Below are 230686 nucleotides of genomic sequence, written 5' to 3' on the forward strand. Positions count from 1 at the left end.
ATTACGTAATTCTTCAGGCATTTTGGTTTCCAAATCTGGAACAATTGCAGTAACCATAATGTAGCCAAGAGCTAAAAATTCTTCAATCTTAATTCCAAGAGCAATACCGACTCCGTATCCTAATGCATAAACAGCTAGATTAAGGTAATTATCTAAACTATCCAACACTAATCCTAAACCGACAACATAAATGGTCACCTCAACCATTGAAACGAGTGAAGCTGCTAAGCGATAGCTTTTCATGGTTAACATAAAACGTATCGTATTCAATGAGATATACACAACGTTAATGACAAATATTAATAGTAAAAAAGATAAATCTACTTCCATTTTTTTCTCTCCTGACTGATTGGTAAAAATTTTATTCCTCTATAAGATTATCAAAATTCCTTTAAATAGCAAGGAAAACAACTATAAACGAAGTACTTAAACAAAGGAGCTGAACTAAAAGCTATTCTTGCACTTTTAGAGCAGCTCCTGCTTATTCATGTACTCAATTTATTCTTCTACAAATTTTACTTGTCCTTCTTCGAAAGCACGAATGCGGGCTAACGAGTAAACCTCATAATTTTCTTCTTCAAGCAATTGGCGACCAACCTGAAAGGATTTTTCAATCACAATACCAACACCAACAACCGTTGCTTGCGCTTCTTGACATATTTTTATTAATCCTTTAGCTGCTTGTCCATTAGCTAAAAAATCATCAATCAATAATATACGATCTGTCTTTTCTAGAAATTTTTTAGAAATAACGATCGTACTCGTTGATTTTTTAGTAAACGAATACACATCCGTAGAGTACAAATCATCTGTTAACGTTAAACTTTTTTGCTTACGTGCAAATACCACTGGAACTCCTAAAGCCAAACCTGCGAATACAGCAGGCGCAATACCTGAGGATTCAATCGTTACTATTCTAGTAATCCCTTTATTCGCATAATGTTTAGCAAATTCATTTCCTATAGATTGCATAAGTTTAGGATCAATTTGATGATTTAAAAAGTTATCTACTTTTAAAACTTCTCCTCCTAAAACATTCCCATCTCTTAAAATACGTTCTTCTAATTCTTTCATGAGGCCCAGCCTTTCTTTTCGTTAATAGATTTAGAGCAGAATAAAAAAGCTTTCTCGTTGATTATGCGTTCATAAGCGTTGAAAAAGACTCAAAATAGTCATCCATTCACATTGAATATACGCTTTTTCACGTAAAAGGTCAATCACTTTTAAATTCTAACAGATACTTAAGTTAGAAAACACGAACATTTTCCTCACTAAACCATTTTGTATTCCATTATTTAATAGTCATTTTTAATAGAGGCTTATAAATTAAACTAGAATTTATAAAACGAATAGTATACTATTAAATTAAAGCGATTTAAGAAAGGAGTTTGGCATGGGTAATAAAAGTTTACTAGAACTTATTAAACAGTATTGGTATCTAGGTATTTTATTTGTCATTCTTATAGTAGTGCTCGTTATTGGAACAAACCAAGAAAAACCCTGGTCAGAAAGTCTGTCGATAACTGAAACGACATCATCTACTGCAGAAGAAGCTGAGTCTGCTATTGTAGAATCTGAGGTTAGTTCTACTGTATCTGAAGATAAGGATAATGTATTTCGAAAAGAAACAAAATTATTTTTCTTAAGCGACCATCAGCCGGACATTGAAGAAATGGAAGAATCTGTTGAAAGTGAACCAGAAGAATTGGAAGAAGCGGAAGATTCCACCGTTGAGGTTGAAAGTATTGAACCTACTGAATCAAGCAGCTACACCCCTACATATTCTAATGACACTTACTCTAAACCGAAAAGCTCAAGTTCTTCATCTACTAACAGTTCGCCTAAGCCAACTACTCCTAAACAACCTGTTAAAGATCCAGTACCTGAGACCGATGAATCAGAGTCTGTTCATGAATCAAATTCAGAACCTGTAGAAACACCAGAAACTGATTCAGAAACAACGGAAGACTCTTCTTCTGCTCCAGAAATAATCGAGTCAGAAACACCAGCAGAAGAAATCCCTTCAATTGACTCTTCCATTAGTGAAGAATAGAAAATACTCTTTACAACACAAAAAGTACATTGTCCTTTAGACAATGTACTTTTTGTATTACTTCAATTAAGACTATCTGTGCCACTCTTAGAGAGAATGATTCCTTGACAGCTCCTACTCGACACTCCTAGGCTATTTTCATCACCAATTATCCACTAAACCGCCTCTACTCGACTTTACTAGCCTATTTCCATCACCAATTATCCACTAGATCTCCTCTACTCGACATTCCTAGTCCATTTCCATCACCAATTAACCACTAAACCGCCTCTACTCGATATTCTTAGCCCATTTCCATCAGCAATTATCCACTAGACCGCTTTTACTCGATATTCTTAGCTTATTTCACCTATTAGGTACAATTAGGTGATTTTTCTGTAACAAAATGTGTTTAATATAGAAAATTTTTCGGTAACGAAAAATCTCCAATTGAAAAATCAATACTTATGGAGTCTACACCGCTATGTATGTGCGACAAAAAAAACCTCCAGAAGTTTATCCCTTCTGGAGGTTAAGTTTAATCTTCTTGTAACTCATTTTCTTCATCAACAACGGTGTTTAATCGTTCTACATAAAGACTCACTAATCGTGAACCTTCTATTTTATCGGCTTTTAACAAGTAATTTTCATACTCCACATTGGCGTTATCATCTGGTTGAGGAATATTTCCGTATTGGGTAATGAAATAACCGGCAATAGAATCCACATCGTTGGATTCTATTTCTGTTCCAAAGAACTCATTAAATTTTGACAATTGAGTGGAGCCATCTACTAGATAGATGCTTTCGGATACTTGCTCAATCATGTTATACGTTTCATCGTATTCATCATCGATATCCCCTACTATTTCTTCAAGTAAATCTTCTAATGTCACGATACCAACGACACCGCCGTATTCATCATTTAATACTGCAAGTTGATTACGTGTACGTCTTAGTTCATACAGTAAATCATCAATATGAATCGTTTCTGGAACAAATAACGCTGGATTTAAAATATCTTTCAAGTCAATATCATCGATTTTAGTTGTTCGAGAAGCTTTCAACAAATTCTTAACATGGATGATCCCAATGATTCTGTCTTTATCTTCAAGATAAACTGGAACGCGAGAATAAGGAATATCCAATAATTGTGGAATATTCACTTCGCTTCCATCTTTATAATCAATCATATACGTATCAGTACGCGGAACCATGATTTCTCTGGCCATTTTAGTATCCATAGATAAGATTCCTTTTAGCATAGTAAATTCATCCGGATCAATTGCTCCTGCTATTTGGCTATTTTCTAGATAAGCACGAAATTCATCACGTGTTAATTTTTCTTTTTCTTCTGTAAAATCTATGGGTGTTAATCTTTTTAAAATATTTGTTGAAAAAGAAAGCAATCGTACAAAAGGTTTAGCGAATGTTTGTACTACTAGAATCGTACCAGAAGTAGCACGAGCAACCTCTTCAGCTTTTTGTAGAGCTACTTGCTTTGGATATAATTCCCCAAATACAAGGGTTATATAAGATAGCACGATCGTCACGACAAATGTTGCTATTTGTGCCCCACCTGGAATAGTTGATAAATAGGGTTCGAGGCGCGTTGCAAAACTGGTTGCTGCGGATGCACTTGAAAAGAAGCCTGCTAAGGTTATGGCTACTTGTATAGTAGCTAAGAAGTTATCGGAGTTGCTCAACAGCTTCAAGATATTCAAAGACTTCTTATCGCCTTTAGCTGCCTTTTCTCTTATTTTTCCTTGATCTATCGAAACGAATGCCATTTCTGCTGATGCAAAAAATGCATTAACTGCTGTCAATATAACGATAATTAATATCTGTCCTATCAACGACTGACTATCGGGGTCTGAATTCATTTATCATTGTCTCCTTCAAATTTTTCTGTTTTTTAACAAAGTAGAAATAATATACCACTTTTTTCAACTAATTTCAACTGCTAGTCTTTTACTAGTAAGTATCCATTTTTTCAAGCATTGGAAGCATCGCATCGATGACTGTTCCGCTTGATTTTCCCTCTATCATAGATACAATCAAGTAACTGCTATTTTCGGCATCAAATGCTAGTAAGAAACCATTTGTTTCTGCATCTTCGCCTTCTGTTTCAGCTTCTCTTGTTTCTGCTGTACCTGTTTTAGCTGCCGTTTTTTGGTCAATAACAGCTAGTTTATGAGAGGATCCATATTCTTTTTGTACCGTTTGAACTAAATCTTCTTTAATAATAGCTGCTGATTCTGGTGAGACAACTTGTTTGGGTTCTGCTGTTTCTTGGTCAGCTGTCAGTTTAGGGTACACGAGGTTTCCTTCATTTGCAAATGGTGTATACGTTACTGCTTGTTGAATGAGATTAAGCAGCAATTCCCCTTGTCCAAATGCTGTATCTGCCAATTGTCCTTCTGAATCCAGTGTACCACTGTTAGATATTTGTGCTGGATTCATTGCAATCGGTAATTTCAAATCTTCGCCAAAAACATAGTTAGCTAAGCCTGCTTCATAGACCTCTCTACCCATTTCTAATGCTTCTCGTGCAAAATAAATATTATCTGAATAAGCAAATGCATCTGCTAAATTCACACTTGGAGTATCCTTGACACGAGTTACTTTATAGTCGCCCCAAGAAGCGTCTTTTTGCCAAGATAAGCCAGTGATTTTCTGCGTCTCTTCTGGAATGATTGTTCCTGCATCTAAGCCAATTCCTGCTGTGACCACTTTAAATGTTGATCCTGGTGCATAACCAGCAGCGTAACGAGCGAGAAACGGACTCTTTGGATCTTCAGCATATGCTTGATAATCCTCTGAACTAATACCGCTTGACATCAAGTTCGCATCATAAGATGGTGTGCTGACTAATGCTAACAAGCTACCATCTGTTGGATTCATGAAAACAGCTGAGCCACTCTCGCCTGTTAATTGATCGTAAGCTGCTTGTTGCATTTCGGCGTCAATGGTCAGTGTAATATCTTCACCATTTTGGACTTCTGTTTCTTGTAACACAGTTTTTAATTCGCCGTCACTTGTTTGAATCTCTATGCGTCCGCCCTTTTGTCCTCTTAACCGTTCATCGTATGTCGCTTCTAAACCAGATTTCCCAATGCTATCTCCAGTTCTTAGAGTGGGGTCTTTTTCAATGTCTTCTGCGGAAACTTCTCCAACATATCCGATCAGGTGTGCTGCTGCTTCATTTAAAGGATAAGTACGTGCAGTAATTTCTTGATACACTACTCCAGCAACTTGAGGCAATTCTGCATCCTTAGTCATAGTTTTAAATGGAACAAAACTATCAGGTGTTACCCATCCTTGTTTTAAACGATTTTCCAATTCTTCTATGGTTACATCATAGGTTTCAGCAATTTTTTCTAAATTTGTTGTTCTTTGATCATCTTCTCCTAAAGCGGAAGGCTGCATCCCCGCTTGCCAAGAAGTACCTTCTGTTGCTAATGGAGAGCCGTCTCTATCTAAAAGATCTCCTCTTTCACCGACAGTTGTGATGATTGAAATTTTATCGGTTGGTTCCATATCAGGAAAAATAAGATGTGTATTCCAATCTACTTGATACTCATTTTCAATTTGAGACAATGTTGTTTCATAAAGTTTTTCATCTAACGATCCTAAAGCCGTCTCCATACTAACGGTATAAGACAACGTGTATTGATCTGTTTCTTCATCTTGTGCAAGTTTCAAATCAGATACAGTTAACTCCGCTGCTCCTATACCGCCATATACTGTTTCATAACGCTCAGCCATAGATTTTTTTGTATACTCAATTTCTGTCAATGATTCTTCTGAAACTACCTCGCTCATAGCTGCGTAATCTTGTTTTTCTAAAGCTGCAATAAACGTATCTGCTGCTTTTTGAGCAGCCTTTTCATCTCTTGCTTCAGTCCAAGTAGCATACCCTATGATTCCTCCACCAATCACTAAAAGAACAGCTACAGCTATGCTAATTAATGCCCATATTGGAAGCTTTTTGCCTTTCTTATTACTGTTTCTCATTTTTTACACCTGCTTTAGTTTATTATTTTCCTTGTGAATCTTGCCGTTCTTCATACTTGATTTCTTCTTGTCCACGGTATTTCTTCATTAATTCGCTAAATAATTTACCATTACTAGGGGGCGTATAGGTAATGGCATTAGCGCCAGCTTCTATTGTCTCTTTGATACTTTCATCTGTTGGCCCGCCTGTCGCAATAATGGGCACTTTTGGAAATTTCTTGCGTATTTCACGTACAATATGAGCTGTTTGAGCTGCTCCACTGACATTAAGGATGTCTACACCTGCATCCAGTTTTTCTTGAATATTCGTAAATTCAGAAACAATAGTTGAAATTATCGGAATATCTACTACTCGATCTACTTGCTGATATGTTTTTGTAGGCGTTGGCGAATTAAGTACGACTCCAATACAACCATGAGCTTCAGCAAATAAAGCAATATTAGCTGAACGATGTCCATTTGTAATACCTCCGCCAACTCCAGCAATAACTGGCATACTAGCTACAGTAGTGATTCCTTGGATGATTGCTGGATGAGGTGAAAACGGATAGACTGCAATAACGGCATCAGCATCATTGTTCAATATAATGGCAATATCCGTTGTAAAAAGTAATGAACGAAATCTTTTCCCATTTATGATAATGCCACTAGCTGTATCAATAACTTCCGGCACAGATACATAGTGTTTTCTTAAATCAGTAGTGATACTAGGAGAACCTTTTTTTTCTTCCATTTTTTCACCTCATTAGTAAATTTATACTGTTTATTTTAACGAATGTTTACTCTAATTGCTATCATTCTGTCATTTTATGAAGCGATTTCTTTCTTTAGTAAGAGGAAGACCTGATTCATTCTTGAGAAGGAACCAAGTCTATCTTCTTAATCATACCGATTTAAGTTGTATTGTTCGATTAATCGAATCAGTTTTTCTGGGTAGTCTGGATCTGTAGCATAGCCGCTTTCTTGTAAAGCGTAAGCCGCTTCTTTATAATTTGCTGCTGTTAAGACTTTCGCATATTGATTTTCATTCCATGTTGTTCCTTTAGTAAACAATTCAGAGTGATCTTCCATAGACTCTTGCCAAGTTGCATACTTTCTGAAATCAGCTTTAATTTCAATCCACTCGCCATTTACATATTCTTTCGTTTTCATCGTTGCAATTGGTTCTGAATCGCTGCCTTTGATTCCGTAATAATTATTATTTTTAACCGAAAGCTCACTATTGCCCCAATCTGATTCAAGTATCGCTTGTGCAATACTGATACTAGGCAAGACTCCATACTTTTCTTGCAACACTTTAGAATAATCTGCAATTTGGACAATAAACTGTTCTTCATTTAGAGACTCCTCTTGCGGAACGTGCACTTCTGAGACCTCTTGACCTAAAAAATAGAGTGTGCCAAGGAAGACAAAAACAAAAACAAAAAGAGTCATCATGATATAGCTAGGAGATATTTTTTTGTTATACTTGCGTTTAGTTGTTTTGTAGATTTTCTTTTTTTGCTTTTTAAGGGGCACGTCTTTCTTCCTCTCATTTTAAAAAATTCATAAAAATAAGATTACTTACCAGCTTCGTTTAATAAGGCGATATATTCTTCTAAAGACAAGTTATAGTTTTTCATGTAAGCTGCATTTTCTTTGCCAACATAACGAAAATGCCATGATTCGTATTCAATTCCTGTTTCTGCTTCTTTACCTTTAGGGAATCGAAGAACAAATCCATAATCAGCTGCATGTTCAACCAGCCACTGTTGAGAGGCTTGAGTATCAAATTCAGCAATCAACCCTTTTCCAGAATTCAACCATTCAGTATCCATCACATCAATTGCAAGGCCTGTGTGATGCTCGCTGCCACCAGGTATAGCGATATAATCTTCCGTCAGCTTAACAGCTTCTTCTTTAGAATGCCCTTCATCTACATACTTTTGAATGCTATTATTGTAATTGGTTGTCTGCAATTCAACGGAACGGAATGTAGAAACAGCTATGATTTCATGACCTGCTTCTTTTCCAGCATCGGTCATTGCAGTATACTCTTCAATAATTCGTTGATCTACCAACAATCCATTTGAATTTGGCAAGGCACTTAAAGGTCTTTCAATCGATTCATCTATTTTTGTCCAGTTATTGACTAATTCTAGATTCCAATCTTCTGTTGAGGCGTCCGGTAAAGCGTCTAGCATGGCTTGATGTTCTGCTTCTTCTGCTAATTTTTGTTCTTCTTCTGGCGTTAAAGAAACACTTGAAGAGCTCGTTTCTGCAGATTGACTAGACTGAACGGATGCTTCTTGGTTGAATTGTTCACACCCTCCTAATATACCTGTTGCTATCAGTAGTAGTGCTAAATTTTTCTTCATTTTTTAAAGACTCCAATCTACTTTTACATATTGTGATTCATCAAAAACACACTAGGATATGAAGTTAGTGCACTTTTGATTTTACTCCTTTATAATAACATTAATACCGATTAATTTTAACAGTAAATCTTTTTTTGGAGGACTATGAATGAAAAATGAACCATTAACAAATCACCTTTACAAAGCCTCTCAAGGTATTGCTGCTGCTGTAGTGGCAACTTTAGGTATTGGGCTGCTAATTCAAAGTATTGGAGAATTATTGGGCTTTTCTACACTTATTACGATTGGTGCAGTTACAAAGACTTTGTTGATTCCCGGCTTAGGTATTGGGATTAGTTATTATTTAAAGACCGATATTCTTACCTTATTGAGTGCAACTGCAGCCGGTGTTATCGGCGGTCGTGCCTATCTTTTTTCCGATGGCATACTTTCTTTAAAAAGTGGTGAACCTGTTGGCGCTTTAGTTGCAATTGGTACCGCCATTGTAGTAGGTACCTTTTTATTTAACAAAACGCGCTTTAATATGATACTAGTACCTTTTGCAAGTATTTTAATCAGTGGATTAGTGGGTTACTTTTTATCTGCCCCAATCGCCTATACATTGAATAACGCTTCTTTACTGATTACTTCCTCTGTAGCTGGGTTTCCGCTTTTATCTTCAATGGTTTTAGGGCTGGTTTTTGGTTTACTTATTTTATCTCCTGCTTCATCTGCAGCTATTGCACTTGCTTTGCAACTGGATGGTTCTGCTGGAGCAGCTGCTTTAATTGGATGTAGTGTGCAATTCACTGTCTTTGCTTTTCTGAGTTTGAAAGACAATGATGCCGGTACATTTCTTGCCCAACTAATCATTACACCAAAACTTCAAACAGGAAATATTCTTAAACACCCTAAAGTGGCATTGTTTCCACTGATTCTTGGAACGCTATTAGCTCCTGTGGGGGTTCTGATATTTGGTTTGGAAGCTTCTGCTGAAATTGCAGGGATGGGGTTATGCGCTTTAGTCGCTGTTTTTGGAATTGCTTCTTCTCAAGGAATAGGTGCTACATTTTCTTATCTTTTTATTGTTGTTGTTTTACCCGCTCTTTTAACCCTGCTGTTTAAACCCTTTATTATCAAATCAAACCTTCTAAAACCCAATGATTTAAAAATTATCATTTAATTAAAAGAAGTTAACAGAATGAACTCTGTCAACTTCTTTTATCGTTTAACGAAAAAGCTAGGCATTTTTCCATTGAGATTCACTCTTCAGATTCTGAGCTTTTTTTCAGTAAATGACGCAATGCGCGGGATACTCTTGTTTTTAATTACTGATAATCGTTAAGTCTCTAAACATGGAGCTATACGTCTTGAATATTTTGATTGAACCATTCTAATAAATTTGGTTTATCGGTTTTTATTTGTTGTTGGATAACTCCAGGTAAACGCAATTCGATGATGTCTTTGTAACTCCAAAAATCGTACTCCACTTCAATTCTAAGAATAGTCGTATTCTGTTTTCGATGGTGCTCAGTCAATTGTTCTGCCGTTTCCTTTTTAAATTCGAGCTCAGCGGTACCAGTGTTTACCCACTTTTGTGCTACATGAAATTTAATGGCTAAATATTCATTAACTGGATTGGCTTTAACTTCTGGGAAAAACGTAGCATTTCGACAAACTTTTTGAACTAGCATCCATTCATAGTCTGTAAACAATCGCGAAATCTTATTCATATTTTCAGGTTTTAATCCTTGGTTACCTTTCTTCCATCGGTCCCAACTTTGTGGTGAAATGCCTAATTGTGAGGTATAAAAAGCTTTTTCGCTAACAAACTGCTCCTTTATTGCTCTTAAAACAATTTCTACTAACGCTTCATGCATTTTGATCATTCCCCTTTCAGTTCATAAATCTATCCAATAAGTGCTACTTTCATTTTACACCTATTACGTTAACTTTCAAATTTGAACACCTTAGTTCTATCGCTTTTTTATAAAAAAGAATTCGGATTACTTTCCTCCTTCAATCCAGCGTTTTTCAATGGTAGAATAGAATCACTATGGTTCAAATAAATTTTAGGAGGCTTTCCATGAGAAAATTAAATTGGGGAATTTTAGGTTTAGGTCAAATAGCAACTGAATTTGCGGAAGCGTTTGATGTTGAAAATGCCGTACTTTATGCTGCCGGTTCACGAAATGATGAAAAAGCAGCTGCATTTGCCAAAAACTATGCGCTTGAAAAGTCATATGGTTCATATGATGCGCTACTAGAAGACCCGTCTATTGACGTTGTTTATATTGCTACACCACATAGCCATCATGCTGAATTGATTTTAAAAAGTTTAGAACATGGCAAACACGTTTTATCAGAAAAAGCCATCACCATGAATAATGATCAATTGACTCAAGCTATGAAGTTAGCGAAAGAGAAAAAATTAGTATTAGCAGAAGCAATGGTCATTTATCATATGCCCCTTTACCGCAAACTAAAAGAAATCGCTCAAAGTGGATCGCTTGGAAAGTTAAAGATGATTCAAGTTTCATTCGGAAGTTTAAAAGAAAAAGATCCAGCCAATCGTTTTTTTAACAAAGATCTTGCTGGTGGAGCGTTATTAGATATTGGAATTTACGCTCTATCATTTGCTCGCTTTTTCTTAACTAGTCAGCCCAAAGAAATTCATACAACAATGAATTTTTACGAAACAGGTGTAGATGAGCAGTCAGGAATCTTATTAAAGAATGATCAAAATGAATTGGCTACTATCTCTCTTACTTTTAGAGCTAAAATGCCAAAGACAGGTATCGTTGCATTTGAAAATGGCTTTATTACAGTTAATGATTTCCCTCGTGCAGACAAAGCAACTGTAACTATGCCGGATGGTTCAGTGGAAACTGTTGAAGCTGGAGATACCAAGCAAGCTATGAATTACGAAATAGCTGATATTACGGATATGATTCTGTCAGATGGTCCTAATCCATCACTTGCCCTAACGCATGATGTAATGGAAATCATGGATACATTACGAAAGGATTGGGGACTTCACTACGATTTCGAATAAACTTTCTTAGTTCTCACTTTATATATAACTAAAGCCAATGAACTGTCCTACTTTACAAGGACAAGTCATTGGCTTTAACTTTATTAAGACCTATTTAAAATGCAAATAGAGGATTACAAATAAGTTGTTTTGCAATTTCAATTCTTGTTGCATCAACTCAAACAAAATTCGTCTCTGAGTTGATCGAATTAGTCCTAGTTGCATTAACTCAAATAGAAATCGTTCCTGAGTTGATCGAATTAGTCTTTGTTGCATCAACTCAAGCAGAAATCATCTCTGAGTTGATCGAATTAGTCCTAGTTGCATTAACTCAAATGGAATTCGTCTCTGAGTTGATCGAATTAGTCTTTGTTGCGTCAACTCAAACAAAATTCGTCTCTGAGTTAATCGAATTAGTCCTTGTTGCATCAACTCAAACAGAATTCGACTCTGAGTTAGTTGAACAACCCCACAATAGCTTTCCATATTTGACTAAAGAAGTTGCCCACTTTATCCACTAACCCGCTATCTTCAGCTTGTTTCAAAGCATCGCCGAATTTATCTTGGACTGTATTAGACAAGTTCTTTAATTGTTCTTTCACTTCTGCAGAATCAATGGCACTTGTTTGTTGGTATTTCTCAAATAAAGCCATCAATTGATTGATTTGATCTTGTGTAACAGCATTTTGTAAATTGTTTTTTTCTAGCGCTTCATTGATAATGCGTTCTACATCTTCTTTTGTAGCTAGTTCGCCTTGTTGTTCTTTTAATTCAGCTAAACTTTGCTTGATATCAATAATCGCTTGATCAAATTTAGCAGTATCAAATTCTTCGTTATCCGCATTTTCTTGTGCAATATCATTCGTTGTTTCTAGTTCATCTTGCGCTACTTCCATGCGTTCTTGGTCCAATTCTTCACCGTTCACATCAAATGCTTTGTAAATACCTGATAAAGCACTTTCTCCCGTAACTTTGCTGACACTTGCAACTACGATTTTCACGTCGTTTACTCCTGCCGTAATAGCTGCATTAGCATACTGATCTTGTGTAATTTGACTAATATTTTTTGGAGTTACGATTTCGACATCCACACCTTCACCAGCATCTTGCTTTTGTACCAGTACGGATGAGATCATACTAGAGGTATTTCCTGAACCATCGCCTAAATAATTGATCAAATCTTGACCTGATACACTTCCGATAGCTACATTTTCAGGTTTTTCGATTCCTAAAAGGTCTTCCGTTTCAGTAATTTGACTTTCAGATAATCCGCCACCATAAATAAACGTTGGTTTGCCCCATTTTTCATCTACTACTGTTGTGTCGATTCCATTTGTTGTTGCGCTAGCAGATTGCGGCACAACAAGTAAAGATGCTCCTAACAAGCTCATTGTTGCTAAAGCTGTTAATCCAATTTTTTTAACCTGTTTCATTTTAAAACCCTCCATCACATTTTTTTGCTTGTTTGTAGTTATTAAATTTGTTCTTATAGCCAGTATACCTAATTCTTCTTAAGAATTATCTAAGCCTTTAGACCTAAGTAAAAAAAATGATTCAGGAAATTATCCCAAATCATTTTATATCTTACAAACTATGTGCAAGCATTACCCCTCCAAAGCAATTTTATGAAAATAAAGGAAATAATTGCTGTTCAAAAAATTGTTAGGCATATTTGCTCTGTATGATTACTATGTACCTTTAGGATAGCAAACTCTTTTTAGGTTGTCCAACCAAACTTTATTACTTTCTTAAGAAAATGAAGAAAAAGCTGTTAAAATAGTTTTTTAAATAAATCAACTCTATATAAAGTCAATGATAAGCACTATTTTGCAAGCATTTTTCTACCTATTCCAACTTAAATTTGGACAGTCAAATTTCCGTCACTTTTCAATTCTTTTTTAAATAACTGGTGCTTGTTCAGAAGATAAACAATAATCACAAATATCAAAAATAGAATTCAAAAAAATTAGTGCACTTCAAAATAAAATTTATTTTGAAGTGCACTAAATCTTTAATTGTTGTTATTTATTTTTCCTTCTTTATAAATTGCTGAACTAACGGTATAACCACTTGTTGTTACAATTTCTTTTATTGCATTTACGTTGGGACTGTCCATTTGTATGATAACTTGGGTAAAATGATCTTTTCGATAAACAGCAATTTGATCAATACTGATTTTAGCTTCCGCTAAAATATTGGTAATGTCTTCAAGAATTCCTGGATGGTCTTCCGGGATATCAATTACAATGCGGCTACCTTTATGGTTGTATCCCATAATATCAATAAAAGCGCTAAAAATATCTTTATCCGTGATAATGCCTACAATTTTGTTTCCTTCTTCTACGACTGGTAATACACCGATTTTTTGGTCACGCATACGAGATGCAGCTTCTTCTAATAAATCATCTGCATGAATCGTAAGCACTTTTTTTTGCATGATGTCGCCAACTTTAGTTTTAGTCAGTAAGTAATTCATTTCATGAATACTCAAACTTGTTGCTGTAGAAGGAGAATTTTCTTGGATGATTTCTTGTGTAATCAAACCAATCATTTGTCCATTTTTTACTACAGGCAATCGATGAAAGTCATTTTCTTTCATCATATCAAGCGCTTCTAAGACTTTTGTTTCTTGCGAAACGGTCACAACAGCTGATGTCATATAACTTTTTACGTCCATTTCCTAACCTCCCAAATAAGCTTTTTGTACTTCATCACTCGCTAACAACTCTTTACCGGTACCCGTTTGTACAACTTTACCAGTCTCTAAAACGTACCCTCGATGAGCAATTTCTAGAGCAACTTTTGCATTTTGTTCAATCAATAAAACCGTTGTGCCTTGGTTATTGATCATTTGAATAATATTAAAAATTTCTTTAATGAAAAGAGGTGCTAATCCCATTGAAGGTTCATCCAACAACAATAATTTTGGTCTAGACATTAATGCGCGTCCCATGGCAACCATTTGTTGTTCCCCACCTGATAAAGTTGCTGTGTCTTGCTTTTTACGTTCTTCTAAGACTGGAAAACGATCGAACACCATTTTCAAATCTTTTTGGATCTCACTTTTATCTTTTCTAAGAAAGGCTCCCATCTCTAGGTTTTCCATAACAGTCATCCCTTTAAAGACATGCCTTCCTTCTGGAACTTGGGAGATACCCAATTGAACGATCTTGCGCGTTGAGTCTTTTTGTATCGGACGATCGTTGAATAAAATTTCACCTGATTTGGGACGATGCAAACCAGAAATAGCTTTTAAAACCGTTGATTTTCCAGCACCGTTAGCACCGATTAAAGAAACGATTTCTCCTTCTTGGACGTCAAAATTAATTTCTTTAGTGGCTTGGATCACACCATAATAAACGGATAAATCTTTTACTTTTAACATGTCTATTCACCACCTAAATAAGCTTTGATAACTGCTTCATTGTTTTTGATTTCCTCAGGTGTTCCATGAGCAATCATTCTGCCGTATTCTAATACATAAATGCGTTCGCATACATCCATTACTAAAGACATATCATGTTCAATTAATAAAATCGTAATTTTGAATTCTTTTTGGATTTGTCGAATCAGTGCTGTCAAATTAGCCGTTTCTTGCGGATTCATTCCAGCAGCTGGTTCATCTAAAAATAAAATCTTTGGTTTAGTAGCTAATGCTCGAACAATTTCTAATCTTCGTTGTTCTCCATAAGGTAAATTTTTCGCCAATTCCTCTGTTTTTGTTTCTAAATTAAACAAGGCTAACAGTTCAAGAGCTTCTTCACGCAATTTTTTTTCTGACTGATAATACGCTGGCGTTCTAAGGATACTAGCTAACGTTCCGACTTTATTTTTTTCGTGCATGCCAATCAAAACATTGTCTAATACAGATAAATCTTTAAACAATCGAATATTTTGAAACGTTCTGCCCAATCCCAAAGATGTGATCGTGTATGTTTTTCGTTTGATCAACGAGGTTTTCTTACCTTCTACTTCTAGATCAATCACGCCTTCAGTTGGCTCGTAAACCCCTGTCAACAAATTAAATAACGTTGTTTTTCCGGCACCATTTGGACCAATCAAGCCAACTAATTCGTTGTCCTCTAATTCCATATTTACCATAGAGACAGCAGATAGCCCACCGAAATTTTTGGTTAGTTGTTTCACTTCTAGTAAACTCATTCTGCTCACCCTTTTTTCATAGAAGATTTTTTATTCTTACGGTCTAGTAGTTTTGAAATCGTAAATTCATTTGTTCCTAACAATCCTGAAGGTTTAAATACCATAATGGCCACTAGTGCAACGGAATAGATGATCATTCTTAACTGCCCAAACGGTTGCAAATAAACATTGAGTATCCCTAATACGATTGCTGCAACAACACTTCCTGTCATACTGCCTAATCCACCAAAAACAACAATAATCAAAATATCAACAGATTTCATAAAAGTAAAATCTGATGGACGGATAACGCTGAAATAAGAAGCATGCAATCCACCTGCTATTGCTGCTGAAGCTGCTCCTAAAACAAAGGCAATGATTTTGTACTTTGTTGTATTGATCCCCATTGATTCTGCTGCAATTTCATCTTCACGGATAGAAATCGTTGCGCGTCCTGGACTACTTTTAATATAGTTTATTAGTATGATCATAGAAATGACAATGAATACAAATGTGATTTGCCAAGTGGCAATAAAGGGAATCCCGCTTAACCCTGCTGCTCCATTTGTTACCTCTTCCATATTCAAAATAATGATCCGAATAATTTCAGCTACACCTAAAGTAGCAATAGCTAGATAATCCCCTTTTAATCTAAGCGTAGGAATACCCACTAATAAGGCTACTATGCTGGCTACTGCAATTCCTAATAGAATTCCGCCAATAAGCCCAAGTACAGTAGGGTATTTAATGCTGATGATTCCAGTACAGTAAGCACCAATGGCCATAAACCCTGCATGACCTAATGAAAACTGACCAGAAAAACCGATGATCAAATTTAATCCTGTTGCTAAAATGACATTGATTAAAATGGTCATTAAAGTAATTTCATAAAAAGCGTTAATGATTCCTGTAGTTGTGCCTATCTGAATAAGGGTATAAATGGCTGCAATAAAAATGAGCCAACCAAGATTTTTTTTATTCACTTGTTTCATTTTTATCACCTACACTTTCTCTTTTACATTTTTGCCAAGTAATCCTGATGGCTTGAAAATAAGAATAATAATTAAAATCAAGTAGACTACCGCATCTTTGATCATCGATCCGCCGTATCCGCTAACCAATGTTTCGATGATTCCAATTGTAAAACCGCCGAACATGGCTCCTGGTATGATTCCAATTCCTCCTAATACCGCAGCAATAAAGGCTTTTAATCCTGGTGCATAGCCCATCATCGGTTCAATTGAATTGTAATACAACCCTACTAAAACGCCGGCTGCTCCGGCTAATGATGATCCTAGTGCAAAAGTAAACGAAATAACATTATCAACATTGATTCCCATTAAACGAGCGGCATCTGCATCTGTACTGACAGCACGCATTGCTTTTCCCATTTTTGTTTTTTGAACAATGAGCTGCAGTGCTAGCATCAAAATAATCGTTGTGGAAAAAATCATGATTTGTGTCTGACTAACTTGTAGCCCAGCAAATGCATAGACTTTATTTTCAATGACTTGCGGAAAAGCTCTTGTCTCTGAACCTACCAAGTAAATCATGCCGTTTTGCAATAAATAAGACATCCCAATGGCGGTAATCAAAGCAGCAACACGAGTAGCGTTGCGCAACGGTTTATAGGCAATTCGTTCAATTAAAACGCCTAGTACCGCACAAAAAACCATGGATACGATCAAGGCTGGTAGAAAACTGAGATTAAACGAGTTGATTGCTGTATAGCCAACAAATGCTCCAACCATATAAATATCTCCATGAGCAAAGTTAATTAATTTAATAATGCCATAAACCATGGTATACCCTAATGCAATCAAGGCGTAAATACTTCCTAAAGAAAGTCCGTTAATCAGTTGTTGTAAAAATGCTTCCATAAAATGGCACCTCTTTTCATTTTTAAATATTAAAAGGTGCTAAGCAAAACTCGCTTTGCACCTTTTAATTTGATTTTTTTAGGGTGTAACTTCAGTATTTCCTACTTCGACACCATCTTGTAATTCAATAACTAAAGTTGATTTTACAGGATTATGGTCTTCGTCAAATGTAAAAGTACCCGTAACTCCATCAAATTCACTCATTTCTTCAAGTGCTGTTGTGATCGCTTCTGGAGTTGCTTCTCCAGCTTCTTCAATGGCTTGAGCTACAAGGTAAGCCGTATCATAGGCAAGAGCTGCAAACATATCTGGTTCTGTATCGTATTCAGCTTGATAAGCTTCAATAAAATCTTTTACTTGAGCATCTTCACTGTTTGGCGAGTAATGAGCTGAATAATAAACATTATCAACATTCTCTGTTCCAGCTAATTCAAGTAATGCTTGGTTCCCAAATCCATCTGCCCCTAATATAGGCTGAGTGATTCCCATTTCACGAGCTTGTTTGATGATTAAACCAGCTTGATTATAATAACCAGGCAAGTAGATAAAATCAAAATCAAGATCTTTGATACGAGTTAGAATAGCGTTAAAATCGGTATCATCTGCAGTAAAGTTTTCTTCTGCTACAATTTCACCATCAAAAGCACCTTCAAAAGCTTTTGTTAATCCTAGAGCGTAATCGCTTGAGCTGTCACCGATGATTACAGCTTTTTTGGCTCCCAACTCACTTGTTGCAAATTCTGCTAAAGCAATTCCTTGAAAAGAATCCTGAAACGATGTACGGAAAATGTTTGGTTGAACTTTGCCACTTTCATCAATCGTCAAACTATCGTCTGTACCAGACGGAGTAACTAAACTAACCTCAGCTCTTGTTACAGCAGGAGTCGACGCTTTAACCGCTCCAGTAGTTGCTGGTCCCACAATCACAACTGCTTCATCTTGTGTTGCTAATTTTGTTGCAATACTAGCCGCTTCTGTATTATCCGATTTTGTATCGTATTCAATTAAATTAATTTTTTTATCTAATAGGCCACCAGCTTCGTTTATCTCTTTAATTGCTAAATTGACAGCATTTGCTTCAGCTGTCCCATAAGCTGAGACTTCCCCCGTTTTTTCAAACATTGAACCAATGGTGATCTCGTCTGTAGTACTTCCACTTCCAGTACCACATGCTGTAGCTAAAAGTGAAAGAGCTGCAACCCCCATTACTAATCTTTTTTTCATTTTCTTTTCCCCCTATTTACGCAGTTGCGTTAGTTAATTTATATGACTTACTGAAGCTTTGTTTTATTAGAATATGCTAACAATAAGATGTATTAAGGATTAGTATAGAATATTCTGAATATTTAATCAATAGAAATTTGAACTATTTTTTATTTATAGTTTTATCTTTAGATTGAAAGGTTTAATCTAAAGTTGAAACCCTATTATCAAAGGATCTGTATAATTCTATCCTACCTAATAAGCATTATCTAAACTAACATTGTAGTGGTACCCATTATTTCCTTAAGGGGATAATGGGTTGGACAGTCCTTTTATACAGCTGTAAAAATACAATAAATAAAAAACCACAACTTTCTCAGAAAAGACTGGAAATTCCAGTTTTTTCTATGAAAGTTGCGGTCTCTTAAGTTGGTGAGTTGACCAAATAAGGCTAACCTTTACTTACTCATTTTTTTGTTGTTCAAAAAATTCCTTTTTGATTTGAATAAACCGTGTAAAATCATTTAAAAGGATAAATAGAGCTGCGCGGTTCTCAAACTCTTCTCTTGTTGAAGGCAAATCGCTATTTCTAAAATCATTTAACATAGCTTGAATATCTTTTTTTATATCTACTACAGGATTACTTTCATGTAGCTGGTTAGCCGTTTGATGAAATAAACCCGCTAAGATTATATTTTGTTTTGTTGGCAAAGAACAGACACTTAGATCTGTCGACATTTCTGCTAATACTTTAACTTGCTGTTGACGCATGTCAAAGTACTGTATCATATAGTCTTCATTTTGACTGAACAACTGGTTATTCGACTGTGTATAAGCCATTTTTTCTGCTTTTTTTAATTCCATACGAAGTTCTTTTAATAAGCGTTCTACTTTTTCATTGGTGTAGCCTTTTCTTAATACCCCATCAAAACTTATTAAAACGTGCTTCATCTTCTCCTCAATTTCATCTCTTAACTGCATTAATTGAGTTTCTTTTGAGGGCATATACAAATTAAATAAAATGGCAATTCCTGCCCCTATGATCATCAATGACAACTCATTTGTAATCCATCCAATAGAGGTACTGTGTTCCAGCAATAAATGAGAAACAAGGACAGAACACGGAGCGATTCCTACCTCTACCTTGAATTTATAAGCTAAAGGGATGTAGATTAAAAGATACAATCCAAATACACTAGTATTGAAACCAAGTAATTGAAAAAGTATTGTCGCTACGCCTAATGCTAAAATTGTAGATCCTACTCGTTGCAGTGCAGTAGTAACAGAGGATTTCTTTGTATCTAATACACTTAAAATTGCTATAACTCCGGCTGACACACTATACTCTAGTTGAAATGCCTGAGCGATCAAAATCGCAATTGTCGTTGCTAACGCTATTTTTATTGCTCGTAACGAGACGGTCATGCTGACACTCCTTTAATCTAAAAGCTGATTCTATTTTACCTCACCTATTTAAAATTTGAAATTTTTTCTTTGTATTTTATTCGTTTCCCCTTATTATTAATAGTATACTGCACTAATGGAGTAATAGAATGATTTTAAAGGAAGCGATGAGTACAGATGGAAATTGGCAATTATCGATTAGGTATGCGTACACTGAAAACAGGTTTAGCTGTTGCAGCATGTATTCTTTTGTTTCATGTACTTGATAGAGAACCACCAATGATTGCTGCATTGGCAGCTGTTTTTGGTTTACGAGAAGATTGGCAAACTAGTTTAAGGTTTGGAAAAACAAGAATATTTGGGAATTCTATTGGAGCTATCTTTGCCGCATGTTTGGTTTTGCTGCAGCAATTCATTGGATGGCATTTTTTTATTGAATTAATTGGTGTCCCGCTTGGGGTTATTTTAATTATTGTATTTTGCGATCGAATCAACTACAATGCTGGAATCGTAGGAGCAAGTGCTGCATTTCTGATCATCTACTTTAGTATACCAACTGATGAAACTGTTTTGTATGCTTTAGCAAGAGTCTTGGACACTTTTATTGGAACTTTTATTGCTATTTTAGTTAACCGTCTCATTCCTGGCGGTCCAAAACCAACTGATAAATTGCAAGCTTGATGTTTACATTTACTTATTCTTCAAAAGTTGAAGAGGAGTCTAGATGACTAGATTCCTCTTCAACTTTTTTATTATTGTATATGCTCGATATTTCTTGTTAGCAAATGTCCGATAAACTTGCTCTACTCGACATTCCTAGCCTTTTTTCACTAACAAATGTCCGCTAAACCTGCTCTACTCGACATTCCTAGTCTTTTCTTACTAACAAATGTTCGCTAAACCGGTTCTACTCAACATTCCTGGTCTTTTCTTACTAGCAAATACCTGCTAAACCTGCTTTAATTGACATTCCTAACTCATTTGTGAGTAGATCTAGATGCGGCTCACTCTTTAAAAGAAAATTCAATATAGAAAAGTTTTCGGGCCTGAAAAGTCTCCAATCCTGAATTATTAAATCACATAATCAATACAAAAAAACTAAAGCATTCCACTCTTGACTTAACGAGCAAGAAGCTTTAGTTTTTTACAGACTCTAAATGATTTCCTGTTTTTACTGTGTGTCTTTCAGGGTCGTTCAGCATCTTTTTTTTAGTTGAGCTTCACTCCCCAGACACTGGACCATTTTCATGAATTGTCGCAATGCGCGGAATGCTCTTGCTCTCAATTCTTGAAAATGGCTGTGTGTCTTTCGGGGTCGTTCAGCATCCTTTTTTAGTTGAGCTTCACTCCCCAGACACTGGACCATTTTCATGAATTGTCGCAATGCGCGGAATGCTCTTGCTCTCAATTCTTGAAAATGGCTGTGTGTCTTTCGGGGTCGTTCAGCATCCTTTTTTAGTTGAGTTTCGCACACCAGGCTTTCGGAAAAAACGTAATTCTTGCAGGGATGAAACATCCCTTACAGAATTCCTTGTTTTTCTGTCAAGCCTAAGCGGTGTGCTACGCATCCTTTAGTTGAGCTGTGTTCGACAGGATCTCGGAAAAAACATAATCTTTACGAGGATGAAACATCCTCTGCAAGATTATTAGTTTTTCTGTCGATCCTAGACGTCGAACTTCGCATCCTTTAGTTGAGCTTTGTATCCCAACTCCTAGGAAAAAAGATGAAATTCTCCTCGAGCCCTTAGCCTCTTGCGGGAATTCCCCTGTTTTTCTACGGAGCTAAACGGGATACTCCACATCCTGTTAATTAATCTACTGATTTTAGGGCTTCGATCATATCGACGTTTTTGAGTTTGTAGTGCATTGCGATCATAACGATTCCAGAGAATATCAGTGTAATGATACCTGAGTAAAGATAACTCAGTGGTTGAATGGTTGGACTAAACATTAAGAGATCGACTTCTGCGGTATCTAATACAAAGCTGTGCAGTAAGACTCCTAAAAATGAACCAACAACAATTCCCATTAAAGTAAGAATAATATTTTCACGATAGATATACATCGTAACTTCTTTATCGAAAAATCCTAATACTTTGATGGTTGATAATTCTCGCTCGCGTTCTGAAACATTGATATTGGTTAAGTTGTACAATACTACAAAAGCCAATAAACCAGCTGAAATGATTAATACAAGTGTAACGATTCCTAAACTACCCATTGTTTCTTCAAATGATTTGCTGACATCAGAAACAAAATTAACCGATAGTACGCTTGGTTGCTCAGTTAGAGAAGAACCTAAAGTTTCTTCATTAATTTTTCCTTCACCGTAATTCAATAGTTCGGTTGTATACTCTGGTGATTTTCCAAAGGTCGTTTCAAAATAATCTTTATTCATATATACATAATGACCAGTGTAGTTTTCAACAATTTCGTTTATAACGACTTCTACTTCATTATTATCTGAATCAGTTAAAGTCACGGTGTCTCCTTTTTCGACGTCTATTAAATCAGCTAGTTTTTCACTGATAATAGTACCTTCTTCAGGCAAGGAATACGTTTGACCAGAAGAACGGTCATTTAAAAGCACATAGTCTTCAAAGTTTTCAGTCGTTTCAGGCACAAATACCGTTACGGTTTGTGTATTGACCCCTTCCACATCTACTGTGTAACTTTCTTGGCTAACTTTTAAAGATTCTTGAACAGCAGATTGTTTTGCTAATTCTTCATCATATTCAGCTTTTTCAGCATCACTCGCATCCGTATTTAAGGCAACAATTGCATCATATTTCATGATTTTGCCGTATTGAAGACCAGCTACATCTGAAATTGAATCCGATATACCAAATCCAGTTAAAATCAAAGCCGTACATCCTGCGACTCCAAGAACCGTCATTAACATACGTTGTTTGTATCGGAAAAGATTCCTGGCAGTTACTTTTTGGATAAAACCAAGTTTGGACCAAATGAATGGCATGCGTTCTAACAGAATTCGTTTCCCAACTTTAGGTGCTTTAGGACGCATAAGCATAGATGGCGTACTCTGTAAAGCCACTCTTACTGCAAGATACGCGGACATCACTGTACAGAGTAACGCCACTGCAAAGGAAATTACGCCATAACTGATGTAATACGTTATTCTAATAGGTGGCAAATTGTACATTGATCCATAGGCATTAAAGATGACATTTGGAAATAATTGATACCCAATAGCTAAACCAATAATGGTTCCCAAAATACTAGCCACTGAGGCATAAACTAAAAATTTCTTAGAAATATCCAAATTTGAATACCCTAGTGCTTTTAAAGTTCCAATTTGTAATCGCTCTTCTTCTACCATACGAGTCATAGTAGTTAAACAAACTAGTGCAGCGATTAGGAAAAAGAAGACCGGAAAAACTTGTGCAATTGCTGAGATGCGGTCTGCATTATCGCTAAACTCGCTATATCCTGGATTTGTTGAACGATCCAGTACATAATATTCTGGCATCTCTAATTTTTCCAATTCTTTTTTAGCACCTGCCAGCTCTGCTTCGCCATCTGAAATTTCTTTTTCAGCATCTGCTGACTCTTTTTCAAATTCAGCTAATGCTGTTTCATAATCAGCTTGCCCAGTCTCTAATTTTTCAAGAGCTGTAGCTAATTTAGCCTCACCGTTCGCTTTTTCTTGATTTAACTGTTCTTGAGCATCTGCTAGCTGAGCTTCTCCATTAGCAAGCGTTGTTTTTGCAGCTTCGATATCAGCTAAACCTTGAGTTACGCTTTGTTCATTGGCTACCAATTCTGCTTCTGCTGCATTTAATTGTGCTCTATTTTCTTCAAAAGTTGTAGCTACTCCATCTACTGCAGCTGAAACCGTGCTACTTGGAACAACACCAGCAAAATAACCGGTAAAGGCTTCTCCAAGTGAAGGATCAACAGCAGTGGCTGCTTGAGTGATGCTCGTTTGAGTTTCTACTGGCACACTTTCCATTGGAACAGACAAAACAGCTCTGGCATTGTCAATGAATGTTTCGCCATTGGCTAGAGATTGCTCTGCAGTTATTTTTTGGGCTTCAAAGTTATTTCGAGCGTCAATGAGCTGGGTTTGTGCTGCTTGCAAATCAGCTTCTTTTGTAGCTAGTTCTGCTTTTCCAGTTTCTAATTCTTGACGCTTTTGATCAATAGTAGCTTGAGCATCAGCAGTCTGAGTTTCTAAAGTGGCTAACCCTTCGTTGTAATCTGCTTGACCTTGATCCAATGTAGCTTTGGCATCTTCTAACTGTTTTTGACCATCATCTAATTGTTGTTTTGCATCATCAATTTCAGCTTGGCCCTCATCGATTTCAATTTGGGCTTCTGAACGAATTTCAGCTAATCGTTCTTCTGGTCTTTTTTCGACCAATTCTTCAATTTGCTCTATTTGTTTTTCAACATTATCCTCATACTCTGGTGAATAAGAAATAAGAGAATCATTTTGTTCAAAGGATACATACGCTTCAGTATAAAATTCTGATGTAAAATCTTCTTCAGGAATAACAGCAAATCCATCTACTGTTCCTTTACCAACCGTGCTTTGTCCTCTTGAAGAATTTTCAATGTATTGTGGGGTATCCACAAAACCAACCACTTCAAAAGTTGTCGTTGCAAAAGTATCTTCTAAGTTAGTGTCTTCACTTTCTGATGAAAGAGTAACTGTATCACCAATAGTGTAAGCACCCGTCATCTTGCTGTTATTATCTAACGCAACTTCACCAGTTTTTTCTGGCAAACGACCTGAAGCTATCATATAGTTATTTTGGCTAGCTTTTTCAGCTAAAGAGTATGACATGACTTTAGTAACCAAACTGCTGTCCTTTAAGATGACATCTTGACTGTAGCTCATGGTTACATCTGCACCATCAATACTCTCCAATAGTGCTTTGTCATCCTCGTTAAGTCCGTATGTGGATAACACTTTGGTATCCATTAGATTTGCCTCTTTATAGTAATGATCCGCAGTATCAATCATATCCGGACCGGTTGCTTTAATGCCGGCAAAAAAGGCTACTCCTAGTGTAATAATAGCAAAGATAGATAAAAATCGTGTTTTCGATTTTCCCATCTCTTTAAATATATCTTTCCACAGTGCTTTCTTCTTCAATTTTTCCCACCCCTTACCATTCGATATCAGCTACGGACATAGGGTTTTCATTAATAGTCACACTACGTACTTTTGCATTGTTTATTTCAATCATTCGATTCGCCATTGGTGCTATTGCTTTATTATGTGTGATGACAATAACTGTTGTCCCTGTCTCTTTACAAGTATCTTGTAATATTTTCAACACTTGTTTTCCAGTTTCATAATCTAATGCTCCAGTTGGCTCATCACATAAAAGGAGTTTAGGCTGCTTAGCTAAAGCTCTAGCAATAGCTACTCGTTGTTGTTCTCCACCTGATAATTGTGCTGGAAAATTATCTAGTCGATGACCTAGTCCAACATCTTCTAACACCTTTTTTGCATCCAACGCTTTACTGGAGATCTCAGATGCCAATTCCACATTTTCAATAGCTGTCAAATTTGGTACTAAGTTATAAAATTGAAAAACAAATCCTACGTCGTCTCGACGGTATTGCGTAAGCTGTTTTGTATTAAACTTGCCAATATCTGTGCCGTCCACAAGAATCTGACCTTCATCGGCTGTATCCATTCCGCCTAAAATATTCAGGACTGTTGATTTTCCTGCACCACTTGGTCCAACAATGACTGCAAATTCTCCTTGTTCAATTTCAAAAGAGATGCCATCATTTGCGGCAATAATTGTTTCACCCATTTTATAACGTTTAAATTCATTTTTTATCTCTACAAAAGACATATTTGCACCTTCATTTCTCAAAAATTTCATTTTACAAGTGTTGTATGAAGTATACTAAAAAAAATAACTGCCATAAACACGCAATTCATACAATTTTACAGCATTTGATTACAAATTACTAGAATAAATGACTTAAATAAATAGGCACTATCGTTAGCATCGCTTCTATCTTTATTGCTGCAAATATAAAAAGACGTACGTTTCTTTTTAGAAACGAGCGTCTTTTTATATACCTTATTAATTATTCTTTAATTACTTTTGATTGAGTTCGCTGTGTTTGTAACCATAAATAAAGTAGATAACTACTCCCATAGCTAACCAAATAAGGAACGCGATCCAAACAGATAATGATAATTGAACCATCAAGTACACACACACGATTACAGAAACAATCGGAAAAATGGGTACAAAAGGTACTTTAAATTCGCCTTCTTTTGGTTCTCCAAAGTCTTTGCGTAATTTAATAATTCCTATCGCAATAATCACAAAAATCAGTAAGGTTACGATATTTGTTAGTTCTGCTAATTTATTTAGTGGAACTACCCCAGCTAATATAGCTGACAGCAAACCAACTACTTGAGTTGCAAATTTAGGACTTTTTGTCTTTGGATCAACTTGACTCAATTTCTTTGGCAGTAAACCGTCTCTTCCAATAGCATAAATTAAACGTCCTAATCCATAAGTCATCGAAATGAGTACCGTTAACAAGGTTAAGATTGCTCCTACAGAGATGATACCGGCAATAAAGTCTTGTCCGATAAACCGTATAGCAAATGCTACTGGGTCTTTGATATCTAATTGTGCGTAAGGGACAATTCCAGTCAATACAAGTGTTACTATGATATACAATATCGTTGCAATCCCAAGTGAACCGATAATTCCTCTTGGAACATCTTTACGCGGATTTTTTGTTTCTTCCGCAGCAGTACTTACTGCGTCAAACCCTAAGAAAGCAAAGAAAACGACAGCCGCTCCTGAAACGATGCCATTTAATCCAAAGGGAGCAAATGGCGTCCAATTTTCTGGCTTAACGTAAAAAACACCTACTCCAATAAATAAAGCAATTAAACCAAATTTTATAAATACCATAACATTATTTAATCGTAATGCTTTCTTAGCACCTTGGATTACAACATACGTTACAACAAATGTAATCAATACTGCAATTAAATCCACGTAAGCTCCGGTCTCCGCATTATAAGAAGAACGTAATGCAACGGGTAATCCAAGACCAAGTCCATCTAAAAATCCGTTCATATATCCTGACCAACCTGAAGCTACGGAAGCATTTGCCAATAGATATTCGCAAATCATCAACCAACCAATCAACCAGCCAATCAATTCACCAAAAACAGTATAAGCATATGAATAAGCTCCTCCCGAAACGGGAATACGAGAAGCAAATTCTGCATAACATAAAGCGGATAAAGTACATGAAAAAGCCGCAATAATAAAAGATAAAATCAATGCCGGTCCAGCGGTTAGTGCAGCTGCTGTTCCAGTAATCACAAAAATACCAGTCCCAACAATTGCTCCTAAACCTAGTAAGATTAAATCCATAGTTTTTAATTCTCTTTTTAAATTAGATGGCCTCTGCGTTGTTTCTAACGGCTTCTTTCTAAGGTAATTCATTTTAATACCACCAATCTATTGATTAAATTCATTTAGGATTTAACGTAACCTAATAAAACACCACCAACAATAACTAAAATACAGCCAAGTAAGATATAGCGGAATTCTCTTTTTGTTTTCGTTTCTCCTAAGAACCAAATACTTCCTAACGTTGAAATGATAATCCCTGTTTGTGAAAGTGAGAAACTAATAGCCAAACCAATTTTTTCCATTGAGATCAACATAAAGACATTTCCTAACGCCCATAACAAACCTGTCAAAATATTACGTAATGTGTACTGGCTCTTTATCTCTTGCTTCATTGAGAACAATAATGAACCAACTAGCATACCTACAGCTTGTGGTAAAATAACAGCCATTGCATCGACGCCTGCAGCATTAATGGTTATTGTATATAATCCATATCCAAGTGTAGAAAAAAGTAATGCTCTTGCTCCAGATTTTTTTTGTCCTTTAGAATCATCTTTTGTTTCTTTTGTATCTGAAACAGTGGTAAATGTTACACCAAAAATCAAAACAATAATAGCAATAATTCCCAGAATAATATCTCTAGTACTTGTCCATTCTTTAAACAATAGTACTCCCGCAAGTGTATTGACAATCAATTGCAATCCTGTTGAAATAGGCAAAGTATTGGATACTCCAATAAACTTCATACTTTGGAACTGTTGCATTTGTCCTAATGACCATAAAGCTCCTGACAATAATCCTACTAAAATAATTTTCATATCAATTGTTGGTTGATAAACAAAGTAAACACCTATTGCAAAAAGAACGGCTCCAGCTGACATTCCTACTGTCTGTTGATATGAGTTTCCACCTAATTTATTGCTCACTAACCCAATGCTGCCCCAAGCTATGGCAGGTATTAGTGCAATTAAAATTTCCATAAGTTCCATCTTCCTTTTCAATTTTATTTCATTGCCTTGTACATCATAACAGCTAAGTCACTATCTTAACAAGAAAAGTTCTTATATCTTAAAACAGTTTACAGGTTTATGGAACAAACTGCCAGAATATGATAAAGTAAGTAAATAAAATTTGAACAAATGGACAGAATAGAAATGAGGCCAATAAAAGAAATGACAACGTATGATGTATTAGTAGTTGGTGGAGGAACCAGCGGCATGATGGCTGCTATCTCCGCTGCAGAACATGGCGCAAAAGTAGCAGTAATCGAAAAAAACAGCTCTCTTGGACGTAAATTACTTGTTACGGGTGGTGGACGGTGCAACGTTACCAATAATCGAGATAAAGAAGAAATCATTGCTCACATCCCTGGAAACGGACGCTTTTTATACAGCGCTTTTTATCAATACGACAATTATGATATTATGGATTTTTTCAGATCAAATGGTGTTACTTTAAAAGAAGAAGATCATGGAAGAATGTTCCCTATTACAGATAAATCAAGAACGATTTTAGAAGCTTTGATTGGTATCATGGATCGGTTAGAAGTCGATATCTATACAGAAGCTCCTGTTGACACTTTATTATTTGATGAAGGAAAAGTAACTGGCGTCCAATTGCAAGATGGTCGCAACTTACAAGCCAGTTGTGTGATCGTCTCGACAGGTGGTAAAGCTATGCCAAGAACTGGCTCAACCGGTGATGGATATAAATGGGCAAAAAAAGCAGGCCATACCATCACTCCACTTTACCCTACAGAATCTCCTATTCTCTCTGATGAACCGTTTATCAAAGATACGACTTTACAAGGTCTTTCTTTAAGAGATGTTGCGCTCAGTGTGTTAAATAAAAAAAACAAAAAGGTCGTCACTCATCAAATGGATATGATTTTTACTCACTTTGGTATTTCAGGTCCAGCTGTCTTGCGTTGCTCTATGTTTGTTCATCAAACAATGAAACGCGATAAAACAGAGGAAGTTACCATGAGCCTAGACGCCCTTCCTAATGTGTCAAAAGGTGAATTAACGCAACAAATTCAGAGATTGATAAACAATGATGGCGATAAAAGTGCAAAAAATGCTTTGAAAGGCCTTGTGCCTGAACGTTATTTGCTATTCGCATTTGACAAAGCTGGGTTGGACGAAAATGCTCCGTTAAAACAAGCTGCACCAGATAAAATCACTCAATTGATTGAGTTCATTAAAGATTTTCAATTTTCAGCTAATGGTACTCAGCCGATTGAAAAGGCCTTTGTTACTGGAGGCGGAATCCACACGAAAGAAGTAAATCCAAAAACGATGGAAAGCAAATTCACCCAGGGACTCTTCTTCACAGGTGAAATATTGGATTACAATGGCTATACAGGTGGCTACAATATTACGGGTGCTTTTATCACAGGTCGAATTGCAGGAATGCATGCTGCTAAGCTGGCTTTATCAAAATAAAGAATTTTTTCAAAGTGAAAGGATGTTTTTTATGAAAAAGAAAATTGCGATTGATATGGATCAAGTTATTGCGGATATGGAAATGAGTTTTATTGAATTATTCAAAAAAGAATACCACGTTTCCTTTGAATCTATTGAAGAATATTTACAAGAAAATCCAAACTTTGATTTGGTTACAACAATTAAAGAACTTTATCCTATCATCAATACGTATGCGTTTTTCAGGAATATTCCCGTTATGAAAGATAGCCAAATGGTTTTACGCGAATTGGCCGAAGAGTATGATTTGTATATTGCAACAGCTGCTATGGATGTACCTAAAACATTCACTGCCAAATATGAATGGCTGCAAGAACATTTTGATTTCATTGATCCCCAGCATTATATTTTTTGCGGCGATAAGAGTATCGTTCATACAGATTATTTGATTGATGATTCTATTCGTCAATTAGAACGCTTTTCTGGAACAGGCATCCTATTTGTCAATTCATTAAATGAAACCGAAGATCGTTACATTCGTGCAAATAATTGGAAAGACATCCGCGATTACTTTTTGTCTATAAAAGATGAACTATAATTTATTTACTATTATAACTTCCAACAAGAGGCTGGGACAAAATCCCAGCCTCTTTTCTGTATACGAATGTTTACTCTAAAACGTGCTTCAAAAAGCAGACCGACGTCCACTTCACGAATAATGCTCGATGGTCGATGACCATACTGCGCTTATTCGTTCCAGTGATTCGGGTCTAAACGCTTTTTGTCCCACTCTCTTGTTTTTTGTCATCCATTCGTTTTCTAATATTACTCATGCATTAGGAAATAACTTGGTTGCATTTATTCTATTATCTAATCGTAGGTTGTAGCATAAACTACTTCTACAGACTGATTTTTATTATAAAAAAGTATAGTATGCTTTTATTATCTTACATATGAAAGAGGGTTTTAAACATGCAGATGACTTTGTCAGGCTTTATTCTAATTCCATTTTTTCTTTTAACGGTAGTCTATATCATGAGGAAGACGAGAAACAAATCTTTTACAATTTATCAAAAAATCACGATTTATTCTTTTGCTTTTTATTGTTATGCCGTTCTATATTTGACTTTTTTCCCTTTCCAAATACAAACGGGGATGTATGCAAACCAAACTCCTTGGTTGAGTCGGATTAATTTTGATCCTGTTCTTGATTTGTCCGCTTTACCCAACTTGCTTATGTTGGTTCCTTTATCTGTTTATTATTATTTATTGAAAAAAAAATCCACCTTTTTTAGAGCAGTTCTCTTAGGTTTCTCTATCAGTTTTGGTATTGAATTTGTTCAATTTTTAACCAACTACTTTTTAGGCGGCTGGCGTGGTGCTGATATTGCTGATATTGTAGTAAATACAATGGGAGCTGCTTTAGGGTATCTATTAGTTAAAATTGTATTTACTAATGAAACTTCTTCTTTCTTTCAAAAATTCAAACTCTATTCTTAAACATACAAAACCTCTTATCATTGCTTTTGAATGATAAGAGGTTTTGTACTCATTTTACTAGAGGTCTTCAGCCTTATAAGATTTTTTTAACATTAGCACCTTAAAATCCGTATTCTTCATCTTTCTTTTTACGCATTTCTTCAAATACATCATTGAACATAATTGTATCTTCAACCAATCGTTCAATCCGGAAAATAACGTCTTCATTGATGATTTCATTTCTATAAAAATCTTTTTCTTCAATAAACACATAGGTTGGAACAATCGTTGCCTTCATGTAAGCTAAAATGGGTTTTAGCTGTTGCTCCAGCATTAGAAAATGTTTAGGGGTTCCTGCAGTACCCACCATACTCACTACTTTGTCGCGAAATGCATTAACCGGCAATAGATCAAATACATTTTTTAAAGAAGCTGGAATAGACGCTTGAAAAGTCGGCGTTCCAATAATAAGAGCATCTGCAGCCATAATTTTTTCAGAAACGTATTTTGTATCTCCTTCATATTCCCAATAGTTTCTTCCATCACTAAAAATCATTTCATACTCTGCTAGATCGATTAATTCAAACTCTACCTCTAAATACTTCTCTTTTAAATTCGTTTCCACATAATTCATTGCTGTTCTTGTTTTCGTTCCTACAGTCGAACCCGAAATACCTACTATTTTCATTTATACTCACCTCTTTCTTAAACATTCGCTAGTTATTCTGTGATTTCCTGTTTTTACTGTGTGTCTTTCAGGGTCGTTCAGCATCCTTTAGTTGAGCTGCGTTCGACAGGCTCTCGGAAAAAACATAATTCTTGCAGGGGTGAAACATCCCTTTCAGAATTCTTTGTTTTTCTGCCAAGCCTAAACGTCGAACTCCGCATCCTTTATTTAGTGGTATATTTTTTTATGGCTGGGAGGATTTGGGTGGCAATAAGTTCGATATTTTTTTGAATTTTATCATAAGGAACTCCTCCGAAATCGATTTGAGCCATAAAGCGTTGTTGTCCGTATAATTCGTATTGATAAATCATTTTTTCAATGATTTGTTCCGGACTTCCTACCATTAATGCATCTCTGTAATCAGTGGATTGGGCAAATTGTTGTTTTGGATATCCCGCACCATTAATCGCTTGCATACCATAATTTAAATGTGGATAGTACTCACGAAGAGCATCTTGAGAGTTTTCAGCTGTGTAAAATAAGCTAGTTGTAGCAATTGGCAAAGTACTCGGGTCAAATCCATTTCTTTGGGCAGCTTCGCGGTAAACATCTACTGACACCTTAAAACTTGATGCTGGTCCTCCTAGTGTTGTTAACATCATTGGTATACCAGCATATCCAGCTTTCATTGCACTAGCTGGTGGCCCGCCTACAGCACGCCAAATCGGCAATTTCCCATTTTGAGGTTGCGGAAGAATTTGAGCACTTTTTAGTGGTGCACGATAGTTTCCTTCCCATGTTACACTATCTTCCTTGTTGAGCATCATTAACAGCTCTAGTTTTTCTTCAAATAGTTCTTCATAATCACGAACGTCATAACCTAATAAGCTATAAGCCCCTACACGTGACCCTCTACCTGCAACTATCTCCGCTCTTCCGTGAGAAATCAGATCTAGCGTTGCAAAGTCTTCATATACACGTACAGGATCAGAAACACTTAAGACAGTTGCTGAACTAGCTATTTTAATTTTACTAGTGGCTTGAGCAATAGCACCTAAAATAACGGTATGAGCTTGTGATGTAAAATGTTCTTGGTGACTTTCTCCGAGTGCAAAGACATCAATTCCAGCTTGTTCAGCTAGTTTAGCAGCTTCAATAAACTCTCCTATACGTTGCTCAGCAGTAATCATTTTTCCAGTGTGGGGATTTCCCATGTGATCTCCAATAGAATACAATCCAAATTCCATTCCTTTTGTTTCATCGATACGATATTCTTTCATCTCTGGTTTCTCCTTTTTGGTTGACTAGTCAAGTGATAGTTTAAAAAAATTATTCGGGTGGCAATTCTTTTCTTTCATTATTCTTATACAACCTAGTCAACATGTTATAAAGATTTTTCAGTTCTTCTTTAGTTAACGAATCTTCAAATAAAGATGTTTGAAAATCTAACTGCTCGGGCATTGCTTTTTCTAATACTTGTGTTCCTTTTGACGAAAGACTGATGGTCTTTTGTTTCCATTCTTGCGTTCTCATAACATATCCTTCTTTTTCCAATCGAGATAACATTCTGGAAATACCACCTTGAGTAACCGTCACTCTTTGAGCTAGTTCCGTTTGAGTCAAAGGTTGATAAACTTGAATTTGGACGAGCACATCAAACTGAGCACTTGTCAAATTAAAACGTTTCAAAAATTCATTGGATAACTGATTGCTTTGATTGGTGAAACGTAAGAGTCTTAGCCAAGTTAATGAAGCAAGTGTATTATTTTTCATGCTGACCCCCTTTAGACTTTCTTTCTATCACTTTACATGTCAAGTGATAGAAAGTCAACTTACTTTTAAAAAGTATTTTACAAAAAAGAACTTCAGACCAAAATTTTCATCTTTGGTCTGGAGTTCAATTCTATTTTTGTATTCAATTTGAATTTGCTTCAATAGATACAAATTCAGCTTTTATCATTTTTTGTAAATCAATGGTATTCACTTCAATCTGCATGCCTCTTTTTCCTGCTGAAACAATGATTTTTTCCATTTTTTTTGCTTGGCTAGAGATAAAGGTTGGAAAATCTTTTTTCATTCCAATAGGTGAACAGCCTCCACGAACATAACCTGTTGTTTTTTCTAGATTCGATAATGGAAGCAATTCTACTTTTTTGTTCCTGCTAACTTTAGCTAGTGCTTTCAAATCAAGCTCACTAGTACCCGGTATACAAGCAACAATCACACCTGTTTTATCACCTACAATAACCAATGTTTTGTAAATTTGATTTCTCGCTACGTTTAACTGCTCAAAGGCCGCTTCTGCTCCTAAATGATCCTCGCTCCATGGAAACTCATGTACTTGATAGGCAATCCCACTGCTTTCCAATCGCCGAATCGCATTTGTTTTTTGTACTTTATTTTTTTTCATTTGTATCATACTTTCTTTTCAAAGTAGTTGGAATAAGTTTAATATCCCTTTTGTATTACATAAACTTTTAAATAATCACTTTGTGGGTAATGAGGATTAATTTTGAAATCTTCAGGCAATGTATGTTTTTCCAAAATTTCATACGCTATCCCTTTATGATCAAATGCTGTTTCAATAAACTGCTCAAATTTTTCTGTTGATAGATTCGCTGCATTTGTAGACGCAATGATCACGCCATCTTCATTCGTGATATCAATAATATCTTCCAGTAATGCAGTGTAGTCTTTAGAAACACTAAATGTTCTTTTTTTCGAGCGTGCAAAGCTTGGCGGATCAACAACTACCGTATCAAATTTTAACTGTTTACGAATAGCGTATCTAAAATAATCAAACACATCCATTACGCGAATCGTTTGAAGTTCTGGATCTAATCCATTGACTTTAAATTGTTCTTTTGTCTTTTCTAGGCTACGATTGGCTAGATCCACACTTGTGGTATGGCTGGCGCCTCCCATTGCAGCAGCAACAGAAAAAGCTCCTGTGTAGCTGAACGTGTTTAAGACAGTTTTGTCCATAGAGTATTGTTCCAGAATACTGCGACGAACATTGCGTTGGTCTAAGAAAATTCCAGTCATTAATCCATCATTTAAATAAGTAGCAAAAGTTATGCCATTTTCTTTGATCAATAACGGTTCCGGTGCTTCTTCACCATAAACATGATTCGTTTCAGGCTTTGTTTTAGTTTGGTATCTTATTTTTTCGTATACCCCTTTGACATCTGAAACAACTGCAAGAAACGCTTTTAAAATCGTTTGTTGATGCTTGTAGATTCCTGCACTGTACCATGAGAAGATATAATAATCAGCATAGACATCAATCGTCAATCCACCAAGCCCGTCGCCTTCTCCATTGAAAAATCGGTAAGCATTCGTTTGATCATTTAACTTAAGATTCGCACGTTCAGCCAATGCCTGATTGAATAACCGTTCAAAAAAAGTTTGATCGATTTTTTCATTTTCATTCATGGTTAAGATCCAACCGTCTCCCTTATTTTGTTTAGCAAGATATGCTCGTGCAACAAATTTTTTGTTGTCGTCAAGCAATTCAACTATCGTTCCTTCAGATTCAATCGGTTCTTTCACAAAATCTTCTTTTAATAATACCGGGTAACCATCTCTTACCATTTGAGTTGCTCGTCTTTTTAATTTGTATTTTTCCACTATTTATAAACTCCTTTTTCCTTTTTATTTTGTCTAGTATACCATATATTGCATCTAATTAAGCTGTGAGAGCAATAAGAAAACCACTTGATTTATGACTTTCAAGTGGTTTTCTTATTTTGCCATTTTTTATACAGCCATTGACTTATTTCAAACAATACAATTCCAATCATTGTTCCAATTGTATTGAAAATTAAATCATCAATATCCGACACGCCTGTAAAGAAAAGAAATTGCATCGTTTCAATTAAAAATGAAACAGCTATTCCAATACCTAAAGAACGTAAAAACGTATACTTTCTTTTCATTAAATAAGCTGCGCCAAACCCCATTGGAACAAACCAAAGAATATTCCCATATAAGTTATAATAGTAGTCAAACAACGATGTTCCCTGAGTTAATTTTGCTGTTTCTACAAACGGTATCCAATTGATCTCACTTAAGGGACGCATAACAATGGACACATTCATAATGGAATTATCTTCGCGAAAAACCGTTAAATGAATCAAGAGAAGGATATAAAAAATAAACACATTTAAAACAATTTCTCTGCGCCATTTTATTGGCTGTTTCTTCTTTTTTTTGACAGCTAGAAAGACTCCACGTCCGATAAGCCAAAAAATAAAATAAACGAAGGTTTGATCAATACTGTGAAAAATTAATTCTACTAATGGAAAGTGATTGATTGATTCGCCAAACCTCGATTCAATCCAATCAAAGAGGGGTTGCAAAAATACCATTAAAAAATCCTCCTCATTTGTCATTACGAATCAAGTATACATTATTATTAAGGGATAGTTTATTCGAAGTACCTAAATTTTACTTAAACTTTACTTTTTGAAACCTATCCCTGATACAATAGACATTCGATTAAATTATTCAACTATTTTAAAGCGAGTAAAATTGACTATAATGTAAATAAATTGTAAAATGTGTTATGATGCAGGATTATCGCAGATTTCATTTAAAATTGAAATTTTCAAATTAAACTATCTATACTGTGGTCATTTATTTAAGGAGGATTCAACAGTGAACAACATAAAAAAATTACTACAAACGAGGCTGGGATTTTTTTCTTTAGTGGTTATCGTTTTTTGGATTAAAACCTATATAGGGTATCAAGCAGAGTTCTCTCTCGGTGTAGAAGGAATGATGCAACAATTTATTTTATTGATTAATCCAGTTGCGACAACGATTATTTTATTTTCAATTGCTCTTTATTTTAAGAGCTCAAAAAAGGCCTATATTGCCTTAATAACGGTCTACACATTAATGACCATTTTATTCTTTGCGAATATCCTCTACTATAGAGAATTTTCAGATTTCCTATCGGTCAGTACCATCTTGGGCGCTGGAAATGTTGCTGGAGGATTAGGAGCAAGTACTTTTGCTTTATTGCATGCAACTGATTTTCTATATTTAGTTGATATTTTCATTTTGATTGCTTTATTAGCTACTAAGAAAGTAACAATGGATAAACGCCCATTCAAAAAACGTTATGCAGTTGCAGCTACGATTGTTGGGTTTACCTTATTTGCTGGTAACTTAGCTTTAGCTGAAAGTGATCGTCCCCAATTACTGGCTCGTACATTTGACCGTAATTATATTGTTAAATATCTTGGTATCAATTTCTTTACTGCTTATGACGGTTATCAAACTGCTCAAGCTAATCAAGTTAAAGCTAGTGCGGATGAATCAGATATTGAAGGTGTCTTGAGCTATGTGGATGACCATTTTGCTGGGGCTGATGCTGAGATGTTTGGTATTGCCGAAGACCGCAATGTTATCTATTTACATTTAGAAAGTTTCCAACAATTTCTTATTGATTACAAATTAGAGACTGAACAAGGCGAAGCTCTTGAAGTTACGCCATTTATAAATAGTATCTACCACAATGAAGACACACAAAGTTTCAGTAACTTTTTCCATCAAGTAGGACAAGGTAAAACAGCTGATTCTGAGATGCTCCTTGAGAATTCTTTATTTGGATTATCCCAAGGTGGGGCCTTTACACAAGTTGGAGGTAGCAATACTTTCCAATCTGCTTCACAAATTTTAGGTTCAGAAAAAAATTATACGAGTGCTATGTTCCACGGTAACGTCGGTTCTTTCTGGAATAGAGACAACACCTATAAATCAATGGGTGTTGATTACTTCTTTGATGATGAATCTTACACATTCACTGAAGAAAATACGTTAGAGTATGGAATGAAAGATAAAATATTCTTTAAAGAATCTGTCCAATATTTAGAACAACTGCCACAACCGTTTTATTCTAAATTTATCACAGTATCTAATCATTTTCCTTACCCATTGGATGAGGCAAATGTCGATTTTCCAGCTGCTACAACGGGTGATAATACAATTGATAATTACTTTGTGACTGCTCATTATTTAGATCAAGCTATTGAAGAATTTTTCACCTATTTAAAAGAGTCTGGTTTATATGATAATTCGATCATTGTTCTTTACGGTGATCATTATGGTATATCTAATTCAAGAAATGAAACATTAGCACCCTTACTTGGAAAAGATCCTGAAACTTGGTCAAGCTATGACAATACTATGATGCAAAGAGTTCCTTATATGGTTCACATTCCTGGAACAGGTAATGGAAAAATCCATGACGAATTCGGCGGTCAAATCGATAGTCTTCCTACTCTTCTTCATTTATTAGGAATTGATACAAAAGACAATGTTTTACTTGGAACAGATTTATTCTCTGAAAACCATGATGAAACAGTTGCCTTCCGTAACGGAAATTTCGTAACTCCTAAATACACTGTTGATGGTTCAACTATCTATGACACTGAAACAGGTGAATTAATTGTAGAACCTTCAGAAGAAGTTCTTGCAGAAGTTGAACAACTAAGAATAGACGTAAATACTCAATTAAGTTTATCTGACAGCATTTTGACAAGTGATTTGCTGCGTTTCTATACTCCAGAAGGTCTTGTTACGACAAATCCAGCTGATTACGATTACCGTGACCAATTGGGACGTATGAAGGCTTTAAATGAAAGTTTAGGAACAGAAGATACAAGTATGTATAGTCAACATGGCGATCAATCTACTGTTGATTTATATAAAACAAATGCTCCAGAATTGTTAATCGATCCTGAATTAGTTGACGAAACACAACCAGCTGAAACAGAAGCTCCTGACGTTAAGGTTGCAGAGTAATAAACTATCTCTTAAATATTCGAAAAAGGTTGAATCCCTTAGGATTCAACCTTTTTTGTTCTAAAAAAGCTCTTCGTCAAATGGTGTGGATTCTTCAAAATAAAATTTCTTCTGGAATGGACAGGTTTGCTTGTGAAGCTTGAAAGCCGGTAAGCCTGTAGTTTTATCGGCTTTCAAGCTTCAAATAAACCGTAATCGCTGAAGCGCTAACGGTTTCTAATTCTCATTGAATCCTATTTAGGCTACAAGCAACCCTATTCCTCCAGAAATTTTTGGTGAGTAGGTTGATTCATCTATCCACACTAAAAATTATAGAACTTCTAAAAATCATTTAACTAACATTCCCTCTTATTAATTGCTTCACAGTTTTTTCATATTTAATGATTACAATAAAAATAGAATCACTATTCAAGTAGAAAGGAGTACTGTGTTTGACAATTGCTAAACGTGCTTACCGTCATTTACAAAATCATCCTTATTGTTTACTGTTTATGCTTATCTTTTACCTAGTTTATTTTATCCTAGCTTTTGTAGTTGCATTATTGGCCAAACAGTTTTCAGATTCTTCCGTTCAGTTAAGCAAAATTATCGCTTCTTTAGACTCACAACACACTTCACTGTATGAGCCCTTTAAAGTCTTAGAATCGATTACAACTCACTATACAATGGAATATCAGCACCTTCTCCTTTTAATTGTATTTGCAGGTACGCTTAGTATGGTAGTGATCCAGTTATTTTTAAGTCGATTTAGAAAAAAAGAATACCAAACCTATCTTTTGATGGGAGAACGGGTTTATAAGCTAACAACCCAATTAATAGTAGAACAACTTTTTTTAATCAACACGATTATATTGGTACTTCTTTTCATTTACAGTTTATTTACAACACCTGTAATGAATAAAATTTCTCATTTGGAATCTGAAATTTTACAACAGGAATTAAAGCCAAGTGCCTCTTTAGTACACTTACAAAGGAATTCTCCTTTATCGAGTAGTGAGAATGGAGATTTAACACGCTTCAACATTAACGCTTTTTTAATGGGTGAGTCTATTCACAACACCTTTACTCAAAACAACACCTTGCAAGCTTTTTTCTTAGTGGGAATCATCAACTTTTATAGCTTTATAGTTATCGGTATTCCTAATTATCTGCTGCTATCACTGAAAAAAAACACCCTTTCCTAATTTAACCGTCATGACTAAGGAGGAAATATTATGTTTAAACAATCTTTAAAAAAAGCTGACAATCATCCTGTATTTTCAATTAAACCTAAAACGATTTATAGTTTATCAGCTGAGGAAGTTGATTTCCCTATTTTGATGAAGCAATTTAATAGACAGTTAGGCTCTTTTCCTGGGGTCATTACAAAGAATGAAACGTTTATTGATTACTTAACTGTCCGAGAAAACATGCTGCTTGTTTTGTCCTTAGCATCTAATCAAATGAAACGCTCACTTAATTTAGTAGTAAATGAAGTATTAGAAGAACTCGATCTATCTGATGCCTTAGCTGATCAACCTTTTAAAGCATTGCCTTTAAACCTGTCACTTCAGTTGCAATTACGGTTAAATGAACTATGTAATAAAAAAGTCATTTTAGTAGAAGATTGTTTCAGGTTTGAATCTGCTTCTTCAAAACAAGATTGGTTATTGTCCCTCCGCTACTATGCACGTACAAAAGATTTTTCATTTATTTTAGTTACTTCCGATAATCAGCTTTTAGCTTCTGAGAAACCGTTTGATCTAAATCCTATCGCTTCCTCTTCAAGAAAAGTCAGTTAAAATACAAAAGGTTAGCAGAAGTTAGACAATTGTCTTAGCTTCTGCTAACCTTTTGTATTATTTTACTTATAGCTATTTAACCTATTTCATTTAAATCAAGTGGAAAAGATAAGGTAAAAGTTGTTCCTTCGCCCGGTAAACTCTCTACTTCAACACTTGCACCATGAAGATTTACCAATTGCTGAACGATTGCTAGACCTAACCCAGATTCTCCATATTTAGTATTTTTTCTTGAAATATCTGCTTTATAGTAACGTTCCCATATATTTTTAATTTCTTCAGCAGTCATTCCTATACCAGAATCTTTAATTTTTATGATGCTTTCATTCTCTCCATAATAACCTATAATACTAATTTCTCCATTAGTCGTAAATTGAATAGCATTTTGGATAATATTTACAATAATTTGAGAGAATCGATCGTAATCTGCATATACAACTAATTCTGTTGGACAGTCTAATATCAGTTCGTTTCCTGAATCACGAGCTTTTCCTTTCAGTTGTTCAACAATCATTTCTAACGCTTCATGTGCATCAAAAGTTTGTTTTTGCAAAGTAATTTGGTTAGATCGAATTTTTTCATAATCTAAGTTCTCATTTACTAAGCGTATTAGACGACGTGTTTCATTTTGCATCAATTGGATACTTCTCTGTTTTTGATTTTCTGGAATCATATCGTGCTCTAAACCTTCTAATAGCCCATTAATCGTTGTCAACGGTGTACGCATTTCATGTGCAGCATCAGCCATAAATTGTCTGCGTCGGTTCTCTTGACGTTCGATTTCTTCTTGAGAATTCTTTAAAGAATCAACCATGCTATTAAAATCAGCCGCCAAATCATCGAATTCATCCATTTCTTTGTTTTCTAAATGAACATTGAAGTCTCCTTTTGATACTCTATGAGTCGCACTTCTAATCCGATTGATTCTTTTCACTTGAAACTTAGCAAAAAGATAACTCGCTATAGTTGCACCCACAATTGAGAAAATAAAGGCGCTAAACAAATTATTGCGGATATCCTTTAGATTTGCTTCTATTGTACTGATTGGCGCACTAACGGCTATAAAGCCGTAGAATTCGCCCGTACTTTGAGTGAAAAAAGGCTGATAAACGATAGCAGTATTAATCTGATTACCAAAAAAATCTGTATTTCTTTGAGTTAATGAAATTGGTTCCCCATTTTTCAGCTTCTTAAAATCTTGATCTGAAATACCACTAATGTACTTTTCAGTTGTACTAGGGTAAATCATACTATCTGTACTATCAAATACAAAAATGGATACACCTTGATTTTTTAAAATAACTTGTCCATTTTCAAGTTTTTCCATCTGTAGATCTTCATCAATTAAAGCTTCAGCATATCCAAACAACTGAGTTTCAGTATTCTGATAAGCCGTGTTTCGGGCAAATTGTAAAAAAGAAAATCCTAGTATAATTAAGACGATCGTCACAACTGCAAAAAAAGCCAGCATTTGTTGGTAAAAGTAATTCAATCTCATGAGGAGACTCCAGAATCATCGTACTTATACCCTATTCCCCAAACGGTTTGAATCACTTGTGGACCCGTTTTATCAATTTTTTGACGCAATTTTTTGATGTGCGCATCTACTGTTCGCTCATCTCCAAAATACTCATAATCCCAAACGATCGTTAACAACTGTTCTCTAGAAAAAACTTGTTTAGGACTTTTGGCTAACGTATAAAGCAATTCAAATTCTTTTGGCGTCAAACTGTCGATGGGTTTATCATATAAAATGGCTTCTCGCGTTCTCTTATCCATTTTAAGATACTTTGTCTCCACTTCATAGGCTTTCTCATCTATTTTACCACCTTCATCATGAATTAAATCTACTCGGCGGTATAAAGCTTTTATACGAGCAATTAAAGTTAGTGGACTAAACGGTTTTGTAACATAATCATCCGCTCCAATTTCTAGTCCAATAACTTGGTCGCTTTCCGAATCCTTAGCTGTTAGCATAATAATTGGTATTGTTTTTGAAACTTTTCGTATTTCACGACAAATCTGCATACCATCCATACTTGGCAAATTTAAATCTAACGTAATCAAATCCCAATTTTCGGAATCATTTAGAAAAGCATCTAATCCTTCTTTACCATCTTGGACAAATGTAGCTTTCCATTCTTCTTTCATGAAAAACATTTCCATCATTTCGCATACGGATTGATTATCTTCAATCATTAATATATTCATGAAATACCCTCTTTCTCAAAAAAATTCTCTACCTTATTATACTCTTTTTACCATTGCAACTAAAGCATCATGCCGAATCATCTCATATTCTTCACTATTTCGTCAAAAAAAGAGAGTCAAGATCATTGTCTCAACTCCCTTCTCTCTATTAATTTAAAATGGTTAGTTCAACTTCTTGAATACCCCATTTGAACGACTCATCTATACTATCCATATGCAAGTCTACTCGATTTCCAATAATTGCACTTCCTGTATCGCCAGCGATCGCTTCTCCATATCCTTCAACATAAACTTTAGTGCCCAATGGGATTACAGTAGGATCTACCGCAATAACTTGAGGGTTTTGACTTAAGTCTATTCCTGAAGCAGTGATATTCGTTAGAGAAGGCTGATTTCGACTATAAGCAGTAGCAACTACCGTCATCTTTTCCGTTGAAGCATCAGAAGAAGCTGCACTTGTTTCTTCTATAACTGTATCTTGTTGGTTTGATACTGGGAGAGCTTCTTCGTTTGTTTCAGTTTCCCATGTAAGCTTTTCAGGTTTAATCGTTTCAGTAGTTAAATTTGTTTCAATTTGGATAACTTCGTCAATCTGCAATGGTGAATCATTTGTTACGTGTTCATTCCATTTTATCAATTCACTTACGTCAACTTCAAAAGCAGTTGCGATATTGATTAATGTATCTCCAGATTCAACTGTGTAGTCAACTGTATTCTTCTCTTCATTTTTAGTTTTTTCCTGATCCTCTTCAATACTAACCGGTTCTAATAAGAGTTCTTCACTAGATGGACTAGTAACTAAAGTTTGAACAATTGCTTTACTATCTTCTCTTTCATCAATTAAATAATCTAAACCATTTTGTATTTCTAATTCATCCGATTGTTTAGTTTTTGTTTCTTTTGATGTATTTTCGCTTTTCTCATTCTGAGCAGCTAAAACAGTTGTGATTCCAGTTGTTCCTAATGCCAACATAAATAAGGCAATGATGGATAAAACTATTTTTTTCATTGGATTATTTTCCTCCTATTTCAGTACGAGAAATATCATATCACGTACGATATAGGCTAAGGTTACTTAGGAATTAAGGGTCTGTAACACAACAATTTTGATTACCGTTTTCAAAGAGACAACTGTAAAGATTCTGAATATTCAACCAAAATTTATTCCAGGTTATTTTCTCATAATGCATAAAATTTTTATGCTTACTGCTGACAGAACAAGTTTTAGAACCTAACATTTTTCTAATTAAATATTCATTTTGGGTGTTATTTAATTTTTCTTGTTGTGCATTTCCTTTGACTAATTATTACAAAACCAATCACTTAATCCTCTTATTTTTAATCATTTTTTCTATTTCATCCTATTTTATGTGTTTTATTACAATTCTGTAACAATAAGTATTCCGTTTTCATTACTTTACAGCTGTTTCTAATTTTTTGTTTTGTAAAAAATGTACCTCGTCTACTACCATTTCAACCATAAAAACAGTTTCTTCTTCTTTATTGATGTAAGACCTTGACTGAATTTTTCCAGTAAGTCCTACCATATGCCCTTTCTCACAATAAAGTTGGATAAGTTTCGCTACTTGTCCCCATGCAACAATAGGAATAAAGTCAGTTGATGGACTATTTTCTTTCTTCCCTCTTCTTGCTACTGCTAAGGTATTATTAGTGACAACTTTGTCTTCACCAACTTCTTTAAGCTCTACTTCTCTTACTAAACGCCCAACTAATCCAATTTGATTCATTTTCTTTCCTCCTTTTGTTTTACTCTATTTACTATCTGCAATTCTAATGTTTTTACTTTTTTTTCGATCAATTAAATACTAAAAAGCAAAAAACAACACAAAGAAAATTACTTGTGTTGTTTTTTGCTTTCATTTAACTTCATATAAGGTTTACAATTAGTTGACTATTGTAGGTTTTGTAAAGTAACTAAAAATGTGCACCCATATTTCCTTTTCAAAAATAGCAAATGGATTTCCATCGCCTAATACACCATAACCGATCATTGCTCCAATAATAAAAGCGAGAGCAATCAAAACAATCACAAGTACTATTTTTAGAATAAATGTGGCAATTTGAAGTCCTATTTTTTCCTTAGTCATTGGTTCACCTCATTTTGATCGACTATTTTTTAAAACTTGCGCTTTTTTTTCGTCATATTTTCTAATAAAATTCCTGTTCCTAATGCAACAGAGTCTAATGGTTGTTCAGCAGCAAATACAGGGACTCTCAATTGTTCAGAGAATAGTTGATCAATACCATCTAATAACGCGCCACCACCAGTTAAAATCACTCCACGATCAATAATATCTGCAGACAATTCAGGAGGCGTTTGTTCTAATACATCTTTAGCTTGTTGGACGATCATCGTCATAGATTCAGCTGTAGCTTTTTGAACTTCATCTGAAGTAATTGTGATTGTTCTAGGTAAACCAGTAATCATATCACGACCTCTAACTTCCATTGAGTCGTCACGTTTACCTGGGAAAACTGTTCCAATCTCTTTTTTAATTGTTTCAGCTGTACGTTCACCAATCAACAACTTATGTGTTTTCTTAACAAATTGTGTGATTTCATTATCTAATTGATCTCCAGCTACTTTTAATGAGCGACTTGTTACGATTCCTCCCATTGAAAGAACTGCAATATCGCTTGTTCCACCACCGATATCAATAACCATATTTCCGCTTGGTTGGAAGATATCCATCCCTGCTCCAATAGCTGCAACTTTAGGTTCTTCTTCAAGGTAAACATTTTTCCCGCCGCTTTTCTCAGCTGCTTCAATAATCGCTTTTTGTTCAATTGTTGTTATATTAGTTGGGCAGCAAATCAAAATATTTGGTTTTGATAAAAAGCCCTTAACATTTAATTTATTAATAAAGTGAGTTAACATTGCTTCAGTTATGTCAAAATCAGCAATGACTCCTCCTTGTAATGGACGAATAGCACGAATGTTGCCTGGTGTACGTCCAACCATTAAGTACGCTTCTTCTCCAACTGCTAAAACACGTTTTGTTGTAGTATCGATTGCAACGACTGAAGGTTCATTTAAAACAATGCCTTTTCCTTTTACATGTATCAATACATTGGCTGTACCTAAATCTATTCCTATATCTCTCGCCATTACTTGTTTCTCCTCTCAAGCTCTTGTTCGTTCATCTTTGACTACTCTTTTAAAAGTAAAGTAGCCATCTAATTTACTATTATAGCATAACTTGTATCATTCTTAAATGTCGAATTAAAGACATTTAACTAAATTTAATGGTTTTTGTTACAGAAGTTTGCATTCCAAGAAGAAACAAAAAAAATAAAAGGTTATTACTTTTACTGTTGCTTGATTAAAAGCTATCTTCTTACATTGAAGGTTTCTTTTTGAGGCATAAGACTAGTGTTAGACAAGTAAAATAAGCCTTTTAAAGCACCACTTCTTAAGTGTTTACTTTAAAAGACTTATATTAAAACCTATTTTCTAAATATATAAAAGATTATTTTTTATCACTTATGATTACGAAAATAAACGTTCAAGCTCAGTTTCTTCCATAGTACCTTCTGTAGACTCTTCAACACGTTCTACATCTGCACCCAAAGCTTGTAATTTTTTATGGAATTCATAATAACCGCGATCCAGGTATTCTAAATGCGTTACCCTAGTGTAACCTTTTGAAACCAAACCAGCGATAATCAAAGCAGCTGCAGCTCTAAGATCTGTTGCTGCAACTTCAGCTCCTTGTAACTCAGCTGGTCCGTAGATGACTAATGTTTGGCCTTCAATTTTAAATTCAGCATTCATACGACGCAATTCTTCCATATGCATATAACGGTTTTCAAATACCGTTTCTTTCATTGTACTCGTACCTTCAGCAAACACTTGTGCAATTGTCATTTGTGCTTGCATATCTGTTGGGAAACCAGGATGTGGCATTGTTTTGACATCTGTTGCCTTTAATTTATCAGGTCCAATAACACGTAATCCATTATCTTCATCTTTAAATTGAACACCCATTTCTTTTAACTTAGAAATCAATGGTTTGTTGTGTTCTGCAACAGCATCTTCAATAAAGATGTTTCCTTTTGTAACAGCAGCTGCAATCATAAATGTACCCGCTTCAATACGATCTGGAATAATGCTATGCTCCGTACCTGTTAACTCTGTTACACCTTCAATACGGATACTTTCAGTACCAGCACCAATAACTTTAGCTCCCATACGATTTAAGAAGTTTGCTAAGTCAACAATTTCTGGCTCGCGCGCAACGTTTTCAATAGTTGTTGTTCCTTTAGCTAGTGTGGCAGCCATCATAATATTTTGTGTAGCTCCAACACTTGGAAAATCTAAGTAGATGTGAGCTCCTTTTAATTGATCGGCGAATGCTTCGATATACCCATTTTCGATATGTACTTCCGCACCCATCGCTTCAAATCCTTTTAAATGCAAATCTATTGGACGTGTTCCTATAGCACATCCTCCAGGAAGAGCAACTTTTGCATGTCCTAATCGAGCTAATAGGGGTCCCATTACTACGATTGATGCACGCATTTTACTTACATATTCAAAAGGAGCCTCATAATGTAATTCCTTTGTAGCGTCTAAAGTAATTTCTTTTTCAGTTTCGTTAAAATCAACAGATAAATTCAAGTGGCTTAAAACTTCATTAATAGTGAATACGTCAGATAATATGGGAACATTCGTTAATTTACTTTGTCCCTTACTTGCTAAAATGGTGGCAGCTAAAATAGGCAATACGGCATTTTTTGCCCCTTCTACTTTCACTGTACCAGTTAGGTGTTTTCCACCTCGAACGACAATCTTTTCCATGTAGTATCCCTCCAAAATTTTCATTGTCTTTATCACAACTGTGTGAGGTAAATAGTACAAGACAACATTTAATAGTATAACACGAAGCCAAGTGAAGGTACAAACTTAACCGATGTTTTAACATAAATTTAGTTAATTCTTAATAAAACAAAAAAATTAAATTTTGTGAGGTTAGTAAAAAATCCATAAAAAACGTACTTACTGTGTATCCTATAGTTATAGACACAAACAAGTAAAGTACACGAGCTTGTCCAATATTATTCTTTTTTAACAATTTTTCTATTCTAATCCCTTTTAATGCCCAAAAAGTCAGCAACACAAAAAATAAATGAGATACAACAGTAACCAGAGCTTGCACACCTAGAAAGTTCATATTTTTAGTTCTCTTCCCTTCTAAATCCTATCACTATACTAACATAAAAGAAGCCGAAAGAACATTTTCTTGACTTCAAATTGTAATATAACGAGTTCAGCAATGTTATTCTTTTTTTGGTCAAAATAAAAAAAGGTGGAACAAATGCAGACGAGCTGCTTTATTCCACCTTTTAATTAACCTCTTTTATGCTTAGAAACAGTAATTCGATTGACAGCTTTTCTTAAAGATATTTCTGCACGTTTTGAGTGGCTCTTATTCTCAACGGCTTCTGTCTTACGCAATTCTTCTTCTGCACGCTGTTTCGCTTCAAAAGCACGTTCAACATCAATGTCTCTTGCACGTTCAGCACTATCCGCAATAATGGAACAAACGTTATCTCTAACTTCCATAACTCCACCATTTACAGCGACCCAATCTGCAGCATCTATTGAAACACGTTGTATGCGGACGGAATTAATAGTAAGTGGCACAATAATTGGCATATGATTTGATAAAATACCAATTTCTCCATCCACTGCTTTAGCAATCACGCTACTTGCTCGATGATTGTAGACGATTCCAGCAGGCGTAACAATGTTTACTTGCATTTCACTCATCACGTTTACCTCCTAGTAACCCATTGACTCTGCTTTAGCCACAACTTCTTCGATTCTTCCTACATTACGGAATGCATCTTCTGGTAAGTGATCATAACGTCCATCAATAATTTCTTTAAATCCACGTACTGTTTCTTCAACAGGAACATATGAACCAGGCAAGCCAGTAAAGGCTTCAGCTACATGAAAATTTTGCGATAAGAAGAATTGGATACGTCTCGCTCTAGATACCACGATTTTTTCATCTGTAGATAATTCATCCATTCCTAGAATAGCAATAATATCTTGCAATTCACGGTAACGTTGCAATAATTGTTGAACTTCTGTAGCAACTTTATAATGCTCTTCCCCAACAATTTCAGGAGATAACGCACTAGAAGTTGATGCTAAAGGATCTACCGCTGGATAAATCCCTTGTTCCGTTAATTTACGTTCCAAGTTGGTTGTTGCATCTAAATGGGCGAAAACTGTAGCTGGCGCTGGGTCAGTATAGTCATCCGCTGGTACATAGATCGCTTGAATAGATGTAATGGAACCTTTGCTAGTTGAAGTGATTCGCTCTTGTAATTGTCCCATTTCTGTTGCTAAAGTGGGTTGATACCCAACTGCTGATGGCATACGACCTAGTAAGGCCGATACTTCTGATCCAGCTTGTGTAAATCGGAAAATATTGTCGATAAACAACAATACATCTTGTCCAACTTCATCTCTGAAGTATTCTGCAATCGTTAATCCCGTTAACGCCACACGCATTCTCGCACCAGGTGGCTCATTCATTTGACCGAATACCATCGCTGTACGTTTGATAACGCCAGAACCTTGCATTTCAAAATACAAGTCATTTCCTTCACGCGTACGTTCACCAACACCGGTAAACACAGATATCCCACCATGTTCTTCAGCAATATTATGGATCAATTCTTGAATCAGAACAGTTTTACCTACTCCTGCTCCACCGAATAGACCAATTTTACCACCTTTTAAATAAGGAGCTAATAAATCAATAACTTTAATTCCAGTTTCAAGAATAGCCGTATTGCTGCTTAATTCATCAAATACTGGAGCATTACGATGGATTGGATGACGTTGTACGTCTTCTGGAAATGGTTCTTTTTCATCGATTGTTTCACCTAAAACATTAAACATACGTCCTAGAGTTTCTTCCCCAACTGGAACAGAAATCGCTTTTTCAGTATCAATAACACTCATACCACGTTGCAGTCCTTCTGTAGCTTCCATGGCAATCGTTCTAATAACACCATTTCCTAACAATAAAGCTGTCTCTAAGACAACCGTTTCATTCTTACTCTTGTTTTTTTCAACAATGAGAGCATTATTAATTTCAGGCATAGTATCGTTTATTGGAAATTCTACATCCACAACAGGTCCTATAACTTGAACAATATGTCCAATACTCATTCGTTATTCCTCCCATTTACTTACTTAGACGCTGAAGCACCACTAATGATTTCTGTAATTTCTTCTGTTATAGCAGCTTGTCGCGCTCGGTTATAACGAATCGTTAAATCATCAATAATATTTTTAGCGTTATCTGTTGCACCTTTCATAGCTGTCATACGTGCTGCATGTTCTGCTGCTTTAGCATCTAAAATTGCTCCATATATTAAACTTTCAGCATATTGAGGCAATATAATATCTAAAATTTCTTCTTTAGAAGGTTCATAAATATAATCTTTTGCATAATCTTTTGTTTCGGTTACATCCAAATCGGATAAAGGCAACATTTTTTCAGCTCTGTACTGGAACATAATCGTATTCACATGATGGTTGTAACAAACATATAACTCATCAAAAACTTCATTCTTATACATCTCAGTCGCTGTTCTAGCAATCGTACGTACTTCTTCAAAAGAAGGTTGGTCACTGATATCATTTAGTTCGTAAGCAACGTTCATCCCTCTGGATTTAAAGAAGTCAGCTGCTGTTGAACCCACAGCCATAAATACATATTCCTCTGGAGAAGTATGGTCTTTGGTGATCATATCGACAGTTGATTTAATGACAGAGCTGTTGTATCCACCAGCCAATCCTTTATCTGAACTGATCACAATGTATCCAGTCTTTTTAATCGGGCGTTCAACCAACATATCATGAAAATCAATATTAGAAGGTGAATTCGTTCCAATCATGTCATTTTCAATCAAGGAAAGTTGGGTATGCGCTAAATGAGTAACGATTTCTCTTACCTTTTGAGAATAAATTTGAAAACCAGCTGCTGTACTTTCAGCTTTTGCTAATTTTGCACCTGATACCATTTGCATGGCATTCGTAATTTGACTTGTCTTTTTTGTTGAACTTATTTTTTTTGTAATTTCATTTAAAGAGGCTGCCATTCTTATTCACCGCCTTTAATTGGTTTGTCCGCCGTTTGCATCAGTTGAAGAGTCAATATAATTAGTAAAAAAATTAGTAATGAATTCAGTGATGATTGCATCCAGTTTTTCTGTTCTTGGCAAATCCTTAGTTTCAACAATTTCACTTAAGATTTCAGCATGCTGATCATCTAAGAAATCATAAAATTGAAGTTCAAAACGGCCTAGTTCACTAACTGGAACTGTATCTAAGAAACCATGTGTTAAAGCATATAAAATCATCACTTGTTTCTCAACCGCTATTGTTTGATGCAATCCTTGTTTTAAAACTTCAACTGTTCTATGTCCGCGATTTAATTTTGCTTGAGTAGCAGCATCTAAATCTGAACCAAATTGAGTAAAGGCTTCTAACTCACGGAAACTTGCTAAATCTAAACGCAATGTTCCAGAAACTTTTTTCATTGCTTTGATTTGAGCAGAACCTCCAACACGTGATACTGATAATCCAGCTGCAATCGCTGGTCGGATACCAGAGTAAAACAAATCACTTTCTAAGAAGATCTGACCATCTGTAATTGAAATAACATTTGTAGGAATATAAGCTGAAATATCACCTGCTTGAGTTTCAACAAACGGAATAGCTGTCATAGAACCGCCACCTAATTTGTCACTCAATTTTGCAGCACGTTCTAATAAACGTGAATGCAAGTAGAAGACATCTCCTGGATAAGCTTCACGACCTGGAGGACGGCGCAACAAGAGAGACAATTCACGGTAAGCTGCAGCTTGTTTTGTTAAATCATCAAAAATAATCAAAACATGTTTGCCATTGTACATGAATTCTTCTCCTATAGCTGATCCTGCATAAGGTGCGATATAAAGTAATGGAGCTGGTTGAGATGCACTTGCTGTCATAACAATCGTATAATCCATTGCGCCATATTTTTTTAATGTTTCAACTTGATTACGTACAGTTGATTCTTTTTGACCAATTGCTACATAAATACAAATTGTATCCTGGCCTTTTTGATTTAAAATTGTGTCAATTGCTAGGGTTGTTTTCCCTGTTTTCCGGTCACCAATAACTAATTCTCTTTGTCCACGGCCAATAGGAACTAATGCGTCGATAGCTTTGATTCCTGTTTGTAAAGGTTCATTAACCGAATGACGATCCATAACTCCTGGGGCTTCAGATTCAATTGGGCGTGTTTTTGTTGTAACGATCTCACCTAAACCATCAATTGGTTGTCCTAGAGGGTTAACTACACGTCCAATCATTGCTTCTCCAACTGGAACTTGCATAATTCGACCTGTCCGTTTAACAATATCGCCTTCACGAATTCCTGTAAATTCGCCTAAGATGATAATCCCTACATCATTTATTTCTAAATTTTGTGCCATACCAAAAGTACCATCGGCAAATTCCAATAGTTCTCCTGACATTGCATTTTCTAATCCATAAGCACGAGCGATTCCGTCACCTACGTAACTAACTGTTCCTACTTCATCTATTACTAATTCACTTTGATAGCTTGCAATTTGCTTTTTAATCAGCGAACTAATTTCTTCTGCTTTTACGCCCATAAACGATTCACCTCATAACTTCTTTTATCGAATTAATTGTTTTTCTAACGCTTCCAAGTTAGAACGGATACTGCCATCATAAACTTGACTTTCGGCTTCTATAACTACTCCACCAAGAACATGTTCATCAACGTTCGTATGCAATAATACTTTTTTCGCATCTAATTTTTGTTTCATAACGTTTATTAAACGTTCCTCTTGTCTATCGGTTAATTGAACAGCTGTAGTCACTTTAGCAACTACCGTCCTATTTTTGTAATCGTAAATTTTTTCAAATTCATTTACAACATCTCTAATATCACTGATTAAATGATAGTCATAAAGCATATGCAAGAAACTTTGTGTATTTATATCAAAGTGTTTGATCAAGTCAGTCAAAAGATGATCTCGTTTGTATTTTTCCAAACGAGGATCTACTAGAATCGTTCCTAGGTTAGGAATCGTTTCTAATACTTGACGAACGTCCATCATATTATCAAACGCAACGTCAACGGTTCCTTTTTCTTTAGAGTCTTGATAAAAAGCATCTGCAAGTTGGCGATTGTTCATGTTTCTATTTAATTTCATTATTATTCGCCAACCTTTCAATATACTCTTCGATTAGTTCAGCATGCCCTTCATTAGATAATTCTTTGCCAATCAATTTCTCTGCAATATCCATAGACAAACGACTGATATCATTTTGTGCGCCTGCTAAAGCTTGTTTTCTTTCTAATTCAATGGCTTTTTTAGCCTCTTCTTTTAATCGTACTATTTCTACTTTAGCGGAGGCTATTTGTTCTCGTTCGACTTTATCAGCAGTGTCTCTTGCTTGCTCAATAATTGCACTCGCTTTGTTTCTTGTTTCTTCTAATTCTTGTTGTTGTTCTTTAAGCAATCGATCCGCTTCTAATTTCTTTGCTTCAGCGCTATCGATATTTCCTGCAATCAATTGTTCTCGCTTCTCCATCATTGCCATCAGAGGTTTCCAAGCAACCATCTTTAATGCTAGCATTAATAGTAAAAATGAGACCAAAGTGACAATAGAATCTCCAGCTGTTATTTGCCCTATAAACAATGGACTGACCATTACCCACACTCCTTCACCTATACTTCAATGTTGCTTTAAAAGAACAGGTAGAGAGACTATTATTCTCTACCTGTCAATTTCTAGTACGTCGTTTTTTTGCTAGCTTTTATTGGAAAACTAAGATAAAGGCAATAACAACTGCCATGATAGGAATGGCTTCTACTAAACCAATCCCAATATACATCAAGGTTTGTAATTGACCTTTCATTTCTGGTTGACGAGCAATTGATTCAATTGTTTTTGATACTACTCTACTTGAACCAAGTGCTGCTCCGATTGCTGCTCCTGCTACTGCGATTGCTGCTCCTATTAAACCCATAATTCATTTTCCTCCTAATATAGTCATCTTTTATTTTTCTTAATTCTAATGATTCATGTATCTCTTACTAGCTGATAACTTAATTTTCTTACGTTGCTTCTTTGATGTGATCTGTACTTTCTTCGTGCTCAATTTTATGAGAAAGATAAACCATTGTCAGTGTTGTAAAAACAAAAGCCTGTATACTTCCGATAAATAATGAGAAGGCCTGCCAAGCCATTTCTAAAGGAATACCAATGATCCAAGTGAAGACTCCTCCGCTTTGAGCTAACGAAGCTATCAATCCAAGCAAGATTTCTCCTGCATAGATATTTCCATAAAGACGAAGAGCTAAAGTCAAAGTATTCGTAAACTCTTCAAAAATTTTGATTGGAAATAGGAATGGAACTGGTCTAACAAAACTATTCATAAAGTAGTTCTTGATTCCTTGTTCTTGTACACCAAAATAATGTGTCATAACAATTACCATAGCTGCTAATGTTAAGGTAACCACCGGATCAGCAGTTGGACTTTTCCATACTTGATAAGGTTCAACAATTAAAATCAATGGCAATCCCATAATATTTGAAACAAACACAAAGGTTAAAATAGTAAAACCAAATAATTTAAACTTATCTCCTTGTTGCTTAGACATTGCACTTGTAGTGATGTTCCCTACAAAATCAACGATCCATTCTATAAAATTTTGTTTACCTGTTGGCTTAATTTGTAGATTCCTCGTACAAATAAACGCAATCAAGAATACAATCACGCACGCTGACACTGTTACAAAATTATTGGTGATATTGAAATCTAAACCAAAAAAAGTAACAATCGGATTTTCGTGATCCACAACGTTCACCTCTTTCCATAATTAAATCTATAATTGCAAACAGGAAAAAATATATATTTGAAACTATCATGTATAGTAATTTCAAACCCATTTTAGCATAGTTCTGCTTTCTTTCCTATCTAAATGGATTTGGCACAATTTTGCTTTTATTCATTTAGCAATGTAAAAAATACTGACTAAGTTCTAAAACATATTTTCTTTTTTTCACTGGCATTCGTTATCATACCACCATTCGATTTAAAATACAAAAGAAAATGAAAAACAATACTATTTTTCATAAAATCATTATTAAAATGGGATTCCCAACTTCTTTTTGGATAAAAAAGATAGCACACCTCTACTGACAGCTTTAAATTTCCAATGCTATCGTCTTGTTTTTTTATTTTTCACCTTTTCTTTTAATGACAATTTTCCCGACTTTTATAGTGCCCCGATTTTTTTATTGATTTTATATAACTTTAACTTTTTCGTTAAATTCTCTATTTTACCCTGTTTTTCTATTTTAACTACGTCATTTTTATTTATTTCCAAAAGGAACACAAAATACAGCCTACTCATTTTTGTCATTTTGAAATTAGATAGAATTTATTCGTTACATTTCTCATTTAGAAAATAAGATTTATCTTATTTTTATTATCTAATTCTTAGTGAACCGAAAAAATAAAATGATCTTTCATACAAAAAGAGCCGTAAACCAAGAATTTCATTCTTGGTTTACGGCTTTTCATTTAATCAATCTTATTAATTACATTGTACCAAATAATCTATCACCAGCATCGCCTAAGCCTGGTAATATGTAACCATTTTCGTCTAAACGTTCATCTAATGCTGCAGTATAGATGTCAACATCAGGATGAGCTTCTTCTAAAGCTTTTACGCCTTCAGGAGCTGCAACAAGACAGACAAATTTAATTGTTGTCGCACCCCGTTTTTTCAATGAATCAATAGCCGCAATAGCTGATCCGCCTGTAGCAAGCATTGGATCTACAACAAGCAATTGACGTTCATTGATATCTGATGGTAATTTTACAAAATATTCTACTGGTTCTAATGTTTCATGATCACGATACATTCCTACGTGTCCAACTTTTGCTGCTGGGATTAAATCTAGCATCCCATCTACCATACCTAATCCAGCTCTTAAAATAGGAATGATCGCAACCTTTTTTCCTGCTAACTCTTTTTGAATAGATTTAACTAAAGGTGTTTCGATTTCCACATCTTGTAAAGGCATATCTCTAGAAACTTCAAATGCCATTAAGCGTGCAATTTCATTAACTGCTTCTCTAAAATCTTTCGTTCCTGTATTTTTATCGCGAAGAATAGTTAATTTGTGTTGGATTAATGGATGATCCATAACTTGAACTTTCGACATTGTATTCAGCCCTCATTTTTTATTATTTTTTAAACATTTCTATTGTAAAGGATATTAACCTCTAGTGCTACCTTTTTAATGTTTTTCTTTTTTATTCTGGCTTTTCGTCTATTTTAAAATGATATATTGGATTACACTTTAGATGCATACAAGGGATGTTTGGCAGTCAATTGACGAACTTGTGCTTGAATAGCTTCCATTTTTTCAGCATCTCCATTACTTGTCAATGTTTCAATTATGAATTCAGCTACCTTTTTAGAATCGGCTTCATTAAATCCTCTTGTTGTAATAGCTGGCGTTCCAATGCGAATACCACTTGTTTTGAAGGGACTCAATGTTTCAAAAGGAATCGTATTTTTGTTGACAGTTATGCCAACTTGATCTAAAAGAACCTCTGCTTCTTTTCCATTTAATCCGAAGTTTGTTACATCAAACAATAAAAGATGATTATCTGTTCCGCCACTAATCAAATGACCAATGGATGCGTTAAGAACACTTTCCATGGCTTTAGCATTTTTAATGATTTGAGCAGCATACTCTTTAAATTCTGGAGTAGATGCTTCTTTTAAAGCTACTGCTTTAGCAGCTATAACATGTTCTAAAGGACCACCTTGAATACCTGGGAAAATGGCACTATTGATTGCTTTGCTATATTTTTCTTTAGCTAAGATCATTCCACCACGTGGTCCTCTTAATGTTTTATGGGTAGTTGTAGTGACAACATCTGCATAAGGAACAGGATTTTGATGTAAACCTCCAGCAATTAAGCCTGCTATATGAGCCATATCAACCAGTAAATAAGCTCCGATTTCATCCGCAATTGTTCTAAACCGCGCAAAATCTATTTTTCTAGAGTACGCACTGGCTCCTGCAACAATCAATTTAGGTTTATGTTGTTTAGCCAATTCTTCAACTACTTTATAATCGATTTCTTCTGTTTCTTTATCTACACCATAAGAGATAAAATTGTACGTCTTGCCACTAAAGTTTACGGGAGATCCATGTGTTAAATGACCGCCATGGGTTAAATCCATGCCTAATACAGTATCTCCTGGGTTTATTAAAGCATTAAAAGCAGCCATATTAGCACTAGAACCTGAATGTGGCTGAACATTTACATATTCTGCTCCAAAAAGTTTTTTTGCACGTTCAATAGCTAAATTTTCAACAACATCAATAAACTCACATCCGCCGTAATATCTTTTACCCGGATAGCCTTCTGCGTATTTATTCGTTAAAATACTTCCTTGTGCAGCAAGCACATCTTCAGACACAAAATTTTCTGAAGCGATTAATTCAATATTTTGTTCTTGTCTTTTGCTCTCTTTTTCAATGGCGTCAAAGATCTCTTTATCAATTTTTTTGTTAGTCATATAGGCCACACCCTTCAATAGTTATGATAAACGCTTTTTGATTAGTTAACTCTACGAATTTATGGTTAGTCAAAAAAATGGTTCCCTGCTGCTTTTTGAAGCCGGTTCATATAAGCTTCGCCTAAGCCCTCTTGATCATGAGCTTCGGCTAAAATAAGTGTAGCATCTGTTGTTTCAAAGTATCTTAATCCTGAATACAATCGTTTGGAAGCATCATAGATATTTTTATTTTCTCCTAATGAATAAACAGCTGTAACGCTGTCTTGGAATTGATTTAGGATATTTTGATTAGCTAAAAGACCGATCTTTTCACCTTGTTTTTGATACATTTTGATTGCTTTTTGCCAGATTTCACTTTCTCCAACAACAATAATCACAGGCTCATCAGGACTATAGTGCTTGTATTTCATACCTGGAGCTTTAGGAGCCTCTTCATTTGAAACCAAATGACGATCAACAAAAACAGTTCCTATGACTTTTTCCAACTCTTCTTTAGTCGTTGCTCCTGGTCTCAATATGATGGGTAGCATTGGATCAGTAATATCTAGAACAGTTGATTCCAATCCTACCCCGGTGTCTCCATCATCCAATACTCCTGCTATTTTACCTTTCATATCGTGGTAAACATGATCTGCGTTTGTTGGACTTGGCTTGCCAGATGTATTGGCACTTGGTCCAACAAGTGGCTTACCTGATTCACGAATCAATTGAAGCGTTAATTCATTATCAGGCATCCGTATAGCCACACTCGCTAGACCAGCTGTAACGGTTGGTGCAAAAACATGATCCTTTACTTTAAAGATCAGGGTCAATGGACCTGGCCAAAAGGTTTGCATCAGCTTACTAGCTACTTCAGGCACTTCTTGTACATACTGACCAACTTCTTCTATCGCAGAGACATGCACGATTAACGGGTTGTCGCTTGGTCTCCCTTTTACTAAATAAACTTTTTTGACAGCTACTTCGTTTGTTGCATCACCTCCTAATCCATAAACAGTTTCTGTGGGAAAAGAAATCAGTTCACCTTGTTGAATTTTTTGAGCTGCTTTATGCACCTCAGATGGTCGATATATAACAGTCTCCACAGTTTTTCCTCCGTTCATTGCAAGAAAACGTATTGCATTTATTTAACTAGTGTTGAATCCTTATTTTGCTTTAACTTGGATCAAGCGTTCATTTCCACTCATATCTTTTTTAATGGTTACTTCAGCCAATGGAAAAGCCTCTTGAAAAAGCTTTTGAACTTTTTCACCTTGCTTAAATCCAATTTCTAAAACTATTTCACCACCTGGATTTAAAATAGCCGGAAGTTCTTTTGCTAGTCTTTGATACATAGCTAAACCATTGTTTTCAGCAAATAATGCTAAATGTGGTTCATAGTGTAAGACACTCTCATCCATATAACTGATTTCATCGTTAGATATATATGGAGGATTCGAAAGAATGACATCAAATGTTTCAGTCTTTACTGGATTCGTTAAATCGCCTTCCAGAAAGCGAACATCTGCCTCTAAAGTCGTCGCATTTTCTTGAGCTACTTCTAGAGCTTTAGAAGAGATATCCGTGGCGGTCACTTCGTAAAGCGGTCGTTCTTTTTTTAGTGTGATCGCAATGATTCCTGTTCCAGTTCCAATATCCAAAACGGTTTTCTCTTGTTCTGTAGATGTGCTTTTCAAAAAAATATCTACAATTTCTTCTGTTTCTGGTCGTGGAATCAATGTATCTTTTGTTACTTTAAACTTTCGGTCGTAGAACCAACAGTAACCTAATAATTGTTGAATAGGGATACCAGAGCCATGATTGGATACATCCTGTAAGAGTTGGTGTTTCACATCTGATGGCATTTCTTCATTTAAATGCAACATAATATCCGTTTTCGACCAATTCAGGCGTTCTCTTAGCAAGATTTCAGCAGCAATGGGTTCTCTTTTACAGGTTTCTAAAAAAGAAGAAGCCCATTTCAGGACTTCTCTATAAGTTGTTTTACTCTTCATGTTGCAATTGCTCCATTTTAGCTGTTTGATCATTTAAAATCAAAGCATCAATAATTTCATCTAATTTACCAGATAAAATTTGATCTAACTTTTGAATGGTCAATCCAATACGATGATCGGTAACACGGCTTTGTGGATAGTTATACGTACGGATACGTTCTGAACGATCTCCAGTTCCAACAGCGGATTTCCGTTCAGCATCATACTCACTTTGAGCTGCTTGTTGGATATGGTCATATACTCTAGCACGCAAAACTTTCATCGCTTTCTCACGGTTTTTGATTTGTGAACGTTCATCTTGCATCGCTACAGCAATTCCTGTAGGTAAATGAGTCAACCGAACAGCAGATGCTGTTTTGTTAACGTGCTGTCCACCGGCTCCACTTGCATGGTAAATATCTGTACGGATATCTTTATCCGGCAAATCCAATTCCACTTCTTCAGCTTCCGGCATAACCACTACTGTTGCAGTAGAAGTATGGATACGCCCTTGTGATTCAGTTGACGGAACACGTTGAACACGATGAGCGCCATTTTCATATTTCAATTTAGAATACACATTATCGCCAGTAATCATTAAGGTAATTTCTTTGTACCCACCAATACCCGTAATGTTGGCATCTAACACTTCAGTTCTCCAACCTTGTGCGTCAGCGTATTTTTGATACATATTAAACAATGTTCCAGCAAATAATTGCGCTTCGTCTCCACCAGCTGCTCCACGAATTTCCATAATGATATTACGGTCATCATTTTCATCTTTTGGCAACATTAATACTTTCATTTTTTCTTCAATTTCTGTTTTTTCTTTCTTTAAATCGTTTAATTCTTCTTTTGCCATTTCAGCCATCTCAGCATCTAATTTTTCACCAAGCATTTCTTCAGTATCCGAAATGTCTTGACTGACTTCTTTGTAACGACGATAAGTTGCAACTGTTTCACGAATAGCAGCTTCTTCTTTAGTCAGTTTCATTAGTCGCTTTGTATCACTGACCACCTCTGGGTCACTGAGCAATTCATTTAGTTCTTCATAGCGTCCTTCAACGCTTTCTAATCTATCAAACATAAGTTATTCTCCTTTTCTTCTAAGCCTATTGCATCGTTGTGTCTTTAGCTGCCCTTCACAACACTATGAACGCTACAAGTCGTCCTTCAATAGCGGGTTGAAGTAATGTTTGCGACAAACCGGGAAATAACTTTCATTGCCCCCTATTTGGATTTGAGCTCCTGCATAAACAGGTTTTCCATTAATCATACGCATGTTCATCGTGGCTTTTTTATGGCAGTACCAACAAATGGTTTTCATTTCTTCAATTTTATCCGCGTATAGCAATAAGTACTCTGAACCTTCAAACAGTTCATTTTTAAAGTCATTTTTTAATCCAAATGCCATAACTGGAATATTTAATTCATCCACAATATGAGCCAATTGAAGGACATGCTCTTTTTTCAAAAATTGCGATTCATCAATTAGTACACATGCCGGTACATAATCCAATGCTTTTATCGTTTTAAAGACATTTGTTTCTTCAAATATTGCGATGCCTTCACGTCTTAAACCAATTCGACTAGATACTACACCAATTTCATCACGATCATCCAAACCGCTTGTCATAATGGCGACAGGTTTGTTTTGTTCTTCATAATTATATGCTACTTTTAAAATTTCAATCGTCTTTCCACTATTCATTGCTCCATATTTAAAAAAAAGTTGGGCCATCTTGTTTTTTCCTCATTTCTCTCGTAGGAATCCATTATGAATTATACGTTAAAAATATGTAAAAGTGAAGCCTCACTCCTGATTTTTAATGGATGAATCTTACATCAATTGTGAGAAAAGAGATTAAATTTGTCTTTAAAATGGACAAGTTAGGCAATTTTTAACAATTTCACAAGAATTATGTGCTAGAATATCAAAGTAGCAAAAAAAAGTATTTTTAGTAATTGGAGGAAACTCAATTGAGTATACGTAGTGCATTTGCCATTGCAGTAGGAAGAACAACTAAATGGGGACTTCATACGTTCTTAAAAGGCGGGAGTAGTTATCCTGGTCAACTAACACAGAAGTTAGATCCTACCGTATTAGGTACTTTATCAAGAAATTACGATGTAGTTATCGTTACCGGAACAAACGGTAAAACATTAACGACTGCATTGACTTACCAAGTCTTAAAACAAAAATATCCTGAAATTATTACAAATCCTACTGGTGCAAATATGTTGCAAGGAATCATTTCGACTTTTCTTGAACATCATTCTTACACCAAAAATAGTGAGAAAAAAGCTGCTGTTCTTGAAGTAGATGAAGCTAGTTTGATTCATGTAACCAAATACATCAAGCCAAAAGCGATTGTCTTTACAAATGTTTTTCGTGATCAAATGGATCGCTATGGTGAAATTTATACGACTTATCAAATGATGTTGAATGGCGCAGCGTTAGCTCCTGAGGCTTTGATTGTTAGCAATGGGGACGCTCCCATTTTCAATTCAAAAGAAACCATTAATAAACGTGTGTACTTTGGTTTTGACCACCTTCCAGATGGTGAATTAAAAGCTCACTACAATACCGATGGTGTATTATGTCCACACTGCAACAATATTTTACATTACAAATTTTTAACCTATAGCAATCTCGGGAAATATTATTGTCCTAATTGTGATTTCAAACGTCCAGAATTGACGTATCGTTTAACGGATTTGACTCATATGGATCATGAATCGTCTAAATTTGAAATCGATGGAGAAGACTTTGAAATTAAGATCGGTGGACAATACAATATTTATAATGCCTTAGCTGCTTATAGCGTTGGTCGGATATTAGATGTTTCTACTGATCAAATTCGTGCTGGATTTTCCGCATCAAAACGTGTTTTTGGACGTCAAGAAGTCATCCAAATCGATGACAAAGAAATTACAATCAACTTAGTTAAGAATCCTGTTGGTTTGAACCAGGTCTTGGATATGATCAACTTAACACCAGAGCCGTTCTCTCTCGTTTCAATTTTAAATGCAAACTATGCGGATGGAACAGACGTCAGCTGGATCTGGGATGCAAATTACGAAATTGTTCCTAATATGAATATCCAACAAGTCACTGTTGGTGGTGAACGAGTAGAAGATATCACTGCTCGCTTGGAGGTTGCGGGAATTCCTGAAGAAGAACTTCAAGTTATACCAACTATTCCTGAAATAATTAAGAGCTTTAAAAACGCACCAACGAAAAAAATCTACGTCCTCGCTACTTATACTGCTGTCTTACAATTGCGTAAGGAACTAGCAAACCAGGGCTATATTAAGGGAGGTATGTAAGATGATTGAATTAAATGTCTGTCATCTTTATGGTGATTTATTAAATACTTATGGAGACAACGGAAATTTATTGATGTTAAAACATCGCGCTAAAAAAAGAGGCGTTCAATTTAATATTGAAATCGTTAGTTTGAATGACCCATTTGATGCAACTAAATACGATTTAGTGTTCTTCGGCGGCGGGCAAGATTTTGAGCAAAGAATCGTTTCAAAAGATATTCAAGCTAAAAAAGAAGCTATTACGGAATACATCGAAAACGATGGCGTTACAGTCGGTATTTGTGGCGGGTTCCAATTATTGGGCCACTATTATGTAGACGCTGCAGGAAATAGAATCAACGGTATCGGTGCTTTGAACCACTACACCTTGAATCAAGACGACAATCGTTTTATTGGTGATATTGTCATTAAAAATGATGAATTTGGTGAAACCTATAAAGGTTTTGAAAACCATAACGGTCGTACTTTTCTTGGTGAAGGCGTCAAACCACTGGGCGTTGTGGAAATGGGTTATGGCAATAATGGCGAAGATAAAACAGAAGGTGCGCATTACAAGCAAACGTACTGTTCCTATTTCCATGGACCCTTATTAGTTAGAAATACAACATTAACCGATCGCATTTTGAAAGAAGCTGTAAAAAAACGATTCCCTAAAGAAGCAGAAGAATTATTTGCTTAGTAAAAAAGCTCTATATTGTTTGGTATGAGTGAACTACTCCCCAAACAATATAGAGCTTTTTATTTTGTTATGGGACTAGTGTATCTAACCAGGAAGTTTAGCATCCTAGGCGTTTGAGGCAATAATTTCTAAGTTGCCTTCGATGGTCCATTCTTTAATATCGTTTGGCAAGATTAGGTGAGTTCCTTTTGTTAGTTCATATTCTCCAGCTTCGACAATCAATTTGCCGTTTCCATGTAACACGCTAACAAGGGTGTAAGGAGCCGTTGCAACAAAGTTGGCTTTGCCATTTACTTCCCATTTATAGACATCAAAAAATGAAGTCTTTACAAAGGTTGTGATTGTTGCGTCTCCCTGTTTCACACTGTTCATTTCAGGAGCTGGGTCAATATGAGGAACAGTTGTCACATCAACGGATTGTTTGACATGCAATTCTCTTGTATTTCCTTGCTCATCTTTACGGTCATAATCATATACTCGATAAGTTGTATCACTGGATTGCTGTGTTTCCAGAATAGTAATACCTCCACCAATCGCATGGATCGTTCCACTTGGTACAAAGAAAAAATCTCCTTCTTTAACTTTAATGCGACGCAATAACGCATCCCATTTCCCATCAAGAATCATTTGTTCTAATTCTTCTTTTGTCTGAGCATGGTGTCCATAGATGATTTCTGAACCTTCATCCGCATCAATAACATACCAACATTCTGTCTTGCCCAATTCACCTTCGTGTTCCATGCCGTATTGATCATCGGGATGAACTTGAACCGATAAATCATCTGCTGCATCTAATATTTTCGTCAGCAAAGGGAAAACTTCTCCTTTTTCGTTGCCGAATACGTCACGGTGTTGATCCCATACTTCAGCTAGAGTCATGCCTTGGTAAGGTCCATTTTTTACTGTACTTGGCCCATTTGGATGAGCGCTGATGGCCCATGCTTCTCCAGTTTTATCACTTGGCAGATCATAGCCGAATACATCATGCAATTTTTTTCCACCCCAAATTTTTTCTTGCAACACAGGCGCTAATATCAATGGTTCATTCATCATTTTGCTCCCCCTAAAATACATTACTTATTCATGGCTTCCCTTTCTGCTAAGTAACAGTTTATCAGAAGGTCTCGTTGGCTAAGATATTCTGACTTGTTATCATTAGTTGGATGAACACGATTGGACAGAAAAACAAACGCTTCTTTTTCTTTGACATCCAATAAAATAAAGGTTCCTGTAAACCCAGTATGAAACAAATAATTCTTAATGCCGTTTTTCTTACTATCCCACCCCAGAGACCGGTTTAACTTACCAGTTGGTGTCCAATCTGTTAACAATGATAGCACAGTTGTTTCATTAAGAATACGTTTTCCATTAAATTTCCCTTTATTCAACATCATTTGACTAAAGGTTAAACAATCTGTCAGCGTCGAAAATAATCCAGCACTTCCACAGTGATCCCCTAATATATACGCTTTAGGATCGTGGACCGCTCCTCTTATCAGCCCTCTCTTTTGATCTACTTCAGTAGGAACACATTTTTGTAGATCAATAGGATGATAAGACGTGTCCTTTAAATCCAACGGCCTGCTAACACGAGCAGCAAACAGATTAGCCAAAGTGTCTTGCTCAATCTCTTCAATAATAAACCCTAATAAGATAAACCCTGTATCTGTATAGCGCACTTCTTCTCCAAAACCTTTTCCTACTGGCAAATGAAGAATAGCTTGCTTTAATTCTTTTGCAGATAAAGAATTACGATTTGGGATGTAACCTTCTAGTCCAGATGTATGAGTTAACAAATGTCTGATTGTTACCGCTTGGGCTGAAAAAGTTGGTAAATATTGTCTGACTTTATCATCAATCGCTAATTTACCTTCTTGCCACAGTTGCAAAATCATTGTTGTCGTTAACACTACTTTTGTTAATGAAGCAATATCATAAATAGAATTTTCTCTGAGAGGTTCTTTTTCTGGAACTGTGGCAGATAAACCTTCATAATATTCCCGTTGTTTACCATCTTTAATAAAGCCAAAACTTGCTCCCGGAAGTAAGTTATCTTCAATTAATTGTTGAATAAAAGCATTTGTTTTTGGGTACATTTTATTCTCCTTTCTGGGTCATTTTCTATACTTCTACTTACTATTTCATCATTATAATGGAAGTTGCTGCTTTCTTCTATACTGACTTCTAATCGTTAGTTTTATGACAACAAAAAAACCAGCAAGAACTTTGCCGGTTTGATGTTTTACTCAGGCTCTATACTTTTTAGTGTTGATAGCTTAGTTAAATTAATGGCACGTAAATTCTGGAGGAATAGGGTTTGCTTGTAGCCATGAAAAGGATTCAATTCGAATTACAAAGCGTTGGCGCTTCAGCGATTACACTTTATTTTAGGCTTGAAAGCTCTGAAGACTATGAACTTTAGGCTTCAGACATTCCCATGGCTCTCCACAAGCAAAACCGTCTATTCCAGAAGAAATTTTATTTTCTTCTATTCAACACCATTTGACGAAAAGTCTTTATTCGTTAGTGGTTAGTTTCATTGTTATCCCATTAGTATCTTCTAACGAAAGTGTTTGTGTTGTTTCATCTACTTGATAAGGATATTCTTTTTCGTCAAGGTTGTTTTTTACTTGCGAAAATTCGTCATCAGTAACAATAATAGTAAAGTAATCTAATCCTCTTAGACCTTTTTGAGCGGCTGGAATATTTTTACCAGCCCATACATTGGCTCCAATCTGGTGATGATACTCACCGGCTGCGAAGAATTTTGCTTGAGGTCCAAATTTAAATTTCAAATCAAACCCCAAAACATCTTGATAAAACATTTCCGTTTCTTCCAATTCAGCTACAAATAAATGAACATGTCCCATATACGTTCCTTTAGGCATTCCTTGAAATTCTTCTTTTGCTTCTCCTATTACACCTTCTGCATCCATCGGTTTTGTTACTCCAGCTATTTGGCCATCTGATCTGATATCCCACATTGATTTTGGCTTATCAGTATAAATTTCAATACCATTGCCTTCTGGATCATCTAAATAAAGAGCTTCACTGTAACCATGATCGCTTGCTCCGGTTAACGGATATTTAGATACTAAAAGGTGATACAAGATTTCTCCTAAGTCTTTACGAGTTGGCAGCAAAAATGCAAAATGGTACAATCCAGTTGTAGTTGGTTTTTCACCAGCCGGTACAACTGGTTGTAATTCCAACAGGACTTGTTCTTCACCAAAAGCACCTAGTTCAAGACTTTGTTCTGTTTCATTTTTTATTTCTAAACCAATTACAGATGTATAGAAATTTTTCATATTCTCCATATTTTCAACATTTAATACCACTTTTCCAATAATCGTTTTCTCAGATAGCATCATTTGTTTCTTCCTCTTTTCTTTTTTTTATTGATCCACTAATGACTCGTCGAACACTTACTTTTAATAAGTTTACTAACAATATCTTTTATTTGCAAGGCTTTTACATAAACTTCTTTTAGTAAAATAGACTATATGACTTTTTAGTTTGGAAATTATCCGTTAAAAAGGCGATTTTCACTTAATTTCTATTTTTTCGTCACACTTTTTTCATAATTGCGTACTATACTATGTATATACCAAAACAACAAACCAACTTTTTCATATTTTCTTTTTTACTCCTCCAAAGTAAAAAGAATCCTTACCCTTTCCACTTTAGCGTTCCCCGCTAGAGTGGTTTTTTTGTATCATAAAAAGCTGGGACTAAATCGTCCCAGCTTTCAAAAATTAGCCTTCTTTAAAAAAAGGATTCGTTCTTTTTTCATAACCGATTGTTGTTTCATCACCGTGTCCTGGGTAGACACGCAAGTCATCTGATAAACAAAACAATTGCTCTTTAATACCTTTTAACAAGGCTTCAGAATCGCTGCCAGTCAAATCCGTTCGACCAATACTTCCCTTGAATAAGGCATCACCAGAGATCACAAAGTCAGCGAAAATAAAACTGACCCCACCCGGTGAATGGCCTGGTGTTGGGGCAACTTTAAATTGAAACCCTTCAATATCATATGTTTTCAGTAGTTCAAATTCAAATTCAGCCAGTTCTGCTGTAATAGGATGTCCTGAGTGAATCGAAAGGTTTAATATCGGATTGCCAAGCCATGCTTGTTCCAATTCACTAACATAAACGGGAATAGAATAACTTTTTCTGACTTCTTCTAAAGCACCGATATGATCATAATGCGTATGTGTCAATAAAATAGCGATAGGTACTACTTTTAGTTCATCTAAAACCTTTTTTATCTTTACAAATTCATCCCCAGGATCAACGATCAACGCTTTTCCTTCTTGATAGATAACATAACAATTTTCTCCGATCATTCCAGTAACAATTTTTTTAATCTGTGTCATTTGTTTAAACTCCTTTTCTTCCTAACGTATAGGGCTAGTTTAGCAGAATTTATAAAAAAGGAACACAACGACGGTTTCAACTCATTTATATTGAGCTCACCAAAAGAGTCGATTAACTAACTATTTGTTGAACAAATTGACTGTTGTATAAGTCAGCATAAAATCCATTTTTGGCCATCAATTCATCGTGAGTACCTGTTTCAATAACATCTCCATGGTTCATTACAATAATATTATCGGCATCACGAATAGTAGAAAGTCGATGAGCCACTACAAAACTGGTTCTATTTTTCAGTAGTTTTCTCATCGCTTTTTGAATCAATACTTCTGTTCTTGTATCAACACTAGAAGTGGCTTCATCTAAAATTAGAATTTCTGGATCCACTAAAAAAGCACGCGCAATAGTAATCAATTGCCTTTGACCTGACGAGATATTACTAGCTTCTTCATTCAATAAAGTTTCGTATCCATGAGGGAGTTTTCGTACAAAATCATCTACATGAGCCGCTTTTGCAGCATTATAAACCCGTTCGTCATCTTGGCCATATAATGCATTCCCATAACGAATATTGTCGATAATAGTACCATTAAACAACCAAGTGTCTTGCAGAACCATAGCAAAACGCGACCGTACTTCTTCTCTGGAGAAATCTCTAATGTCCACACCGTCAAGCTTAATACTTCCGCCGCTTATATCATAAAAACGCTCTAACAAATTGATTAAGGTCGATTTTCCAGCACCAGTCGGTCCTACAATAGCAACCATTTGCCCTGCTTCAACGTTTAAATTAAAATCTTTCATCAATAATGGTTCATCTTTTCCGCCATAGCCAAATTGAACATGCTCGAATTGTACCTTGTAAAGGGAGTTCTCTACAGGTGGAATAAAAGAAGATTCATTGGTCATCTCTTCTTCATCTAGCACTTCAAAAACACGCTCCGCTGAAGCCACGGTTGCTTGAATCATATTGATAAGATTCGCCATTTCACGAATAGGTTGGTTGAATTGATTTGAATATTGCAACATGGCTTGTACATTTCCTAAGGTTACTGCTCCATTTGCAACAAAGATTCCACCAACTACAGCAACAGCCAGATACCCTAAGTTACGAATAAAGGCCATTAGTGGCATGATTAATCCCGATAAAAACTGTGCTTTTCGCGAAGCTTGGTAGAGTTGGTCATTTTTTTCTTCAAATTTTATCATTTCAGTTTCTTCTTGATTGTAAGTTTTTACTACAACATGCCCTGCATACGTTTCTTCAACTTGATTATTCAATATTCCTAAACTTCTTTGCTGCACTGCAAATAATTTTTGCGACCTTGGAGCGATCAAGCTGATGGTCACAACGCTTATTGGAACAGTAATCAAGGTAACCAGTGTTAAGGTTCCGCTGATAGTAAACATCATGTACACTACTGCAAAAAAAGTGACTAGACTGTTGACAAACTGAGTCAGTGTTTGCTGTAAAGTATTGGCAATTTGGTCCATATCGTTTACTGCACGAGACATAATGTCACCATTTGAATGGGTATCATAATAATTCATCGGAACCCGGTTCATTTTATCTTTTAAATCTTTTCGTAAATCGTACACGGTCCTTTGGGCTACACGAGTCATTGTAAATTGTTGGAAGTAAGTGAAGATTGCAGAAAACAGATAAAGTATTGCCACAGTTACCAAGATGCTAGCAATTGAATTAAAATCGATTGGCAAAACCTCAACTAGCTGTCCCCCTTCTCGTGGCTGCATTCCGTCCATCACACCTTTAAATATTTCGGTTGTGGCTTTTCCTAAAATTTTTGGTGTCTGAGCCTGCAATACAATCGCTATAATCGCTAAAATGAATACACCGATTAGCGCAACTAACCGTTTGGACATATAGCCAAGCAGTCTTTTTATTGTCTTCCAAAAATTTTTTGGTTTATTTTCACGAAGAGATTTAGTTTGAGCGGGACTGTTTCGACTCATTACATCTCCTCCTCTTTCATCTGAGATCTCATGATTTCTTGGTAGGTCTCATTGGTGTTCTTTAACTCTTCATGTGTTCCTTTACCAACCATCTTTCCTTCTTCTAAAACAATGATGGTATCCGCTTGAATAACTGAGCTGATTCTTTGGGCAATAATCAAAACTACTGAACTTCTAATTTCTGGGATCAAAGCTTTTCTCAACTTTACTTCCGTTTTAAAATCTAGTGCTGAAAAAGAATCGTCAAATATCATGATATCTGCCTTAGAAACGATTGCTCTAGCTATGTTTAATCGTTGTCTTTGCCCACCTGAGAAGTTCCCACCACCTTGTTCTACTAATGAATCTAAACCATTTGTCAATTCAGAAATAAAATCAGCTGCTTGTGCGATTTCTAATGCACACCACATTTCTTCATCTGTTGCATCTGGTTTTCCGTATTGTAAATTTTCGCGAATCGTTCCTGTGAACAGTAAAGCTTTTTGCGGAGCATATCCTGTAAAACTGCGCAATTTTGACTGCTTCATTTTACGTATATCAACCCCATTAATAGTGATTCTTCCCGATTCAACATCATAAAAGCGTGTGAGTAAGTTTGCGATAGTTGTTTTTCCAGAACCTGTTCCTCCAACAATTGCGACTACCTCACCTTTTCTACCTTCAAAACTAATTCCTTCTAAAGCGAGTTTTTCTGCTCCCAAATAACGGTAATTTACTCCTTCGAAGGATAGCGAACCGACGTCTTTCTTTTGAATAGCAACTGGATGTTTAGGATCTTTAATGGTACTTTTCATAGCTAAAACGTCATTGATACGCGCTGCAGAAACTTGTCCCCTTGGAATAAATACAAAAACCATTGATAGCATCATAACGCTTATCAAAATTTGCATGGCATAAGTCAGAAAAGTCACTAAATTTCCAACTTCCATATCTCCTACACTGACGTACTCTCCGCCAAACCAAATGATGGCTATATTCGTTGCACTAACAATTAAAATCATGACCGGCATCATAAAGCTTATAATGGTTTGGGCCTTAATAGATGTCTCAGCAAAATCCTTATTTGCTTCGTCAAAACGGTTCATTTCTGAATCATTTCGATTAAACGCACGAATCACACGAATCCCTGTAAGTCCTTCACGAAATATTAGATTTAATCGATCTGTTTTCTTTTGCAATGATCTAAAATAAGGCACTGCAAAGTATAAAATCACTGCTATAAAAATTGCTAATATTGGAATGACATACATAAAGACTTGAGCCAATTTTGGTTCACGACTATAAGCCAATATCCCTGCTCCGAAAAGCATAATAGGAGCCATGATCATCATCCTCAGCATGATCATTGTAACTAATTGAATTTGTTCTACATCATTTGTTGTTCTAGTAATAAGAGAAGACGTTCCTATTTTATCTATTTCATCATTAGAAAAATAAGAAACTTTTCGGTAAATTTCCTTGCGTAAATTTCTTCCTAATTGTTGGGATTGTTGTGCAGCCAAATAAACATTGGCAATTGCAGCGAGTATGCTAACAAATGAAAACCCTAACATTTTAACACCTACAGAAATAATATAATTTACATCTCCCGTTGCTACTCCATTATCAATAATCTCCGCTGTTAAGGTGGGAAGATATAAATCTCCGACAACTTGAATGACCATAAATACAACAGCCCAAAAAACAGCCCAATAATTCAATTTTTTTAATAAATTAAACATCTTTTCCTCCTTGAGCTACGTTTTGGTTTAATAGTTATTCCATCCTTATTTTATCGTCTAATGAATGTAGCAAGTTTAAGTCCTATTCTTTAGTTCTATCTGATTAAAGACAAATCAAAATTATGTTCCTTATTATAAGTAACAATTTATTCTTTTTCAACTAACTATCCTTTCCTCCTAAATATTGGCCTTGTTGTTTAAGGTGTATTTTAGTAAACTACTAAAGAGACAAGTAAGAGAGGGCTCTCAAATCAAAAAAATGAAAGAAGGATTCCATTTATGACACATTTATTAGTTGTTCGTGCACACCCACTAGATAGCGAGCATTCTCGTTCGATGCAAGTGACTGATGCCTTCGTAAAATCATATACTGAAAGTCATCCTGAAGATACGATTGAAGACATTAATTTATATGATTTAGCTGTTCCAGATATCGACCGTAATCTACTACAAGCTTGGTCAGAGTTAGGTACTGGTATTGCTTTTGATGAATTATCAGAAGCCAAGCAGCAAAAAATCACTTTATTTAATGGATACACAAACGGCTTTTTACATGCTGATAAAGTTGTTATCGCAAACCCTTTATGGAACTTAAATGTTCCCGCTCGTTTAAAAGCATGGGTCGATACGATTACTGTTGCTGGAAAGACATTTAAATACAATGAAAAAGGCGAAGCTGTTGGGCTTGCTGGTGATAAAAAAGTCTTACATATTCAAGCAAATGGTGGCGTTTATGACGGAAAAGATCCTGCCAATCAATATTTAAAAACGATTTTAACCTATATAGGTGTTAGTGATTTTCAAGAATTATTTGTTGAAGGTATGGACTATGCGCCTGACAAAGCAGCTGATATTATAGCTGAAGGAATTGAAAAGGCAACAGCCTTAGGAAAAACATTCTAGCTAGTTGATTCATCTTTAAAAAACAGACTGAAAAAATTAGCTGTAGCAGCTTTTTTTTCCAGTCTGTTTTTCTTTATACTTATATTTTTTATTAACACTAGTCTTTTTTTGATTTTCTCTTTACTGCTACAACTGGTGGTGGCGCTGGATTTTCATCATTGTCGTATAAACCAGTGTAGTCTTTATACCATCTAAAGAAATGAACAACGATAACCTTTAATACGGCATATCCTGGAATACCTAGAATTACACCAGGAACACCAAAAATTTTCCCAGCTGATAGCAAGACGATGATGATCGTAAGAGGATGAACCTCTAAGTTATTTCCTAGAATTTGCGGTTGGATCACTCTTCCTTCGATCGTTTGTTCAATAGCAAATACAATCAATACCTTGATCAACATACTTGGTGAGTCTACCAGAGCAATCACAATAGCTGGAACAGTTGCTAAAAATGAGCCTAGATAAGGAATCAGATTTAGGAATCCAGCTAGTACACCTAGAGTTACAGCATATTCCAATCCAATAATAGCAAATCCTATCCAAAACATTAAGCCGACAAAAAAAGCTACCATTAATTGACCACGTATATATTGACTAATTTGCATATTGATTTCGGATAACAATTGGTACGTACTAACTCTCATTTTTGAAGGAATGATTTTCATTATGTGATAAGGAAGATTTTTTCCATCTTTCAGCAGGTAAAACAAGATAAACGGCATCGTGATAATCGCAATGACAACATTTGTCAATGCTCCTACCACGCTTCCGATACTAGCGAAAGTTGAACCTACGAATCCATCCGCTTGTTCAGAAAAATTGGACATTATGTTTGTATTGAAATCAGATAATCTTGTTTGAAATTCAGATAGCACATCACTTCTTAACCAACTATCAATTTGAGAAACAATATTGTCCCAATAAATTGGCCAGTTTTTAATGATACTAATGGTCTGTTCCTGAATGATTGGAATCAACGTTGTAATTCCCCAAACAATTAAAGCTCCTATAACAATAAATATCCAAGTTATACCTAACAAACGGGGAATTTTTTTCCGCTCCATCCAATCGACCAAAGGATTAACTAAGTAATACAACACTCCTGCTAAAATAACCGGTAATCCAATAATACTTAAAAAATCTCTAATTGGTGAAAAAACATACTCAACTTTTGGAAACACTAATAGGTTTAAAAAAACCAAAAGAGTAATCAATAAAATTGAAACGACTTTATTATTCAAAAACCATCTCCAAAACCACGTTGCTTTCTCACTGGTTTTGTTTTTTATTTTTTCTTCGCCCATGTCTTCACCTCTCTCATCTGTCCCAATACACTTATAATTCTAATTGTTGTAACTTATTTTAGTTCCCACAGATACTTCAGGCAACTCATGTGGCGCTAAATAAATACCGCTTTCGATTCGATCATCCTTTGGAACTTCTGAAAACGAAAGGGTAACGTGTCCAATAGTATTCAAATTTTCATTTGCTAAACTTCCGACTGTTTCAATAGTATATACCTTTTCATCAAAAGAAATTGTATCCCCTGTTTGTAATTTTACTGTTTCTTTATCTTCTTCAAAAGATTGAATAATGGCTACGGTACGAATTTCCTCTGTAGCTTGCTCTCCAAATAAAATTATCATTGGATCTTTTTTGCTAATAGCATTTTCTCCGATTGCAGTTATTGTTCCAATTAACATATTATCCATTCCTTTCACATTTTCATATTCTTCTATTCTTATTTATTTTACCATATTCACTCTTCTAAGGGTTACTAAATGGTAACCTTCCTAATAAACAATAGTAAATCATTCTTTTAAAAATGCTTATAGTGATTGCTACATGTTAATGAGACTGGTATGATAAATTAAACTAGACTAGACTACCCAATAATGGAGGTGGATTTTATGAATTCTACTACTAATGAGCAACACTTAAAAATAGAACAAGCTGAAAAGATAATTAAAGAGCTTCGTCATCCATCATTTAGGTTGACAAAACAAGACGATAACTTAATGACCACGGTCACTCTAACAAAGGATGTTTCAACGGAATTCAAAGAATTTTTCATCTTACATAGAGAAACTGGAAAAAAATATTCTTTTAAAGCAGATAATACTAATGAATTCTATTCTTTTTCAGTTGACATACGTTCTTTTATTAAAAAATATGTTCCCGAGAATCCAAAAGAACATTTTGAATTTTATTTTACTGTTCGTTATTTAATAGACGATCATGAAATCGAAAAAGATGAACCTTTATCTCTGAACCGTTTTACTCATTATGAATCCTTTGGGTTGACGGAAGTACAGGATAGCGGTCATCATCTTTATCCTTATTTTAGTCGTAAAACACAAGGATTTTGTTTTACCATCAATATTCCAGTCCGCAGTGTACGCTATATTCAAGATTCAACAATCGATACTCTTCAATTGAAAAAAGACACTTTAGCACTAACAGGTACAATCGTAACAAAAGCGATTCCTATTAATCGGGTTGACACTGTAATGGTGGGAAGAAAATTCGGTCATCGCCAAGTCATCCATTCAGATCATCAACTTACAGATTCAACTGATGGAACACATCTCCATTGTTACGATTATCAAATTAATATAGATTTAGAAGAATGTGCCCGCGATTTTTTTATCAGCAACACAATTGACGAGGATTTTGATTTATACTTCGAACTGTATTTAAATGGTTTTTTTAATCCGACTATTATTCGTGTGTCTAATCCCAGCGATGCAAATGCCAAGAAAAATTACACTAGTTTTTCTTATTCTTATGGAAAAAACACTAAGTTTTTAGCTCCTAATTTTACCGGACAATCAAACAACTTTATTCTTTCTGTGACAAATTTTGAAAAAGAAACTGTCGAATATATGAATGAACTCTTCCCCTTTGCGCCTGTTTTACGCCCTTTTTATAGTAATCGAGGTATTTGGATCATTGGTGAAACTCCTATGGAAGCTAAAAATAACGGGTGGGCTTTTTATCGTTACATGAGACAACGGTATCCAGAAAAAGAAGTTTATTATGTCATTGACAAAACTTCGCCTGACTACGCTAAAGCTGCAGCTTTAGGAGAAGATCACCTTTTGATTTATAAATCAAAAAAATACATTTGGGCTTTATTAATGGCACAATTATTGATTACAACTGAAGAACCTTCTGCTATCTTGCCAACACGCAATCCTTTGTGGCTAGATGGATTGAGCGCTAAGAAAGTTGTTTTGCAGAAAAATGTTCTTGGTTTGCAAGATAGTAGAGCTAGTTTAGAATACGATACTAAGCGATTCAAAGCAGATTTATTTTTTGTCAGTTCAAAAACGGAGAAACGACTAGCAATCGAAACCTTAAACTTTCCTGAAGATAAAATTTCTATCACTGGTTTACCTCGTTTTGATGAGCTACTAAAGGACGAGTCTCTTTCAGCAAGTAAACATCAGCTGCTTATTTTTCCGATGAATCATGATTCTGGTTTATACTACCAATCGGACGTCATTGAACATTTGACTTTATCTTTTATTTCGCTATTAAAAAACCCTATATTTTTAGACTTTGTTCAGCAGTACCAACTAGAGGTTGTAATAGCTCTTCCTACTGCGATGCTCCATTACGTAACAGCCTTTACTGAATGTAATTGTACTGTCTTGCTTCAAAGTCAAGAAAACATCCAACAACTGATTAAAGAGAGCAGCCTTTTGATCACAGATGCGGATCCTATTGCTTTTGATTTTAGTTTCTTACTAAAACCAGTTTTATTTTATCAACCAGATATTAAAACTTTGGCTTCTGAAGTGCCATTTAATTCGACTCATATTTATTTAAATGAGCTACCGGGTGAAATTACAACTTCTGAAGAAAGTTTGATTCATTTGCTGGAACAAATCGGTATAAATCAATTTCAGGTTTCTCGTAAAAACCAACAAAAAGCAGATGCACTGCTTTACTATCATGATACTCAATCAAATCAGCGAATCTATGAAGCAATTACAAATCTTCTTCATTAATCGAATGATTCCAATCATGAAAAAAGTTCTTTAACAACTTCTTCTGGAATGGACGGGTTTGCTTACTTGTAGCCATGGGACCTTTACACGGCTACAAGCACCCCCTATTCCTTCAGCAATTTTGGATAATCGATTTAATGGATCTATCAACACCAAAAAATATACAGCCCAAAAAGACACTTTTTTTCTAAAAAGTGTCTTTTTACTTTAATTCTTTAACTAGCAAGTGCTATACTTGAAATTGAAAACTGTTACATAAAACCAAGGAGGCTTTATCAATGAAAGAAACCATTTATTTAGGAACCTATACTAAAGGAAACAGTGAAGGTATATATGAGATCATCTTAAATACTCAGACAAAACGATTAGAAGAAGCAAAACTTTTAGCAAAAGTAGGCAATCCTACTTATTTAGCTTTATCAAATGGAAAAGATATCATTTATTCTGTTAGTAAAACGGCTACTGGTGGTGGACTTGCTGCATTTAAGAAAAAACCTGCAACATCTTATGAAAATACAGCAACTTTATTTGAGAAAACAAGTGAATTAATTGAAGAAAATGCTGCTCCACCATGTTACGTCGCTTACGATGCCGATCGCTCATTAGTTTATACAACCAGCTATCATGATGGCTTTGTTTCTGTTTACAAAACAGATAATAAAGGCAACTTAACCTTAACAGATGTTAAGCAACATGAAGGATCCAGCATTCATGAAAACCAAGAAAAAGCTCATGCACATTACCTTAATCTTACGCCAGATCGTCAATATGTAGTTGCTTGTGATTTAGGGACAGACAAAGTTTACACTTACAAAGTTTCTGAAGATGGAAAATTAGATTTAGCATCTACGTATACGGCTAAGCCTGGTACAGGTCCTCGTCACTTAGTTTTTCATCCAAATGGTAAATTTGCTTACCTTGTCGGAGAGTTAACGAGCGAAATTGTTGTATTAGCTTACAATGCTGCTGATGGTTCATTCGAAACTGTACAAACAGTTTCTTCTATTCCAGACACACATACTACTTTCAATAGTGGATCAGCTGTGCGCGTTACTGAAGACGGTCGTTTCTTGTATTCTTCTAATCGTGGCCATAATTCAATTGCGGTATATGCAATTAATGAAACGGGAGATTCTATTGAGCGTATTCAGTTGATTCCGTCTGAAGGAGATACTCCTCGTGATTTCGCACTAGACCCTTCTGAGCAATTTGTCGTCGTTGGCCATCAAAATTCTGATAAATTGACTTTATTTGAAAGAGATGCAGAAACTGGTCTACTGTCTCTGCTTCAAAAAGATGTTTATGCTCCAGAATGTGTTTGTGTCACATTTGACTAACGCCAAGTAAAAACTAATCTGAACCTATAATGGGTTCGGATTGGTTTTTTATTTTTATCTCAGTAACATTTATCTCTAATTAAACTTATTTATTGTAAGTGATTGTATGGTATGTTATAGTTACGTTATAAATTCATTTCATTGATTCATTGTTAGACGAAAGGAGATTTTATTTCATGATTAAAGGCATCCATCATATCTCAGCTTTCACTAAATCAGCTAGAGAGAATCATTTTTTCTATACCTCTGTTCTTGGATTGCGCTTTGTAAAAAACACAGTCAATCAAGAAAATACAGCTGTGCGGCATTTATTTTATGGAGATTATCAAGGAAACCCTGGTACTCTGCTGACTTTTTTTGAATTAAAGAATGTTGGCAGTGCTTATCCTGAAAATAATTATTTCTCCACAGTTGCCTTAAAAATTCCTAAAGGCATGTTAACGTATTGGGAATCTCGTTTAGCGCGTTATTCAATTGAAACCACATTGGATCAAAATGAACCGATTCTATTCTTTAAAGATCCTGATTCCTTTGAACTGTCTCTGATAGAAGTTGATGACGTGATTTTACCTGAGAATGCGACTAAGCATTCAGATGTCCCACCCGCAAATCAGATCATAGGAATTTTTGAAAGTTTTCTTAAAGTTGAGCGTCCTGAAGAAACGCTTTCTTTTTTATTCGATTATTTAGGTTTATCTTTATCTAATCAAAGACAACGCGTTCAACTTGATCACCAAGATGTTTTCACATCTGTTACTTCTAGCCGAAAGACAAATTTATCTCGAATGGGAAGAGGATCGATTGACCATATTGCTTATACCGTTCATTCATCTAAAGAGCTAGAAGAGATGTATCAAAAAGCTGTACGAATGGAAATTCCCATTGATCAATATGTTGAACGAGGTTATTTTAAAAGCTTATATGTAAAAGAACCAAACGGTCTACGAATTGAATTAGCCACTGAAACTCCTGGCTTTATACTTGATGAACCCTTTGATACATTAGGAACAACACTAGCACTACCCGCTTTCTTAGAAAACAAACGAGCAGAAATCGAAGCTCAATTGGAGGATTTTTAATATGAATGGATTAAAAGGGATTCACCACGTAACAGCTATTACAAGTAGCGCAGAAAAGATTTATGACTTCTTTACGAACGTTTTGGGTGTCCGCTTAGTAAAAAAGACAGTAAACCAAGATGACATTCAAACGTATCACCTTTTCTTTTCAGATGATAAAGGCAGCGCAGGTACAGATATGACATTTTTTGATTTCCCTGGTATTCCTAAAGGTTCAAAAGGAACCAATGATATCTCAAAGACTTCTTTACGCGTGCCAAGTGATGCTGCTTTAGATTATTGGGTCAAACGATTTGATAAATATAACGTATCACATAAAGAAATCTCAGAACAATTTGGGGTCAAAGTGTTGGCTTTTCATGATTTTGATGATCAACACTATCAATTGATTTCAGATGAAAACAATGTAGGAATAGCTTCTGGTATCCCATGGCATAAAGGCCCAGTTCCAGATGAATTTGCTATTACTGGTTTAGGTCCTATCTTTTTACGTGTGAAAAATTTTGACTTTATGAAAGAAATTTTGGAGAAAGTCTTGCTGTTTAAAGAGATAGCTAAAGAAGGCAATTATCACCAATTTGAAGTTGGCGAAGGCGGAAATGGCGCGCAAGTAATTGTTGAGTACAGCGCTCTGCTTCCCGATGCACGACAAGGTTATGGAAATGTGCATCACGTTGCATTCCGTGTAGAGGATCGTGCTGTTTTAGAAGAATGGATTCAACGAATGAACCAATTTGGGTTGCCAACTTCTGGTTATGTCGATCGTTTTTACTTTGAATCTCTTTATGCCCGTGTATCTCCAGGTATTTTGTTTGAATTTGCAACGGATGGTCCTGGTTTTATCGACGATGAAGAACATTACGAAATATTAGGTGAAACCTTAGCCTTACCACCAAAATTCAGGGATCAACGTACCGAGATAGAAAAATTGGTTCGGCCGATAGATACCGTTCGCAGTACAAAAGTATTTCAAAAAGAGTATTTAGATTAAAATCTATTTTTATAGTTAAAATTAACTTTTAGGAAGTGACCAATTATGTTTCACTATACAGCAGAACAATTAAACAAAAAACAGCAGTACAAATTTGTTAGCGGAAGTGTGATTCCACGTCCAATCGCTTGGGTCACCACTTTGTCAAAAGATGGTTCCGTAGTAAATGCCGCTCCTTTCAGTTTCTTCAGTGCAGCATCCAATGAATTACCTTTATTAACCGTTGCTATCTTAAGAAAAGATGGCGTTATTAAAGACACCGCTCGTAATATTCTTGATCGAAAAGAAGCGGTTGTACACATTGTTGATCAATCTGTCGTTGAGGATATGAACCAAACATCTGCCCCACTCTCACCAGACGAGAGTGAGTTGGACCACACAAGCTTAACATTGATTGATAGTCTGAGCGTGCAGGTTCCTTCTATTGTTGAAGCTAAAATTCGTTTTGAAGGTGTCTTACATCAATATGTACCAATTAAAGATGAGCACGACAATATTGTAACGGACTTCTTTTTTATTCGAGTAACGGATTTCTTTTTTGACGAGACGGTCTTTGATCAAGAAAAAGAATATATTTTAACGGATAAATTAAATCCCGTTGCACGACTTGCCGGTAACCAATACGCTACACTAGATGAAGAATTCACTATTGTACGTCCAACATAAACTAAGAAAGAGCCGCTCAACAAGAAAAAATTTCGGCTCAATACTTTTTAGTGTTGATAACTTAGTTAAATGAATGGCACGAAATTTTTGAAGGAATAGGGTTTGCTTGTAGCCATGCATTAGATTCAATGCGAATTATATAGCGTTAATGCTTTAGCAGTTACGCTATATTTGAGGCTTGAAAGCTCTGAAGATTACAGGCTTCAGACGTTCCCATGGCTCTCCACAAGCAAACCCGTCTATTCCAGAAGAATTTTTTTCTTCTATTAAAATAAAACCAATTGATGAAGAGTCAGAAAGAGTCGCTCAAGAAAAAATTTCTTGAGCGACTCTTTTTTTGGATTTCATTGTTTTATTGGACGATTGCATTCATGTAAATACAACAGGACTGTACCGATTAAAATAAATAGATTTATACCTAATGTAATGGTACTGATTTCTAACGAAAGAATGCCTATATTAGCTATTACTCCGAATAATAAAATGATCAGCATACCGCCTAACAGTCCTATTAGGCTCATCATACTCTGCTTAACAAGTTGTGTCTCATCTTGCCAGTCATAATAAGCCATCCTATTTCCAATAAAAATACCTCCTACTGCTGTAAATAATAAAAAGCTAAGTGGTGTAACGATTATCATAATTGTTTCAATGAGGCTCGTTTTTAAAGAGATACTAAATAATAGTGAACAGACAAGTGATGTTGGAATCGTAAACGTCAAATTGGTTAGTAAATAACTGTCATATAGGGTCTTTGGAGAAATTGGCAATGATTTAATCAACCAGACGTTTTTCCCTTCTAATGCGAGTGAGATAGTGGCTGTATTTGTCATAGAAACCATAGCCGCAATAATGTAACCAGCAGCATTTTTTGCGATTGGAAAATAGTCAGCTAAATCAAGACTCTGCACTATTTTCTCAGGTCCTATGGTTAATGTACTAATAGCTAATAAAATGGCAAGAACACAACCAACCAATAAGTTTGTGGCAGCTACTGTTGACTTTAAGATTCGCATCAGTGTCTTTTTATACAATGCCAAAAGCACCCCACGTTGACGCAACACCCCGATTTTATAATTTCCCTTGCTGCTATGTGAAGACAGTGCTGTATTGATTTGTTTGTATTTTATGGATAACAACTGTAAAAATAGGAAGTACAAACCAATAGAAATAATCACAAAGATCAGAAAAGAATGGAGTTTTCCATCCACTACTGCTTCTTTAAACAATTTTATAGGTAAGTATAATTGGTTCAATCTATCAGAAATAAAAGGAGCTAAATTCGAAAATGCTTCCGCATTCAGGTTTCCTGTTTGAGAATCAACAAGTTCTCCAAATCCTAAATCTGCTGTTGAAACAGTCATAAGAAAAATCAAAAACACGACTACTGATCCGATGGAAAGGACTGTAGATACTGCATTTGTGTATTTAAATTTAGAAGAAATTGCCGTAACTACTGTTCCAAAAACAGCTGCAATAACAGTAGGAATCAAGCTAACTAAAAAGATGCTGACAAACCAAAAAAGATGAGTTATAAAATCAGGCTGTTCAAAAAATAAATAAATCATTCCCATTGGAAATATAACGAGAAAAGCAATAAAAGTATTCCAAATATACATATTCAAAAAGCGGCTGCTAATAATTGTCCTTACAGTTATTGGTAAAGACATGACTAAATCATAATCACTAAAATTAAAAAATTCTCCATTTGATTTAAATAATGAAAATGTTAAAGTAAGCACGCTGCTGATAAAGATAGCAATACTAGGAATCAGGTCTGTCATTCCTAAATAAACATAGCTGTACGCCACTCCACCACAATAAGAAATGATCATAAGTAGAACCAGGCCAATAGCTACGGCTACTGCAATTTTACTATTTCTTTTGCGTTTATCCTTTTCATAACGAAAAACATTCCAACCAAGTTGCTCTACTAATCTGTTTTTAGCAAGAAGCCAACTTAGATTTTTCCGTTTTAATTTCGCAGCTTTAGTATTCATACCTTACAGTACCCTCCTCTTCTTTTATAATTCTTGGTTCAGCATGTCTATAAAAATTTCCTCTAGAGAACTCCCTTTTTTCTCTTTTAACATGTCTTCCATCGTTCCTGAAAAAACAAGTTTCCCATGATTGATCATCGCTACTTTATTGCAAAGCTTTTCTGCAGTATCCAGTACATGTGTTGAAAAGAAAACGGAACTTCCCTGTGCACAAAGTTCATTCATGATTTCTTTTAGTACAACCGCAGCTTTAGGATCCAGGCCTACAAAAGGTTCATCTAATACAAGTAGCTTTGGCTTATGAATCACAGCCGAAATAATAGCAAGTTTTTGTTTCATACCATGTGAGTAAGAAGAAATTAGGGCTCCCAAGTTTCCAGTGATTTCAAATAAATCTGCATATTTTTTCATGTTCTCTTCTCGAACAGTTGAAGGAACACCAAAAATATCTGCTATAAAATTCAGATACTGAATACCAGTCATATATTCGTATAAATCTGGATTATCTGGTATATAGGCTATCACTTGCTTGCATAAAAGCGGTTCAGTTTTCATTGAATGACCGTCAATAAAAATTTTTCCTTCTTCATAGTCAAGAATACCCACTATCGATTTGATTGTCGTACTTTTCCCTGCTCCATTATGACCAATAAAACCAAAAATATCTCCTTCTTCTACTTTAAAGCTGATATCGTCTACTGCTTTTTTTCCACCTTTATACGTCTTAGTGAAATGTTTGATTGTTAACATTTCATACTTCCTCTCTGATTTATGTACTTGTTTCACCAACACTTTATTTTTTTTATAGTTCGTTCTCATTTTGTTCTGGAATATGTAATAGAGTTTTTATTTGTCTACTATAAATCATCATAACCTCTTTTGTTTTACTTTACAGCAATTTTTATAAGCAAACTAGATTCACTTAATTATTTCTGGAAAATTAGTGAAAATCTCTATTCATCTCAGTTGATTTAGTGATACAAATACACCCCGAAAACTAGAATTCACTCTAGCTTTCGGGGTGTAAATTGTATCAAATTTGATTTCAAAAACTGATTACAGTTTTTTATGCTTTTGCTGTAAGTGTTCCAATTTCTGCTGAAGCAGAAGCTTGTCCTTTTCCACTTAAAGTGAAATCAGCTACTTTATCCATATTTGTAAAGACTACAACCATTGCGTTATCTTTTCCAGCAGCTTCAAGAGCAACTAAGTCAACTGTAGAAACTAATGTTTCAGGTGTTACTTGGTCTCCTTCAACTACTGAGTTAGTAAATGGTCCACCATTTAGTTCAACAGTATCTAGACCCATGTGTAAGAGTACTTCTACTCCATTTGGAAGTTCAATTCCAATGGCATGCTTAGTTGGAAATACACTGACAACTTTCCCAGTTACTGGAGAATAAATTTTTCCGTCTGTTGGGATAACTGCAAATCCATCACCCATCATCTTTTGTGAGAAAACTGGATCTGCTACTTCTTCAATAGCTACCACTGTCCCATTTGCAGGTGCGAATAATTTTGCTGCTGCGCTGCTTTCCTTTTTAGTATCTTTTTTCAAAAAATCAAACATTCCCATTTCATTTCCTACTTTCTCTATTTTATAGTCTGCTTCTTACCAATTGAACAATAAGAAGTTTGCACCTTATGATACCATAAAAGACAGCCTAAAGAGAACAAAAATAGCTGTTACTTGACTATTAATTGTCTTTTTATTCACTTCTTTTTAAAATCTAAATAAATCGTTTCAATTTCCAGCTCTTCGCTATTAGAGCCTATCATTACATCAAATTCCCCAGCTTCAACGGATACAGATAAATCTTGATGAACATATTTAAAATCTTGTTTTTGCAACTGAAATACCACTTCAGCTGATTGACCTGGTTCTAAAAATATTTTTTTGAACCTTTTTAATTCTTTAACTGGGCGAACAACTTCGCCTACTTTATCTCTGATATATAACTGAACGATTTCAGCACCTGAAAGGTTCCCGTTATTTGTAATCGTAACTTCAATACGGACCTCTTCCTTAGACTCAGCTACAGTAACCTGCATTGGACTATACTTAAATTCTGTATAACTTAAACCAAAACCAAAAGGAAAAAGAGGACTGTTCTCGACATCCAAATACCTTGAAAGATACTTATCATCTTGATTATAGGGTGTCAATGGGCGTCCAGTGCTGTCTTGATTGTAATAAAGAGGGACTTGCCCAACTGTTCTTGGAAAAGACATCGTTAGTTTGCCACTTGGATTTTTTTGTCCAAATAAAAGATTTGCAACTGCTGATCCAGCTTCTGTACCTGGAAACCAAGCTTCTATCATACTGTCCACATCTTGACTAATATCCGTCAAATCTAAAGGTCTGCCATTGAATAGAATCAAATGAATGGGCTTAGATGTCGTGCGAAGATTCTTGATCAACTGAATCTGTTCTGCCGGCAATTTAAGGTTGCTTCGACTTGCTCCTTCTCCACTCATATAGGAAGATTCTCCACCTACAATTATTATCACATCAACATTTTTAACTTCTGTTAGCCAGTCTTTATGATTTTCATTTTTCAAAGGAGAATAGGTTTTCAAAACTATCGATTCTTTTGAAACATGTTGCAGCAATCCTTCATAGACAGACACACTTTCGCTTTGTTGTCCTTTCCAAGACCATGCGCCTAGAACATCTTTGGATTGCTCTTCAGGAACAAATAATGCGATTTTTTGCTGGATGTCTAAAGGCAAAACTTGTTTTTCATTTTTTAATAATACCATTGATTCTTCGGCTATCTTCCTAGCTTTTTCTCGATGTTTTAGACTAAATACGATTGTCTTTTCTTCTTTACTATTTGCACCGCGATAAGGATCTTCAAATAGGCCCAGCTCATTTTTCAATGTTAAAATACGCCATACCGCTTCATCAAGAAGAGATTCAGATATTTCCCCTTCTTCTATTAGATCATGTAAATGATTCAAATATCCGCCTGTCATCATCTCGATATCCACGCCAGCTTTTAGTGCTAGCCTAGCGGCTTGCTTTAAATCAGCTGCAATCCCATGTGAAATCATTTCGCCAACTGAGGCCCAATCTGATATTAGAACACCTTGAAAGCCAAATTCTTTTCGCAAAATATCCCGCATCAAAGGTTTATTGGCAGTAGCTGGAACACCATCAAGTGAATTAAATGCCGTCATTACTAGTTTACTGCCTTCATCGATTCCTGCTTGATAAGCGGGCAGGTACATTTCTCTTAACGTTCGTTCAGACAATTCAACAGTATTGTATTCACGGCCAGCTATGGGTGCACCATATCCAGCAAAGTGTTTGATACAAGCTGCTACACTCATTTTATTATTTATTAAATCTTTCCCTTGATAGCCTCTGACAAAAGCGCGTGCGTATAGTTGATTCAGATAAGGATCTTCTCCAGTAGATTCCATGACTCTTCCCCAGCGGGCATCACGAACTAAATCGACCATAGGCGCAAAGGTAACATGTAAACCAGAAACAGCTGCTTCCTTTGCAGATAGAATAGCACTTTCTTCAGCCAAATTAGGATCCCATGTGCTAGCTATACCTAAGGGGATTGGAAAAATCGTTCGGTATCCATGAATGACATCCGCCATAAATAATAGTGGTATTCCTAGACGACTTTTTGCTAAATGTTCCTTTTGGATGTCTATTAATGTTTGAGCACCAGATACGCCAAGTACTGAACCAATTGTAGACATTTTCTCTGGAGATAAATTCATTTCATGCATGGGACCAGTGTTTTCACTATCTTCTTCTTTATAAAATTCTCCTGCTAATTGGACCATTTGACCAATTTTTTCTTCTCTTGTCATTTTACCTAATAGATGATGCAGCTGAATTGAGTCCATAAAAATCCTCCTTATTATTTTTTTATTTACACGGAATAGTTCCTCCAAATTTGACTAACTCCGTCAGATAAACCGTTTTCACAACATCACTGTATCATCATTTTTTTTGTTTCTCAAACGATACCCGTTTAAAAGTATGCTATAGTTATTATAATTCTTATAGAAAGGACGATTAATAGATGAAAAAAATTAGTAAAGGGCTTTTTCTTTCCATTGCAATTGCACTTATTGCTACACTATTTGGAAATGTATTTCCTATTATTGGCAGTGCTGTATTTGCTATTATAATAGGTTTATTATTAAACAACACAATCAGTATCCCCGTTGACTTTCAGCCAGGTATCAAATTTTCTTCTAAAAAAATTCTGCAAGCTTCGATTGTCTTATTAGGTTTTAGCTTATCTATTCAAGATATTCAATCAACGGGGCTTTCATCTCTAAGCGTTACGCTGATTACAATTGTTGTCGCTTTTATCAGTGCTTTTTTAATTGGAAAATGGTTAAAAATTCCGGTGAACACGGCAACTTTAATAGGAGTAGGAACAGCCATATGTGGAGGTTCAGCAATTGCTGCTGTTTCGCCCATCATTGAGGCAAAAGATGAAGAAATCGCTTTATCCATCTCGACTATTTTCTTATTTAATATTGTAGCGGTCTTTTTGTTTCCTTTTATAGGACACTTAATGAATTTATCAGATAGCGGCTTTGGTTTATGGGCAGGAACAGCTATTAATGACACTTCTTCAGTTGTAGCGGCAGGTTATAGTTACAGTGAATCTGCTGGAGATTATGCTACCATTGTAAAATTGACTAGAGCTACATTGATCATACCTGTATCATTACTAATTGCTGGCATCCAACTTTATAAGAAACGACGCAATGCTGAGAAAGTTTCGTTAAAACAAATCTTCCCATGGTTTATTTTATGGTTTCTAGTTGCTTCTCTAATCAGTAGTACCGGTATACTTCCTGAACTATTTATCACTTCTGCCAAATGGCTTTCACGTTTCATGATTGCAATGGCATTAGCTTCGATTGGTTTATCTGCTAATGTTAAAGAGCTCTTAAAGACAGGCGTGAAACCAGTTTTACTTGGTTTGATGACTTGGTTCTTTGTGGCAGCTAGCAGTTTACTGGTCCAGTTCATTCAAGGTCAACTTTAATTCTATTTTTAAAAACTACTGATAGTCTGATTAAAAAGTTCCTTAATTTTGTCTAAAGACTATAGGATAAAGAACTAAATTTGGGTATACTTATTTTTGTGAGTCTTAATTCACATTTTTGATTTGAAAGGAGAACAACATGATTTTTATTGAATTATTAAAAGCGGCATTTTTAGGAATTGTCGAAGGAGTTACGGAATGGCTACCGATTAGTAGCACAGGTCATATGATTTTGGTAGAGCAATTTATTAATTTAGATGCTTCAGCAGGATTTAAAGAAATGTTTTTTGTCGTCATCCAATTAGGTGCCATTTTGGCGGTAGTATTACTTTATTTTCATAAGTTAAACCCATTTTCACCAAAGAAGACGACACAAGAAAAGAAAGACACGCTTTCTATCTGGTATAAAGTAATTATTGGGGTGCTTCCGGCAGCCGTATTAGGTTTTCTATTTGATGATTGGTTAAATGAACATTTATACAATTATTGGACAGTTGCCATTATGCTTATTGTTTACGGAATTTTATTTATTGTTATTGAAAATCGGAATAAAGGAAAAGAAAGTTCGATCACTTCTTTTAAAGATTTGACGTATAAAACTGCCTTTCTGATTGGGATGTTCCAAGTTCTTTCATTAATTCCCGGTACTTCTCGTTCGGGAGCAACCATCCTGGGTGCTATCCTAATCGGTACTTCTCGTTTCGTTGCTACAGAATATTCATTTTTCTTATCGATTCCAATTATGTTTGGCGCAAGTTTCCTTAAACTGATTAAGTTTGGGTTTGCCTTTACAGGTATGGAAGTAGCGATTCTTTTAACAGGTATGGTAGTTGCATTTGTAGTTTCTATTATCTCGATTAAATTCTTGATGGGCTACATTAAAAACAATGACTTTAAAGCTTTTGGTTGGTACAGAATTATTCTAGGTGTACTCGTTATTGCGTATTTTCTTTTATTCGGTTAATTACTAGATCGCTTAAGGTAAACATTTTAGCTCAAAAATTCATTCTCACTCTTAATGTTTTTTCATTAAAAGTGAGAATGAATTTTTTTTAGCTGTTTCCAGCTTTTCTGATTATCATTTGGCCTCACTCTTCCATGAAATGACCTTTGATGGACAAGTGAACCCAAGAAAAGGTGTCACTTATCCATGGAGGCTAGTTTCACATAAGAGTGAAGCACGAAAAAATCCCACTCTTCCAAGGAAGAATGAGATTAACAACCATTGATAGTGTTCCAGAGTTTTTATAAAACTCTTATTTTACAAAAAACGCTTCATATAATGCTTTTACTGCTAGGTCTTCGTGTTTAGCCTGAATACCAAACATGACACTAACTTCTGAAGCTCCTTGGTTGATCATATCGATATTGATAGTATTCTCAGAAAATGCTGTCGCTGCTTTGGACATCGTAAACATTTTTTCGCGCATACCCTCTCCTACAATCATGATCAAGGCAATGTTGCGTTCAACTGTTACGCTATCTGCATCCAACTCTTCTTTTAATTGTACTAATAAAGAGTCTTCTTCTTCTGTAGTCATTTGATTGCTGTGCAAAATAATCGTTAAATTATCAATTCCTGAAGGCATGTGTTCATAACTGATCCCTTTTGATTCCAGAATTTCCAAAACCTTTCGCCCAAAACCAATTTCTCGGTTCATCAGATACTTATCAATATAAATACTGCTGAAGCCGCTTGAACTAGCAATCCCTATGACACTTTGTTCTGACATTTGACGTTCTTTCATGATTCGTGTACCCGGTGCTGATGGATTATTTGTATTTTTGATTTGAACTGGAATTCCTAATTTAAATGCCGGTTGCAAAGCTTCATCATGTAAAACTGAAAATCCACCATATGAAAGCTCGCGCATTTCACGATAAGTTAACTCTTTTATACCAATAGGATTCTCTACCACGTTAGGATTAGCGGCAAAAATAGCATCGACATCTGTAAAGTTCTCATACAAACCTGCTTTTATCCCATTTGCTAAAATTGATCCAGTAATATCTGATCCACCTCTAGAAAAAGTACACGCTTTTCCATCCTTAGTGTAGCCAAAGAATCCAGGGAAAATAATAACTTCTTTACTCTCGCGCAGTTTATACAATTGTTCGTAACTTTCCGGTAAAACTTGAGCATTTCCTGGTTCATTTGTTACGACCAAGCCTGCTTCTTTGGGATCCATATAACGAGCTGGCACACCTTCTTGATTAAAATAAGCCGCTACTAACTTGGCGTTATTATTCTCACCACTTGCTTTAAAAGCATCTAAATAATAATCAGGTTCGTCTTTATTGCCGTTAACTAATGAATCTAAATTGGTCCGGATTTCATCAATAATTTCATTCCCCAACCCTAACTCTTCTGCAATACTTTGGTACCGATTTATAATTTTACTCAATACCGCACTATAATCATGTCCGACAAGTGCTTTCATTCCAAATCCAATCAACAGGTCTGTTACTTTTTCATCTTCTGCTGAACGCTTACCAGGAGCCGATACGACAACTATTTTCCGTGCAGCATCTTCTTTTACGATTTGCACTACTTTTTTTAACTGACTTCCTGAAGCTAAAGAGCTTCCACCAAATTTAATCACGTTCATCAAAGTAACATCCTTTATCATTTTTTATTTACTTTCTATTATCACCATACAAGAGAGAAAAAGCTTATTTCTATATTTTGGACTGTTTTTTGTTGATAATCAAGTCTTTCTATTGATTTAAGAAAAAAAGTAGCTATATTTCATTTATTCTTGCTTTTTTGCTTTTAGTAATCTATTTAACATCAATTTGACATCAAAATAATACTTTAGTCCCTATTTAATTCACTTAAATAAGCATATAATAAAGGAGTTGAAATTGACAACACTTTTTACGCACTTATTCTATTACTTATTTATGGGAGAAAAAATATGAAGATCACTAAATACATTAATTATTTTCTAGGATTTTCTGTTGTGGCAGGGTTATTGGGAAATTCTGTTTCAAGGAAAAAAAATACGTTGTCTAAACGTAAATTCATTCAAGATCCCTTATCCTCTTTTATTGGAACTTGGAGCAATCAAGAAACAAATGATAAACGGAGGTTTTTAAAAATAACAAAAGAAGGCGAGTTTCTTATCAATGATCAGCTTATTGTAGGAAGCATCACTTCTATCTCCCATCAACAACTTGTTTTCACTGATCATTACGGCTATGAATTAATCGCTAAACGTCAAGCGAATAATACGTTGTCTTTTTATGATGATGCAGATGAGAAAGATTATTTATTTGTTTTAACAGAGTAAAACCCGTCCATGATATCAACCTCATGGGTGGGTTTTACTCGTTCTATTTATATCTATTAGTGAACTTATTTTCTATATCCGTTATGTTATAATAAATGTTCACACCATTCTTCATTGCTCAGAAAGGAGTACTGCTCTTGTTCCAATACCTTTTAATCGGGTTGATTGCTTTTTACGTGATGGGTAATTTATTAGCCTTACGTTATTTTAGTGCCTATGATTTTGAGAGTCAGTTTGTACGTATTTTTCTTGTGAATGATCGTAGGATCATTAAAAACATCAAAGAAAAAGCAACTGTACCGCTAGTTAAAAAGCTAAAGCAAGTTTTTAGCCTTCAGCTCATTGCCAAAATCATTATTTATTCTCTCTTTGTTCACTTTTATCTTGGAGATAACACAGCTGTGAGTGTTTTTATTTTAGCTACTTTGTTTGTTTGCAATATTCTCTTTGATTTACAAACAAATCGTATCGTTTCTAAAGCAAATCAATCCTAAACATGTAGTTAAATAGAAAGAGCTCTAAATCAAAGATACTAGATCTTTATTTAGAGCTCTTCTGATTTTTAGTCCTGCCTATTAAAGGATGACTCAAGCTTAGTCAACGTTTAGTGTGCTTCAATATAAGCATCTTTGTAAGTGTATTTAGCTCCAACTTGGTGATTGTAAATATTCTTAACATATTCTTTTTGTAAAGTTGCTGCAGCTCTTTGGAATAGAGGGGCAACACCTGCTTCTTCTAATAAGATTTTTTCTGCATCAAGCAAGTTTGTCCAACGTGCATCAACATCTGTTGCGTTCTCTCCTTTAGATAAAGCAACTAGTTCGTCAAATTCTGCATTACTATAGCTAGAACGGTTGTATGGACTTTCTGATGTCATTAAATCAATAAAGTTTACTGGATCAGCAAAGTCAGCTCCCCAACCACCTAAAGCAAAATCGTAATCTTGTTTTGTTTGCAATTCTAAACGAGATTTAAAAGGAACGTTTTTCAAGGTCACTTCTACACCAGGCAAATTCGTTTCAATTTGATCTTTCATGTAAGCTCCAACTTTTTTATTTGTTTCATCATCGTCACCAAGTAACTCTAATGTTACAGTATCTGTACCTAGTTCAGACTTAGCTGCTTCCCAATATTCTTTAGCTGCATCAGCATCAAAGGCTAGGTAGTCTCCAGATTCTGCACGGAAGTCATCTCCAGAAGTTGGATTCGCTGCTAACTCAGAAGGAACAAGACCTCCTACTGTTTGAGAACCATTTGCTAAGATTTCGCTAACCAATAGTTCATGATCATAAGCAGTTGCAATTGCTTTACGTAAATTTTCATTAGCTAAAGGTGTTTCTTCTCCATTTTTTTCTTGATTCAATTGAAGATAAGACGTTCTTGCTTCTGTTTCAACAGTATAATCTGCATTATCTTTGTATTGTTTAGCAAACTCACCGGTTAAATTAACTCGATCAATTTGACCAGAATCGTATAAGTTTAGCGCTGTAGACGTTTCTTTAATAACTTCAACATTAATTTCTTCTAAAGTAACATTTTCAGCATCCCAATAATCATCATTCTTCTCGTAAGTCCAATTTAAATTTGTTCCATCCCATTTAGTGAATGTGAAGGGCCCATTAAAGACCATTGTTTCTGCTGAAGTCCCATATTTATCTCCTTGTTCTTCTACAAATGCTTGATTTTGAGGGTAGAATGTTGGAAAGGCCATTAAAGAAATAAAGTATGGTACCGGTGTTTCCATCGTAACTTTTAATTCATAATCGCCAACAGCTTCCACTCCTAAAGTTTCAGGTTCAGCCTCTCCACCAATGATAGCTGTTGCATTTTTGATTCCTTCAAATAAGTAAGAATAAGAAGCGGCTGTTTCAGGATTAACAACCCTTTGCCAAGCGTATACAAAATCCTTAGCTGTTACAGGATCGCCATTTGACCAAGTTGTATCTTCACGTAATTTAAAGGTATACTCTAAACCATCCTCACTGACTGTTGCTTCTTCTTGAGCTAAAGCTGGAACAGGTTGGCTATCCTTATCAAGGCGGTACAATCCTTCATTGATGTTATTAAAAACGGTAAAACTAACTGTATCTGTAGCTAATGCTGTATCTCCTGTAGGCAATTCAGCAATCTCAACTAAGTTCAGTACTTGTTCTTCTGCTAAATCCCCTTCGCCTGAATTTGATGAAGATGTTTCACTATCTGCTTCATTTCCACAAGCTACCAAAATACCTGCCGTTAATAATAAGGCTCCAGATTTCCACCATTTCTTCTTCTCCATAACTAAATCCCCCGTTTTTAACCTTATTTTAATCTTATTTTAATCTTTTTTTAATTAAATTAGAACTTGATAACAAATATACACAATCCATTTATTATTTGCAAGCTTTTTTTTATCTAAAAAATCAACTTTAATTGACTTTTAAGCTTCGTTACCTTTATGCTTATCATTAGTAAGTATTTTTAAGGAGTGATTAAAGATGAAAATTGCAATCTGGTCGGACTTCGTATGCCCTTTTTGTTATATTGGAAAACGTCATTTAGAAGCCGCAATTAAAGACCGTACAGACATAGAAATCGAATTTCATAGTTATGAACTGGATCCAACAGCACCCGAAAAGGTTGAAGGTACGATGGAAGAGTATTTTGCTGAACATAAAGGAATGAGCGTTGATCAAGCTCAATCAATGTTTAATCAAGTTACTCAAATGGCTAATAATGTTGATTTAGATTACCATTATGAGACTATTCAACATGGTAATACGTTAAAACCACATCGTTTATTTCAGTTTGCCAAAGAACAAGGTAAAGGAAATGAATTTATGGAATTAGCTAAAAAAGCTTATTTTATTGAAGGCAAATGGTTAAATGATGATGATTTCTTAGTTCACATAGCCGAATCAATTGGATTAGAAGAAGCACGTGTTAGAGAAATTCTAACTTCAAATGCTTATTTAGATGCTGTACGTTTAGATCAAGCTCAAGCAGTTGAAATCGGCGTTCAAGGTGTCCCTTTCTTTGTTATCGATGAACAATATGGTGTTAGTGGTGCTCAACCTATCGAAGTATTTGAGCAAGTATTAGCAGAAATTGATGCTAAATCATAAATAGACCAACAAAAAGAGCTGAGAATAAATTCTCAGCTCTTTTTTGTTGATTCCATCTACTATAATTCTCTACCCTAAGGCAAATTAGTTTTCTTTATCAGCTAGAAAGCTAAAATAGAATTAACAAGATAGGAGGAACATCATGTATATTTTGCTCAATTTTTTTTGTGCAGTAGGCTTTGCTTTAATTCATTTTTTCTCTAAATCTGTTCGCTTTGCGAATGTAGTGCCCAGAACCAAATTTTTATCTTTTTCAGCTGGAGTTTCTGTTGCCTATGTCTTTGTCCATTTATTGCCAGAATTAAACCACTACCAGGAAGTATTAATCAATGAACTAAAAAATAGTCCGTGGAGGTACTTAGAACACCATATTTATGTCATTGCTTTAGCTGGACTAGTCTTGTTCTATTCTTTAGAACGATTAGTCAAGCTTTCTAAAAATAATCCTCACTTTAAACAATCTGAAAATGCTAGTTCAGGTATATTTTGGCTTCATATTGGTTCCTTTTTTATTTACAATGCCATTATTGGGTATTTGCTTGTACAAGAAGAGTTCAACAATGTTCTTGGAATGTTATTTTATTTTATCGCATTAGGTGTTCATTTTATAACCAATGATTGGAGTTTACGTAAAGAGCATCAACACACTTATGATCAATATGGTAGAGTACTTTTAACTGTAGCTATTCTTTTGGGATGGCTACTCGGAGCATTAACAGAACTAAATGAACTACTACTCTCTATTTTACAAGCCTTTATAGCCGGTGGTGTTATCCTCAATGTCATGAAAGAAGAACTTCCTCAAGAACAAGAAAGCAGCATAAGCAGTTTTTTAATTGGCTCGTTTGGATACTCTCTTCTGCTAATCTTCCTCTAAAGTTCATTTTGAGCACACAGAAAAACCCGTCTATTCCAGAAGAAATTTTATTTTCTTCTATTCAATACCATTTGACGAAGAGTAAAAACCCCTTGGAATCAGAAATTTGATTCCAAGGGGTTTTTTAACCTGGTTTAGTACTGTTAAATTAGATAATTGCAATAGCAACCATCGTAAGCAGGAATAAGAAAGATACGACTTTCATCGCTTTTTTTACTACGAAAAATTCACCATTTGCTAACTTAAATATAGGATAAGCTACAAAACCAAAAGCTAATCCATCAACAATACTTGATGTTAAAGGAATCATCACTACAATTAAAAAGGCAGGGAACCATTCACTAAAATCATCAAATGGAATATGTTTTAAATTTTCCATCATAATTGCTCCAGTGATTACGATAACAGGTGATAGTGCGGCATTCGGAATATAAGACAACAATGGTGTGAAAACTAGTGAAAGTAAAAATAGTCCTCCAGCAAACACAGCTGTTAATCCGGTCTTCCCACCCGCTTTAATACCTGACGCACTTTCAGCTGCTGGTATAGTCGGGCTCGTTCCAAGTAAACTTGATACAAGCGTCATGATTCCACTGACTTTAAAAGCACTTGTAAAACGAGTCTTATCTTCTAACATACCTTCAAATAAACCTATAGATTCAAAAATTAAAATCATTGTCAAAGAAAATACAGCTAAAATAAACGGCACACTAAGGACTGTTGAAAAATCAAATGCTCCTACAAGTGCCGGATAGTCTGAAAGATTACTCAATGAAAACGAAGAAGCTCCTACTTCATGAACACCAGTTACCAAAGAAATAATTGTGATAACAGCAATTCCAATAAAAAAGCTACCCGGTACGTTTCTTAAGTAGAGCACACCGGATAATAAAATCCCAATAACAGTGAATAAGACAAGTGGCTGAGACAAATCTCCTAATGTAATAAATGAGTTGGCTCCTCCATCAGCAAGAATACCACCATTTTCTAATCCAATGACGACCAAGAAAAGTCCAATCCCAGCTGTGATGCCATGTTTTAATGAATCAGGAATCGCTTCCACTAATAACTTGCTGATAGAAGTATAAGCAATACAAGTAAATATTATTCCAGAAACAAAAACTACAGCTAAGGCTTGCTGCCAAGATAGCTCCAATGAACCTACGATTGTATACGTAAAGAAAGCATTGACTCCCATACCAGGAGTGAGCACCAGTGGAGCATTTCCCCATAAACCCATTAAAATGCTTCCAACAGCAGAAACTAAAATCGTACCGAACACACTTAACTCAGGTGGAATCCCTGCTTCAGCTAATATTAATGGATTGACTATAATAATATACGATAGCGCGAAAAATGATGTAATACCCGCTATCATTTCTTGCTTAATACTTGTTTGGTTTTCTTTCAATTTAAAAAAGTTCACTATTTTTTCTCCTTTTCGATGTGTTTTCTCAAACACAAGTAATCTGGAGACATGGGCTGCAGTCTTTTTAAAGCTTGCACAGCAAAAAAGAAAGTTTTCTTTCCTTACACGCCCCAACATTTCATTTTACCATCAATGGTACAAAAAGTCATGTACTTTTTCAATATGATAGAAAGACAAAAAGAAGCACTCAACAGAGAAATGACATTCTCTGTTGAGTGCTCCTTCATTTATTCGTTGTTTAAATTATAGTGGTCTTTATCGATCGACTCTTTTCTTTTACCAATAGAATTGCTTTGTTAGGTTGTAGTTGAATATGATTTAGGTGATTTTCATCTAAAAAAGATGAAAATTTAAAGTCATACTGTTCTGGAATATCAGCTATTTCTAACCGTTTTTCTTTATTAGCTGTGTTTAAAATCATAATGACAAACTCTTCCTGATTGCTAAACCTAACGATTCCCATCAATTCATCTTGTGAAAAAGAATAAAAATCGCCTTCTTTCAAACTCGTTTCTTTGCTGCGGATAATGGCTAATTTTTTTACAAAAGTTTGAATCTCTTTGTTCTCTTTTCCCCACGGATACATCCGTCGATTATCAGGATCTGCTTTTCCTGCTACACCTGCTTCATCCCCATAATAAAGACAAGGAACTCCTGGAACGATAAACAATAATGCCATTGCTTGTTTTAACTTTGTTACATCTTGGTTTAAGACCGTGTAGATTCGTTCGGTATCATGCGTGCCAATATTATTAAAATTGCTTTTAAAAGCTTCTGCAGGATAATTTTCTTTTAAGTTCATCCACTTCTCAGCAGCTTCTTGCGGAGTTATTGACCTTTGAAGAAGACCAATAATAATTTCCCGAAAAGGGTAATTCATCGCTCCATGCAGTTGACCTCCTTCAATGTAATGACGGCGTTTATTATAAGCAATTTTATTTGAGGCATCTTCCCACACCTCTCCAATCAATACTGAATCTTCAACTGTTTCTTCTAACGCCAATCTCATTCCTTTTAATACATCATCAGATAGTTCATCTGCTACATCTAAACGCCAACCGCCTAATCCTAATTTTGACCATTTGCGGATGACACTATTTTGATCTTTATACAAAAATGACTGAACCCTTGGATTTTGGGTATTCAACTTAGGTAAATCTTTTACCCCCCACCATGATTCGTAGCGATCCGGAAATTTTTCAAACGTGTACCACTCAAAATAACGACTTTCCTTAGATTGATAAGCCCCCATCCCCGGATACGTTCCATACCGATTGAAGTAACGGCTGTCTGCACCCGAATGATTAAATACGCCATCTAAGATAATCCGCATCTCGAACTCTTTTGCTTCTTGAATCAGTTCCTTAAACGTGTTTTCATCACCAAACATTGGATCGATTTTCAAATAGTCGCCTGTATCGTATTTGTGATTGCTTCGAGCCTCAAACAACGGACTAAGATATAAAATAGTGATTCCCATTTCTTTTAAATAAGGTAATTTTTGGATGATACCTGTTAAATTGCCACCATAAAATTCCCAACGAACAATTTCCCCATTTTTATCTTTAATGTACATAGGCAGATCTTCCTGATTAGCATAGAGAAAGGAATTTTGTTTAGGATTCAATACCTTTCCATTTTCATTGCCATTGTAAAAACGATCTACAAAAATATGATAAGCTATTCCCTCACGATACCATTTAGGTGAAGGGTCTGTATATAAATAACTCGTTAGTTGATAAGGCTTCACCTCATGTTCTTGTTTATAAACTTGGCCTTCTCCACCCTTGAATCGTTGATTGTTCCCATAATAAACGACTTCATCTTTTTGATCTTTTTGAACAAGTACTTTAAAAAAATAATAATACAATCCTTGTCCTTCCGTTAATTGAATCGTAACTTGGTATTGGAACTGTCCGATAGAATGCATCTTGACTTCAAATGTATCTCCAAAATCCTTTTGTACAATCAGGTAGACTGGTTCGATTACCGGCCACTTGCATGTAATCGTAAAAGTTACTTTTTGATTGATTGGTACAGCTCCAAATGGTTTTTTGTATTCTGATAACCACGAATTGTAATAAATCTTTTCAGTCATTTTAATTCCTCAGTTCTATTGTAGTTGCTGTCTGCTTGCTTTTTTATATTGGCTGGTTGCCTTTTAAGAAAGAAGCATGTTTTTCAGCTTTCCCTTTAACATTCCATATTTCATCAGCGTAGCGCATGATTGTGAAATCGGCAGAAAAGGGACCTGAACTTGCAATATTGATTAATGCCTTTTGGTTCCACGCCAGTTTATTTTGGTATAAGGTATCCGCTCTTTCTTGAGCTGCAACAAAACTTGCAAAATCTTGCAAAACATAATACTCATCATTAAATAGTGTTAATGAATCATAAATTACTCGGCCTTCTTCTTCGATGCCTGGAATAGTTCCATTTATTAAACAATTCAGAACTCGTTTCAGACGCGGATTAGCTTCCATAACAGCTATCGAAGAATAATTACCCTCTCGATTTATCTGATTAACTTCATCATTCGTCAAACCAAACAGAAAAATATTGTCTTCCCCTACTAGATCTTTTATTTCAATATTAGCACCATCCAATGTTGCCATGGTCAAAGCACCATTTAACATCAACTTCATGTTACTTGTTCCTGAAGCTTCTTTTCCTGCTAATGATATTTGTTCACTGATATCTGCAGCTGGAATAATCAACTCAGCTAATGAAACGCCATAGTTCTCTACAAATACCACTTTCATTTTATTACCTATATCTGGATCGTTATTTACTAAATGAGCTAATGCATTAATAAACTTAATGATTTGTTTTGCATAAATGTAACTAGGAGCTGCTTTTGCCCCAAAAATAAAGACTCTTGGCTGTAATTCAAGAGTGGAATCTTCTTTGATTTTCAAATAACGGTCTAAAATATGCAATGCATTCAATAATTGGCGCTTATATGCATGTAATCTTTTTATTTGCACATCAAATAATGCTGTAGGGTCAATTTCGATACCATATTTTTCTTTTACATAAACCGCAAACCGTTTTTTATTTTCAAGTTTGATATCAGATAATTGGTTTAGTGTTTCTGAATCTTTTGAATAGGCCTTAAACTGTCTTAATTCAGCTGGATTTACTTTCCACTCTTGATCAATCTTGTCATCAATCAGCTGCGTTAACTTTTCGTTAGCTAAATGAAGCCATCGTCTTTGTGTAATTCCATTCGTTTTATTATTAAATTTTGATGGATACATTTTATAAAAATCGTGCAGCGTTTCTTCTTTTAAAATATCTGTATGTAATTGGGCAACCCCATTTACACTGTGACTTCCAATGATTGCTAAGTGGGCCATTTTAACATAGCCTTCTGAAATAATGGTAGTCCGATACGTCAGTTCTTCTCCGTATAAGGAGATTTTTCTATCTAGATGGCGTTGATTGATTGCTTCAATGATTTGATAAATACGAGGTAGCAACTCTCGAACCATGTCGACCGGCCATTTTTCCATAGCTTCTTGCATAATGGTGTGGTTGGTATAACTAATAGACTTTTTCGTAATATCCCATGCATTTTCCCAACTATGTCCTTCTTCGTCTAATAAAATGCGCATCAATTCTGGAACACATAAAGCTGGATGTGTATCGTTTACGTGAATAGCGATTTTATTTGGAAAATCACTCCATGGCTGACCTTGTTTTTTGAAAAAACGTACAATACTTTGAATACCAGCAGATGTAAAGAAGTACTCTTGTCTCAATCGAAGAAGTTGTCCTTCGTAATTTGAATCATCTGGATAAAGTACCTCTGTAATCTGGTTAACTACTTCTCGTTCCGCAATCGTCTTGTAACGTATCTCTTCTTCAGGAGGAATTTCAGCCGACCATAAGCGAAGATTGTTTACAACATTATTCTCATACCCTACCATTCCTGTATCATAAGGCACAGCTAAAATATTTTGGGTATTTGAATAGATAGGACGCAATTTATTTTCGCCATCTTCTTTCAAATATACCTCGCCGCCATAACGAACCATGACAGCTTTATTTTCTTTTCTGACTTCCCAAACATTTCCGTTACGTAGCCAGTTCTCTGGCAATTCAACTTGATACCCATCTACAAATTTTTGCTGAAACAAACCGTAGCGGTAACGAATACCTGTGCCGTTACCCGGAATACCCAAAGAAGCAATTGAATCCATAAAGCAAGAAGCTAATCGTCCTAACCCACCATTACCTAAAGCTGGATCTACTTCTGATTTTACAATCGCTTCGAAATCTAATCCCATTTCAGCAATTCCTTCTCGCACAGTAGTTAAAATACCTAAATTCAATAAATTGCTTTTCAACATACGCCCAGGTAAAAATTCCATTGAAAAGTAGTAGACTTGTTTTACTTGTTCTTCTAAATACAGTTGATTGGTTTTGTTCCAATTATCAGAAGAATAGCTTTTTATAAAATTGCCTAAAGCCGTATATTGCTGTATGGAAGAAGTATCTTCTAAGTTTGAGGCATAAAGCCCTTCAATTATTTTCTCAAATTCTTCTTTAAATTTAGTAGTTGTCAGCATTATTTTTTTCTCCTCGTATTCTTTTTTGATAAAACTAATTAATTTCCACTAAATAAAGAAACTTCAACAGTCAAAATAAGAATAGTTACCTATTTTTATGTGCCTGTTGAAGCTCTTCATTATGTTCTAAGCATTGCAGTATAAACTTGTATATATTCGTTAGTGGATTTTTCCCAACTAAAGTCTTTTGACATGGCTTGTTTTACTAATGACGCCCAATTTTTAGGCTCATCATAATAGACAGTCAATGCACGATCAATCGTTTCGACCATGACCGACGAACGGAAATCATTGAAGCTAAACCCAGTCCCTTTTCCTGTATATGGATTGTAAGGCTGAACGGTGTCTTTTAATCCACCTGTTTCATGAACGATTGGCAAGGTACCGTATCGTAATGAGTTAAGTTGAGACAACCCACAGGGTTCAAATGCTGAGGGCATAATAAATAAATCGCTTCCTGCATAAATGTGCTGGGCTAAAGCCACATCAAAATCAACAATCATTTTAAATTTTTCTGGATATTTCCAAGTGAAATAATTGAAACTGTCTTCGTATTCCTTTTCACCGGTACCTAATATGAGAACTTGAATATTACGATGCATCAGTTCATCAATTTTATCACGCAATAAGTTGCAGCCTTTTTGAGTCGTTAACCTACTCACCATAGACATTAATGCTGTTTTTTCATTTACCGGTAATCCTACTCGCTCTTGCAAAGTTGTTTTATTAACCGCTTTTCCTTTTAAATTTTTTGTAGAAAAATGTGCTGGAATAACATTATCTGTCTCAGGATTAAAGACCTCATAATCAATCCCATTTAAAATACCTTTTAATTTGTAACTATTGAACCGTAATACACCGTCTAAATTTTCACCAAATTGAGGTGTTTGGATCTCCTGTGCATATGTTGGACTAACTGTTGTGACTTGATCCGCATAAAAAATCCCACCTTTTAAACAATTGATATCATCATAATATTTTAAGCCGTGTTCGTGAAAGGCATTGTACCCTATTCCATACAAATCTGATAGTACAAGTTGGTCAAATACACCTTGAAACTGCAAATTATGAATAGTCAAAATCGTTTTTATCGATTGGTAACTTGTGATCCATTGATATTTATCCTTTAGCAAAACTGGAATAATAGATGTATGCCAGTCGTTCACATGTAAAATATCGGGGATAAAGTCTATTTTTTCCAACATCTCACAAATGGCTTGCGCAAAAAAAGCAAATCGTTCGCCATCATCGTCAAAACCATAAATGCTAGAGCGGTTAAAATAATACAAATTGTCAATAAAGTAATAGTGAATGTTGTCTTTCTTTAATTTTTTAATTCCACAATATTGACTCCTCCAGCCAACCTTCACTTCGAACTGTGCTACATCTACTAATTGGTTTTTATATCTTTGAGGCATGGTACTATATAAAGGCAATACAACACGTACATCTATCCCTTGCTTTTTCAATTCTTTTGGCAAAGCACCTGCGACGTCCCCTAAACCCCCAGTCTTAAAAAAAGGAGCGCATTCTGCCGCAGCAAATAAAACCTTCATTTTTTCAGCTCTCCTTTTCAACTGTTAGTTCACTATTTTTTTCTATCACTATAGGATTTTCTTTTGTTCCTATTAGCTGAACTCCCGGACCAATTTTTACGCCTTTATCTAAAATAACGTACTGCAATTCTGCACCTTGAGCAATTTTACACCCTTGCATAATTAAAGAATATTTGACCGTTGCTGTTTTTTCTATGATGACTTTCCGAAAAACAATTGAATCTTCAACCGTTCCATCAATCACACAATCACTTGCCAACTGCGAATTACTGATATCCGCTTCTTTTGAATAATAGGTAGGCGCCCCATTTTTTACTTTTGTAATAACCGGTTGACTACGATAAAATAATGCATTGTAATTATCTTCATCTAACAAATCCATGTTCGCCTGATAATAACTTGAAATATTATCGATATTTTTCAAGTATCCTGTATATTCAAAACTATTCACACTAATTTCTTTTAAACTATGTCTAATTAAAACATTGATGTCTCCTTTTATTCGATTACTAGCTGCTTCTCTTGTTAATTCAATAAATTTTTCAGCTCTCATAATTGCAATTCCCATACCGACTGCTATTTTTGTTTCTTCACTTGGAAGTTCATGAGCTGTAAGCAAATCAATGACCTTACTTTCTCCTTCTCCTTCAAAAATGAGGCATGTATCAATAGAATCTGGTGAACAAAATTCTCTAGAAACATTTTTATATACAACTGTAACATCTGATTTACTTTCAATATGATTTCTTAACACTGCCTTAAGATCGACATTGCACAGCATTTTGCTACCCATAACAACTACATATCCTTTAGTTGAATGTTGGACAAAGTCTATTTGGTCTTGGTAATAACTGCTAATTTGACCTGATTCCAACTGCTCAACAGCTTCTTTTATTTCGGCTCCAGAATGAATAAATAACCCGCCTCCAACGGTAGATTCCATTCCCCAAGGGTAACCACTTCGTACATGATCCATTAAAGCTCTTGCCCTACCTCTTACAAATATAGCAACTGAAGTTACCTCTGCACTATATAAACTTGAAAGCGGAAAATCAATCAGCCTGTAACGTGAACCAAATGGCAATGCAGCAACTGCTCTTCTTTTTGTTAAAGGCATTAATTGAGATTCTGATTCATCCAAATTCAATACTGCACATAATTGTTCATTAGTCTTCATCTTTTAGCCCTCCTACCTCTTCTGCATAGCCAACAACCGTAATCTTTTTTTCTTCACCGTTCAGTTGCGCTCCATCATGAATTTTTGCATTTTCTCCAATGATGGCACAATTGATTGTTACATTTTCTCCTATCGTCACATTTGCCATAATCAAGCTGTCTTTTATGATAGAATTTTTCCCCACTTTAACATTATGAGATAAAATAGAATGATTGATTTCTCCGGCGATATAACACCCATCCGCAATCATGGAGTCTGCAACTTTTGATGACTTAGTTAAAAATTGAGGTGGAGCAGAAGGATTTTGTGTATACACTCTCCACGATGAATCTCTTATATTTAAAGCATGGTTTGGATCTAAAAACTCCATATTTGCTTCCCACAAACTTTCAATTGTTCCAACATCTTTCCAGTAATCTTTAAATGCATAAGCAAATATATTTTCACTATTTCTTAAGTACGCTGGAATAACGTCTTTTCCAAAATCTTCCATTGTACGGTTTTTAGCATGGTTATCAACGAGGTAACTTTTTAGCATAGGCCAATCAAAAATGTAAATTCCCATGGAAGCTAAATTACTTTTAGGTTCTGATGGTTTTTCTTCAAATTCAATAATTCGATCTGTCTGATCAGTATTCATAATTCCAAATCGAGGTGCTTCTTCAAGAGGAACTGGGATGACTCCTACTGTTAGAGCTGCGTTTTTTTCTTTATGGAATGCAATCATATCTTGATAGTCCATTTTATAAATATGATCTCCTGAAAGAACCAATAAGTATTCTGGATTATACCGATCGATAAAATCAATATTTTGATAAATAGCATGCGCTGTACCTTTAAACCATTTTTCTCCATCAACACTTGAATAGGGTTGTAGAATAGTAGCGCCGCCATCATGCGTGTTCAGTCCCCAGCTTTCTCCATTTCCGACATGAGTATTTAATTCCAGAGGCTGATATTGAGTGACTACCCCAACATTTTTAATCCCTGAATTAGCACAATTACTTAACGCAAAATCGATGATCCTATATTTTCCACCAAATGGTACAGCCGGTTTAGCAATATCTTTGGTTAACTTTCCAAGCCTCGTTCCCTGTCCGCCCGCTAAAATCATAGCTAATGTCTCTGTTTTTTTCATTGTACTATCGGAAGAATCTGCTTAGCATCCTTCCTCTACCCTCCTTTTTATCCATTAATTTTTTGGCACTCCAAAAATTCTTTTTGGTCTTAAAATCAAAACACTCATTGCCGGTACAATCAATTCAATAGTGTAATCTTGCTGGTGAGTGGTTTCTTTTATTGTCTTGAATGGTCCTTGCAGCTTTGTCCAGACGCCACCATATTCATGCATCTCAGTATTTAAACACTCTTCATAAGTTCCTTCAAAAGGAACGCCTATTTTATACCCTTTACGTTCATTTGGAACAAAATTACAAATGACGATTACAAAATCACGCGTTTTTTTACCTTTACGTATGAAAGATAAAATGGTTTCAGTAGCGTTATCTGCATCTAAAATTTGAATACCTTGCGTTTGATGATCTATTTCCCAAAGTGCGTGTTCCTTTTTATACAACATATTTAGCGATTCCATAAAATGTAGATGTTTAGCATTCATTTCATCAGCTAAGCTTTCCCACTCTAATCCTTCATGAATCCGCCATTCCAGAAACTGACCGTAATCATTTCCCATAAAATTTAATTTTTTACCTGGGTGAACCATCATATACGCTTCTAAGGTACGCAAACTGGCAAATTGATTGTATCGATCGCCCGGCATTTTATGCATCAATGATTTCTTTCCATGGACCACTTCATCATGAGAAAATGGTAAAATGAAATTTTCGTTGAATGCATACATGAAAGAAAAAGTGATTAAATTAAAATGATGTTTGCGAGATGAAGGATTCATTTCAAAAAACTTCAGTGTGTCATTCATCCAACCCATGTTCCATTTGTAATTAAACCCTAAACCGCCCATATAGACAGGTTTTGTGACCTTTGACCAGGCAGTACTTTCTTCAGCTATCATAAGTGTATCAGGATGCCTTTCAAATACTTTTTCATTTAATTTCTGTATGAATTTGACACCAACTTTATTATGGTTGCTTCCATCTTCATTAGGTTTCCATTCACCAATATCGTAATCAAGATACAACATACTCGATACTGCATCAACTCTTAACCCATCTAAATGAAATTGTTCGATCCAATAAAGCGCATTTGAAATCAAAAAACTCTGAACTTGGTCCTTCCCTAAGTCAAAATTCATAGTACCCCATCGATTATTTTCTGCTTTGTCCTTATCTTTGTATTCAAATTGAGGTGTTCCATCAAAATAAACCATTCCGTAATCATTTCGATTGAAATGACCCGGTACCCAATCCATTAACACTCCAATATTTGCCAGATGAGCCGCTTCTACAAAATTTTGAAATTCTTCCATAGTTCCAAACTTCGAAGACACTGCATAATAACCAGTCAATTGGTACCCCCAAGATGCGTCTAAGGGATGTTCCATCAGTGGCATAAATTCAATATGTGTGTACCCCATTTTTTTTACATAAGGAATTAATTCTTGTTGCAATTCGGGAATGGTGTACCATGAATCATCTTCGTGGTGCTTCCAAGAGCTGAGGTGTACTTCATAAATGTTCAGGGGACGTTCATAAATAGAAAAGCGTTTCTTACTTGCTGTCCAAAGGCCATCTCGCCATTTTTTTTCAGGCAAATTTTTTACGATTGATGCATCGTTAGGCCTTACTTCAAATTCAAAAGCATATGGGTCAATTTTTAATTTTACCGTTCCATCAGATTGTTCTATTCGATACTTATAGCATTGCCCTTCAATTGCTTGTTCATTGAACACCGTCCAACAGCCAGTTTCCCCTATTCTTTCCATTTCAATTCCCATGTGCCAATCTGAAAATTCGCCTGTTAAACCAACGCTTTTTGCATTAGGAGCCCAAACAGTAAACCGAAAACCATCTTTTCCTTTGTAACTATCTTTTTTACATCCCATCGTTAAATAACTATCAAAATGCTCACCTGTGTTAAATAAATATAATTCTTTTTCAAGATTATTTTTGGTTTCTTCATCCATCGATTTATTCGCCACTCTCTTCACTCCCAACTTTGCGTCTGTTATTTTATCATCATTCTATCATTATATTTTCATTTTACAGTGTATTTATCTAATAATCGACTTTTTTTTAATTTTTTTTACAATTATTTTACTTTTTAACTCTATAGTTAGTATACCACTCTTTTAAGAAAACGCTTACTCATATGATGGTGAAAGAATTCGTAGTTTTTTGGGAGAATAAAACAAAAACTTAATTGTTTTTATTTTTTATTAATTGAATTTTCTTATCTCATAATTTAATAGTAGAGGGAATGGCCTATGCACCCAGAAAACCGATTAGACTCCCAATAATAAGTCGGGCTAATCGAAAATGAACTAAATCTAGTGTAAATTAAGCTGTTGATAAATTTGAAAGTAACACAAACAAATGTTGAGTTAAAAGTGCGTTACGGTGTTACTAATGGTAAAATGATAGTAGGTAAGTCCAACCATAACTTAGTCAGGCAACTATTAAAGGAGCTTATCGTAAAGGGGGTGAACAGATTGGAAATACTATTATTGACTGTTGGTTTTGTTGGTTTAGTAATAGCGGCATTAACGCCTCAATCCACTTTAGGAGGACTATTAGCATTAGCAAGTTTTGGTGGCTATTTTTATTTAAATAGTCTAGAAAATTGGATTCCCATTATTATTTTTATTTTAGGGATCTGTCTTCTGATTTTTGAAGTTTTTATACCAGACTTTGGAGTAGCAGGCATAATTGGTTTTCTTTTAATTATCGGCGGTGTCTATTTAACCAATAATGATTTAGGAACAACCTTGCGCGATTTAAGTATCGCTGTGGTCGCATCTTCATTCTTAGTGATCATGCTTATAAGAAGGGGTTACTCGCTGACACATTTACAAAAACTCGTTCTTAATAATAACTTAGATAAAAAAAGCGGATTTTCGAGCAACAATGACGCTACAGCTTATTTAGGAAAAACTGGAAAAACAACTACTTCTCTTAGACCATCTGGAAAAGTAGCATTCGATGGTACAGAGTTAGATGTTGTCAGTACAGGCGAACACATAGACGAAGGCGTTCCCGTTATTGTCACAAAAGTAGAAGGATATAAAATTAGTGTTAGGAGAGTGGATTAAACATGACAACAGTTGCAGAGAGCCCCACAAATTGGATTGGCTTTTTATTCATAGCCATTATCGTTATTATCGTTATTAGTTTATTTTTCCGTTTTGTACCCGTTGGATTATGGGTTACTGCCTACTTCTCAGGTGTAAAAGTTAATATAGGAACACTTGTAGGAATGCGCTTAAGACGAGTGACTCCGCAAAATATCATTCGTCCATTAATCAAAGCAACTAAAGCTGGTTTAGATATCGATATCAACGAATTAGAAGCCCATTATTTAGCTGGTGGGGACATCAATCAAGTGATTGACGCTTTAATTGCCGCACAACGTGCAAACATTGACTTAGTTTTCAAACAAGCTGCTGCAATTGACTTAGCAGGAAGAAATGTTTTTGAAGCTGTTCAAGTCAGTGTTAATCCTAAAGTAATTGAAACACCTGTCATTGCTGCAATGGCAATGAACGGCATCGAAGTTAAAGCTCGTGCTAAAGTAACTGTTCGTGCAAATATCGAACGCTTAGTCGGTGGAGCTGGTGAAGAAACCATTATTGCTCGTGTTGGTGAAGGAATTGTAACAACCGTTGGTAGTGCAGCAAGACATACGGATGTACTAGAAAATCCGGATTCTATCTCAAAAACTGTTTTAAGAAAAGGGTTAGATTCTGGTACGGCTTTTGAAATTCTTTCCATTGATATCGCAGATATTGATGTTGGTCGTAATATTGGCGCCAGCTTACAAATGGAACAAGCCCAAGCGGATAAAAATATCGCACAAGCTAAAGCAGAAGAAAGACGTTCTATGGCGATTGCACAAGAACAAGAAATGATTGCTGAAGTTCAAAAAATGCGCGCACGCGTAGTTGAAGCTGAAGCTGAAGTACCTTTAGCATTAGCCGAAGCTCTAAAATCAGGAAACTTGGGTGCAATGGATTATTACAATATGAATAATGTTAATGCCGATACTAAAATGAGAAATTCTATTTCAGATTCTACTGAGAGAGAAAGTGATAGATAATGAATACTTTAATAGCCCTTGTCGTTTTATTTCTTATAGGGACTACATTCTTTTCTATTATCGCTACTATTTACCGCTTTTTCATTACGTCTATCGGAGGCAACTCTTCTCCATCACAAAGTAATCAAAGGCAAACTTATCAAAGAGAAGATTTAAAAAATAAGGATTCTCTTTCTTTAAAAGATGCTTTTCTAACAAATAATACCACTAGACAAAAATATGCAAGCAATGCTAATGGGGCTTCACAAAAACGAAACCAACAAGCACATTCAAAACAATTGTCTAGTCGTATGCAACAAGATGCAACTCGTAGAAGAGCCGAAAATCTACAACAAAACACCAAAAGAAAATCAGAACCCGTTCACTCTTCTACTGCTCCAAAATCAACTCTATTTAATGAAAATGATATTAAGAAAAGTAAAAGTCAGACGCTTTTTGATAAAGATGACCTAACTTCATTAACCCCAATTGATAAGGTAACTTCTACCAAAAAATCAAGTTATCAAACTGAGGTTAGAGCTAAAAATCTTCATTTTCAAAATGACTATGTAAAAGGAATTATCTACAAAGAAATTTTAGATAAACCTGTTAGTTTAAGAAACAATAAGTAAAGCAATAAATAAACCAATAAGGAAGTTCTTAGAGAACTTCCTTATTGGTTTATTTTATTTATTAGACCCTAACTTCTTCTTTCTCTTCATCATATTCTAAAGCTTTTGTTCCTTGGTCTCCGGAACTGACTCGAACGACATTTTCAACATTGTAGACAAAAATTTTCCCATCTCCAACAGTACCCGTATATAGCGCTTTTCGAGCTGTTTCTATAACCAAAGAAACTGGAATACTGCTAACCACTACTTCTAATCTTATCTTAGGAAGCAAATCTGCTTCGATTTCAACTCCTCTATAATAAGCTGTTTGGCCTTTTTGAAGGCCATATCCTTGTACTTTTGTTACTGTCATACCTGTGATACCAACACCATTTAAAGATTTTTTCAAATTTTCAAATTTAGACTCATTTGTTATAATGTCCACTTTCATTAAACGAGTCTCTTCCTTTTCACCAGATGTAAAAGGTTGCTTTACCTGTTGATGAATGTCAACTGTTTCACGACTCTCTTCCTCATCGATAGCAAGAGGTCCTACACCTGAAAAGGCTAATTCAAGTTCTGGACTTTCAAATTTTAATCCTTCGAATAGAGGTTTTTGGCCAAACGGAACCGTTACAAAGTCACCATAGCTTGATTCTAATCCGTGTTCTGAAATATCCATCCCTGCAATTTCTTCTTCTTCTGTTACTCGTAACCCAATTGTCTTATCAACAAGTTTAAACGTAATGAACATAGTAATCGTTACCCATGCTACGACGGCAATAACTCCTAATAATTGAACACCTAAGAGGCTAACACCTCCGCCATAAAGTAGACCATCGTCAGTCGCAAAAACGCCTACTAAAATCGTTCCTAAAGCACCCGAAATTCCATGTACTCCAAAAGCACCAACTGGATCATCAATTTTAGCCTTTTTTTCGACAAATTCTATTCCATAGACTAACGCAATAGAAGAAATTGCTCCTATTGCTACAGCTCCAAATGGTGAAACTATTGCACATCCAGCTGTAATCCCTACTAAACCAGCTAGCGAACCATTTAGCGTCATAGAAATATCTGGTTTTCCGTATTTTGTCCATGTAATCACCATAGCAACTAAGGTAGCCGTTACTGCAGATAAATTTGTATTTAAAAAGATCGTCCCAATAAGAGCTAATGTTTCGTCACCCGTGGCAGAGACCGTTGAAGCACCGTTAAATCCAAACCAAGCAAACCAAAGAATGAAAACGCCTAAGGCTCCTAATGTTAGACTATGTCCTGGAATAGCTTTTGCTTTTCCATCATTGTCGTATTTTCCAATTCTAGCCCCAACAAGTTTTGCTCCGATTAGAGCTGTTACTCCACCAACCATATGAACAGCTGTCGAACCAGCAAAATCGACAAATCCTAATTGTGCTAACCATCCTCCACCCCAAATCCAATGTCCTGAAATAGGATAAACAACTGTAGAAATAACCAACGTGTAAACTAGGTATGCACTAAATTTTGTTCTTTCTGCCATTGAGCCAGAAACAATCGTTGCGGCAGTTGCAGCAAAGACCGTTTGAAACATTAAAAATACATATCCAGGTATAGTGGTGTCATAATTGCCTTGTACAAATAAATCCGGTGTTCCAAATAACCCAGCTATACTGGGACCAAACATTACTCCAAAACCAATAATCCAGTACATTAAAGATCCTAATACAAAATCCATCAAATTTTTCATGATAATATTACCAGCATTTTTTGCTCTAGTAAATCCCGTTTCAACCATTGCAAAACCTGCTTGCATAAAAAACACTAAAACTGTTCCAATAAGAACCCATAACGTATCCACAGATGAAAACATATTCTTACCTCCTTTTTTATATGTTATAAAATCTAACACTAAAGAAAGGTTTAAACAAGCTTTTTAAGTTTAAATGAAAAATTAACCTAAAAAAGCTTTCAATCCATGTCATATAACATAACATGGTTTGAAAGCTTTTTATTTTTTATTCTTCATTTAATTTATAATTGTATAAAGCACCAATGATATTTCCATTGTTTCCAAACTTACTTTTCATTATTTCAGGTACAATAAATACGCCCTCACCTAACTCCTCTTCATACACTTTCCTTACGTTTTCTTTTATCAGTTGAATCAATAATGGATTTCCACTGATCCCACCGCTGATAATAATTCTTTCTGGATCTAAAATAGTTTGTAAGTTGAACAATTGAATAGCTAACGTATAGCAGTAATCATTCAAACAAGATGCAGCTTTTTTATTTCCAGCTTTAATTAGTTCAAACATCTTAAAACCATCCATAGATTCTAATGGTAGGTTGCATTGCGAAGCTATTTTTTTAAACAAGTGACTTATTCCATTTTGATACCCAAACATATAGGATGCATCTTTGCTTCTCGCCGTATTCGTTTTAATAAATGAAAATTCTCCAGCAGAATAGTGCTGTCCTTTCAACACGGCACCGTTTACTACTATTCCTCCACCGATACCCGTTCCAAGATTCAGCATGATTCCGTGTTGAATCCCTTTTAAATTCCCTTTCCACAATTCTCCAAGGGTTGCTGCTTTGCCATCATTTTCTACATGAATCGTCGTTGGACATCTCATTTCCAATATCTCAATCATATTCATTTTCTTAATGTAATTTAATGATCCGCCATGAACAGCGTATCCAGTTTTGGAATGAATAATTCCCGGCATACTAATGGCCATACCTTCAATTTGATGAGCATATTCATCATAAATATCTCCCATCATATCTAGGAAATGCGTTAACGATTTCATAGGTGTTTTTCTAGTCTTAATTTCCCCTAATTCACCTTGATCATTAATCAATCCATAATTCGTTTCTGTTCCTCCAATATCAATACCTAGATAATACACTATTTTCGCCTCCTTCATCATTTCCACTCTACTTTTCTTGCCTTTAGTTTACCACTATCTGTTAGTGAATAGAACGGTTACACGCTATCCATTTTTTTACTTTTATCTCAGTTATTCTCAAAATGAATGCCGTTGTTTATTTCAGCTTACAATTGTTATGTAATACTATTCTAGCTTTTTGTTACACAACTAACATCCTATCTGCTCATTATCTATGCTATACTTTTTAAGTATGAAAATGTAAGACGATTTATGGGGGTAAACTATTGAAAAAGAGAGTATTAGCAGGAATTATGGCTTCGATGATGTTCGCTAGTCCATTTCTACCAACTGTTGTTCAAGCAGATACATTGGAAGAAATGGAACAGAAAAAAAACGAACTTGAATCACAATCATCAGAGCTTAATAATAGAATTCAAGAGCAAGACGAAACTTTAAACGACTTAGAAACAGAAAAAGGTCATTTAGAATCAGACATCACTACACTGCAAGTTCAAATAGACGAAACGGTAATGAAATTACATGATCAAGAACAAAAATTAGAAGAGTCTAAAGCAAAAGTTGAACAATTAAAAAATGAAATTGAAGCTTTAAAAGAATTAATTGCTCAACGGACAGGCAAACTTGAAAACCAAGCACGTTCTGTACAAACGGACGGCAGTGCTTCTAATTTAATAGGCCTTATTGTAACTGCTGAAAGTTTTTCAGACTTAGTAGGCCGCATAGGTATTGTTAATCAACTTGTTACTGCTAATAAAACTATTGTAACTGAACAAGAAACGGACCAAACAGCACTAGAAGCAAATGAAGCAGAAGCTGAAGATGAAAAAGTTGCGATTGAAGAAACTAAAAATGCGATTGAATTATCAAAAAACAACCTAGTTGCTCAAAAAGCTGAAATGGATGATAAAATCGTCCAAGTTGCTATTCAATACGATATGACAGAAGATGAAAAAAATACATTTGTTAAAGAACAGCAAGTAATCGCTACTCAAACAAGTACGTTATCTGAAGAAATGCAAAAAGAACGTCAACGTATTATTGAGGAAGAACAAGCAAGACAGTTAGCCATTCAACAGGCTGCTGAAGAAGAAGCTAAAAAAGCTGCTGAAGAAGAAGAAGCTAGATTAACTGCCGTTGCGGCTCAAGAAAAAGCTGAGCAAGAAGAAGCTTCTAAAAAAGTTGTCGAACAAAAAACAACAATTGCCAGCTCTTCTCCTAATAAATCAACAAGTGCTAATAAATCGAGCAGTTCATCAAACAGTTCTAGTAATTCAAAAGCTTCAAGTAACTCAAAAGCTTCAAGTAACTCAAAAGCTTCAAGTAACTCAAGTTCGTCAAAAAAACCGGCTATTACACCCAAACCACAACCAAAACCAGAAATACAACCAGAATCAAAACCATCATCTAATTCAGGTTTTATTCATCCTAGTGGCGGATATTCAACTTCACCTTATGGTTACCGTATACATCCAATTACGGGCGAGCATAAATTACATGGAGGAATTGACTTTGGCGGTGGCGGAGCAATCGTAGCCTCTCAAAGTGGTACAGTTGTCATTGCAGGATATCATTCATCATGGGGTTACTATGTAAAAATCGACCATGGAAATGGTATGCTAACTCTTTATGCTCATATGGTTGCAGGAAGTTTGCTGGTTTCTCCCGGACAACAAGTCTCTCAAGGCCAACAAATTGGAACAATGGGAACAACTGGATCTTCTACCGGGGTACATTTGCATTTTGAAATGTACAAAAATGGCTCTCGTGTTAACCCTGCTTCTTATTTATAAATAGAAAAGTTAAAACAAAAGACAGAAAGTTCAACTTTACACTGAACTTTCTGTCTTTTTGACACTTCGTTAAATAGTGTTGATAGAAGAAAATAAAATTTCTTCTGGAATAGACGGGATTTGCTTGTGGAGAGCCATGGAATCGTCTGAAGTCTGTAGTCTTCAGAGCTTTCAAGCCTTAAACAAAGCGTAATCGCCAACGCGCCAACGCTTTGTAATTCGCATTGAATTCAATGCATGGCTACAAGCAAACCCTATTCCTCCAGAATTTTTGTGTCATTAATTTAACTAAGCTATCAACACTAAAAGTATAGAGCCTTCTTTTTTACTTCCAATCACCATTGGAGTAATACTTGTTAAGAAACTTTTTTAATAAAGGAAATAAAATTGGTGCTAGAATCAAATAAAATCCACTATTTCCTACTGCGTGCATGGTATCAAAAGGAATACCCGAAGCATAATAAATCCAAAAATTTTGAATGCCAAAAAAGGGAGCTTGGACTAGTGAAATAACGAATCCGTATAAATAACCTGTAAATCCCGCATAGAAAACCATCAAGACAAAAGGAATTTTTTTTAATATCGGTTTGATCACTAGTCCAGTAACCAAGACCACTACAAAGAATGATAAAATTTGAGCAATTGTCCAAACACCCATTCCAAGCGTCATATTGGATAAAAGAATCGACAATACCGCTACAATTAGGGCATCACTTATTCCTAATGTTAACGTTAAAATAATTAAGATAACCGTTACTGGCTGGACATTCGGCAAGAACTGGAGCAACTGACGACTAACTTGGCAAAGTGCCGTGAGAAAGGCAAGTAAGGTTATTCTTTGAATGGATAGTTTTCCAGCACTTTTATTGTGAAGCATTTAGAAACCACTTCACTTGATCTCCATCTTGTAACTCGTATTCGGCAGCTCCTACAGTTGGATTTGTATTGTTTACTTCGTACATCCAGTACTTCCCTGCTTTTTCGTCTTGTTTCATTCCTTCAATAGACGTAATAAAACCGCCTTCTTCAACTACTTCATATTCTTTTTTAAGGGCTTCTAAGACCGTAGTGCCCTCGGATACTTCTAATTTTTTTGTGGCAGTGTCAACTTCTTTTTCGTCTTCTTCTAATACAATATCAATAGAAAGTGTTTCATTTACCTGACTTTCTACTAAAGAAGTGCTTTTTGCAGCAGAAGAGTCTGATTCTTGTCTAGCCGTTTCTCCACAGGCTACTAAACTAAGGGCTGTTACCCCTATAAGTGCTAATTTAATTAGTTTCATCTTATTTATTCCTCCAATTATCGAATAACGTTACTCACTTTTTTTTAATTTAAATCCTCTTTTTTTAATTCAGGGTGGAAAACTTTTCCTCCTCTTTCATATAAAATTTCTTTTACGTTGTAGCGGTTATTGACCGCTCTAGCAACAGCGAAAAAATAATCAGATAATCGATTCATATAAACTGCTACATATTGATTCACCGTTTCTCCAAACCCTAGACTAACGATAGATCTTTCTGTTCTTCTAACAACTGTTCGTGCCATATGTAAAAGACTAGCTGTCGGATGTCCACCTGGTAACACAAATGATAAAATCTCAGGAGCTTTATCGGCATAACCATCAATACTCATTTCTAAGTTTTGCACCATTTCTTTTGTTACTTTATAGGTTCCTTTCCCATGGGGAGTAGCTAAGTCTGTTCCGCAATCAAATAGATTCTGCTGGATTTCAATAAGTTCTCCTTTTAACGATGAATCTCTTTCTTCTAATTGGCTCACAATATATCCGATCAATGAATTCAGTTCATCCATTGTTCCATAGGCATCCACCCGATTTGCGTCTTTTCTTACCTTCTCGCCGCCAATTAAACTTGTATACCCTTTATCGCCCGTCTTTGTATAAAGTTGCACAAAAATCCCCCTCCCATTTAGTTGCATCTGTTTAAAACCACTATATATCAGATGGATTTATTTTTCAACCACAACATGTAGTGGTAACAAAAAAAGATTGAGTTTAATAACTCAATCTTTTTTACTATTCATCTGATGGATTTATGCATAATTCACTTATAACGGTGTTCCAAAAATTTGAACAATGTAAAGATTGGTGCCATCATAATGAACCCCAATTCCCACTTCCTCAAAATCCTTCTTTATCATATTTTCATAATGTCCTGAACTATCTTTTAATCCTTTAAACAACCATTCAGCCATTTCTTTTTCCGCTAGATAATAAGTTCCCATTGCTAAATTTTCTCCTGCTAATCGGTAAGAATAGTTAACTTCCGGCTCTTCTAATACGGTAAAAGTAGCTTTTCCATCTGGTCGTGTATGAGAAAACGATTCTTCTGTTTCATTTGCTCGTATATTAGCTGCTTTTTTTAATTGATCATTTGAAGTTACTGGTGCGACACCCACTTCACTTCTTAAATCATTTAATAACTCTAACATCCGGTTCTCCACAACTGCAACGTCAATTTCATTGGTTTCTGTTAAATCATTCGTGCTTGTTGAATTCGCACTCGTTGCTTGTTCTTGTTCACTAGTATCTGGCGACTCTTCTACAAGTACTAATGAATCATCTTTCAATTTATTCTCCATTAGAGAGATAGTCTCACCAATTTTTGTACCTTCTAAAATAGTCGAACTGCCAAGCCAGTAGCCAAAACCAATCAATACGATTAATAGTAAACTATATGAGAAAAATTTCCTCATTCCATCAAACCTTTCTTTTTGTACTCATTCACTTACAGCATGTAGTATACCAAAAATGATTGAGTACAGACATACGTTAAAAATAAAACGATTGTTATGTTCTCACATTTAAACTTGTTCATTTTACCAACCTTTAAATTTATTTAATTGCCTTTATTCTGTTGAAAGTTCTATCTTCACATAAAATTAATGGTATACTTTTGTGTGAAAATAGTTACAACAATTCATTTATTAAAGGGGGCTGCTCATTTGAAAAGTTACCAAACACTTTTATTTGATGTAGATGATACACTGCTTGATTTCAAAGCAGCTGAAAATTATGCTTTACAAAAATTGTTTAGCGAACACAATGTTGTCTTAACAGATGATATTAAACAATTTTATCAAGAAATGAACCAAAAGTTATGGTCTTCTTTTGAAAAAGGAGAGCTTGAACGGGAAGAATTATTGCATACTCGTTTTTCAATTTTGTTTAAAAAAATTGGGTTAACTTTAGATGGCGTTCATCTAGATAACTTATATAGAGAATATCTAGAAGAAAGTGCGGTGCTGATTGATGGCGCGACATCTTTACTTCAAAAACTAGCCAAACAGTATGACCTTTATGTGGTTACGAATGGTGTTGCACGTACACAGTTTATCCGTCTAAACAACTCAAATCTGAGCACTTATTTTAAAGATATTTTTGTTTCTGAAGAAATTGGCTATCAAAAACCGATGAAAGAATTTTTTAATCACGTTTTCGAAAAAATCCCTCATTGTTCTGCGGATAAGACATTAATCATTGGAGATTCTTTAACTTCTGATATTCAAGGTGGAATCAATGCCGGGATCGATACATGTTGGTTTAATCCTAAAGGACCTATAAATACAACACTTCTTCCAACTTATGAGATTAACCGACTACAAACATTAGAAAATTTACTTTTAACACCTAATTCTCCAGTGGAAACACCTAATTCTCCAGTGGAAACACCTAATTCTCCAGTGGAAACACCTAATACACATTCTGTATTAACTTTTTAAAGCTCTCTACTTTTTAGTGTTGTTAGCTTAGATAAATTGGTTACAAGATATTTCTGGAGGAATAGGGTTTGCTTGTAGCTTGCATTGGATTCAATGCGAATGATAAAGCGTTAATGCTTTAGCAGTTACGCTTTATTTGAGGCTTGAAAGCTCTGAAGACTACAGGTTTCAGACGTTCCCATGGCTCTCCACAAGCAAACCCGTCTATTCCAGAAGAATTTTTATTTTCTTCTCTCAACATTATTTCCTAGGTGTAGTCAAGTAATAAAAAAGATTAAAGACCATTCTCTTATTTCGAGAGTGATCTTTAATCTTTTTTCTATTTATGGTGTATATTTAACAATCAATTGTCTTGCTGCTTTTACTTCGTCTAACCGTTTTACAAAAGTTGTATGCGGTGCTGTTAACACTAACTCTGGTGTTTCTTCAATTTCTTTAGCAATTTGAATCAGTGCCTCTGCAAATGTATCTAACGTCTCTTTTGTTTCCGTTTCTGTTGGTTCAATCATTAATGCTTCTTCCACAATTAAAGGGAAATAAACCGTTGGAGCGTAATAACCAAAATCAAGAATCCGTTTTGCAATACTAGTCGTTGGAACCCCAAGTTTTTTCTGTCTTGATCCGGATAAAACAAATTCATGTTTGCTGTATTGAGTATAAGGTGTATCGTAATAAGGTTCTAATTTCTTACGTAAATAATTGGCATGCAATACGGCACTTTCGGATACTTGTCTTAATCCTTCTGGCCCCATTGTACGTATATACGTATATGCACGAACATTAACCCCAAAATTTCCATAATAGCCTTTTACTCGACCAATAGAATCAGGATAGTTCGTATTTAAGACATACTGACCTTCTTGTTTTTCAATTCGTGGAATCGGTAAATATTGAATTAAAAATTCTTTGACCCCTACTGGACCAGAACCCGGACCTCCTCCTCCATGTGGAGTACTAAAGGATTTATGTAGATTCAAATGAACGATATCAAAACCCATCATTCCTGGAGTTGTCTGACCTAAAATAGCATTCAAATTTGCCCCATCATAATAAACAAGTCCACCGGCTTGATGAACAATTTCAGCCATCTCTATAATGTCTTTCTCAAAAATACCTAATGTATTCGGATTGGTCAACATCAGCCCGGCAGTATCATTGCCAACTTGTTTCTTTAGTTCGACTAAATCCACTGTTCCATTCGTATTAGACGGGATTTCTACAACATCAAAACCGGCAGCATGAGCACTAGCAGGATTGGTTCCATGAGCAGAATCTGGAACTAAAATCTTCGTTCTAATTGCCCTATCACCATTTTTAATGTGATAGCCCTTCATCATCATTAAACCCGTCCATTCCCCTTGAGCACCAGCAGCTGGTTGCAAAGTAATGGCATCCATACCGGATATAACTTGCAGGTCTTCTTGTAACTCATACAGCAATTGAAAAGCTCCTTGAACTGTTTCAATCGGTTGAAACGGGTGAATTGCTGCGAATCCGTCATAACGAGCGACATCTTCATTAATTTTTGGATTGTATTTCATCGTACATGAACCCAGTGGGTAAAAGCCATTATCCACACCAAAGTTTTTTGTTGATAAAGAAGTATAATGCCTCATCAATTGAGGTTCTGACACTTCTGGCAAGTCAGCTGGCTCTTGGCGAACCAAGTGTTCTGGAAACTTAGCTATCAAATCAACTGAAGGAACATCACTTTCGGGAAGGCTAAAAGCAGTACGTCCGGTTTGGCTTATTTCAAAAATCAGTTCATTGTATTCCATCATTTAGTCATGCCCTCCAGTGCTTCAATAAATTGATCGATTTCTTCTTTTGTACGTTGCTCCGTAACAGCTATTAAAACTTCATTCTCCCATCCATAATCAGGCTCTAAATCATATCCTCCAATAAATCCTCTTTGAAGCAACTCTTGATTGATTGCTCCGACTGGTTTATTCAGCTGAAGAATAAATTCATTGAAAAAAGCTGCTTTATTTTTTATTGAGAAACCTTTACTCTCCAATTGTTTCGCCATGTAAGCTGCTTTTTCAATATTGAGTTGAGCCATCTTCTGTAAGCCTTCTTTACCTAAAGCAGACATAAAAACAGATGACGCTAAAGCATTTAACGCTTGGTTTGAACTCATATAGGAAGTCGCTTTTTCTCGGCGAATATGTTGTTCACGGGCTTGAAGAGTTAAAACAAAGCCGCGTTTCCCTTCAGTATCCGTAGTTTGACCAACGATACGTCCAGGAATCTTACGCATATGTTTCTTCTTAACTGCAAAATAACCGCAGTGGGGTCCGCCAAAGTTCATGGCTAATCCCATGGGTTGCATGTCCCCCACAACAATATCCGCTCCTAACTTACCAGGTGATTCTAATAAGGCAAGAGCTAAAGGATTTGCCATAACAATAAGCAAAGCTTTTTTGGATGCTGCCAGTTCTTTAATTGCCGCTAAATCCTCAACTGAACCAAAGAAATTAGGGTATTGGACAACAACTGCTGCTGTTTCATGATCTAATTGTTCTGCTAATAAAGATAAATTAGTACTGTCGTTAAGTAAATCAATCTCTTCAACTTGGTATTCTTGCCCCTTTGCAACAGTTTGCAAAACTTCTCTTCCTTGTGGATGAACAGCTTTAGAGATAAGAATTTTAGAACGCTTCGTGGCTCCAATAGCTAAAGTAGCCGCTTCACCAAGTGAAGTGAATCCATCATACAGTGAAGAATTGGCTGCATCCATACCGGTCAATTCGCACACCATTGATTGAAATTCAAATAAAGCTTGCAGTTCTCCCTGGCTAGCTTCTGCTTGATAAGGTGTATAGGCCGTATAAAATTCAGAACGAGAAATCACATGGTCTACTACACTTGGAATGTAATGGTCATATGTTCCTGCTCCTAAAAAGAGGCTGTATTCATGTGCAGTAGCATTTTTAGCTGCTAATTTCCTCATTTTTTTTGTTAGTTCCGATTCATGAAGAGCGGATGGAATGGCTAAATTTTCGTTTAAGGTAAGGTGTGTTGGAATATCTGAAAATAATTCTTCAACTGACCCAATCTCTAAAAAGTCTAACATCTCTTTTTGGTCTTGCGCAGTATCAGGCAGGTATCTAAATTCATTCAAGCGCTTATGCCTCCTCTTCAATTGCCAGTTCTGCAACATAGGCATGGTAATTTTCTTCGTTTAATAATCCTTCTAATTCAACAGGATTTTCTAATTGAATTTCAGCAAACCAACCGCCTTCAAAAGGAGAAGCATTTACTAATTCTGGAGCATCTTCCAATTCTTCATTAACAGCTAGAATAATCCCTGTAACCGGCGCAAAAATTTCTGAAGCCGATTTAATGGATTCTACCGTACCCATTTCACTACCAACAGAAACTTCAGCATCCACTTCTGGTACTTCCACATAGACAACGTCTCCAAGTTGTTTCACCGCATAATCTGTAATCCCAACACGTACTACATCTTCCCCTAATGGTAATATCCATTCATGTTCCTTGCTGTATAATCTATCCTCTGTCATAATTAAAACACTCCTTTTTTCTTCTTTTTTAGTTGGTTTCTCTTTTATAAAACGGTAGTTGCACAATTTCAGCATCCACCAATTTATTTCGGATTTCAATTTTCACCTTTGTCCCAACTTCATTGCCGTTTGTAGACAATAAAGCTAATGCAATACTATTGCCGAGTGTTGGAGATTTTGTTCCTGAAGTGATTACTCCAATTTCCGAACCAGCTTCATTAAACACTTTGTATCCATGGCGAGCAATGCCTTTTCCTATGAGTTCCAGACCTTTTATTTTTTTGTCTAATTTATTGTTTAGTTGCGCTGTTAAAGCAGTCTTACCAATAAAATCAGCTTCTTTTTTAGTCTTAACAACAAAGCCAATTCCTCCTTGAAGTGGGGAAATCTCATCTGTTAATTCATTGCCATATAAAGATAAACTTGCTTCTAAACGCAAAGTATCACGAGCACCTAATCCGCAAGGCTGTAAGCCTTCTTTTATACCAGCTCCTACTATAAGGTGCCATAATTTTTCAGTTTCACCGGCTTCCAAATAAAGTTCAAAGCCATCTTCACCAGTGTACCCCGTGCGAGAAACCAGAACTGACGCAATATCTTTTAAAGCGACATGCTGGAAAAAATGGAACGGTTTAAGTTTACTTAAATCATCATCTGTTAGTTTTTGTAAAATTTGTTCAGCATATGGACCTTGAAGTGCGATCAACCCAATATCCTCAGACCTATTTTCCAAGATAACATCTTCAACCATTTCTTTTTTCATCCATTGAAAGACTTTTTCTGTGTTCGCAGCATTAGGCGTTACTAAGTAACTTGATTTATCTAATTTAAAAATAATCAAATCATCAATTGTACCACCATTCTCATAAACCATGGCGTTATACTGCGCTTGACCCACTGTAATTTTTGAAACATCATTCGTTAATAAACGGTTGAGAAATCCTTCGGAACCTGTCCCTTTTACGATAAACTCTCCCATATGTGAAACATCGAATAACCCTGCTTTTTTGCGTACACTTTCGTGTTCATTTGTTATACTGGAAAATTGAATAGGTAAAGCCCAACCTCCAAAATCCACTAACTTGATATCATTTTCTTTATAATATTTGAATAAAGGTGTTCTTTTTAACTCTTTTTCCATTTTATCCCCCTCATTCTATTCTGTTAAACTTCATTATTTTGTTGTTTCTTTTCAACAAATCCACTAAATTTAATTTACCATTTTAACGAACGATTTCATAGTATATAATCATTTTTGTTAAGATTTTCTTATTTAATTATTTCACTGTAGGCAAAATTATTGCTTTTTAAGAACATTTCACTTAAACTTTTGATTGAAAACGTTTACGGTTTTTGATATAGTATACTACTATTCAATGGAATAGAGAAGGAGGGTTACACATGATTACGTTATATTCATCTGCTAGTTGTACCTCTTGTCGCAAAGCCCGATCATGGTTAGAAGATCATGACATTCCATTTACTGAAAAGAATGTATTCACTGAAAAAATAACAGATGAGGAATTGAAAGCTATTCTGCAACTAACGGAAAATGGAACAAATGAAATCATCTCGCAACGTTCTCAAGCTTTCAGAGAATTGAATATCAACATAGAAGAAATGCCTTTAGGAAGAGTGCTGAAACTTATTCAGCAACACCCGGGTATTATGCGCCGTCCTATTCTTGTCGATAATAAACGGTTACTCGTCGGTTATAACGAAGAAGACATCCGTTGCTTTTTGCCTAGGGAAATCAGAAAAATCGAACTATCAAAATTACACGATCAATTACCGGTCAATTTCTAATGTCAAAATCATATAGGTAAAAAAGGCTTCTGTTCGCTATTTAATCAAACAGAAACCTTTTTTGTCTTACATATCAAATAGAGTATTAAAAATCTCTGACATAACTGGATGTGTCACGACTTGATCTCTCAAATAAGTGTAAGGGATATGATTGTCCATTGCCATCTTAACTTGATTGACCAGTTCATGCGCTTGATCTCCAAAAAGAGTCACACCTAAAATTTCATTTGTTTCCTTATTAACAACAGCTTTATACAATCCTCTAGTATCATTAATAACATCTGAGCGAGTTGTTCCACTAACGGGAGCCATGTTGGTTAGCACTTGATACCCTTCATCTTTTGCTTCTGTTTCGGTTAAGCCAACTCGAGCAAATGAAGGTTCCATAAAAATGGAATAAGGAACATGTTGTCGCTCAGATCGTTTCCGGTCGCCTTTGTCTAATACATAATCAGCAATGAGTTTGGCATCATTAATCGTGATGTACGTAAACTGGTAGCCTCCTCTAACGTCTCCTAAAGCAAACACATGCTCTACGGCAGTTTCCAAATAGTCGTTCACTTCAATTCCGCCTTTTTCATCCATTACAATATCTGTATCATCCAGATTTAAATAAGCAGTATTAGGTTTGCGGCCGGTCGCTATTAAAACAGCATCGAATAAGAAAGAGTCATCTTCTTCTGTTTCGATTTTAACTTGTTCGTTTTCATTTGAGAGTTTATTTACTCTTGCATTTAATTGGATATCAATTGCTTTGTCTGTAAGAACTTTTTGGACAGCTTCTGCTACTTCGCGTTCTTCTTTTGGCATGAATTGTTCGCCCGTTTCAAAAAGAGTTACTTTCGAACCAAACATTTCATAGATAGAAGCGAACTCTAATCCGATATTCCCTGCACCAATAATGCCTAAATTTTTAGGCACTTCAGGCAGTGTCTGAAGTTCAGTGCTATTGTAGATTCCTCTTGTTTCTTTTATCCCTTCAATTGGCGGATAATTACTTTCTGAACCCGTATCGATGAAAATATATTCAGCTTCAAGCTCTTCCTTTTTATCGCCTAAATCGACAGTTATAATATGATTCGATTTAAATGCCCCAGTTCCAGTATATAAATCGACCCGTTCATTTTTCTGCATACTTGTAAACTCTGTGTTTCTATTTCTTTTAGTCACGTCATTTTTTCGTTTTAATGCCGTAGCATAATCTTTTTGCTCTCTTGCATCGTGTTCTAAAATTTTGGTAGGGATACAACCGATATTTACACAAGAGCCACCATACATCCATTCATTTTTCTCAATCAATGCTACATTCCATTCATTTGCCGTTAACTTAGTTGCCAAGGTACGAGCACCTTGTCCAAATCCAATAATAATCGCATCATACTTTTTCAAAATAACACCGTTCCTTTCTAGTTAAGTTGTATTCGTTTTCCTACTACAAATCTAGTATAACAGTTTGATGCTGTAGGAAAGAATCATTGGCTTACAAATTAATTGTTGGTCCTCTAGACTTTTGGAATGTTCATTTAGATTACATTACTTCAACTAAACTACTACTTTGAGTTAGTCGAATTAGGATCCATTGCATCTACTCAAATAACATTTAGCATTATATTTAAAATTTCAGCCTCCTCACTACCTAATAGGAACTAATAATTTTTTTTATTTCACTTTATTTAATTGCCTTTTGTAAACAACCGTTATAAATGGTATCCTTAAAAAAAAAGGACTTAGAGGCAGGTTATTTTACTTATGACAAACAATCTTGATCTTTCTAATCGAATCAATCAAAATTATCCCTTACTATCAAAAAAAGAAAAACATGTAGCCGCATTTATACTAGAAAATAAAAATGACGTGGAGTCTTGGAATATTAAAGACCTTTCACGTTTAACAGAGACTTCCAATGCTACCATTTCTCGTTTTTGCGCAAAATTACATTATCGAAATTTTAGTGAATTTAAAACATTTGTATCGCAAGAATTAGGTGAGAACCCAATGCCCTTACAAGTACCTGTTAAAATTGCCAGCTATTACACACAATTGATCAATTCCGCATCTCAATTGATTGAAACGCAACAAATCACTGATTTTGTGGAGGCGATTCATCTTTCCAATAAGATTCTAATTTGTGGAGTGGGAAATTCAGGATTGAGTGCTATGGAATTGAAGTACCGCTTAGTTAGAATGGGCTTGATTGTTGATGTCGTAACCGATCCCCATATGATGTTAATGGACGCCGTCTTGTTAAAAAAATATGATTTGATGATTGCCATTTCGAATTATGGACAAACACAAGCTGTCATTGATGCCTGCACGATAGCAAAAAAAGAGCATGCTACCGTTTTTGTCATTACCAATCAAAATCACACACCTTTAACAAACATTGCCGATCAAGTGCTATTTGCTTCTGGTCGAACATCTATTCCAGATGATCAGTTTATTAATAGCCAATTGCCGATTCATTTTATTTTAGATGTATTGTGCTATGTCTTGTTAGAAAATAAATCTTATAAAAATAACCGCAAAAAAACGATATTTGCTTTAGACTTACATTAACTCAAAAAAGCTAGTAAGAAAATGGGACAATCCCACTATCTTACTAGCTTTTCGCTTTACTTTACTTTACTTCTTTCATTTTCCCAACAAATTCAGCCGTAATCAACTGAGGACGAGTGATTGCACTTCCTACTACGATAGAATGAACACCAAGCTCTTTACATCTCTTTGCTTTCTCAGGTGTGTCTATGTGGCCTTCAGCAATGACAGGAACTTTCACGGATGCTAAAATAATTTTTAAACGTTCAAAATCATTATCCGCAATATTGTCACCTTGTGATTCTTTCGTATAGCCCATTAAGGTAGTAGAGACACAATCAAAGCCTAATCGTTCTGCTTCAATCGCTTCATCAATAGTTGCTGTATCAGCCATTAATAAAATTGACGGATATTTCGCATGAATAGCTTGAACAAATGATTCTAGTGTTTCGCCATTTGGTCTAACACGACTTGTAGCATCTAATGCTATCATATCGCATTTAGATTCAGCTAATTCATCGATTTCTTTCATCGTTGCCGTAATAAAAACTTCTGAATCGTCATAATCTCTTTTTACAATTCCGATAACTGGCAACTCAGTATTTTTCTTAATTTCAATAATATCTTCTTTTGAATTTGAACGAATTCCTTTTGCTCCGCCTTCTTCAGCAGCGACTGCCATTCTTCCCATAATATATGAGCTATGCAATGGTTCATGGTCTAATGCTTGGCAAGAAACAATTAATTCTGATTTTACTTTATCTAACATATTCATTTTATTCGTCTCCTAACATTTCTTCGATTTCATTTTTTATAACTGATACTTGTGGACCATAGACGACCTGAATTCCATTTCCTCTTTTGATCAGTCCTTGGCTTCCAGTTTCTTTTAATAGTTCTTCATTAACTAACGTCTCGTCTTTAACTGTAACACGTAATCTTGTTGCACAGTTGTCAACATTCACTAAGTTTTCTTCGCCACCCAGACCATTAATAATATCTAGTGCACGACCTTCTACTTTAGTTTTGTTGCCAGCCACTTCTACTTTATCTGTTCTACCAGGTGTTTGGAAGTTGAATTTTTTAATTAGGAATGTAAATGTAAAGTAATATAAGAAGAACCAAACTACTCCAATAACTACAACCATGATCCAGTTTGTTCGTTCATTTCCTTGCAAGACTCCGAATAAGATAAAGTCAATAAATCCACCTGAGAAAGTTTGTCCAATTGTGATTTCAAAGATATGCGCTAACATGAATGCAAGACCGTCGAATACAGCATGCACAACATATAATGCAGGTGCTATAAATAAAAATGAAAATTCAAGCGGTTCTGTGATTCCTGTTAAAAAAGATGTTAAAGCAGCTGACAACATCAACCCTCCAACTACTTTTTTATTTTCTGGTTTTGCTGTTCTATAGATGGCAAATGCAGCACCAACTAAACCAAACATCATCGTGATAAAACGTCCTGACATAAAACGTGCTGTTCCGCTAAAGAATTCTTGTGTTGCTGGATCAGCTAATTGTGCAAAGAAAATATTTTGTGTTCCTTGAACAAGTTCTCCACCAATTTCCATTGTTCCTCCCACAGCTGTTTGCCAAAAAGGAAGATAAAAAATATGATGCAATCCAACAGGTCCAAGCATACGCAGGATAAATCCGTACAAGAATGTGCCTAAGTAACCAGTAGCATTAACCACATCTCCTACATTTGTAATCAGCCCTTGGAATACAGGCCAGATAAAGTACATAATAGTTCCTAAAATAATTGCTGAGAATGACGTAATGATTGGAACAAAACGTGAACCACCAAAGAATCCAAGATAAGTGGGTAATTCAATTTTGTTAAAGCGATTGTGTAAATAACTTGCTAAAATCCCAACAATAATCCCACCAAATACTCCTGTTTCAAGTGTTTGAATACCTAATGTACTTCCTTGACCAACAGCAGCAAGATTATCTACAGCTAATAATCCAGTAATAGTCAAAATAGCATTTATTGTTGAGTGCATGACCAAGTAGCCAATCAACGCTGCTAATGCTGCTGTTCCTTTGTCTGATTTTGCTAAACCGATGGCTACTCCTATCGCAAATATAACCGGTAAATTACTAAAAACAATATTTCCAGCACTACTCATAATAGTAAAGATAGCTTGTAACCAAGCTACATCTAGAACGGGATAAGCATTAACTGTATTGGGATTAGATAATGATCCTCCAATTCCTAAAAGTAATCCTGCAGCAGGTAAAATTGCGATTGGCAGCATAAAGGATTTTCCAAATTGTTGTGCTTTCTCAAAAAACGTTTTCATTTTCTCATTCTCCTCTTCTCTTTTTGAACTACAGTTAGTTTATACTATGAAAACATTTCCGTCAACTACATTTTAAAGAAAACATTTCCACTAAGATAAAAAAACCTATCTATCAAAGTTACTAATAAAAAAAGATTGAGCCCTATGAAATTTTTCATCAGTGCTCAACCTTTTATTTATTTACTTCTTATCAGATTGTTGCTCTTTTTCTTCATATTCTTGATCATTGTCTTTGCCATAATACTCTTCATTGTATTCTTGTTCTTCTTCTGGATCATTTTCTTCTTCTGGGTCATTTTCTTCTTTTGCTTCTTGTTCTTCTTTTTCTTTTGCTTCTTGCTCTTCTTTTTTGGCCAGTTTTTCATCGTCATAAATAAAGACATTATGGAAAATTTTTAAAATTGGTCGGGCGGTTAAAAAAAATCCGCCTACTAGATAAAGATAGGTTCCATAAATATCTGGAATGGGAGTTAATGTTGCTAAACTTCCAATTATATAAAAGATACCTGTTAAGATATCATTTGTTAATGATATTAGTGTGTAACGATTTTGAAAATACAACCGAAATCGTCCAGTCTTAATCTCGATATCTTCTTCTTTGTCAGGTATAACGTCATGTTCTTTACGTTCTATTTTCGGCATGTTGATTTACCCTCACTTTTTTCATGTTCGTATAATAAGTAGTATACAAAACTCCGTATCACCTTTCAAAAAAAACGAATCAGAAACCATTGTCATTAAAAAATGCCTACTGAATAATGAGAACTTGCACGTTTTTAATTCTAGTATTAGAATTGATAAGTTGAGAAATAAACTGCTTAAGAAGATTCTGGAGGAAATAAATATGAATACAAAGAAACAAACATCCCAATTGATAGTTTTTGCCTTACTCATTTTTTTAAGTGCTTGCGGATCAAACGAAAAATCTAATGAACAGAATGAATCGTCAGAGGCTGTCCTTGCTTCTGAACAAGTCATGCACTTAACTGTAGAGAGTGAATTAGCAACAACAGACAGTGTTCTAGTTGCTGAAAATATTACTTTTGCTGGCGTTAATCAGTTTATTGAGGGACTCTATCGATTAGATGAAAATAATGAGCCAATCCCTGCCTTAGCTGAAAGTGAAGAGATTTCAGAAGATGGATTAACCTATACCTTCCATTTAAGAGACGATGCTAAATGGTCAAATGGCGAACCCGTTACCGCACATGACTTTGTATTTTCGTGGCGTCGAAATGTTGACCCCACTTCTGGTGCAGCTTATGCGTACTTATTTGAAGATATAAAGAATGCTTCTGACATCATGACAGAACAACTTCCGCTTGAAGAACTTGGAGTTAAAGCTTTGGATGAGACAACTTTAGAGGTCACACTTGAAACCCCTATTGCTTACTTCCCTTCTCTTATGTCATTTGTGTCGTTTTTTCCACAAAATGAAGCATTTGTAAGAAATGCTGGTGATCAATATGGCACTAGTAGCGAAACAACTTTAACCAACGGTCCTTTCTTACTATCTGATTGGGATAGTGGATTGGATGAAAGCTGGAATTATGAAAAAAATCCAGCTTATTGGGATGCAGAAAATATTCATTTAACTAAAATTACGAATCAAGTAATCAAAGATGTGTCCACTGGCGTAAACTTATTTGAAAAAGGTGATGTTGATAATGCGTTATTGTCTGGTGAATACGCTAAACAATTTCAAAAAGATCCTAGTTACACAGTTGAGTACTTTTCAAGAACTAATTACCTAGAAGTCAATCAATCGGACAACCCCTATTTAAAAAATGAAACCTTCAGAAAAGCACTAGCACTAGCTATCAACCGTGAAGAACTGACTTCAGTCATCTTAAATAATGGTTCTTTACCCATCACTGGATTGGTTCCAGATCACTTTGTTAAAAATCCAGAATCAGGTACTGAATTTGCTGAAGAAGCCGGAGATTTTTATACTTATGACCTGCCCAAAGCACAAATGTTAGTAGAAGAAGCAAAAGCTGAGCTTGGAGTAGATACGATTGAATTAGAATTACTCGGGGATGATGATGAAACAAGCAAGCGAGTTATGGAGTATCTACAAGGAGAATTACAAAATAATTTAGAAGGTGTAAACATCACCCTCCTAAATGTTCCCTTCAGTGCTAGACTAGCTAAAGCTGCGGCAGGTGATTTTGATTTGATTTCATCTGGTTGGAGCGGATATGTTTCAGATCCAATGATCATGTTAGACGTATTGTATAGCACGTCTTCTTATAACAATGGAGGCTATTCAAACGCAGAAGTGGATCAATTAATTGATGATGCTAAAGGAATTCATGCAAATAAGGCTAATTTAAGATGGACTGACATGTTGAAAGCTCATCAAATTGCTTTAGATGATGTGGCACTTATTCCCTTATATCAAAAAGGTGAAGCCATGTTGCGAAATCCCAAAATCAAAAATATCAACATTAATTCAGTAGGCGCTAGATACAGCTATAAAGATGCGTATATTATCGACTAATTTACTAATTTAGTTTAATCCTCTATCTATAAAAAAAGTTCAACAGCATTATTTTTGCTGTTGAACTTTTTTTTATTTTGGTAAGTGATTCAAGAAGTTTTTAGAAGCAAACCCCTGAACTTCTTCTTCAGTAAATCTTTCAAGTAAAGCTTGTATAAAATTTTGAGTTTCTCCCGCATGCGACAATCCTTCAATATACGTACTGATGCCATCAAAATCTGACCCAAAACCAATATTATTAACGGCGCCTAATTCCACCAACCGTTCAACATGAGGAATCAAATCTGCTATTGTTACTAGATTGTTTTCTCCATCTTCAATCGTAAATGTTGGATTAAAAATAACATGAATCATGGCATCGCGTTCAACCATTGCTTTGATCTGATCATCATTTAAATTTCGCACATGACTACATAAAGATAACACATTCGAATGAGTAGCAATAGGATATTGCGCATGCTTCATGACATCCCAAAATCCTTGAACACTTAAATGAGAAACATCAGTGAAGACTTTTCGCTCATTCAAGCGTTTGACGATTTCAAAGCCAAATGTTGTTAATCCACCGCCTCTTGGTTCTCCAACTCCATCAGCTGCAAGATTAGCTGGATTCCAAGTCAATCCTACTGATAGTATTCCAGCATCCAACAAATACTCTAACTTATCCATATCATTGCCAATAGAAGATACACCCTCAAGAGTAAGAAATGATCCTATTTCATTCTCTTTCAACTCATGAATATCCGACCATTTTTTTATTTGTTTTACTTCAGGATGTTTACCAAGTACGTCATTTTGATAAAATGCAATTTGTTCTAAAACCGCTGCAAATTGCTGATCCGATGGCAAACTGGGTTCGATAAAAATAGCAAAAGCCTGTACTTTAACCTTTCCTTCTTTCAAACGTTTAAGATTGACTTCTAATTGATTTGAATCTTTAAAATCTAAGCTACCTTTGTTCACTTGCATCTTATAAAGAACATCACAATGCATATCAATACTATTCAAATGGACCCCTACTTTCTGCTTTTACGCACTCAACTTATATTTCCTCATCATACTTTAACCATAATAGAAGTGCAATACAAAAAAATGATTTTAAATAGCTAAACTGCTTATCTAAAATCATTCATATTGATTAATTTATTTTACGAATAGGTTCTTCTACAAAATAAAGAACTGCCCCTCCAATAACAAAGAGAACGATCAATGCGAATACCCCATTTAAAGAATTCCCCGTTACTTGAGAAATGATTCCAACTAAAAAAGGTCCGACAACTGCTGCAAATTTTCCGAAAATATTATAAAAACCAAAGAATTCATTTGCGTTTTCTTTAGGAATTAATTGACCAAATAAAGAACGGCTAATCGATTGAACTCCACCTTGTGCTGTTCCTACAAGAACGGCTAATATAATAAACGTTAATAAAGAATCTAGCGATAACGCAAAAATACAAATAAACGTATAGGTAACTATTCCTACATAAATCATTTTTTTATTGCCGAATCTACCTGCTAATACTCCATATAAAATAGAAAACGGGAATGCTACAAATTGACAGATTAGCATCACCACAATCAAATCATTGGCCATTAGTCCGACGTCCGCTCCGATAGCAGTTGCCATTTTAAAAATAGTTCCTACTCCATCAATATAGAAAAAATAAGCAATTAAAAATAAAAAAACGTTACGATACTGACGGATATTCCTAATCGTCTCCCACAATCTCAAAAAACTATTTTTAACAACATGTGGTTGTTTTTTTATATACGTTTTTTGTTCGACATTTTTCCAATAAGGAATGGTAAATATAAACCACCAAAGAGCCGTTGCTGCAAATCCACCTTTGATAAGAGCAATTTGTGAAATAGGAAGAATTTGGGTTAATTGAAAGAAAATAAAAATAACAAATGGAATGGAACTGCCAATGTAACCCCATCCGTATCCTGCACTAGAAACACGATCCATTCGATTTAAGGTTGTAGAATCAATTAAAGATGCATCGTAAAAAATGTTGGCTGCACCAAAGCCAATCGAAGATACCGCGTAAATAATCAATAATAACAACCAGTTCTCATCTGGAATAAATGCAAAACTAAACGTCGCAATAATACCCAATCCTGTAGCTAAAGAAAACATTGGATTTCGGTAACCTTTATAATCAGCAATTGCACCTAATATAGGCGCTAACAGCGAAACGGCTAAAGTTCCAATTGCATTAGCATACCCCAAATAAGCAGTTGAATTTACCGCACTCACACCCGCTCCTTCAGAAACTGCTTTGAAGAACAACGGAAAAACAGCTGTAGTAATCATAATCGAATAGGCTGAGTTAGCCCAATCTTGTAAAATCCAACTTTTTTCTATTTTTGTGTATTTAAACCGTTCTTTTCCTATTTCCACTGCTCTCACCTCGCTAATTAAATAATCCCTTTAAAACCTTTCCATCAACAGCCTGTGGAAATTTCAACCCCATTGCATGCAAAAAAGTTGGTCCTTCATCAATTAAACGAGCTACAGGTATTCGTGCATCCGCATTTATACTTGGTCCAGAAATAAATAATGTGGTTTCGTAGTTTTCTTTTTTGGGGCTATACCCATGTGTTCCTTTATGAAAAGGAGTTTCTTTAGTGGATTTAATTTCTTCTAAAAACGAACCGTTGCTATCGCTAATAAAATAATACCCTTTTTTTGCTTCAACTAAAAAACTGCACGTCTCATCTGCTCCTAAACGAGCGGCTTCTTCTTGAGTATAAATCGTTTCGATTTGTTCCGAATGCTGTGCTAAAAGTTGGTGTACTTCAGCTAGGTCTACTTCCGGTTTTGTATAAATATAACAAGAACCATCTGCTCCCTTAGCTAAAACATCCCACTCTTGGATCAGCCCATCTTTAGTTTCTTTTAGCCAGCCCTGTGCTTTGAACAATTGATTTAGCCTAACCACAGTGTGCGTGTCTAATTGGTAGTGATCACCAAATAGAGCTAACACGGTTTCTTCAAAGATACCTTTTTCTTTCATAGCGGTAATGATTTGATTCAAATGATCATCCATGCGTCTAATAGCAGCCTTTGCTTCTTGAGAATCAACACCAAAATGATGTCTTGTACTGTCTAAATCAACTAGATGTATCGCCATTAAATCAGGGTTTTTAGAGTGAATCGTGTCTACAATTCCAGCAGTCAAAAAATGATCTAATTCTGGTTGCTGAATACCTTTACGCATTTTTCCAAATTTACGCTCTAAATCTAAAACGAATTTTGGTGAAGATGACCACAACGAGATTAGTGCTTGTGACTGCCAAGGACGATTGGCGAAAATTTCAGTTAAATTATACTTTATGGCTTTGTTTCGTCCAGTAACCGGCCATAAAAAGGAAGCAATCGTATATCCTGCTTCATGAGCGATATCAAATAAAGTTGGAACTTTGATATCTTTAGCATACCAATGCCAATCCGGTGACTCTCTTTTTGGTTGGACATATGTATTGTTTGTAATACCGTGTTTATTAGGATATACTCCCGTAACAATTGATGTATGAGCCATATAGGTTAAAGATGGGTAAACCGTTTCTACTTTTTCAACTCTTGCACTTCGATCCAATAAATACTTAAATGTTGGAAGCGTTTGGGCATATTCTAAATCTTTTGCACCAAAAGCATCTAAAGAAATCATGTATAGACGTTGTTTCTTCATTCATTCTCCCCCTTGATTAATCTATTATCCCACAAGCTTACTTTTAGAGAAAGAGCATCCGTGTTATTTTTATGTAAAGAGTATTAAATTTTGGATCTTCGCCAAAAGTTGTGGATACAATAAAATAGCATTTCTTCTGGAATAGACGCGCTTGCTTGTGGAGAGCCATGTGACCGTCTGAAGCCAGAGTCTTCAGACTTTCAAGCCTTAAACAAAGCGTAATCGCTGAAGTTCCAACGCTTTGTAATTCGCATTGAATCCTTAGACATGGCTACAAGCAGCCCTTATTCCTCCAGAAATAACCTGTACTCGATTTAATGAATCCACGCTAAAAATTGTAGAGCATAAAGTTTATTTATTTTCGCAAAAAAAAAACACTGATTTTATCAGTGTTTTTTCCGACAGTATTCATTTGCATAAATAGGTCCCATGAATTCCACAAAACAGAGGGGTCCAAACACCTGCATCTTGCAGTTGTACGAAGTACGGTTGTGCCTGTCTAAAGTTCCAATCACTTGTCGCCGCAGCGAAATGACCGAAGTCACCTGATTGGAGGTCAACTCATCGCATGTACGTACTTTACCATATCTATTCACTAAACACAAGTTTTTTTAATTATTTATTTATGAAGTTATCAAAATAAATGTTTTTTTACTACCTAGAACAAAAAAGAATTTCATTTCCTTTTTATCTCTTTCAAGTCTTTCCTTTACCTCTCTCCATGCATATCATTGGTACTAACAAAAAAGCTGTTCTATAATAGAGGTGATTCATTTAGAAGAATTTTTCTCATTACTAGGCAAGACTTTAATTTAAGGAGGCCTTTTTATGAAAGAAGAAGTCATTATAAATTATCTACAACGTCATGGCTTAGAAGCAAAAACAGGTGATACCATTTTGGTTGAAAGAAAAACTCGGAACCGAAAATGGTATGCAACATTATTAGGTAAGAATGAAACCGAAAAAATTTACCTGAATTTTGCTGAAAGAGAATTCGTTATATTGCCAATTGAAAAAGATTCTATGACTCCTATTGAAGGCGATTATGCCCAAGTTCCTTTAACAGAAGTTAAATCTATTTATTTCAAAAAGCAATCCAATTTCTATAACCTACTCATTCAGTACAACGACGCTACTGCTACCGATGATCGCATAAAAAAATACAAAGTTCCTAAAGAAGTTGCCGATTGTTCTTGGCATAAAGAAAATCTGGAACGATTAATTGAACGCTTTGGTTTTAAGGAATCTAAGTAACACAAAAAAACGATTTTTAGACTTTATTGTCTAGAAATCGTTTTTTTTGATCCTTAATTTAGTTAAAAGTAAATTGTTTGATTCTAGTTTTGGATAACTTCGATTTTATAACCATCTGGATCTGTAATAAAAAAGAAATTCGCTGCATTATCTGGGAGAGCTTTTAAATCAGTAACTTCATAACCACTAGCTTTATACTCTTTTTGTGTTGCGGCTAAATCATCCACACCAATTGCAATGTGACCATATCCATTTCCAAGGGTATAAGCCTCTTCTTGATCATAATTATATGTCAATTCCAATTCATAGTCATCTCCACCCAAAGCTAGATAAACTAATGTGAATTTAAGTTCTGGAAAATCTAATCTCTTCGCTTCTTTAAACCCTAATACAGTTGTGTAAAAGTCCATTGATTTTTCTAAATCCATCACACGCACACAAGTGTGCAACATTTTTTTTGCCATTTATCCTTCATCCTCTCATTACAATCATTTGTACATTCTTATCTTAATGCATTTTTATAAAGAGTTCAAAAAATATGTCATTCATGTAATTCTAATGGCAAATTATCTGGATCTTTAAAAAATGTGAATCTTCCACCCGTGTACTCATCTACACGAACGGGCTCTGTTTCAACGCCTTTTTCATTCAATGATTGAATGGCTTCGTCAAAATCGTCTACATAAAAACACAAATGTCTTAAACCTGCAGCTTCTGGTTGAGTTGGCCGCTTTGTTGGATAAGGAAAGGAAAACAGTTCAATTTCACTAGTCCCTAACTTTAAATCTAATTTGTACGAATCCCGTTCTGAACGATAATTTTCCCGTAAGATTTCTAAACCTAATACTTCAGTATAAAATTGTTTTGATTTTTTATAGTCAGATGCAATGATTGCAACATGATGAATGCTCTTAATATTCATACAACATTCCTCCCATTAATTTTTAAATATCGCGGATCATTTCAATACTCGTAAATTCTACGTTTTTAGTATCCTCAATATCTTGAAGATAGTGAAATCCAAGAGCTTCATAAAATTGACTACTCTCTTTATCAGACTTAAGGAAACTAACCAATTGAGTACTGTTTCCTAGTAACTGCTGCATTTGTGTTAAGTGATTTACTAAACGCGTTCCAATATCTTTTCTTAAATAATTGACATCAACATATAAAACAAAAACTTTCCCCACTTTAGAATCAACTATTCCGCCGCCGATAACACCAATTACTTTTTTGTCTAACCGAGCCACAATCCAGCCACTCCATTTAGCCGATACTTCTTCAATTTCATTTAGAATTCTTTTAGGATTATAGTATTCTTCAACTTTTTCTTGTACTTGTTGTTTATCACTTACAGCTTTCGCAGTACAAGCATACCCTTGTATACAAATCGCAACAATTTCATCCACATCTTTAGCAGTTGCTAATTCGATACGAACTTCTTCATAATCTGAAGTTTCTCCAACCTTGATTGATCTCATACTTTTGCTCCTCTATTTAAATTCCTAATAAAGTATCCAGCTCTACCCTTTTCTTAACTGTACTTTCTTGGCTACTCTAAATTAGCATTAAATAACCCATTTGTCACGAGCTTACTGTTCTAGTTTAAAATATTTTTTTGCCGTTACAGATTGATTTACGGTATACTTCATATAGTTTACTCTTTTATAAGGAGGGATATACTCAATTGACGATCAGTAATATCATATTGCAACAACTAGGCAGTATGTTTGTTCTTATATTTTTCGGATACATATTGGTTAAAAAAAATGTCCTGAATATATCAGGAACTAAACAATTTGCTAATATGCTAGCAAACTTCATTACACCTATACTTTTATTTATGTCTTTTCAGCAATCCTATGAAGCTAATCAATTTAAATGGTTTTTAGCAACAATAGTCATTACAATCTTGTTAATAGCAGTGCGTATTTTAGTAAATTATTTTTTCTTACGCAATGCTTCTCGAACAGATCGTTACGCAACAACCTTTACAAATGCAGGGTTTATCGGAATCCCTCTAGTTCTAGCCGTTCTTGGCTATGAAGGAGTCTTTTTTGTATCAGCTTTTATTACTGTGACTAATATTGTGCAAAGAACCTATGGACTTTACCTTATTTCTGGAGATAAATCATTGATCACTCCTAGAAATTCTTTTTTGAATCCTGCTTCTCTAGGTTCTCTTCTAGGTTTGATTGTTTATTTACTTCAAATACAGTTGCCTACTATTTTGAGTGATTCTCTTTATACCATCGCAAATTTAAATACACCACTAGCTATGATTTTATTAGGCAGTTATGTGGCGCAGTCTAAATTAATGGATGTATTTACTCATCCACGAGCTTACTGGACTACTTTCTTATCCTTGATTCTATCTCCGCTGATCAGCATCTTTGTGTTATGGCTATTGCCTTTAGATAATTATTTAGTCTTTTTTGTACTAGCTATCGCATCTTCTGCTCCTATTGCTGTAAACACAGCTTTATTCTCACAGCTTTATGGTGGAGACTATGAATATGGTGCGCGCTTAGTGGTTTTATCTACTTTGCTCTCCATCATCAGTATGCCTATGGTCTTACAAATTGCTGAATTCGCATTTTCAATGAACTAAAAAAAACAATATTGAGAAGTCTGCCTTCTCAATATTGTTTTTTTTTCGCTGTGTAATAACGTATTTGATTCAATGCGGCCGAGAGGAGTCGAACTTCCACCAGGGTTACCCTGACCAGCCCCTCAAGCTGAAATATGAATTTTAAATATTCTCTAATACCTTTTAAATCTTGTGTTTATTGAGTTTTTGAGTTTTATTTATTTTATAAAGTGGATATGAATTGATTGGTATTTATTTTCAGTCGGAACAAAGTCGGAACTTTTTAACATAAGTCGGGCGGGCTTATTTTTTTTACATTCAACCAGAAAGGTAATAACTTTATTCTATCATATAACAATCAAAGCCACTTGCCGGCTTAGAAAACACTGTTGCATCAATTAATCATAAGCTTTAGTTCAAAATTAGTGCAAACTATTTATAAATAGTAGTTGATTTAAAAAAGAAAAATGGTTTTCGTAAAAAAAGAACCTTCCTATTATATAGGAGGTTCTAAACCTTAGCGAGTAGGATGATAAAATAATATTAACATAAATAAATCAATTGAGATAGTTTGCATATATTATAAGTAACCCTAATTCACTTACCCTCACCCTTCATCCAGTGAGGGTATTTTATTCTTTACAAACCGAACGTTTGTTCGTATAATAAACACGAGGTGAACGATATGAAAAAAATGAAGATTCAAGAATTCAACCAGGACTACATGATGATAGATGAAAAAGAAATGTGTTTTGAAGAAGCATATCCAACTAGAGAACAATCTGATTACATACTGAGTAAAATTTCTCATCCAGAGATCAAAGAATATAATATCAAATACTCAGCAGACTCAACTGATATTAATCTAGGTGAAATTGGAAAATACAGACTAGATGGCGTTCCATGTGGTTTCAATGCATTTATCATTACTATCGAAATGGAGGAATGATTGTGGATGATATTTGGGGATTAAGTGAATCAGCGTTGCTACTTATTGAGGATAAACTAGATGAACTACTAAAGGAGGAGGAGGATGAAGAATCATGAACGCTGCAATGTTTACTGGTAAAGTTGTTTCGGATGTTAAAGTAATTAACACAAAACATGGTTACCCCTTTTGTTATATTGCTTTAGATGTTAATGGTAAGATTCAAAATTTACTGATAACTGGACGGAAAGCTTTTAAATTTGTATATGAAGTTGAGAATGGTACTGGTTTAACCGTTGATTGTATTATTAATGATCGTAAGCAATTGTTTATTCAAGAATATAAGATTGACAGTCAACCTACTCTTTTAGGTCAATTATGGGATTATAAAGGTAGACGACTACCATTTAAGAAAACTATGTTTTAGAATGAATCAACTGTATTTATTTAAACTTATATTCTATACTTAGGAAATAAATTAATATAGTTAAAAAATTCATTCTTATAAAGTGGGGTATACAACTTGGAAAATACTCAATTAAAAATACTTACTAAAAAACATATTGATAATACTATTTTTATAGCAACAAATAAAAAAGATGTGCCCTTCAAAGAACTTGAGCTGATTTTAGAAGAAGAAATGTTTATTACTTTATCATTTATTGGTAGTGCTTTAAATAAAATAAATGGTACTGAAGAAGAAAATAAAATTATTCATGCTTTTAAATATGCTTGGAATGTCACAAAACATGCAAAAAAAGTTTATAGAATAAATGATTTTAACTATGATAAAACTTCTATTTTAGGACTTGGAAAAGTTGGTCAAATGCGCCTCGGAAATTATACACCACAACTCTTTTGGAAAGAACTGCCTTTTGAAAAGGGTGGTTTTGAAAATCATCACAAAAAATACATGGATAATTTATATAGTAAAGATATACCTGATAAATTAAATGAAATATATAGAATTATTGATAAATATTTATAGGTTCTTAATTATAAAATAAAAAAGCCACCTCAATTAAGAGATGGCTTTTTTCTATTTGTTTAGTTCTTTTTTGTCTAATATTATATAATCAAACGAGAGGGAGTTGTTAATATGGATAAAGATGAGAAATTGAGTTGGAAAGAACGCAAGGACCTTGTTATAGAAGCAGGTATAGCAAGTATTCCTACTGTTGGGGGTGCTTTACAAACTCTGTATTTTGGATCAAAAAATGAGAAAAGATTTAAAAGAATAGAAATGTTTTATGAAGAATTGAGTGACGATTTAGAATCTGTTAAGGAAATGTTACCAAATATTTATGATATACCCAATAGAGAAGAATTTTTATCTTTATTAGAATCAATAAACGATGAGGTTGAAAAAGTTAGCTCCCAATCTAAAAGTGGTAATTACCGAAAAGCATACAAGAATATTTTGTTGAATTCTAATAAACAATCGTTTGAAAATGAATCTTTTTTTATACAAATTTTACCTAGCTTAACAGAGCTAGAGATAAAATTTTTGTACTCTCTATATCAAAATAAGAATAATATCGGAAATCCTCAAGAATTTGTGAAAGGTTTTAGCTTCAGTATGGAGTTGGCTCAAGGTAGTTTAAATAGATTAAATAATTATGGTCTTGTTTCAAAGCAGATTAACGGTTTGTCTCTTGGAGGTAGTAATTCTGGTGAAGATGCTATATTTCAAATAAACGATTTTGGTTCAGAATTTATCATGTTTATCTTTGAATAATTCATATTTAATAGCAATAATCACAATAACTAGCCATAACCACCAGTACTTAATCAATAGCTCCCCCTGAGTTAGATGTATTAAATCGCTTAAGAATAACATTGAACCCCTCCTAAATAACCCTATCTCAATCAAGTGATAGGGTTAAGTTGTGTCTATTTAAATAATGCTTCGAATGTTCCTTGTCCTACTAGACCATCTACTTTTAATGCTTTAGCGCTTTGGAACTTTTTAACAGCTTTATCTAATCCGTCTCCGAATTTACCGTCAAAACCTTTTACGTCATAACCTTTACAAATTAATGCAGCTTTGATTAAACGAGTAAGGTTACCATTTGCTCCTTCACGAACCGTGATACAAGCATTTTTTGTTTTTGCTCCCCATAATCCATCAACTTTAAGTCCTGCATTAAACTGGCTGTTCAATTCCATTTGTAATGCTTTAATCAATGCTTTATTTGTTGCGGAACCAGCTAAATTATCAACAATTAGTCCCCCATAAAACCAACGATTCAAGAACATCTGAACACCAGCAATTGATTGAGTTTCTGTTGTTGTTCCTGTAATTGCTGGTTTAGTTGTAGGAGTAGCTTTGTTTGTATTTCCACCACCTGCAGCTTTGAATCCGTCCACATCTTGTTCCAATAACCATCCAGTAGCAACTTTACCTTTACCAATTAAATAAGCTTTTTTAGAGCGTGATTTAGAAACTGGCATAGAAGCTAATACGTCGTAAACTTGGCCAATTACAAATTTAGGAATAGTTGAACCCGTTTCCCAATGAGTTGCTTGCTTGCCAACTTTAACGGTTTTTCCATCTGGTTGAGGTGTTACTGCATTTGGAACTGTTGCAACCGGATCAGATACTCCTTCGTTTTTAAGCATTTCTTCAACTGTTTTACCTAGTGACATATACTTAGCAACCTTAGTGATAAAGTAATCCTTAACAGCATTTATTGATTTACCGTGCAAATCCCATGAACGATGTGGACACGACGTTGAAGAAAATTGGCTATGCAATCGAATTGTGTCGCGATTTGGTTTCAATCCATAGTAATGGAAATCTTCTGCTACTTGTCGTAAAGTCATATCTTCATTTTTAATAAATTCTTTATCAGAAATGATTCCGTAGTAACTTTGTACAACTTCATACCCTAGATACCAAGCATTTCCTTCGTTGTTAGCTGTATGCCAAGCTTTATTATTAGTATTATCTGCTCTTAATATAGCAGAACTGTTAATATAATATGGGGCAAACCCTAAATTTAGTTGTCCGTTATTTTTACGAGTAATTAGCCAAGGAGTGTACTGTTGAGGTGTCATTGCGCCGTAATCATTATGAATAACTCCTCCTTTTGGGTTACCTGGACGTTTACCCGCTTTTCCATTTACGATATCATCGCGATTAAGTCTATTTACAGTACCCATTATTTTCCCTCCTCTTTCAATTCAATTACTCCAACTTTGGTGCTGTTGAATGCATCATTCATAGCTTTTACGGATGCTTCAATTAAGTTTTGTAATTCTGCATCTGTGATATTTATTTTATTTTCATTTAATAATTTGATTGCTTCTTTTCGAGCGTTGGCCAACTTGATTGCACCATCTTCATTTTGCCAAATTTGTTCAGCAGCGTTGACAGCAATATCTACTAGATACTGTTTATTTGCTAATTTCTCCGTATTTCCTAACTCTTTTAAATAATTAACAAGCTTAGTAGTTAACCATCCGACTAAAGCGACTACAACTGCAGCCATTCCATTAAATAAAGCATCTTGTATTGCATCCATTATTTATCCCTACCTTCTTTTAATTTGATAATAATTTGTTCTAAATTAAACTTGTCTTTTTCCATGTCTTCAATAATTGTTTCTAATTTCTCGTTTTTGCCTTTTTCCAGTTCCAATTCTGTATAAGCTTCTTTTAGTTTTTTATCTATTCTTTCAATTTCTTTATACGCTCGATCCAGTAAATCAATATTTGTCTTTTCTTTTCCGCTCTTACGTGTAAAAAATGCAGATAAAAGACCAGCAGCTCCTCCTCCTCCAATCAATAAAACAAGTAGTTGTTCAAACGTCATAGTTATAGTCTCCTTTCAAAGAGACCCTCAAACAAGCCACGAATACAAAAAACATGAATGTATGATAAGGGTCTGGATAACCTGTTCCAAAAGCGAATGTTAAGCTAACTATCCATAACCCTCCCCATATGGCGCTTAAGATCCAGATTGACCACTCTTTTAAATGCTTATTGTTTAACAACAAACCTATTAGTTTTATAAGCGCTGCTATTAACAAAATTAAGCCAATCCATCTTCCGGGTAATCTACTCAAATAAGGTTCTGCATGTGCGGTTAAATAATCAGCAAATTTAAACAAAAAAGATCCATGAAGAATGCTGGTAAATGCAACCATAAACCCCCAAAAATCTGATGGTCGTTTGTTTTTAGCTACAATCAATTCTCTTTTTAATCTTGTATTTTCCATTTCTCACCTTCCTTTTCTCAAATTAAAAAGAGCAACCATTTCTGGCCACTCTTAGGTAATATAAAAGGTAGCCGAGTTAACGACTACCTTTGTTAGTTTTTAAAACTTATTTAGATATTTTATCTTCTATCCTCTTTATGACTAGATCAAAATCCCTTAGCGTTTCATTATACACATTTGAGAAGTTTTCATTTTCAAAAAACTTTTTTTCTTCAGACGAGTCTACAATTTTTTTCAACCTTTCACATTTACTCTTTATATCTTCTCCTAAACTTTCTAACTCTTCATAATGATAATGATATTCAGACGGCCTCATGTGTTTCTTTTGTGACTGTAGTTTCACGATTTCTTCAATAATCCAATAGGTAGACCGGTACATATACTCTTTATTTTGTGATTTAATTTCTTTGAAGTTATCCTTAAGTTTCATAACCACTGACTTATTTTCTCTCAATTGAATATTGAAACTATTAAATGTTGCATCATAATTAATAGCTATTGATTTACTAGATAGTCGGTTAGCTTCATCTGACCTTTTATTCGCTTCACTAGATATCTTATTGGCTCTCCAAGCGAAAAATACTGCTACTATAGCAATTGAAAAAGTGAAAATGTCTATCGAGTTACTTAAAATCCAACTTATTATTTTTTCCAAAATATTATCACACCTCTTTTTACTAAGTATAACAATACCTTTTAAAAAAAGTAGGACTATTTTTTATTCTGTTACAGAAGCCTCAGCAGCCATTTCATCTTCAACTTCATAAACTAAAGCAGTGAATTCAGCAATATCTCGTCTGATTTGAGCTTTGTTAGCCTCGTATAAGGCAGCGTTTTGTACATATTGATTGATACTTCCTACTCCTGTATCACTAGGAATGGTAGCCGTAAGTTGCATTACATTTTGTTCATTGATCATTGCATTTCCTGTAAGTGTGATTTGTTTAGTAGTTTTTAACATAATAATTTCCTTCTTTCTATTTTTTTATTTCATTAGTTATTTATTAGTGAGATAATCTCCTTATCAGCAAGTGGCCTGCTGAAATAATTTATAAAGAGGTGATAAATATGGCAAACGTTTACCAAATTCCCCATAAATATGATATGTCCAGATATCATCAAGTAGATACAAAATCACCAGTTAAAACAGCTTTTCAAATTGGTAGTAATTCAGAACTTAAAGTAGTTTCGCTTCACGAAAACGGTCTGGTTACTTTCTCTGATGAAAAGCAACGAGAATTTTGGAGTAGTAGACCCTTAACGGATAACGGAGACAGAACGCTTTCTTTTAACGGTTAAATTTGTATATTCCATTAGAATAAATTTTTGAGTTTTTACCATTTATTAATGCTTTTTTCTTTAACACGACCTTCACGGCTACCCCAATAGCTGTGAGGGTTATTACTGTTTTTAACATATTATTTTTCCTCCTCTTTCATATCTTCTTTAGCTTCAAAAGCTTCTTCTAACAATTCCATTAATGTTTCAAAATCTTCGTCTCTCAACGCTTCTTTACCAGTAAATTCATCTTTTTCTAAAGCATCAAAAAAGGACTTGATTTTAGATTCATGTTCCACCAAATCAATTCCGATCACTTCTTTATTCAATTCTTTTGTTTGCTCATTGGCTTTCTTTTGAGCTTCTGGGTCATCTTTGTATTTATCCAACCAAATTAATTTTCCATTGTTTTCAGCAAAAGTACCATCGTCTTTTTTCTTGAAATAATCCGAACGTATATCATCTAAATCTTCTAAAAATTCCTTGTTTTTTGCACTCAATGTTTTTTGAAGTTTACCTTTACCACGTCTAGCTTGACGCCCTTGCACCGTGATATTTTCTAACGCGTTATAAACTGGTACTATTTCACTATTTTTTAATTTGATTGTTTTCATAAATTTAAACAGCTCCCTTTAATGTTTTGATTTCTTTTTCTAACACTATTATTTTATTTTTCATTTGCTGAACTTCACTATCTACTTGAATAGCTATATTCATAGCATCGTTTGCAGTGGAATTAGCTGTTGTTGCTAATGAATCAATCGCGATTACTTTTTGATCTAGTTCTTGAACTCCTTTAACTAAATAAGCAGTAATATGACTATCGTATATTCCTTTACCATCTACAGTAGCAACCATTAGACTATCTTCAGCAATAAAACCCTTTTCGATTTCAAAGATACCTTGATTCAACTTATCAATTTTGTTATAAGAAACGGGTCTTAATTGTCTTATGTTATCTAGTCCTCTTTCTAAAGGAACAATATTCGTTTTCGTATCTCGAGAAGATTGTTTAACAAAATCACTCGCTACAAAGTTGTATCTAGTGCCATCTGCTGCGCCAGAAACGACTGCTCCAGTACCTTGTGGTGTAATGTATATATCTCTCGCTCCATCACGAGGAGTTGAAATAGAATTACCAGCAATTCTTAAACTTATACCGGTTGGATGACGCGTTTCATATCCTCCAGATATTACTGTCCCTGTAGCTGTACTATCACCGTATTTAGAAACAATGAATGATCCAGTAGATCCGTGGAAAGCCGTCATGTTTTGCCCTTCAGCTTGTAAACGCATGTTTACTCCGCTTAAATCCTGCGAAACGAATTGGATGTATTGATATGAACCTGGTCCACCACCAATTAAATGTAATGCGGTATTCTTAGAAGTTCCTGTATTACTTGCAAAAGGTTGCAGCAACAATCCCTCGCTTTGATACTTTAAATAACGACCTTGTGCGCCATTTTGGAATCTGATTTCTCCTTGCATGAGTTGCAATAAATCACCTGTAGACGGGTTAGTGAAGTTCATAAGACCTGTATTTAAATTCCATGTCGAACTAGCACCAGATACTGTACCAGATGTAATACTGTTTGCATTAAAATTAATCGCATTGAAATTAGCAAAGTTAGCTGTGCCACCAGTTATTTTATCAGCTGTAATGTCTATTGCTTTAACCGAGCTGATAAAAGAAGACTTAACAGTCAATTTTTGAACGACTGCATCATTGATAAAGACTTTGTCAAATAGTCCTGCATCAGCTTTTATCATATCAGTAGTGATAGCATCCGTAATCAACACTTTATTTCTTATGGTTGGGATATCTGCATAAACGGCTGATAGTGTTTTAACATCCAAAATATCTACAAATGCACTAGTCATCGTTACATCGCCATCTAGCTGAATCCTTTTACCTTGTAATAGAATCCCTTCAGTAGATACATTGATTTGACTGATTAGCTTACCCGATTCAGCTATTTTGTCCCACGCCAGCCAAGAACCATCCCCATTACTGATTCTTTGGAATACGCCATCCCCAGATGAAAAAGTTTGGGTGATAGCACCACCACTTGAATCATCCCATGGTACTTTTGTAGTTAATTGCCCATAGCTTGCAGAACCATTAATAATACCTACTGTTGTTCTTAGTTTGAATTCTTCGACTGTTTGCTTTGGATAATTTGCATAATACCAGCTAGGAAATTGATTGTCATACCTAGTATCTTTTACTGTCTTATCTGATAAAATAGCTTCTGTGACATCACCTTGAACAACCCTTAGGTTAATAGCACTGTCTAGTTGAGTCATTTTACTGTTATAAGTAGCTGATTCAACTTTCGTACTGACTTGAGTAGCCAATTGAGTGACTTGAGATTGGTTTGCTTTAGTCCCTACAACTGTATTGATTCCATTTACAGTTGCTTCTAAAGTTGTGAATTTCTCAAGCGTTGCATTACCAATATTATTGATTCCTTGCGGTACTCCATTGATTACCTTACTAGCTATTTCAGCATATGGTGAGTCAGTTGACACTCCTGAAATCATTTCTATTCCTGAACCTTTACCAATTCCAGCAATTCCTAATAACGCAAATGGTGACCTATGAATGGGTGTTTGAATCTGAGTACCTGTACCACCAATTCGTTCCAAAGCGATTCTCAGACGACTGGTCGTTATATTTATGGCATCATAAGAGGTTAATATAATGAATACCGAATCATCCAATCCATTTAGCTTGTCTGCTAGTTGGTTTTGTGCGATGGTATGGTCACCACTATATATGTCGTAAGTCCCATCAAACACAGTTGATAAATCTGTCCTTCTTAGAGTTGTAACCCTCAAACCTATATCATATGAATCATAAATAGTTTTACCATTTACCATTAAAATTCGGTTAGCCATTCTATTCCAACCTGTACCCCTTATATAAATATCACCTTCTGCCATTTTGGTATTTAAATCTGTACTAACTTGTGTAATTAAAGTGCTTAAACCATTAGCTGTAGCATTTAGGGTTGTTTCATTTACATACTTTTTAGCAGCAACCAAGCTGTCTACCTGAGCTGAAGTTAATCTGGCAGCAATAGCTGTTGAATTAGCAGATATTTTCAACTCATGCTGATCTACTACTCCACTAATGGCATTTACTTGTGTTCTCTCAGCTTTAAAACCAACTGTCTGAGTTAATGCATCATAACTAGTTGTAAGACTGTTTACGTTATCCGTAGCTGATTGAGCTTTTGTTAACGCATCGATTGCATTTACTTTGGCTGCATCCACATCCACTCTCATGAATCCAGCATCTTCGATTGCTTTATCTGCTTTTAGTACTGCAGCATTAGCCGAATTAGTAGCTGTAAGGACGTTTTGATTAACAATGAGTAATTGGTTGTCGAATTCTTGTGCTTTGGCTTCTGTGTATTGTTTGGCTTCTTGCTTGGCTGATTCGAAGTCTCGTTCTGCTTTGGTTCGGTCGAGGTCAGCTTGTTCTATTGCAGCTTTAACTTCTTGGCCAATAGCATCCATTCGATTATTAAAAGGATGGGGAATCCAATTAGCAGACTCTTCATTCCATATAAACATGCCACCTTTGTTGTCAAACCAGACATCACCTTCGTTGTAGTCACCTTCTGGCTCATATTCACTGTAAATCATTTTTTGACCTAACTGATTGATAATCACGTGTGCAATTGACTTATCTACAGAATTTTTAATATTCGTTTCTACAACTGAGATTGTATTTTGCACGGATCCAGTAAAGTGTTCTAAGGCATCCCCGACAAAGATTTTGATGTATCTATTGTTAAAACCATCATACTGATATTTTGTCATACGAATCAGCATATCTACATCGTGTTTTAAATACTTAAGGTTTAATTTATCACCTAAAGCCACTTCAGTTTCATCGACAATATTCGTATCTAACTCAATCGTTCTTGATGGCTTATCAATGTTTTCAGTAGAAAATTTAAGGGTTAACCAGTTTTTCAATTCTTGTTCTGTGCGTATATCGTTATTTGTAAATTGTTGCTCGAATACAATTCCGCTATAAGCATTAATCAATGGGCTATCTACCGTAGTTTTAATTCTTTTAGTTAGTTGTTTCCCATCTGGTCCGTCTTCCGTCCATTCTGACTTTCCGTGAACACGAGTAACAATTCCTTGAATGGATTCTTTATCTACAAAATCAGTTATGTTTTTCTTTTCGTATAGCAATGCATCTGTATCTTTACCAAGCCGACTAACCAAGCGGATGTCATAACCATTAATGATTATTTCGCCACTCCAACGATTTACGATTCTTTTAAAAACTTCTAAAGCATCGTATAGCTGATTAGGATCTTCTTGTGCATCCGTTTCATCTCTCACACTAAAATCATGAGCGCTTAAAATATTAGAAGTGAAAGAAAATTTTGTACCTAGTAATAAATTATTTATAAACGCATTTAATGCTGATTGACCACTTGAATTGCTTATTTTAAAAGGTTTTATTAGCTTATTCCTTAAATCTGCATACAACAAAGGCCACGCTTCAAATTCAACGTAGCCTAGTCTTTTGTTTACATCCATGATTCTAAATGGCTGCATCCCATCAGGAGTATGAGCTTTAATGATTTTATCTTTTTGAATTAACTTATACCGGTTATTTTCATCCAGTGGATGTTTTCCAGTGACAAAAAATTCATCATTAATTGTTCTGTCTACAGTTACTTCATACGCTTTTGGAAAAGATTGGCCGTTGTATATGAAGTCTGTAGTTGTACTTTCATACAAGTAAATTATAGCCAACCCCACCTTTCTACTAGTTCAATATTCGTAATTCCTGGACCTAGGGTTATTTTCAAACTGCTATCTTCTGGTAACTCAAAAAAATCACCCCTCATAACGCTATTGATAGGTGAATTGTATTGATCATAGATATTCTGCTCTAAAGGTTTATTTTCAATAATGAGTTTAGTAATGATCTCTTTCAAATAAACCGTTTGGCTACCTATCTTTATAGACGTTTGCACGTTACTATTTCCATTAATAATAATCTTTGGATACATTGGTGCATTGGTATGATTGACTATTGTAGAACCATTTGTGTACACCTTTGTTTTTTGTTCGATCTCATACCCAAAAGGATTCGTCATAAATGTAATGGTTATTCTATAGCCTGCAATATTATCAATTACACTATGGCCAATGTCTACATCTAAAATCTCATAAAAGACATCTGGCTCATCTGCTGCAATCAACTGACCGCTATCCTTTGCCCATAGTTTGATTCTTCTCATGTCCTTTAAACTTGCTGTTGGACAATAAAGCTCGTAAATTTTTTCAATGGGTGACCAAGCATTGACAGTTTCTTTAATGGCACCTGTAGAGTAATCTGTTTCAATCAATTTATTTTTCTTTTTTGCAAAACGAAAACCATCATTCACTTCTACATAAACAGGAAAAGGAAAATCAGCTGTTGATTTCCCATTTACCTTTAATGCATTAATTCCTATCAGCTTAACCACCCCCTTTCATACTCATAATGCTTCCACGGTTAAAATTGTGGTTCATTATGCTATCTACTTCGTCGTAGATACTTCTTCCAACTTCTCTACCATCCATTTGAATCACTTGTCCTTGTGCAACTAACTGTATTAGTGCTTGCAATAAATTGTTCGTTTCACTCATGTCAACCTTACTTCCGCCACCTTGTTGATCTAATACTTTAGTACGTTGCCCTTGCGAAATAGGTGTGATGCTTACTTTCCCTTTAGCAATATTAAATATTTCTGGACCTGCTTCACCAACTAAACCAGCATAGCCATCATAAGCATTTTGAATCGTTCCACCTTTTGCAAATTTAGGAATCATATCCAAATATTGTTTCAACTGATCATTACTTCTTGCAGATGTTTTAAAGGATTGTCTGCTTGGCCATACACGAGTACCTTTTGGTAAATTATGCAACTCATCAGTTGATCCTGACACACCAAAGCTTCCAGAAGGTGTTAAATAAGGTTCACGCTTTCCACCATCACCTAACTTGAATGTTCCATCATAAGGCGTTGCTGGAGTACCAGTTGCAAATCCTAGCCAGCTTCCTGCTTTTTTAAAGAAACCAGTAATTGTAAATGACTTATCTTTAGCAGCATTTTTTGCGCTATCTATTTGTCCTTTAACTTTTGGTGCATTAGTACTAGCAGTAATATAGGGAGATTGAGTGTTTAATATTTTCGCTGCACTAGTGGTAGCATTTAGATTCCCTTTAGTGCTATTTGAGTTATCTGTTACCGGTATATAAGGAGCTTGATTATTTAACGTTTTTGCTGAACTTGTAGTCTTATCCAAGTTACCTTTTGTTTTCCCTGAGTTATCAGTTACTGGAATATAAGGAGCTTGACTATTTAAGATAGTAGCTGCTGTTGTTGCATACTTAAGTTTACCTTCTGTTATTGGAGCATTTGTGCTTGTTTTAATAACTGGTAATTTACTACCTAAAATATCAGCAGATTGAGATGTACTATCTACCTGACCTTTTATAGCAAGAGTATTAGAGGAAGCTAAAATATTTGCATATTTTAGTTCTGGTACCTCATTTATAGCAATTTTTGATTGTCCAGCTACTTCTGGTGCATTTGTTGAAGCTACTACTTTTGCTTCTTTAGGAACCCAGGTAGTACCATTCCAAGTATAGGAAGCTTCTGCACCTTTTACTGCTTCTTCTGAAGAGTTACTTGTAACAACCATTTGTTTTTCTTCAGGTGTTAATAAGTTCCACAAGCCTGTTGATTCCAACGCAATCTGTGCTGCACGTCCAGCATTAGTTGAAATAATCATTTCTTTTTCGGTAGGAGTTAAGTTTTCCCAAACACCTGTATCAATCAAAGCTTGTTTGACTGTTTCAGGTGAATTACTGTTCAAAATTGCCATTTTATCTTCGTACTTCATACTTTCCCAATCATAATTGGCTTGTAAGAAAGATGTAGCTACTTGCCCAGCATTTGTTTCAACATCTGCAAATTGAGTAGGGAAATCCATTTCCCACCACTTACCATTTGCCATTAATGCTTCCATGATTTTTTCTTTTGCATTGGTATCTAATTCAGCGTTTTGCATAATGAATTGGAGATTATTCCAACCCTCTTCAGATTCACTAGCCTCAGTGATAACTTTATCAAGATTGGTTGTAACTTTTCCTGTTTTTTCATCTAGGATCATACCATTCCAAGTGTCATTAGCTTTTCGTACTTCTTCACTGGCATCTTTAGAGGACTCTGCCATATACTTATTCGATTGAGCTATTTGTTGATTGTTTAAGTCTAATTGAGCTTGAATCTCAGAATAGCTTAAGCCCATATCAGCAAGGATTTTTTTTTGTGTTTCTAACGGAATATCTCCACGTTCTTGCCAAACTTTCAAGTATTCCATACCGATTTCTGATAAGTCACCTATTTCAGAAGCGTTTAAAGCAGCCATCGCATCGTTGTATTGTTCTCTGCCTAAAACACCACTAGTTAATTGTTCCTCAAGTAACTTAGCTTGTTTGTCATAACCCTTTTGTATAACTGTTGCTTCATCGTTTAGCATTTCTGTTCGTTGTCTTAATTGTTCAGTAGAAAAGGATCTCAAATCTTCGGTCATCACGGCTTGAACTTTTCGTTGCTCTTCTGCACTCAATTTAAGAGTTTCACTTCTTATTTCAGCTAATCTTGAATGATAATTTTCAATAACGATTAACTCTTCATCCGTAACAGATCTATTTTCAGCTAACGCATTTTCATAAATACCAGTGATGGCTGCTTGAATAGTGTCTATTTCTTCAACCAATTTAGATTGTTCTGCTACACCTGCTGTCATTGAATCTCCAACAATCTTTCTTACAGATTCTGGTAACCCAGCAAGTCCTTCCTCTGTTTCAGATATGGTTTCTTTTATATCTTCTTTGATACTACCTGCCATTTCTGAATAAGCTGTTATTGCTCTACTTGTACCATCTTCAACATTAAAAGCCATTAAATCAGTAGCAAGTCCTGCTTCATCAGATAATGTTTGAAAATCATCAAGTGCTTTATCAGCTTCTTCACCGATATCAGAACCCCATTGCTTAGTTCTTTCCCCAGCTTCATAAGCACCTTCACCCCAAATTTTCCAAGCACCATAACCAGCACCGACTGCTAAAGTTATACCTGCTATCCAGGGTAATGCGGCTCCTAAAGCTAAAGTTAAACCACCAACACCACCTGCTCCACCTGCTCCTGCAGCTGCTAAAGCCAAATCATCAACTGATCCTACTGCAACTTTAGTAGCTAATGACGTTTGTGAAAGAGATGCTTTTAAGCCCCCATAAACTTTTGTAGATGCGCCACCTAATTTTATTAAAGTACCAACACCTTGTCCCATGCTACCGATTGCAGATAACATTGGTCCAGCAGCAGCAGCTAAAGCTAACCATTTAATAATGGTTTGTTGAGTCTCATCATCTAATTCATTAAACGACCCAACTAACTGTGTGATTTTTTCTGCTATTTCTGTTACAGCTGGAGCCAAAGCTTCGGTCAATTCTATTCCGGCGGTTTCTAAAGCACCCATCATTTCATCAAGGGTTCCGGCAACATTATCTTGCATAGCTGTTGCCATCTTTTCTGCAGAACCTGTAGAATTTTCTAAGCTTTTTGATAGAGCATCAACTTTTCCAGAACCTGCATCAACTAGAACCATCATTCCGTTCATGGCTTCTTGACCAAATATAGTAGCTAATGTTGAAGCCTTTTGCTCATTTGTCATTCCAGCAAGTCCATCTTGTAATTCAGTAACAATTTGTGACATTGGTTTAATTTTACCTTGTGCATCAAACATTTGTATGCCAAGATCACTCATTAAATCAGATGCTGCACTTGTTGGTTTTGCAAGACGTGTTAATGCACCACGTAATGTAGTTCCGGCCATCGAGCCTTTGATTCCTGCATCAGACATTATACCGATTGCTGCAGCTGTATCTTCAAGACTTAATCCTAAATTGGCTGCAGGAGGAGCTGCATATTTAAGTGCCTCAGCCATATCTCCCACTTCAGCATTTGTATCTGCTGCTGCTCGTGCAAATACATCTGCAACATGACCTGCATCTCCAGCTTCAAGTTTAAATGCATTTATTGCAGTTGCTGCTGCTTCTGAAGCTAATGCAACATCTCCTCCTGAAACGGCTGCTAAGTCAAGAACACCAGACATAGCATTCATAATTTCTGTAACTGTAAAACCTGCACTGGCCATATTTTCCATACCAGCTGCAACTTCAGATGCACTAAAAGCAGTACTGGCTCCTAGTTCTTTTGCTTGTTCAGTTAATTGAGATAACTCTTCTTTAGTTGCATCAGCAATAGATCCTACACGGCTCATTTGTTGTTCGAACTTAACACCCGCTGTTAAAGCTGCTGTTCCCATTGCAATTAAAGGTAACGTTACTCCAGTAGTTAATGTACTACCCGCTGATTGTATTCCTCTAGAGAATGTTTTAACTTTATCTCCTACAGTGGTTAACTTTGCAGATACATCTGCTAAGTGTCCGCCGTTCTTAATATACTCTCTATTTAATGCTTGCATTTCATTAGATAATTCACCCATGCTAATTTTTGCAGCATTAATTTTACCAGGCATCTTATCTAATTCTTTTGTATATTGTGATTGATCTTTTTCAAGCTTGTTTAAATTAGTAGCTAATTCTTTCGTTTCTTGCTTAGATTCTTGCCAAGCTTGTTTCGCCTTTTTCGTTTCTGTGGCATTTAAACCTGAAGCTTTAGCAAGCTCACGATATTCTTTTTCTAATCGATTAGTGTCTGCTTGAGATGATTTTAGAACTGCAGCTGATTCCTGCCATGCTTGTTTCGCTTTTTTGGTTTCAGTAGCGTTGTACCCCAAAGTTTTACCTAATTCACGGTATTCCTTTTCTAAACGATTGGTTTCATTCTGTGTCGTTTTTAACGTTCCAGATGAATCTTGAAATGCTTGTTTTGCTTTATTCGTCTCAATCGCACTATTACTAGTTGTCTTTGCGAGAGTACGGTATTCCTTTTCTAAACGATTGGTTTCACTTTGAGAAGATTTTAAAGCGCTAGTAGTACTTGTAATTTCACGTTCTACTAATCCAAGAGACGTTGTAAATTCCTTTTGAGCATTACTTAACGTCTTCAGTTTATTTTTTTGAACATCATACTCACGATCTAAACTTTTTAACTGTGTTTGGAACTTATCAGCCGACGATGCACCTTCACCAAGCTCTAGAATGGCTATTTTAGTTTCTTGTGACATTAGACGGGCAGCAGAACCTGCAGATCGTAAATCATCTTTATATTGGTTTACACCTTCAGCTGTTAACCGGACACCCAATTTTCTCAATTCTCCGGCCATTAATTCACCTCCACTCTATAAAAAGTCCACACCCAACATCTCGTCCGGTATGTCATCTTTCGATTCTTTTTGATCCTTAAATAACAAATTGATCATGGTTGAAACTCCAACTACATCATGTTCAAATAAAAATTCATCTCGTGACATATTGAAATACCTTCTACACATCGTGTATAGGAAGTCCCAATCTACATCTAGCGTGCCTTCCTTGTTGCTAGTGCCGCTTTTGCTTTTTTTGCTGCTTCTTTTAGATCCGCCTGAAAGGCAATATCGAAAAAATCGTTATAGAACTTAACAACGCTTTTTGGAGTCGTATTTTCCATTACTTCTTCATAAGTCACATCTAGACCATTTGCTTTCATAACTGAAGTAGTAAATTTGGCCATTGCAGCATTGCTACCATTTTGTAACTCTTTATCAAATTCTGTTTGATTCATTCCAAATAAACTATCCATATAAATCCAAACTGCATTATTAACTTTATAATCACGTTCTTCACCTGTGATATCTGATTTGAATGATTTCAATGTATTATTAAAAATGTTACTCATCATTTGTTCCTCCTAATTTGAATTAAAAAAAAGAGGCCCTTAAAGGCCTCTTACTAATTATTAAAGCTGTGGATCTACTGCAGTTCCTGCAGTTAAACGACATAAATCTAAAGATGCTTTATCGTAAAAACCAAGTTCTAACAATTTGTTACGATCAAATACAGCTGCTACTTCAGGTTTACGTAAGTCAGCCTTAGCATAAATACTATTGTTAACATCATCATCCGAATCAGCTATAGCTGGTTGGTAAACTAAAGCATTTCCTACAACATTGTATGCTGTAACTTGTGCTTCTTTATTTTCTGTTTCAGTCGATGGGTTCAATCCGACTGGTTCTAATTGGCATTTAGGAACGTTTATAATAACTTCTTTACCATTTTCGTCAGTCATTGGGAATGCAAACCGGAAAAACTTGCGAATTGGATTAGAGTTATATCCATAAATACCTTCTGCCAATTTAACAGCCCCTGTTGACCATTCTGCAAAACCTTCAGGTAAATAAGCAGCATTTAATGTGATGGTTAAATCAGATACTTTTCCTAAATCAGAATGTTTTTTATTTGATAAAAATAAAGGATTAGACTCGTAAGTCATTTCTGTTTCTGCAGATTGAAGTGAAGGTACTACCTCTGTTCCTGTTTCTTCATCATAAACTGGTGCTTCCGTTTCCGTTTCTTCTGTAAGCATCTTCTGGAAATATCCATCACCTAAACCTGTCATTAACGTTTGTTTAACTGTTTTTACCATTGTAATTTCCCCTTTCAAATTAAATAGCCGATGATTAATTAATCACCGACTACAGTTCTTCTAATATCTTCGATTACTTCATTTTCCGATTGATCAGCTGCAGGTCTTAAATGTGGTTTGGGATAGTCTTTATAAGTTCCAATTTCATGAAAGTACAAATGGAGGTTAGGCCTTGGAGCCCATCCAATTAAACGATCATTACTTTCTTTCTCAAACATTATCCCTTCTAAACCAGCACCTGTTTTATTCAAACCTTTAGCTCTTGCAATTCCTTTGGCAGCATTAACTATTTTATTAGCCCCACTATCCATTGCTTGAGGAAGTCTTTCCACACGATTGATTGCTTCATTAATATCTTTATCCGGACCATCTTCACTACCAACAAGTTCGCCTTTAAATTTCATTTTCTCACTTCCAAAAAATAATGATAATTCGGATATCTTGTAGTGTTATTTTCGCTAATCACTTCTAACCAGTTAGTTGTAATCAATCCATTTTGTTCTAATTCAGATTCAATTTTAGATAACATAGTTTCCTCAGCTTCAACATCTATAGGAACGTCAGAAAAAACATCAATTTGATACCATATATTTTTTAACCCTTTTTTATTACTTAAACGAGTAGAATAATTATCTCCTAGCGTATAACGAATATACGGAAAAGTTTCAACGGATCCTGAACCATAAAAATATTTATAACCACTAGCTTTCAGAATTATATTAATTTCTTGCTTGAGTGTTATTGGACCCACCTTCTTTCGCTAAGAGCATTTCTAACTCGTCATTCGTAAAATCAGGAAACACTTTTAATATATCAAATAGTGTTTCTTTCTCGTTATTAAGAATAGCGGTCATACCTGAGTGAATATGCAAATTTAAAGGGATTAAAACTTGTCTCTCAAGTTCAATCCCTTTATTACCAAATTCAATTTTATCTTGACTGTGTATTCCTTTTAATCGAAAAAAATACCAGCCTAACTCTTTCAGTTCATATTGTCCTGGAATGACAGTATTGAATTCATCCTTTTTGTTGGTTTTCTCAACAATAGTGATAATTCCATCATTATAGGCATTTTGAATACGGTTATTGCGTAATTGTTTATGAAGCACTTGTATCACGCTCCATAGCCAATTTAAATCCAAATGAATTCAAATCTGGCAAGAAGTTTTGATAAAACAGCTCACTTGCATTTGCTCTTACATATCTAGCTCGATCAAATACAAGCATTTTCCCTGTTCTGTCTTTAGTAATATCAAAATCATCAGAATGTTCTATAACGTATTGATAAGCGTTCGTTAAATTATTTTTGAATACTTCATCAGATTCAACGCCTAATCCTGACTCTTTCACGTAAAGTTCTTTATACTCTTTTGTGATTTCAGCTGTGATAGGTACCAAAATACCACCTCACTATTCTTTAATTGGTTCTGTTCCAATATATTTCTCATCTTGTAAAAACTTGATACGTTCCGGAGCAACTTCTCTTTGAGTTGCTGGAAAGACTTTAAATTCTCCAGCCGCAGTATAGTGACGACCTTTCTTGTGTTCCCCTGTTTTTAGTTTGTCTTCTGTATCAAAGAAACCTTTTAACACTTTAAATTTTTCCATTTTAATATTCCTCCTCTTAAACTTCTGGGTCTTCTACAACAACAATAGGGTTAATAGTATCTTGTTTTACTAAAACTGCATCAGCTTCAGTTGCTGGGACAGTTACTCCTGTAATACTAGATAGATCCAATACGATAAACGCATTTGAGTTTTTAGCTACACCTGCAGCAAACATTTTAGCAATGTATAAATCCATGTCTTCAATCGCTAAGGTTTCTTTGTACAATTCAAGTTCTAAATCACCAGCAACAGCTAACAAGTAATTTTTTAAGTTACCTAATACTGCTTTACCTTCAGGAACTGCATAAGATTGAACAACGTTTTCTCCATTTGGTAATGGTAGTTTTGTCCAAGCACCTGTTTGAGTATTTTGGAAGAATAGGTTAGGGCTAACTTTTGTTTCATAAGTTACAGGGTTAACGACCATTGAAATTTGACCGTTGATCATTTTTTCTTTAGCTAAAAGTGCACGTGGGCCACCTAAAGATTTTGGTGTTAACTCAGTAATAGATACTGTTTCTTTTGCAGGGTACACACCATCAACAGCACCACTTAATTTACGCATCATACCGATTGGTTTTAACTTACCATCTCCGTTAACAACGCCTTCTTCTAAAGTAGCCGTCATTACTTCACGCAAGAAAGTTGTCACGTATTGAGCTAACCATGCTGGACCTAATTTGAAGTAACCTTTTGGCAATGCGATAAAACCACTTAATTTACTTGCTTGTAAATCTAATGTTTTAAAAGCACCAATAAGAATCTGACGAATATCAGCAGGAATTACATCCCAGTAAGCTGTTTGTTCAGAAGGATCACTGTAAATATACTTAATCACTGCTTCAGTATATTGATTGTCAATTTGTGATAGTAATGGGTGTTCTTGAGAGATATCTTCCATAAGCGTTTCAATAATAGTAGTTGGGAAAGTTTCATCTAATCCATCAACTTTTTGTTTTTCAACTGCTTCAGCAAAAAATTTCTTTTCCTTTGAAGTCAATTGGAAACGTTTAGCACGTTTACCCATGATAGATTCATCAGCACGTCCATTTTCGAATAACGCTACTTCTTCTTGAACACTTGCTTTCATTGTGTCCGCCAAAGCTACTGAATAGTTTTCAAAAGCTTCTTTCTGTTTTACTTCATCATCCATATTTAAAGCGGCATACATCGCTTGAGTAGCTAACTGTAATGTCTTGCTCTTTTTATCTTTTAATTCAATTGTCATTTGATTATCTCCTTTTATTTGGCATTAAAAAACTTTACAAATATTGGCTAAAAGCCTTCGTAAAGTTATCTAAAAACGTATTTGGTTTTTTTATTTCATCATTTTTTTCTGGTTCTTGAGCTTCTGGTTTAGTTTCAATTGGTTTATCATCATCTACCTTAGCCTTTGCTGCATACTTGCTTAAAAGACTAGCTACTAAGTTACTTTCAAAATCAATTTCAGGTTCGATAGTTTCTTGTACTACATCGTTGGCAAATCCAAGCTGTTCAGCTTCTTCTGCAGTTAACCATGATTCGTTATCCAATAACTCAATTAATTCTTCCTCGGTGCCTTTAAATCTTTCCATATAGACATTTCGATAAGATTGCTCAAGCGATTCTAAAGCTTTTGCTTCTCTTAACAAATCTGTACGGTTACCAAACACGCCGGACCAAGGATTATGGATCATGTAGGTGGTGCCTGTTTGCATTACTAAAGTTTGACCACATAATGCAATTATTGAAGCAGAACTTGCTGCAATACCATCAATCACTACATCTATTTTTTCAAAATTATTCATTAAGAAATTACGAATAGCAACACCTTCAGTAGCATCGCCACCATAGGAATTAATATGAACTGTCACTTGATCTTTACTCATACCGTTGACAGTGAATTTCACATCATCTAAAGTAACTCCATTCCAATAATCACCAATATCACCATAAAGATAAAGTTTATTACTATCTGTAGTAACATTTGCTTTAATAGGATTTTCAACCATCATTTTTGCTAACTTTTTATTCAGTATTCTCACCCCCTCTCAGTTTTTCCATGTTTTTGGTCATGTAAAAATCATCCATCCCAGGTTTATCTATTCGTTCATACCCTCCAGCTTCACGTACATCATTCGGTGTAAATGTACTTGATCCTACAAGTTTTTCTGCAGGACCTCCAATATCAAAAATACTTATATAACGAAGCTTGACTATGGATGGGTTTAAACAACTACCTTTCATGAAATCAACTTCCTCAAAAAACTTACGGTTAATTTCATCAGTAATTTTTTCAACCATTGGCTGAATGACGTTTGAAATGTAATCATCTTTATGGTGGCTTGTGTCAGACATGTCACCATAAATTAAAGCTGGATGTATCCCAACAGCTTCAAGTACAGTATTCAAATATTCGTTAGAAACTTTGTTTAATTCATCAACTTGACTGCGAGTATTTTGTTCTCGACTTAGTTCTGTATACTCCATTCCATCTTGTACTGGAACAATTGCCTCTGAATTATTACTAAAAGATTTAAATATTTTATCTACAAATGTTTGTAAATAATCTTGTGCTTTTGCATTCTTCGCTAAATTACCTGTTAATTTTGCTGTGCCTCGAATTTGATTAGTACGCATAGCCACTTGAACTAAACGGTTAAATAACATTCCGTATGAGTCATCTAAATTCTTTAAAAGTGTTTTAATTTTAGTGTTGTTATAATTCAATCGAATTACTTTACTTTCAAAAAATGATTTATCAAATTCAAAGTCATCTTTTACTACTTTCGTATAGACGTTCTCTTTCAAAACATACTTTGTTACTTCAAAATCATCCGCAATAATAAATTGATCATCACTAGTCACGACAATTAAAACTTCTGTATCTTCAAATAATTTCCGGACAACTTCCTCCCAAAAATCAGTTGCATTTTGATTAATATTTGGTTGGACATTTAAGTGATAGTAAAGTGAATCAGGTTTATATTTCCCTTTTTCATATGTTTTCCAGTTAACCAATGACAGACTTCGTGCAATCCGTCCAACTACAACATCTATAGCTCGTTGCTTCATCAATGTAGTGTTGTAGTCATCATGAAGAAGAGATATTTCTTTAATGATATTGGCATCAGGGTTACGACTAAAATAATTAAAAACTCCTATTTTTCTCACCTTCTTTCATGGTATAAAAATAGCCGATACCATTTGGTAGCGACTTTCTTACTTAAATGTAAATTTAATATTTTCAAATTTCTTATAGGCATCAAAGTAAATTTCTTCTTTGTCGCCGTTGTAAGTCAATTCGTAGTACATACCATCACTTATTGGTGTACTTAATAACGCTTTGTTATTCTTTAATACTTTAGTACTCCAAACCACATAAACATCCTCTGGATTAATAACTTTATTGTCAGTTACATCTAAATGATTATTAGTATATTCAGCAACAATTTTTTTACATTTTTCAATAAATTCTTGTGAATCCATCTTTTCCCCACCTTATAATTTATTTAAATTAAATAATCTCTTTCTAATCTTCAACTATGATACTTGCAAGAAAAGGTTGTGGCCTGCCAATATCCATATAATTACCAAAAATACTTATGATATGCCATAACTGATCACGGTAATAACCATCTTTGGTTAATTTCAACTCAAATGGCCATTCTTTGTGATTAGGATTATACTTTTTGAGCATATCTTGCATTTCATAATGATGTGCTTCAAGAATAGTTTTGCCAAAATCCGTTAATTTAACTTTCACTGTTTGATTAACATTTAGTTCCATAATAACAACACCTTCACTAAAAATTAATGTCTCCAATAATAAACTCTTCTTGTTCATCTAATTCGTTAGCACGATACAGTGCATGTACCAAAGATTGAAAACCATCAGTTTTACGTTTTACTTCTTCTTTTTTAAGGAATACTTTTCCCGCTGACGTTTCCTTTACAAACACATTATTTGTATACCAACGCATTAAAGGATTGTCTCCAAATCTAAATTTATGATTTGCAAACCCATCTTCAATACGTGGAGCCATTAATGGATGAATCGATTGAGGTCTTTTAATTGGATCAACAATAAATCCTTCACGCTCCAGGAGCGGTCTTAAGATATCTAACTTAAAATTATCGGCTACTATTTTTTCAACTCCATATAATTCTCTAGCTTTTATAAACCAATTAACTACATGCATTGGATCTAGTGATGGTTCATCAATAACTTTCATTAATCCTTGTTTTTCCCATTCTTTAATAGGGGCTTTTTTACCCCCACCATTAGAATTAGAACTATTAGAATAACCATAATGCACATCGACAAAATGTTTTATGGCAAAACTGAACGTTTCAAATGAATATTCATCACCGTACTTAAACAAAAGTCCACATGCTGCAAAATCTCGAACACTACCAAAGTCTAAAGATCCAATAGGTGTAAGACCTTCTAAATCAAAGAACGGTCTATTGGTAGCCATAATTTCATCTTTACTGGCCACACTATGCTCTTGGTCGCCTTCAATGTAGTTCATTCTTTTAGTAACAAAGGCTGCACGTTTAGATGGTTCAAAAACAAGTTCTGTATATTCACTTTTAACTTTTCTTAATAATCTTCTACCTCGAGGAGTTAGAGGATTGCTAAATGCTGGATTAGCTTTTTCCCAATTAGTAGGGTCATCCATTTCTTCAATGGTGTCCAGTTCACAAATAAATGGAAATATTCCATTAAATTCTTCTTCTCCATTTAGGATAGCTTCACAACGATTATATTTACTGTCAAAGTAACCACCACGAACAAACCCTTTTGTTCCTATAAAAAATTGTCTACCCCATTGTGTTTTACCTAAACCACCAGATAGTACATCAACAATGTCTGAGTTTTCCATCTCATGAAATTCATCATAAATAACAGCTCCTTCACGTCCACCATCCAGTGTGCTTGAATTAGCTGCTACAAATAAAATTTCTGATTGTGTCTCTAAACTAGTAATACGAGATTTGTAAGCTTCAAATTCTCCAGGTACTCCATCATAATCTTCAGGAGGATGTGCATTTAAAGTTTCATGCCCTTTTTTTGTAATAACCAATCGTACATCTTTAGCAGAACGTTTAGCTTGTCTTTCAGAGTTAGCCGCTAGAGTGATATCGTATGCTTCTACGCCATGTAAGGAACTGATAAAGTAATGGGACAAAGTGGAAATAAAACCATTCTTTCCGGCTCCACGTCCTAATATAATAACAAATTCATCAAAAACTACTTCGTTATACTCTTTATCGAATAGAAATATAAACGGAACTAAAAACTTTTCCCATTCGTCTAAATCAAAATACCAATTTTCACTAAACTCTATATAATCAGTAATTTGTTGCTCGTCAAAATAATAAATATCATCCCTAGGCAGGATTTCTCTTTCTAAAAATTCTAACAACTTAACCCTTTTTTCATTTAATAATATTTCATTATTTTTATATCGCTCAATGTAAGATTCGATATATTCATTTTTTAACATTATTTTTTCAATAACCTATTTCGAGCTGGAGGTTTTCCATCATTTCTAGGTAGTAATTCAGTTAGTTGTCCGATAATCTCTTTAAAAGTTTTATCTCTATTGTCGTAGTTTTCTACGATTGGCCTTTTTCGATCATAAGGAAGTTGACTTTCTGATTGACTAAACTTTTCGTACTCGCCATTTTCAAGAATATCTTTCCAATTATCATCAAGAAGAACTTTAAGTCTAGCAGCTTGTGTAATAAGCCCTGTGACTAATCTTTTTTTCTTCTCCGGAATTTCATCAAATATTTCATATAGTCTTTTTTCTTCACTACTAACTAATTTTTCCAAAATTTCTACTCGATCATTCAACAAATAGAAAGGACTGATTTTCAAAGCTTTAGCAATCTTATTAATAACTTCTAAACTAGGCGACTTAGAGCCATTTTCAATAGCTTTGTAGTACGAATAAGAAACTCCTGTCATTTCAGAAACTTCTTTTTTGTTTAATCTTTTTTCTTCTCTTATTTTTTTTAAGCGAGTTCCAACTTCTAGTTTCAATTATTCATCAACTCCTTTCCATCGTTTTCCAAAAGGCCGGTACCTAGGGGGGAGGGGGGTAAATAAAACATGGTTTAGTCATTTAATTGACCCCATCCCGCTGTTGCGTTAAAAAAGTTATTTCGCAAATTTTTTAAAGGGGGTATTCAATCAAAAAAGTTTCTAATTCTTTCTTTTCTTTAGTGATTAAATCTAATTTAGTTTTATTTCTTAACAAAGCATTTTCCAATTCCACCTTATTTTTCTGGAAACTTTCTTCTGATTCATTAACAAGTTGAAGGCGATACTCAATTGTCTTCCTAACTGATTCATTCATTCTCCATCCTCCTATTGTTTGTTAATACCATTCATCTTCAATCCATTTGTTCTCTTTCTTTTTACCTTTAAACATACGATCATGTCTTACTTCATGATGATAGAAACAAAGCGTACGCAAGTTGCTTGGTTCAAGTGCCAACTCTGGATGAGTTTCAAGTTCTTTAATATGGTCCACTATCAATGTCGTATCTTCTTTAGATGTTACGATTCCTTTTTGTTTACACCATTGACACTCATAGTTATCACGTTTAATTATTTCAAGTCTTAACCTTCGCCACGTGCTTGCGTTATAAAACTTATCTCTATCTTCTTTAGTCAGTACGTTAAGCAATAGGCTATCACCAACTCTCACGATAATTTCTTTGTTTATTATTTTGTACAAAAAAAGCACCCACAATTAAGTGTATGCTTTTTACCAATATAGCTTTTGCAACTCGCACCATGTGCATGTCAGTCGCTTAATTAACTTGAAGAAAGACGTAACGAACAATAAAATTAGTTTAATGTGACTTCCTACGCTTTCTTCACACTAGAATCATACAACACTTTTTATAGAGAACTCGTGCAAACTCGTGCAACATTATGAATCTACTTGTATTTTTTTATTCTTCAGTAATTGTTTATTAAACTCATCCGCTATTTCATTACGCCACCTATACAATGTACTAGCATCTACATTCAACTTAGCAGCACAACGCTTTGGATGTCCTCTATAAGGTCCTTTCCTGTTTATGTAGAACTCCTTCATAGCTTCTTGTAAGTGTTCAGGTAGTGCTGCATAAGTCCTTTCAATTGCTTGGCCTATATTAACGTATTTGTTTAAATCCTCATTCTCATCAATTTTGATAAGCGTGCTCAATAACTTATCGTTATCTCCTCCAGAAGATTTTCCTCCACCCACATTATTATCAGCTAGTTGATAAGGATAACGAATAGATAACTCTAATTGCTTAGCCTCTTTTAAATACCATTTATACTTGGATAGCTTTACTTCAAGCTCTTTAAACTTATCAGACAAATAGGTCACCTCTTGTTTTTTAATTTAGTAAACTGTTCTTGATTCATCAATATCCCTGAGACGTGTTGCTTATCTGCAAATGCTTTGTGCCCTATTGATTCTGCTTCTTGATAGTGATCCTTGCACAAGCACATCAACTCATGTCTTCCTTGTACCTTCTTAGCTCCTGTAGTATTCATTGGATAAACCATGCCTGTTTGCCAACAGACAGCGCACTTTCTTTTATATAAACATTTAATCAATTGATGCTTAAGGTCCTCAGCTAATTCAATTGGTGGATCAGATAAAGGTACGCCATACTCTAAACAGAAATCTAAAAGAAATGTAATGAACTCACTTGCTATAGTTACTGTACAGTCACCAGTTAACTCACTGGTGCTGAACTCATCAATTCCTTTCGATTTACAAAATATTAATTTCATATCTTCTTTGATAGATTCAATGTCATATGCATTTCTTCCGCCACCTGAACTCTTCACTATATCGCTTAATATGGCATGTATCTTCTTTCTTTGCTGAGCTGTGATGATTCGGTTATCAAACAAGGTAAACTCCCCGTACAGCTCTCCTTTGCTATTTGTATAACGTTCTAACTGATAACCGATAATTGGTTCATCTAACGTAATCAATAGTTGTTGCTGACCTTCTTTATTAAATACAGTACCCGTTACCTTTGATAATATGTTCGTTGCATTCTCTACTTTTGTTTCCATTCGTTACACCTCACTTTAAAAAGGTAAATCATCATCACTGACATCAATAGGTTGTCCTGTCCGTTCAAATGGATCATAGTTATTTGATGAATCATTATTTGGTGATTGATGTGTGCTAGGCTCATCCCCGTAGTTATAGTTGCTAGACTGTTCATTTCTAGTATTGCTGCTAGATTGATTATTATTGTACTGATTACTATTATCTTTGTTCGAGTCTTTACTTTTCGGTTCTAATAAAGAGAATGATTCTACAATCACTTCAGTTACATATATCCTTTGGCCTTGCTGATTATCATAACTTCTTGTTTGAATCCTACCTTCAATACCAACCAATGCGCCTTTACGTGTGAAATTAGCCATACTTTCAGCTGATTTACGCCATATAACACAATTGATGAAGTCAGCATCACGTTTACCTACTTGATTTGTAAAAGATCTATTTACAGCGATAGAGAATGTTGCTACCGCTGTACCATTGGATGTGTACTTTAAATCAAGGTCTTTTGTTAATCTTCCGACCAGCACTACATTATTGATCATTTACCAAACCAACCTTTCAACTTGCCTTTTAACTTATTCCATTTACTAGGTTCTTTTACTATAGAATTTACAGCACTTTTTAATTGCTCTTCTGTTGAAAATGCTGTGGATGAATAAGTTAATCCTTTAACAGTAGTTTTAATTTCACGGTGACTTTCCGGTGTAACCAGATGAATATTACTAACATCAAAAGTTTCTGCATTTAATACCCCTGTGGTGATTCTTTCTTTAGTACCTAATATATTTTTATCTAGATTATCAATACTATCTGTATCTAATTGTAAATTATCTAACTCAGCAATATGTTTGAAATACGTTTCTGGTTCCTCTTTTGGCATCTTGCCATGTCCTGCAGACAAAATGCTCCCTGTTTCATCTGAATTAAAAAAAGTATGATTAGCTTCGTGATTTTCCAAAGAGTATCTTAGTGAGTCGATTGAATCAACTGATTCCATTGCATCAATTAAATTCATAAACTGATGAACAATGACATTATCTGCATATAAGCTCACTATTTCCCCATTAATTATCTTAGTGCCCTCTAAAAAAAATATTCCATTCTTGATTTTTAAATTAGTCTTCAATGAGTTCAAATCTTTTGGTCCACATTTTAAAAGGTAATCATATTCAAATTGAGTTAATACTTCCTTTTTACTTTGCAGCTTATCCATAATACGTTTATTAATCTTATTCTTTATACGTTTATTCATTCATCTTCACTCCATCCGTTATCTTTTTTTAATAGATCTAACTCAAATTTATAGCCATTAGCTGTATTCTGCCATTCCACCAAGTCACCTTTAACATCCTCGATTTCTTTCTTAGCAGCATCAATATTCTTTTGTTTTTGTTCGATTTTGTATTCATTAACAGTATTAACGAATTCCAAACGTGCATTATCAACCAGCAGATAGATTAAACCGATGAGCATGCCTATTACTATGAGCGCTGGTACTGCTGTAATCAGTATATTTTCTATTTTTAATCTCATGATTTATCCGGAACCTCCTCTGTTTAATAAACTATAAATATTTCGCAATCATTGCTTGATGAATACTTTCAGCAAAGTTAACTGCTATTGTGTCCTCAAATGCTCTATCATCTGAGTTTAATAAATCTAATAACATATCTTCTTGTAGCCTTTTCCATTCTTCATTATCAGCATCTTGTTCTGAAATCCCGAACTTACTGAGAATAATTACAGTTGCTTTTTTTGAGACGTTATTTAAATTGATCGTTCTTGAAGCTTCTAAACTCATTCAGCATCTTCCTCCAATTCAGCAACTCTGTGTCTTACTTCAGCAAACATAGATCCTAATTGCATTAAAGCTCGGACTGGATCTTGTTCAATAGAAATCTCCCATTGTTTCAAACATTTTTCTGAAAATTCTTTTTCTGTTTCTTCTCCAGTAAATTGAACAAATTCCATTTATTTGTCCTCCTGTGCTTTTATAAAATTATTAGCAAAACTCAATTGCTGATGTATATAAGGATCATCATGTTTACCACCAGTCGAAAGCCAATCTCCACACCGTTGATTGATGTCTTTTAAAACTGGTAATGGTAATAAGTGTGAAATTGATGCTAGTTCATCCATTGCTGACATCTGAATCACTCCAATTTATTTTTTGTATTCCCATTCAAATCCATAACTGGTCTTTTGTTTCTTTCTAGCACCTGCAGCAATCCCACTTGGATGTACTCCTAATGCTTTACCAGCGTCTTTAACAGATGCGAATTCATTGATGACTACACCATTCTTAATTTGCAAAATACTTTTGCTTGTATGATGATTAATTTTCTTCATATTTTTAATTTCTGGAAACTCATCACCTGCGTACTTCCATCTGTAACCTAAAGAAGAATCTGTTTTTTTTCTTAAGCAATGAGGTATGCCAGAATGCGCAATATTGAAATGCTTATTAGCTTCTGCAATTGAATCAAAAGAATTAATATAAACGCCATCCATAGTCCATTGTTCTATTCGTCTTTTTGGTGTTCTAATTCTCTTTTTCTTAGGTGCAGCATTTGGGTCAACTTCTTTTTTAGGTATATTACGGTATCTCTTTAACACTTGTTTAGTTACTTTTACTTGATGGCCATCTTTTACCATATCTTTGAATTTAACTACGGTACGTTCTCTTTTGCTGATTTCTACTACAGCACTATGATCATAAATAATTTCTATTCTTGCTTTGAATATTCCTTTTGCTTGTGTCTGACATTCAACTACATCACCAACGGTTACATTTGCTACATCAATATTTCTATCGCTGTATGTTTGAGTGTTAGTCACTCTGCACCCTCCTTTAAGTATCCGAGTTGTTTCGCGTATTTTTGAACTTCTTGCATCATCCCTACTGAATATCCCCAATGAGTACAATACAATCCGCTATACCCATTATTTCCATTGGTATATTTACCAGTACGTATAAATTCGCTAAAATCCAATACCAATGCATTTAAAGTTCCACCATGACTGAATCCTTTTTCAAGATGCTTATAGCTATATGCATAAAGAACATCTTTCGTGTACTCGTCTACATAATAAATTCGATTATTGATAATCTTGAAATACCCATATTGACCATCTGGTTCATAATAGAAAAATTTCCTTCCAACTGAGCCGATATTTTTAATTATCTTATTAATAATTTCAACCCTTTCTTCTTTTGTTGAATCCATGATTTATTCCTCCTAACCAACAAGTAATTTGTATTCTTCGCCATTAGACAAGAAATAAACATCATTAACTAAATCTGTCTTATTCATTTCTTCAAGTGTTTCATCAACTTCTTCAAGAAGACTTTCCATAGATCCATACATACCTATGAATTGCTTACCACCCTTTACCTTTGCAAAAACAAAAATTTCTTTCACAATAATTCCTCCTAGTCATCAATTAATAGTGGACCACTTAGCATGTTTGTATAACTTAATTTCAGCTTTTGGTGTGATTCTAAAATAATCTATTGATCCAAATTCATTTTTTGCATCCATTTGAAGCTCATCTTCAATTGGATAAGATGTTACTGGAGTATAAGCATTAAGTATTAAGTAGTCTTCCAGTGTTTCCTTCATTTCTTTCTGTTTAAGTACCATCTGACTAGCTCCTTTTAAGTTAGTGTTTACTTCAATTCATTCTTGTTAGATTTATAAAGAAAATTGATGATGCCACTTTCAAACTTCACTCTAAATTCTTGAATGTCGCTTTCTTTTAAATGTTTCCGGCCATAGAGCTCTTTCATGTCTCTCCAATTTACCCAAGGTATGCGGTAGAAGTTTTTAAAGTTGAAACTGACCAGGATGAAGCAGACGGCTCCGAACTTGTCATAGCTTCTTAAGCTATTAATCTGTTCTGTAGATAATCGACCATAAGGCATTGTTTCTGTATTCGTGTGTTTTGCTTCAAACATGACTGATTTACCGCCCATCAGTATGCCTTTATAATCTGCTTGCGCTTGTTTTATAAAGACTGCGATAAATTTCCCTGGTTGACCTGGCATTGATTTTAGAGGTTTCATTGGTTCTGGAGTCTTTTGTATATCAGCTACTCCAATTCGTTTATAATAGGCTACTGTTGCATCAATATATGATTCGAATGCTGCACCTGTTGCTTTTGATTTTCTCCCTTGTGCTACTCGTTTAGGACTTTTGACTTTAGTTAATGCTGCATGGGCCGTTGGATCCGGATAATGTTTTGCGTTAAATTTATCTATACTCATATGTGCTCCACCCTTAAGAATATTAGTTGTTGTTGTATTCGATACTCTTCTTCAAGCTCTTTGGTAAACCGATGTACTGAACCATCTAAGAAACAGATATAAACATATCTCATGCTTCTGCTCTCCTATTCTGTATTCTTGCAAGTCGTTCATTAAAAGCTGCTTTATCCTCTGCACTCATTGGCTTTTCTTCAACTTTTTGATTTTCTTCTTTTGCCCAATCTGGTAATGTTTCTTTTCTCAATGGTGCTTTGTTGAAATTATTTCTAGGTGCTGCTTTCTTAGCTTGTACCTCAGCTTCACGTTTCTTTTCTAATGCATCAATATCCTCAACTGATTTAACACCTTTGTCTTCCCAGTTCTTTAAGATTGTATTTACATAAGCGTATTTCCTAACTCCCTGATCACTGGCAACCTCAATTGCTTTTACAACGATTGATTCATTACCTTCAAAGTCTTTTACCCAATGTTCTAATTTCTCAATTGTCAAAGGTGGAATCATTCCGAATCCGGTTTGTTCCCAGGTAGTGATGAAATTTGGCTGTTTCTCTGAAGCGGGTTGTTGTTGTTTATTTTTAAGACTGTTATTAATAGAACTGTTATTATTAAAACTGTTATTATTAGTGCCGTCATTATCCATGCATGGGCTATCCAACGTTGGGTTATCCATGCATGGATTTTGACGTGTTGGTTCATCCATCACGTCATTTTGAAGTGTTGGTTGATAATTTATAACGCTATTTATTGTGTAGACATTACTTCCCCAAGAGCCTTTACTAGTGCGTTCTCTCTTCACTTCGATGTAGCCTTTTTCTACTAAAACCTTCTTGTGTTTATGGAATCTGTTCTCTCCGATATCTAAGTCGTTACATATAAGACTCACACTTGGAAATGCTGACGTTCCGTTACCAGCGTAAGAGCTGATATAAGCGTATATAGCTTTTGCTTCAATGGTTAAGTCCTTATCCTTCATGACTAGTTTAGGTATGATCCCATAGCCTAGAGATAGTACACCTTCAATTTTTATCTTGTCTTCCATTTCACTGCACCTTCACTTTCATTTTTTGAATATTAATGATAAAATGTTTGTAATATTATTAAATAAATCTTTTTATTCGCCTAACAAATATGCCAATTTGTTAGGCTTTTTTATGCTTAAAATATCCAACCTAGTATTAAGATGATTGCGCTGAAAAATATAGCTTTAAAAAATAATTTGTACCAAAACTTACTCTCTTCATCAATTTCATCAGTACCCCAAAAATAAAGAGTACTTGCACTAATTAATCTTTCAGTTACTTCGTTAAACATCTACATTACCTACCTTTCTATGTCGAATGATTAATACCTCTTTTTTGCCCGCCCGGCAGTTGATTAATTAAATTTAGTATTTTTTCGAATCCATTCTTCTACTTGCCTTTTCGGATACCTTCTCCCGTTCTTTCCAAATTCAACAAAGGGAAATCCTTTCTTGTATAAAAAGAACTCATCAGCGGTTTTTGTATCACATTTAAGAATTCTTTCGCATAAGTCTTTTTTAGTAAGCAGCTCATCATCACTGTATTTAGTTTCAATTGAATTTTTAATCTGAGGTAGTGATACTTCCAAGAACTTACTAGCCATCCATTCAAAGAATTTGTTCGTAGACATAGAATCAAATTGGATGTTCATGATCTATCCCTCCTCTTTTTTCTGCTCAGTTCTAAATTCATCTAAACTAATTCCTAACACATCTGCTATCTTACAAACTGTACTGAATCTTAAATCATTTGCTCTTCCACTCTTTAGTTCGTAAAGAGTATTTTGAGCAATATTAGCCTTTTTTGTTAGTTCATAAATAGTTAGATTTTTTTCTTTTAACTGTTTATCTATTTTCCACCACAAATTCATAGGCTCCCTCCCCAAACCACTATATATAGTGGTTTATTTTATTGTTTAACACAACATAATGTGTTATATTGCTTTTATAAGGAATGTCTTCGCCAAAAGTGATTCCTTCAAAAATATTTAAAATACAAATGAAAAGTGGTGAATACAATTATGGGAAAGAACCAACATGTAGTACCTGATCCAAATGGTGGCTGGAATGTTAAAGGTGCAAATAACACTAAAGCTACAAAACACACTGGAACTAAAGCTGAAGCTGTAAATTTAGCTAGAGAAATCAGTAAGAATCAAAACTCCGAATTATTTATACATGGTAAGAATGGGCAAATTCAAAGTAGAGATAGTTACGGCAATGATCCATTTCCGCCAAAAGGTTAATTGTAAATTTTAAGAAAATTTGAATGAAATGAGGTGATTGTTATATGGTACGAGTTAAAGTGAAAATTAAAACTCCGAGCAAGTCACAAATTAAACGAGATGTTAATAGAGCGATTCGCAAGAATCTTATTTGCCCTAGCTGCGGTCATAAGCTTCCGACTACTTATGCAAGTCGGACTAAATGTTCGAGATGCGGACAAGAAATTTCAATAAACATCTAATCAACAAATTCGATTTCAATGTATTTATGCATAACCTTCGCGGCTACTCCAATTGCTGTGAGGGTTATTAGTATTCCTGCTATTTTTTTCATCGTTTACTCTCCTCTGCTGTTGGAAAGGCATCATCATCTTCTAAACCTAATACAAGCATTCTTGTAGCTGTAGATGGCTCCCAATCATCAATTAGGTCAATAACATTATCAAAATGCTTTTCTCTTAACTGTGCTCTTGTCCTTACTCCCGAAACTTCTGCAACTGCTTTATTTAAATCTTTATATAATAAAGCTAGTTGCTCTTTATTCATGGTCCATTTTCTTTCCTTGCCAACTTGTCTTACCTTTTGCGAGATACGTCTTCCAATGTAGCTATATTTACCTGGATCAATTGAAGTGTTTTCTTCTAAATTCACAACTCTATTTTTAACGTCTTCAACTTCTTCTTTAGTTTCTTCAGTCGCTTGTAACATCAATCTAAGTGCTAGGATTGGGTCCTTTGAAACTTGATACCCTCCAGTCTTGCGAATGGAAGGAATAACATCATGAGTAATCCATCGTTTAAAAACTTTAGCTTCTGCCTTCCGACTTGATAAAACTAAGTTATACAATCCGAATTCATTAACGATTGAATAATTTCTGATTTGGCTGCCGTCGGTTAAACCGACAGTAGCTTTTTCATCATCATCAAGCCTGCCAACTGCATCACGACTATTTGAAATATCCAAAATATCACAGACATCTTTAGCGACAAACCAAGGATCATCATCAATTAATTGAGTTCTTATTTCGGTCGATTCAAATTTAAAAATTTGTAGTTGCGACATGTCATCACTCTCCTTTATTTTAAAAATCAAATCAGGTTTTATCTTTTTCTAGAATAACGCTAAAAGCGGTATCTTCTCCAAAAAAAATATAGTCCTGAGGAATGTTATAGACCTTTTCAATTTTCTCTATAGTTTCATAATCTAACTTACTACTATCTTTTTCATACGATCTTAAGGTATCTCTGCCCATACCCAGCTTGCTAGCTGCTTCTCTCTGAGACCAACCCTTTCTTGTTCTCAAACTGGCTAAAGTAAATTTTAAATAATATGGTATTTTTTCCTTTGTAGTCATATTCTATAACTCCTTTCTTAATTGATAATTTCATTATATACCGCTTTTAGCGTTAAAGCAACTATTTTAACGCTAAAAGCATGTTTTTTTCTTCTTTTTGCTAGCATTGTAATGCTTAATGCGTTATTATAATATTATCAAATACACAAGAGGTCTTTAAAGGAGACGTAAAAAATGAATGAAGATATAAAGATTATTTTTTCTAAAAATTTAAATAGGTTAATGGAATTAAAAAGAGAAACAGCAACTGAAGTATCTGAAAAAACAGGTATTGCATACTCAACAGTTAATGACTGGAAAAACGGAAAGAAAATGGCCCGCGGTGGCAATTTACAGAAATTGTCTGATCATTTCGGGGTTAATATTTCTGATTTGACATCAGAAAATAGTGCACATCAGATGATTGTTAACAAACCAGCATTCATAGAACTAAAAGGAAAAGTAGCAGCAGGTTTACCTTTAGAGATGTTCGATGTACCAGAATTAGTCTCAGTTCCTTATGAAGTAAGAGAAAGATACCCTAATTCTTACCTTTTAGAACTTAAAGGCGATAGCATGAATAAATTGTTTATGGATGGATCTTATGTATTAATTGATCCTTGTGATAATTTAGAAAATGGAGAAATAGGCGTAGTTCGAGTTAATCATACTGAAGCAACTCTAAAGAGATTTTACAAATTAGGCGATGCTATTATGTTGCAACCTGAATCCACTAATCCAGATCATCAAAATCAAACTTACGATTGTAGTGAAGGTGAATGTGAAAGCATATCAATATTAGGGAAATTAGTTTGGGCTATGACTCCAATTGGTATGAAATTTTAGAAATTAGGAGGGAAAAATATTGGAATTACATGATATTAGATGTCCAAGATGCAAAGTTAATGTACTAGGTGAAGGTTTTTGTCGAGAATGTGGAGAAGGAATAATATATTCAAATGAAGCAATAGTTACATTAGAAAATAGCGGTTATCAAATAGATGAAAATCATAAGAGTGTTGAAGCTTTTAGGAAAAGTCAAATTGACCAAAATTCTTTTACAAAGATAGGAAATACGCTGGAAAATATTGGTAACGGTGGACAAAAAATAGGAGCCACCATGAATAGTTTTGGTAATTCTATGATCTTAGGGTGTACGATACCTATCCTTATTCTTTTTATACTAGGTGCAATTCTGTTTTAATAAAAAGGAGCGATAATATGACTGAAAATAAAATTATTACTTTTGTTATAACAAAGAAATATGAAAAATATGAGGATTTACAATAGGATTAATCTCCGCATACAAATAACTAAAAAATTTGGAGGATAAAAGGATGAAAAAGTTATTTCTAGGAATAATAGGGGTCATATTACTATCAGCTTGTAGTAATAATGGGATTAACGAAGATAATGCTGAAAAAAGTGCTAAATATATCAATCAAAAACTTTCTATAGCAAATGAGGTTGAAGAAAGACAAGAAGAATATTTCAATGAAATTATGAACGTATATAAAATTGGGGAATTTACTACTGTAATACCAAACAAAGAATCAGGAATTGAACAGATAAATTTCAGTAATGTAGATAAAGTAGATATTTCTAAGATATTAGAATTATTTGAATTCCCAGAATCCGAATCTATTGATTCTTTAATTGAAAACTATTATTACGATATTGCATCAACTGGATCCTATGAAGCAAATGAAGAATTTGTCATTTATGAAGATTTAGGTATTTCTACTTCAGTAAAGAGCGAAGTATTATTAGATGTTTTAGGAGAAAAACCTTTTATGTTAACAGTTTTATATAACGAAGAAAGATTTGATGAATTTAAATAGAAGGAGTGATAATCCATGACTGAAAACAAAATTATACCTTTCGATATAACAAAGAAATATAAAAAATATGAGGATTTAGAAGCAGAAGATTTTGTTAACTTTGATGATATATCTGCCCCATTGTTTGATTCAGTCTATGTAGATAAATATAATAACACTGTTGGCAAAACTAAGTCTGGTATAGAAGTATTAATATCTAAAAATAAGGAAGAGGTGGATTAAAATTCAAAGTTTAATTACATTAATTATTGCATGTGGTTTAATTGCAGGAATAAAAAAATATATTTTAGGATAAACGGAGGAATTAATTTTGACTAAACAATTAAGAGATTTTCTTTATATTGACGAGGATATTGTAGAAAATCTATATGCCCAACTTTACCAAAAAGAAATTGTAGAACAAATATTTAATGATTCATCACAATCTGGTATTTCTCAAAATAATTCTGAAACAACTTCATCAACAGATGGTATTAAACCCTCTGTAACAGCTAGTGCGGTAGTTTTAAAAGCACAAATTTCTGGGTCTTCTTCAATTACAGATACAAATAAAACCGCAGTAGTTACTTCAGAATCACAAGGAGTGTCAGAATCAACTAAATTTGCATTAAATAGATTTAAATATTCTGAAGTAATAGATTCTTTAAGAGATAAGGGATTATTAAAAGATAAATATGATTTCCAAAAGTATGATTTTTTAGAAATAGAAAACAATTTCAGATACTTTGATTACGATCAACATACAGATATTTATGATCATGAAGGAATGTTAATATTGCTTTTTGCAAATTATTATATTACTCATGATAGAGAGATTACTTATGATAAGATAATTAGCGATTTGTCAGCTGCAAAAGTAGCTGTTAAAAATATTAAAAAGTTATCTTTCTTCGAAAATCAAGCGGACGCAAAGGAGTTTATAGCAATATATGCATCTTCTCTTAATTTTAGACGTGTTGGATTAGTTAGTATTCATTTAAATAAAATATTTAAAAATAACGTACTATTTTTTTCAAAAGAAAACGATCTGGTAATATGTAATAAAAATTTCTTAAAAACGGATACTTTACTATTAACTTTATCTCAAAACGTTTCTGCTAAAGTAATTGGAAAAGTGATAAATGATCCTACTTTGATAATGGATACAGGAGATGTAAGTAATTACTTTACTGACGATGAAAGACTAACATCAGACTTAATAAACGCAGGTGCAAGCTTTTTAGTTATGAATTATTTACAAAATTTTTACGGCCTAAAAAAAGAACTACCTGTAAGAATTATACAGGCAGTTAGTGTTGAGTATTTTTTAATTTAATTATGCTTCATTTGTTCTCTAATTCTGTGTTGCATCTTTTTATTATCACTTTTCATTTTTTCATAGTCAATTTTATGATTAGCAATTGTGGATTTGTTAAGATTTGAGAATTTTGCATGATGTTTTTCTTTTTCATGTTTTGATACAGCAATCTGATTTAATAGATTTATTGATGTATTTTTAATAGTCTTCATCATGTTCTCACCTCCAAATGCAGTTTATATTACTAACATTTAAACACCACTCTCCCCGACCAAAGTTTGAGTGATGCAACAATTAAGAATCCCTACTAAAGGTCTTTTTTCTGTACCTTTATATTAGCATAAAAAAGTTGTTTAAACCAAACTCTTTTTGTAAGCCCCGCCCGGCGATCGAAAGGAGAATGAACATGGTAAAAACAGTTAAAACAAAGCATCGAAACATTTACAAATATGAAACAAAAAAAGGCAGCAAATACCAGTTGCGGTTTAACGTAACGATTAATGGAAAAAAAGAAGAATTTTCAAAAGGTGCACTAAATAGCATTGCTGAAGCAAAATCCCTTTATAATGAATGGATATATAAAATTGATAATGATTTATTAGAAGAATCACAGTCCATAATTAAAGAGTACACTTTAATTGAATACTATGAAAAAATGAAAGAATTCAAACTAGCTGCATCACTTTGGAATAAGAATACATTGGAAACAAATGACGATAGATTCAATAAAGTGGTAGAGCCATTTGGGGCTAAAAAGCTGTCCGAAATCACAAGAATCGATTACCAAAAATGGGTTAATAATCAGTATACAGAACATGACTATAGTCAAGCAACTGTAGAAGGTTACCATAGATTATTTATGTCCGTTTTGAATGATGCTGTCGCTGAAGATTACCTGGATAAAAACAGACTACTCAAAGTTAACTTAAAAAAACAAGGCTACAAACCTAAGAAAAAGATTGTAAATATTGAAGAGTATTATACTTTTATAGATACTGCTGAGAATGTTCTTCCTAAAGACACTTATACAATGGTTTATCTAGGATCATATGGTGCTAGACGCGGAGAAATATACGGAATTAAATTGAATGCTATTCATTTCTTTGAAAGAGATGGTGTAGAAATTGCACAAGTAGACTTGTTTACTTCAAGAACTAGAAAGTATAAGGAAGGAAGTAAGACTAAAACCGAAAAAGGGGAACGGATAATTATTGTTGATTCTTACGGTACTAAATTATTGAGAGCTCAGATTAAGTATGCAAAAAAAATTAAAAAGAATTTAAAATCTATCTTACATCAAAATGATTTTATTTTTATTGATTCCGAATCAGGCAATCCTGTTCATTTACAAAAAATGAATGAAGCAATGGACATTGTAACAAAAAAATCAGGCGTTAAAATTTCACCTCATATGCTCCGTCATCTATTCGCTAGTGCCTCAGACATAGTTGGAGTTGATGGAGACTCATTGAGAGCGTTTATGGGCCACGAGGATGAAGCAATGACGAAACATTACACTCACGCTACTAAAGAATCAGCTATCAAAGTAATGGAACAAACTTCATCCATATTGCATCCGGCAAGGATTTAAATTTTCAAGTCGGAACAAAGTCGGAACTTTTTATAAAAAAAGACATCTAAGAAGATTAGAACTTCTTAGATGTCTCGCAAACCTTGATATATCAATGCGGCCGAGAAGAGTCGAACTTCCACCAGGGTTACCCTGACCAGCCCCTCAAGCTGGCGCGTCTACCATTCCGCCACGACCGCTGATTGTCAACAAAGATTATTATAGCAACGTTTATTGGTGTTGTAAAGAGCGTTTTTTTGTTTAAGTTACTCTGAATATAGAAAACATTCTATTTAAATTCCTGGAACCTTTCTATTGCTTTATGCTTTATGGTATTATTAAAGGCAACTACTATCCCTTTTTAGAAAGTTATAAGGGATTGCAGAAATTAACTATAGCAATGGATGCCACTATTAAATTTTCTGATAGATAGTTAATTAGAACGAGGTATAAAAGTTTAAAAAACGAGTTTTAGAAAGGTGATATAATTGAATTTTAAAGAGTTCGAAGAGTATTTAGACGCTAATTTAGGAAGTAAAAGTATCTTTTTCGAAAAAGCTATGGATGATCAACTTAGACGTAACAGCAGAAGACCCCCCGCAAAAAGATGGAATGAAGCAAAATTAGAACGTGCTGTTAATAGAATGTGGACAGATATCGTTAGAAGTATCTATGATAAATTCAAAACCACGATTAATACTAAATCATCTGATCCTTATCAAGCTTGGATCGAATTTTTTGAAAAGAATGAAGCTTTAGAAAATTTAGATGAAATGATGAATGATTTAGAATTTGAATAATTTGACGGAATTACAATCTACTCACAAAAAAAGTTCTGACAAATGTCAGAACTTTTTTTGCTCTACTTTTTAATTGAGTCTCAAGATAACGAGCTTACATCATGCCGCCCATTCCAGGATCCATTCCCATTCCGCCCATTGGAGCGTCAGGTTTTGGTTGGTTTGCAACAACCGCTTCAGTTGTTAACAATAGCGCTGCAACACTAGCTGCGTTTTGTAAAGCTGAACGAGTTACTTTAGTTGGATCAATGATACCAGCATCAATCATGTTTACCCATTCATCAGTAGCTGCGTTATATCCTACGCCTAAATCGACACTTTTCAGTTTTTCAACGATTACAGAACCTTCAAGACCAGCGTTTGTCACGATTTGACGAACAGGTTCTTCAAGAGCACGGATCACAATTTTCACACCTGTTGCTTCATCGCCTGTTGCTTCGATTTCTGCAACTTTACGTTGAACATTGATTAAGGCTGTTCCACCACCGGAAACGATACCTTCTTCAACAGCTGCACGAGCTGCATTTAAAGCATCTTCAATACGTAATTTGCGTTCTTTTAATTCTGTTTCAGTAGCAGCTCCAACTTTGATGACTGCAACTCCGCCAGAAAGTTTAGCTAGACGTTCTTGTAATTTTTCTTTATCAAATTCAGAAGTGGTTTCAGCTGCTTGAGCTTTAAGTAAAGCAACACGGTGTTGGATAGATTCTGCTGAGCCAGCTCCTTCAACGATTGTAGTAGCATCTTTCGTCACGACTACTTTACTTGCATGTCCTAATTGACTGATTTCAGTATCTTTCAATTCAAGACCTAAATCTTCAGTAATAACCGTTCCGCCAGTTAAGATAGCAATATCTTCAAGCATAGCTTTACGACGATCGCCGAATCCTGGAGCTTTAACTGCTACAACATTAAATGTTCCACGCAATTTATTCAATACTAATGTTGGAAGAGCTTCGCCATCAACATCATCAGCAATGATCAACAATGGACGTCCTTGTTGTAAAATTTGTTCCAATAATGGAAGGACTTCTTGAATATTTGAGATTTTTTTATCGGTAATCAAAATATAAGGGTTTTCTAAGTTTGCTTCCATTTTATCGTTATCTGTTACCATGTATTGAGAAAGGTACCCACGATCAAATTGCATTCCTTCAACAACACCTAATTCTGTCTCGATTCCTTTAGATTCTTCAATTGTAATAACGCCATCTGTTCCAACGCGTTCCATTGCTTCTGCAACCAATTCTCCTGTTTCATTGCTTCCTGAAGAAATAGCAGCAATTTGTGCAATTGATTCTTTTGAGTCAACTTTTTTAGAAATAGCAAGCAATTCTTCTACAGCAACTTTTGTGGCCATTTCGATTCCGCGGCGAATCCCAACTGGATTAGCTCCAGCTGTTACATTCTTCAATCCTTCACGAACGATAGCTTGAGTTAAAACTGTAGCTGTTGTAGTACCATCTCCAGCAATATCATTTGTTTTAGAAGCAACTTCTGAAACAAGTTGTGCTCCCATATTTTCAAAATGATCTTCTAGTTCAATTTCTTTTGCGATTGTCACACCATCATTAGTAATGAGTGGTGAGCCGTAAGTTTTTTCTAAAACAACATTTCTTCCTTTGGGTCCTAATGTTACTTTAACAATATCTGCTAAAATATCTACCCCACGTAGCATTGATGCACGAGCGTCTTCAGAAAATTTAATATCTTTTGCCATTTTTTCCTTCACCTCATTAATTTAGTTTGTTCATTTTTTAAGTTATCTTTAATCTATGACTGCAACGATATCGTGTTCTTTTACCACTAAATACTCTTTACCGTCGTATTTCACTTCTGTTCCAGCGTATTTTTCAAATAAAACAGTATCGCCTACTTTAACAGACACTGCTACTGTTGAGCCGTTTTCTAAAACACGCCCTTCTCCAACAGCTATTACAGAACCCGTTTGAGGTTTTTCTTGAGCGGAACCCGGTAAAACAATCCCGCTGATTGTTTTTTCTTCTTCTTTAGCAACTTCAATGATGACACGATCTCCTAATGGTTTTAACACGTAAATCCCTCCATCTAAATTATTTCTTCATTTTTAGCACTCAAACATATCAAGTGCTAAACTACTTCTTTATAATAACAAATATAAAAAAGATTGCAAGAATTTTCATCTTGATTTTTATTCCTTTTCAAATAAGGATTGTTTTATTGAAAAGGGTTCGGTACTGTCTATTGTTATACCCCTTTTTGGACCTTTTATGTTATACTGAAAAATGAAGTTATTTTCAGTTTACCTAGCATAGAGTTGGCTTCTTTAGGAGAATTTTTTTCTATTGGATACTCTGACTGCTATTTACTAAACTGTATATAACGAACGTACGCTATCTCGAAAAAAGAAGGTCTTAATCATATGAAGAAACTTACGAGTCACACATCGATTTTAATTATTTTATTTTATTTAATTGCTCAATTCTTACCGGCCATCATTATTTCTCTAGCTCCAACAAATTTCCAGACTGAAGCTTCCGTTTATGGGACAATTTTTAGTTTTACTTTAGGCGCAATAGTTATGCTCTTATTGAATCGAAAATCGACCATCCGAAATTCGTTGACCTTAAGTCCATCATTACCTAGAAAGAGTGTTCTTTATTGGGGTATTGCCGGAATCCCTTTGGTGCTTTTGGCTCAATACATGGCAAACTTAATTGAAACTTTACTTTTGGGGATTCCAATAGATTCTGTTAATACTCAAAATATACTTGTTTTCGTTGACAATTATCCAATTTATATAATTGTCGTCTCTATTATGGGACCAATCATGGAAGAATTTGTCTTCAGAAAAGTTATTTTTGGTTTTTTATATGATCTTACTGGTGGAATAGGTGCTGCAGTGATCAGTTCTCTTATCTTTGCTTTTATGCATTTTGATGGACACATTTTATTGTACTCTGCTATGGCTTTTGTCTTTTGTTTTCTATATAGTAAAACTAAAAATATTGCCACTCCCATTATCACCCATATTATTATGAACACAGTAGTTATAGTAGTAAATTTTTTATAAGTACGTGCTAAGTGTTAGAAAGGACTTTTCATTTGATAAATAAACGTAATTTTATAATGCAAATTGTTTTTACTTACTTGATGTCAGGAGTATTCATCTGGTTTGCGATTGATTCTGTGGGAAATTCCGGTTGGACATTTTTTTCTGTTCTCTATGTCGTTTTTTCTACCAGTTATTTCGTTAGAGCTTCAAAAATACTTGAAGTTTACTTTAAAATAAAAAAAGGACCCAAACCATAACCGGTTTGGGTCCTTTTTTTTTGCTCTATACTTTTTAGTGTTGCTAGCTTAATTAAATTGGTTACCAGATATTTCTGGAGGAATAGGGTTTGCTTGTAGCCATGCATTGGATTCAATGCGAATTATAAAGCGTTAGCGCTTCAGCGTTTACGTTTTATTTGAGGCTTGAAAGCTCTGAAGACTACAGGCTTCAGACGTTCCCATGGCTCTCCACAAGCAAACCCGTCTATTCCAGAAGAAATTTATTTTATTCTATCAACACCATTTGACAAATGAGTCCTTTTTTACGCGTTTTCTGGTTTGTAATGATCTAAGAAATAAATCAATGTTTGTAGTTCATTGGTCAAATCAACATTTTGAACTCTCACTTTGTCTGGTACAGAAATTCTAATAGGAGTAAAATTCAAAATTCCTCTTACATTTGCTTCAACTAAACGTTCTACTGTTGCTTGTGCGACGTCTGATGGAATAGTGATAATCACAATTTCTATCTGTTGAATTTTTAATTGTTCAACCATATCATCCATATGATAAATAGGAACACCACTTAAAATAGTGCCAACAATTTCTTCATTTATATCAAAAGCTGCACTTATTCGCATGTTGTTGCTTTGATGGAAGTTGTAATTCAATAAGGCATGTCCTAAGTTCCCTACTCCGATTAAGGCAACATTGGTTAATCGGTCTTGTTTAAGTGTTTTGCTAAAGAAATTCATTAAATCTTCAACATCGTATCCGTATCCTCTTTTTCCTAAAGCACCAAAATAAGAGAAGTCTCTTCGAATTGTTGCACTATCCACTTTAATCGCGTCACTCAATTCAGTTGAAGAAACACGTACTTTTCCGGAATCATGTAAGAATCGCAAATAGCGATAATATATCGGCAATCGCCTAGCCGTTGCATTGGGTATTTTCTTCTCTACCATTCTTTTTTCCTCCATCAGTCATTAGTCTACTTTCTTGATTGATTCGTTGTCTCTTTTCACAAGCAAATCGTTATATCTTTTTCTTCACAATCTTTTTTTAGTGAACGTTCCTATTATATCATTTTTTAGTTTTAATACTACCATTAATTTCAAAAAAATAGTGACAACCTTTTCTACTCTACTTATTATCTTATCAAAATTCACAAGAAAGATTGTGAAGCCACTTTTAAAAAGTTAGCTTTTCTTGGATTGTAATTTCCCTCGCTCTCGATATGTGCTAAACTATTATTGAGAATGATGAAAAGAGGACCTAAGCTATGATTCTATTACAAGCGCAACATGTTGCTCGTTATTTTGGAGCAGATGTATTATTTGAAAATATTTATTTAGAGATTCAAGAAAATTCACGTATTGCATTAGTCGGTAGAAACGGTACCGGAAAATCAACACTTTTAAAAATGATTGCGGATATCGAGCAGCCTGATGCTGGGAAGATCGTCAAAGGGAAACAAGTGACGATTGGTTATTTAGCCCAAAACACTGGTTTATCTTCTGAAAAAAGTATGTGGGATGAAATGTTAACAGTCTTTGAACCGGTTATTCAACTAGAAAAAGACATGCGTACGATTGAGCAGCAACTCGGAGACCCTGCATTACTTTCTAATGAAGAACTCTATCAGTCAACTCTAAACCGCTATGACCATCTTCAAAATCGCTTCCGTGAAGAAAATGGTTTTAGTTATCAAGCTGAAATTCGTTCTGTCTTGCATGGTTTTCGTTTTTACGAAGATGATTATTCCAAACACATCAGTCAACTTTCCGGTGGACAAAAAACACGATTAGCTTTAGCCAAATTATTATTAGAAAAGAAAGACTTACTGATTCTTGATGAGCCGACAAACCATTTGGATATCGAAACGTTGAGTTGGTTAGAAAACTATTTACAGTCTTATACTGGAGCATTATTGATTGTCTCTCATGACCGTTACTTTCTAGATAAAGTAGTCAATGAAGTTTATGAAATCAGTCGTCAAAAAATTTCCCATTACAAAGGAAATTATTCGAAATACTTGGATTTAAAGGCTGCTCAACTTGAACAAGAATGGAAAGAATTTGAAAAACAACAAGGTGAAATAGCAAAACTAGAGGATTTTGTCAGTCGCAATCTAGTCCGTACCTCAACAACTAAGCGCGCACAAAGCCGACGGAAGCAACTAGAAAAAATGGACCGGATAGATAAACCTCAAGGAGATGAAAAGTCTGCTCGCTTCTCTTTCAAATCAGAAAAGGAAAGTGGAAATGTTGTCTTGACCTTGGCTAATGGAGCCATTGGGTACGAGGATACTATTTTATCTAGTCCTATTGAATTAGATGTTCGAAAATACGATTCGATTGCTTTAGTGGGACCAAATGGGATTGGAAAATCAACTTTATTAAAATCCTTAATTGGACATCTTCCTTTGATTCAAGGTGAAAAGCATTTAGGAACAAATGTATTATTGGGGTATTATGACCAAGAACAATCCGATTTGAATTCAACGAAATCTGTATTAGCTGAGCTCTGGGATGAGCATCTAACTACTCCTGAAAAAGACATTCGTTCCATTTTGGGTAGTTTTTTGTTTTCTGGTGCGGATGTGGAAAAATCGGTCTCTTCACTAAGTGGTGGAGAAAAAGCACGTTTAGCTTTAGCTAAGCTAGCGATGAATAAAGATAATTTTCTTATGTTAGATGAACCAACAAATCATTTGGATATCGATAGTAAAGAGGTTTTGGAAAATGCATTAATTGATTTTGATGGAACCTTACTATTCGTTTCTCATGACCGTTATTTTATCAACCGAATTGCAACAACAATCATCGAACTCTCTGAAAACGGCAGTACTCTTTACTTAGGTGATTACGACTATTATCTTGCAAAAAAAGCTGAGCAAGAAGAAATGCGGTTATTGGTGGAAACTAAGACCGCCGAGACATCCAAAGTTGAACCTGTTCCAACAGTCAAAGGAAATCGTGAAATCAATAAAGCTGAACAAAAAACACTTCGCCAATTGACACGTCGTATTGAAACAATCGAAGTAGAAATGGATGAACTTGAAACGATTATTTCAAACTGCGAAACACAATTAATTGATCCAGAAGTATTCGGTAATCATTTACGTGTACAGGAACTGAACACAGAAATTAACGTTGCTCAAGAAAAACTAGACAATTTAGTGGGTGAATGGGAAGAAAAAAGCTTACAAGTAGAAGAATTACAATAAAAGCAAAAAAGGGTGAGAGTTTCGTCTCATCCTTTTTTGCTTTCTAAAACTTTCTTTGTTGATTAGAATAATAAACACTCTTAATAATGATTTCTGGAGAAATAAGAGTTTCTTGTAACCATGCAAAGGATTCCATGGCTCTCCACAAGCAAATCCGACTATTCCAGAAGAAATTTTATTTTATAGTACTTTTGTATCAATCCTAGTTAAATGTTAATCCTGGTTTAGCATTCAACGCGTAATCCGTAAACTGATTTTTTTGATACTGAATCGAAGCAGCCGCTCCGATCATAGCTGCATTATCTCCACACAGCGACAATGGCGGAATGATCAATTCTACATCTGGCAATTCTTCAGCCATAACTTTCGTAAGCGTATCACGCAATCCTTTATTTGCCGCTACTCCTCCTGCCAAAACCAATTGTTTCACCTTAAATTCTTTAGCGGCTCTTAACGTTTTTGAAACCAAGACCTCAATCACACTTGCCTGAAAACTAGCAGCTAAATTTATATTATTTAGTGGCTCTCCTTTTTGATTGGCATTATGAACAGTATTGATAAAGGAACTTTTTAAGCCACTAAAACTAAAATCATAGTTATTTTCTTTCAACATAGCTCTTGGGAAATGATAAGTGTCTTCTCCAAGATGAGCCATCTCGTCTATCTTTTTCCCGCCAGGATAAGGCAAGCCTAATACGCGACCGATTTTATCATAGGCTTCTCCTGCTGCATCATCTCTTGTTTCACCAATGATTGTGTAGTCACCATCTTCCTTCATATAAACCAGTTCAGTATGTCCCCCACTAACAACTAATGCTAAGAGTGGAAAAACAAGCGGTTTAATCAAACGATTGGCATAAATGTGACCTGCCATGTGGTTAACAGCAATCAACGGTAATTGATGTGCAAAAGCAACAGCCTTTGCAGCGTTAACCCCAATCAAGAGTGCACCAACTAATCCTGGTCCTTGTGTAACAGCTACTGCTGAAAGATCTTCATAATTAACGTTTGCTTCAGTCATCGCTTCCTCAATACATTGGGTGATCTGTTCAACATGATGTCGACTAGCAATTTCAGGCACTACTCCACCGAAACGCATATGGCTTTTTATTTGTGAAGCAACAATATTTGAATGGACAATCGTCCCATCTTCAATCACGGCCACACTGGTTTCATCGCAACTCGATTCAATTGCTAAAATTAGATTTCTCTTTATAGTCATGCTTTCACTCTTTCTGTACTAGAATCTATTCAACCTATGTCTCTGTTTTTAAATCTTCAGCTGCATGATCAAGGCATGATCAACAGGGTCATGGTAATAATTTTTACGCAGCGAGATTGTTTCAAAACCTGCTCTCTCATATACAGCAATCGCAACTTTATTCTGCTCTCGAACCTCTAAAAAGACTGTTTTGATTTCTTCAACTTTTAACTGTTTGATAAATGCGCTTAAAAAGGATTGGCCGATTCCTTGATTTTTAAAAGGTTTTAGAATCCCAAATGTGGTGATTTCTACCTCATCAAAAAGTTGAGTATACCCTATAAACCCAACTTTCTCTGCTTTTTTCAAAGCTATTCCGTATTTGTTATGGGATCCTGCTAATTCACTTTTATACGATTCAACAGGCCAAGGGCTCCCATTAGGATAACTGCTTTCAGCCAATTGAAACAATTCATGTGCTGTTAAATCCCAACTTTGATTAAATAAAAAAACGGTCTTTTCATTTGAATAATTATCCATTGTTCAGTTCCTCATAACGGCTTACTCATTTCCAGTGCATCTTCTCGGTCACCGGTATAGTATGCTTTTTTTATCTTCCCTTTTTCAAAACCAATTTTACTGTACAAACGTTGTGCAGTTTCATTTGAAACGCGAACCTCTAAACTCATTCTTTTCATGCCTTCATGTTGGGAAATTGTTTGCAATTCCGAAATCAAAAAAGTAGCAATTCCTTGTTTTTGATGAGCTGGAATAACAGCTACATTGGTTACATGAGCTTCTTCATCTACTAACCACGCACCGATAAAGCCGATTGCTTGCTTAGATTTTCGAACAATCAAGTAAATAGAGCGAGTATTTGTTTTGATTTCATGTTCTAACGCTTTTTTATTCCACGGTGTTTTTCCATTGTAACAAAGTGTTTCTATTTTTAAAATATCGGAAATATCAGTTTCTGATCCAATTGAAGCTTGCAAAAGAGAGCCATCATCCAACTGAAAGATTTTATTTTCAAGTTGTGCTCGTTTCGCCAACTTTTTATTGGAACCCATTTGATTAGTAAGCGTAATAACATCCTCATTAATAAACCACTGCTTAAATTTTTTCAACATAGGCTTCCTCCAGTTGATCTGGATGCTCTTTACGCCAATTTTCCTCCGCTTCTGCTAGTTTCAAATAGTCAGGCGTGAACATGTGTGCATCTACAGGTTCTTCCTTTATCCCTAATAAACCTAAAACACCAGCTTTTGGCAGATGATCTTTTAATGGCGCTTCAAACACCCGGTTCGTTAAATGCTGTTCAAATGTATCTGTATATAAAGAGCGGTCTTCTCCAATTAATTCAAATGTGCCTTCTCTTTTACTTAAATGCTCAGCCCATAATTCTGCTGAAATATGTGTATCGGGTTCAATTTGAACCAAATTTCCATTTTGCCATTGGTATAAACCGGTATAAATATTTTTACGACGAGCATCAAATAAAGGAACAAGATAGTGTGTTGAGGACTCACAATTTCCTGCTAGTGTTTTCAAACTAGAAATACCAACTAATTCAACACCCAAAGTCCACGCTAACGTTTTAGCAATCGTTACACCAATTCTCAGACCCGTGTAAGAACCCGGCCCTTTAGCAACCACTATTCGATCTAGTTCACTAGGTTTCCATTGAATATCATTCATTAACTCGTCTATAGCAGGCATCAAACGCTCACTATGATTCCGTTTAATAGTTGTAGTCATTTCTCCTATAATTCTTTCTCCATCTAACACTGCAATACTCATTGCTTGATTAGAAGTGTCTATTGCCAATACTTTCATGAGACGACTCCCTTTTATATGACTAGGCCATTTATTCTAATTTTATTTTAGCACATATCTTATAAAAACTTAAATTCCTTATTTTTGTAAACTAACCTGAAAGCGTATTAGTTGATTTTTTATTTGCAAGAAGTTATGCTTCTTTATGTAAAAGATAGTTATTATCTCATCTCCAAAATTTTTGAGTTTACACCTAAAATTTTAGTTAGATAATAGGTTCACCGTCAAAAAATCTAGTTTCATAGGAGGAATTGAACATGGAAAAAGATAACGGAATGAAAGATAAAGCAAAAGGTATTAAAGACAAAGTCGTTGGAGAAGCCAAAGATTCTTATGGTGATGCTACAAACGACCATAGCAAACAAGCTGAAGGTAAAGCTCAAAAAGCCAAAGGCGAAGTTCAAAAAAAGGTCGGCAAAGTGAAAAGCGACTTAGATGACAAGAACAACAAGTAACCTTTAACCTTGTTTCCCCCTAAAGAGTACTGCTAACGTGGTGCTCTTTTTAACTTAACTTATTTTTTACTAAGGAGATTATAATATGGCTAATATCCTAATCACTGGTGCAACGGGAACCATTGGAGAAGTCTTAACAACTCATCTTAAAAAGAACCATAAGTTAACTTTAGTAGATATCGATTTTTCAGATTCAGATAAAGAACTTGTAGATGGTACCACTACAAAAGAGTTAGATTTATCCGTTTTAGATAACTGGAATGGTCTATTAAATGGAGTAGATTACGTCATTCAATTAGCTGGAGATCCTAGCCCTGACGCAGAATTTTATGATAGTCTTTTAGATTTAAATTATAAGATTCCACATAATCTTTACTTAGAAGCTTCCAAAAATGAATCCATCAAACGGATTATTTTTGCTAGTTCGATCCATGCTGTTGATGCTTATCTGCAAAATGTACAAGTCGCTACAAATGATCCCGTACGTCCTGCTGATTTGTATGGGGTGTCTAAAGTCTATCTAGAAGGTTTAGCCAGCCATTACGCTTTTACAGCCGGGCTAGAATCGATTGGCCTTCGAATTGGAGATTTTAAAGGCGATGACTTGCCTGCATTAGCTACACCGGATGCCATGTCCAATTACTTATCAGGCAAAGATATGTGTCACCTTGTAGACTGTTGTTTAACTGCAACACTGAAAGAACCTTTCTTACTGGTTAATGGTATTTCAAACAATACTTTCCCACGTTTAGATATTGACCAAGCTCGCGTTGATATTGGCTACCAACCACAGGATGACGGTTTTAAACTACTCGGTTACTTTAAAAAAAATGAATAGTAAAAAGGCTTTGTTACTCTAAATTAGAGTAACAAAGCCTTTTTGTTTTTTTCTATTCGTTCGGATAATTTTTCCGGACCATTTTCACTTCGTAAACGGCTTTTATTACTATGGCTATGAGCGCTCCCAATAGAGCTCCAAATGGACCAAACAACACTATACAAGCTATAGTGGAGATAAAGGTGTAAAGAGGTCTGACACCAATTTCTCTTCCTGTAACAAACGGTTCAGCAATTTGACGGATAACAGTGATAACGATGTACAATAATCCTAGTTGCCAAGCCAATGTGGTGTTTCCCATAAAGAAATAAACTAACGCCCAAGGAATCATAATGATTCCACTTCCTAAAATTGGAATCATATCTACAATAGCAACTCCTAAAGCTTTTAATCCCCAATGATCAATTCCAATGATAACAAACCCAATGCAGAGTAATATAAAGGTCAACGCAGCCAATTTCACTGCTGCTTTAAAATATCCTCTGATACCTCTTACTGATTGAGATAAAATTTCTTTTAAATCATTCATTTTATTCCTCATTTCTCATTCATTTCTTCTATTATACAAAAAGAACAAGTTGATGTAATCCAACTTGAGTAGTATCTTTAAAATCTACAAAAAAATCACCTTAACAATAACAGTTTCTCTCCTGTATTGCTTAAGGTGATTTAGAGAATATATTAGAAACTTTGGGTTAAACGGCTTTTTATTCTTTCATTTTTTAAATGAAAGCCATAATTACGAAATTAAGAACGAACAGTCCAGTTGAGATCCATAATACTGGATGAATGTCTTTTGTTTTTCCTTTGGCAACTTTAACAATAACGTAGAAAATAAATCCTGCAGCAATACCATAAGAAATACTATACGATAATCCCATAAATATTGAAGCAAAAAATGCTGGAATGGCTTCTTCCAAGCTTTCCCAATTGATTTCTAAGAACGATGACATCATCATTACACCTACTAATATTAAAGAAGCAGAGGTTGCTTGAGTCGGTACAAGCGCTACTAGTGGCGAAAATAAACTTGTTAATAAGAATAATACAGCTACCACAACACTTGTCAAACCAGTTCTTCCACCAGCACCAATGCCGGCCGCACTTTCAACATAAGTTGTTGTATTTGAAGTCCCAAAAATAGCTCCTGCAGAAGTTGCAATTGCATCTGCAAATAATGCTTTGTCCATTTTTGTTTTGAATCCAGCACTATTGTCTAGCGCTAGTTCGTCTTCAGCACTAAATATTCCTGTTTTACGACCAGTCCCAATAAAGGTTCCGATAGTATCAAATATATCCGATAAACTAAAAGCAAAAACCGTCATAATAACTAGAGGTAAACGTGCTACATCTGTAAATAATGAAATCATTCCTTCATTACCGAATGCTGCACCAAAAGTTGTTCCTAATTCTGAGAAAGCATTTCCTAGTGAATTAGCTGGATTAGATACGACAGATAAATCAACAACTCCCATTGGAATTCCAATAAACGTTGTAAGGATAATTCCAATTAAAATAGCACCTTTAACATTTTTAACTAGTAGAATCACTGTAATGATCAAGCCAATCAAGGCCAATAATGATCCAGGACTTGTAAAGTTAACTAATGCAGGGACAATTCCACCACCAGTTACAACACTTGAAATACCATCTGGATAAGAAGAAGCTGCTGCATCAAAAGAAGCATTGTTAACCGTTTGGATATTTCCAGGTTCAGAAGTAAACTGAAGAAATCCTGCATTCTTAATTCCGATATAAGCAACAAAAACGCCGATTCCAGCACTGATTGCATGTTGCAGACTTTCTGGAATTGAATGAATGATCAATTTACGTACTTTTGTTACTGTAATCAAGATATTCACTATCCCACAGATAAACACCATTGCTAAAGCCTCTTGCCATGAAAAACCTAGTGCAAAAACAACTGTATACGTAAAGAATGCGTTCAATCCCATTCCAGGAGCTTGTGCATAAGGGACATTTGCAAATAATCCCATCACTAATGTACCAATAGCAGCTGCTATTATAGTAGATAAGAAAACAGCTTGTGTAGGCATACCCGTTAAAGATAAAATTGCTGGGTTAACAAAAATAATATAAGACATCGCAAAGAAAGTTGTTAGACCTGCCGTGATTTCAGTGCTTACTTTAGTGCCATTTTCTTTCAACTTAAAAAACTTTTCCATTTTACTATTTCCCCACTTTATTTGTATTACAAGTGAACCTGAATAGTTAAACCTACAGAGTCTTTAATTTTCTACCTAACTGCTTCGTAAAAGATATAAGTACAAAAATACAAGTATAAATGATCGCAGTTATTTCAATGTGTCTAATGAAACTCTAAATAAACCTAAATGAGTTTATTTAGAACCAATAGTCTGAACATTTACGGTGTCCGGTAGAAACTTAAAGCCCATATCGCTTAATTATATTCGGTTCTAAACATTGCATGTTAATTATAGAAGATGGCTCAGTATAAAACAACCACAAAAGAAATATTCCACTAATTTAATTAGATTATTGTTCGTGTTTTGTTTGAGAAAATCAGTTAAATTAAGAAATCCTAAAAAAATAACCTTTATTCCCTCTTATTTGTTTCTAATTCTTAACCGCTTTCTTCTTCTAGATTTATTTTATTGACCATGCTACCTAATTTCAACTTCTTATACTAAAGGGTTTTCTTTTTTATTTTGCATAGATTGAGTTACAATAGATTTATCATAAACAAGGGGGAATTAGTATGGATTTCACACAAGTAAAAGGTTACAGCGAGTTAGATTCAAGTCAGATCAGCTTGTTAGCAAATGTTTACGCGCAACACATGGATACGTTAGATGATCCCATTAAATATGATAAGGAAAATATTAAAGAAGTCGTATGGAACAACAGTCTTCAAACCGTAGATGTTCATTTTAATAATGGTGAACTTGTGCATTACGATAGCACTGGTAAATGGACATACGAATAGCCATACTACATTATTTAATTGACTTTCATCATTCAAAAACGGTAAATTTTTTCACTATACAGCTGATGGTTCTTGGTATTGAACTTTTAATATTTTTGACATAAGCAAATAAGGTTGAGCAATATGCCTCAACCTTATTTTGCTGTATTCAATTTATTTTTTGATTACCTCATTGTAACAAATTCTTCTGATCCAGTGGGATGAATAGCTACTGTATTGTCAAAATCTGCCTTTGTTGCACCCATTTTTATGGCTACTGCAAATCCTTGAATCATTTCATCCAGACCTCTTCCAAGCCCATGCAAACCAACTACTTTTTCATTTTCACCTTGGCACACTAGTTTCATGTACGTTTTTTGTCTGTTAGCTGTTATAGAACTGTGCATAGAGGTAAAGATGGATGTATACACTTTAATATCTGCTTCACCATAAGTTTCCTTTGCTTCTTCCTCAGACATTCCAATCGTTCCGATTGGCGGGTGACTGAAGATAACGGTTGGAATATTTGTATAATCCAAAAACTCATTTGGTTTATTGTTGAATAATCGCTCAGACAATCGACGTCCTGCAGCAATAGCAACTGGAGTCAATTCAATACGACCGACTACATCTCCAATAGCGTAAATATTTTTAGCTGTCGTATTTTGGTACTTATCTACTTTAACATACCCACCATCGTTTAATTCAACATCCGTTACCGCAAGATTCAAATTTTTTGTATTTGGTTCACGACCAATTGCCCAAATGACAGCATCTGTTGTATGTGAAGAACCGTCCTCAAAATGAATGGTTAAAGAACCATCTTCATTTTTTTTCACTTCTTTAGGAACAGCATGGATATGTAAAGCTGCTCCTTCTCTAGCCATTGTTTCAACAAGTCCTTCGACAATAATCGAATCAAAATTTCGTAACGGCGCATGCTTTCTAACAAATAAATGCGTATCCGAACCTAACCCATGTAAAACGCCTGCTAATTCAACAGCGATATATCCAGCTCCTACGACTGCTACCCGTTTAGGTAGTTCCGTTAGTTCAAAGAAACCATCTGAGGTCATCCCGTATTCTGCTCCTGGAATTTCTGGCCAAGCTGGACGACCACCTGTAGCAATTAAGAAATGATCTGCTGTGTAATGCTCCCCGTTCACTTCAACAGTATGTGCATCGACAAATTTTGCATAACCGTTGATCAAATCGACTTTATTATTATTTAAGTTTTTTTGATAAATAGTATGCAATCGAGAGATGTATCCCTCTCTATTTTTTACCAATTTTTCAAAATTTAATTGGCGATCTTTAATTGTAATGCCGTAGTCTTCTCCATATAGTTCCATATCTTCCATTATTTGAGCTCCATGCCACATAACTTTTTTAGGAACACATCCTACATTGACACAAGTTCCACCAATAGCGTTGCCTTCAATCAAAGCCACTTTCGCTCCATGCATTCCAGCACGATTAGCTGAAGCAATACCACCGCTTCCTCCGCCTATTACAATGTAATCATATTTTTTAACCATTCATTATTCCTACTTTCTTTTTGTTTTCAATTTACTATAACTTTTAAAAAAACTATCACTTATTCATTATCTTCTATCATTAAGTTTAACTCATTTTCTTGTTTTAAGATATCCTCAAAATAATGATAGTAACTGCCCAGTTCATATCGATAACTTTCTCTTTCGATCCAAGGCTTGTGTTTGCCACAATAATGAATGAATACGACCTTTTCTTCTACCCATTCAATCGAAAATTTACGTGGGAAAACGCGTTTTAATTGAGAATAAAAACGAGCATCTAAGTTATAAATACGCCATTCAGCTTCTTTAACTTCATTCCAATATAAATGGTTGAAAATATCTTGATCAGGAAGAACTAACCGGTTTTTATTGTTCTTGATTGCTGTAATTATCTCTTCAAGATTTCGAGTGCTCCGTATTAAAGTCAAGTTCATCAAAATAACACCCGTGTTGAAGTAATCTTCAGATGATAAAGTTCCTAGGCGAATATTATTGATTGGCTGTATCCATTTTGTAGCGTAGTCATGTGTTGTTGCTACAAATAACTTCCCTTCAAAATCTTGTTTGTAAAAGGTTGAAAAAGAACGTAAATTTATAATGTCAGGATCAAGATATAAAATTCGATCTATTTCTATTGGTAAAACGAATGGAGCAAGTAAACGATAATACATTTCAATCGAATAGTAGCGATTAACAACTGCTTCTTCTGAAAAAAGATTTTTACAATCGACTGGAAAAAATGCATGTCCATTCCCTGTTACGAATTGCTCTACTTCGATTATTCTAGTTTGTGGTATATTTTGATGCATTAAATAAATCGTCATTTTTTCTTTATCATTTGAATGAAAGATTGATCGAAGAGCTGTAAAGAATGGCTCTAAATAATTTTCATTAAGTGTAAATAGTAGATTCATAACCTTTCTCCTATACCTTACTGCTTATTTTATAGTTCAAATGTTGCCTATTCTTCTCTATCTTATAGTATTTTCAAACATTCTTTCTTTCATCAGCATAGTATCTAGATTAAAGTATGAATTAAATAAGCATAAGTTGCAATCAAAGTCGTTTAAAAAAAACCTATTTTATAAAAAATTACAGTACTTCATATCACAGATTTTTTTTTTTACTTTGATTTAATGTATACTGAAATTAATGAATTGATTTTATCAGACAAAGGAGAATTTTATGAAAAAAGATGCATCATTTTATTGGACATTATTTTCATCTACTTTTACATTGAGTGCTTTTACATTTGGTGGAGGATATGTGATTGTTCCGCTTATGCAAAAGCGTTTTGTAAAAGAATTAGGATGGATTACAGAAGAAGAAATGCTTGATTTAGTAGCTATTGCTCAATCTTCTCCAGGACCAATCGCGGTTAACGCTTCAATTATCATAGGTTACCGCATGGCTGGTATTCGTGGCGCTCTTTTATCTGTATTAGGAACGTCTATCCCCCCACTTGTGATTATCACGATTGTTTCCTATTTTTATTTGGCTTTTCGTGACAATGCTATTATAAATGCTGTATTGCTTGGTATGCAAGCTGGAGTCGCTGCTGTTATCGTAAATGTCGTTATTGACATGGTCAAAGGAATTACGAAAAATAAAAAATCCCTCCCCATCCTTGTTATGATTCTTGCTTTCTTAGCAGCCGCCTTTACATCAATTAATATCGTTATTATTTTATTTGTTTGCGGCGCAATAGGTGCTTACACCACTTATAAAGAGACGCATGTAACTAAAGGAGGACTAAACAAATGATTTATTTGCAATTATTTTGGAGCTTTTTCCAAGTTGGCGCTTTAAGCTTTGGAGGCGGTTATGCTGCCTTGCCTTTGATCCAAGAACAAGTAGTTGAGCAAAACAATTGGTTGTCTAGTACGGAATACATTGATATTGTAACAATTTCTCAAATGACACCAGGACCGATTGCTTTGAATGCTTCTACCTTTGTAGGGACAAAAGTAGCCGGAATCCCTGGATCATTGATAGCTACATTAGGTTGTATCACACCTTCTGTTATTATTGTGTTGCTTTTAGCAGTACTTTATTATAAATACAAAGGATTGTCTTTAGTCCAAGGAGTTATTAAAGGCTTGCGTCCAGCTGTTGTTGCTTTAATTGCTTCTGCTGGGTTGTCTATTCTATTAACTGCTTTGTTTAATAGCGAAATCCTTCCAGTTAAATGGGCTGAATTAGATTGGATTTCACTAATTTTGTTTGGTATTGGCTTAACTTTACTGCGAAAAACAAAAATCGGACCAATTTTTATCATGTTGGCGGCGGGACTAGTTCGACTGATGATTTATGGAGTAACGACAATTTAATCTAAAGTACTTTCAGCAACTCATGTCAAATTCTTAGAAGAAATTTTTTCTGGTCTGTGTTGAACTGCTAGACTTAAATAAATTTACTAATAAAAAAAATTATGATCTGTTAAAGTTAAATCATTTGTGAATCTATTTGTCTGCTTTATACTAAAGAAAAAGAATCGATTAAATCACTTTCATTTTGCATACTTCTTCTAGAAAGTAGGTGTTTACATGTTTGAATTAGAATACAGTGAAATCTTTCTCCGATTGATATTAGCCGTTGCATTTGGAAGCGTGATTGGCTATGAGCGGGAAATAAAAGGCCATGATGCTGGTTTACGCACACACATTTTGGTATGTGCTGGAGCCTGTATTATTACATTAGTTCAATTACAAGTTACGTACAGTACAGTTGAAATGGGATTAAGTCAACCGGATCTAGCTCAGGTTTTGAACACAGATATGACTCGGATGCCGGCTCAAATCATTAGCGGAATCGGATTCTTAGGTGCCGGTACAATTATCGTGACTAAAAAAAGTGTTACCGGACTGACAACAGCTGCTTCTATTTGGACGATTGCTGGTTTAGGCATAGCCGTTGGTATGGGAAGCTATTTTTTAGCTCTAATGGGTTGTTTAGTCATTTTACTTGTTTTACGTGTAATCAAAAGGCTCTTTCGTGTTCAAAGTTCAAAAAGAATCGAAATTTATTATGTAAATCGTGAAGAAACAAAAAAATTTCTTACTAGTTATTTTGCTAGTATGGGGATCAATGTTCTCGGCTTAGATTATAGTGTGGATACTAATAATGTAGAGAAAAACAGCTACATTAACCTTTACACACTTAGTTTGCCGGATACTAAATCGATTGCTTCTGTAGTAGAAGATCTCTCAGAATTTGAACACATTCGTCGTGTTCATACGTTAAGAGAAAACTAAAAAGAACAAAAGTGAACATTACTCACTTTTGTTCTTTTTTTTACTAACTCTTAGTGTTTATTCCAAAATACATGGTTTAATGCCAATAAGATGATTCCTGCTAAAGAAAGAAAAGCTCCCAAAATTAAAAATGGTGGTCGGTACGTAAACGTTACTTTTGAAGTTCCTGCCCCCAATGGAAGTCCTACAAAACCTTCATTAACAAGAATCGTTTCAACTTCTTCACCATTGACTTCCGCTTTCCACCCTTGAGTAAATGGAATCGTAGTAGCCAAGATCGATGGTTCAGTCATAGTAATTGAGCCACTGATCATTTGGTTAGTGAACGTTTCAATGTTTAGTTGATTGTCTCTCTTCTCCATCACTCTGTCTGAATAATCTTTATCTAAAGGAACAACGAATACTGTAAGATCTTCTAATTTATAGTTTCCTCCTTTAGAAAACTGAAGAGAGATTGTCTCTTTCTTGCTGTTTTCATCTTGAAACCCCATATTAAACAACATATTTTCCCGTTTAAAGTAAGAACTAAAGCTCAATACATCTGATTGACGAATCGTCTTTTTTCGTTCTCCTAATTCTATTCGAGCATTAAAAGCAGTTGGAGTGCCTGTTAAAGGATCACTTACGCTAGGTGTAAAATCTACCCCTTCCAAATAAACATACACTTCAGCCTGTTGCAAAACCGTTGCATCATCCAACAGCAGTTCCACTTTTCCATTATCCTCTTTTATCGTTATCTCATCTTCTTCAATATCTGCTTTACTCTTATTCTCCGAAATTAATTGATACCCTACACTTTTAACATTTAACGACTGATCGAATAATGTCAAATCCGTTGTCTCGACTTCTTTTGAGTCGATCACAACTCCGTAAGATAAGAACTGCTCTTTTTCGATAGGATTCATTTTTTCAAACGATTCATACGTTAGGTATGTCGAGTTGGCAGAAGCAAAAGGAAAATAATTTTTTGTTTCAGCAACAATAAAATCTGAACTCTTATCAGAAAGGTTTTCCACTACTTCATACCCATAAGGAAGATAGACTTCATTTTCTTTTTCCGTCAGAATATAGCGAACGCCTAAAAAATTATTTGCAATTTGTCGGTCGTCAAATCCATTTCGTAAAGGTTGAATAAGCTGAAATTGGCCTGTTCCTAATTGACGGGCAAAATTTGAGATAAAACCATTTGAAACCGACAGATAAGAATTCAGTCCCATTTCTTCTAAAATAATGAATTGATTCTTTATATGATTGTCTTTACTGGTGACTCCAATGCGAGAGGTATCCTTATCTTGTGGAAGTTGTTGCTCCAATTGATCAAAAGTCATCAAATACTCGTCATCAATCGTTCCATAATCGACTGAAAGTTCGATCGTATTTTGTCCCCAAGAGTAATAATAATCCATTGCACTGTAACCTAAATTTGCCATGATGAGCAGCAATAACACTGCAGAATAAAATCCTTTAGAACGTTTTGTTAAGGCTTTTTTATTTTGTTGTTTATTTGCTAAAAATAATACCAGCCACATCAGACTTGCAAAAATCAAAGGAGCAATAAAAGCTGTTCTAAAATCGATTACTTGAATAACTACAAACAATACTCCTCCATAAAGCAGAATCATACAGCCCATAGCTAAAACTTCTTTTTTCTTTAAGCTAAACCGACTATTGTAAAGTATTGCAGCTCCTAATGAAACAAACAACGAAATAGCAAATGTCCAACGGTTGTAAGGGCCTGCGAAACCATTCATAATGGAACCAAATGCCGGCAGTGTCAACATCACTGCAAACAATCCTAAAGTAGCTGGAATAAAGCTAAACTTTTTGCGTTGCATCCAAAGCATCGGCACCATCAATAATGCAAATGACGAGTAGCCAAAGACCGTCCATAAGTAACGTTCAGAAATAAATAGATTTAAGAGTAAGGACCAATAATACTTAACGGGGTAAACAAGCAGCCCACTGGCAAAATTTCCCGGCTCTCTTGATGATTGCAAGAATCCACCTACGATTGGGACGAATAAAATACTCGACAATAACAGTCCTATTAAATAAGAATAGACAGCTTTCCAAACATAAGCTAGCAGTAATTTATTATTTTTTGTGCTATACAGATTAAAATACCGGATAACGGCATAAATAAAAATCAATACACTCAACATATAAAAGAAGTAAAAATTGCTACATGCACTGAGAAAAATAACGACAATAAATAATGTATTGGATTCATTGTGCAAAATCTTTTCAATCCCGATACACAGTAACGGAAAAAAGAGCATTGGCATCAAGAAAAAAGGATGCCGAGTGACATTTAATACCACATAAAAAGCAAAGGTGTACATCAACGTACCAACTAAAGCACCTGAACTTGCTAGTTGCATTCTGCGACAATAGAATAGAAAAGCAATTCCTATGGCATACACACGCAAAAAAACAAGCACATGATAGGCAAATTCCGTCATGCTTGCAGGAAATAACAATCCTAGGTAAACAAACGGATCACCTACTACATAATACCCATACGCACTTAATACATCTGCACCCATGCCATTTGTCCAATCCCAAAACTGGAGACCAGCTGAAGGATTTGAAAAATAGGTCTTTATCAAGGATGAATAATCTTTAAAGATTAAATAATGCTGCGAAAAACCATCACCTTCCCAGATAAATGACTTTTGCAGCACGATAAAATAGCTATAAATTGCTGTGATTATAATAAGAAACAAACCTGTAAAGAGAGCAAATGTCAGCTTAGTGATTTTTTTTTCTTCAACTAAATTTTCGCCAAGGTCTTTCATCAACTGGATCACTCTCCTTGCTTAAAGATAAAAAATTTGCTGAATGCATAGTTCAATACTACAACGATAAATTGTGTAATAATTTTTGCAACATTTGCATTCAAATTCAGACCGTCAACCAACAACCACATACTCCCCATATCAAAAACAGCTGATAGTAAACGAAAAGATACAAACAAACTAAACTCTTTTAACCATAATTGCACTGTAGGTGTGGAAGATTTAAAGACATATTTTTTATTGGTAAAAAAAGCAAATAGAATAGATACAACAATGGCAATTGCATTTGCAACTAAATAATGTACGTCAAAAACGGAATCAAATAAATAGAAAACAATGATATTCACTACCGTTGTTAATCCTCCAAAAATCAAATAACCAATTACTTCTTCATACTTGTTAACGAAACGTTTAATTTTTGTCATCCTGTACATCCATCTCTTTCTTCAATTCTTTTTCTGAATATTCTTGAATAAAGTACACCGGCCGTTCCTTCGTTTCGACAAAAACTCGACCTAAGTATTCCCCAATAATACCAAGCGAAATCAGCTGAATACCACCTAAAAATAAGATACCGGCAATTAAAGACGGGTAACCAGCAACACTCGTCCCAAATATCATCGTTCGAATAATTTCAATCGTCAAGTAGACAAAAGCAAACATTGAAATAATGAATCCAATAATTGACCAAATTCTTAACGGCATTGTACTATACGATGTTATTCCATTTAAGGCCAGATTCATTAAAGCTGACAATTTCCATTTTGTTTCTCCCGCTGCTCTAGCTTCAGCTATATAAGATATTTCTTTCTTTTTAAATCCTATCCAGCCATACATCCCTTTTGTGTAACGTTCATGTTCTCTCAACTGAGTCAATGCAGCTACACATTTTTTGTCTAGTAATCTAAAATCACCTGCTTGTGGGTAAACTTTTACTTTAGCAACTTTTTGTAAAACGCGGTAATACATGTCAGAGGTCCATTTTTTTAACCACGTTTCCCCTTCGCGTTCTTTACGCACAGCATAAACATCATCATAGCCTTCTTCCCACCAATGAATCATTTCAGCAAAAGTTTCTGGAGGTTGTTGAAGATCGGCATCAATAATGATCAAAGCATCTCCTTTAGCGTAATCAAATCCTGCCAACATAGCTGTTTCTTTCCCAAAATTACGGGATAAGTCTACATATTGTACACGTGAATCCTTCTTTTTAAACGCTTTTATCTGCTCAAGCGTTCTGTCGGTACTTCCGTCATTCACAAATAAAAATTCAAATGTGTGCTGGGATAAACCTCCACAGACGCTATCTAACTTTTCATACATTTTGTCAATTACGGCCTCTTCATTGTAAGCAGGAATCAATATTGTAATAGTTTTCATTCAATCTAACCCTTCATTATCGTACATCGAACCTGTAGTTGTGTACGTTCGTCTCTTATCTAGTATATCTTACCGCAAAATAGACGTCTAATTTTGCACCCTTTAAATGAGAAATTTCTTTTAAATTCATTAATTTTTCAGATAAAAAAAGCCTTGAACAATTGCTATTCTTACCCCAATAAACGGCCATTTACTAGAGTGAAAACTACATTATTCAAAACTCTTTTGACTATTTCTTTAACCTTCACCTTTTTCAAAAGATGGATACAACGTCATACCACCATCAACGAACAACGTGGTACCTGTTACATAACTTGATTCATTTGATGCTAACCAAGCTGCAGCTGCTGCAACTTCTTCCGGTTTTCCAATGTAATTCATTGGAATCATGGTTAACGTTTTTTCTTTTTCTTCTTCATTTTCAAATTTTTCAGCATTGATCGGTGTATTGATTGCTCCTGGTGCAATGCTGTTCACTCGAATTCCTTTATGCGCATATTCTAGTGCAATGGTCTCATTGAACAATTTCACTCCACCTTTACTAGCGGAATAATGCGCGAATGTTGGCCAAGGAATACGTTCATGAACAGAAGACAAGTTAATGATGTTTCCTTTTTTATCGTTTTCTAAGAAATGATTCAATGCTGCTTTAGAACCAAGAAAAACCCCTGTTAAATTCACATTGATGACTTTATCCCAGTCTTCCAAAGTCAATTCATGAGTGGACACTTTGTTTTCCATGCCTGCATTATTGACCCACAGATCTAAATCGCCAAAATTAGAAATCGCTGCATCCAATAAAGCTTTTATACCTTCTTCACTACTGACATCAGCTTCGACTGCCACTGCTTCTCCACCAACTTTTTTGAGCTCTTCTACCGTTTCTTCGGCTCCTTCTTTATCGCTATGATAATTGATAACTACTTTCATTTTTTCTTCTGACAACCGTCTAGCAATTGCATTTCCAATTCCTTTTGAACCACCTGTAATAACGGCTACTTTCCCTTTTAAATCAGTGTACATCTAATCCCTCCCATTTTTAACTAACTACTCTATACATAGTACATACTCAAAATAAGTATAGCTCATTAAAAAAGGAGCGTCTATTTTCAACACTCGACAGCTCATCTCTTTCATTACAAAGGAAATTCTTCATCACTATGCAGTAAGAGCTACTATCATATGATTAGCTTTTATAAAAAACAAGAGTAAAATAAAGAGGAAGTTTACATTCTATAACAGAAGAAGGCGGTGTTTAAGTTGAAACTTATTTTTGTGCGACATGGGTTAAGCGAATGGAATAAATTAAATCAATTTACAGGCTGGATGGACGCCGATTTAAGCGAACAAGGGTATGAAGAAGCACGCAAAGCTGGGAAAAAGATTAAAAATGCTGGCATTAATTTTGATTTTGCTTTTACGTCTGTCTTAAAAAGAGCCATCAAGACTTGCCATATTGTCTTAGAAGAATCGGACCAATTATGGGTTCCAGAAACAAAATCATGGCGGTTAAATGAACGTCATTATGGAGCATTGCAAGGGTTAAACAAAGAAGCGACAGCAGAAGAATTCGGATCAGAACAAGTTCTCATTTGGCGCCGTTCATATGACACTTTGCCACCATTGTTGAAGCCAGATGATCCAAACTCTGCATTAAACGATCGCCGCTATGCTAACCTCCAAAAACGGACCATTCCAATGGGTGAAAGTTTGAAAGTCACATTGGAACGCGTGATTCCTTTTTGGGAAGATCATATCGCTCCAGCTATTTTAGACAACAAGACCGTATTAATCGCTGCTCACGGCAATTCAATTCGAGCTCTAATCAAATACTTGGAAGAGATATCAGACGATGAGATCATGGCTGTTGAAATTCCGACTGGCCAACCGCTTGTTTATGAACTAAATGAAGAATTAATCGTTACTAAAAAATATTATTTAGACTAATAAAAATCCATCCCTTCTCGAAAGAAAGGATGGATTATTTATTTTATTCCTATGTAGTCTGTTGGACTACAAATGTTTGGCATTTTTTTATTTCTGCTAAAGCCTTTTCTAAATTATTTTTGTGCCATTTCGTTCCAGCAGCAATTTTGTTTATTTTTAAAGGCATAACTCGTTCGCCCGCGGTAAAGGTTACCTTGTGTAATAACGCATTCTTACCCACTTCGACCGAATCTAATTCTTCAAAAGGTATGATGATTGGTTCTTTTTTTGCATCTATTTTTCCAGTTACTTTATGAACGGGCAACAAAATAACTTTATCTTGTTCCATACATAAAATAAAATAAGATCCTTTTGCCAACTGTGCATATGCTCCAAATAGTACTAAAGATCCTGTAGAAGGCATAATTTGTGCCCACACGGCTGTTCTTTCCGTCATCGGACTCAATAACCCGTTAGCTTCTAAATTTGCTAATATTTCTTTTTCTGACAACATTAATCCCATATTATTTCCTCCAATGTTTTTATAACAGGCTATCTGGATACACCTATTACACCCTTTTTAAATTAATACAACAAAAAAATGTCCTCGCTATATTAAAATAAGTATATCATCATCAGCTGATTATCCCTATTTTAACCGCGTCATATTAAAATACGACGTTCAACAAATGGTATGAATAGATTAGAAAAAAATAAATTTCTTATGGAATGGACGATTTTGCTTGTGGAGAGCCATGGAACCATCTGAAGCCAAGAACGTCTTCAGACTTTCAAGCCTCAAACAAAGCGTAATCGCTAAAGCTCCAACGCTTTGTAATTCGCATTGAATTCTTTGCATAGCCACAAGCAAACTCTATTCCTCCATAAATTTAATATAATTATCTTTACTATGCTATCAACATTAAAAAATTATTGAATCTAAAATACACTCTCCTACACTAAAGAAACGGGACGTGTTAAAATCATATTAACAATACTTCTAGGGGGATGATTAAAAATGACAGAAAAAACACTCGTATTGATCAAGCCAGATGCAGTAGAACGAAACCTAATTGGAAGAATTTTAGTTGAATATGAAAGAAATGATTTAAAAGTTCTTGATATGAAATTAATGAAAGCTTCTATAGACTTAGCAGAAAAACATTATGCAGAACATAATGGAAAGCCCTTTTTTAACCGCTTGGTTACTTACCTTACAAGAAGTCCAATAGTTGCTCTCGTATTGGAAGGCGAAAATGCCATTAGTCGAGTCCGAGCATTGAATGGGACCACCGATCCTGAAACATCCAAAGACAATACCATTCGTGCTCTTTACGGTCTTAGTTTATCTGAAAATACCGTTCACGCTTCTGACTCAAAAGAAAGTGCCGGTAGAGAACGATCTATTTGGTTTGCTAAGAATTATTCTTAATGATTGAAGGATTTAAATTAAAATTTCTTCTGGAATAGACAGATCTGCTTGTGGAAAACCATAGAATCCCTTACATGTCTACAAGCAACTCCTATTCCTCAAGAAATTTATGTACTACTTAGTTTGAACTAACTCTGACAAAATTTTGGTCCTTCTTCGGAAGTTGACTTGTCTAAATTATTAAAAAACAACTGGTTTATTTAATATTCCTTTAGTGTATACTTAAGTAAATTTCTTCAACTAGGAGGCAAAAAAAAATGAAAAAAATCGGTTTATTTTTGATGAGTTCTCTCTTTTTAAGTGGCTGTACATCAACCAACGCCTTACATATTTTTTCAATCGATGCTCGAACAACAGATGTTGCTCTTGAAAACCTGGTAATTGTATCAAATGGAACTGAATCCTATATTCAACCAACCTATCAATTATTTGCTATTGAACATACGAACAGTGATCCTGCTGATTTAGTTAAAGAATCCGGTATGAATTTATATGATGAAGAGGAGAATCTTATTTTCTCCATCCATACTGGTGCAAACCAAGACGGAATCTTGGATACACGTACCACTCCATTAGCTGACGATTTAGTTGGCTTTATTGCCCCTTCTAAAAATATCGAATCTGGAAAAAATATCTTTATTGAATTCGTTTATGAAAAAGATAATCAAGAAGTAACAGAAAAAGTAGAGGTAGCTCTTCAAAAAAGTAACTAACTATTTTTCGCATGATTCGAAAAGAAAAGAAAACAATTAAATGAAAGATAAACCTTTATCTTATGTGATAGACTATAGGTACATAGTTTAAGGAGGAATTTAAAATTGGAAGTACATAAAGGGAATAACTCTTTTTTTGATGGAGGGCTTTTAAGCCTAATAGGATGGAGCATTTTAGGTGCAATTATAACAGCAATAACTTTTGGGATTTGTTACCCTTGGGCTTTATGCATGGTTTATGGTTGGAAAATAAATCATACTGTTATTGAAGGTAAAAGGATGAGATTTAATGGCTCAGCATTTAACTTGTTTGGTCACTGGATCAAATGGTTCTTACTTACGATCATCACGCTGGGTATCTACGGTTTCTGGGTTACAATCAAGCTTGAAGATTGGAAAGCCCGTAATACCACATTTATAAATTAAGTAAACAACTGAAAGAGGCTAGGACTTTTGTCCTAGCCTCTTTCAGTTGTTTGCTCATGTAATTATCCCAAAGCATGATTCAAAAATCTATTCTATCTCTACCCGAATCAATCCATCATTTTTCATTTCATAGACATGGTCGCAAACTTCTTTTAAAAACATCCTGTCATGTGAAATAGTAACGATGGAACCTTCGAAATTTTTAAATAATTTTCTGAGCTCTGGCTGGGATAACGGTGAGAAGTTTCGTGTAGGCTCATCTAAAAGCAATACATTCTGTCCCGATAAATCGATTTTCAATAACAACAATTTTGCTTGCTGTCCTCCTGATAGTGACTGGATTGGATGATGCATTTCATTTGTCGTAAAACGCATGCTTCCTAGGTAAGTCATCACTTGAGTACGTTCTTCACTGTCTCCAGTTTCACTCAGAAATCCAACTGGTGTTTCATCCATCCGTAAATACTCAGCATAATTTTGCGGCATATATCCAGCTGCAATATCTGTACGCTGATTTAATTCTGCCCATAATTGCTTCAGCAGTGTGCTTTTACCTACTCCATTTTGCCCGATGATTCCTATTTTTTGTGGAGACTTCACTAGCAAATTCAGTGAGTGTGCTAAAACCTTATCCCCCAGTTTCACACTCTCGTCTTCCAAATGGATTATCGTTTTATTTGTAGGAAGGGATTTAGTATTTGAAAATTTCACTAAGATAGCATCTGCTTTTAGTGGAGTATCTTCAAAACTTTCCTTTTCGCGTTCAAATCGTCTTCCCATTGATTTTACAACATGCATTTTCTTTTTGAGTAAGCGTCCTCCAGCTGGATCTTGTCTTGAAATAGTTCCTTGTGCATGGTGCACACTGCTTTCAACTTGCCGGTATTTTTCCATTTGCTTCTGGTGTTCTTCACGTTGCTTGTTGGCAACTTGAGATTGGTGTTCATAGCGTGCTTCTTTTTGTTCAATGTATTCTTTATACGACAACTTGGACACAGTCGCGACGGGTACTGTCTTATGCCTTAATAGCTCGATCTGAATGACTTTGGTCGCTGTCGCTGCAAGCAGAGATTCGTCATGCGAGATAAAAATAATCGTTAGTGGTGTAGATTTTATAAAGTGCTCTAACCATTTGACTGTATCAAGATCCAAGTCGTTAGAAGGCTCATCAAGCAATAGCAAATCAGGATCTGTTGAGAGTGCTTTTAGTAGCTGAACTTTGATTTTTTCGCCACCAGATAAACTGCCTAATGTTTGCGAACTTGTTAACCGATCAGCATCAAATCCAAGTTTCCCCACTAATTGATAGAGCATTTGGTAGTCGATGTCCATAGCATCAGCTTGGCTGAAAAAGTACTGATCAACAGTATACTCCATATATTCTTGCGGTAAGGATTGCGGCAAATAGACTGTGCGACTGAACTGGTTAATCAATTCCCCTTCTGCTTGAATATAAGATTCGATACTTTTATCTTCAAGAATCCATTTTAATAATGTAGACTTGCCATTTCCTTCTTCCCCGATAATGGCTACCTTTTCTCCAGGATTAACGGTAAAACTCAGGTCCTTGATGATTTCTTTTAAATCCATTAAGTGATGCAAGGTCAAATTTTTCACTTGTAACATACTGATTCCTCCTATCTAATAAATAAAAACGACCGCCAGCAAGTTTCTGCAGACGGTCGGTCAAGTTCAATTAAACAGAGAGAATCCAAGTATGCCTATAGATGGCAACTCTATTACCAATTCAAAAAGTTGTTTAAATGAGTTATCTAAAAAAACCGTTGCAAAGAAACCTACCCTATTGGCAGAAAAAAGTTTCTTCTTCAATTACGATTTGTTTTAGATAGTGTACATTTAAGCACAACCTTTCGATTTGTTAGGTACATTGTAGCAAATATTGTTTGCGGACGCAATGAATAGAGTATTAGTCAAATTAGCAGTGTCTAAATAAATTTAACATCTGACATACTTAAATTATGTTAAACTCAATTTAAGTTGGAAGTCTAAGTTCTTATATAGGAATATAATTCGAATATACTATTAAAAGTTACAACTAATGACTTTTATAAAATTGGAGGAAGTACTTTGAAAAATAAATTTGAGGAATTTCTAAAAATAACTAATTTTTTAAATGAATCTGGAATAACACCTCTACTTACGGGATCTTTAGGATTAGAGTGTTTGACCCAGAAAAATTGGGATGCGCGAGATGTAGATATACATGTTCCTGGTGATCCTAGAGGATGGGAAGCTCCAGATAATATCCGAATTTACAACTGGACTATTATTTGTAATATTATGAAAAAATTAGGCTATCAGCTGATTGATCTCCATGAACATGAATTTAGTAATGGACTATTTAGTGTTGAGTTTGGCGTACTAGATACTTTACCAAAATCAACAGGTATACCTCTTGATAAGTTAGAACTAAAGAACGAACATGAAGCTAAATTTTTCTTACCTTCAGAAGAACAGTACTTAAAAATATATACATCTTCTTTTCAAGATAGTTATAGAGCTGAAAAAAATAATTATAAAGATCTCAATAAAATTCAATATTTAAAATCAATAGTATATTGATAATTCGATCTGTTTTTATCTAAAGAGTTTAATAAAGTAACAGCTCACTTTAATTACTCTGTTATTTTAGAGTCTTATAATTTAGGATTTGGGCAGGAGTGTAACAAAAAAAACGCCCTAGCGACTGCTACCAACAGTACTAGAGCTTAGATAGAACTACATAAAAATTATAACATGCTGAATATATTACTGGAAGTGGTCTCCAGTGAGAGTTTAGTGACAATTAAGGAGGAGTGTATTAATGAATAAGATCAAATTATTAACAACTATAGGTATATGTGGGTTTATCTTAGCTGCTTGCGGCACTGAAGAAACTAGCGTTAATGATTCGAATACTGCTGAAGTAGCAAAAAGTGAATCTATTGCTGTTGAAGAACCGGGTTTAGATGAATTGGATCAATCAACGACTGATGAACTTGCTAAAATTGGAAGTGAAGATGAAGAAATTGATTGGGAAAAAATTAATCTTAATAAACGTCAATTTAAAGAGTACATAGAATCTTTAGACGAGCAAGAAGCAACTTCTGAAGAAACTCTTACTATTGTCTCTTCTTCAATGCCTGATGACACTACTATAGAAATTATTATTAACAATCCTGATACATCTGAGATGAGAGAGTTAACTAACGGGTTCTTTACTATTATGATGGATAGTTTTAGTAGACAGTTATACTTAAGTTCGGATTATTCTGATGGATCTACTCAGCCAACTATCTTAATCAAAGATGATACAGGCAATATTATTTCGGAAGAAACTGATTTTATTGAAATGGAGGAAACTGAATAATGAATAAATTTAAGTATATTACCTTACTAGGCTTTTCTAGTCTATTATTAGCAGCATGCGGTGAATCATCTGACGTTACTGTAGAAAGCGTTAGTTCTAATTCTGCTACTTCTACTGCTGAAGAAGTATCTAGTGAAGCAGAGTCAAGTGAAGAAACTAGTGCACCTGGAAAAAGAAGTAATCCAGTTTCTATTGGAGAATCTGCAACTTGGGATGTTCTATATAGCGATGCTGACTATAATCCATTAGAAGGAACAGTTACTACTACTATTTCTAATATAATTCGCGGAGAAGAAGCAATTAATCAGTTAATGGAAGCTAATGAATTCAACGAAGCTGCTCCTGAAGGATATGAATGGGTAATTTTTGATATGTCCTTAGTATTAGACGAAGGTAGTGAAGACGATCCTTTTAATACATCAACTATTTTAATTACACCCATTTCATCAGATGGTAGCGAAGTTTCTCAATCAACCTATGCTACTTTTGAAGATGGAACTGCTTTTGGTTGGAAAGATTTATACAAAGGTGGAAATGACTCTGGAAAAGTTGGTTTGATCATTCCTGAAGGCGATGAAACTCTTATAGAAATTTCAGATATGAATACTAGTGTTTTTTATAAATTAAAATAAACTAATAAAAAAAGCTGTTAAACATTGATGAAAAATGTTTAACAGCTTTTTTTATTTTATTATTCCCACTCAATAGTTGCTGGTGGCTTGCTGGTAATGTCATACACGATGCGGTTAACATGTTTCACTTCATTTACAATACGAACAGAGATTTTTTGCAAAACATCCCAAGGGATGCGGGCAAAGTCACTTGTCATACCATCAATTGAAGTCACTGCACGAATTCCGATTGTATAGTCATACGTACGTCCATCTCCCATTACTCCGACACTGCGGAATCCAGGAAGAACAGTGAAGTATTGCCAGATGTCACGGTCAAGACCGGCAGCAGCGATTTCTTCTCTTAAAATGTAGTCGCTATCGCGAACGATTTCTAGTTTTTCTTCTGTTATTTCACCAATTACACGAATTCCTAAACCAGGACCTGGGAATGGTTGACGCCATACTAGGCTTTCTGGCATGCCTAATTGGATTCCTAATTCGCGAACTTCATCTTTAAATAAAGTGTTTAATGGTTCAATCAATTTGAATTGCATGTCTTCAGGAAGTCCACCTACATTGTGATGTGATTTAATTGTTTGCGCAGTATCTGTTCCACTTTCAATCACGTCCGTGTAAAGCGTGCCTTGAGCTAGGAAATCAACACCTTCAAGTTTTGTTGCTTCATCATCAAAGACATAAACAAATTCATTACCGATGATTTTACGTTTAGTTTCTGGATCGCTCACACCAGCTAATTTAGCCATAAAACGTTCTTTCGCATCGACACGAATGATGTTCAAGCCGAATTTACCGACTAAACTTTCCATTACTTGTTCGCTTTCGCCTTTACGTAATAGACCGTGGTCAACAAAAATACACGTCAATTGGTCACCGATTGCTTTTTGTAACAAGACACCAACAACACTTGAGTCTACTCCGCCTGATAATCCAAGCAATACTTTTTTGTCGCCGACTGTTTCGCGAATGATGGCAATTTCAGAATCGATGAAATCAGCAATACTCCAGTTCCCTTCGCAGCCACACACATCAAAAGTAAAGTTTTTCAACATGTCATTTCCGTGTTCTGAATGGCGTACTTCAGGGTGAAATTGAACTGCATGGAAATTCTTTTGTGGGTTAAACATTGAAGCAATTGGACAATGAGGGCTAGTAGCTGAGATAACAAAACCTTCTGGAACTTGAGTCACCAAATCTCCATGGCTCATCCAAACTGTTTCATTTTCAGCTAATGAGTTAAACAAAGGAGCCTGTTGATCATTGATGTTGATGCTTGCTTTACCGTATTCTCTATTTTCGCTGCCTTCAACTCTTCCACCTAAAGCAGTGGTCATTAATTGCATGCCGTAACAAATTCCTAAAATAGGAATTCCCATATTGAAAATCTCAGGGTCGACAGAAAAAGAACCTTCATCATAAACACTCATTGGACCACCAGAAAAAATAATCCCTTTAGCATTCATCCCTTTTAATTCTTCAGCAGTCACTTTATGAGACAATAATTCAGAATAAACTCCAAATTCACGAATACGACGTGTAATCAGTTGATTGTATTGACTTCCAAAATCTAGTACTATCATTTTTTCAACATTTGTTAAATCTGTAACCATTACCACGCAGTCCACCCCAAATTATTATTTTCAAAACTATTTACATTGTATTTTTTCATTTTACCGACTATTTTCACATTGGTCAACCGCACAATAAATGTATCCCTTTTCTATTTTAATACTTTTTTAATAAAAGTTGATCGATGTAATGATGATCTGTTTTATGAATAATCAATTCTGCTCTATTTTTAGTAGGCGAAATGTATTCTTTCAAATTTTTTAAATTTACTGTCTTCCATACTCCGCGAGCCATTTCAAATGCTTCTTCTCGATTGCCCTGAGCGTAAGAATAGTAATAGTTTCCTGGTTTTTTAAATGCCGTACCTAATAATAGACCAAAACGTTCTAAGTACCATTTCTCTATTAATTCTGCTTCAGCATCTACAAAAATGGAGAAGTCAAAAAAATCACTGATATAAATTTGTTGATTTGCCGGAAGTTGTAAGACATTGATTCCTTCAACAATGAGTATATCGGGCTGTTCTAAGACATGTTCTTCACCTTCCACGATATCATACGATTCATGAGAATAGACGGGAGAAACAACGGATGATTTGCCATTTTTTACTTCTCTTAAGAATGAAATCAATTGCTGCATATCGTAACTTTCAGGGAATCCTTTACGGTTCATGATTCCTTTTTCTGACAGTATCTTATTAGGATATAAGAATCCGTCAGTGGTAATCATTTCCACTGATTTGTCTTTGTATACTCTTGAAAGCATCATTTGGAGTAAACGTGCTGTTGTGCTTTTCCCAACGGCTACACTTCCAGCAATTCCAATGATGTAGGGTTTTTGACGTGTCTCTCTCTTTAAAAAATTATTTTTTTTGGCTTGTAGCTGTTCATAATTTTTCAAATACACATCTAACACGTGAACGATTGGTATGTAAACTTCTTCCACGTCTTTAATCGAAATTTGGTCATTCAGTCCTTTTAATTCTTCTAATTCATTGGACGATAATGGAGCAATACTATCAATGTTTAATTTTTTCCATTCTTCACGCTCAATGATATGAAATGTAGCAGACTCTTTCATATAATTATAGATCCCCCGAGTTCCTAGACTTCCGGACTATTGTACCAAAATTATTGCTTGTTTTATAGTTTTTATTCTTCCTTATCTTTGGAAACCGTTTATCTTTAAAGAAACTTAACTAGCCATTTATCTTATATATAGTGTACTATATATTCTGGTATAGCATTATAAGATTACAATCCATCCTATTAATAGGATACAGTTAAGGGAGATCGCAATGAAAAAAGGGAAACAAGAAAAATTTGAAATTTGGGGAGACGTTGTTGAATTAAGAGACTTAATCATTTCCATCCTTTTATCTAGTGGTTCTACTATGGGTGCTTATTTTTTGGCTCCAAGCGACGACAAAACCAAACAACTTTTTTTTGGTCTAGCAGGTGCAGTGATTGGATTTATCCTTTCAACTCTCTTCATTAAGCCAAAAAGAATCGTGACGATAGAAGACGAACAAGAGAACAGTTAAGAACGAGTATTGGAGAGAACAAAAATTATGGAATTGTTAGTGTTGGTTCAAATGGTTATAGCTGCTCTTGCAGCAATTGTTTTGTATACTTTTATAGGTTTCATCCCTGGTACTGATGAAACATCTGTATTAATGCCGGTTACGTTAGCACTTATTTTATCTGGGGTACAACCCATTATTGTATTAACTTTTTTTATCGCAGCAATCGTGACATTAAATTTAACCAATTCAATGCCTACTGCTCTAGTCGGGCTCCCCGGTGGAGTTCTTTCTAGCCCTATGATTGAACATGCGTTATACTTAAAAAATCGAGGCATGTCCGAGATTACGATCAAGAAAATGGCTTCTGGAGCTTTGATTGGAACGCTGATATCTGTTCCAATTGCTTTAGTGCTAGCTGATTTATTAACACCTTTTGCAGAAATCATTCAACCTTATTCTTCACTTTTATTTGTTATTGGAGCTATTTTTCTTTCTTTAATAGGTAAAAACAAAATTTTATCGTTAGTGAGCATTCTTCCTTTAGCAATGCTGTTCCAAGGGTTGCGCTATTTATACTGGGGAATTGGTGTTGTGCCAAAAGACACTAATATTACAACATCCTTCTTCTTAGGTATCACAATAGGACCTTTGATTATTTCTCTTCTTTCGCTGTTAAATAAAGTAAATCGTGAAAAGATGTTGACCGATGAATATAAAAAAATTACGTTACCTAAAAGTACTTCTGCTCATCAAACAATAAATCCTTTCAAAGTATTATCTAAAAGCGAGTTAAAACCCGCTTCCCTATCTGCACTGTTTTCAAATTTCCTTTTTGTCTTAAGTCCAGTTGGGTTGATAATTCTGTTTGGTGAATTAGTTGCGAATAAAAAACAGAATCCTGTTGAAAAAGCTTCTACTGCAATTATTACGATGAGTGCTTTAGCACAATCAACATACCTTTCAGGTATTATCATTCCCTTGATAGCTTTAGGTATTCCTTTATCTCCAACTGCTATTGGGCCAGGAAGTCCCTTATTTAATGCTCCTCCCGTTTTTACCGTTGATCATAACTTGCATCATATTTTGAGTACAACCGAATTTACCATTGCTATCTTAATTGGTTCAATTCTTGCTGCACTTATCAGTTACATTGTGATCAATCGTTACGCTGGAAAAATTTCGCAATTCGTTTTATTAAAAATTCCGCATGAAGCTATTTTAGGTCTATTCATTTCCTTTATCCTGTTGTTAGCTTATATGGATGCTGGTTTAATTAACATCTTTGGTGTTCTTTTAATTGGAATTGCAAGTGGCACGTTAAATAAAATGGGCATGAATTACGGCATTCAATTTATGACATTATATGCTGCTCCATGGCTAGTTGAAAAAATCGCTCAAATTTAATCTTTCCTAATTCGAGTTCGAACACTATATTACGAAATAAAGGAGTTACAACATGTTGAATCTGAATCAACCAGCACTAGGAAAAGCGAATGGAAAAATCATTCTAATGGGTGAACACTCTGTTGTTTATGGTGAACCCGCCATTGCTATTCCTTTTCCTGCAACACACATCCATGCGACGATAACGCCTATTGAAGGGCCTGTCCAATTAGACTGTGTCTATTATCAAGGAGACTTAGCTTCAGCTCCTCAACATTTAGAAAATCTAATAGCTGTTGTCGAATCGACATTGAATGAATTAAAACAAGAATTTAATAATTTTAAATTGACCATCGAAAGTACCATTCCGGTTGAGAGAGGAATGGGGTCAAGTGCTGCAGTAGCCATCGCAACAGTTCGTGCGGTATTTAATTATTATTCAGTCCCTCTTACAGATGATAAACTTTTAACATTAGCCAATATCTCAGAAACAATTGCTCATGGAAATCCGAGTGGCTTAGATGCTGCAATGACAAGCGGTAGACATCCACTTTATTATATAAAAGGAAAACCTTTCGTTCCTTTTAAAGTATCTTTATCTGCCTATTTAATTGTGGCTGACACCGGTTTAAAGGGCCAAACCAGAGATGCTGTGGCTAGTATTGCGCAGTTAAATAAAGAAGATACAGAAACAACCATGGACGCTATCCATGGTTTAGGTGACTTGGCACGACAAGCAAAATTTGCAATTGAATCTGCTAATCCTGTAACATTAGGGTTAGTTATGAATGAAGCTCACGAAACACTTTCATCTTTAGGTGTAAGCAACGAACGATTGAACCATTTAGTTAGTACTGCAAGAACTAATGGAGCACTAGGTGCAAAACTTACGGGTGGCGGTCGTGGAGGCTGTATGATTGCTTTAGCAGCCGATAAAGATACAGCTGCAAGCATTTCAAATGCTTTAGTAGATGCTGGTGCTGTAAATACATGGACACACCAATTAGGAGATGAATCAGTTGAGTAATGCCAGAAAAGTACGTGCCTATACAAATATTGCCTTAATTAAATACTGGGGAAAACGCGATGATGCTCTTATTTTACCTACGAGCAGTAGTCTTTCTCTTACTTTAGATGCTTTTTATACTGAAACTTCTGTGTCTTTTGATGAATCTATTGAAAAAGATACGTTTTACTTAAACGATACTCTTCAAGATGAAGCTGCTACTCAGAAAGTTAGCCGCTTTTTAAATTTGTTTAGAGAAACAGCCAACGTAAAAACTCCTGCAATCATTAAAAGCACCAATTACGTTCCTACAGCTGCTGGTCTGGCTTCTTCTGCTTCTGGAATGGCTGCTTTAGCTGGAGCTGCTAACTTAGCAACTGGCTTGAATCTGTCTCCTCAAGAACTTTCTATTTTTGCAAGACAAGGTTCTGGTTCAGCAACTCGTAGTATTTATGGTGGCTTCGTTGAGTGGCAAAAAGGAACCTCTTCAATGGATTCTTATGCTGTCAAAATTGACGATGCTGCTTGGGATATTGGTATGCTCGTTGTGGTTGTAAATAAAAATCAAAAAGAACTCTCTAGTCGTGAAGGTATGAAACAAACCGTTGCAACATCTCCTTTTTATTCAGGATGGGTCGAAAGTACCGCAGTCGATCTTGTGAATATCAAGAAAGCTATCCGTGATCAAGACTTTGAACAAGTCGGCGAAATCACAGAAAGCAATGGCATGAAAATGCATGGAACTATGTTAGGAGCCAACCCGCCAATTTCTTATTGGGAACCGGATAGTGTTGTAGCTATGCAACTCGTAAGGCAATTACGTAAGCAAGGAATTCCTTGTTACTTCACAATGGATGCTGGCCCAAATGTTAAAATTCTTTGCCGTTTATCTGATAGCCAAAAAATAAAAACAGCTTTTTTAAATTATTTTAATGAAGAACAATTGATTATCTCTGGTCCTGGAAGTGACTTAAAAGAAGTTACACTCTAACAAACTGAAAAAAACAGTGTTCATTACTTAGGAGGAATTACAGTATGATTGAAGCTTCTGCACCTGGTAAGTTATATATCGCGGGAGAATACGCCGTTGTTGAACCAGGTCATCCAGCTATTTTAGTAGCTGTAGACCAATTTATTACCGTATCACTTGAACAATCGGAACGCGTAGGAAGCATCACCTCTTTCCAATACGGAAATCTTCCCATTTTATGGAAACGTGAAAATGATCGTTTAGTACTTGATAAACGTGAAAATCCTTTTCATTACATTTTAGCCGCTATTCGTTTGACCGAAGAATACGCAAAGGAACAAGGAAAAGAATTATCCTTTTACCACTTAACCGTTGACAGTGAATTAGACAGCTCACAAGGAAAAAAATACGGTTTAGGTTCAAGTGCAGCTGTTACCGTTGCTACTGTTCAAGCATTGTGTCTTTTTTATGGCATTGAAGATAGTAAAAACGTTATTTTCAAATTAGCAGCTTTGGCTCATTTATCGGTTAAAAGTAACGGTTCTTGTGGGGATGTTGCTGCCAGTGTTTATGGTGGATGGTTAGCCTTTACAACTTTTGACCCTGAATGGGTATTAGAACAAAAAAAACATAACACAGTAAAAGAGTTGGTCGAAATGGAATGGCCACATTTATCATTCACACCATTAACTCCTCCAAAAGATTTGCGTTTAGTTATTGGATGGACTGGTTCGCCAGCATCGACTTCTCACTTAGTAGATGAAGTAACCAACAAACGCAGCCAAGATGCGATGGCATACGAAACTTTTTTAAAAGAAAGCAAACAGTGTGTTAATGCGATGATAGATGCTTTTCAAGAAGAAAATGTAACTGAGATTCAACGTCAAATAAGAAATAATCGTCAACTTCTGCTTCAAATGAGTCAAGATACATCTGTTACGATCGAAACGCCTGCTTTAACCAAATTATGCGAAATGGCAGAAGAGCTTAAAGGAGCTGCTAAATCATCAGGTGCTGGCGGCGGCGATTGTGGAATTGTTATTTTCAACCGAAAAGAAGGCTTATTGTCACTGATTACAAATTGGGAAAAAGAAGGAATCATAAATCTTCCATTACACGTATTCAAAAAATCGGATCAGTAATGCCCCCTTTCTTATGGATAAAAAATGTTGGAGGATCACACTATGAAACCTACGAATAACCGAAAAAATGAACATGTTTCATTAGCCGAAAAATTTGCTAAAGAGACCCGCAAATCAGATTTTGATTCTTTCCGTTTTGTTCACCATTCTTTTCCTGAAATGAGCGTAGCTGATGCATCTATCTCTACTTCATTTGCAGGACTAGAAATGGCTTCCCCTTTTTACATTAATGCGATGACTGGTGGCAGCACTTGGACAAAAAAGGTAAATGAAAAATTAGCTTTGATTGCTCGCGAAACTGGAATCGCTATGGCAACAGGTTCAATCAGTGCGGCTCTTAAAGATCATTCTGTTGAAGACAGTTACACCATTGTCAGAGAAGTTAATCCAAATGGGACGGTTTTTGCTAACTTAGGCACAGGTCAAACACTTGAAAATGCTAAGAAAGCTGTTGACTTAATTCAAGCGGATGCGCTTCAGATTCATGTAAACTCGCCGCAAGAAATTGTTATGCCAGAAGGCGATCGTGATTTTTCCAATTGGTTAACAGAATTAGAAAACATTGTTCACCATTTAGCTGTACCTGTCATCGTTAAAGAAGTTGGGTTCGGAATGAGCCGAGAAACTATCCAGCAATTGACTTCAATTGGTGTAAAAACTATTGATATTAGTGGACAAGGTGGAACAAATTTTGCCCAGATTGAAAACTATCGCCGGACTACCGAGAAATTTGATTATTTAGAAGACTGGGGACAATCAACCGTTATTTCTTTAGTAGAAGCTCAGCCTTTTATCAATGAAATAGACCTATTGGCCTCTGGAGGTATACGCAACCCCTTAGACATCGTTAAAGCCTTATCTCTGGGAGCAAAAGGTGTTGGCATTTCAGGTCTCTTCTTGCATATGGCATTAAGAGATGGTGTAGAAGCTACTATTCTAGAAGTAAATGCTTGGAAGAATCAAATTGCATCGATTATGACTCTTCTTGGGAAGAAATCGATCAAAGATTTAAGTCAAGCCGATATTATCTTGCTTGGAGAAGTAAAAGATTGGTGCGAACTTCGCAAGATCGATGCTTCGATCTTTGCTAATCGCTCTTCACAACATTAGTGCTTCTACTAAATAGACAACTAAGGTCAGCCATTGAATTCAATGGCTGACCTTAGTTGTCTATTTTTTTTATACTTCTTTATTTTTTAGCATGATCCACTTTTGTGTATCCTTAAAGCCCAAGTGTTGATACAATCGGCCAGCATCCGGATTGGAGTAAAATAAACAAGCCGTTTTATTCTCTCTGTTACAATAACTCACTAAGGCAGACACTACAGCTGTTGCGTATCCCTGTTTACGGTAACTTTCAATTGTGCCAACAGCTAGTATCATACCTGAAAGTTTTGTTTCAATTGCAATTCTACCAGAGGAAATAATCTTACCATTTTCATCTTTGATGACTTGGATTCCATTCTTATTTAAGTCCAAGTCATTTGCAATTTCTTCAATCGTTTGTTCATGCTTCATACCCATTTCTTTTAGAAAATCAATATAGGATTGAATAGCTTCTTTATCTAAGGGAACAACTTGTTGAAGAAGTGGACTTTCCATTTCTAGCTCTTTGCACTCAGCCAAAAAGGTTTCTTCTTTTTCATACTCCGTAAACTCTTCTTCATATTGAGCAATGACTTCCTCATTGCCAGAGATATACATAGGACTCAAACTTTGGATTAAAGGTAAGAAAGTATCAAATCCTTCAAAATCTCTTCCATGGATTGGCATAAGATTTTCTTTATAACGCACTAAGACACCAATAATGTCATCTTTATTATTGACATAAGCCCATACATCTACATCAAAATGCTCAACTCCATATGTTTCAATATCGCCAATAGCAAACAAATTTACGCTTGGGTCTTGATAGAGAAAATTCAATACATCTTCTCGTTTACTTTCATCACATTTATAAATCATTTTCGTTCTTCCTCCCCAATAAAGGCCTTAGTCCCTTAAGTATACTTTTTCAGCAAAATAATTGTAGCATTTTGCACTTCATTTGAATATTTATTCTTTATTTTTTTAAAACATATACACCATTAAAGTGATTGCAGAGATTCCTAATACCATAGACCATAAAAGACTTTTTGTTTTATAGGCCACGAAAAAGACAATAACAGAAGGGATTAGTTTTATATTATTTATTGGATCAACGTTAAATTGGCCTTCCCAGAAGAAAATATCCGAAAATATTAGTGCTGCAAATATGGATACAGGAATAAAGGACATCCATTTTGAAATTTTATCTGGTACGGAACGATTGCTTAAAACAAGCATTGGCAATACCCGAGGGATGAATGTAACGATTGCCATGCCTAGGATCAACTGCAGTTGCTGACTAGTCATAGTCTATTCCCTCATTTCCTATTTTTACTCTTTTGTTCGTTAAATATTCATCAGTAAAATAGCCGATAAAAGAAGCTAAGATTGCCGCAATCACTAGTGCAATTGTATGTTGTAAGAGAATCATAAAAACAACAGCTAATACTCCAGCTGTCAAACCCACAAAAAAGTACAGTTTAGATACAAACTGATTGACTAGCAAACTGATAAACATAGCGATTAAAACATAATTTATGATTGTTGTATCAATAACCCAAGCACTCCCGACAATTGCACCAATAAAGGTACTTAAAGACCATGTGAGGTAATTCAAGGTATTGATCGATAAAGCTTTATTTGCAGTCCACTCATGATTTTTAAATTGATTGTAATTAATAGCAAATGACTCATCCGCTAGAGTGTGACTGAAAAAAAGAGTAAATGGTAGAGACGTTTTTTTGATAAAACTTGACATACTGGAGCTCATTAATAAATGACGCAGATTTAAAAAGAATGTCATGGTAATAATTGCTGGAATTGAAGCTCCCATACTTACCATTGAAGCCGCCATAAATTGAGCTGCTCCTCCAAAAACGAGTAAACTCATTGCTAAAATAGTTACCGCATTGAATCCTGCGTCATATAAAACCATACCACCGGCTAATCCCAATGGCACATAACTGATCATGACTGGATAAATCACTTTTAATCCATCCATCCAATCTTGTTTTTTCATTTTTCAATCCCTCCTAACGAACGTGTAACAGCTAGTATATCACATTGTCATGTTTTTTTAGTAGAACTTCTCGTTAATTAGCGCTACGAAAAAGTTGGATTAATTTAATTAGATTGTAACTCTTTCCCACTTTTGATAATGTAAACCTATTGAATGACGCATGAAAGGAGTCAGTATACATGTTAAAAAGAATAGTCATTGGATCTTTCTTTGTTAGTATTGCTTATTTTTTAGTGTACTTTTTTGTACCCGCACTTAAAAATGCTGTTTATAGTGGAGGCTTTTGGGCTATCTTGCACGCTTTAATGGGTGTCATCTTAATCGTTGGTATTTTTGGTATTATTCTTTATGTTCTTTACTATTTATTTTCGGATCCACATAAAAAATGAAAAAAGAGTGTTGAGAAAAACCTCAACACTCTTTTTTCATTTTTTAATTTAAGATAACTTCATGAATTAAAGGAATTGGTGTAGCTGAATCAGCTATTGTGATACCTTCCCAGATTTTTTGTTCTACCTCTGGAACTTCTTCTTGATTGGTGTGGATCGTCAGTAACGGTTCACCCTTTTTAACAGCGTCGCCTACTTTTTTATGCAAGACAATCCCTACTGCTAAATCAATTTCGCTTTCTTTTGTTGCTCGTCCAGCACCTAACATCATAGCTGCGATTCCCAACTCATCCGCTATAATTTCTGAAACGTATCCGTCTCTATTTGCTAAAACATCAATTTGGTAATCTGATTTTGGCAATAACTCTGGATTATCAATAACGCTCGTGTCTCCGCCTTGAGAAGCAATAAATGTTTTAAATTTTTCAAGTGCTTTACCATTGCTAATGGATTCTTCTAATAAAGATCTTGCTTCATCTAAATCTTTTCCTATGCCAGCTAAGTGAACCATTTGACTTCCTAACGTTAAACACAAGTCCATTAAATCAGCAGGTCCTTTACCATTTAAAGCGTCAATCGCTTCTTTAACTTCTAAAGCATTCCCAATTGCAAAACCTAGTGGTTGACTCATATCAGAAATAACGGCCATTGTATTACGTCCAACGCGGTTTCCGATTTGAACCATAGCGTGAGCTAACAATCTAGCATCATCTGTTGTCTTCATGAAGGCTCCAGCGCCTGTTTTCACATCTAATACGATAGCATCTGCTCCGGCTGCTATTTTTTTACTCATGATCGAACTTGCAATCAATGGAATAGATTCAACTGTGCTTGTTACGTCTCTTAGAGCATACAATTTTTTATCTGCTGGTGTTAAGTTACCGGATTGCCCGATTACAGCTACTTTATTTTCATTTACTAATTCAATAAATTTCTCTTGAGTCAATTCTACGTTAAACCCTGGAATGGCTTCTAATTTATCAATTGTCCCACCTGTGTGACCAAGACCGCGCCCGCTCATCTTAGCCATTGGAATACCTAAACTTGCTACTAGAGGCGCTAAAACAAGCGTTGTCGTATCGCCTACTCCACCTGTGGAGTGTTTGTCTACCTTCACGCCTTCAATGGCCGACAAATCAATTTCTTCACCAGAGTGAACGATACTCATCGTTAGATCACTTTTTTCACGATCATCCATATCTTTAAAGTAAATTGCCATCAACATTGCACTCATTTGGTACTCTGGAATTTTACCTTCTGTATATTCTTCGATCATGGTAGTGATCTCTTCAGTAGTTAATGCATTTCCATGTTGTTTTTTTGTAATCAAATCGACCATTCTCATTTAACTGATGCTCCTTTATTTAAATTGATTCGTTTATCTTACCACAATCTTCAAAAAAACGTTTTCATCACTTGTGTATTCTAACAATTTCCTCATCATTCGCCAATCTTTCAGCCATAGTGATCTTCTGGATCGTCCTTTTGTTTTTAGCGTGCCTCGATGATTTCTAAACCGGATTCACGCCCTACAATGATGGTATTCACACGATCAAGAAACAAGCCATGTTCCATAACCCCTGTTAATCCGTCTAACCATAAAGCTAATGATTGAGGATCTTCTATCTTAGCTATATGTAAATCAATGATATAATGTCCGCCATCTGTTAAATAGTTCTCGTCAGTCTCATTTTTTCTCATCGACGGCTGGAACCCTTTTTCATCAAATATCCGCATCAATTGCTGACTGCCATAAGGCAATACTTCTACTGGTAAAGGAAATGCGCCCAATGTTTCGACCATTTTACTCTCATCAACAATCCATATCACTTTTTTTGAATAATCTGCAACAATTTTTTCGAATAGAAGAGCTCCTCCTCCACCTTTTACCCCTTGATAATGAGCATCAATTTCATCAGCACCGTCAATCGTTACATCTACTTTTTCAACTTCGTCAATTGTTTTTAGCAGAATTCCTAACTGCTCAGCTTGTTCTTTTGTACGAGTGGAAGTTGTTACTCCAGTAATCGTCAATCCTTCTTTAACGCGCTTTCCCAAAGCTTCAACCATATAGTAAGCCGTTGACCCAGTTCCTAATCCAACAACCATACCTTCTGTTACGTATTCTGCTGCTTTTTCTCCAACTAATTGTTTTAAATTCATACCTATGATCCTCCTGATGCGTACTTTTATTCACTATTAGTATAGCATAACGCTTACTCTATAAAGTATGAACAACTAAAAATAATGCTTAAAAAGGGAGTGATTTTGCTATTTCGTTTTTATTAACGGCTACTTCATTTCTATGTTCAAATAGATTTTAAATGGGACAAACTTCTATTAAATCTCTACACGTTTGTCCTTTTTTCTTACTTTTGGGACAAACTTTCCGTAAACCTCTCACGTTTGTCCTTTTTCATTACTTTTGGGACAAACTTTCCATAAACCTCTCACGTTTGTCCTTTTTCATTACTTTTGGGACAAACTTTCCATAAACCTCTCACGTTTGTCCTTTTTCATTACTTTTGGGACAAACTTTCCATAAACCTCTCACGTTTGTCCATTTTTCTTACTTTTGGGACAAACTTTCTGTAAACCTCTCACGTTTGTCCTTTTTTCTTACTTTTGGGACAAACTTTCCATAAACCTCTCACGTTTGTCCATTAAACAAAAAACCTCGCTGAAGTAGTCACTTCAGCGAGTTTTTTTGTTTTCTTATCGAGGATAACTGGAATATTCCGCTTTTGAAAATAGCTGTGTGTCTTTCAGGGTCTTTTCGCATCCTTTAGTTGAGTTGCGCATACCAGACTTTCGGAAAAAACGTAATTCTTGCAGGGATGAAACATCCCTTACAGAATTACTTGTTTTTCTGTCAAGTCTAAGCGGTATGCTACACATCCTTTTACTTTCTGTGCATTTTGAATTCTAGGAAGTAGTCGTTGTAGATTCCGATGTATTCGGAGCCTAGGTCTTCGTAGACTTCTAGGTTTTTCATGGTTTCTTCATTTGGATAAAATTGTTCATCTTCTGTTATTTCAGATGGCAAGAGTTCTAATGCTGTTTTATTAGGCGTTGAGTAGCCTACGTACTCGGCATTTTGTGCTGCATTTTCTGGTTCTAGCATAAAGTTAATAAATGCATAAGCTGCATCAAAGTTTTTAGCCGTTTTTGGAATAACAAAATTATCAAACCATAAATTTGAGCCCTCGCTCGGAATGACGTAATGCAGATTTTCGTTTTCCCATAACATTTCAGATGCCTCACCAGAAAAAGTAACGGCTACTGAAGCTTCTTCTTGGATCATATACATTTTGATTTCGTCTGCAACAATAGCTTTTACGTTAGGCGTAAAACTGCCTAATTTTTCAGCTGCAGCAACTAGTTGTTCGTCATCTTTTGAATTTAGAGAATGTCCTTCACTATCTAATGATAAACCGATAATTTCACGCGCTCCATCAATCAACATGACTTTATTTTTTAAATCTGGATTCCATAAATCATCCCAATGTTGAATGGCATCTTCATCCACAAATTTATCATTGTAGATGATTCCTAATGTTCCCCAGAAGTAAGGAATAGAGTATTGATTATCTGGGTCAAAGGGTTGATCCAAGAATTGAGCATCAATATGATTGAGTCCTTTAATTTTGGACTGATCTAATTCAATCAATAAATTTTCATCGATCATTCTTTCAATCATGTATTCACTAGGAACGGCTAAATCATAATTCGTTCCACCTTGTTCTATTTTTGTGTACATTGCTTCGTTAGAATCGAAGGTTTCATAGGTTACTCGATAGCCCGTTTCCTCTTCAAATTTGGTAATCAATTCTGGGTCAATGTAATCTCCCCAGTTATACAAATTCAAACTATTTTCTCCGGTAATTCCTTGAGCCTTTTCGAGTTGATCTGCACCGAGGTATAATCCCCCACAAACTACAAGAATAGCTAAAACCATGAATAGTAATTTTTTCATCGCATGCCCACCGCCTCAGCATGTTGTCGTTTTTTGTTCTTTTGTTTTTTTGTTAAATTGTGCTGTTGGATAAAGTAATAACCAATCACTAGAATCAATGCAAAAACAAACATTAAAGCACTTAGAGCATTGATTTCCAAGCTCACTCCTTGTCGAGCTCGTGAGTAAATCTCTACAGCTAAGGTTGTGAACCCATTTCCTGTGACAAAGAAGGTTACCGCAAAATCATCTAACGAGTAAGTAAACGCCATAAAATAACCTGCTAAAATACCCGGAGTAATGCTGGGAAGAACTACTTTTGTCAGTACTTGCCAAGTATTTGCACCTAAATCTCGTGCTGCTTTAATCATCGTATCATTCATTTCTTGCAACTTTGGCAACACCATTAACACGACAATCGGAATACTAAAAGCAACATGGGATAACAATACTGATATAAACCCTAGACGAAATCCGATAAAGGTAAACAAGATCAAAAAACTTGCCCCTATAATCACGTCAGGAGAAACCAACAAAATATTATTGAAGCTTAGTACAGCATTTCTTGTTTTCCTTTTTTTCAAAAAGTAAATTCCAATTGCTCCAAATGTTCCGATAGTTGTTGCTAATAATGAAGACAGCAACGCAATGAGAAGGGTATCTAAAACAATACCGATCAATCGTGTATCTTCAAATACTGAGACATAATTATCTAGTGTAAAACCTGTAAAACTATTCATTGTTCCGCCATCATTAAACGAGTAAAAGATCAAGAAAGCAATCGGTGCATACAAAACGATAAAGACAAAAATCAAGTAGAGGTTGGACCACTTAAATCGCTTTTTTTTCATTTACGAACTGCCCCTTTCTTTTTCTTTTCTCCCGTAAAGAGCATGATAAGGATCATTGCAATAATCAGTACAACACCAATCGTCGAACCCATACCCCAGTTTTGGGTAACTAAGAAGTGTTGCTCAATAGCTGTTCCTAAAGTGATCACTCGATTCCCTCCGATTAAACGTGTCAACATGAAAAGGGATAAAGAAGGAATAAAAACCGCTTGAACGCCACTTTTAACACCATTTAGCGTTAAAGGAAACACTACTCTTCTAAACGTTTCAAAACTATTTGCGCCTAAGTCACGACTTGCTCGAATAAAAGAAGGGTTCATCTCTTCAAGTGCATTGAATATAGGCAAAATCATAAATGGAATTTCGATATACGTTGCAACAGCTAAGAAACTAAAATCAGTAAATAATAATTGTTGCCTTCCTATTCCCACAAAAGAAAGGAAGTCGTTCACTGTACCATTTGCACTAAAAATTCCGATAAACGCATAGGCTTTTAGTAACAAATTGATCCAAGTTGGTAAAATAATCAATAATAGCCACAATTGTTTGTGCTTTGTTTTACTCAAAAAATACGCAGTTGGGTAACTTATTAGCAAAGTAAATAATGTAATGAGGAATGCATACCAAAATGAGTTTAAGGTCATTCTAAGATATGTACCTGATTGAAAATACGTTTGATAATTCCCTAAAGTAAATTGTCCATCAACAGTAAAAAATGATTGATACACAATTAAGAGTAAAGGAGCAACAACAAATAAGAGCAACCAAAAAGTGTACGGTATAAAATAAAACACATTAGATTTTTTTGTCATTGTTCTCCTCCTATTCTTCTTCGTAGCTTTCAAGACGAGCATCAAAGTCTTGTTCTGTTTCATTAAATCGCATAACGTGAATATCTTCCGGTTCAAAATACAAGCCTACTTCATTTCCCACGACTGCTTTTTTAGTCGAATGTACCATCCATTCATTGTTTTCCCGGTCATGCCCGATAATTTCATAATGTACACCACGGAACAATTGAGTATCTACTTTAACCGTTAACTTCCCTTTTTCTACTGTTGTTAAGGCTAAGTCTTCTGGACGTAAAACAATTTCAACTTTTTCATTCGGTTTCATCCCTGCGTCTACACATTCAAATGTATGTCCGACAAAAGAAACCTCATAATCTTGGACCATTGTGCCTTTAACAATATTGCTTTCTCCGATAAAATCTGCAACATAACGATTGATCGGTTCATCGTAAATATCTACTGGAGTACCGCTTTGAATAATTTCACCATTTTTCATAACAAATATTTCATCACTCATTGCTAACGCTTCTTCTTGGTCATGAGTAACAAACACAAATGTGATACCCAAACGTTGTTGCAGTTCACGCAGTTCATATTGCATTTCTGTTCTTAATTTTAAATCAAGTGCGGATAAAGGCTCATCTAATAACAAAACTTCTGGTTCATTTACTAGGGCACGTGCAATAGCTACACGTTGACGTTGTCCACCAGACATTTCACTGATTGCACGGTCTTCATAGCCCGATAATTGAACCATTTTCAATACGTTTTCTACTTTATCTTTGATAACTTTTTTATCTAATTTTTTGATTCTTAAGCCAAAAGCTACATTTTCAAAAACATTCATATGTGGAAATAAGGCATAGTCTTGAAAAACCGTATTTACTTTACGTTTATTAGCAGGAACCTCATTTACTTTTTTTCCATCCAATGTGATCGTACCTTCTGATGTCTCCGTAAAACCAGCAATTAAATTTAGAATAGTTGTTTTCCCACAACCGGATGGCCCAAGTAAAGTATAAAATTTTCCCTGTTCAATTTCAAAATTGATATTTTTTAAAACCGGTTCATCATCATCGTATTGCTTTTTTACATTCTCAAATGTAATGATTGCACTATTTGTCATTTGTTTTTCTCCTTTGTAATGAATTTCAACTTTTTTACCAGATAGCTCCAAAAACCTTAGTGGAAGGAATTATTAAAGATAAGAATCTGTCACTACTAACAATAATAAACTCTCACCGTTGAATTGATTCATCAGTTGATGATTTTGAGTAGCATGAAAATAAATCGATTCGCCTTTTTTAGCAAAATACCTCTTTAATCCAATTTCAATACAAATTTCGCCTCCTAAAACATAGCCAAATGTCTCGGATAATGAAGGACTAAATTCTTTAAATTGACCTTTTTCAGCAAATTTAAGAAAAACAGGTTCCATTTCATTTTCATTGGATTCAGGTACAAGCCACTTTATCTCATACCCTTTTTCATCATCTTCATAGACGGTCATCTCATCATTTGTATAAACCACTCGTTGTTCTTCCTGTTTTTCGTCGAAGAAATCTTTTGGACTGCATCCCAAAACTTCTAAAATGTCAAAAAAGACTTCCATCGAAGGTACACTTATATCTCTTTCAACTTGAGAAATATACCCTTTACTCAAATTAGTACGTTCTGCTAACTCTTCTTGTGTTAGATTTTTTTGAATTCTTAAATTTTTAATTCGATTTCCAATTTCCATAAAAAATCTCCTTCGAGTTCGCTTGTTTACCACTAGTAAACTACAACTCACTAAAGTTTACTGTTAGTAAGATTAATGTTTACTATAGCCTTTTATATTATAAGTTTTTTCAAATAAAATGCAATAAAAAAATCGCAATCCATAGAAACGGATTACGATTTTTTTGATGATCCTCTATTATAAAACATTCTTCGTTGCAAAATGACTTACTGTTAATAATTCTTCGCCAATAATCCGAACTTCTGGTACAAGTTGAATCTTATTTTTCTCAAAGATAACTTGTTGAATGTGGTCGATCAGTTCAATGTAATCTGTTGCAGTTGCTTGATTGATGTTCACAATAAAACCTGCATGCTTCATTGAAATTTGTGCTCCACCCCATATTTTCCCTTGCAAACCAGCTTCTTGAATCAATTTACCAGTAAAATAACCGGCCGGGCGTTTAAAGACACTGCCACATGAAGGATATTCCAAAGGCTGTTTGGATTCTCTTAAAAAAGTTAATTCTTCCATTCTAACTTTTATATCTGTTGACTGCCCTTTTTTTAATTGAAAAACAACTTCTAAGACAATATCTTGTATTTCTTGGATACGACTGTGACGGTAACTAAATTCCAACTCTTGATTAGTAAATGTCTTTAATTCTCCCTCACGAGTCAATACTGTAACAGATTCAATGACTTCACTCACTTCGCCATCATAGGCTCCTGCATTCATATAGACTGCTCCACCAATACTCCCAGGAATGCCACAGGCAAATTCTAATCCTGTTAATTCAGCTTCATAAGCTGCATAGGAGGTATCAATTAAACGAGCTCCACTTTGGACAATAATTTTTTTCTTTTCAATTTTGATCTGCTTCATTTCTGTTAGTATCATGACAACACCACGAATCCCGCCATCTTTAACAATTAAATTGCTTGCATTGCCAAGAACCGTTAAGGGTAACTTTTCATTTTTTACCCATTGAACAACATCCTTAACTTCTTCTGTCGTTTTTGGAAAAACTAAAATATCTGCTGGTCCACCAGTTTTAGTGTAGGTGTAAAGTGACAGTGGCTCATTTTCTTTTATAATCAAATTTGGGAAGTCTTTCTTAAATTCTTCGATTAACATAATATCTAATACCCTTTCGTATGAGTGGAGCCTATTGCTCTACTTTTTAATGGATTTAACAAACATCTTATTTCAAGAAATCTCATCATTAGCTCTAGTTTAACATGCAATTGTTCTTTTTTGTAGTTTGGATTCCCTTTAAACTAAAGATTTAGTACTTTTTTAACATAACTTTCGTTTTAAAAAAATAGGACTGAGACGAGTGTCCCAATCCTATTTAAAAATTCAGGTTACTTCAATTTGTTTAGATAATCGTAACGTTCAAATACTTCTGACTCTGCTATTCCTACAAGAACAGTTCCCTCTTCGATACGATAGTCTGGGCTAAATGAAACATCCATTCGTTTTTGAGCTGTTTTTCTGACTCCGATAATATTAATTTCATATTTTTGTCGTAAGTCTAATTCATCGAATGTTTTACCGATCCAACGAATCGGGGGTCTAAATTCAATAACTGCATAATCCTCATCTAAATCAACGATATCCGTAATGTGTCGTCTTAAGACATTTTTTGCTACGCGAGTTCCCGCTTCTTTTTCAGGGCGAATAACTTTTGTAGCTCCAATTTCATAAAGTACTTCCATAAACGATTTGTTTTTCGCTTTTGCAATAATAGAAGGGATACCTAACTTTTTACAATTCATAATCGCTAAAACGCTAGATTCTAGACTTGTCCCTGTTGCCACTACTACTACATCACAATTATCTAAACCAATA

The 230686-nt window shown here is 35.1% G+C and carries 237 protein-coding genes, 1 tRNA gene, 2 pseudogenes and 1 riboswitch (2 of these 241 cut by a window edge); of the genes and pseudogenes, 71 read left to right on the top strand and 169 right to left on the bottom strand.

Features of this window, described 5'->3' with window-relative positions:
• Together BLT48_RS04930 and BLT48_RS04935 are read right to left on the bottom strand one after the other, a co-directional pair.
• Window positions 1–330 carry the 5' portion of a DUF2179 domain-containing protein gene (locus tag BLT48_RS04930; protein ID WP_035023684.1) on the bottom strand. It extends 228 nt beyond the left edge of the window, so 330 of the gene's 558 nt are visible here — the first part of the coding sequence; it begins with the start codon at window positions 328–330; its stop codon lies off the left edge, out of view.
• Between the two features lie 168 nt (window positions 331–498).
• Window positions 499–1074 carry a xanthine phosphoribosyltransferase gene (locus tag BLT48_RS04935; RefSeq protein WP_089975816.1) on the bottom strand — a complete coding sequence of 192 codons (576 nt, stop codon included), beginning with the start codon at window positions 1072–1074 and terminating at the stop codon, window positions 499–501.
• A gap of 319 nt (window positions 1075–1393) precedes the next feature.
• Between BLT48_RS04935 and BLT48_RS04940 the strand changes: the two genes are divergently transcribed.
• Entirely contained in the window at window positions 1394–2053 is a 660-nt protein-coding gene (locus BLT48_RS04940; RefSeq protein ID WP_089975819.1) for a hypothetical protein, read from the top strand.
• A gap of 517 nt (window positions 2054–2570) precedes the next feature.
• On the opposite strand, the gene BLT48_RS04945 is transcribed toward BLT48_RS04940, so the two are convergent.
• The 5 genes from BLT48_RS04945 to BLT48_RS04965 all read right to left on the bottom strand — a co-directional run bounded on the left by BLT48_RS04945 (window position 2571) and on the right by BLT48_RS04965 (window position 8405).
• Window positions 2571–3914, bottom strand: a complete 1344-nt coding sequence (locus tag BLT48_RS04945; protein ID WP_089975821.1) for a hemolysin family protein — start codon at window positions 3912–3914, stop codon at window positions 2571–2573.
• A gap of 91 nt (window positions 3915–4005) precedes the next feature.
• Entirely contained in the window at window positions 4006–6048 is a 2043-nt protein-coding gene (pbp4, locus tag BLT48_RS04950; protein WP_089975824.1) for a penicillin-binding protein PBP4(5), read from the bottom strand.
• A gap of 22 nt (window positions 6049–6070) precedes the next feature.
• Window positions 6071–6781, bottom strand: coding sequence for a beta/alpha barrel domain-containing protein (locus BLT48_RS04955; RefSeq protein WP_035023695.1), 711 nt, complete (start codon window positions 6779–6781; stop codon window positions 6071–6073).
• A 146-nt stretch (window positions 6782–6927) separates the two neighbouring features.
• Entirely contained in the window at window positions 6928–7566 is a 639-nt protein-coding gene (locus BLT48_RS04960; protein ID WP_089975827.1) for a glycoside hydrolase family 73 protein, read from the bottom strand.
• A gap of 41 nt (window positions 7567–7607) precedes the next feature.
• Window positions 7608–8405, bottom strand: coding sequence for a M15 family metallopeptidase (locus tag BLT48_RS04965; RefSeq protein WP_089975830.1), 798 nt, complete (start codon window positions 8403–8405; stop codon window positions 7608–7610).
• A 148-nt stretch (window positions 8406–8553) separates the two neighbouring features.
• Between BLT48_RS04965 and BLT48_RS04970 the strand changes: the two genes are divergently transcribed.
• A complete protein-coding gene (locus tag BLT48_RS04970) occupies window positions 8554–9567 on the top strand; it encodes a PTS sugar transporter subunit IIC (protein ID WP_089975833.1) in 1014 nt (337 codons plus the stop codon).
• Between the two features lie 178 nt (window positions 9568–9745).
• On the opposite strand, the gene BLT48_RS04975 is transcribed toward BLT48_RS04970, so the two are convergent.
• Window positions 9746–10264, bottom strand: coding sequence for a hypothetical protein (locus tag BLT48_RS04975; protein WP_035023706.1), 519 nt, complete (start codon window positions 10262–10264; stop codon window positions 9746–9748).
• Between the two features lie 206 nt (window positions 10265–10470).
• Between BLT48_RS04975 and BLT48_RS04980 the strand changes: the two genes are divergently transcribed.
• The gene (locus BLT48_RS04980; RefSeq protein WP_035023708.1) at window positions 10471–11439 is read left to right on the top strand and encodes a Gfo/Idh/MocA family protein; all 969 of its coding nucleotides are present in this window, start codon (window positions 10471–10473) and stop codon (window positions 11437–11439) included.
• Between the two features lie 179 nt (window positions 11440–11618).
• Window positions 11619–11939, top strand: a complete 321-nt coding sequence (locus BLT48_RS04985; protein WP_089975835.1) for a hypothetical protein — start codon at window positions 11619–11621, stop codon at window positions 11937–11939.
• Here the strand turns inward: BLT48_RS04985 and BLT48_RS04990 are convergent.
• The 8 genes from BLT48_RS04990 to BLT48_RS05025 form a co-directional block, all read right to left on the bottom strand.
• Window positions 11874–12851, bottom strand: a complete 978-nt coding sequence (locus tag BLT48_RS04990) for a DUF1002 domain-containing protein (RefSeq protein WP_218123358.1) — start codon at window positions 12849–12851, stop codon at window positions 11874–11876. The two genes, BLT48_RS04985 and BLT48_RS04990, sit on opposite strands and share 66 nt — an antisense overlap.
• Window positions 12852–13429: 578 nt before the next feature.
• On the bottom strand, window positions 13430–14095 hold the full coding sequence (locus BLT48_RS04995) for a CBS domain-containing protein (RefSeq protein WP_089975841.1): 666 nt from the start codon (window positions 14093–14095) through the stop codon (window positions 13430–13432).
• Window positions 14096–14098: 3 nt separating this feature from the next.
• On the bottom strand, window positions 14099–14809 hold the full coding sequence (locus BLT48_RS05000) for an ABC transporter ATP-binding protein (RefSeq protein ID WP_176944152.1): 711 nt from the start codon (window positions 14807–14809) through the stop codon (window positions 14099–14101).
• Entirely contained in the window at window positions 14806–15579 is a 774-nt protein-coding gene (locus BLT48_RS05005; RefSeq protein ID WP_089975844.1) for an ABC transporter ATP-binding protein, read from the bottom strand. Before BLT48_RS05005 ends, BLT48_RS05000 begins: the two co-directional genes overlap by 4 nt.
• 5 nt (window positions 15580–15584) lie before the next feature.
• A complete protein-coding gene (locus BLT48_RS05010; protein ID WP_035024239.1) occupies window positions 15585–16550 on the bottom strand; it encodes a branched-chain amino acid ABC transporter permease in 966 nt (321 codons plus the stop codon).
• A gap of 9 nt (window positions 16551–16559) precedes the next feature.
• Window positions 16560–17438 carry a branched-chain amino acid ABC transporter permease gene (locus BLT48_RS05015; RefSeq protein WP_035023718.1) on the bottom strand — a complete coding sequence of 293 codons (879 nt, stop codon included), beginning with the start codon at window positions 17436–17438 and terminating at the stop codon, window positions 16560–16562.
• A gap of 78 nt (window positions 17439–17516) precedes the next feature.
• Complete coding sequence (locus BLT48_RS05020; RefSeq protein WP_089975847.1) at window positions 17517–18662, bottom strand: ABC transporter substrate-binding protein; 1146 nt, start codon at window positions 18660–18662, stop codon at window positions 17517–17519.
• Between the two features lie 441 nt (window positions 18663–19103).
• The gene (locus BLT48_RS05025; RefSeq protein ID WP_089975849.1) at window positions 19104–20066 is read right to left on the bottom strand and encodes an aromatic acid exporter family protein; all 963 of its coding nucleotides are present in this window, start codon (window positions 20064–20066) and stop codon (window positions 19104–19106) included.
• 156 nt (window positions 20067–20222) lie between these two features.
• Here BLT48_RS05025 and BLT48_RS05030 point away from each other — a divergent pair, with 156 nt between their 5' ends.
• Window positions 20223–20726 carry an FUSC family protein gene (locus BLT48_RS05030; RefSeq protein WP_035023725.1) on the top strand — a complete coding sequence of 168 codons (504 nt, stop codon included), beginning with the start codon at window positions 20223–20225 and terminating at the stop codon, window positions 20724–20726.
• Between the two features lie 1129 nt (window positions 20727–21855).
• Here the strand turns inward: BLT48_RS05030 and BLT48_RS05040 are convergent.
• The 4 genes from BLT48_RS05040 to BLT48_RS05055 all read right to left on the bottom strand — a co-directional run bounded on the left by BLT48_RS05040 (window position 21856) and on the right by BLT48_RS05055 (window position 28404).
• On the bottom strand, window positions 21856–25167 hold the full coding sequence (locus tag BLT48_RS05040; RefSeq protein ID WP_226776611.1) for an ABC transporter permease: 3312 nt from the start codon (window positions 25165–25167) through the stop codon (window positions 21856–21858).
• A gap of 13 nt (window positions 25168–25180) precedes the next feature.
• A complete protein-coding gene (locus BLT48_RS05045) occupies window positions 25181–25882 on the bottom strand; it encodes an ABC transporter ATP-binding protein (protein ID WP_089975854.1) in 702 nt (233 codons plus the stop codon).
• A 252-nt stretch (window positions 25883–26134) separates the two neighbouring features.
• Complete coding sequence (locus tag BLT48_RS05050; protein ID WP_089975857.1) at window positions 26135–27514, bottom strand: amino acid permease; 1380 nt, start codon at window positions 27512–27514, stop codon at window positions 26135–26137.
• Between the two features lie 32 nt (window positions 27515–27546).
• On the bottom strand, window positions 27547–28404 hold the full coding sequence (locus tag BLT48_RS05055) for a GRP family sugar transporter (RefSeq protein WP_089975860.1): 858 nt from the start codon (window positions 28402–28404) through the stop codon (window positions 27547–27549).
• 159 nt (window positions 28405–28563) lie between these two features.
• On the opposite strand from BLT48_RS05055, the gene BLT48_RS05060 reads away from it, so the two are divergent.
• The 3 genes from BLT48_RS05060 (at window position 28564) to BLT48_RS05070 (ending at window position 31347) form a co-directional block, all read left to right on the top strand.
• Window positions 28564–29868 (top strand): BaiN/RdsA family NAD(P)/FAD-dependent oxidoreductase, encoded by a 1305-nt coding sequence (locus tag BLT48_RS05060; protein WP_143019103.1) that lies wholly within the window; start codon window positions 28564–28566, stop codon window positions 29866–29868.
• Between the two features lie 31 nt (window positions 29869–29899).
• Complete coding sequence (locus BLT48_RS05065; RefSeq protein ID WP_035023737.1) at window positions 29900–30445, top strand: 5' nucleotidase, NT5C type; 546 nt, start codon at window positions 29900–29902, stop codon at window positions 30443–30445.
• Window positions 30446–30882: 437 nt separating this feature from the next.
• Window positions 30883–31347 carry a VanZ family protein gene (locus BLT48_RS05070; RefSeq protein ID WP_089978662.1) on the top strand — a complete coding sequence of 155 codons (465 nt, stop codon included), beginning with the start codon at window positions 30883–30885 and terminating at the stop codon, window positions 31345–31347.
• Between the two features lie 100 nt (window positions 31348–31447).
• On the opposite strand, the gene BLT48_RS05075 is transcribed toward BLT48_RS05070, so the two are convergent.
• The 6 genes from BLT48_RS05075 to BLT48_RS05100 form a co-directional block, all read right to left on the bottom strand.
• A complete protein-coding gene (locus tag BLT48_RS05075; RefSeq protein WP_035023739.1) occupies window positions 31448–32014 on the bottom strand; it encodes an NADPH-dependent FMN reductase in 567 nt (188 codons plus the stop codon).
• A gap of 203 nt (window positions 32015–32217) precedes the next feature.
• A complete protein-coding gene (locus BLT48_RS05080; RefSeq protein WP_089975866.1) occupies window positions 32218–33273 on the bottom strand; it encodes an LLM class flavin-dependent oxidoreductase in 1056 nt (351 codons plus the stop codon).
• A 49-nt stretch (window positions 33274–33322) separates the two neighbouring features.
• A complete protein-coding gene (locus tag BLT48_RS05085) occupies window positions 33323–33766 on the bottom strand; it encodes a MarR family winged helix-turn-helix transcriptional regulator (protein WP_035023745.1) in 444 nt (147 codons plus the stop codon).
• A gap of 142 nt (window positions 33767–33908) precedes the next feature.
• The gene (gene ybaK, locus BLT48_RS05090) at window positions 33909–34403 is read right to left on the bottom strand and encodes a Cys-tRNA(Pro) deacylase (protein ID WP_089975868.1); all 495 of its coding nucleotides are present in this window, start codon (window positions 34401–34403) and stop codon (window positions 33909–33911) included.
• 38 nt (window positions 34404–34441) lie between these two features.
• Entirely contained in the window at window positions 34442–35623 is a 1182-nt protein-coding gene (locus tag BLT48_RS05095; protein ID WP_089975871.1) for a class I SAM-dependent rRNA methyltransferase, read from the bottom strand.
• A 101-nt stretch (window positions 35624–35724) separates the two neighbouring features.
• Window positions 35725–36363, bottom strand: a complete 639-nt coding sequence (locus tag BLT48_RS05100) for a VanZ family protein (RefSeq protein WP_035023750.1) — start codon at window positions 36361–36363, stop codon at window positions 35725–35727.
• Window positions 36364–36652: 289 nt separating this feature from the next.
• Here BLT48_RS05100 and BLT48_RS05105 point away from each other — a divergent pair, with 289 nt between their 5' ends.
• The 3 genes from BLT48_RS05105 to BLT48_RS05115 all read left to right on the top strand — a co-directional run bounded on the left by BLT48_RS05105 (window position 36653) and on the right by BLT48_RS05115 (window position 40587).
• Complete coding sequence (locus tag BLT48_RS05105) at window positions 36653–38806, top strand: LTA synthase family protein (protein ID WP_089975874.1); 2154 nt, start codon at window positions 36653–36655, stop codon at window positions 38804–38806.
• A gap of 431 nt (window positions 38807–39237) precedes the next feature.
• Window positions 39238–39990, top strand: coding sequence for a hypothetical protein (locus BLT48_RS05110; RefSeq protein ID WP_089975877.1), 753 nt, complete (start codon window positions 39238–39240; stop codon window positions 39988–39990).
• Between the two features lie 30 nt (window positions 39991–40020).
• The gene (locus BLT48_RS05115) at window positions 40021–40587 is read left to right on the top strand and encodes a hypothetical protein (RefSeq protein WP_035023756.1); all 567 of its coding nucleotides are present in this window, start codon (window positions 40021–40023) and stop codon (window positions 40585–40587) included.
• A 76-nt stretch (window positions 40588–40663) separates the two neighbouring features.
• Here the strand turns inward: BLT48_RS05115 and BLT48_RS05120 are convergent, their stop codons facing one another.
• The 22 genes from BLT48_RS05120 to BLT48_RS05225 form a co-directional block, all read right to left on the bottom strand.
• The gene (locus BLT48_RS05120) at window positions 40664–42085 is read right to left on the bottom strand and encodes an ATP-binding protein (protein ID WP_176944075.1); all 1422 of its coding nucleotides are present in this window, start codon (window positions 42083–42085) and stop codon (window positions 40664–40666) included.
• The gene (locus BLT48_RS05125) at window positions 42082–42798 is read right to left on the bottom strand and encodes a winged helix-turn-helix domain-containing protein (RefSeq protein ID WP_035023758.1); all 717 of its coding nucleotides are present in this window, start codon (window positions 42796–42798) and stop codon (window positions 42082–42084) included. Before BLT48_RS05125 ends, BLT48_RS05120 begins: the two co-directional genes overlap by 4 nt.
• Before the next feature lie 148 nt (window positions 42799–42946).
• Window positions 42947–43807, bottom strand: a complete 861-nt coding sequence (locus BLT48_RS05130) for a 3D domain-containing protein (RefSeq protein ID WP_089975880.1) — start codon at window positions 43805–43807, stop codon at window positions 42947–42949.
• 403 nt (window positions 43808–44210) lie between these two features.
• Window positions 44211–44546: a single-stranded DNA-binding protein gene (locus tag BLT48_RS05135; RefSeq protein ID WP_035023762.1), complete on the bottom strand. Its 336-nt coding sequence runs from the start codon at window positions 44544–44546 to the stop codon at window positions 44211–44213.
• A 156-nt stretch (window positions 44547–44702) separates the two neighbouring features.
• The gene (locus tag BLT48_RS05140; protein ID WP_035023764.1) at window positions 44703–44906 is read right to left on the bottom strand and encodes a DNA-directed RNA polymerase subunit beta; all 204 of its coding nucleotides are present in this window, start codon (window positions 44904–44906) and stop codon (window positions 44703–44705) included.
• Window positions 44907–44935: 29 nt separating this feature from the next.
• Window positions 44936–45928 (bottom strand): rod shape-determining protein MreB, encoded by a 993-nt coding sequence (gene mreB, locus BLT48_RS05145; RefSeq protein WP_035023766.1) that lies wholly within the window; start codon window positions 45926–45928, stop codon window positions 44936–44938.
• Between the two features lie 381 nt (window positions 45929–46309).
• Window positions 46310–47620, bottom strand: a complete 1311-nt coding sequence (murA, locus tag BLT48_RS05150; protein WP_089975883.1) for a UDP-N-acetylglucosamine 1-carboxyvinyltransferase — start codon at window positions 47618–47620, stop codon at window positions 46310–46312.
• A 139-nt stretch (window positions 47621–47759) separates the two neighbouring features.
• Window positions 47760–47993, bottom strand: coding sequence for a DUF1146 family protein (locus tag BLT48_RS05155; RefSeq protein ID WP_089975887.1), 234 nt, complete (start codon window positions 47991–47993; stop codon window positions 47760–47762).
• Between the two features lie 176 nt (window positions 47994–48169).
• Window positions 48170–48592, bottom strand: coding sequence for a F0F1 ATP synthase subunit epsilon (locus tag BLT48_RS05160; protein ID WP_089975890.1), 423 nt, complete (start codon window positions 48590–48592; stop codon window positions 48170–48172).
• A 12-nt stretch (window positions 48593–48604) separates the two neighbouring features.
• Window positions 48605–50011, bottom strand: coding sequence for a F0F1 ATP synthase subunit beta (gene atpD, locus BLT48_RS05165; RefSeq protein WP_035023775.1), 1407 nt, complete (start codon window positions 50009–50011; stop codon window positions 48605–48607).
• A 20-nt stretch (window positions 50012–50031) separates the two neighbouring features.
• Entirely contained in the window at window positions 50032–50946 is a 915-nt protein-coding gene (locus BLT48_RS05170) for a F0F1 ATP synthase subunit gamma (protein ID WP_035023777.1), read from the bottom strand.
• Between the two features lie 15 nt (window positions 50947–50961).
• Window positions 50962–52509, bottom strand: a complete 1548-nt coding sequence (gene atpA, locus BLT48_RS05175; protein ID WP_035023779.1) for a F0F1 ATP synthase subunit alpha — start codon at window positions 52507–52509, stop codon at window positions 50962–50964.
• A gap of 24 nt (window positions 52510–52533) precedes the next feature.
• Window positions 52534–53076 (bottom strand): ATP synthase F1 subunit delta, encoded by a 543-nt coding sequence (gene atpH, locus BLT48_RS05180; protein ID WP_089975892.1) that lies wholly within the window; start codon window positions 53074–53076, stop codon window positions 52534–52536.
• Entirely contained in the window at window positions 53063–53578 is a 516-nt protein-coding gene (atpF, locus tag BLT48_RS05185; RefSeq protein WP_035023783.1) for a F0F1 ATP synthase subunit B, read from the bottom strand. The genes atpH and atpF overlap by 14 nt, the downstream gene beginning before the upstream one ends.
• A 106-nt stretch (window positions 53579–53684) precedes the next feature.
• Window positions 53685–53897 carry a F0F1 ATP synthase subunit C gene (atpE, locus tag BLT48_RS05190; protein ID WP_013711301.1) on the bottom strand — a complete coding sequence of 71 codons (213 nt, stop codon included), beginning with the start codon at window positions 53895–53897 and terminating at the stop codon, window positions 53685–53687.
• 88 nt (window positions 53898–53985) lie between these two features.
• Entirely contained in the window at window positions 53986–54729 is a 744-nt protein-coding gene (gene atpB, locus BLT48_RS05195) for a F0F1 ATP synthase subunit A (protein ID WP_089975895.1), read from the bottom strand.
• A 745-nt stretch (window positions 54730–55474) separates the two neighbouring features.
• Window positions 55475–56104, bottom strand: coding sequence for a uracil phosphoribosyltransferase (gene upp, locus BLT48_RS05200; RefSeq protein WP_035023788.1), 630 nt, complete (start codon window positions 56102–56104; stop codon window positions 55475–55477).
• A gap of 131 nt (window positions 56105–56235) precedes the next feature.
• Complete coding sequence (gene glyA, locus BLT48_RS05205) at window positions 56236–57477, bottom strand: serine hydroxymethyltransferase (protein ID WP_089975898.1); 1242 nt, start codon at window positions 57475–57477, stop codon at window positions 56236–56238.
• A 65-nt stretch (window positions 57478–57542) separates the two neighbouring features.
• A complete protein-coding gene (locus tag BLT48_RS05210; protein ID WP_244885803.1) occupies window positions 57543–58562 on the bottom strand; it encodes an L-threonylcarbamoyladenylate synthase in 1020 nt (339 codons plus the stop codon).
• 60 nt (window positions 58563–58622) lie between these two features.
• On the bottom strand, window positions 58623–59471 hold the full coding sequence (gene prmC, locus BLT48_RS05215) for a peptide chain release factor N(5)-glutamine methyltransferase (RefSeq protein ID WP_035023795.1): 849 nt from the start codon (window positions 59469–59471) through the stop codon (window positions 58623–58625).
• The gene (gene prfA / locus BLT48_RS05220; RefSeq protein WP_035023797.1) at window positions 59461–60537 is read right to left on the bottom strand and encodes a peptide chain release factor 1; all 1077 of its coding nucleotides are present in this window, start codon (window positions 60535–60537) and stop codon (window positions 59461–59463) included. The genes prmC and prfA overlap by 11 nt, the downstream gene beginning before the upstream one ends.
• 72 nt (window positions 60538–60609) lie before the next feature.
• Entirely contained in the window at window positions 60610–61191 is a 582-nt protein-coding gene (locus tag BLT48_RS05225) for a thymidine kinase (protein ID WP_035023800.1), read from the bottom strand.
• A 239-nt stretch (window positions 61192–61430) separates the two neighbouring features.
• On the opposite strand from BLT48_RS05225, the gene BLT48_RS05230 reads away from it, so the two are divergent.
• Together BLT48_RS05230 and BLT48_RS05235 are read left to right on the top strand one after the other, a co-directional pair.
• Window positions 61431–62780: a Mur ligase family protein gene (locus BLT48_RS05230; RefSeq protein ID WP_035023803.1), complete on the top strand. Its 1350-nt coding sequence runs from the start codon at window positions 61431–61433 to the stop codon at window positions 62778–62780.
• Window position 62781: 1 nt separating this feature from the next.
• Entirely contained in the window at window positions 62782–63459 is a 678-nt protein-coding gene (locus BLT48_RS05235; RefSeq protein ID WP_035023805.1) for a type 1 glutamine amidotransferase, read from the top strand.
• A gap of 105 nt (window positions 63460–63564) precedes the next feature.
• Here BLT48_RS05235 and manA read toward each other — a convergent pair whose 3' ends face one another.
• The 6 genes from manA to BLT48_RS05265 all read right to left on the bottom strand — a co-directional run bounded on the left by manA (window position 63565) and on the right by BLT48_RS05265 (window position 71531).
• Complete coding sequence (manA, locus tag BLT48_RS05240) at window positions 63565–64509, bottom strand: mannose-6-phosphate isomerase, class I (RefSeq protein ID WP_089978667.1); 945 nt, start codon at window positions 64507–64509, stop codon at window positions 63565–63567.
• A 23-nt stretch (window positions 64510–64532) separates the two neighbouring features.
• Complete coding sequence (locus tag BLT48_RS05245; RefSeq protein ID WP_089975901.1) at window positions 64533–65555, bottom strand: serine hydrolase domain-containing protein; 1023 nt, start codon at window positions 65553–65555, stop codon at window positions 64533–64535.
• 420 nt (window positions 65556–65975) lie between these two features.
• Complete coding sequence (locus BLT48_RS05250; protein WP_089975904.1) at window positions 65976–66830, bottom strand: VOC family protein; 855 nt, start codon at window positions 66828–66830, stop codon at window positions 65976–65978.
• A 384-nt stretch (window positions 66831–67214) separates the two neighbouring features.
• Window positions 67215–67838, bottom strand: a complete 624-nt coding sequence (locus tag BLT48_RS05255; protein WP_089975906.1) for an MBL fold metallo-hydrolase — start codon at window positions 67836–67838, stop codon at window positions 67215–67217.
• A gap of 112 nt (window positions 67839–67950) precedes the next feature.
• Window positions 67951–69810, bottom strand: a complete 1860-nt coding sequence (locus tag BLT48_RS05260; protein ID WP_089975909.1) for an ABC transporter ATP-binding protein — start codon at window positions 69808–69810, stop codon at window positions 67951–67953.
• Window positions 69810–71531: an ABC transporter ATP-binding protein gene (locus BLT48_RS05265; protein ID WP_035023815.1), complete on the bottom strand. Its 1722-nt coding sequence runs from the start codon at window positions 71529–71531 to the stop codon at window positions 69810–69812. Before BLT48_RS05265 ends, BLT48_RS05260 begins: the two co-directional genes overlap by 1 nt.
• A gap of 279 nt (window positions 71532–71810) precedes the next feature.
• On the opposite strand from BLT48_RS05265, the gene BLT48_RS05270 reads away from it, so the two are divergent.
• On the top strand, window positions 71811–72434 hold the full coding sequence (locus BLT48_RS05270; RefSeq protein WP_089975912.1) for an NAD(P)H-dependent oxidoreductase: 624 nt from the start codon (window positions 71811–71813) through the stop codon (window positions 72432–72434).
• 97 nt (window positions 72435–72531) lie between these two features.
• Here BLT48_RS05270 and BLT48_RS05275 read toward each other — a convergent pair whose 3' ends face one another.
• Both BLT48_RS05275 and BLT48_RS05280 read right to left on the bottom strand, forming a co-directional pair.
• Window positions 72532–73740, bottom strand: coding sequence for an AI-2E family transporter (locus tag BLT48_RS05275; protein WP_089975915.1), 1209 nt, complete (start codon window positions 73738–73740; stop codon window positions 72532–72534).
• Window positions 73741–73779: 39 nt separating this feature from the next.
• Window positions 73780–74139, bottom strand: a complete 360-nt coding sequence (locus BLT48_RS05280; RefSeq protein WP_035023821.1) for a PTS glucitol/sorbitol transporter subunit IIA — start codon at window positions 74137–74139, stop codon at window positions 73780–73782.
• A 207-nt stretch (window positions 74140–74346) separates the two neighbouring features.
• Here BLT48_RS05280 and BLT48_RS05285 point away from each other — a divergent pair, with 207 nt between their 5' ends.
• The 6 genes from BLT48_RS05285 (at window position 74347) to BLT48_RS13830 (ending at window position 80850) form a co-directional block, all read left to right on the top strand.
• Window positions 74347–76452 (top strand): CDP-glycerol--glycerophosphate glycerophosphotransferase, encoded by a 2106-nt coding sequence (locus BLT48_RS05285; protein ID WP_035023823.1) that lies wholly within the window; start codon window positions 74347–74349, stop codon window positions 76450–76452.
• A 278-nt stretch (window positions 76453–76730) separates the two neighbouring features.
• Window positions 76731–77789 carry a lactonase family protein gene (locus BLT48_RS05290; protein ID WP_089975918.1) on the top strand — a complete coding sequence of 353 codons (1059 nt, stop codon included), beginning with the start codon at window positions 76731–76733 and terminating at the stop codon, window positions 77787–77789.
• 176 nt (window positions 77790–77965) lie between these two features.
• Window positions 77966–78868 carry a VOC family protein gene (locus BLT48_RS05295; protein ID WP_089975921.1) on the top strand — a complete coding sequence of 301 codons (903 nt, stop codon included), beginning with the start codon at window positions 77966–77968 and terminating at the stop codon, window positions 78866–78868.
• A gap of 1 nt (window position 78869) precedes the next feature.
• Window positions 78870–79859 carry a ring-cleaving dioxygenase gene (locus BLT48_RS05300; RefSeq protein WP_089975923.1) on the top strand — a complete coding sequence of 330 codons (990 nt, stop codon included), beginning with the start codon at window positions 78870–78872 and terminating at the stop codon, window positions 79857–79859.
• A 45-nt stretch (window positions 79860–79904) separates the two neighbouring features.
• Window positions 79905–80525 carry a flavin reductase family protein gene (locus BLT48_RS05305; protein ID WP_089975927.1) on the top strand — a complete coding sequence of 207 codons (621 nt, stop codon included), beginning with the start codon at window positions 79905–79907 and terminating at the stop codon, window positions 80523–80525.
• 178 nt (window positions 80526–80703) lie between these two features.
• Window positions 80704–80850 carry a hypothetical protein gene (locus tag BLT48_RS13830; RefSeq protein WP_176944077.1) on the top strand — a complete coding sequence of 49 codons (147 nt, stop codon included), beginning with the start codon at window positions 80704–80706 and terminating at the stop codon, window positions 80848–80850.
• Between the two features lie 19 nt (window positions 80851–80869).
• Here BLT48_RS13830 and BLT48_RS05310 read toward each other — a convergent pair whose 3' ends face one another.
• The 4 genes from BLT48_RS05310 to BLT48_RS05325 all read right to left on the bottom strand — a co-directional run bounded on the left by BLT48_RS05310 (window position 80870) and on the right by BLT48_RS05325 (window position 86395).
• Window positions 80870–82525 (bottom strand): ABC transporter permease, encoded by a 1656-nt coding sequence (locus BLT48_RS05310; protein WP_089975930.1) that lies wholly within the window; start codon window positions 82523–82525, stop codon window positions 80870–80872.
• A 24-nt stretch (window positions 82526–82549) separates the two neighbouring features.
• Complete coding sequence (locus BLT48_RS05315; RefSeq protein WP_089975933.1) at window positions 82550–83275, bottom strand: ABC transporter ATP-binding protein; 726 nt, start codon at window positions 83273–83275, stop codon at window positions 82550–82552.
• Window positions 83276–83591: 316 nt separating this feature from the next.
• Complete coding sequence (locus BLT48_RS05320) at window positions 83592–84101, bottom strand: PTS sugar transporter subunit IIA (protein WP_089975936.1); 510 nt, start codon at window positions 84099–84101, stop codon at window positions 83592–83594.
• A gap of 137 nt (window positions 84102–84238) precedes the next feature.
• On the bottom strand, window positions 84239–86395 hold the full coding sequence (locus BLT48_RS05325) for a glycoside hydrolase family 3 N-terminal domain-containing protein (protein WP_089975939.1): 2157 nt from the start codon (window positions 86393–86395) through the stop codon (window positions 84239–84241).
• 179 nt (window positions 86396–86574) lie between these two features.
• On the opposite strand from BLT48_RS05325, the gene BLT48_RS05330 reads away from it, so the two are divergent.
• Both BLT48_RS05330 and BLT48_RS05335 read left to right on the top strand, forming a co-directional pair.
• Window positions 86575–87558, top strand: a complete 984-nt coding sequence (locus BLT48_RS05330) for a YeiH family protein (protein ID WP_035023840.1) — start codon at window positions 86575–86577, stop codon at window positions 87556–87558.
• Between the two features lie 139 nt (window positions 87559–87697).
• Complete coding sequence (locus BLT48_RS05335; RefSeq protein WP_035023842.1) at window positions 87698–88522, top strand: undecaprenyl-diphosphate phosphatase; 825 nt, start codon at window positions 87698–87700, stop codon at window positions 88520–88522.
• Between the two features lie 292 nt (window positions 88523–88814).
• Here the strand turns inward: BLT48_RS05335 and BLT48_RS05340 are convergent, their stop codons facing one another.
• Window positions 88815–90167 carry an aspartate kinase gene (locus tag BLT48_RS05340; RefSeq protein WP_035023844.1) on the bottom strand — a complete coding sequence of 451 codons (1353 nt, stop codon included), beginning with the start codon at window positions 90165–90167 and terminating at the stop codon, window positions 88815–88817.
• Window positions 90168–90476: 309 nt separating this feature from the next.
• Here BLT48_RS05340 and BLT48_RS05345 point away from each other — a divergent pair, with 309 nt between their 5' ends.
• Window positions 90477–90851 carry a DUF4828 domain-containing protein gene (locus BLT48_RS05345; protein WP_035023846.1) on the top strand — a complete coding sequence of 125 codons (375 nt, stop codon included), beginning with the start codon at window positions 90477–90479 and terminating at the stop codon, window positions 90849–90851.
• A gap of 137 nt (window positions 90852–90988) precedes the next feature.
• Window positions 90989–91345 (top strand): hypothetical protein, encoded by a 357-nt coding sequence (locus BLT48_RS05350; RefSeq protein ID WP_035023848.1) that lies wholly within the window; start codon window positions 90989–90991, stop codon window positions 91343–91345.
• Between the two features lie 110 nt (window positions 91346–91455).
• Here the strand turns inward: BLT48_RS05350 and BLT48_RS05355 are convergent, their stop codons facing one another.
• Complete coding sequence (locus BLT48_RS05355; RefSeq protein WP_089975942.1) at window positions 91456–93129, bottom strand: peptide ABC transporter substrate-binding protein; 1674 nt, start codon at window positions 93127–93129, stop codon at window positions 91456–91458.
• 199 nt (window positions 93130–93328) lie between these two features.
• Between BLT48_RS05355 and BLT48_RS05360 the strand changes: the two genes are divergently transcribed.
• Window positions 93329–93955, top strand: coding sequence for a DsbA family oxidoreductase (locus BLT48_RS05360; RefSeq protein ID WP_035023852.1), 627 nt, complete (start codon window positions 93329–93331; stop codon window positions 93953–93955).
• A gap of 226 nt (window positions 93956–94181) precedes the next feature.
• A complete protein-coding gene (locus tag BLT48_RS05365; RefSeq protein ID WP_244885804.1) occupies window positions 94182–94832 on the top strand; it encodes a hypothetical protein in 651 nt (216 codons plus the stop codon).
• A 148-nt stretch (window positions 94833–94980) separates the two neighbouring features.
• On the opposite strand, the gene BLT48_RS05370 is transcribed toward BLT48_RS05365, so the two are convergent.
• The 7 genes from BLT48_RS05370 to glgB all read right to left on the bottom strand — a co-directional run bounded on the left by BLT48_RS05370 (window position 94981) and on the right by glgB (window position 106671).
• Window positions 94981–96258 carry an NCS2 family permease gene (locus BLT48_RS05370; protein ID WP_089975947.1) on the bottom strand — a complete coding sequence of 426 codons (1278 nt, stop codon included), beginning with the start codon at window positions 96256–96258 and terminating at the stop codon, window positions 94981–94983.
• 241 nt (window positions 96259–96499) lie between these two features.
• Window positions 96500–98359 carry an alpha-amylase family glycosyl hydrolase gene (locus BLT48_RS05375; protein ID WP_226776608.1) on the bottom strand — a complete coding sequence of 620 codons (1860 nt, stop codon included), beginning with the start codon at window positions 98357–98359 and terminating at the stop codon, window positions 96500–96502.
• 43 nt (window positions 98360–98402) lie between these two features.
• Window positions 98403–100835 carry a glycogen/starch/alpha-glucan phosphorylase gene (locus tag BLT48_RS05380; RefSeq protein ID WP_089975949.1) on the bottom strand — a complete coding sequence of 811 codons (2433 nt, stop codon included), beginning with the start codon at window positions 100833–100835 and terminating at the stop codon, window positions 98403–98405.
• A gap of 119 nt (window positions 100836–100954) precedes the next feature.
• Window positions 100955–102391: a glycogen synthase GlgA gene (gene glgA / locus BLT48_RS05385; RefSeq protein WP_089975952.1), complete on the bottom strand. Its 1437-nt coding sequence runs from the start codon at window positions 102389–102391 to the stop codon at window positions 100955–100957.
• A 4-nt stretch (window positions 102392–102395) separates the two neighbouring features.
• Complete coding sequence (glgD, locus tag BLT48_RS05390) at window positions 102396–103568, bottom strand: glucose-1-phosphate adenylyltransferase subunit GlgD (RefSeq protein WP_035023864.1); 1173 nt, start codon at window positions 103566–103568, stop codon at window positions 102396–102398.
• Window positions 103558–104706, bottom strand: a complete 1149-nt coding sequence (locus tag BLT48_RS05395; RefSeq protein WP_035023867.1) for a glucose-1-phosphate adenylyltransferase — start codon at window positions 104704–104706, stop codon at window positions 103558–103560. The genes glgD and BLT48_RS05395 overlap by 11 nt, the downstream gene beginning before the upstream one ends.
• Before the next feature lie 54 nt (window positions 104707–104760).
• Entirely contained in the window at window positions 104761–106671 is a 1911-nt protein-coding gene (gene glgB / locus BLT48_RS05400) for a 1,4-alpha-glucan branching protein GlgB (protein WP_089978670.1), read from the bottom strand.
• Window positions 106672–107187: 516 nt separating this feature from the next.
• On the opposite strand from glgB, the gene BLT48_RS05405 reads away from it, so the two are divergent.
• Genes BLT48_RS05405 through BLT48_RS05415 form a run of 3 tightly spaced genes read left to right on the top strand, consistent with a single transcriptional unit; the run spans window position 107188 to window position 109411 of the window.
• Complete coding sequence (locus BLT48_RS05405; RefSeq protein ID WP_226776605.1) at window positions 107188–107796, top strand: NfeD family protein; 609 nt, start codon at window positions 107188–107190, stop codon at window positions 107794–107796.
• A gap of 2 nt (window positions 107797–107798) precedes the next feature.
• A complete protein-coding gene (gene floA, locus BLT48_RS05410; RefSeq protein WP_089975955.1) occupies window positions 107799–108800 on the top strand; it encodes a flotillin-like protein FloA in 1002 nt (333 codons plus the stop codon).
• Window positions 108800–109411 carry a hypothetical protein gene (locus BLT48_RS05415; protein ID WP_035023874.1) on the top strand — a complete coding sequence of 204 codons (612 nt, stop codon included), beginning with the start codon at window positions 108800–108802 and terminating at the stop codon, window positions 109409–109411. Before floA ends, BLT48_RS05415 begins: the two co-directional genes overlap by 1 nt.
• 61 nt (window positions 109412–109472) lie before the next feature.
• On the opposite strand, the gene BLT48_RS05420 is transcribed toward BLT48_RS05415, so the two are convergent.
• Both BLT48_RS05420 and BLT48_RS05425 read right to left on the bottom strand, forming a co-directional pair.
• Window positions 109473–111242, bottom strand: coding sequence for an ammonium transporter (locus tag BLT48_RS05420; RefSeq protein ID WP_035023876.1), 1770 nt, complete (start codon window positions 111240–111242; stop codon window positions 109473–109475).
• A gap of 145 nt (window positions 111243–111387) precedes the next feature.
• The gene (locus tag BLT48_RS05425) at window positions 111388–112287 is read right to left on the bottom strand and encodes an ROK family protein (protein WP_089975958.1); all 900 of its coding nucleotides are present in this window, start codon (window positions 112285–112287) and stop codon (window positions 111388–111390) included.
• Between the two features lie 266 nt (window positions 112288–112553).
• Between BLT48_RS05425 and BLT48_RS05430 the strand changes: the two genes are divergently transcribed.
• On the top strand, window positions 112554–114080 hold the full coding sequence (locus tag BLT48_RS05430; RefSeq protein WP_089975961.1) for a M23 family metallopeptidase: 1527 nt from the start codon (window positions 112554–112556) through the stop codon (window positions 114078–114080).
• Between the two features lie 325 nt (window positions 114081–114405).
• On the opposite strand, the gene BLT48_RS05435 is transcribed toward BLT48_RS05430, so the two are convergent.
• From BLT48_RS05435 to BLT48_RS05450, 4 genes are all read right to left on the bottom strand, one after another.
• Complete coding sequence (locus BLT48_RS05435; RefSeq protein ID WP_089975964.1) at window positions 114406–114957, bottom strand: ECF transporter S component; 552 nt, start codon at window positions 114955–114957, stop codon at window positions 114406–114408.
• A complete protein-coding gene (locus BLT48_RS05440) occupies window positions 114944–115363 on the bottom strand; it encodes a DUF4430 domain-containing protein (RefSeq protein WP_035023884.1) in 420 nt (139 codons plus the stop codon). The genes BLT48_RS05435 and BLT48_RS05440 overlap by 14 nt, the downstream gene beginning before the upstream one ends.
• Before the next feature lie 44 nt (window positions 115364–115407).
• Window positions 115408–115992 (bottom strand): cob(I)yrinic acid a,c-diamide adenosyltransferase, encoded by a 585-nt coding sequence (locus BLT48_RS05445; protein ID WP_035023886.1) that lies wholly within the window; start codon window positions 115990–115992, stop codon window positions 115408–115410.
• Window positions 115993–116148: 156 nt separating this feature from the next.
• Complete coding sequence (locus BLT48_RS05450) at window positions 116149–116796, bottom strand: CAP domain-containing protein (protein WP_089975967.1); 648 nt, start codon at window positions 116794–116796, stop codon at window positions 116149–116151.
• 249 nt (window positions 116797–117045) lie between these two features.
• On the opposite strand from BLT48_RS05450, the gene BLT48_RS05455 reads away from it, so the two are divergent.
• Complete coding sequence (locus tag BLT48_RS05455; protein ID WP_089975970.1) at window positions 117046–117822, top strand: YjjG family noncanonical pyrimidine nucleotidase; 777 nt, start codon at window positions 117046–117048, stop codon at window positions 117820–117822.
• Window positions 117823–118145: 323 nt separating this feature from the next.
• Here BLT48_RS05455 and gcvPB read toward each other — a convergent pair whose 3' ends face one another.
• From gcvPB to gcvT, 4 genes are read right to left on the bottom strand one after another with little or no spacing between them, the layout of a single operon-like run.
• On the bottom strand, window positions 118146–119603 hold the full coding sequence (gene gcvPB, locus BLT48_RS05460; RefSeq protein ID WP_089975973.1) for an aminomethyl-transferring glycine dehydrogenase subunit GcvPB: 1458 nt from the start codon (window positions 119601–119603) through the stop codon (window positions 118146–118148).
• On the bottom strand, window positions 119600–120946 hold the full coding sequence (gene gcvPA, locus BLT48_RS05465; RefSeq protein ID WP_089975976.1) for an aminomethyl-transferring glycine dehydrogenase subunit GcvPA: 1347 nt from the start codon (window positions 120944–120946) through the stop codon (window positions 119600–119602). Before gcvPA ends, gcvPB begins: the two co-directional genes overlap by 4 nt.
• Window positions 120947–120950: 4 nt before the next feature.
• Window positions 120951–121349, bottom strand: a complete 399-nt coding sequence (gene gcvH / locus BLT48_RS05470) for a glycine cleavage system protein GcvH (RefSeq protein ID WP_035020013.1) — start codon at window positions 121347–121349, stop codon at window positions 120951–120953.
• Between the two features lie 28 nt (window positions 121350–121377).
• Entirely contained in the window at window positions 121378–122490 is a 1113-nt protein-coding gene (gene gcvT, locus BLT48_RS05475) for a glycine cleavage system aminomethyltransferase GcvT (protein ID WP_089975978.1), read from the bottom strand.
• A gap of 260 nt (window positions 122491–122750) precedes the next feature.
• Between gcvT and spxA the strand changes: the two genes are divergently transcribed.
• Complete coding sequence (gene spxA, locus BLT48_RS05480) at window positions 122751–123155, top strand: transcriptional regulator SpxA (protein ID WP_035020015.1); 405 nt, start codon at window positions 122751–122753, stop codon at window positions 123153–123155.
• Window positions 123156–123221: 66 nt separating this feature from the next.
• Here spxA and BLT48_RS05485 read toward each other — a convergent pair whose 3' ends face one another.
• A complete protein-coding gene (locus BLT48_RS05485) occupies window positions 123222–124544 on the bottom strand; it encodes an FAD-dependent oxidoreductase (RefSeq protein WP_089975981.1) in 1323 nt (440 codons plus the stop codon).
• A 360-nt stretch (window positions 124545–124904) separates the two neighbouring features.
• Here BLT48_RS05485 and BLT48_RS05490 point away from each other — a divergent pair, with 360 nt between their 5' ends.
• A complete protein-coding gene (locus tag BLT48_RS05490; protein WP_089975984.1) occupies window positions 124905–125711 on the top strand; it encodes a MurR/RpiR family transcriptional regulator in 807 nt (268 codons plus the stop codon).
• Window positions 125712–125772: 61 nt separating this feature from the next.
• Here BLT48_RS05490 and BLT48_RS05495 read toward each other — a convergent pair whose 3' ends face one another.
• From BLT48_RS05495 to BLT48_RS05505, 3 genes and pseudogenes are all read right to left on the bottom strand, one after another.
• On the bottom strand, window positions 125773–126465 hold the full coding sequence (locus tag BLT48_RS05495) for an N-acetylmannosamine-6-phosphate 2-epimerase (protein ID WP_035023905.1): 693 nt from the start codon (window positions 126463–126465) through the stop codon (window positions 125773–125775).
• Window position 126466: 1 nt separating this feature from the next.
• The gene (gene ptsG, locus BLT48_RS05500) at window positions 126467–128005 is read right to left on the bottom strand and encodes a glucose-specific PTS transporter subunit IIBC (RefSeq protein ID WP_089975987.1); all 1539 of its coding nucleotides are present in this window, start codon (window positions 128003–128005) and stop codon (window positions 126467–126469) included.
• A 333-nt stretch (window positions 128006–128338) separates the two neighbouring features.
• Window positions 128339–128647: pseudogene (locus tag BLT48_RS05505) on the bottom strand (YrhK family protein); the annotation flags it as partial.
• 202 nt (window positions 128648–128849) lie between these two features.
• Here BLT48_RS05505 and BLT48_RS05510 point away from each other — a divergent pair.
• A complete protein-coding gene (locus BLT48_RS05510) occupies window positions 128850–130508 on the top strand; it encodes a peptide ABC transporter substrate-binding protein (protein WP_089975990.1) in 1659 nt (552 codons plus the stop codon).
• 72 nt (window positions 130509–130580) lie between these two features.
• Here the strand turns inward: BLT48_RS05510 and BLT48_RS05515 are convergent.
• The 3 genes and pseudogenes from BLT48_RS05515 to BLT48_RS05525 form a co-directional block, all read right to left on the bottom strand.
• A pseudogene (locus BLT48_RS05515) lies at window positions 130581–131519 on the bottom strand (dipeptidase); the annotation flags it as partial.
• Window positions 131520–131646: 127 nt separating this feature from the next.
• Window positions 131647–132921 (bottom strand): MFS transporter, encoded by a 1275-nt coding sequence (locus BLT48_RS05520; protein WP_089975993.1) that lies wholly within the window; start codon window positions 132919–132921, stop codon window positions 131647–131649.
• Window positions 132922–132925: 4 nt separating this feature from the next.
• Window positions 132926–134203 (bottom strand): alkaline phosphatase family protein, encoded by a 1278-nt coding sequence (locus BLT48_RS05525; protein WP_089975996.1) that lies wholly within the window; start codon window positions 134201–134203, stop codon window positions 132926–132928.
• Between the two features lie 828 nt (window positions 134204–135031).
• Here BLT48_RS05525 and BLT48_RS05530 point away from each other — a divergent pair.
• Window positions 135032–135457 (top strand): hypothetical protein, encoded by a 426-nt coding sequence (locus BLT48_RS05530; protein ID WP_035020025.1) that lies wholly within the window; start codon window positions 135032–135034, stop codon window positions 135455–135457.
• An 83-nt stretch (window positions 135458–135540) separates the two neighbouring features.
• Here the strand turns inward: BLT48_RS05530 and gloA are convergent, their stop codons facing one another.
• From gloA to BLT48_RS05545, 3 genes are all read right to left on the bottom strand, one after another.
• Entirely contained in the window at window positions 135541–135921 is a 381-nt protein-coding gene (gloA, locus tag BLT48_RS05535) for a lactoylglutathione lyase (RefSeq protein ID WP_089976000.1), read from the bottom strand.
• A 77-nt stretch (window positions 135922–135998) separates the two neighbouring features.
• Complete coding sequence (gene gloA2, locus BLT48_RS05540; protein WP_035020027.1) at window positions 135999–136379, bottom strand: SMU1112c/YaeR family gloxylase I-like metalloprotein; 381 nt, start codon at window positions 136377–136379, stop codon at window positions 135999–136001.
• Window positions 136380–136401: 22 nt separating this feature from the next.
• The gene (locus BLT48_RS05545) at window positions 136402–136938 is read right to left on the bottom strand and encodes a GNAT family N-acetyltransferase (protein WP_035020028.1); all 537 of its coding nucleotides are present in this window, start codon (window positions 136936–136938) and stop codon (window positions 136402–136404) included.
• Window positions 136939–137144: 206 nt separating this feature from the next.
• On the opposite strand from BLT48_RS05545, the gene BLT48_RS05550 reads away from it, so the two are divergent.
• The 5 genes from BLT48_RS05550 to BLT48_RS05570 all read left to right on the top strand — a co-directional run bounded on the left by BLT48_RS05550 (window position 137145) and on the right by BLT48_RS05570 (window position 140713).
• Window positions 137145–138068, top strand: coding sequence for an AEC family transporter (locus BLT48_RS05550; protein ID WP_089976003.1), 924 nt, complete (start codon window positions 137145–137147; stop codon window positions 138066–138068).
• A 664-nt stretch (window positions 138069–138732) separates the two neighbouring features.
• Window positions 138733–138996 carry a hypothetical protein gene (locus BLT48_RS05555; RefSeq protein WP_089974581.1) on the top strand — a complete coding sequence of 88 codons (264 nt, stop codon included), beginning with the start codon at window positions 138733–138735 and terminating at the stop codon, window positions 138994–138996.
• A gap of 94 nt (window positions 138997–139090) precedes the next feature.
• Entirely contained in the window at window positions 139091–139402 is a 312-nt protein-coding gene (locus tag BLT48_RS05560) for an ssDNA-binding protein (protein WP_089974584.1), read from the top strand.
• 96 nt (window positions 139403–139498) lie between these two features.
• The gene (locus tag BLT48_RS05565) at window positions 139499–139963 is read left to right on the top strand and encodes a hypothetical protein (protein ID WP_089976007.1); all 465 of its coding nucleotides are present in this window, start codon (window positions 139499–139501) and stop codon (window positions 139961–139963) included.
• Between the two features lie 111 nt (window positions 139964–140074).
• Window positions 140075–140713, top strand: coding sequence for a hypothetical protein (locus BLT48_RS05570; protein ID WP_089974590.1), 639 nt, complete (start codon window positions 140075–140077; stop codon window positions 140711–140713).
• Window positions 140714–140868: 155 nt separating this feature from the next.
• Here the strand turns inward: BLT48_RS05570 and BLT48_RS05575 are convergent, their stop codons facing one another.
• The 6 genes from BLT48_RS05575 to BLT48_RS05600 all read right to left on the bottom strand — a co-directional run bounded on the left by BLT48_RS05575 (window position 140869) and on the right by BLT48_RS05600 (window position 144159).
• Entirely contained in the window at window positions 140869–142140 is a 1272-nt protein-coding gene (locus tag BLT48_RS05575) for a peptidoglycan recognition protein family protein (RefSeq protein ID WP_089976010.1), read from the bottom strand.
• Window positions 142140–142502 (bottom strand): phage holin, encoded by a 363-nt coding sequence (locus BLT48_RS05580; RefSeq protein WP_089974599.1) that lies wholly within the window; start codon window positions 142500–142502, stop codon window positions 142140–142142. The genes BLT48_RS05575 and BLT48_RS05580 overlap by 1 nt, the downstream gene beginning before the upstream one ends.
• Entirely contained in the window at window positions 142502–142792 is a 291-nt protein-coding gene (locus BLT48_RS05585; protein WP_089974602.1) for a hypothetical protein, read from the bottom strand. Before BLT48_RS05585 ends, BLT48_RS05580 begins: the two co-directional genes overlap by 1 nt.
• On the bottom strand, window positions 142782–143198 hold the full coding sequence (locus tag BLT48_RS05590) for a hypothetical protein (protein ID WP_089974606.1): 417 nt from the start codon (window positions 143196–143198) through the stop codon (window positions 142782–142784). Before BLT48_RS05590 ends, BLT48_RS05585 begins: the two co-directional genes overlap by 11 nt.
• A gap of 106 nt (window positions 143199–143304) precedes the next feature.
• Window positions 143305–143853, bottom strand: coding sequence for a hypothetical protein (locus BLT48_RS05595; RefSeq protein ID WP_089976013.1), 549 nt, complete (start codon window positions 143851–143853; stop codon window positions 143305–143307).
• A gap of 63 nt (window positions 143854–143916) precedes the next feature.
• Window positions 143917–144159 (bottom strand): hypothetical protein, encoded by a 243-nt coding sequence (locus BLT48_RS05600; protein ID WP_089976016.1) that lies wholly within the window; start codon window positions 144157–144159, stop codon window positions 143917–143919.
• A gap of 107 nt (window positions 144160–144266) precedes the next feature.
• Between BLT48_RS05600 and BLT48_RS05605 the strand changes: the two genes are divergently transcribed.
• The gene (locus BLT48_RS05605) at window positions 144267–144497 is read left to right on the top strand and encodes a hypothetical protein (RefSeq protein WP_089976019.1); all 231 of its coding nucleotides are present in this window, start codon (window positions 144267–144269) and stop codon (window positions 144495–144497) included.
• Here the strand turns inward: BLT48_RS05605 and BLT48_RS14305 are convergent.
• From BLT48_RS14305 to BLT48_RS05775, 39 genes are all read right to left on the bottom strand, one after another.
• A complete protein-coding gene (locus tag BLT48_RS14305; RefSeq protein WP_267462124.1) occupies window positions 144487–144615 on the bottom strand; it encodes a hypothetical protein in 129 nt (42 codons plus the stop codon). The two genes, BLT48_RS05605 and BLT48_RS14305, sit on opposite strands and share 11 nt — an antisense overlap.
• 1 nt (window position 144616) lies before the next feature.
• Window positions 144617–145090 (bottom strand): DUF1617 family protein, encoded by a 474-nt coding sequence (locus BLT48_RS05610; RefSeq protein WP_089976022.1) that lies wholly within the window; start codon window positions 145088–145090, stop codon window positions 144617–144619.
• A gap of 4 nt (window positions 145091–145094) precedes the next feature.
• Window positions 145095–149264 (bottom strand): phage tail spike protein, encoded by a 4170-nt coding sequence (locus tag BLT48_RS05615; RefSeq protein ID WP_176944080.1) that lies wholly within the window; start codon window positions 149262–149264, stop codon window positions 145095–145097.
• A complete protein-coding gene (locus BLT48_RS05620; RefSeq protein WP_089976028.1) occupies window positions 149255–149983 on the bottom strand; it encodes a hypothetical protein in 729 nt (242 codons plus the stop codon). Before BLT48_RS05620 ends, BLT48_RS05615 begins: the two co-directional genes overlap by 10 nt.
• Entirely contained in the window at window positions 149976–154859 is a 4884-nt protein-coding gene (locus tag BLT48_RS05625; RefSeq protein ID WP_089976031.1) for a phage tail tape measure protein, read from the bottom strand. Before BLT48_RS05625 ends, BLT48_RS05620 begins: the two co-directional genes overlap by 8 nt.
• A gap of 15 nt (window positions 154860–154874) precedes the next feature.
• Window positions 154875–155006: a hypothetical protein gene (locus BLT48_RS14310; RefSeq protein ID WP_267462123.1), complete on the bottom strand. Its 132-nt coding sequence runs from the start codon at window positions 155004–155006 to the stop codon at window positions 154875–154877.
• Window positions 155007–155053: 47 nt separating this feature from the next.
• Window positions 155054–155410 (bottom strand): hypothetical protein, encoded by a 357-nt coding sequence (locus tag BLT48_RS05630; RefSeq protein WP_089976034.1) that lies wholly within the window; start codon window positions 155408–155410, stop codon window positions 155054–155056.
• A 60-nt stretch (window positions 155411–155470) separates the two neighbouring features.
• Window positions 155471–156157, bottom strand: coding sequence for a major tail protein (locus BLT48_RS05635; RefSeq protein WP_089976036.1), 687 nt, complete (start codon window positions 156155–156157; stop codon window positions 155471–155473).
• A 38-nt stretch (window positions 156158–156195) separates the two neighbouring features.
• Complete coding sequence (locus BLT48_RS05640) at window positions 156196–156561, bottom strand: hypothetical protein (RefSeq protein ID WP_089976038.1); 366 nt, start codon at window positions 156559–156561, stop codon at window positions 156196–156198.
• Window positions 156558–156908, bottom strand: a complete 351-nt coding sequence (locus BLT48_RS05645; protein ID WP_089976040.1) for a hypothetical protein — start codon at window positions 156906–156908, stop codon at window positions 156558–156560. The genes BLT48_RS05640 and BLT48_RS05645 overlap by 4 nt, the downstream gene beginning before the upstream one ends.
• Complete coding sequence (locus BLT48_RS05650) at window positions 156877–157266, bottom strand: hypothetical protein (RefSeq protein WP_089976042.1); 390 nt, start codon at window positions 157264–157266, stop codon at window positions 156877–156879. Before BLT48_RS05650 ends, BLT48_RS05645 begins: the two co-directional genes overlap by 32 nt.
• Entirely contained in the window at window positions 157256–157555 is a 300-nt protein-coding gene (locus tag BLT48_RS05655) for a hypothetical protein (protein ID WP_089976043.1), read from the bottom strand. The genes BLT48_RS05650 and BLT48_RS05655 overlap by 11 nt, the downstream gene beginning before the upstream one ends.
• Before the next feature lie 12 nt (window positions 157556–157567).
• Window positions 157568–157765, bottom strand: a complete 198-nt coding sequence (locus BLT48_RS05660) for a hypothetical protein (RefSeq protein ID WP_089976047.1) — start codon at window positions 157763–157765, stop codon at window positions 157568–157570.
• Window positions 157766–157781: 16 nt separating this feature from the next.
• Window positions 157782–158993 (bottom strand): phage major capsid protein, encoded by a 1212-nt coding sequence (locus BLT48_RS05665; protein WP_089976049.1) that lies wholly within the window; start codon window positions 158991–158993, stop codon window positions 157782–157784.
• A gap of 34 nt (window positions 158994–159027) precedes the next feature.
• A complete protein-coding gene (locus BLT48_RS05670) occupies window positions 159028–159789 on the bottom strand; it encodes a head maturation protease, ClpP-related (protein ID WP_143019104.1) in 762 nt (253 codons plus the stop codon).
• A complete protein-coding gene (locus tag BLT48_RS05675; RefSeq protein ID WP_089976055.1) occupies window positions 159773–160918 on the bottom strand; it encodes a phage portal protein in 1146 nt (381 codons plus the stop codon). The genes BLT48_RS05670 and BLT48_RS05675 overlap by 17 nt, the downstream gene beginning before the upstream one ends.
• Window positions 160919–160966: 48 nt before the next feature.
• Window positions 160967–161233 carry a DUF6275 family protein gene (locus BLT48_RS05680; RefSeq protein WP_089976056.1) on the bottom strand — a complete coding sequence of 89 codons (267 nt, stop codon included), beginning with the start codon at window positions 161231–161233 and terminating at the stop codon, window positions 160967–160969.
• Window positions 161234–161276: 43 nt separating this feature from the next.
• Entirely contained in the window at window positions 161277–161570 is a 294-nt protein-coding gene (locus tag BLT48_RS05685) for a hypothetical protein (protein ID WP_089976059.1), read from the bottom strand.
• Window positions 161551–163257, bottom strand: a complete 1707-nt coding sequence (locus BLT48_RS05690; protein WP_089976062.1) for a terminase TerL endonuclease subunit — start codon at window positions 163255–163257, stop codon at window positions 161551–161553. The genes BLT48_RS05685 and BLT48_RS05690 overlap by 20 nt, the downstream gene beginning before the upstream one ends.
• Window positions 163257–163799: a helix-turn-helix domain-containing protein gene (locus tag BLT48_RS05695; RefSeq protein ID WP_089976065.1), complete on the bottom strand. Its 543-nt coding sequence runs from the start codon at window positions 163797–163799 to the stop codon at window positions 163257–163259. Before BLT48_RS05695 ends, BLT48_RS05690 begins: the two co-directional genes overlap by 1 nt.
• Before the next feature lie 133 nt (window positions 163800–163932).
• Window positions 163933–164115: a hypothetical protein gene (locus BLT48_RS05700; protein ID WP_089976068.1), complete on the bottom strand. Its 183-nt coding sequence runs from the start codon at window positions 164113–164115 to the stop codon at window positions 163933–163935.
• 21 nt (window positions 164116–164136) lie between these two features.
• Window positions 164137–164469, bottom strand: a complete 333-nt coding sequence (locus BLT48_RS05705) for an HNH endonuclease (RefSeq protein WP_439328933.1) — start codon at window positions 164467–164469, stop codon at window positions 164137–164139.
• Between the two features lie 228 nt (window positions 164470–164697).
• Complete coding sequence (locus BLT48_RS05710) at window positions 164698–165135, bottom strand: hypothetical protein (protein ID WP_176944081.1); 438 nt, start codon at window positions 165133–165135, stop codon at window positions 164698–164700.
• Between the two features lie 5 nt (window positions 165136–165140).
• Window positions 165141–165848: a putative HNHc nuclease gene (locus BLT48_RS05715; RefSeq protein ID WP_089976075.1), complete on the bottom strand. Its 708-nt coding sequence runs from the start codon at window positions 165846–165848 to the stop codon at window positions 165141–165143.
• A gap of 15 nt (window positions 165849–165863) precedes the next feature.
• The gene (gene ssb / locus BLT48_RS05720) at window positions 165864–166388 is read right to left on the bottom strand and encodes a single-stranded DNA-binding protein (protein ID WP_089976078.1); all 525 of its coding nucleotides are present in this window, start codon (window positions 166386–166388) and stop codon (window positions 165864–165866) included.
• The gene (locus BLT48_RS05725; protein ID WP_089976081.1) at window positions 166385–167098 is read right to left on the bottom strand and encodes a hypothetical protein; all 714 of its coding nucleotides are present in this window, start codon (window positions 167096–167098) and stop codon (window positions 166385–166387) included. Before BLT48_RS05725 ends, ssb begins: the two co-directional genes overlap by 4 nt.
• Window positions 167095–167379, bottom strand: a complete 285-nt coding sequence (locus tag BLT48_RS05730; protein ID WP_089976084.1) for a hypothetical protein — start codon at window positions 167377–167379, stop codon at window positions 167095–167097. The genes BLT48_RS05725 and BLT48_RS05730 overlap by 4 nt, the downstream gene beginning before the upstream one ends.
• A gap of 31 nt (window positions 167380–167410) precedes the next feature.
• On the bottom strand, window positions 167411–167647 hold the full coding sequence (locus tag BLT48_RS05735) for a hypothetical protein (protein ID WP_089976086.1): 237 nt from the start codon (window positions 167645–167647) through the stop codon (window positions 167411–167413).
• Window positions 167644–167817 (bottom strand): hypothetical protein, encoded by a 174-nt coding sequence (locus BLT48_RS13835; RefSeq protein WP_176944082.1) that lies wholly within the window; start codon window positions 167815–167817, stop codon window positions 167644–167646. Before BLT48_RS13835 ends, BLT48_RS05735 begins: the two co-directional genes overlap by 4 nt.
• Window positions 167818–167994 (bottom strand): DUF6877 family protein, encoded by a 177-nt coding sequence (locus tag BLT48_RS13840; protein ID WP_176944083.1) that lies wholly within the window; start codon window positions 167992–167994, stop codon window positions 167818–167820. It abuts the gene before it with no gap.
• A 15-nt stretch (window positions 167995–168009) separates the two neighbouring features.
• Window positions 168010–168684, bottom strand: coding sequence for an NUMOD1 domain-containing DNA-binding protein (locus BLT48_RS05740; protein WP_089976089.1), 675 nt, complete (start codon window positions 168682–168684; stop codon window positions 168010–168012).
• Window positions 168681–169073, bottom strand: a complete 393-nt coding sequence (locus BLT48_RS05745; RefSeq protein ID WP_089976092.1) for a YoqU family phage-derived protein — start codon at window positions 169071–169073, stop codon at window positions 168681–168683. Before BLT48_RS05745 ends, BLT48_RS05740 begins: the two co-directional genes overlap by 4 nt.
• Before the next feature lie 12 nt (window positions 169074–169085).
• Window positions 169086–169268, bottom strand: coding sequence for a hypothetical protein (locus BLT48_RS05750; protein WP_089976095.1), 183 nt, complete (start codon window positions 169266–169268; stop codon window positions 169086–169088).
• 18 nt (window positions 169269–169286) lie between these two features.
• Window positions 169287–169490: a hypothetical protein gene (locus BLT48_RS05755; RefSeq protein ID WP_089976099.1), complete on the bottom strand. Its 204-nt coding sequence runs from the start codon at window positions 169488–169490 to the stop codon at window positions 169287–169289.
• 26 nt (window positions 169491–169516) lie between these two features.
• Window positions 169517–170113 carry a Holliday junction resolvase RecU gene (locus BLT48_RS05760; protein ID WP_089976102.1) on the bottom strand — a complete coding sequence of 199 codons (597 nt, stop codon included), beginning with the start codon at window positions 170111–170113 and terminating at the stop codon, window positions 169517–169519.
• Window positions 170114–170222: 109 nt separating this feature from the next.
• Complete coding sequence (locus BLT48_RS05765; protein WP_089976104.1) at window positions 170223–171152, bottom strand: DnaD domain protein; 930 nt, start codon at window positions 171150–171152, stop codon at window positions 170223–170225.
• A 116-nt stretch (window positions 171153–171268) separates the two neighbouring features.
• A complete protein-coding gene (locus BLT48_RS13845; RefSeq protein ID WP_176944084.1) occupies window positions 171269–171424 on the bottom strand; it encodes a hypothetical protein in 156 nt (51 codons plus the stop codon).
• Window positions 171425–171487: 63 nt separating this feature from the next.
• Complete coding sequence (locus tag BLT48_RS05770) at window positions 171488–171784, bottom strand: hypothetical protein (protein WP_089976107.1); 297 nt, start codon at window positions 171782–171784, stop codon at window positions 171488–171490.
• 3 nt (window positions 171785–171787) lie between these two features.
• Complete coding sequence (locus BLT48_RS05775; RefSeq protein WP_411155644.1) at window positions 171788–172003, bottom strand: helix-turn-helix domain-containing protein; 216 nt, start codon at window positions 172001–172003, stop codon at window positions 171788–171790.
• Window positions 172004–172153: 150 nt separating this feature from the next.
• On the opposite strand from BLT48_RS05775, the gene BLT48_RS05780 reads away from it, so the two are divergent.
• Complete coding sequence (locus BLT48_RS05780; RefSeq protein ID WP_089976110.1) at window positions 172154–172378, top strand: DUF2188 domain-containing protein; 225 nt, start codon at window positions 172154–172156, stop codon at window positions 172376–172378.
• A 309-nt stretch (window positions 172379–172687) separates the two neighbouring features.
• Here the strand turns inward: BLT48_RS05780 and BLT48_RS05785 are convergent, their stop codons facing one another.
• Together BLT48_RS05785 and BLT48_RS05790 are read right to left on the bottom strand one after the other, a co-directional pair.
• Window positions 172688–173419 (bottom strand): BRO family protein, encoded by a 732-nt coding sequence (locus tag BLT48_RS05785; RefSeq protein WP_089976113.1) that lies wholly within the window; start codon window positions 173417–173419, stop codon window positions 172688–172690.
• Between the two features lie 31 nt (window positions 173420–173450).
• On the bottom strand, window positions 173451–173711 hold the full coding sequence (locus BLT48_RS05790; RefSeq protein ID WP_089976116.1) for a helix-turn-helix domain-containing protein: 261 nt from the start codon (window positions 173709–173711) through the stop codon (window positions 173451–173453).
• Window positions 173712–173885: 174 nt separating this feature from the next.
• Here BLT48_RS05790 and BLT48_RS05795 point away from each other — a divergent pair, with 174 nt between their 5' ends.
• The 5 genes from BLT48_RS05795 to BLT48_RS05815 all read left to right on the top strand — a co-directional run bounded on the left by BLT48_RS05795 (window position 173886) and on the right by BLT48_RS05815 (window position 176846).
• The gene (locus tag BLT48_RS05795) at window positions 173886–174536 is read left to right on the top strand and encodes a LexA family protein (protein WP_089976118.1); all 651 of its coding nucleotides are present in this window, start codon (window positions 173886–173888) and stop codon (window positions 174534–174536) included.
• A gap of 19 nt (window positions 174537–174555) precedes the next feature.
• Window positions 174556–174894 (top strand): hypothetical protein, encoded by a 339-nt coding sequence (locus BLT48_RS05800; RefSeq protein ID WP_089976121.1) that lies wholly within the window; start codon window positions 174556–174558, stop codon window positions 174892–174894.
• A 133-nt stretch (window positions 174895–175027) separates the two neighbouring features.
• A complete protein-coding gene (locus BLT48_RS05805; RefSeq protein ID WP_089976124.1) occupies window positions 175028–175531 on the top strand; it encodes a hypothetical protein in 504 nt (167 codons plus the stop codon).
• Window positions 175532–175546: 15 nt separating this feature from the next.
• Window positions 175547–175753, top strand: a complete 207-nt coding sequence (locus tag BLT48_RS05810; protein ID WP_089976127.1) for a hypothetical protein — start codon at window positions 175547–175549, stop codon at window positions 175751–175753.
• An 88-nt stretch (window positions 175754–175841) separates the two neighbouring features.
• Window positions 175842–176846 (top strand): hypothetical protein, encoded by a 1005-nt coding sequence (locus BLT48_RS05815; protein ID WP_089974572.1) that lies wholly within the window; start codon window positions 175842–175844, stop codon window positions 176844–176846.
• On the opposite strand, the gene BLT48_RS05820 is transcribed toward BLT48_RS05815, so the two are convergent.
• Window positions 176843–177040 (bottom strand): hypothetical protein, encoded by a 198-nt coding sequence (locus BLT48_RS05820; RefSeq protein ID WP_176944034.1) that lies wholly within the window; start codon window positions 177038–177040, stop codon window positions 176843–176845. The two genes, BLT48_RS05815 and BLT48_RS05820, sit on opposite strands and share 4 nt — an antisense overlap.
• Before the next feature lie 194 nt (window positions 177041–177234).
• Between BLT48_RS05820 and BLT48_RS05825 the strand changes: the two genes are divergently transcribed.
• On the top strand, window positions 177235–178419 hold the full coding sequence (locus tag BLT48_RS05825) for a tyrosine-type recombinase/integrase (protein ID WP_176944035.1): 1185 nt from the start codon (window positions 177235–177237) through the stop codon (window positions 178417–178419).
• Between the two features lie 95 nt (window positions 178420–178514).
• Here BLT48_RS05825 and BLT48_RS05830 read toward each other — a convergent pair.
• A tRNA-Leu gene (locus BLT48_RS05830) sits at window positions 178515–178598 on the bottom strand.
• A gap of 288 nt (window positions 178599–178886) precedes the next feature.
• On the opposite strand from BLT48_RS05830, the gene BLT48_RS05835 reads away from it, so the two are divergent.
• The gene (locus tag BLT48_RS05835) at window positions 178887–179198 is read left to right on the top strand and encodes a hypothetical protein (protein WP_089976130.1); all 312 of its coding nucleotides are present in this window, start codon (window positions 178887–178889) and stop codon (window positions 179196–179198) included.
• Window positions 179199–179292: 94 nt separating this feature from the next.
• Here BLT48_RS05835 and groL read toward each other — a convergent pair whose 3' ends face one another.
• On the bottom strand, window positions 179293–180918 hold the full coding sequence (groL, locus tag BLT48_RS05840; protein WP_035020034.1) for a chaperonin GroEL: 1626 nt from the start codon (window positions 180916–180918) through the stop codon (window positions 179293–179295).
• A 48-nt stretch (window positions 180919–180966) separates the two neighbouring features.
• Window positions 180967–181251, bottom strand: a complete 285-nt coding sequence (gene groES, locus BLT48_RS05845; protein ID WP_035020035.1) for a co-chaperone GroES — start codon at window positions 181249–181251, stop codon at window positions 180967–180969.
• A gap of 348 nt (window positions 181252–181599) precedes the next feature.
• On the opposite strand from groES, the gene BLT48_RS05850 reads away from it, so the two are divergent.
• Window positions 181600–182250, top strand: coding sequence for a CPBP family intramembrane glutamic endopeptidase (locus tag BLT48_RS05850; RefSeq protein WP_035020036.1), 651 nt, complete (start codon window positions 181600–181602; stop codon window positions 182248–182250).
• 523 nt (window positions 182251–182773) lie between these two features.
• Here the strand turns inward: BLT48_RS05850 and BLT48_RS05860 are convergent.
• A complete protein-coding gene (locus tag BLT48_RS05860) occupies window positions 182774–183415 on the bottom strand; it encodes a redox-sensing transcriptional repressor Rex (RefSeq protein ID WP_035020037.1) in 642 nt (213 codons plus the stop codon).
• Between the two features lie 317 nt (window positions 183416–183732).
• Here BLT48_RS05860 and BLT48_RS05865 point away from each other — a divergent pair, with 317 nt between their 5' ends.
• A complete protein-coding gene (locus BLT48_RS05865; protein ID WP_089976131.1) occupies window positions 183733–185679 on the top strand; it encodes an ABC-F family ATP-binding cassette domain-containing protein in 1947 nt (648 codons plus the stop codon).
• Between the two features lie 202 nt (window positions 185680–185881).
• On the opposite strand, the gene tsaD is transcribed toward BLT48_RS05865, so the two are convergent.
• From tsaD to tsaB, 4 genes are read right to left on the bottom strand one after another with little or no spacing between them, the layout of a single operon-like run.
• Window positions 185882–186901: a tRNA (adenosine(37)-N6)-threonylcarbamoyltransferase complex transferase subunit TsaD gene (gene tsaD, locus BLT48_RS05870; RefSeq protein ID WP_089976134.1), complete on the bottom strand. Its 1020-nt coding sequence runs from the start codon at window positions 186899–186901 to the stop codon at window positions 185882–185884.
• A 48-nt stretch (window positions 186902–186949) separates the two neighbouring features.
• The gene (gene rimI, locus BLT48_RS05875) at window positions 186950–187420 is read right to left on the bottom strand and encodes a ribosomal protein S18-alanine N-acetyltransferase (RefSeq protein ID WP_089976137.1); all 471 of its coding nucleotides are present in this window, start codon (window positions 187418–187420) and stop codon (window positions 186950–186952) included.
• Window positions 187421–187431: 11 nt separating this feature from the next.
• Window positions 187432–188010: a ribosomal protein S18-alanine N-acetyltransferase gene (rimI, locus tag BLT48_RS05880; RefSeq protein WP_226776593.1), complete on the bottom strand. Its 579-nt coding sequence runs from the start codon at window positions 188008–188010 to the stop codon at window positions 187432–187434.
• Window positions 187994–188716, bottom strand: coding sequence for a tRNA (adenosine(37)-N6)-threonylcarbamoyltransferase complex dimerization subunit type 1 TsaB (gene tsaB, locus BLT48_RS05885; RefSeq protein ID WP_035020043.1), 723 nt, complete (start codon window positions 188714–188716; stop codon window positions 187994–187996). Before tsaB ends, rimI (BLT48_RS05880) begins: the two co-directional genes overlap by 17 nt.
• A gap of 257 nt (window positions 188717–188973) precedes the next feature.
• Between tsaB and BLT48_RS05890 the strand changes: the two genes are divergently transcribed.
• Window positions 188974–189171 carry a CsbD family protein gene (locus tag BLT48_RS05890; RefSeq protein WP_035020045.1) on the top strand — a complete coding sequence of 66 codons (198 nt, stop codon included), beginning with the start codon at window positions 188974–188976 and terminating at the stop codon, window positions 189169–189171.
• A gap of 85 nt (window positions 189172–189256) precedes the next feature.
• The gene (locus BLT48_RS05895; RefSeq protein ID WP_089976141.1) at window positions 189257–190009 is read left to right on the top strand and encodes an NAD-dependent epimerase/dehydratase family protein; all 753 of its coding nucleotides are present in this window, start codon (window positions 189257–189259) and stop codon (window positions 190007–190009) included.
• A gap of 52 nt (window positions 190010–190061) precedes the next feature.
• Here the strand turns inward: BLT48_RS05895 and BLT48_RS05900 are convergent, their stop codons facing one another.
• A complete protein-coding gene (locus BLT48_RS05900; RefSeq protein WP_089976143.1) occupies window positions 190062–190538 on the bottom strand; it encodes an AI-2E family transporter in 477 nt (158 codons plus the stop codon).
• Window positions 190539–190731: 193 nt separating this feature from the next.
• A complete protein-coding gene (locus BLT48_RS05905) occupies window positions 190732–192195 on the bottom strand; it encodes an NCS2 family permease (RefSeq protein ID WP_089976146.1) in 1464 nt (487 codons plus the stop codon).
• A gap of 168 nt (window positions 192196–192363) precedes the next feature.
• A riboswitch (purine riboswitch) is annotated at window positions 192364–192464 on the bottom strand.
• Window positions 192465–192749: 285 nt separating this feature from the next.
• Between BLT48_RS05905 and BLT48_RS05910 the strand changes: the two genes are divergently transcribed.
• Entirely contained in the window at window positions 192750–192977 is a 228-nt protein-coding gene (locus tag BLT48_RS05910; protein ID WP_035020052.1) for a hypothetical protein, read from the top strand.
• 164 nt (window positions 192978–193141) lie between these two features.
• Here the strand turns inward: BLT48_RS05910 and gorA are convergent, their stop codons facing one another.
• A complete protein-coding gene (gorA, locus tag BLT48_RS05915; RefSeq protein WP_089976150.1) occupies window positions 193142–194494 on the bottom strand; it encodes a glutathione-disulfide reductase in 1353 nt (450 codons plus the stop codon).
• A gap of 59 nt (window positions 194495–194553) precedes the next feature.
• On the bottom strand, window positions 194554–195408 hold the full coding sequence (locus tag BLT48_RS05920; RefSeq protein ID WP_089976152.1) for a glycosyltransferase family 8 protein: 855 nt from the start codon (window positions 195406–195408) through the stop codon (window positions 194554–194556).
• A gap of 271 nt (window positions 195409–195679) precedes the next feature.
• On the opposite strand from BLT48_RS05920, the gene BLT48_RS05925 reads away from it, so the two are divergent.
• The 3 genes from BLT48_RS05925 to BLT48_RS05935 all read left to right on the top strand — a co-directional run bounded on the left by BLT48_RS05925 (window position 195680) and on the right by BLT48_RS05935 (window position 197748).
• Window positions 195680–196258 (top strand): chromate transporter, encoded by a 579-nt coding sequence (locus BLT48_RS05925; protein ID WP_089976155.1) that lies wholly within the window; start codon window positions 195680–195682, stop codon window positions 196256–196258.
• Complete coding sequence (locus tag BLT48_RS05930; protein ID WP_089976157.1) at window positions 196255–196824, top strand: chromate transporter; 570 nt, start codon at window positions 196255–196257, stop codon at window positions 196822–196824. The genes BLT48_RS05925 and BLT48_RS05930 overlap by 4 nt, the downstream gene beginning before the upstream one ends.
• 216 nt (window positions 196825–197040) lie before the next feature.
• A complete protein-coding gene (locus BLT48_RS05935; protein ID WP_089976159.1) occupies window positions 197041–197748 on the top strand; it encodes an MgtC/SapB family protein in 708 nt (235 codons plus the stop codon).
• Between the two features lie 50 nt (window positions 197749–197798).
• Here BLT48_RS05935 and BLT48_RS05940 read toward each other — a convergent pair whose 3' ends face one another.
• From BLT48_RS05940 to BLT48_RS05955, 4 genes are all read right to left on the bottom strand, one after another.
• Window positions 197799–200546 carry a YfhO family protein gene (locus BLT48_RS05940; RefSeq protein WP_089976162.1) on the bottom strand — a complete coding sequence of 916 codons (2748 nt, stop codon included), beginning with the start codon at window positions 200544–200546 and terminating at the stop codon, window positions 197799–197801.
• Window positions 200547–200554: 8 nt separating this feature from the next.
• Window positions 200555–200971: a GtrA family protein gene (locus tag BLT48_RS05945; RefSeq protein WP_089976165.1), complete on the bottom strand. Its 417-nt coding sequence runs from the start codon at window positions 200969–200971 to the stop codon at window positions 200555–200557.
• Complete coding sequence (locus tag BLT48_RS05950; RefSeq protein WP_089976167.1) at window positions 200958–201926, bottom strand: glycosyltransferase family 2 protein; 969 nt, start codon at window positions 201924–201926, stop codon at window positions 200958–200960. Before BLT48_RS05950 ends, BLT48_RS05945 begins: the two co-directional genes overlap by 14 nt.
• 237 nt (window positions 201927–202163) lie before the next feature.
• On the bottom strand, window positions 202164–202949 hold the full coding sequence (locus tag BLT48_RS05955; RefSeq protein ID WP_035020068.1) for a glucose-1-dehydrogenase: 786 nt from the start codon (window positions 202947–202949) through the stop codon (window positions 202164–202166).
• 237 nt (window positions 202950–203186) lie between these two features.
• Here BLT48_RS05955 and gpmA point away from each other — a divergent pair, with 237 nt between their 5' ends.
• Window positions 203187–203873 carry a 2,3-diphosphoglycerate-dependent phosphoglycerate mutase gene (gene gpmA / locus BLT48_RS05960; RefSeq protein WP_035020070.1) on the top strand — a complete coding sequence of 229 codons (687 nt, stop codon included), beginning with the start codon at window positions 203187–203189 and terminating at the stop codon, window positions 203871–203873.
• Between the two features lie 49 nt (window positions 203874–203922).
• Here the strand turns inward: gpmA and BLT48_RS05965 are convergent, their stop codons facing one another.
• Window positions 203923–204375, bottom strand: a complete 453-nt coding sequence (locus tag BLT48_RS05965; RefSeq protein ID WP_089976171.1) for a hypothetical protein — start codon at window positions 204373–204375, stop codon at window positions 203923–203925.
• 495 nt (window positions 204376–204870) lie between these two features.
• Here BLT48_RS05965 and ndk point away from each other — a divergent pair, with 495 nt between their 5' ends.
• The 3 genes from ndk to BLT48_RS05980 all read left to right on the top strand — a co-directional run bounded on the left by ndk (window position 204871) and on the right by BLT48_RS05980 (window position 206423).
• On the top strand, window positions 204871–205284 hold the full coding sequence (ndk, locus tag BLT48_RS05970) for a nucleoside-diphosphate kinase (RefSeq protein ID WP_089976173.1): 414 nt from the start codon (window positions 204871–204873) through the stop codon (window positions 205282–205284).
• Between the two features lie 257 nt (window positions 205285–205541).
• Complete coding sequence (locus BLT48_RS05975) at window positions 205542–205997, top strand: putative periplasmic lipoprotein (protein ID WP_089976175.1); 456 nt, start codon at window positions 205542–205544, stop codon at window positions 205995–205997.
• Window positions 205998–206102: 105 nt separating this feature from the next.
• On the top strand, window positions 206103–206423 hold the full coding sequence (locus tag BLT48_RS05980) for a DUF898 family protein (RefSeq protein WP_089976177.1): 321 nt from the start codon (window positions 206103–206105) through the stop codon (window positions 206421–206423).
• Window positions 206424–206510: 87 nt separating this feature from the next.
• On the opposite strand, the gene BLT48_RS05985 is transcribed toward BLT48_RS05980, so the two are convergent.
• A complete protein-coding gene (locus BLT48_RS05985; RefSeq protein ID WP_089976180.1) occupies window positions 206511–208049 on the bottom strand; it encodes an ATP-binding cassette domain-containing protein in 1539 nt (512 codons plus the stop codon).
• A 462-nt stretch (window positions 208050–208511) separates the two neighbouring features.
• Here BLT48_RS05985 and BLT48_RS05990 point away from each other — a divergent pair, with 462 nt between their 5' ends.
• The 3 genes from BLT48_RS05990 to BLT48_RS06000 all read left to right on the top strand — a co-directional run bounded on the left by BLT48_RS05990 (window position 208512) and on the right by BLT48_RS06000 (window position 210425).
• On the top strand, window positions 208512–209006 hold the full coding sequence (locus BLT48_RS05990; RefSeq protein WP_089976183.1) for a phosphoribosylanthranilate isomerase: 495 nt from the start codon (window positions 208512–208514) through the stop codon (window positions 209004–209006).
• 241 nt (window positions 209007–209247) lie between these two features.
• Window positions 209248–209793, top strand: coding sequence for a hypothetical protein (locus tag BLT48_RS05995; protein WP_089976186.1), 546 nt, complete (start codon window positions 209248–209250; stop codon window positions 209791–209793).
• Entirely contained in the window at window positions 209793–210425 is a 633-nt protein-coding gene (locus tag BLT48_RS06000) for a hypothetical protein (RefSeq protein ID WP_089976189.1), read from the top strand. Before BLT48_RS05995 ends, BLT48_RS06000 begins: the two co-directional genes overlap by 1 nt.
• Window positions 210426–210484: 59 nt before the next feature.
• Here the strand turns inward: BLT48_RS06000 and guaA are convergent, their stop codons facing one another.
• Together guaA and coaA are read right to left on the bottom strand one after the other, a co-directional pair.
• Window positions 210485–212035: a glutamine-hydrolyzing GMP synthase gene (gene guaA, locus BLT48_RS06005; protein ID WP_411155663.1), complete on the bottom strand. Its 1551-nt coding sequence runs from the start codon at window positions 212033–212035 to the stop codon at window positions 210485–210487.
• 115 nt (window positions 212036–212150) lie between these two features.
• Entirely contained in the window at window positions 212151–213074 is a 924-nt protein-coding gene (gene coaA / locus BLT48_RS06010; protein WP_089976195.1) for a type I pantothenate kinase, read from the bottom strand.
• A gap of 217 nt (window positions 213075–213291) precedes the next feature.
• Here coaA and BLT48_RS06015 point away from each other — a divergent pair, with 217 nt between their 5' ends.
• Genes BLT48_RS06015 through fni form a run of 6 tightly spaced genes read left to right on the top strand, consistent with a single transcriptional unit; the run spans window position 213292 to window position 219130 of the window.
• Window positions 213292–213537, top strand: a complete 246-nt coding sequence (locus BLT48_RS06015; protein ID WP_035020090.1) for a hypothetical protein — start codon at window positions 213292–213294, stop codon at window positions 213535–213537.
• A gap of 27 nt (window positions 213538–213564) precedes the next feature.
• The gene (locus BLT48_RS06020; protein WP_035020092.1) at window positions 213565–214923 is read left to right on the top strand and encodes a tripartite tricarboxylate transporter permease; all 1359 of its coding nucleotides are present in this window, start codon (window positions 213565–213567) and stop codon (window positions 214921–214923) included.
• A gap of 52 nt (window positions 214924–214975) precedes the next feature.
• A complete protein-coding gene (mvk, locus tag BLT48_RS06025; RefSeq protein WP_089976198.1) occupies window positions 214976–215929 on the top strand; it encodes a mevalonate kinase in 954 nt (317 codons plus the stop codon).
• On the top strand, window positions 215913–216899 hold the full coding sequence (mvaD, locus tag BLT48_RS06030) for a diphosphomevalonate decarboxylase (RefSeq protein ID WP_176944085.1): 987 nt from the start codon (window positions 215913–215915) through the stop codon (window positions 216897–216899). Before mvk ends, mvaD begins: the two co-directional genes overlap by 17 nt.
• Before the next feature lie 44 nt (window positions 216900–216943).
• Entirely contained in the window at window positions 216944–218020 is a 1077-nt protein-coding gene (locus tag BLT48_RS06035; RefSeq protein ID WP_089976205.1) for a phosphomevalonate kinase, read from the top strand.
• 42 nt (window positions 218021–218062) lie between these two features.
• Window positions 218063–219130: a type 2 isopentenyl-diphosphate Delta-isomerase gene (fni, locus tag BLT48_RS06040; RefSeq protein WP_089976208.1), complete on the top strand. Its 1068-nt coding sequence runs from the start codon at window positions 218063–218065 to the stop codon at window positions 219128–219130.
• 69 nt (window positions 219131–219199) lie between these two features.
• Here fni and BLT48_RS06045 read toward each other — a convergent pair whose 3' ends face one another.
• The 3 genes from BLT48_RS06045 to BLT48_RS06055 all read right to left on the bottom strand — a co-directional run bounded on the left by BLT48_RS06045 (window position 219200) and on the right by BLT48_RS06055 (window position 221126).
• Entirely contained in the window at window positions 219200–219985 is a 786-nt protein-coding gene (locus tag BLT48_RS06045) for a GNAT family N-acetyltransferase (protein ID WP_089976212.1), read from the bottom strand.
• Window positions 219986–220090: 105 nt separating this feature from the next.
• Window positions 220091–220414 carry an AzlD domain-containing protein gene (locus tag BLT48_RS06050; protein WP_089976216.1) on the bottom strand — a complete coding sequence of 108 codons (324 nt, stop codon included), beginning with the start codon at window positions 220412–220414 and terminating at the stop codon, window positions 220091–220093.
• Window positions 220407–221126, bottom strand: coding sequence for an AzlC family ABC transporter permease (locus tag BLT48_RS06055; protein ID WP_089976219.1), 720 nt, complete (start codon window positions 221124–221126; stop codon window positions 220407–220409). The genes BLT48_RS06050 and BLT48_RS06055 overlap by 8 nt, the downstream gene beginning before the upstream one ends.
• A gap of 179 nt (window positions 221127–221305) precedes the next feature.
• Between BLT48_RS06055 and BLT48_RS06060 the strand changes: the two genes are divergently transcribed.
• On the top strand, window positions 221306–221515 hold the full coding sequence (locus tag BLT48_RS06060) for a hypothetical protein (protein ID WP_035020107.1): 210 nt from the start codon (window positions 221306–221308) through the stop codon (window positions 221513–221515).
• A 43-nt stretch (window positions 221516–221558) separates the two neighbouring features.
• On the opposite strand, the gene BLT48_RS06065 is transcribed toward BLT48_RS06060, so the two are convergent.
• From BLT48_RS06065 to BLT48_RS06105, 9 genes are all read right to left on the bottom strand, one after another.
• Window positions 221559–222860 (bottom strand): pyrimidine-nucleoside phosphorylase, encoded by a 1302-nt coding sequence (locus tag BLT48_RS06065; RefSeq protein ID WP_089976222.1) that lies wholly within the window; start codon window positions 222858–222860, stop codon window positions 221559–221561.
• Window positions 222861–223006: 146 nt separating this feature from the next.
• Entirely contained in the window at window positions 223007–223678 is a 672-nt protein-coding gene (rpiA, locus tag BLT48_RS06070; RefSeq protein WP_035020110.1) for a ribose-5-phosphate isomerase RpiA, read from the bottom strand.
• Window positions 223679–224417: 739 nt separating this feature from the next.
• The gene (locus tag BLT48_RS06075; protein WP_089976226.1) at window positions 224418–225491 is read right to left on the bottom strand and encodes an ABC transporter substrate-binding protein; all 1074 of its coding nucleotides are present in this window, start codon (window positions 225489–225491) and stop codon (window positions 224418–224420) included.
• A complete protein-coding gene (locus BLT48_RS06080; protein WP_089976230.1) occupies window positions 225488–226321 on the bottom strand; it encodes an ABC transporter permease in 834 nt (277 codons plus the stop codon). The genes BLT48_RS06075 and BLT48_RS06080 overlap by 4 nt, the downstream gene beginning before the upstream one ends.
• Window positions 226318–227133 (bottom strand): ABC transporter permease, encoded by an 816-nt coding sequence (locus BLT48_RS06085; protein ID WP_089976234.1) that lies wholly within the window; start codon window positions 227131–227133, stop codon window positions 226318–226320. The genes BLT48_RS06080 and BLT48_RS06085 overlap by 4 nt, the downstream gene beginning before the upstream one ends.
• A gap of 10 nt (window positions 227134–227143) precedes the next feature.
• Entirely contained in the window at window positions 227144–228238 is a 1095-nt protein-coding gene (locus tag BLT48_RS06090) for an ABC transporter ATP-binding protein (protein WP_089976238.1), read from the bottom strand.
• Between the two features lie 72 nt (window positions 228239–228310).
• Window positions 228311–228853: a helix-turn-helix domain-containing protein gene (locus BLT48_RS06095; RefSeq protein ID WP_089976241.1), complete on the bottom strand. Its 543-nt coding sequence runs from the start codon at window positions 228851–228853 to the stop codon at window positions 228311–228313.
• Between the two features lie 177 nt (window positions 228854–229030).
• Entirely contained in the window at window positions 229031–229969 is a 939-nt protein-coding gene (gene murB / locus BLT48_RS06100; RefSeq protein ID WP_089976245.1) for a UDP-N-acetylmuramate dehydrogenase, read from the bottom strand.
• 230 nt (window positions 229970–230199) lie between these two features.
• On the bottom strand, window positions 230200–230686 hold the 3' portion of the coding sequence (locus tag BLT48_RS06105) for a potassium channel family protein (protein WP_035020123.1). It continues 185 nt past the right edge of the window; 487 of the gene's 672 nt are visible here — the last part of the coding sequence; its start codon lies off the right edge, out of view; the stop codon is at window positions 230200–230202.

Origin of the sequence: Carnobacterium viridans (genome assembly GCF_900102725.1) — a bacterium.
In the GTDB taxonomy this organism is placed as follows: Bacteria; Bacillota; Bacilli; order Lactobacillales; family Carnobacteriaceae; genus Carnobacterium_B; species Carnobacterium_B viridans.

Excerpts from the sequence above, each read along its gene's own strand:
- BLT48_RS04935 (WP_089975816.1), bottom strand. The coding sequence starts at position 1,074 with ATGAAAGAATTAGAAGAACGTATTTTAAGAGATGGGAATGTTTTAGGA.
- BLT48_RS04940 (WP_089975819.1), top strand. The coding sequence starts at position 1,394 with ATGGGTAATAAAAGTTTACTAGAACTTATTAAACAGTATTGGTATCTA.
- BLT48_RS04945 (WP_089975821.1), bottom strand. The coding sequence starts at position 3,914 with ATGAATTCAGACCCCGATAGTCAGTCGTTGATAGGACAGATATTAATT.
- pbp4 (WP_089975824.1), bottom strand. The coding sequence starts at position 6,048 with ATGAGAAACAGTAATAAGAAAGGCAAAAAGCTTCCAATATGGGCATTA.
- BLT48_RS04955 (WP_035023695.1), bottom strand. The coding sequence starts at position 6,781 with ATGGAAGAAAAAAAAGGTTCTCCTAGTATCACTACTGATTTAAGAAAA.
- BLT48_RS04965 (WP_089975830.1), bottom strand. The coding sequence starts at position 8,405 with ATGAAGAAAAATTTAGCACTACTACTGATAGCAACAGGTATATTAGGA.
- BLT48_RS04970 (WP_089975833.1), top strand. The coding sequence starts at position 8,554 with ATGAAAAATGAACCATTAACAAATCACCTTTACAAAGCCTCTCAAGGT.
- BLT48_RS04975 (WP_035023706.1), bottom strand. The coding sequence starts at position 10,264 with ATGCATGAAGCGTTAGTAGAAATTGTTTTAAGAGCAATAAAGGAGCAG.
- BLT48_RS04980 (WP_035023708.1), top strand. The coding sequence starts at position 10,471 with ATGAGAAAATTAAATTGGGGAATTTTAGGTTTAGGTCAAATAGCAACT.
- BLT48_RS04990 (WP_218123358.1), bottom strand. The coding sequence starts at position 12,851 with ATGAAACAGGTTAAAAAAATTGGATTAACAGCTTTAGCAACAATGAGC.
- BLT48_RS04995 (WP_089975841.1), bottom strand. The coding sequence starts at position 14,095 with ATGGACGTAAAAAGTTATATGACATCAGCTGTTGTGACCGTTTCGCAA.
- BLT48_RS05005 (WP_089975844.1), bottom strand. The coding sequence starts at position 15,579 with ATGAGTTTACTAGAAGTGAAACAACTAACCAAAAATTTCGGTGGGCTA.
- BLT48_RS05010 (WP_035024239.1), bottom strand. The coding sequence starts at position 16,550 with ATGAAACAAGTGAATAAAAAAAATCTTGGTTGGCTCATTTTTATTGCA.
- BLT48_RS05015 (WP_035023718.1), bottom strand. The coding sequence starts at position 17,438 with ATGGAAGCATTTTTACAACAACTGATTAACGGACTTTCTTTAGGAAGT.
- BLT48_RS05020 (WP_089975847.1), bottom strand. The coding sequence starts at position 18,662 with ATGAAAAAAAGATTAGTAATGGGGGTTGCAGCTCTTTCACTTTTAGCT.
- BLT48_RS05025 (WP_089975849.1), bottom strand. The coding sequence starts at position 20,066 with ATGACCGTCTCGTTACGAGCAATAAAAATAGCGTTAGCAACGACAATT.
- BLT48_RS05030 (WP_035023725.1), top strand. The coding sequence starts at position 20,223 with ATGGAAATTGGCAATTATCGATTAGGTATGCGTACACTGAAAACAGGT.
- BLT48_RS05045 (WP_089975854.1), bottom strand. The coding sequence starts at position 25,882 with ATGTCTTTTGTAGAGATAAAAAATGAATTTAAACGTTATAAAATGGGT.
- BLT48_RS05050 (WP_089975857.1), bottom strand. The coding sequence starts at position 27,514 with ATGAATTACCTTAGAAAGAAGCCGTTAGAAACAACGCAGAGGCCATCT.
- BLT48_RS05055 (WP_089975860.1), bottom strand. The coding sequence starts at position 28,404 with ATGGAAATTTTAATTGCACTAATACCTGCCATAGCTTGGGGCAGCATT.
- BLT48_RS05060 (WP_143019103.1), top strand. The coding sequence starts at position 28,564 with ATGGACAGAATAGAAATGAGGCCAATAAAAGAAATGACAACGTATGAT.
- BLT48_RS05065 (WP_035023737.1), top strand. The coding sequence starts at position 29,900 with ATGAAAAAGAAAATTGCGATTGATATGGATCAAGTTATTGCGGATATG.
- BLT48_RS05070 (WP_089978662.1), top strand. The coding sequence starts at position 30,883 with ATGAGGAAGACGAGAAACAAATCTTTTACAATTTATCAAAAAATCACG.
- BLT48_RS05075 (WP_035023739.1), bottom strand. The coding sequence starts at position 32,014 with ATGAAAATAGTAGGTATTTCGGGTTCGACTGTAGGAACGAAAACAAGA.
- BLT48_RS05080 (WP_089975866.1), bottom strand. The coding sequence starts at position 33,273 with ATGAAAGAATATCGTATCGATGAAACAAAAGGAATGGAATTTGGATTG.
- BLT48_RS05085 (WP_035023745.1), bottom strand. The coding sequence starts at position 33,766 with ATGAAAAATAATACACTTGCTTCATTAACTTGGCTAAGACTCTTACGT.
- ybaK (WP_089975868.1), bottom strand. The coding sequence starts at position 34,403 with ATGAAAAAAAATAAAGTACAAAAAACAAATGCGATTCGGCGATTGGAA.
- BLT48_RS05100 (WP_035023750.1), bottom strand. The coding sequence starts at position 36,363 with ATGGTATTTTTGCAACCCCTCTTTGATTGGATTGAATCGAGGTTTGGC.
- BLT48_RS05115 (WP_035023756.1), top strand. The coding sequence starts at position 40,021 with ATGTTTAAACAATCTTTAAAAAAAGCTGACAATCATCCTGTATTTTCA.
- BLT48_RS05120 (WP_176944075.1), bottom strand. The coding sequence starts at position 42,085 with ATGAGATTGAATTACTTTTACCAACAAATGCTGGCTTTTTTTGCAGTT.
- BLT48_RS05125 (WP_035023758.1), bottom strand. The coding sequence starts at position 42,798 with ATGAATATATTAATGATTGAAGATAATCAATCCGTATGCGAAATGATG.
- BLT48_RS05130 (WP_089975880.1), bottom strand. The coding sequence starts at position 43,807 with ATGAAAAAAATAGTTTTATCCATCATTGCCTTATTTATGTTGGCATTA.
- BLT48_RS05135 (WP_035023762.1), bottom strand. The coding sequence starts at position 44,546 with ATGAATCAAATTGGATTAGTTGGGCGTTTAGTAAGAGAAGTAGAGCTT.
- BLT48_RS05140 (WP_035023764.1), bottom strand. The coding sequence starts at position 44,906 with ATGACTAAGGAAAAAATAGGACTTCAAATTGCCACATTTATTCTAAAA.
- mreB (WP_035023766.1), bottom strand. The coding sequence starts at position 45,928 with ATGGCGAGAGATATAGGAATAGATTTAGGTACAGCCAATGTATTGATA.
- murA (WP_089975883.1), bottom strand. The coding sequence starts at position 47,620 with ATGGAAAAGATTGTCGTTCGAGGTGGAAAACACCTAACTGGTACAGTG.
- BLT48_RS05155 (WP_089975887.1), bottom strand. The coding sequence starts at position 47,993 with ATGAACTTTCTAGGTGTGCAAGCTCTGGTTACTGTTGTATCTCATTTA.
- BLT48_RS05160 (WP_089975890.1), bottom strand. The coding sequence starts at position 48,592 with ATGAGTGAAATGCAAGTAAACATTGTTACGCCTGCTGGAATCGTCTAC.
- atpD (WP_035023775.1), bottom strand. The coding sequence starts at position 50,011 with ATGAGTATTGGACATATTGTTCAAGTTATAGGACCTGTTGTGGATGTA.
- BLT48_RS05170 (WP_035023777.1), bottom strand. The coding sequence starts at position 50,946 with ATGGCAGCCTCTTTAAATGAAATTACAAAAAAAATAAGTTCAACAAAA.
- atpA (WP_035023779.1), bottom strand. The coding sequence starts at position 52,509 with ATGGGCGTAAAAGCAGAAGAAATTAGTTCGCTGATTAAAAAGCAAATT.
- atpH (WP_089975892.1), bottom strand. The coding sequence starts at position 53,076 with ATGAAATTAAATAGAAACATGAACAATCGCCAACTTGCAGATGCTTTT.
- atpF (WP_035023783.1), bottom strand. The coding sequence starts at position 53,578 with ATGGTCAGTCCATTGTTTATAGGGCAAATAACAGCTGGAGATTCTATT.
- atpE (WP_013711301.1), bottom strand. The coding sequence starts at position 53,897 with ATGGGTTTAATAGGAGCAGCAATCGCAGTAGCAGGAGCAGCAATCGGA.
- upp (WP_035023788.1), bottom strand. The coding sequence starts at position 56,104 with ATGTCGAAAGTTCAAGTTATGGATCATCCATTAATCCAACACAAATTA.
- glyA (WP_089975898.1), bottom strand. The coding sequence starts at position 57,477 with ATGACTAACAAAAAAATTGATAAAGAGATCTTTGACGCCATTGAAAAA.
- prmC (WP_035023795.1), bottom strand. The coding sequence starts at position 59,471 with ATGAAGAGTAAAACAACTTATAGAGAAGTCCTGAAATGGGCTTCTTCT.
- prfA (WP_035023797.1), bottom strand. The coding sequence starts at position 60,537 with ATGTTTGATAGATTAGAAAGCGTTGAAGGACGCTATGAAGAACTAAAT.
- BLT48_RS05225 (WP_035023800.1), bottom strand. The coding sequence starts at position 61,191 with ATGGCCCAACTTTTTTTTAAATATGGAGCAATGAATAGTGGAAAGACG.
- BLT48_RS05235 (WP_035023805.1), top strand. The coding sequence starts at position 62,782 with ATGATTGAATTAAATGTCTGTCATCTTTATGGTGATTTATTAAATACT.
- manA (WP_089978667.1), bottom strand. The coding sequence starts at position 64,509 with ATGAATGAACCATTGATATTAGCGCCTGTGTTGCAAGAAAAAATTTGG.
- BLT48_RS05245 (WP_089975901.1), bottom strand. The coding sequence starts at position 65,555 with ATGTACCCAAAAACAAATGCTTTTATTCAACAATTAATTGAAGATAAC.
- BLT48_RS05250 (WP_089975904.1), bottom strand. The coding sequence starts at position 66,830 with ATGATGCTATCTGAGAAAACGATTATTGGAAAAGTGGTATTAAATGTT.
- BLT48_RS05255 (WP_089975906.1), bottom strand. The coding sequence starts at position 67,838 with ATGACACAGATTAAAAAAATTGTTACTGGAATGATCGGAGAAAATTGT.
- BLT48_RS05260 (WP_089975909.1), bottom strand. The coding sequence starts at position 69,810 with ATGAGTCGAAACAGTCCCGCTCAAACTAAATCTCTTCGTGAAAATAAA.
- BLT48_RS05265 (WP_035023815.1), bottom strand. The coding sequence starts at position 71,531 with ATGTTTAATTTATTAAAAAAATTGAATTATTGGGCTGTTTTTTGGGCT.
- BLT48_RS05270 (WP_089975912.1), top strand. The coding sequence starts at position 71,811 with ATGACACATTTATTAGTTGTTCGTGCACACCCACTAGATAGCGAGCAT.
- BLT48_RS05275 (WP_089975915.1), bottom strand. The coding sequence starts at position 73,740 with ATGGGCGAAGAAAAAATAAAAAACAAAACCAGTGAGAAAGCAACGTGG.
- BLT48_RS05280 (WP_035023821.1), bottom strand. The coding sequence starts at position 74,139 with ATGTTAATTGGAACAATAACTGCAATCGGAGAAAATGCTATTAGCAAA.
- BLT48_RS05285 (WP_035023823.1), top strand. The coding sequence starts at position 74,347 with ATGAATTCTACTACTAATGAGCAACACTTAAAAATAGAACAAGCTGAA.
- BLT48_RS05290 (WP_089975918.1), top strand. The coding sequence starts at position 76,731 with ATGAAAGAAACCATTTATTTAGGAACCTATACTAAAGGAAACAGTGAA.
- BLT48_RS05295 (WP_089975921.1), top strand. The coding sequence starts at position 77,966 with ATGATTAAAGGCATCCATCATATCTCAGCTTTCACTAAATCAGCTAGA.
- BLT48_RS05300 (WP_089975923.1), top strand. The coding sequence starts at position 78,870 with ATGAATGGATTAAAAGGGATTCACCACGTAACAGCTATTACAAGTAGC.
- BLT48_RS05305 (WP_089975927.1), top strand. The coding sequence starts at position 79,905 with ATGTTTCACTATACAGCAGAACAATTAAACAAAAAACAGCAGTACAAA.
- BLT48_RS05310 (WP_089975930.1), bottom strand. The coding sequence starts at position 82,525 with ATGAATACTAAAGCTGCGAAATTAAAACGGAAAAATCTAAGTTGGCTT.
- BLT48_RS05315 (WP_089975933.1), bottom strand. The coding sequence starts at position 83,275 with ATGTTAACAATCAAACATTTCACTAAGACGTATAAAGGTGGAAAAAAA.
- BLT48_RS05320 (WP_089975936.1), bottom strand. The coding sequence starts at position 84,101 with ATGGGAATGTTTGATTTTTTGAAAAAAGATACTAAAAAGGAAAGCAGC.
- BLT48_RS05325 (WP_089975939.1), bottom strand. The coding sequence starts at position 86,395 with ATGGACTCAATTCAGCTGCATCATCTATTAGGTAAAATGACAAGAGAA.
- BLT48_RS05330 (WP_035023840.1), top strand. The coding sequence starts at position 86,575 with ATGAAAAAAATTAGTAAAGGGCTTTTTCTTTCCATTGCAATTGCACTT.
- BLT48_RS05335 (WP_035023842.1), top strand. The coding sequence starts at position 87,698 with ATGATTTTTATTGAATTATTAAAAGCGGCATTTTTAGGAATTGTCGAA.
- BLT48_RS05340 (WP_035023844.1), bottom strand. The coding sequence starts at position 90,167 with ATGAACGTGATTAAATTTGGTGGAAGCTCTTTAGCTTCAGGAAGTCAG.
- BLT48_RS05345 (WP_035023846.1), top strand. The coding sequence starts at position 90,477 with ATGAAGATCACTAAATACATTAATTATTTTCTAGGATTTTCTGTTGTG.
- BLT48_RS05355 (WP_089975942.1), bottom strand. The coding sequence starts at position 93,129 with ATGGAGAAGAAGAAATGGTGGAAATCTGGAGCCTTATTATTAACGGCA.
- BLT48_RS05360 (WP_035023852.1), top strand. The coding sequence starts at position 93,329 with ATGAAAATTGCAATCTGGTCGGACTTCGTATGCCCTTTTTGTTATATT.
- BLT48_RS05375 (WP_226776608.1), bottom strand. The coding sequence starts at position 98,359 with ATGACTGAAAAGATTTATTACAATTCGTGGTTATCAGAATACAAAAAA.
- BLT48_RS05380 (WP_089975949.1), bottom strand. The coding sequence starts at position 100,835 with ATGCTGACAACTACTAAATTTAAAGAAGAATTTGAGAAAATAATTGAA.
- glgA (WP_089975952.1), bottom strand. The coding sequence starts at position 102,391 with ATGAAGGTTTTATTTGCTGCGGCAGAATGCGCTCCTTTTTTTAAGACT.
- glgD (WP_035023864.1), bottom strand. The coding sequence starts at position 103,568 with ATGAAGACTAATGAACAATTATGTGCAGTATTGAATTTGGATGAATCA.
- BLT48_RS05395 (WP_035023867.1), bottom strand. The coding sequence starts at position 104,706 with ATGAAAAAAACAGAGACATTAGCTATGATTTTAGCGGGCGGACAGGGA.
- glgB (WP_089978670.1), bottom strand. The coding sequence starts at position 106,671 with ATGGATGAAGAAACCAAAAATAATCTTGAAAAAGAATTATATTTATTT.
- floA (WP_089975955.1), top strand. The coding sequence starts at position 107,799 with ATGACAACAGTTGCAGAGAGCCCCACAAATTGGATTGGCTTTTTATTC.
- BLT48_RS05415 (WP_035023874.1), top strand. The coding sequence starts at position 108,800 with ATGAATACTTTAATAGCCCTTGTCGTTTTATTTCTTATAGGGACTACA.
- BLT48_RS05420 (WP_035023876.1), bottom strand. The coding sequence starts at position 111,242 with ATGTTTTCATCTGTGGATACGTTATGGGTTCTTATTGGAACAGTTTTA.
- BLT48_RS05435 (WP_089975964.1), bottom strand. The coding sequence starts at position 114,957 with ATGCTTCACAATAAAAGTGCTGGAAAACTATCCATTCAAAGAATAACC.
- BLT48_RS05440 (WP_035023884.1), bottom strand. The coding sequence starts at position 115,363 with ATGAAACTAATTAAATTAGCACTTATAGGGGTAACAGCCCTTAGTTTA.
- BLT48_RS05450 (WP_089975967.1), bottom strand. The coding sequence starts at position 116,796 with ATGAGGAAATTTTTCTCATATAGTTTACTATTAATCGTATTGATTGGT.
- gcvPB (WP_089975973.1), bottom strand. The coding sequence starts at position 119,603 with ATGATGGAATACAATGAACTGATTTTTGAAATAAGCCAAACCGGACGT.
- gcvH (WP_035020013.1), bottom strand. The coding sequence starts at position 121,349 with ATGACAGAGGATAGATTATACAGCAAGGAACATGAATGGATATTACCA.
- gcvT (WP_089975978.1), bottom strand. The coding sequence starts at position 122,490 with ATGGAAAAAGAGTTAAAAAGAACACCTTTATTCAAATATTATAAAGAA.
- spxA (WP_035020015.1), top strand. The coding sequence starts at position 122,751 with ATGATTACGTTATATTCATCTGCTAGTTGTACCTCTTGTCGCAAAGCC.
- BLT48_RS05490 (WP_089975984.1), top strand. The coding sequence starts at position 124,905 with ATGACAAACAATCTTGATCTTTCTAATCGAATCAATCAAAATTATCCC.
- BLT48_RS05495 (WP_035023905.1), bottom strand. The coding sequence starts at position 126,465 with ATGAATATGTTAGATAAAGTAAAATCAGAATTAATTGTTTCTTGCCAA.
- ptsG (WP_089975987.1), bottom strand. The coding sequence starts at position 128,005 with ATGAAAACGTTTTTTGAGAAAGCACAACAATTTGGAAAATCCTTTATG.
- BLT48_RS05510 (WP_089975990.1), top strand. The coding sequence starts at position 128,850 with ATGAATACAAAGAAACAAACATCCCAATTGATAGTTTTTGCCTTACTC.
- BLT48_RS05525 (WP_089975996.1), bottom strand. The coding sequence starts at position 134,203 with ATGAAGAAACAACGTCTATACATGATTTCTTTAGATGCTTTTGGTGCA.
- BLT48_RS05530 (WP_035020025.1), top strand. The coding sequence starts at position 135,032 with ATGAAAGAAGAAGTCATTATAAATTATCTACAACGTCATGGCTTAGAA.
- gloA (WP_089976000.1), bottom strand. The coding sequence starts at position 135,921 with ATGGCAAAAAAAATGTTGCACACTTGTGTGCGTGTGATGGATTTAGAA.
- gloA2 (WP_035020027.1), bottom strand. The coding sequence starts at position 136,379 with ATGAATATTAAGAGCATTCATCATGTTGCAATCATTGCATCTGACTAT.
- BLT48_RS05545 (WP_035020028.1), bottom strand. The coding sequence starts at position 136,938 with ATGAGATCAATCAAGGTTGGAGAAACTTCAGATTATGAAGAAGTTCGT.
- BLT48_RS05555 (WP_089974581.1), top strand. The coding sequence starts at position 138,733 with ATGAAAAAAATGAAGATTCAAGAATTCAACCAGGACTACATGATGATA.
- BLT48_RS05560 (WP_089974584.1), top strand. The coding sequence starts at position 139,091 with ATGAACGCTGCAATGTTTACTGGTAAAGTTGTTTCGGATGTTAAAGTA.
- BLT48_RS05570 (WP_089974590.1), top strand. The coding sequence starts at position 140,075 with ATGGATAAAGATGAGAAATTGAGTTGGAAAGAACGCAAGGACCTTGTT.
- BLT48_RS05575 (WP_089976010.1), bottom strand. The coding sequence starts at position 142,140 with ATGGGTACTGTAAATAGACTTAATCGCGATGATATCGTAAATGGAAAA.
- BLT48_RS05580 (WP_089974599.1), bottom strand. The coding sequence starts at position 142,502 with ATGGATGCAATACAAGATGCTTTATTTAATGGAATGGCTGCAGTTGTA.
- BLT48_RS05585 (WP_089974602.1), bottom strand. The coding sequence starts at position 142,792 with ATGACGTTTGAACAACTACTTGTTTTATTGATTGGAGGAGGAGGAGCT.
- BLT48_RS05590 (WP_089974606.1), bottom strand. The coding sequence starts at position 143,198 with ATGGAAAATACAAGATTAAAAAGAGAATTGATTGTAGCTAAAAACAAA.
- BLT48_RS05600 (WP_089976016.1), bottom strand. The coding sequence starts at position 144,159 with ATGTTAAAAACTACTAAACAAATCACACTTACAGGAAATGCAATGATC.
- BLT48_RS05605 (WP_089976019.1), top strand. The coding sequence starts at position 144,267 with ATGGCAAACGTTTACCAAATTCCCCATAAATATGATATGTCCAGATAT.
- BLT48_RS14305 (WP_267462124.1), bottom strand. The coding sequence starts at position 144,615 with ATGTTAAAAACAGTAATAACCCTCACAGCTATTGGGGTAGCCGTGAAG.
- BLT48_RS05610 (WP_089976022.1), bottom strand. The coding sequence starts at position 145,090 with ATGAAAACAATCAAATTAAAAAATAGTGAAATAGTACCAGTTTATAAC.
- BLT48_RS05625 (WP_089976031.1), bottom strand. The coding sequence starts at position 154,859 with ATGGCCGGAGAATTGAGAAAATTGGGTGTCCGGTTAACAGCTGAAGGT.
- BLT48_RS14310 (WP_267462123.1), bottom strand. The coding sequence starts at position 155,006 with ATGTCACGAGATGAATTTTTATTTGAACATGATGTAGTTGGAGTTTCA.
- BLT48_RS05630 (WP_089976034.1), bottom strand. The coding sequence starts at position 155,410 with ATGAGTAACATTTTTAATAATACATTGAAATCATTCAAATCAGATATC.
- BLT48_RS05635 (WP_089976036.1), bottom strand. The coding sequence starts at position 156,157 with ATGGTAAAAACAGTTAAACAAACGTTAATGACAGGTTTAGGTGATGGA.
- BLT48_RS05640 (WP_089976038.1), bottom strand. The coding sequence starts at position 156,561 with ATGAAATTTAAAGGCGAACTTGTTGGTAGTGAAGATGGTCCGGATAAA.
- BLT48_RS05660 (WP_089976047.1), bottom strand. The coding sequence starts at position 157,765 with ATGGAAAAATTTAAAGTGTTAAAAGGTTTCTTTGATACAGAAGACAAA.
- BLT48_RS05665 (WP_089976049.1), bottom strand. The coding sequence starts at position 158,993 with ATGACAATTGAATTAAAAGATAAAAAGAGCAAGACATTACAGTTAGCT.
- BLT48_RS05680 (WP_089976056.1), bottom strand. The coding sequence starts at position 161,233 with ATGGATTCACAAGAATTTATTGAAAAATGTAAAAAAATTGTTGCTGAA.
- BLT48_RS05690 (WP_089976062.1), bottom strand. The coding sequence starts at position 163,257 with ATGTTAAAAAATGAATATATCGAATCTTACATTGAGCGATATAAAAAT.
- BLT48_RS05700 (WP_089976068.1), bottom strand. The coding sequence starts at position 164,115 with ATGAATGAATCAGTTAGGAAGACAATTGAGTATCGCCTTCAACTTGTT.
- BLT48_RS05715 (WP_089976075.1), bottom strand. The coding sequence starts at position 165,848 with ATGGAAACAAAAGTAGAGAATGCAACGAACATATTATCAAAGGTAACG.
- ssb (WP_089976078.1), bottom strand. The coding sequence starts at position 166,388 with ATGATCAATAATGTAGTGCTGGTCGGAAGATTAACAAAAGACCTTGAT.
- BLT48_RS05725 (WP_089976081.1), bottom strand. The coding sequence starts at position 167,098 with ATGAATAAACGTATAAAGAATAAGATTAATAAACGTATTATGGATAAG.
- BLT48_RS05730 (WP_089976084.1), bottom strand. The coding sequence starts at position 167,379 with ATGAGATTAAAAATAGAAAATATACTGATTACAGCAGTACCAGCGCTC.
- BLT48_RS05735 (WP_089976086.1), bottom strand. The coding sequence starts at position 167,647 with ATGAGTTTAGAAGCTTCAAGAACGATCAATTTAAATAACGTCTCAAAA.
- BLT48_RS13835 (WP_176944082.1), bottom strand. The coding sequence starts at position 167,817 with ATGGAATTTGTTCAATTTACTGGAGAAGAAACAGAAAAAGAATTTTCA.
- BLT48_RS13840 (WP_176944083.1), bottom strand. The coding sequence starts at position 167,994 with ATGTCAGCAATGGATGAACTAGCATCAATTTCACACTTATTACCATTA.
- BLT48_RS05745 (WP_089976092.1), bottom strand. The coding sequence starts at position 169,073 with ATGGATTCAACAAAAGAAGAAAGGGTTGAAATTATTAATAAGATAATT.
- BLT48_RS05755 (WP_089976099.1), bottom strand. The coding sequence starts at position 169,490 with ATGGTACTTAAACAGAAAGAAATGAAGGAAACACTGGAAGACTACTTA.
- BLT48_RS05760 (WP_089976102.1), bottom strand. The coding sequence starts at position 170,113 with ATGAGTATAGATAAATTTAACGCAAAACATTATCCGGATCCAACGGCC.
- BLT48_RS05765 (WP_089976104.1), bottom strand. The coding sequence starts at position 171,152 with ATGGAAGACAAGATAAAAATTGAAGGTGTACTATCTCTAGGCTATGGG.
- BLT48_RS13845 (WP_176944084.1), bottom strand. The coding sequence starts at position 171,424 with ATGTTTAACGAAGTAACTGAAAGATTAATTAGTGCAAGTACTCTTTAT.
- BLT48_RS05770 (WP_089976107.1), bottom strand. The coding sequence starts at position 171,784 with ATGAACATCCAATTTGATTCTATGTCTACGAACAAATTCTTTGAATGG.
- BLT48_RS05775 (WP_411155644.1), bottom strand. The coding sequence starts at position 172,003 with ATGAATTTGTGGTGGAAAATAGATAAACAGTTAAAAGAAAAAAATCTA.
- BLT48_RS05780 (WP_089976110.1), top strand. The coding sequence starts at position 172,154 with ATGGGAAAGAACCAACATGTAGTACCTGATCCAAATGGTGGCTGGAAT.
- BLT48_RS05785 (WP_089976113.1), bottom strand. The coding sequence starts at position 173,419 with ATGTCGCAACTACAAATTTTTAAATTTGAATCGACCGAAATAAGAACT.
- BLT48_RS05790 (WP_089976116.1), bottom strand. The coding sequence starts at position 173,711 with ATGACTACAAAGGAAAAAATACCATATTATTTAAAATTTACTTTAGCC.
- BLT48_RS05795 (WP_089976118.1), top strand. The coding sequence starts at position 173,886 with ATGAATGAAGATATAAAGATTATTTTTTCTAAAAATTTAAATAGGTTA.
- BLT48_RS05805 (WP_089976124.1), top strand. The coding sequence starts at position 175,028 with ATGAAAAAGTTATTTCTAGGAATAATAGGGGTCATATTACTATCAGCT.
- BLT48_RS05810 (WP_089976127.1), top strand. The coding sequence starts at position 175,547 with ATGACTGAAAACAAAATTATACCTTTCGATATAACAAAGAAATATAAA.
- BLT48_RS05820 (WP_176944034.1), bottom strand. The coding sequence starts at position 177,040 with ATGAAGACTATTAAAAATACATCAATAAATCTATTAAATCAGATTGCT.
- BLT48_RS05825 (WP_176944035.1), top strand. The coding sequence starts at position 177,235 with ATGGTAAAAACAGTTAAAACAAAGCATCGAAACATTTACAAATATGAA.
- groL (WP_035020034.1), bottom strand. The coding sequence starts at position 180,918 with ATGGCAAAAGATATTAAATTTTCTGAAGACGCTCGTGCATCAATGCTA.
- BLT48_RS05850 (WP_035020036.1), top strand. The coding sequence starts at position 181,600 with ATGAAGAAACTTACGAGTCACACATCGATTTTAATTATTTTATTTTAT.
- BLT48_RS05860 (WP_035020037.1), bottom strand. The coding sequence starts at position 183,415 with ATGGTAGAGAAGAAAATACCCAATGCAACGGCTAGGCGATTGCCGATA.
- BLT48_RS05865 (WP_089976131.1), top strand. The coding sequence starts at position 183,733 with ATGATTCTATTACAAGCGCAACATGTTGCTCGTTATTTTGGAGCAGAT.
- tsaD (WP_089976134.1), bottom strand. The coding sequence starts at position 186,901 with ATGACTATAAAGAGAAATCTAATTTTAGCAATTGAATCGAGTTGCGAT.
- rimI (WP_089976137.1), bottom strand. The coding sequence starts at position 187,420 with ATGGATAATTATTCAAATGAAAAGACCGTTTTTTTATTTAATCAAAGT.
- rimI (WP_226776593.1), bottom strand. The coding sequence starts at position 188,010 with ATGTTGAAAAAATTTAAGCAGTGGTTTATTAATGAGGATGTTATTACG.
- tsaB (WP_035020043.1), bottom strand. The coding sequence starts at position 188,716 with ATGAAAGTATTGGCAATAGACACTTCTAATCAAGCAATGAGTATTGCA.
- BLT48_RS05890 (WP_035020045.1), top strand. The coding sequence starts at position 188,974 with ATGGAAAAAGATAACGGAATGAAAGATAAAGCAAAAGGTATTAAAGAC.
- BLT48_RS05895 (WP_089976141.1), top strand. The coding sequence starts at position 189,257 with ATGGCTAATATCCTAATCACTGGTGCAACGGGAACCATTGGAGAAGTC.
- BLT48_RS05900 (WP_089976143.1), bottom strand. The coding sequence starts at position 190,538 with ATGAATGATTTAAAAGAAATTTTATCTCAATCAGTAAGAGGTATCAGA.
- BLT48_RS05905 (WP_089976146.1), bottom strand. The coding sequence starts at position 192,195 with ATGGAAAAGTTTTTTAAGTTGAAAGAAAATGGCACTAAAGTAAGCACT.
- BLT48_RS05910 (WP_035020052.1), top strand. The coding sequence starts at position 192,750 with ATGGATTTCACACAAGTAAAAGGTTACAGCGAGTTAGATTCAAGTCAG.
- gorA (WP_089976150.1), bottom strand. The coding sequence starts at position 194,494 with ATGGTTAAAAAATATGATTACATTGTAATAGGCGGAGGAAGCGGTGGT.
- BLT48_RS05920 (WP_089976152.1), bottom strand. The coding sequence starts at position 195,408 with ATGAATCTACTATTTACACTTAATGAAAATTATTTAGAGCCATTCTTT.
- BLT48_RS05925 (WP_089976155.1), top strand. The coding sequence starts at position 195,680 with ATGAAAAAAGATGCATCATTTTATTGGACATTATTTTCATCTACTTTT.
- BLT48_RS05930 (WP_089976157.1), top strand. The coding sequence starts at position 196,255 with ATGATTTATTTGCAATTATTTTGGAGCTTTTTCCAAGTTGGCGCTTTA.
- BLT48_RS05935 (WP_089976159.1), top strand. The coding sequence starts at position 197,041 with ATGTTTGAATTAGAATACAGTGAAATCTTTCTCCGATTGATATTAGCC.
- BLT48_RS05940 (WP_089976162.1), bottom strand. The coding sequence starts at position 200,546 with ATGAAAGACCTTGGCGAAAATTTAGTTGAAGAAAAAAAAATCACTAAG.
- BLT48_RS05945 (WP_089976165.1), bottom strand. The coding sequence starts at position 200,971 with ATGACAAAAATTAAACGTTTCGTTAACAAGTATGAAGAAGTAATTGGT.
- BLT48_RS05950 (WP_089976167.1), bottom strand. The coding sequence starts at position 201,926 with ATGAAAACTATTACAATATTGATTCCTGCTTACAATGAAGAGGCCGTA.
- BLT48_RS05955 (WP_035020068.1), bottom strand. The coding sequence starts at position 202,949 with ATGTACACTGATTTAAAAGGGAAAGTAGCCGTTATTACAGGTGGTTCA.
- BLT48_RS05965 (WP_089976171.1), bottom strand. The coding sequence starts at position 204,375 with ATGGGATTAATGTTGTCAGAAAAAGAAATATTAGCAAATTTAGAAGCT.
- ndk (WP_089976173.1), top strand. The coding sequence starts at position 204,871 with ATGACAGAAAAAACACTCGTATTGATCAAGCCAGATGCAGTAGAACGA.
- BLT48_RS05975 (WP_089976175.1), top strand. The coding sequence starts at position 205,542 with ATGAAAAAAATCGGTTTATTTTTGATGAGTTCTCTCTTTTTAAGTGGC.
- BLT48_RS05985 (WP_089976180.1), bottom strand. The coding sequence starts at position 208,049 with ATGTTACAAGTGAAAAATTTGACCTTGCATCACTTAATGGATTTAAAA.
- BLT48_RS05995 (WP_089976186.1), top strand. The coding sequence starts at position 209,248 with ATGAATAAGATCAAATTATTAACAACTATAGGTATATGTGGGTTTATC.
- BLT48_RS06000 (WP_089976189.1), top strand. The coding sequence starts at position 209,793 with ATGAATAAATTTAAGTATATTACCTTACTAGGCTTTTCTAGTCTATTA.
- guaA (WP_411155663.1), bottom strand. The coding sequence starts at position 212,035 with ATGGTTACAGATTTAACAAATGTTGAAAAAATGATAGTACTAGATTTT.
- coaA (WP_089976195.1), bottom strand. The coding sequence starts at position 213,074 with ATGAAAGAGTCTGCTACATTTCATATCATTGAGCGTGAAGAATGGAAA.
- BLT48_RS06015 (WP_035020090.1), top strand. The coding sequence starts at position 213,292 with ATGAAAAAAGGGAAACAAGAAAAATTTGAAATTTGGGGAGACGTTGTT.
- BLT48_RS06020 (WP_035020092.1), top strand. The coding sequence starts at position 213,565 with ATGGAATTGTTAGTGTTGGTTCAAATGGTTATAGCTGCTCTTGCAGCA.
- mvk (WP_089976198.1), top strand. The coding sequence starts at position 214,976 with ATGTTGAATCTGAATCAACCAGCACTAGGAAAAGCGAATGGAAAAATC.
- mvaD (WP_176944085.1), top strand. The coding sequence starts at position 215,913 with ATGAATCAGTTGAGTAATGCCAGAAAAGTACGTGCCTATACAAATATT.
- BLT48_RS06035 (WP_089976205.1), top strand. The coding sequence starts at position 216,944 with ATGATTGAAGCTTCTGCACCTGGTAAGTTATATATCGCGGGAGAATAC.
- fni (WP_089976208.1), top strand. The coding sequence starts at position 218,063 with ATGAAACCTACGAATAACCGAAAAAATGAACATGTTTCATTAGCCGAA.
- BLT48_RS06045 (WP_089976212.1), bottom strand. The coding sequence starts at position 219,985 with ATGATTTATAAATGTGATGAAAGTAAACGAGAAGATGTATTGAATTTT.
- BLT48_RS06050 (WP_089976216.1), bottom strand. The coding sequence starts at position 220,414 with ATGACTAGTCAGCAACTGCAGTTGATCCTAGGCATGGCAATCGTTACA.
- BLT48_RS06055 (WP_089976219.1), bottom strand. The coding sequence starts at position 221,126 with ATGAAAAAACAAGATTGGATGGATGGATTAAAAGTGATTTATCCAGTC.
- BLT48_RS06060 (WP_035020107.1), top strand. The coding sequence starts at position 221,306 with ATGTTAAAAAGAATAGTCATTGGATCTTTCTTTGTTAGTATTGCTTAT.
- BLT48_RS06065 (WP_089976222.1), bottom strand. The coding sequence starts at position 222,860 with ATGAGAATGGTCGATTTGATTACAAAAAAACAACATGGAAATGCATTA.
- rpiA (WP_035020110.1), bottom strand. The coding sequence starts at position 223,678 with ATGAATTTAAAACAATTAGTTGGAGAAAAAGCAGCAGAATACGTAACA.
- BLT48_RS06075 (WP_089976226.1), bottom strand. The coding sequence starts at position 225,491 with ATGAAAAAATTACTATTCATGGTTTTAGCTATTCTTGTAGTTTGTGGG.
- BLT48_RS06080 (WP_089976230.1), bottom strand. The coding sequence starts at position 226,321 with ATGAAAAAAAAGCGATTTAAGTGGTCCAACCTCTACTTGATTTTTGTC.
- BLT48_RS06085 (WP_089976234.1), bottom strand. The coding sequence starts at position 227,133 with ATGACAAAAAAATCTAATGTGTTTTATTTTATACCGTACACTTTTTGG.
- BLT48_RS06090 (WP_089976238.1), bottom strand. The coding sequence starts at position 228,238 with ATGACAAATAGTGCAATCATTACATTTGAGAATGTAAAAAAGCAATAC.
- BLT48_RS06095 (WP_089976241.1), bottom strand. The coding sequence starts at position 228,853 with ATGGAAATTGGAAATCGAATTAAAAATTTAAGAATTCAAAAAAATCTA.
- murB (WP_089976245.1), bottom strand. The coding sequence starts at position 229,969 with ATGTTAATCGAAGAATTTAAGAAAGACTTCCCAAATTTGATTATAAAA.